This is a genomic window from Vibrio satsumensis, from assembly GCF_050337435.1.
Lineage (GTDB): Bacteria > Pseudomonadota > Gammaproteobacteria > Enterobacterales > Vibrionaceae > Vibrio > Vibrio satsumensis.
In genome coordinates, this window is record NZ_JAKJSX010000013.1 from 1 (window position 1) to 212,726 (window position 212,726).

Consider the following 212,726-nt stretch of genomic DNA (forward strand, 5'->3'; position numbering starts at 1 on the left):
AGACCAGACCATTCATTCGTCCACATTAAATTCAATGCTTTTCGTTTTGTCTGAGCAGTAGCCGCATGGTTAGTTGGTAAAAATGAATCAGTACCATGGATGGCAAAGACTTGAGCCCAATACCGTATCTGTCTTGAAGAAATTGAATATTGTTTTGCTAAGTAGAGAGATGACGTGCCATCTAAGTATTGCTTAGCAATGATACATTTTAGCTCTCGGCTATATTTGGACATAAAAAGACCCCCAATAATTGGTGTCCAACTATTGGGGGTCAGTTCAAATGCGGGCTTTGGTTCAATCAATTCTGATTATGCTTTTACAGCTTTACAATCGTTTGAAGACGTTAAAGGTTTGAAGAACAGCTTAGTTTCTTCGATAACCACGTGGCGTAGTAAAATAAGGCCGATCAGGTTTGGAATTGCCATCAGGCCGTTCACGATATCGGCCATTATCCAGATCATGTCGAGCTTTAGGAATGCTCCAGAAGCCACTAATGCGATGAATATTATCTTGTAAGGCAATACTGCTTTGGTACCTAGCAAGAACACAACGCAGCGCTCACCGTAGTAGTTCCAACCTAAAATTGTTGTAAACGCAAAGAAGATCAGGCCAACAGAAACCAACATAGGGCCAAGGGTGTCTGCATTCAAACCAACGGCGAATGCATGAGTGGTCATCGCAGCACCAGACAGGTCCGTTTGCCAAGCGCCCGTTAAGATAAGCGCCAAACCTGTCATGGTACAGATGATGATGGTATCGAAGAAGGTACCTGTCATAGATACAAGGCCTTGCTTCACGCATGAATCTGTTTTTGCCGCCGCCGCCGCCATTGGTGCGCTACCTAGACCAGATTCGTTCGAGAACACACCACGAGCGATGCCTGATTGGATAGCAAGCATGATGCTTGCACCAAAGAAACCACCGGTTGCTGCTGTGTTGGTAAACGCAGAGGTAACAACAAGGGTAATAGCATTCAACAGTTGGTCTGCATTTGAAATCAGAACGCTTAAACATGCGACAACGTACATAACCGCCATCGTAGGAACAACTTTCCCTGCCACCTTAGCGATAGATTGAATACCACCAAGGGTTACCACTGCCACTAGTATCGTTAGAACGACAGCAGACATCTCACGAGAAGCACCAAATGAAATTTGAGTTGCGTCTAAGATAGCGTTTACTTGTGGGAAGGTACCAATACCGAAGCAGGCAACACCGAGCGCGAAGACAGCGAACATTACCGCCAAGATTCGTGAGCCGACACCGTATTGCAGGTAGTACATTGGGCCACCAACCATTTCGCCATTGCTATCGGTTCTGCGGTATTTAACGGCAAGTAGACATTCTGCGTATTTGGTCGCCATGCCAAATACAGCGGCAAGCCACATCCAGAATAGGGCACCAGGGCCACCAATCTTGATTGCGGTCGCTACACCAACGATGTTACCTGTACCAATGGTTGCGGAAAGCGCGGTACACAAAGCGGCAAAACTTGATACGTCACCCGTACCGGATTTGTCTTTGCTGAATACCATTTTTAGCGCGGTTGGGAGGTGTCTAAACTGGAGTAAGCCTAAGCGAAAAGTAAAGTAGATACCTGTACCCACTAGCAGAATAAGCAGTGGTGGTCCCCAAACGAATTGGTTGATGGTTTGTAGTGTAGCTTGTAGGTGGTTCATAGATTCCCCTTAATAAATTAAAAATTTAAGGAGAAGAGGGAAGGCAGTGCAGATCACTGGGATCGGGAGCACTACTTAATACATACGGATTTCTAGATAGAATTCTTTTGTTAATTAAGGCTGTTGCTTTCCACTCCTCTGTCCTTTTGCCTGAGAGTTTCACTTAGCGAATCACTTATAGATAAGTAACGGGCACTAAGCTTGCTCCTTCGGCGACCGATCTAACGGTTCTCTCCAGAGGTTCCTCCAACGACAGTCCTCACTTTTCTGGATTTCTCCAGCATAAAGCACCTGAAAGATTTACTTCTTCGGCGGGTCAATCTAACTAAATGTTAATATTTAGTTAAAAACCACTCTCCTGCAGTCTTCATCGGAACAATTACCTAAATGATTAGGTAATCTGTAGGCGTATCCTAGATCATATAAAATGTGATGTCAGCTACAAAATATCTGTTTGCACAAATGTTGTTCAACTAAATGATCAAACAACGAGTCTCTGACGTAACTTGCTTATTTAAATGGTATAAAATAGAGAAACAAGGAGGAGTTATGACTCGACTAATAGCGATTGTTTTTTTATTGGCTTTGGCATTTGTACTATTTCGTTACCGGACAAACGAAAAACTGCAAAAAGGGGTTGTGATAGTTATCGTAAGTAGCTTCCTTTTGTATACTGCCAGCTTGATGATTTCGGAGTTAACTCGTTAAACCTCTCTGTAGACAGTTGGGATGAATGTGTTAGCAAAGCTTAAGTGCTTCTGGCTTGAGCGATAGGTTTAACTGAGCCTACACTATCAGTATTGGCATCAGTGCCAGTGACCGTGTAACGTTAAACAAATTTTTGGGAGTACCCGCTAGTGAACCAGCAATCTGGACAAAGCGAACAAGATGAAGTTGTTGTTATTGAAGAACGCGATAAGCGCAGTCAGCTCTATATCGGCATTGCTGCGGTTATAGGTTTAGCACTGGGTGGCTTAATCGGTTCTACAGTCACGGCTTCGAAGTGGGAGTCCACTTATCAGGTACTCGAAACCCGTTATCAAGAACTGCGCGACAGTAAAACAGAATTGATGACATCGGTTGAAGCTAAAGTGGCAAAAGTTGATACCGAGATCGACGCCAAAGTCGAAGTTGCGCTAGCAAAGCAAGCGGAAGAGCATCAAAAAGAGCTTCAAGAGTTAGCGAAACAATCTGCGGTTTTAGAAAAGGCGAACTACTCGTTAGAGCAGCAGTTAAACGAACAAAAGCAAACGCTAGATAAAACTGAGCAATATAATCAAAAGCTAAACCGTCAGGCGGATATGCAGTCGACCTTGTTTGAACGTTCTCGTGAACTGTTCCGTAAAGAATTACAAATATCTCAAGAACTTGAAAAGCTTGAGAAAGAAAGAGACGAGCTTGAACAGAACCTTGGTTCACTTAAGAAAGCGTGTGATGTGTTCTTAGATGGCACATCATGGGATGCGAAATCTGACGCTTGTGAGAAACAAGATAATGCTAACTCTAGACTGAGTGATATCAGACAGATGATTGAAGTCCACACCATGGATCTCAAGCAAATCAAAACGCTAACCGAAGAGATGGGTTTATAAACTCAAACCTTTAATCATTCATCTTTGGTTATCGCTATAACTATTCAAACGCCCACATCATGAAAATGGTGTGGGCGTTTTTCGTTCTAGATTATTTTTGTAGGTGAGCTGGACAAGTTTGTAAGTGCTCTACAAACATCGATATCTTCTTTGCTAGGTGTTTTCTTGATGCGTAGAAAGCATATAAGACCAAATCTTCAGGTTTATACTCAAGCTCAACGACTTCTAGAGAGCCTACCTTGATGTCTCCGAGACAGGCTTCAAGTGGCAATATAGAAAATCCAAGTCCAGCTAAGGCACCGGCTTTGGCGAGGCTTCCACTGTTTACTCTAAATGATGAATTTACTTTTTGGGTAATCAGTTCACCATCTGTGCTCTTGAATATCCAGGGTGTTCCATTCAATGCTGTTAAGCTGCTAATACAGGGTACGTGGAGTAAATCTGTTATTTGAAAAGGGCGCTTGGAGTCTTGAATTAACTTTGGTGCCGCAACAACTACACTCGGCCAACGTCGAATTTCTCGTGCAATCCAATTACTATCGGCCAACTTACCTCGACCAAAACTCAAGATAACATCAAACCCATCAAGCAGATCGCCTTTGGGGCTCAAGTTCGTATCACAACAGAGTGAAACTTTGGGGTGCTCAGTACAGAACGAAATTACAGCCTGCGCGAGAGCAGGTGTGTCTGGCATCAATATTCTTAATTGCCCCTCTATGCCGTGTGAATATCGTGTTACTCCCTCTAGTGCTTCATTAAGCTGATCTAATAGAGATTGTGTCGATTGGTATAGTTTCTCGCCGGCTTCTGTTGGCGCTATTTTTCGGGTGGTTCTTTCAAACAACCGAGTGTTGAGCTTTTCTTCTAATAGGGCTATGTGTCGGCTAACGTTTGATGTTGGTAAATCTAAAAATTCTGCTGCTCTTTTAAAGCTATTGTTCTCGAAAACGCTATGAAAGCTTCTAAGCCATTGCTGTTCTATTTGATCGATCATCTTTATCCCAAATTCTTGGATTATGTAACCAACAATAGCTACTTTGTTGACCTGTTTCACTTTGTACAATAACACCATTACCAATCAGTACAGTAGGGTGAAGTTTGTTCATTATAAATCGTATTAAGTCTTTGTTACCAAGTAAGACTTCGTTACCACGTCGCGTTGTTTTTGGTTGTTTTGTTATTCACTTCTTAGTTGCACTTGATGCTCTTATTATTGTCCCGTTAAGTTCAACAATAAGCTTAAGCCTAGAAGAAGATGCCTCACAAGCTGGTTATCTTGTTTCTGCGTATGCGATCGCAGCGGCAATCATATGTTTATTCACGAAAGGCACAACAGACCCGGATAGAGAAATAAAAAGAGTATGTATCTGCGTTGTAGGTTTAGCTATGACGACTTGGCTATCAACGTTGATCACTGATTTTAATGGTTTGCTTGCTTTTAGAGTGATCTCGGGATTTTTCGGTGGGGCATTAGCTGTTCTAAATCTGAATTATCTTACCTTGCGCTCTGGTGACAGTGATCGAAAGCGAAACATCGCTGTATTACTGAGTTCGTTTCCATTAGCGTTAAGTGTGGGTGTACCAGCGCTTATTATTTTGTCCTCCGTGAGTGATTGGCAAATGAGTTTCCAGGTGATTGCTGGCTCACTATTCATGATTGGTGTCGTGGTGTTTCTGTCACCATCAATTCTATCAAAACCAGAAGATACAAAGTCGATAGGCACAGATAATCAGCCATTTACGTTAACTGAATTTCTATATAGTCGGGATCTTCGTTTTGCGATTTGTTTGGCATTCGGCACCGTGCTCGGTACTTTTCTGATCTCGACTCAGTTTCCAGTTATGCTCGAGGTGAACCTAGGAATATCGCCAACTTTACTAGGGTATTGCTATGTGATTAGCGGGACCTGTTCTTTTGTTGCAATGCAAATCTTCGGGCGTATTCGAGTTTCCAACAAAGCGGTTTTCCTCCTTATTACATGCTTATCATTGGCGATGGTTATTTCTATCGTCTTGGGTTTTAGTTCCTTAAATGTCGGAAATGCAGCTGCTGCTTTTATTGTATTTGTAGTGGTGAGCTCAACACGAACTTTAGTGATATCTGTTGAGCTGATTAACGCTCTTAGTCCTAATAAACGTATGCTTTTAATTCGTATACAAAGTTCCCTACAACATTTTGCTGTCGGATTTGGAGGGCTGTTTAGTAGCTCCTTGGTACAGTCGCAATCTGACTCATCTTTGGATTTTGATGTTTTGGTCTATGTCGCAGTTTGTATTGTTCTGTGTGTTCCTTTGCTTTGGTGCGCTCATAACAGAGGGAAGGGCTTGCATACTGCTAAGTGACCACAAGTGCTCATTGCATTTTTGAATGGTTCATAGCCGTTTTCACACTATTACCAAGCTATTCGTGATTAGAGCCGTAAAATAGTTTTAATATGTGCTTAATTGAATATTTGGTGACAGTGCACGCATATTTATAGGGTTGAGAAACAGCATAATAGCGTTGTTCTAGGATGAACACGCGGTCTGTTGTCATTCTTTGATTAGATCATCTCAATGGACAGGGAATAAACCATGAATGAATATCAGTGTGAGAACTGCACCATGGCTTATTGTTTCGATGATTGTCGTTTGTCACTAGCACAAAAAGAGATGATCGAAGTAGAAGAGTTGGTTCGTCGTATCGACGTTGAGCACGATAGTGAAAAGAGTCAGCAAGGCATTGAGGATAGCTGCTAGCCTAACAATTCAAACATAAAAAATCCCCACAAGCAAAGCTGGTAGGGATTTTAGGTTAATTGCAGTACTGTTCTCGCTTTCTCAAGCAAAGGGTATTACAAAAATTTTTAGAACAGTGTTATTTGACGATAAGCACTGAAGAGAAGTTATTTCTCGTAAGTTTTGATTTCGCCAGATTTCACGCGAGCAACAAATGATTGCAGTTCCTTCTTCACAACTGGCATCAAGAAGTACAGACCAAGAATGTTGAAGATAGACATTGCAAAGATAGCCGCGTCAGAGAAGTCGATTACCGCGCCAAACTGAATCGTGGCACCAATAACAACAAACACACAAAACATCACTTTAAAAATCAGTTCCGTTGTTTTGCCTTCACCAAATAGGTAAGTCCACGCCTTAAGACCGTAGTACGACCAAGAGATCATTGTCGAAAACGCAAACATGATTACCGCAAGAGCAAGTGTGTATTTAAATACTTCTGCAGTTTCAGTAAACGATGCTGCAGTAAGTGTTACACCCGTTAAACCAGAACCATCGAATGGACCTACATTTAAGCCAGCGATAGTGATAACCAATGCTGTCATTGTACAAATGATTACCGTATCAACGAACGGTTCTAATAGTGATACTAGACCTTCGGTGATTGGCTCTTTTGTTTTAACCGCTGAGTGAGCGATAGCTGCTGAACCTACACCTGCTTCGTTCGAGAATGTTGCACGCTTCAAGCCTTGGATTAACGCACCAATGAAGCCACCAACGACACCTTCACCAGTAAATGCACCTGTAAAGATTGCGCTGAACGCAGGACCAACTTGATCAAGGTTAGAACCGATTACAATCAGAGCCATACCGATATACAGAGCAGCCATCCAAGGAACAACTTTTTCCGTTACCGATGCGATAGAAGGCATACCACCAACAATCACAGAGAAAACTAAAGAGGCGAGTACAAGGCCAGTGATCACACCGTATTCACTTGGTACATCAAATGCGTAAGTTAGCATCGCGTGTGCTTGGTTAGCTTGGAACATGTTACCGCCACCCAATGCACCTAAAATACACATCAGTGCGAAGCCAATAGCGAGCACTTTGCCTAGTCCACCTAAACCTCTTTCACCAAGGCCTTGGCTTAGATAGTACATTGGACCACCCGAAACAACACCTGAAGGTAGGATAGTTCGGTATTTCACACCTAAGGTACACTCACAGAATTTAGAAGCCATACCCAGAAGGCCACACAAGATCATCCAGAATGTCGCGCCAGGACCGCCAATCGCAAGTGCAGCACCCACACCGGCAATATTACCAAGCCCAACAGTTCCAGAAAGCGCGGTTGTTAACGCTTGAAAGTGAGAAACTTCCCCTTCGTGTTTGGAACTAGGGTCTGTGTACTTACCTTTAATAATGTCTATTGCCATCCCGACACGTTTAAATTGAACAAAGCCAAAGTAAACAGTAAAGATAATTGCAGCGAGCAATAGCCAGCCAACAATTATTGGAAAGCTTGCTTCACCTACAGGGACGCTTTTAAATATCAGTCCAACGAACCAACCTGTGTATTCGTTGAAAAATCCATCAACACTTTGACTTAAGTTGCTGATAGCTTGATTAAATGATCCTTCTTCTGCAAATGCACTGGAACTAAATAATAATATAAACCCAAAAAATAATTCACGTAAGTTTTTCATGGTTTTCCCTGTCTTTTTTATTAAATTATGTTTGTTGCTGTTGTGTTTGTTTTCTATTTGCTTTGTATATTCCAGTAACTTATCCACTTCATTCGACGGCAACATAAACGGTTGTAGCTGGGTCGAAAAACGAAATAAATATAAGTACTGATCTTGCTTTATATGTATATCCTTTTGGTATGTGCACCAATAAGACTATGGCATTCGGCTTACCAAGTCTTACTGACAAGCCTATACATAAAAATAATGCCATCAAAGAAATTTTTACAATAAATTTACAATTGTACGAGTTTCGTCATTGTTTGGGTATAAGTGGGCTTTTTTTAGGTAGCAAAAGGCATATGCAGTGGCAGTTATAACGACTGGTGAATGTTGATGTACTTTTGAAAGTCTTAGACATTCGATGGCTGAGGACGTAAATCTGAGGACATTAAAAAAGCCCTGTTCATATCAGAGCTTTTAATGGTTTTCGATGAGAGGGAAGTCTTATTGCTTAGTTTGTAGACTTAGGACTAAGCCGCTCGATGGCTGCTGCCAGTGCTATTGTTAACGTTACTTTTGCTCGATTTGTGGTAGAGCTTAAGTGCTAATAACGAAGCCCATAACGCAACTTGTCCCCACAGCAATGTCCATTGAAACGCTACTTCCTGCCAAGATGCACCCATCTGATTAAGCGCTAAGAAACCTTGAATTGCTGGTGTGCTTGGGAATAACTGGGATAACAGCACTAACCACTCAGGCATCATTTCAACGGGCCAGATAAAACCTGAAGAGAAGATCAGTGGCATTGAACTGATTAACACCACAACCGTGACTAGCTCTCTTCTTGGTACTAGCTCACCGATAAAAATTCCGATTAAACAACTGGCCAATAAGAAAGGCAGCAGTAGAGTTAGAATTTGAGTCATAGAGGCGAGCAAGTTAATCCCGTACATTGAGAAGCTGGCGCCGAAGTAGTACATCGACAATAGGTAATAAATGCCAACTAAGGTACAACAACGAGCAAGAATCAGTTTCGCCGGAGAGGTTTTACTCCAGTAGCCAAACGTTGATTGAGCGTTTTGGGTTGCACCAACTAAACCAGAAGCCATTGCTAAGGTTTGTTGCAGGATCAACACAAAGACGGCTGGAACTACGTAATCGATGTATCCCATGCGGCTATTGAAGGTGGGTTTTAGGTTCAAGCTGAATGCGCTGTAGCCTTTGGCTGCGGATTCCAAAGGTACACCTTCGACTAATAAGTGACTGACCTTTACTTGCGCAGCTAGCGTGCCTCCGGCCTTGGCAAGCCCTTCAACAATGGTTCCGTATACCAAGAAGTAGGAAGCATCGCCCGCGTAAGAAAGCGTCGGGCTCTTACCGAGCAGTAAGTCTTTATAGAAGTCTTCTGGGATGACGAGGAATCCGCCAATCTCTTGGTTAAGTACGGCTTGTTTTGCATCAGCGATGCTGGAGTCTCGACGTACCAACTCGATTTGAGAGGTGGCATCCACCATTCGCTCTAATTGATAGCTGCTTTGACTCTTGTCCAAGTTTACAACGGAAGTTTTGAGCTGTTGAGGAACTTGGTTCGCGTAAGGCAATGGATACAAGAAAGAATAGAAGACCACACCACCGAATACCGTAAGAAGCACGACAGGGTTACGCAGTACCGCTAAGAGTTCTTGCTTGAGCAGTTGAGTAAAGCTCATCGTTTTACTCCTTGTTGTGCTGATAGTTCTGGTTTCTCTTGCTGTGTTGCTTGTGTTGCTTGTGTTGCTTGTGCAGACAGAGCTGACTGCGCCAAGTGTTTCTTAATCAACAACATCACCACGAAAGCAGGAACCGCGTACCACAACATAGTAGAGAGGCTGATCAGCGATTGTGCCGCGCTCACGCCATAACTTGATTGTGCTGTTTGTACTTCGATGTAGTGACTCACTGGCAATAAGCTTCTCCAGATTTGAGCTGCCGTGTTCATGTCAGTCACTGGAAAAGTGATTCCCATAAACGCAAAGCTTGGTGCCGTGAAGGCGCCAGCGAAGCTCATTGCCCTTGCTGGATCAAGTGTTAAGAAGAAAAACAAACATCCCATGATGATACAACTAATCACGGTAAGCAGTTGGGCAATGGTCAATGCCACAAAGCTGCCGTTAAATGGCCACTCTAAGAGGATATAGAACCAAAAACTAAACGCGATACCAAACATCAAAAACAAGACAAGATAGGGCGTTAATGTTGATGCGAGTGACTTCATAGGGGCGTTGGATAACCAAGCTTGAAGGCCACGAGCTCTAACGTTCGCTGTTAGGATCAGTATCGTGCCTACCACAATCATAATCTGCCACAGCGCAGGAATAACCGCAGACACCAAGAACTGAGCATAACTGGTGTTCTTGTTGAACAGTGGCGTGATCTGGCTTTGCACTGTTACTGCTTGGCCTAATGCTGATTGCACCGTGGTATCGCCGTGTGACAGTTGTCTCACGACTTCAAGTTGCGCGTTAAAAGTCCCTTGAGCCTGCAGCAACGCTGAGTTCACCAGCTTACCGATCAAGATAAATTGGCTGTTGTAGAACACGGACACTTGTGGATTCAAACCGAGCAGAAGATCTCGGTCGAAGTGCCTTGGTATCACAACATAACCATAGATATCGCGTTCAATCATCGCTTTCGCCGCTTCACTCGCCGAGCTGTATTTGTGAGTGACTTGCAGCGTTGGTGATGCATCAACAAGACGTGTGAACTGTTGCGAGATTTGACTGTGCTCAAGGTCGACAACTGCAACCGGTAAGTCACGAGCGATTCCTTGTGAAAAAATCAGCCAGATACTGGCAGCAAGCATCAAAGGGAGCCAAGTTAGGCAAGACAACAACCATTTGTCTTTACGTACAATCGCCCACTGCCTAAGCAAGGTACTCTTCACTCTATGATGCTCTGGTGATTGCGAGCTTCTAGATTGTGAGCCTGTAGATCGCGTTCCTGTAGATCGAAAGTTAGCAGACATAAGTCACCTAAAGCTCAACCACAAGGCTCATACCCATGCGCAATGTTTCGTCCGTGTCGACAGGGTGAGCTTCTACTTCAAAAGTACGTAAGTCGAAGCCTTGTGCTGCGTCAGTGGAACGCCAAGTCGCGAAATCACCCATTACGGCGATGTGAGTTACTTGGAAAGTTAATGATTTATCCAGAGCCGGTAGATATGCCTCAAACTGGCTGCCTTTATTGAAATGCTTAAGCATGTCTTCACGCACATTGAGTACGGCCCAAGCATCCTTGGTGTCGATAACAGTCACAACAGGGAAGCCTTGTGGCGCGAGTTCTCCTCTGCTCAATAGAACCTGAGAGACTTCGCCATTAAACCAGCTGTGGATCTGTGTGTCTTTTGCGTAAGCTTCAACTTCCGCTACTGCACCTGCTGCCATTAATGCTTTTTGAGCGGCTGCCACTTTGGTTTCGTCACGAGCACCTTCTTGCGCCAATTGATACATTTGGAATGCAGCGCTTTCGGTGTACTTCGCTGCTTGCCACTGTGTTTTCGCTTCATCACGTTTCTGTTCGGCAACCACACCATCGTTGTAAAGGTTGTTTACGCGTTGGTAAGTTTTGTCCATCAGATCAGCCGCCGCTTTGGCTTTTAACCATTGGTCTTTAGCGGCTTGGATCTGTTGAGTACGTGCGCCATTTTCTGCTTCTTGTGCTAGTGCGCCAGCGGCTTTTTGTCCCGCTTTTGCTTGTTCTAGCTTCGCATCAATTTCAGGGCTAAGAAGAGAAAATATCAACTCGCCTTTTTCAACTGAATCGCCTTTGCGCACGAATATTTCATCAATTCTGCCGGGTACTTTCGATGAGATGCTGTATTGCTGCGCATCGATTTGGCCTTGAAGCTTAACCGGCTGAGGTTGATAAGCTTGGTAGAAACTGTATCCGACCCAGCCAATAACGCCGATACCAACTAAAGATAGAAGAAGGGGCTTAATAGGTTTCATGAATTATCCTTTTGACTGGCTATCGGTGTCTGTTTTTGAGTCGAAATCAGACGGAACAGAGGAGGTTAAGTAACTCGAGTAAGCGTTCATTTCGCTGGTTAGCGCTAATAGCTTGTTGAGAGAGATTAGGTATTTGAATCGCGCAGCAGATTGCTGGGTTTTAATGCTCGCAAGATAGAGCTCGGCATCAACCACTTCTAGCGAGTTAGAAAGCCCTTGAGTGAAGGCTTTTTTACGAAGTAAGAGGTTTTCTTGAGCCAATGACAAGCTTGAGTTTAGGCCTTGAACCTCTTCAATTGCTTGGTTTGCTTCAAGATAAGTCTTTTGTACCAATACGGTTAAGTCTTGCTTTGCTTGTGACTTTAGATATTGAACCTGCGATACGGCGCTGTGAGCGGCGGCGACTTTGTCGGAACGGCCAGAAGTGTCAAGCAGTGGCACATTCACACCAATGCCAACCAACCAATCGGGTTTCATTTCACTGGCTAGAGAGTCATCTTCATATAGGCTGTAGTCACCGTAAAGGTAAACTTCTGGGTAGTATTTACCTTTCTCTGCTTTAATTAAGCTGCTTGCTTGTTTCTCTTTTGCATCAAGAATTTTAAGGCCAGGGTAGGTCATCAATGTTTGGTCAATGAACACGTCCATATGAGGCAGGTTCTTATTGATAAACAGTTGCTCTGACGGTTCTACACTTTCACTTTGACCAAGGATCTGAGTCAGTGCTAATTGAGCAATTTTGAGATCGTTCTGAGCTTTAGTACGCTCTACAATCGCTTTATCTAAAGAAGCATCGGCTTGTAGGCGTTCTACTCGTGCGATTTGCCCTTGCTGCTCAAGCTTGATGGCGAAGTCACGGTGCTGAGTTAAGCCCGCTTCAACGGCTTGGCGCGTCTTTACTACGTCTTCCGCTAAGATCACTGAGAAGTAATATTTACTTAAGTCTTCGTAGCGAGCTTGTCTCTCCATCAATAGCTGGCTTTGTGCTTCTTCGCTTTTACCTTCCGCAGCATTTTGCGCAGCGGTAATTCGTCCGCCGGTAAAGATAGGCCAAATAGCACGGATGGAAGAGCTGAAGATGTCTTGTTCAGTGATGGTTGAGGTAACGCCGCCAAGCCCACTTAATATAGGCTGAAGAATACCTCCAACTGCGCCTAAGTTTGGTACACCACTTAAGCTGTCAGTGAACTGTTTACCGTTAATCGTCACGTCACTATCAAGGTGCGTGTAGTTAGCCCCTAAGGTAATTGAAGGCAAGTTGAGACTACTTGTTGAGTTCTGCAGGTGTTGATAACGCTCAACGTTAGCTTGTTGAGCCGCAAGTGAGTTGTTGTTTTCTTGTAATATTTGCCACGCTTCAGAAAAAGTGAGCGGAGCTGCATAGCCTGGCGAAGTCATGGTGCCGAGAAGAATACTGGCGATCGCAAGGTATCGGAATTTTGGTTTGGTCATCTGCATTAAATACCAAATTAGAGTATTAACTCTAATGTTAACAGGGTGATAGTCATTTGTCTTGAGTTGATTGTCTCATATGTTCAGAAACGCGCATAACTCGTTAAGTATATGTAATAAAATACGTGATGCAGGAGACAAAGATCACTGACACGAAAAGAGCACGACAGACGTGCTCTTTAAGTTCAGTATAGAAGTGTTTTTACAAAATGAAGTGGCTTATTTAAAGCTAGGACAATGGTGATCGGCGCGCCACACTAATTGTCTTGATCCTTGCATTGTTTGTAATAAATCTCTACCTGACATTTGCGGGAACGCTAACAATACCTTGAGATCGAGAGGGGAGGTACCGTCTTTCTCATAGGCTCTTACGTGAGTAAAAGTCGATTGTAAGTGTTTGAACAGCATAGTCTTAGTAAGACAAATTCCAAAGTTATCGCGTTTCATTGCCTGGTTTCCTTTTCAACAATGTTTATACGTTATGTTTTTTATCCTGTTTCTATTGGACGTTGCCATTGATCGATACTTCCTGCTCATCAATGCTTCATTATTGGGTGCTGCTTTTATCAGTCACCTCTTCGTTGTTTGGCTAGCCGAGTTTGAAAATGGCGATGGATGAATAGGGGAGAAACTTAATCCGTTTGATCATCATTCGTAACTGCGAGCGCGCAACTTTTACTTATCGATACGTCCAGTGAGTGAAGAGTTGTTGTCGTTTTGTTAACCGAAACTTCGGTTTAAAGCGCTGCCTTAAAATTGCAACGTATAGCCCGGCAACAATAAACTCCTTCATATGCAACTATTATAATTGTATTTATTTTGAACAACCTAAAAAACAGCTAAAAGTTTAGTGATCTAGCTCAATATATATTCAGTTATTTGTCTTTTTTATCTAATCCGTTCTAAAAGTGCACGATTGCCCGAGTTGCACAACGTAAAGGAATATCAATTAATAATCCGCTCAATTATTTAGTTGAGTAACAGTCACAAATTCGCTTAAGTAGAAATGTCATCTAGTTAACTTGGTGTTAACATTGATCGTCTAACACTAGGGACGGTGGTATATGAAATGGAGCAGTATCAGTTTCCGTAAAAGGTTACTGATTATCATGACGGTCACTGGCCTCGTTGAACTTTTGATACTTTCAGCGGCTGGCTTTTACTACATCAAACAATCTCAAGAGCAAGAGATGGGGTTGAAAGCGTTAGGTGTTGCTGAATTTCTATCTGAATCACCACTTGTCACCACCATTATTCAAGAAAATGAAAGTGTGGACGCTAATGGCGTTCCCTACGTTTTGTCTGAAGAAACCCAAGTTAAATTTCGTAACCTTACCCAGCTCATTGGGGCAGCGTTTATTGTTGTGGGAGATGAACAGGGAATTCGCCTGATTCACCCTTACGATGACAGGCTCGGCAAACCAATGCGTGGTGGTGATAATCAAAAAGCGCTGGTATTGGGTGAGTCTTATGTATCGACGGCCAAAGGATCGCTTGGTTTTTCAGTTCGTGGTAAATCCGCGGTTAAAGACACGCAAGGGCACGTCATTGGTGTCGTGTCAGTTGGTTACTTATTGGATTCTTTACAAGATCGAATCGAACCGTATTTAGCTTTTTTAATTGTGATGGCGTTGCTGGTGGTTGCCGTCAATGCTTTGATTTCTAGCTATGTATCTCGCCGTTTTCAGCGCGCTATTTTAGGCTTTGAACCTGAAGAGATAGGCCGACTGTATGTCGAGTTAGACGTAACCATGAGTACCGTGAAAGAGGGTATTCTGAGCATCGATAAGCACGGCATTTTGCGTTCTATTAATAAGAGTGCCTGCGATATTTTGTCGATAGACAGGGATAAAGCACTCAACCAACAGCGCCTTTCTGATGTATTGCCAGGCAGTGATTTAGAACAACTGCTATCAACCGGCGACACAGACCACGATGTTGAATTGTATTTAAACAATAAGCGAATCATTGCCAACCGCAGCCCGATTATAGTGGCTGGTGAGGTGGTCGGGGCGGTATCGAGTTTCCGATTACGAGATGAAATCAACGATTTGACAGACCAGCTCTCACAAACCAAAGAATATGCTGATCTACTGCGTTCACAAACCCACGAGCATCAAAACAAGCTCAACACTATCAGTGGCTTGATCCAGATGGGCGAGTTGGACTCGGTACAACAACTGATTGGCCAAGAAACAGCACACTATCAAAGCCTTATCGAGTTCTTGCGTGAAACTGTTAAAGATCCGCTCATCGCAGGCATGCTCCTTGGGAAAACGGAGCGAGCGAGAGAAATTGGTTTAGAGCTTAAAGTTGAAGAAGGCTCAAGGCTTGAAGCGCTACCTAGCTGGTTGAACGCGGATGACGTTGTCACAATTCTTGGTAATCTGATTGATAACGCCTTTGATGCCACCATGACGGCCATTAAGCAAGAGGGACAAATTGCCCCAGCACGTCGGGTTATTGAAGTATCAATCAGTGATTTTGGTAATGAAATTATTGTAGAAGTAGAAGATAAAGGGTGTGGTTTACCGAAAGATTTGGCGACGAAAGCACTCACTGAAAAAGGTGTATCGAGCAAAGCGAAGCAAAATCGCGGTGTTGGTTTGTATCTGATTAAACAACTGGCAGACAGGTACCAGGGACAGCTTGAAATGGTCGACAACCACGATTTTGGTACGCGAATGACGGTTTATCTACCAAAAGAAGAACAATAACAATTAAGCACGAGCGATCTTACTAAGATCATCGTGACGGGAAAAGCATGGTTAAAGGAAGAACATAAATGAATGCAATCACGAGAGTCATGGTTATTGAAGATGATATTGCGATTGCAGAGCTGCACCATCGTTATTTAGAACAGATGGGTGGCTTTGATGTGGTCGGGATTGCGACAACACATTCTGAGGCTCTAATGCAATTAGACATTTTAAAGCCTGATTTGGTGCTATTGGATGTATATCTGCCTGATGGTTGTGGGCTCGATATTCTTAATCATGTAAGAGGGAGCAACCAAGGGTGTGATGTGATCTTGATTACGGCAGCCCGAGATGTGGATACGTTACAGCAGGCAATGCGCGGTGGAGTAGTGGACTATCTACTCAAACCAGTGATGTTTCCTCGGTTGGAAGCGGCACTGAAAAAGTATCAATCTCAACAGCAAGAGTTTGAAAGTGTGTCTGACCTTAATCAAGGCTTGGTCGACAAGATGCTGCAAGCCAATGCAAAAGCGGACTCAGGTAAAGTATCAACCTTACCCAAAGGAATTGATGGCGTAACGTTGGATAAGATCAGAGCCATTTTTCAACAAGCTGATGCTGTTAATATTACCGCCGATGAAGCCGGAGAACGAATTGGTGCTAGCCGAACCACCGCCAGACGCTATTTAGAGTTTTTGATTACGACTGGCGAGTTAGTCGCGGACTTAAATTACGGTACCGTAGGGCGCCCAGAGCGCTGCTATAACAAAGCGCAAAGATAAACACGACATCATCAAAATAAATATAAAGCCAGTTGAATAAGCTGGTTTTATCTTTCTCTTCCTTTCCTATTGCTCACTCCACCGACCAGATACCGTTCTTTCTTGACTACAATGTTTGAGAATGCTGATTTGCTTCTCCCTCGGGCCAAATGAACGGAGCTATCGATTAGAATTTGTTCGAAATGAGTCAATATTTAATCGATTGCTTTCACAGTGGTTGATGTAAATCAAATAGTCATAGACAATACCGTCCCGAATAGAGGTGATAGCTTTCACCCTCGTTTACCAAACGCATTCTCAAATTTAATAGGCGCTTACTATTGATGTAATAGTTAAGACCTATTATCTATTTTCGTATGTCGCTGATACCTTTGGCGAATACTAAAAACCTTGTTTTTATAGGAAAGATGATGGTAATACCTGAAAACAGCAGCATCGTTATTTTTGGTGCGTCGGGAGATCTAACTTACCGTAAGTTAATTCCTGCTTTGTACCACCTGTATGCTAGCAATCAACTACCAGAATCCTTTGCGATTCTTGGAGTGAGCCGTACTGAGTACAGCGATGAGTCTTACCGTGAGAAGCTGAAGAAGTCTCTTCAGGAAATGGAACAAACTGAACCAGAGACGCTGAATGCATTTATTGAACATTTGCATTACCAAGCGATCAACACTTCAGATGTAGACGATTACGCTCGTTTAGCACAACGTCTAGACAAACTTGAGCAAGACTACCAATTCGAAAACCACAACACTTTATTCTACTTGGCAACGCCGCCAAGCCTGTACGGTGTTATCCCAGCAAACCTTGCTGCGCATGGCCTTAACGATGAAACGAATGGCTGGCGCCGTCTGATCATCGAGAAGCCATTTGGTTACGATTTAGCTTCTGCCCAAGCGTTAGATGAAGAGATCCATCATCACTTCCAAGAACACCAGATCTACCGTATCGACCACTACTTAGGTAAAGAGACGGTACAAAACCTTCTAGTGCTTCGTTTCTCAAACGCGATGTTTGAACCACTGTGGAACCGTAACTTTATTGATTACGTTGAAATCACAGGTGCAGAATTCCTTGGCGTTGAAGAACGTGGCGGCTACTACGATGGTTCTGGCGCAGTTCGTGATATGTTCCAAAACCACTTGCTACAAGTATTAGCAATGGTTGGTATGGAACCACCAGCTCAAATTAATGCTGACTCTATTCGTGACGAAGTGGTTAAAGTACTTCAGTGTCTGAAGCCTCTTGAAGAAGAAGACCTGCGTAAAGATCTAGTGCTAGGTCAGTACACTGCTTCTGACGTTCGCGGCCAGCACTTGTTGGGTTACCGTGAAGAGCACGGTGTTGCAGATGACTCTCGTACTGAAACTTACATTGGTCTGAAAGCGCACATCAATAACTGGCGTTGGAATGGGGTTCCATTCTACGTGCGTACCGGTAAACGCTTACCAACACGCGTGACGGAAATCGTGATTCACTTCAAGAACACGCCGCACCCAGTATTTGGTCAAGATGCACCAGAGAACAAACTGATTATCCGTATCCAACCGGACGAAGGTATTCAGATGAGCTTTGGTTTGAAAGAGCCAGGCGCAGGCTTCAAAGCAAAAGAAGTGAAAATGAACTTCTCTTACTCTGACTTGCCAGAAACTCAAATGCTAACAGCTTACGAGCGTCTGCTTCTTGATGCGCTAAACGGTGACGCAACTCTGTTTGCACGTACCGATGCGGTAGAAGCATGTTGGAAGTACGTTCAACCAATCTTAGACTTCAAACAAGATCCTCAAGCACTGTTTGGCTATGCTTGTGGTACTTGGGGCCCACAGGAAGCGGATGAACTTCTGCAACGTGATGGCCGAGCATGGCGTTTCCCATGCAAAAACTTAACAGACACGGATTACTGCGAACTATGATCAACCACAAGATCCTTGAAACGCCAGAGCTAGTTGTTGAAAACCTAGCAAACGAAATGAAAGCGTACAGCGAGCAGGGAAAACCTGTTCACATTTCACTGTCTGGTGGTAGTACACCTAAAATGCTTTTCAAACTATTGGCTCAAGCGCCATACGCAGAAGGCATTCAATGGAACAACCTTCACTTCTGGTGGGGTGATGAACGTTGTGTTGCACCGGATGATGCTGAAAGCAACTACGGCGAAGCAAACGCACTTCTATTCTCTCAAGTGAACCTTCCTGCAGAGAACATTCACCGTATTCGTGGTGAAGATGAGCCAAAAGCTGAAGCTGAGCGTTTCGCTAAAGAGATGGCTGATGTGATTCCTTGCGAAAACGGCACACCTGTTTTCGATTGGATTCTGCTAGGTGTTGGCGCAGACGGCCACACGGCTTCACTATTCCCGGGTGCAACAAACTACCAAGATGAGAACCTGTCTGTACTGGCTTCTCACCCTGAGTCTGGTCAAATCCGTGTTTCTAAAACTGCGAAAGTTTTAGAAGCAGCAAAACGAATCAGCTACCTAGTACTGGGTGCAGGTAAAGTTGAGATCGTTAAAGAAATTCATACTACTCCTGCTTCAGAGTTGCCTTACCCGGCAGCGAAAATCCAGTCTAAAACTGGTGAAACAGAGTGGTTCCTAGATTCAAATGCAGCAAGTGCTATCGCATAAGTGCGACTAGCCGCAAGGAGATATAAATAATGAAAGGTGATATCGGTGTAATTGGCCTAGCAGTAATGGGTCAGAACCTTATCCTAAACATGAACGACCACGGCTTCAAAGTTGTGGCTCACAACCGTACTGCTGCGAAAGTAGACGAGTTTCTAGAAGGTCCAGCTAAAGGTACTAACATTGTTGGTGCTTACTCTCTAGAAGAGCTAGTTGAGAAACTAGAAACGCCACGTAAAGTGATGCTTATGGTTCGTGCTGGTGACGTTGTAGACACGTTCATCGACAACCTAATCCCACTTCTAGACGAAGGCGACATCATCATTGATGGTGGTAACACTAACTACCCAGACACTAACCGTCGCGTAGCGCACTGTCGTGAAAAAGGCATTCACTTCATCGGTACTGGTGTATCTGGTGGTGAAGAAGGTGCTCGTTTCGGTCCTTCAATCATGCCAGGCGGCGCAGCTGAAGCTTGGGAAGCGGTTAAGCCAATCTTCCAAGGTATCTCTGCAAAAACTGACGCTGGCGAGCCTTGTTGTGACTGGGTTGGTAACGACGGTGCGGGTCACTTCGTTAAGATGGTACACAACGGCATCGAATATGGCGACATGCAGCTTATCACTGAAGCTTACCAGTTCATGAAAGATGGCCTAGGTATGTCTGCTGACGAGATGCAAGCTGTATTTGCTGATTGGAACAAGACTGAGCTAGACAGCTACCTAGTTGAAATCACTGCTGACATCCTTGGCTACAAAGATGAAGACGGTGAAGCGCTAGTTGAGAAAATCCTTGACACTGCAGGCCAAAAAGGTACTGGTAAGTGGACAGGTATCAACGCACTAGACCTAGGTATTCCTCTAACACTTATCTCTGAGTCTGTATTCTCTCGTTGCCTATCTGCACTGAAAGATCAACGTGTTGAAGCTGAAGCTTTGTTTGAGAAGACAATCACTCCAGTTGAAGGCGACAAGCAAGAGTGGGTTGATGCACTACGTCAAGCTCTACTGGCTTCTAAGATCATCTCTTACGCTCAAGGTTTCATGCTAATGCGTGAAGCATCGAACGAAAACGGCTGGGACCTAAACTACGGTAACGTAGCGCTAATGTGGCGTGGTGGTTGTATCATCCGTTCTGCATTCCTAGGCAACATTCGTGATGCGTACGAAGCAAACCCAGACATTGCGTTCCTGGGTTCTGACGAGTACTTCAAAAACATCCTACAAGGCAGCCTAGTAGCATGGCGTAAAGTAGCAGCGAAATCTCTAGAGTCTGGTATCCCAATGCCATGTACGATTTCTGCGCTATCTTTCCTAGACGGTTACACAACTGCACGTCTACCAGCTAACCTGCTTCAAGCTCAACGTGACTACTTCGGTGCTCACACTTACGAGCGTACTGACCGTCCACGTGGCGAGTTCTTCCACACAAACTGGACTGGTACAGGCGGCGACACTGCTTCTACAACTTACGACGTATAATCGTTAGTTAGAATCAGTTAAGAACTTTGTTGTTCTTATTAGCTGTAAACTAGAAAACAAAAGGATGCCAATTGGCATCCTTTTTTGTTGGTTCTTAAAGAGAGTCATGTAAAGTAAATTTAATACAACCCGTTAAGCGAGCGCAGCTTGTGGACTTTGCATATCACTGTATTGCTCTCGTATCGAAATGAAGTCATCTAGGTTGTGCTTCAGCGCAGACACACACTCAGGATCAAACATCAGCCCAGTATGCGCTTCAATGTAGTCCATTACCTTGGATGCTGACCATGCGTGTTTGTAAGCTCGTTTACTCAGTAAAGCATCGAACACATCTGCTAGCGTTACAATTCTTGCCTCAAGTGGAATCGCTTCCCCAATGAGCGCATCTGGCAACCCTGAGCCATCAAACCGTTCATGATGGTGACGTACAATATTCTTGATGAACTGAACTTCTTCGCCACACATTGAGCTGTGGTGGGAAAGTGCAACCACGTCATCAATCATCTCTTCGCCATATATCGTGTGATTGTTCATGATGTTTCTTTCTTCTTCCGAAAAACGCTTAGTACTGAAGAGCACTTTGTCTGGGATTCGGTACTTACCTATGTCGTGAAATGGGGCATATAAGCGAATGCGGTGAACGAATTGGTGGGTAATCTCATTGTTACTGTGCGAAAGCGTACGTGCGAGTTGCTCGCTGTATTTTCCCATGCGAATCAGATGCTCCTTGGTTTCAGGATCACGTGCGTGCCCCATGTTTAGGGCGATTGCTAATGAGGACTGAAAATGTCTCTGACGTTCGAAGAGTTGCACAAACAGGTTCGAAATCGCTTGAGTGAGGTACGCGATGTCACTTTGTATTGTCTGCGTAGCAAAAAAGTCAGTGCATGATGCGTTGATGAAAACGAACCCGAGGTTACTCTCTTGGTAGTGGATTGGAGTGGTATAGCTACTTTGATGACCAAGTTTGAGTAGGTGGGAGATTTGCTTGGTCGGATTCATCAAAGAGAGGTCATCAACAATTCTTGTTTCTAATGATTCAGCCAGACGACTCAAAGCAGAGTTGGGTTTGATCTCCTGTTCGATGTAGTGATGCTTGGCGTTTTGGCACAGTGAATCGGATACAAAATAATTCGATGCTTTATTTTCACTGCATAGCACCACGGATAGCCGAGATAATATGGGGTAGTGTTCACGAGCTAGCCGGAAGAGATCATCGACTATGGCGACGATGTCCTTGTCTTGGGCCGCAGCTCTACTGAAATGGGAGTAGTCAAACATGTGGCAAGCCAACCTTTATTTATAATTATGTTATTGTTTAATTGGGGGTTTTTACCGTTTCGATATTCAATAAAACCATAGCACTGTGTTATTAAAATGTAATACTGCGTACTGAAAAACTTTAATAACATCACTAAATATATGGCTTTTGCATACGGTTACCGTAGGTTTTGTTAAGTTAAACCAGTTTCATAATCTTTAAGGGGGAGTTTTGTTCGCAGAATGTCTTAGTCTGTATAGCGAGCTAAGGTAGGGTGTTAAGTGACCAATTCGAAATTAATTTCAAAGATAAATAGGATAACGAGTATGCTTTATGCCATCATAAAGGCATAAATAAGGGCAATGGATGTAATGCCCAAGTGATTGAGCTAGAAATGGTCAGTGATGACGGTGTTCTAGAGTAAATTCAAGGCCTTTAGTTGCCTTGAAAAAGGTAATGTTATGACTGAAGAAGAAAGAATCGAACTGCAACAAAATAACCCGCTACATGGCTTAAAGCTTGAAACCATGATCACTGAATTAGTGGATCATTATGGTTGGGAAATCTTAGATGCGGCAATGCGTATGAACTGCTTTAACACTAAGCCGACTGTGGCAAGTGCTGTTAAATACCTGAAGAAAACGGAATGGGCTCGTGAGAAGGTTGAGAACTTCTATCTTTACCGTTTCAAGCGTATGCCTAAAGCGTCGGACATTGAATACCAAATGCCTCCGCGTTCACGTACATTCCGCCATGGGCTAGAGCCTCGCGAACCAATGGAATTGACGGTAGAGTCTATCCACGCTTCACAAGCTAAAGCTGCGTCTGCATTTAAAGAGCGCCGCGGCGGTAACGGTCGTAACTTTCGTCGTTAATAGAAAGGCGTCGCTAGTAAAAGGGCGTCGTTAACAAAGCGTCGTTATTAGGTGTTGTTAACTAATACACCTAAGTAGATAAGCGAAAAACACAAAAGGAGCCTATGAGCTCCTTTTTTAATTCGTTCGATTTAAACCGTAAATGGCTAAGCTTCGCGGTTCTTTCTTTGATTCTTCCAAAGATCGGTCAGATAAACGATCGCACTGACCAGTAAGAATAGCGCTGATACAGAAAACAGAGCGGGCATTTTTAGGATCCACGCGAATGTGGCAGCAAGAAAAGCGACAAAGCAAATGAGTCGACTTGATGACATGACATGACCGAGTTTAGTGTTCATAACGCCTCCTAATGAAGTCTCACTTTCGACAGGAGAATTATCCCACCTTTGGCAAAATAAAGGCTAAAAAACAGTCTAAATTGTTATCAAATTTGCTAATTGAAGGACTCGTCTCACATATTTTGGGTTGGCTATTTTATAAGCAATAAAATAACAAAATAGGTATGAGAAGGGGGTAGTCTTTTCGGTCTATCTTTCATGTTGAAAGCCTTATTGAACCGAATGTCTAGTTAGTTTAAAACTGAGTTAGCATAAACCTAGCTGGTATAGAAAAAGTAAGCGGTGATCAAAAAGCTCGCGATGATCACTGTGTTACGAACATACTGTTGAGGGATGCGGCGAGAGATTTTTGCTGAATAATAACCACCAACCAATGTACCCAATAATACAGCCATGCCAGACGGCCAATCAATCGAACCATTGACGATAAAAAACACGATCGCAGCGAGGGAAGCACATGCGGACACAAGCAGTTTGATGCCATTCATCACGTTGATGTTGGTGTAACCAGCAAGCGCCAAATAGCTCAATGTCACAATGCCCAAACCTGCATTAAAATACCCACCGTAGATACAGACAATCAAAAGCAATAAAGCGGAAAAGAATGCGCCTGCGCTGGTGGCGTGCTTATGCTTGGCTGTAGCTTGCTTAAGCCATTTATTAAGCGTGCCGCCAAACGTGAATAGCAGAGCCGCAAACAGCAGTAGCCAAGGAACGGATTGAGTGAACAGAGCTTCTGGTGTGTGAAGTAGCAAGACGGCCCCGATACCACCGCCAATTACACATAGAGCAATGGTCAACTTTAGTTGCTTAGTACCAGATTGAATTTCGTGGCACAGAGCGTAGGCTCCGCTAATGTATCCAGCACACGAAGCAAAGGTATTGGTCGCGTTGGCTGCTATTGGTGGAACGCCAGCAAACAATAGAGCAGGGAAGGTGATAAAGCTGCCGCCACCCGCAATGGAGTTAAGCACACCGCCAATCACGCCTGATAAGAATAGAATCAACCAATCCATAGTTTTAGAATCCAATACGTTAACTAATTGGTTACCTTACTTGAATTTGTTATGATATCAGCGCCATGTGTGTTGTAAAGATAGGTTTGTGAGTTTGCTACCATCTTTAATCGTTGGTTCGAATAGAGGCTCTAAATGAAAAAAGGAGCCAATAGCTCCTTTTGTTGAGGTTTAGTTGATTTAGCAGAGTATTACACTTCTACTGGCTTTGCTCTAAAGCTCTTGAATAGCTTAACTAGAATCGGGCTAGACAGAACTAATACCGCCAGAATTGTGAAGGTCATGGTAATTGGGCGTTCCCATAGGAAGCTGAGTTCACCATCGCTGATCATTAATGCGCGTCTCAAGTTCTCTTCCATCAAACCGCCCAAGATGAAGCCTAACAGCAGTGGTGCCAATGGGAAGCTGGCTAGCCTTAGTGCTATTGCTGCCATCGCAACCAGCAGCATCACAAATATGTCCATCGTGTTGAAAGACACCAAGTACACACCTGTGATTGAGAAGAAGATGATCATTGGCAGTAGAACCGTTCTTGGTACCGCTAACAGCTTAGAAATGTATGGGATCAAAGGCAGGTTCAAGATAACCAGTACGATGTTGCCAAAGTACATAGAGATAATCACCGACCAGAATACATCTGGGTGTTCAACGAACAGGCGCGGGCCCGGTTGAATACCGTAAGCGATTAATGCACCCAGCATGATAGCCGTTGTACCAGAGCCCGGAATACCCAGCGTTAGTAACGGAACGAATGAACCACTTGATGCTGCGTTGTTTGCCGATTCTGGAGCAACAAGACCACGAATGCTGCCTTTGCCGAACTCTTTCTGTTTGTCTTTTGGCGCTAGGCTACGCTCCATACCGTAACTTAGGAATGCCGCAATAGTGGCACCTGCGCCCGGTAGAACACCAGTAAAGAAACCGAGAATAGAGGAGCGAATCGACACCGGCGCGACTTCTTTGAACTCTTCTTTGGTGACCTTCATGCTGCCGATATCAGACATCTTTTGGCTTTCTTCAGCGCTGTTGTCTTGCTCAGGCTTAAGAATGCCCATTAAGGTTTCACCCAGTGCGAACGTCGCCATAGCCAGCAATAGGAAGCTGAAGCCATCCATTAGATCTGTTAGGCCGAATGTGAAACGTTCAACACCAACGCCTTTGTCGATACCTACGGTTGAAAGCATTAAGCCTAAGATAGTCATCATCCACGCCTTGATAACCTGTCCTGGGCCTGCAAACGCCGCTACAGCGGATAAACCTAGTAGCATCAGTGCAAAGTAGTCAGAAGACTGGAAGCTCAGTGATACGCTCGCTAGAGCCGGCGCTGCAATCAAAAGCATAATTGCTGAAAGTGTGCCGCCAGTAAAAGAAGAGTAAGCCGCGAGTGCAAGTGCTTTACCTGCTTGACCTTTTTGAGCCATCGGGTAGCCGTCAAACGCGGTTACTACCGTTGAAGAACAACCCGGAGCATTGATTAAGATTGATGACGTTGAGCCACCAAATACAGCGCCGTAGTACACACCAGCCATCAAGATTAAGCCTGAAGAAGGGTCTAGGCCATAAGTGATAGGAATCATCAGAGCAATGGCTGAAATTGGACCTAATCCTGGAAGCATACCGATGAAGGTACCAACGAAACAGCCCACGATGACCATCATGATGTTCATTGGCATCACGGCGGTCGAAAGTCCTTGTAAAATTCCGTCTAACATAATGTTGTCCCTACCAAAGAGTGAAGATTAAACCAGGCTCTAGGTAGATATCTAAGCCTTGAGTTAAAAGAAGAAAGAACGCGATAACGAAAGGAAACGACGCGCCAAATAAAACAGCTTTACGACGCTCACCCAGTAGGTAAAAGCCTGCAAGTAAGAAGAAGCTGGTTGCTAGAACAAAGCCAAGATAAGTCAGCCCAATACCGTACAGCGCCATTAACACCAAGAAGCCAATCAGCAGTTTCCAGTTCAGCGGCGTTGTGTCGCATATGACTTTCTTATCCGGTTGTCCTGTTATCAGCAGGATCAACGAAAGGCCAATGCCGATAAACGTCAACAGGGTAGGTAAGGTTCTTGCTGTGAAGGGTTCGTACTCGTCGCCGGGAAACAAAGGGATCAGCGTGGTTTGGTAGCCATAGCACAAGCACGCCAGCATAAAGATCATGGCTCCGATGCGATCCTTCGAAAGCAAAGATTCCTTACTCAGAAATTTGGTTGGTAAGTCCGACATGTCCAACTCCATTTGGGGTGGTGTAAAAAGTAAAAAAGCCGTACATGAGCGAGTTAATGAAGAATGTCTGGGATCACTAACTAAAGGTGAGCGAATGACATGGCTTGGATAAAGTAAGCCACTTGCATCTACAACGAATCAGCAAGCTTTAGCAATACGCTACGAATAAACAAAGGAGTTTTAGTTAACCCATGTACGGCGAAACAGGAAAGAGTAAGAGGGCACAAAGACCCTCTATGATTGTTGGTTATTTCAAGAAACCAAGCTCACGCATTAGGTCGCCCATCTGTTTTTCTTGGTCTTCTAGGAAGGCGTAAAAATCTTTGTCAGCTTTGTAGTTGTCGATCCAACCGTTACGGTCACGAACCACTTGCCACTCATCGGTTTTGTACATTTTGCCAAGCGCTTCGTTCCACTCGTCGATTTTCGCTTGACTTGTACCCGGTGCCGCGAAGAAACCACGCCAGTTAGCAAATACTGTCTCGTTGCCGTATTCAGTCAGTGTTGGGATGTTAGGCGCAGCGTCAAGACGCTTTGGAGCCGTCACAGCAAGCACTTTTACTTGGCCAGATTTAGACATCTCTAGTACTTCACCAAGGCCCGTTGAAAGCAGCTGTGTTTCGCCAGAAAGCAATGCCGCCATCGCTTTACCACCAGCATCGTAGGCAATGTAACGAACTTTCTTTGCATCAAAACCTTCGCCTTTGAATGCTGCAGCAACCACAAGGTGGTCCATGCTGCCACGAGCTGAACCGCCAGCAATTTTCACTTTACGTGGGTTGGTTTCGAATTCTTTAACTACATCTTCCCAAGTGTTGTACTTAGAATCCGCAGACGCGACGATTGCACCGTAATCGGCAATGGTTGCTGCTACCGGAGTTAGGTCACGGAAAGATTGTGGGAAGATACCTGTTAGTGAACGAACAACGATAGGCGTTGAGTTCACCATTAGCGTGTCTTCTTGGCGTTGAGCCGTTTCGATTAGGTGAGCAATTGCTTTACCACCACCGCCACCAGAGAGGTTTTGGAAAGAGACATTTTCTACGATGTCTGATTTCACCAATACATCACCCGTACCACGAGCTGTCATATCCCAACCGCCACCAGCGCCGCCAGGGATTAGGAAGTGGATTTTTTCTACGTCAGCAGCAAAAGTGTTGAAAGAAAAGGTAGCTGCGATAATAGAAGCCGCAAGAGTAGGTTTCAGTGCCTTGAACATGGTTCACGTTCCTTATGTAGGGGATCTCTTCAATCGAGAGAAACTTATGTTTTATTTCCAGCTACTAAACAGATGAGTAGGATATTGCTTAGCAGATGAAGTTAAAGTTAACGGTGTGTTAATGAAATGTCTGTAATGCGGCGATATTGAGAATAAAGAACATTGGATTAATATTGTTCATAAAGTTCACGGCGGGGTGTTATGCGAAGGCGAAAAAAGAGAGCCATGTCGGGCTCTCTATAAAATTTGGAATGTTTGTAATGAATTCTTTTATTTATCATAAGCTTATCTGTGTAAGGTCGAGCCTTTCAAGATCTCAGTTGCCTTGTCAAAATCAAACTCTTCCAAAGAAACTTCCAGTCGCTTGAATTCTGAAGAGGATAATCCAATTTTAGCGCCATCTTCAATATTAAGAATTATGGTGAGTGCATCGGTGTCATCATTCGCCGTTGCCTCCAATAATTGGCGGTAGAGTTGCTGATCAGTAGTCGATTGCTGCTGTTCAGAGCTCTCTGCTGATTTGCTAGAACTGGTCGCTATTGAGTCTTTTGATCCTTCAATTTGAGAGAATGCTTCGCTTAGTGATTGGCTTAGTTCTAGCGATGTGCTGATCACACTGCCTTTCAAATTGGTATCGTCTGGCTGTGCTTCTAGGTTTTCACACAACGTATGCAGTTGTTTCGCCCCTAAATTGCCTGCCACCCCTTTCAGTGTGTGAAGGTAGCGCGGTGCACTGCCGCTTGCTAGCTCGCTTTGTAGCTTATCTCTGTCAGAATAGGCCTCGACAAATCGGTGTAAAAGCTTGCTATACAGTTGGTGATTATTGTTGGCTCTGATTAAGCCAAGCGTAATGTCTAGCCCCTCAACTTTAGAAAGCGCTGTATTAAAGGCACTACTGTCTTCTGACTCGTTAGAGCTAGAGTTCACGGATTCTTCTTGGTGTGATATTGGGTTAACAAACGCAATGGGACGGGAAGGTGACACCCAACTCGCGAGAGTGGCAAACATTGAACCGACATCTATAGGTTTAGCAATAATGTCACTCATGCCACAACCGAGCGCCTTTTCCTTGTCTCGCTCCATGACATTAGCTGTCATCGCGATGATCGGTATTTCTTGATCGTTGATCTGCTGACGAATGTACTCTGTTGCTTCATAACCATCCATCACCGGCATTTGGCAATCCATCAATATACCATCGAACGGTTGTCCGTCTACAATGGCTTGTTGATAAAGCTCAATCGCGAGTTTGCCATTTTCAGCTACTGAAACCCGAATTTTCTGTCCTTCTAATAGCTCAGTCGCGAGTTCTTGGTTGATTTCATTGTCTTCAACTAAGAGTAATTTGGCTCCGGCAAGGTGCTGAACGTTGGCTAACTGGGTTTGCTGCTCAAGTTCACTGCGTGAGACGCGTTCTGAATCGAGTCCATAGAGTGAGACAATAGAGTCATAGAGGTGAGAGGGGGTAATTGGTTTGTCCAGAATACTTGGTATTTGAAAGCCCCTTTGATCAATCGCTTCTGCAAGCTCTTCTCGATCGTAAGCGGTCAGCATCATGATCTTAGGCGTTGTGTTTAGCTGCTGCTCATTGTTGATCTCTGCTAATAAGTCTACGCCGTCTCGCTTAGGCATCTTCCAGTCGGAGATAACCAAATCAAATGGCTTGTTCTGAGCGTCAGCGGTATGTAACTCGACAAGAGCGTCATCTACCGATGAACTTAGTGTTGGTGTTAGCTTCAATGACTCTAGAATGTCACCAATGATCAAGCGTGCGCTGGAGTTGTCATCGACGACCAACACTTTCAAGTTGTTAATCGATGCAGGCACTACTACAAGATGCTGCTGGATAGAATGACTGACGCGAGTGGCAATCGTAAATGAAAAGGTTGAGCCTTTACCAAGCTCCGTTGAGACATGAATATCGCCGCCCATCAGTTGGCTTAGTTCTTTACTAATGGCGAGGCCCAAGCCTGTCCCACCGTATTTTCGCGTGGTTGAGCTATCGGCTTGAGTGAACTTGTTGAATAATTTGGCGGCTTGCTCTTGCGTCATACCAATACCACTGTCTGAGACGGCAAAGTTCAACTTGATGTCGTCGCCTTGTCTTTCAGCAACTGAGATAGAGATCTTTACTTCGCCTTTCTCTGTGAATTTGACAGCATTGTTACTTAGATTAATCAATATTTGCCCAATTCTTAACGGATCCCCAACCAGGTTAGTCGGCACGTCTCTGTCGACTTGAATGAGCAGCTCTAGGTCGCGTTCTGAGGCTCGTAAGCCAACCAAGTTAGTAATATTGTCGAGTACATTTTCAAGTTGGAAGTCCACTTTCTCAATGTCGAGTTTTCCAGCTTCAATTTTCGAGAAGTCGAGAATGTCATTGATTAACCCGAGTAGGGTATCGGAAGAGAGCTTCACTTTGTGAATGTAGTTACGCTGCGCCTTGGTTAAATCGGTTTTTAATGCCAGATAACTCATGCCGATGATGGCATTCATTGGGGTTCTGATTTCATGGCTCATGTTAGCGAGGAAGTCAGATTTTGCTTGGTTTGCGGCATCGGCTTCATCTCTTGCTGCAGCTAGACTGTGTGCGAAAGTTTCTAAAGCAGAATGCGCTTTGTTAGCGAGCAAGCCCATCAACAAAATAATCACAAAGAAAATCATCCCACCGATGGCTAAATGGAACGTCACGCTAGAAGAGTCTTTTACATTGACGCTTTCTGAAAGGTGACGTTGGGATACGAAATCTCTAAATTTTAAGAAGCTCTCATCCATCGCTGTGAGTAGTTGGTGACCTCGCATCTCTGAACTGACTAACTCCATAAATTGCGACTCATAAACGCTGATATGCTCGTCAAAGGCAGTAATTTTTACGTTTGGTGCGTACAAGGTAATAAGTCGCTGCGCGTTGCTAGATTTGGATTGCATCTCATTAATCACATGTGACACTTTGTCAGCGATGAGCTTCTGTTCCTTTGAATTTGCGAGCAGAAAATCTCGGTTGAATCGATTTGAACGGCTTAGTAGCGTGCGAATCGCCAATAGGTCTTGCCCTATGAGCAATTGGGAAGAGAGTTCTGCTTGAGATTGAGAAACGAGATGACTCAGTTCCGCGACTTGGCTCTGCTTGGCTTGATAGAGTAACCCAACCGAACGCGAAAATTCAGAACCACTTAGGGTGACTTGATTGATAAGGGATGCTCTTAACTTTTTCGAAGACGCAGGTATGCCCTGTAGCTGAACTAAGTTGGTGTAATAGCGATTTTTTGCCTTATCTACAATCTCTAAAAGTTGTTGTCCTTTGTCATCCAAAATCTGCTCTTGCAACTCCGAAATGAGCTGTGAAGCCTTTTGCATCTCAAGTTTGACCAACGAGTGAGTCTTTAGGTCGCCGTCGAGTAAATACTCTTTTTCAAGGTTTTGTATGTTAACGGCGAGAGTGGCAAGTTGACTGGTTTTTAGTGCGACGTTGGTCAGTTCTTCGTTGTTTAGTCGTAGACCGCGAATTTTCTGATTGTTTTGATTGATCGCTTGATTGTGTCGATCCCTCATCTCTCGCAATAACTCTGTCGCGGCATTGGAGCGCTCGTCCATAAGCGTTCGAGTTGATTGGTTCAACTCAACAATGTCGATATATTGCTTGAATTGAACTAAATATTCCGTGAGTAAACTGATAGGAAGGGACGCTGCATATCGGTCGGCATAATCATTAGCTAGACCCACGGTTTGTTCTGCTTCTTGATCAAAGCTAGAGATGACTTGTTCATTGTAGTCGTTACTGAAAGACAACTCATAAACTCGGAGCTTATCGAGTGAAGTCAATAAGCGAGTACTGGAAGCGTATTGTTCGACGCCGATGAAGCGATCGTTGAGATTGATCCAAGCGCCTACCGCGACAGAAAACACAACGATGGCTGCGACCAGAAAAGAGGTTAAGATTAATTTTGAATCAGTAGCAAATCTTGAAACAGTATTCATAAAGTGCCTGTATTGATAAAGTACCAGCGAACTTAGTGTTTTTGTTCATCAGTAAAAGAGTCTTTGATAGTGAGCATTTCATCGAGCTTACTAATGAAAATAGGAACCAAGTTAGGATCAAAGTGATGGCCAGCTTGCTCTTGTATCAATTCAATTGCTTTTTCAATCGACCAAGCTTTCTTGTATGGGCGCTCGCTGGTGAGGGCATCGAATACATCTGCTATTGCAACAATACGCGCGCTTAGAGGGATGTCTTCGCCTGATAGCTTATGAGGGTAGCCGCTGCCATCCCATTTTTCATGGTGATAAAGAGCGATCTCTTGAGCGAGCTTTAGCAATTTAGAGTCGTTGTCTCCGATAATATCCCCGCCAATGGTGACGTGTGTTTGCATAATTGCCCATTCATCTGCATCAAGCTTACCGGGTTTACCTAATATGCGGTCAGGAATGCCGATTTTACCAATATCGTGCATCGGAGCTGCTTGGAATAGCAATTCCACCCATTCTTCACTGACGTCTAACTGCTGGGCAAGAATCTTGGAGTAGTAACTCATTCTTACAACGTGCATCCCGGTTTCATTGTCCTTGTATTCAGCGGCGCGGCCGAGCTTACGGATTATTTCCAATCGACTCATGGCTAGAGCTTCTGTTCGCTGTCTTACCTTGCGAGACAGTGCCAAGTTTTGGTCATAGAGAGAGATATGCGTGACAACGCGAGCCTTCACAATAGGCGGGCTGACTGGTTTAGTGATGTAATCAACAGCGCCGAGTTCAAAGCCTTTCTGTTCGTCGACCACATCCGTCTTAGCTGTCACAAAGATAACGGGGATATCAGAAGTGACAGGGTTACTTTTAAGTCGGCGGCATACTTCATAACCATCCATCACAGGCATCATGATATCGAGAAGAATGAGATGAGGCTTTGGGTGGGTAGAAGCAATTTTTAGCGCTTTTTCTCCGGATGTCGCAGCCTTAATTTTAAAGTCGTCGTTCAGGATCCCTGAGAGGGTATGAATGTTGTCCGGGATGTCATCAACAACCAAAATGATCGGCTTATCTGTCGTAATTTGATTCATTTTTCGTCCCTAAAAAATTTAATCAGATTGCTATGTTTTATATTGATAAAGCGTAGTGGAATTTGGCGGAAATGCATGATTTCAAGAGGGTTAATTGTTGGTTTTGGAATCTAAAAGGAAATAATGGTGAACCTTTCTATAAATAGATATTTTATATGTTAACCTTTATTTAACAAAGAATAACTGCATGGATAGTGTAGTAGTGCGATCAAGGTTGAATAGTTCAGGTTTCAGTTAGCTAAGACCGAATGATTCTGAGGTACTTAGTCGTTCAAGTAACTTTTCAAATCTATCGTGGACTTGTTACAGGGAGAACGTACGATGCCGAATACAGGGCTGACCCTCATTCAGAAAGACATGCTATCGCTGTTTGCTAATGCTGATTTGGTGGGTGTGACTAAAGTAGATAAAGTTAAGATTGCAGTTGCCGCTGCAACAGAAGTAGACAGTTTAACCGGTACCATAACGGAGGGAGTGACGGGGAGTGGAACTAGCCTCGCGGGGATGATTGAAAATATTACCGAGCAGATCAAAGAGAAATTCTTAGATTATGCAAAGAGCATCACCAGTATCGCTATGGATGATATCAAAGCTCAAATACTGAGTATGATTCCTAGCTTGGTGAAGAAGATCTTTGCAGATTTAGCACCTGCTATTGATGATATCAAAGAGGCGGCCAGCCGAATTTACTCCGCTTTAGGTAAAGCGGTAAACAATCATAAGACTCGTCACTTGAGCTCAATGACAACCACTCGTGTGGGCGCTGATGTGATAGATAAAATCCGTGGTGAGATCCGCGCTGTTGCTATCCAAGATTCAATGATTGCACTCGCGCATGGTGGCGTGATCGCGATTAACCTAGCGAGCTCAGGTATTGGCGCAACGGTGACCAGTATTGTTAAAGCCGTACTTTCTATCTTCAATTTTTTCCGCGGCTTATACGACAAGTGGGTAATGGAACGTAAGTTTCGCAAGTTTAAGCAAGAGTGTGTGATGCTTAATCAAAAGCGAGACGTTATTGGCGCGAATTTCTTCCGTGACTGGTTCAAAATGAAGATGGAAGAGATCCCTGTGATTGCGTCATACATGGTGTGCATGCCGTGTTATAGCTCTCCATATAACTTCTTATCTATAACCGACATTACGCCACCACCGCCAAACATGAAGACTCGTTTAACGCGTAGAATTAAGCGAAAGTTTGGTTTTAAAGTGAACACAGATCCTTCTGTTATCAAGTTGTCTTTCCAGAAGTCGACCCTGAGTGCTTACGCTACGCTACAAGAAGAGGCGAAGGCGTTTATTGCCAATAGTGAAATCGCATTGGAAAGTAACAAGCCAGGTGTGAAACAGGTACTCAATGCTGCACGCGGTGAGCCTAACTTTATACCGGGAACGGATGAAAAAGCCTTTACTAAGGCAGTAAGAAAACAACAGGTTAAAAACTTCTTTAATGGTACGACGATCAAAGAAAGCGTAAAAGAGAGCCTTGCACCGAAAGCGCTTGCTGCAACAGTGGCTGGTGGTTTGGAATCTCTGTTGGTTCCTGAATAAATATGACGACAATCAGTTTCTGTTAAATCGAATAAATGCGGATGATTGTTCATCCGCTTTTTTGTGTCTGCTGATACTGTTGGGTTAGCGATGCTGTTTGAGAAGGATCTGATAACGACTCGGTAAGCTTCCAATATCCGACAGTTCTTCCAATATCACCGCAAGTGCGAGCCAATCGTCCAATTTGCTCGTGATAGTGTGCTCTCTAGAATATCGAGGGGTGTAGCTATCAAAGCGAAGCTTTTCTCTTTCAGTTCCTATTTTGGTGATGGACCCAAAGTCGATAAGATGCGCCCGTCCTTGTTGACTGATGACGACATTGGACGGCTTGAGATCACCGTGAACGAATCCCAGTTTATGGATTTGGTTTATAGCGGTTTCTAGTGAGCTAATAAATTGAAAAGACGAACACTCAGGTAGGTTTGAGTCGTTTAGTATCTCCCGCAGTGTTTGACCACTGATGTGGGAAAGTACTAGAAAGTCTTGTTGGTAGTTAGAGAAGTAGTCGAGATATTTTGGGTAAGTGCCTTGTGTATCCAAATCAGTGTTGGAATAAAGAAACTCTGCCTCTTGTTTTAGATAGTGGCGGTGTTTTAGCTCATGAGCATATTTGATGGTGACCAATCCCCAGCTACGATGTTGAGCTTTAAATACTCGCGAGCTTAAGCGAGCAAGGTCGGTATAGCCATGTTTTTGGAGCGTACGTCTGAGCTGTTCATCAGTTGAACTCGTCTGGTTAGAAGAGGCATCATCTTCGATGGGTTTAGCTCGACTCGGTAAAGAGGGCGAGCTATTAGACGGATAGCGACTAAATTCCACTTGGCAGAGAGAACCCTGAGAAGAACCCTGGGACAAATGGGTTTGATTGCCCTTGGGTTTTGATGGTGAGCTTCACTTTACTGTCTCCATAGACGAATTCAACTTGGGTGTTTTGAGCAGACGTAAAGTTCACGTTTGGCTCAAATAAGCGGAACCAGCTCCATGTACCTTTCACAGTATCTTGGCCTATGGTTGAGTCTTGAGCATTGAGTTGAACACCGAGTTTTTCGATGAACTTCGCATCACCTTGCCATGATTGTTGGCTCCACAGCGTAGGGCCGTGTCGGTAAGTGAAGATGGGCTTATCTGAGATGATGGAAAACTCCGTAATGTTCGGTGTCATATCGACGGCTTTCAATTGGAAATTGATCAACACATTCGACGGATCGGCCAAAAACAGGGCACTTTTAATATCAGCCGCTTTATCCATCATTGTCCAAACGTCTGGTGTAATCGACAGCCCAGTCCCTGGCAATAAGCCCGGCAAATAGGGCGCTTCATCACTGTTCTTGATGAAGCTATTGAGGCGAGTCTGGTGGAACTTATCGACGATTCCATTGGTCACGAAGAAGGCTTTAACGTCGGCGACACTCACGTCAGATTTTGATTTTCGATTGAACGGATAAAACGAAGCCAAACGTTGTTGATAAGGCTGATAGATCTCGTTCGACCAAGCAGTATTCAAATAGTCATGAGCCAGTGACATCACGGTTTCATTGCTTTGGTGGACCACCTTGTTCACCAGTTCTTCTGCGACTTCTAGGTGATTGCTGGATAAGTTCGCGAGTGTAGCAATAGGATTACCAGCCTGTAGAGTCGCAGATAGCGTATCAAAGGCGACCTTCTGGGGCTCTTTGGCCTCGTAGAACTTATCTCCCCACTTATTCGCATTGATAAACGCTGTAAGTAGGTTGTCTATTGGCTTTTTACCTTGGTCATTAGCTGTAACTTGCTTTTTGTAGGCTTGGAAGCTGAGTGATATCTGACGAGCGGATTCCTTCTTATCAGGATCTTGAATCGGCATGCTTGCAGGGTCTTGTTTTTTGTCATCCTCTGCAGGGATTTCAAGCTCCACATAGGTGTATTTAGCAATCGTTGAATACAAGCTAACGATTGGGTTATTGCTTGCTTCAGATAGGCTAGTTAATGCATTTTTTAACTGTGTCGGGTCGGCAACTTCTTTGACTTCAACATTACGAATTAGGTCACGCCAATAGTTAATGTAATCGTTTTGGTAAGTCTGCTTGAGTTCTCGGCTAATACGGTGAAGCTCCAATGCGCTAGGGTACGCCCCCGCCACGCCTTCATAAGATTGCAATGCAGACATTAACGTTGGGGAGTTCACCGATAAGTCGAGTTCATTAAAGCCGGTTGGTGTATAGATATACGGAACTAGGTAACCAGCGAAACTTGGTGAGAATTTAAATACCGAATTGAAGTTATCACCCAGTTCACCACGAATATCGACACGTTTTGAGTAATCAGGTGAGCTTTGAATGTGTTCGTACAGCAGTGTCTCAATACCGGTTTGAGTGATGACTTTCTTAGCTAAACTTTCTAAATCATGGTTTGATTTAACTGGGGTCAGATTACGGGCAAAGATGTCATCCAACAGCACTTCGAATTGAGCAATATTGACGCTGTCGGCTTCGCCTTGATCTTGCAGCGTACGAATGTAGTAGTTTTTAAGCTCTTGTACGTTGGTTCTGTCTTTGCTGAAGAGTAAGCGATAGTTATTAAGTAAAGAGAGGGTTTGTGACTGATCTTCTAAGTTCACATAGACGAAGAGATCTTTCTCCAGCGTGTTTTCCATTGAAGGGATTAGAACTTGCTGTAACTCGGCGAAATACGCCTCTTCGACCTCTGCCCTAATACTTGGGTTAGGCATAAACGGTAAGGTATACCAAGGTTCTGGTTGATTGTAGAGGTTGTAGATTCTCTGCAGTGAGAACAGATTAGGGATGTTATCGGCCATGTTCTCAATGTCGTACGGCGATGCAGAGATCGCTTCTTTATAACGCTCTAGCATCACGTCAGCTCTGGTCTCACGCTGATTCTGGAAATCAAAATCAAACTTAATTACCAGCAATACAGCGGCGAGCAAACCTATCCAAGAGAGCGTAAACATCACTTGGTTAACCAGAAGAGTATTTTCTTTACGTTTGTTCACACCGACCAGTTCGTGCTCCGCCAAGATCACATGCGTCATCAAGTATTGAGCGAACAAGGTTTGGTTTACCGGGATTTGCTCATTTTGCTGATAATGCTCGTGACCGACAGAATAGGAAACAGTGCTTGCTAGTAAGTCTGACTGTGCGGAGCTTTGACCATCGTGAGTGAAGTAAAAGCCTCTAAATTGAAGCGCATCACTGAGTTGTTCTCCGCGATATAGGCGATTTAAAAACAACCACAAGTTCTGTTTCAATAAACCAAACTGGAATGGGGCGCTCGCGATGGAGTTTCGATAATCTTGATTCAACTGCCCAGCAAGCGCATTGCTCATATTGGCAATCAGTTCACTGATTAAGTGGTCATATTCATCATTAAACCAATCGGCGTCGATACCGCCGTGTTTAGAATAAGGGGCAGTGGCGCCAAACACTTCGTCTCTCTTTGACTCGTCAAAAGCAGAGAAGAACTGACAAAAATCACTGATGCTACCCATGTTTGAGATAACGTTGTAAATCGGTAGGCTGACACCAAACGCTTGGTTAAATGTCTTAATGGTCGACTTAAGTTCATCAGCCTGTTGGGGAATTTGCTCGTTGTTCTCTAATAGCGATGACACGTCAGTCGTAAGCAGCAAGCCGTTAGCTGCTTGTCTTGGTCGCCACGCGGTTAGGGATTGGCACAGTGTTTTCAAATATTCGGGATGTTGGTCTTCACCCATACTGATAGAGACTAAAATCGAATGCTCGCTAACCCAAAATAGGATGGGGAATTCGATGTCATTGCCGAAATCGTCAAGTTTATATGCCTCATACCCCATTTGCGTAATGATGCTTTTGTCTTTGTTCGGATTTTGGCTTAACAGCAAATAGATAGGCTGGTCATAGCGGCTCGTTAAACGTGTCTTACGTTTTTGTCCACTGATCATGCGCTTGAAATGGTTAGCCAGTTGCTTTTGTCGTTTCTGAATTAGTTCTTTGTCCAGTGACTCTTCCTCAGACTTGGTGCTGCGCTTAATCACTATCCAGTAGCATATGACACCAACTAAGGTTGATAGAATGGCAGCCGTGGCAAGCGCCCAAACCAGATATGCATTGAGGGGTGTTAACAGAATGACGCTAGAAGCGACAGTAAAAAACGCGACAGAGGCTAGAGCAGAGATACCTACCGTTTTCTTTACGTTACCTGACTTGTTTGGTTTTGCATCCGGCATAATCAGTTAGACTCTTCCTTGTTTAAGTCATGCGCAGAAGTGCGAACGATAATGGCATTTATCTGGTCGTTTTCGACATACCATGCTTTGGTTTTTCTCGCTTCTTCTGAGGTGTTCGCTCTCAATATCACTCGGTAGTATTTCTTGTAAGGCGAGATGATTGGTTCATAAGCTGATGGCGACAGATTGTTGATAAAAGCTTGGGCATTTTTCTTACTAGAGAACGTCGCTAATTGAACCAACCAATTGGCCGTGCTTGGCGCTAGGCTGGTAACCTGTGATGTCTCAACCGCTTGGGCTTTACTTGCATGACGAGGTGGTGATTCAAGATCGTTGTCTTGGCTAATAAATACGATGTCTTTGACTTCACCAGATAATACGTAGCGCTCGCTAAAGTTAGGCAAAAAGGTGAAATCGCGAGCTCGCTGGCTATGAGTCTTGGTGTACCAAAACTCAGTGAGTCCGATACTGGTTGCTATCAAACAAAAGAAGAACAAGCTGGTAATGAAGTAACGTTTACGTCGAGTCGGTTTTCTTACGTCAGGAAGCTTTACCTTCGTGCGGCAGTGAACGCCACTGGCGGTGCGATATTGACTGATGGTTTGTTCTAATTGATGGACAAACGCCTTTAGTTGCTCAGCACCACCTTCACGGTATTGTCCTTTGAACCCGATATTGATGAAGAGATAAATGATCTCAAGAAGATCAATTAGTTTGTGAGGCTGTCTTGCTGCTTTTTCGGCAACAGAGAAGAACAGCTCACCACCGTTACGCATACCAAATAGTTCACTCAGTAGGGTTTTATTTTCCCAGCCTCGTTTCTCTCCCCACTCGGTATAAATGATGAACTCATCAATCACCACGGCATACAAAAAGCAGAGCTTATCAATAACAGCAACAGGGTAGGTTAACTCGGTCGCTTGAGCTTTGATATCGTTAATACCCTGAATAAATTGCTCACGGAAAACGGTTAAGTCATCTGGTTCAGATAAGGTTGAGATCTTGAGTGTTTTGGTCAGTAAATCACTGCTGATATTGATCAGTTGATTCTCTGCTTTATCAAAGTGACGCAGAAACTCTTCTTGAGCGCTGGTGGAGTGCACCGCGACTAATTTAGAGAAAGCCTGGTCAGACTCTGTATTGGCAGAGCCTTTTGACGCTTTATCGATGACCAGTGTTTCTTCGTCTAAATAATCCATAGCCATTATCTCAACGCGTAAAGAACAACTTCGAGAGTTGGTATCCGAGCATCAACATGCAGCGCAATGGCATCGCGAGTGTCGAGCATATCGAGCCAGTTTCTGTCTTTGGTATCGACCTCAAAATAAGCGACACCTTGCATCGGTTTAAGCTCACTTGGCGCAATAGGCAGTGGGGTTAATGAGATACCAGAAAGGGAGCTTCGAACCAGTTCCACAATCTTGTTGTTACTGCTGAGCTTAGCGGAAGTAGGGAACAGTTCATTTAACTCTGTACTACTGATATCGGATTTCACACTTAGAACGAATCGACGGTTGTACACGCTGCTTGGATCTTTGATAAGGGTGCGAAGTAAGCGGCGTTTTTCAAACAGAGATATGTCCCATTTGAACTCGATGACAGAATCTTGTTGGACGAGAGTCAGCAGGTTTCTTAAGCTCGAAAACAGTGGGTTAAAGTTGTCGTAAAGCTTATCGTATTTTAGAGGCTGACACTGAGCGGGGATCGCTGGTGTTAGCGCCATCACCTGAGCTTCAAACTGCTTTAGCTTTGAATATAGCTCGTGAGTTGGGTATTTGGTGTTACTAATGGTTAGTTCGAACCACGGTAACCACGTGTTGAGCGTTTGCAGCCAAAGGAAGTCTTGCATCATAGACTGCGGGCTTTTCTGCTCTTGGCCAGCTTCGATGCGTTTCAAAAGGTTTTGAGCACGGTTACTTACCAGTGCATGAATCTCTTTTACTCGTTCGCTAAGCAGCGTCGACGCGCCATAGTGCAAACAAGCTGGAATAAAGGCACGATCCAACATCACTTCGTCGGAATCGCTGATTTCTAGGATCTTAGCGACTGGAATTAGGGTAAAACCAGAGGTGTCTTCTCCAGCGAACTTGAGGCCGATGTTGAGTTGTGCGACATCAACTTCGACGCTGGCGTTTTCTGAGGTTGAGGTATCGAAAACATTGATTGAACGAGTGATGTAACGGCTTTGCTCTTGACCATCTTCGCTGTAATCATTGTTACCTTGCAAAGAGATTGGCAGTGCAAGATAGACCACGGTTTCGATAGTGCCTTGTGGGATATCGACAACGATTTCTTGCTTGAGATTAAACTGAGTTCCATCAGGGAACACGCCGGAACAGCTCGGGATAGAGAGTTTACCGATCTTTAATAGATCATGGTTAAGTACTAACTCGGTGATGCCAAAGAAAGGGGCAAACCCAGCCAGTGTTTCAATATTCTGACGAATGTAGTTTTGCACATAGCGGTCTTGCTGCTGAAAGTGCTGAGGCGCAATGAACATCCCTTCTTGCCACACTACTTTTTTGAAAGCGTCCACGTAAAATCCTTTTCTATAATTTTTATTGGTTGGCTGTTTTACTAAAAGATTTGCCACCAGCTAGAGTCTGGCTGTATTACGGCTAGCTCTGCTTTCTTCCCTGTAATCGTTAACTCTAAAGTTTGCTCTGGATCGGAGGGCATCATGAGGACGGCTTTGGTTGTGCCATCTTGGTAATCTGCAAATTCGACCAGTGCTGCAATGTATTGCGTGTTCTTATTGATATCTAACGTCACCGCTTGTTCAGAGTTTGGCAATACGATAGGTAACACCTGTTTTGAAACCAAGTTTGCCGCGAGCAACTGCAAGTCATTATTGTATAAATCAATAAATGGCAGCTGCTTGAACAGCTGTTGATCCGTTAGTTGGTAAAGCCTAACCACAACTGGGTTGGCTTGATCGTCGTTGTATTGGTTGATTGTCGCGTCTGCTTTTACCGTCAGCGAGTGTTGAGTCACAACCGGAACAGGGTCCGATGACGAGCATGCTGCGACGAGTAAACAAAGGGATAAGAGTATGAGCCTTTTCATTCTCTCTCCTCACTTTGCTTTTGCATGTTCTCCATAAACAGTGCTTTGAACTGACGTCTGAAATCTCCGTTGTCTTGGCGGTGTTGGAAGTGTTTACGATAGATCTTCCAATACTTTTTATCTTTATTGCTAAAAATGCCGCTACTTACGTATTCGCTAAATTGGCTCTCAAGCTGCGTTGGTGCAAATTCGTTTAAGAACTGATCAACCGTTTGCTCTAACGCATCAAATAAGGCTTTTTGCTGCAGTTGTGGATTTTGTAAATACTGCTGATTTTTCTCGGTTAGGGTAATGAGCTTGTCGATTGATTCTTCAATTCGAGTGTTGTTCTCGATATTGACTGGCAAATACTCTAACTCTGCAGAGGATAGGGTGCTGGTGTCACCATGAGCGATTTCGTCCACTTCAATGTTGGGAACAACTTGTTCATCGTCCAGATCCTCAAATGGGTCAGAAGAGAACGGGTCATCACTCAACACATTTTTTGAAGAGAAGTTTGATGCTTTTTTTGTCGATGCAACTTCTAGTGCTTCATCGAGAAAGTCAGTGTCGCTGTCATCCAGTTTTAAATTGAAAGGTTCTATGAAAGTGTCATCCTGTTTGTTGTTCGGTGACTCAACCTTAGGGGTACTTAATAGGCTAACCAGCAGCGTGTAACCTCCTAGTTTGATGATGTCGCCATCAGTAATAACGTACTCTTTCTCTTTTGCCAGTGATTTGTCGTTTAACGAAACACCATTGTTACTGATGTCTTTGATCACGTAACCGCGGTCTGTTGGGTACAGTTGACAGTGAGTACGGGAAATCCATTTTGTTTGGTCTGGAAGCGCAATATCACATGACGGAGAACGACCTAAACTTCCGCCACTTTCTGGCAGATACGACACTCTAGAGGAAACAACCTCTTCAGCAGGTACAGAAATCATGTGGACACTGATCGACAATGGCTACTCCTTGCACTTGGATATGGCTGTGTTAAAACTGTCTAGGAAACCTGAGTAGGTTTTAAGAAATCGATTCGAAAAGTAGACCCCCATATCCTTGGTATCTAAGTTCGTCGAATTGAAGTAATCGAGTGGTAGAGAGGCATGTTCTAGCTCTCGTTTGAATACCAACTCATCTTCTAAAACAACATCAATTTCCCTTTGTTTTAAAAGTCTTAGTAATACTTTAGCATCTCGTGGCTGCTTAACGACGTTAAATCCGTTACGTTTTAGCCAAAACCATTTGTTTGAGCCAAATTTGGCAGAAAAGTTGAGGTTTAACTTTGACAATTCATCAACCTTCGGCTCCACTCCTGGACCAAAATACCAATTCAAAGTTTGTTTAGCGATTGGCGCTGAAAGCGTCGCATACTCATCACGTTCTGATGTTTGTGTCGCAACGAAAAATCCATGCTGACTACCACTATGAACGCGCAACTGTGCATCAGACCAAGTGGTCATTGTGAGCTGGTAAGGTTGTCCCATTTTGCCCAAGGCACACTTCACTTTGTCTAGAGCAATGCCTTGCATCGTAGCGTTTTCATAACTTTGGTAGGGCGGCCAATCTTGAGTGGTCAGTAACAGCCTTGATGGCCCAATTTTAAGTTGAGCGAAAGCGCTCATCGACCAAGATGCCGAGAGGATAAGAGTGGCTAACGATAATCTGATGGTAGAGGCTCTAGTTAACATCATTAGAGTTTCCTATCACTTCAGAGATTTTCAATATAGACACTGGCGGGTAATAGTCGAGCTTCTGTGCGGCTTCGATATTTACAATATAAGAATATTGGCTGAGTGACTCTATTGGTATGTCTGAAGCTTTTTGAGTTCCTTTCAAAATGTTCTTCGCTTTGTATCCCGCAAATTGACCAACGTTGTAGTAACGACTCACGATACCAAACAAGGCTTTATGCTTTCTTATCGGGCTCTCAGTGGCCGAGAATGTTGGGATACCCTTCGAATGTAACCCTGATACGACTTCCCCTCCTTGGGTGATGATGTATGAATCAGGGGGTAAGTAAGCCATATCGACACCATCACGTTTCATATTATTTATCGTGAGGTTAATTAAGTCGCTGTTTGACTTACTTTTATCAATGTTTAATGGGTACAACATAACACGCTTATTATAAATTTCCGATAACTCCATCATTTTATTTGCGGTGATAACCGAATTATTTTCATCAGCGTTATAGATAACCCCAAGACTAGAAATGTTATTCAGTTTATCAATGGCTTTGAACTGTATTTCATGAGGGACAATATGTGAGACACCCGTAAAATTTCTATCTTTCGAAGATAAATCAGAAATTAAATTAGAACCGACGGGGTCGGTAACAATACTAAACACGACTGGTGTCGTATTGTTTGTTCTAAAATCACTAGGTTTGGAGTAAGTACCCAATAAATTCAGTGTGATAGTGGTACCAAATGAATAGATAAGATCTGCGTTTTTATATTCTAAATCTTTGATGTGTTGCTTGAGTGCTGCCTTATCTCTGTTGGCATCTAATATCGTGAATCGCACATCCACATGCTGAGATAAATAGTCCATGAAGCCTTGCTCAGCATCTGTCACTCCCCGCCACAATAAGAGAATGACGTGTTTTTCATCCCTATTAGCGAACGCTGCAGGAATTATCAGAATAAAGCTTAGAATGAATACGATCATTTTCATGATTGAACTCCTAGCTTATGTTTGTCAGCCTTTAAAAAGATTGAGAAGAATAGAATCAAGCTTAATGAGCTTACGAGCAGGGAAGCGCCAAATATAATAATGGTTTGGTCGTAACCGAAAATACTTAAGCTCACGCCGGCTAACATTGGCCCTGCGATATTACCGATACGCTCTGTAAGCCTAAAGATACCGATGATTTTACCTTTCTCGATACCTTGTCCAGAAAGTAGGTCGATGACTAAAGGTATTTGAGGAGAAACACAGATGCCGTGTGCAATACCAATGATAATAACGATCAGAAGCAGCCCCAATGTACCTTGGAAGAAGTAGAAGTTGAGTAGGGCGAGCGCAGACAGTAGTCCACCAATGAAGATAAACGCCATTTTGTTTTTGAGCTTGTCGACTAAAATGGCACTCAACGGTGAAATTAGAATGATCGCGAGGCCATAAGCCATTATTACGCGTCCCGATACAGAGCTACTTTCCCCAAGAAACTGAAGGTAAACAGGGCAGATGTAATAAAGGAAGCCTGTTAGAACAATCTTTGCAGGAATTGCGCTGAAGACAGTAATTAATGCGAAGTACTTGTTGCTCAACAGTAGTTTGAAGTCTTGCAACTTAACGGGTTTACTTGAATTACTGCTGTTGGACTTTTCAAAGAATACATAAACCAACAGCACGCTTAGCGTGGCTAACAATCCAGCTAGCATAAAGGTTTCTGAATAGCCGAGTTTTTCCGCAAGGATCCCACCTATCGCAGCGCCGCATAGAGAGCCCGAGAAGAACGACGACAGGAAGGTCGCCATACCTTTTGTCCGGTTCGAGTCATTGGTGGTATCAGATACATAACCCTGAGCTGAAATAAACACGATGCCGTAACCAACCGCGGTAAAGGCACGAGCGATCAACAACAATTCCAGTGATTGAATGGAAGCGGTAGCCACTAAGCCGATACACGTAATGAGTCCACCCGTAATTAACGAGTGCCTTCTGCCTACTTTGTCTGACCAATAGCCTGCGAATGGCAGTGAGATTGCCCAGCACAGCATGAACAAGGAAATAGGTAAACTGGTCACTAGATTTTCAGGTATCCAGCCAGTGGTATTTTCTAATGAAGAGACAAACGTTGGAAAGAATGCCAGCGAAGAGGCTTCAGAGAACACTAATAAAAATAGCGGCAAGCGAATGAATCGAAAATCTTGTTTATCAATATCTTGAGATGGTTGGTTGGGATTCAGTTTGGTGATCGCTTGGTTGGTAAGATTGAGCAGTTTACCAATCTCATCTCGAGTCGAGATCTTAGCAAGGTGATTCACAATGTCTCTGTTGACCAGCATAAAGACACGCTTTACCTGATTCCAAGGTGAGATGATCATGAAGTTACACATGAACAGAATGATTTCGGCCACGACAAGGCAAGAGGCAACCAACACGGTAATCATATCCATGACGCTCTCTTTGAGCAGGTTGATGATCAAATTGTTGTCAGTCGTAACATTCAACTGAATTGTGTGGCTGTTATTGAGCGTGAAAGTAGACTCGCGAATAGAAGGGTGCTCAACATAAACCTCAGGGTAGCGATACGTTGTTCCAGATTGCCCTTGAAAGTTAATAGATAGAATCTCGCTGTGATGATCGACGAAGAACGCAAACTCCTCTTCTAAGCCATACAGTCTGTCGTCAGGAACTCCCGTATCAAGTAGTCCCTTTATCATTTGATTTAACGAATCGCCAATTAGGTTCGATTTTTGTTCAAGCTTGATTTCGTATATCTGAGAAAACTTATCGAGAGATTGGTATGAAACCCCTAAGTTGGCGATGATGGTAAGCAAGATTGCGAGGGAGATAATAAACACGGGAAAGTGTTTGTTTTTAAACTTCTCAAACTTAGATAACGAGTTCGGAGATTGAAGCGCTTTGTGAGCTTGTGTGATCGTTGGCAGCAACTCATCTGAACCGGGCTCAGACTCAAAGATGGCGGTTGCACTTTTTACTCTACCAACAATACCTTCCAATAGGTATTTCAACGCGACAAACGCCACTAAACACGAAAGCAGAATCCAAATTGCAGAATAGAGAAACTGAAGTTTAAGTAAGAAGGTCTTTTGCTGCTCTAATAGAGTGGTGGAGTAGTAGAGTTTTACTTGACCCTCGACTAAGCCAAAAGAGTTGGTGATATCAAGTGATAGCTGACGATCACTTTGCTGAGTTCCTTCTCCGGTACCAAACAGTTGTTCTCCAGAGGTAGAGACAACCACCAAAGCAGTAATACCATCAACAATTTGGAGGCGGCGATCTAGCATATTCTGAATATTGGAGATGGCAGACAGAGGTAAGCCTAGGCTGATCGCTTGGTTAATATCGTTATGAGTCTCCTCCAAGACTATCTCATAGATAGAATCAGATGTTTCAGTCAGTCTTTTCTCAAAGTTGAAATAGTTCAGTGTGGCGTTTAACGCTATCGAGAACAGTAAGACCGCCATGATGGCAAACATCAACTTAACCCGAAGCGACAAGTTAAGTAATGAAGGTTTGGTCAAGGTTTGGCTGGTCTTACTGCTCATTAACTAAGGCCTATTTAATCGTTAAATCGAAATCGGCGCTATCGTTTGTCGCGCTGACCGACACATGAGTAATCGGTTCGCTGCGGCTTAGACGCCCGATACACTCTTCAGCCAACCTCGGCATCAGAGAGCGGTTAATGATTTGCTCGACAGCACGGCCACCCGTTGTTGGGTCTGTATTGCGATCCACCACAAACTGAATGAAGTCAGCATCCCATGTGAACGACGCTTGATATTGCTCTGCCAGCTTCTTCTTGATGCGATTAAGTGATAGCTCAGTGATCTTCGCTAGTTCTTCATCATTAAGCGGGTAGTACGGGACAATCGTGGTTCGGCCTAAGAAAGCGGGCTTAAAGTACTGTTGCAAGTCGGGGCGAATCGCCTCCAGTAGCTCGTCGTTGTCTATGCGGTCTGTAGTCTTAGCACAGACATCACAGATAGCTTGATCAGCGGCATTCGAAGTCATGATGATAATGGTGTTTTTGAAATCAACCGTTCGGCCTTCGCTGTCTTTGATATGGCCTTTATCGAAGATTTGGTAAAACAGGTCATGCACGCCAGGGTGCGCTTTCTCCATTTCATCTAGCAGCAGCACTGAGTAAGGATTGCGTCGAATCGCTTCTGTTAGTACACCACCTTCACCAAAGCCGACGTAACCCGCTGGTGAGCCAAGCAACATAGAGATCTTATGCTCTTCCTTAAACTCGGTCATGTTGATTACAGTAAGGTCGTTGCTACCTCCGTACAGTTGCTCCGCGAGTGCCATGGCGGTTTCGGTTTTACCCACACCACTTGGACCACACATTAAAAACACGCCGATAGGTTTACGATTGTCGGTTAAACCCGCGCGGGATATACGAATCGCTTTAGCAAGTTCATTCTTAGCAACATCTTGACCAATGACTCGGGTATTGAGCTCGTCCTCTAAGGTAAGCAACTTAGCGATTTCGTCACTCATCATGTTACCAACTGGAATACCCGTCCAATTGGCAATCACTTGTGCGATGGTGTTGTCGTCAACCATCGCATAAACTAACGGCTCTTCACCTTGTAGTTCTGCTAATTCGGTTCTCAGAGTATCGAGTTGTTTCTGTTTAGTGGCATCGACGGCATCTTGTTTCTGCTCTTCCGTGATCTCTTGCTGAACCGTTTTAATTTGGTCAACTAATTCAATCTCTTTTTCCCAGCGCGTGTAATATGCCGCTAGTGCCTGTTGATTCTCTTCGATTGATTGTGTCAGTTCTTCGATTATTTCAGCGCTGTTTGAGAATAGGGCATCTTCTTTCTCTAGTGCAGCTTTCTCGTTTTCTTGATAACGAATAGTCTGTTCAAGTGTTTCCAGTACTTCGGGTTTTGCACCTTGTGTTAAGGCAATTCGGGCGCTGGCGGTGTCAAGCAGGCTGATTGCTTTGTCGGGTAGCTGGCGACTTGGAAGGTAACGGATCGATAAGTTGACCGCGGCTTCAATTGCGGATTCAGCAATAAAAGCGCCATGGTGAGCTTGCAATGAAGCAGCCACACCACGCAGCATTTGCATTGCATCTTCGGCGTTAGGCTCTTCAATGGTGACGACTTGGAATCGACGTGTCAGGGCAGGATCTTTTTCGAAGTACTTTTTGTATTCCGCCCATGTTGTCGCAGCGATTGTTTTGAATTCACCACGCGCTAATGCGGGTTTTAGAAGATTTGCCGCGTCGTTTTGTCCGGCAGCGCCGCCTGCACCAATAAGGGTGTGGGCTTCATCGATAAATACAATGATCGGTACTTCTGAGCTTTTTACCTCGTTGATGACGTCTTTTAAGCGGTTTTCAAACTCACCTTTAACGCTCGCACCAGCTTGCAGTAAACCAAGGTCTAAAGAGTGGATTTGAACGCCTTGCAGAGCACTAGGGACTTCGTCCGCTGCGATTCTTAACGCTAAGCCTTCAACAACAGCGGTTTTACCTACGCCGGGTTCACCGACCATAATCGGGTTGTTTTGGCGCTTACGACACAAGATATCAATCGCTTTTCTTACTTCGGCATTACGGCCAGAAATAGGATCTATGTTGCCGTCAATCGCTTGTTGAGTCAGGTTGACCGTGTATTTGCTAAGTGCGTCGTTACCTGCGGGTGTGGTATCGACAGAACCATTGGCAGAAGGCGCGGCTGTGTTACGTGCGATCGGGGTTTTCTTGATCAGGCCTTGCAGAGATTCGAGTGACACGCTGCTTAATGCTTCAAGCTGTAGGGTACTCACACCCAATACATTCTGTTGCATCAAAGCTTGAATAAGGTGCAAGCTGACTATCTCACCGTGGCCGTAGTTTACGGACGCGATCATCCAAGCATCTTTGATTAACTCAGTTAAGCTGTGACTTAATGTTGGTTGACCTTCATTGCCTTTAGGCAACATGGATATTTTCTTTGTCAGTTCATTCACTAAGGCGTCTAATGACAGCTTTTGAGATTCGCACAACGCCATTAACTTCGGATCTTTTTGGGAAACAAGCTGAAGGATCCAGTGTTCTGTTTCTATCGCTCCAACACCTTGGTTCATCGCCGCGCCCGCAGACGCTTCCAACGCTTGCTTCAGTTCGGGAGATAGCTTTCCTACTAAGTTAGTGAGAGTTACTTGTGTCATAGTCAATTCCTTGTATCTCTATAATCTACACATTCCGTATTTATGAACTACAAAGCAAAATTTTTACGGTTTCATTGGGGTTACGCTCAGGTGCAAGGTAGTCAATTTCACCTAAACGAGCGGCTATAGAAACCTTGCTTGATAAACGGGGTTTGGTTAAATATGAACGTTTGACGTTCAGATAAATGGCAACAGGCGTACTGTCTTTTAAATAGTGCTGAGTCAAAGACAACACAGCTTTTGCAAATTGGTCATCTTGTTGTATTTCGAGAAACTCGGTACGGTTTTTCGGAGTCACAAAAATATTCAGATTATTGAAGTGAGCGAGACAGGTTCTCCCGACTAAAAAGCCTTGACCTAAGCGACTATTGAAATCACGTTCGGTACCAATACGAGTTAGCGAGTCTGCTGGCAATAAACGTCTTTCAAACGCTTTGCATTCAACGTCGATGGCATAGGGGAAATAGTCATTAAGGATCTTCTTCAATGCGGTCAGACTGCGACTTTGCTGGCTCAAAAGAAGCGAGTATTGCAGGTACTCTGAGTGCTCTTTCCCAAGCGCTGCAAAGTGGTTTAACAAGGCCGTTTTTTTCGGGCTTTGCTCGCTTTCTACTAATAACCAACGCCGTGCATTGGTTCGATAGGTAATCTCATAGTGTCGCTGGTTGAACACATCCAGAAAATCTTGCAGCGAATGATCTTCATTGTGGATCGCGGCTAACAACTCTTCGTATATGTAATTAGGTATCACGCCTTTAACGCCCGAGAGCGCTTGTTTTGCTAATCTGAGTTTGGCTTTGTTTCCCTTTAACGAGAAGTATTGGATCTCTTGAGGGTTGCCAGTCGGCATCGCCTCCGATTTCAATTGGATCTGTATCGGCGCGCTACTTTGGGACTGAAGCTGCTCCAATAGCCTCATTGCCTGAGAGAAGTCGTACTTTTCAGGCTGAGCGGCTAGGTCTTTGATGAAAGGCTTCATATATCTCCCTTATAGCCTAAGCGCTGGTTATTTTCAGTTCGTAGAATTGCCGATATTCGCTGAGTTATAAGCACAATTGACTACCGTGAATCTTAGGATATTTTTTAACGACACCATCTCGTCCGTAGATTCGGATCTTGAGTTGGATATATCGATCAAAGCTACAAAACTGTTGGAAGAAGCGATTCAACACATCGGCAAACGCCAAGTAGGGTGAGGTTGCATCGAGTGTGAGTTCAATCTCGGTTCCCGGAGAGAATACGTTTTTACCCAGAACGCGAATCGCGGATACTTGAGAGTTAAACGTGATCGAGTGAATCATCTGAATTTCGGCACTCGATACTTGTTCTCGACTGCACAAACTTAACATATGTTTGAGGTCAGCAACCGGATTACTAGACTGCACCAGTGATGAAAAGTTGGTGTTCAGTAAGCTAATGAATTCCCAATGGATATTTTGGTCGACTTCCTTTGTTATGGGTGCCGAAGGCGGATAAATCGGTGAAAAATCGCCGGGCAAATCAATACTCTCTAGGCATTCCAGAGTGCCGCTTACGCCACACGCTTGCTTGCCATTTGTGCACAGTAAATGAGTACCAAGTAGCTTGCTAAATTCAGCTTCTGGCGCTTCAGATAGCGAGATTGCGATGCTCATTTCACCAAAGTGATTGTGTTTACTTTGCCAGTAGTCATATTGCTGATTGTGGGTGTATTTCTCTTTGAAAAGAGGAACTAACGGTATTTCACCGTTAGGCGTGATTTCGTACACCTTCTGAATTTCAATGATTTCGATATTGTTGTCACTGTGCGCGTCGGCATTGACTGGAACAGAAAGGGTTCTGTGATCGTATGGGATCGGTTCGCCTGTTTGTTCGAACAAGTTAATCGCGGGAATCACATTAAGCTTAAAGACATCTTTATTGAATAGGCGGATAAACTCAGACGGTAATGATGACATGAACAAGTTAATGACGAGTTCAGATTCGTCAAACTGACTGGCGTATTCGGCAAAATTCTTAAGTCTAAAGAACTGGCGCTTCTCCTTGAAAAAGAAGAATTCATTAATCAGTTGGTAGCCCGTGAATTGATTACCGTGTTCAGGCAGAAACTTAAATTCTAGGTCGCTGATTCGATTCTTAAGCTGGTGGCTATCGACAGTGACGTGGCGAGCGCATTCACTGTCTGAAATCGAGATCGATAAAGTGTTGTTGAGAAGAAGCTCGACTAGTGAGTCTGCGTTGTTTTCAAATCCTTTGACGAAGAAGTCGAGGTCATTCAATTCCAAATGGCTGAAATGGACTTCTGGGTCGCCGGTACTTAAAGAAATCTGAACAACTGCAGAGCTTTGATTGGCTGATTTTGGTCTGTTAAAGCTAAATGGAGCGCTTAAAGCCTTGATGTTACCTAAATTAAATGGGGCTATTTTGAGTTCGTCAACGGTTCTAAATAGGCATTCGTTTTTGGTGTTGGTGCTCGAAAACAGAGAACCTTTTGGTAAAGTACTCGACTCAATCGGGCCATCTTCGGCAAGCAATTCAAGATAAGCAACACTAGGAACCGTTTGAATATAAGAAGGGTAGAGGACACTTAAAATGCCTTCAATTACCTCAGGTAGTTGCTCTGAGAGTTTCTTTTCTACTTTCGCATTCAGCAGTGCTACGCCATCTAATAGGCGAGCCATACTCGGATCTTCGATCTTACCTTGATGAATATTGAGTTTTTCAGCGTGCGTCGGATATTCCTGACCAAACTGTCCTAATGAACGGCGCACAAAGGCAAGTTCTTGCTCGAAGTAACGCATAATAGGTTCAGTCATAGTTATCTTCTTCTAAAGAGGTCGTTAAGTCGCTTAATGCGATTTTGGAATCAAAGATAAGATCCTGTTCACCATGGCTGGTTTTGACCTTGGCGATGATGTTGAACGAAAGCGAGTTGTCACCTTCTTTGCGTTCTCCAAGCTCTACAGATATGTCGTGTAATCGTGGTTCAAAGCTCTTTATCCATGTTTCAATGCGTAGGGTGAGCTGAGTCTTTTCAAGGGTCGCACTCAGTAACTGAATATCTTCGATACCAAACTTCAAATTAGAACGATTGACTTCGACTAACCTGTTATCGATATCGGTCAGTGATGCTTCTGCTTCTAATAGTTTGGTGAGATGGAACTTGATGTCTTCAATCTCAGCATCCTGATAGGGCTTTGAATCACAGATGAAGGTCTTCCAAAAGCTCATTACATCACCTCGTTTAGATCGGTTGTTAGAACCACTTCACCACTGAAATAGTCAAACTGGTATTGAGGAACGATACGTAAAGTACAAGCGAAGCTGCCAGCTTGAGCGCTTGACTCAGTGACACTCACTTTGGCGAAACTTAATGGGTATTTGGATAAGATTTCTTCATTGGCGAAGGAAACGTTGCTCGAGAACTTGTCAATCCAGTGCGTCAAAAACAACTCACACTCGGTGGCGTTGTTGAAGCTACCGATCATCTCTCTTACTTGAACTTTTAAGTAGTGCGCAATTCGACAAGACATCAGTGTGGTTTGAATCTGAGTAAGCACTTTGTCGTTGTCACTTTGCCCGCACTGCCAAATCGAGTTGTTACCATTGAAGTAAAACTTATCGGTTAAAGGACTCTTCGCTAATGGGATAAAACCGCTCTGCGCGTAGAAATTCGACAGTTGTCCGAACAAGCTAATGTCCGTTACTGGCTTGTGCAGATGACTGTCGAAATAGTGATTCGCAGGGAGGTTGATGACGGCGCCTTGAAACTTATCGTTCCAACGAGATTTCAAAAAACCAAACCAGTTCACACGGTGAAACTCTCGCATGATAGTGGTAGCAAGCACCATATTGGCTAATCCCCAAGCTCCCTGACCTTGCTCATTGTAAATGAAGCCAGCTCGTCGGTTTTTGTAAGCATCACGAAGGCGCACTTGAGGAAGTGCCATACCAATAAAGCGAGAGCTCGGTTTACTGCGTAAATCCTGCCACGCTTTAAAGTCGGGGCCGGAAAGGATCTTATTGATACGTTCGATATCAGACAACCAATCGGCTCCGCTTTCACCAAAGAACGTTGATACGGGAGAAAACAACATAGGGCAGAGTGTCGCTTCGCCTAATTTACCTAACAGTTCTACAGTAAATAGATCGTCGTAGTCGGCGTCAAAATCGATATCCATCGAGATAGGGTGACTAAAGGTGATGCAACCAAAAGGGTGACCACCTAAGGTATTCAGCTCGTTATTGCCGATCTTGTTATACAAGTCGCTGGATTTGGTTGAATAGGCTTGATTGACGTCGCTAGAGAGCTCCACCCAGTTCATATCGAGCAGTTTTACATGCGCTCTTTGGTAACTGACGGGTAGGGAAACAAGCTGCTGAAGGCTTAACCAGTTACGTTCCAATTTTTGAAACTCTGGTTCATGGAGGATCTCATCAAGCTGTAAACTGAGTTTGGAATCGATTGTTGATATAAGTGTTGATATCAATGAAATTAGTGAGGATTTAGAGCTTAAGGAGTGTTGGTCTAGCTCAGATAACAGAGATAAAGCCTCTTTCATAAAGGTATTATCTGTGTCATCTAATTGATTGAATTTGTTTTGCCATTCTGTATTTAACTTCATACAAAATTTTTGGCCGGATTGCTCCGGCCAAATCCATATTAGCCTGGAATCTTAGCAACCATTCGAACCGAGGTTGTCAGTTCTTCAAGTTGTAACCAAGGTCTTAGATGAGCGACTGCAGAGTAGGCGCCTGGCTTACCAGGTTGCTCAACCACCTCGATGCGAGATTCACAAAGCGGGGTTTTTGCACGCTGCTCATTACCAATGGCACCCGCGTTGGTGTATTGGTCGATCCATAGTTGTAGTTCTCGTTTGATATCCGGAGCTTCAAGATTCGAGCCTAACTTGTCGCGACCCATTACTTTCAGGTAGTGGGCGATACGGCTACTTGCCATGATATAAGGTAGGCGAGCTGAAATTGCAGCGTTCGCCGTTGCATCTGGGTCAGTGAAGGTTTTAGGCTTCTGAGTTGTTTGACCGCCGATGAATACAGCGTAGTTAGAGCTTTTGTAGTGAACCAAAGGAAGGAAACCAAGGTCAGAAAGCTCTTTCTCACGCTCATCCGTTAGGTTAACTTCTGTTGGACATTGCTGAAGTAGGTCGCCCGCTTCAGACTTGTACGTTAGGTTTGGAAGGTTCTCGACCTTACCACCGTTATCCAGACCGCGAATAGAAGTACACCAACCTGAAGCTGTGTAAGCTTGAGTCATTTTAAGACCAAGATCATACGCAGCATTAGACCAAACTAACTGATCATTGCTGGTTGGCTTAGGATTACCATCCATATCAGTGCCAAGCTCTTCATAAGCGAAGACATCAGTACTCAAACCTTTGTCACCATAAGGTAGGCGAGCAAGAGTTCGTGGTAGTGTTAGGGTTACGTAGCGAGCGTCATCACTCTCACGGAATGAATTCCATGCAGCGTAAGCAGGAGAGTCGAAACCTGCAGCAACAGGTTTGCCTTCAGAGAATGTTTGGAAGTCATTAAACTCGAACATCTCAGCATTGGCAGCAGCAACGAATGGTGCGTGACACGCTGCAGCGACTTCGCCCATGTAGCGAAGTAGAGCAACATCTTCATCTTTCGCGCTGAACTCGTAATCACCAATGAATGTGCCGTAAGGTTCACCACCCGCGGTGCCAAATTCACCTTGATAAACCGCATTGAATAATGGGCTACGGTCAATTGCAGGAGCATCTTCAAATTGGTCAAGCAGCTCTTCTTGAGTGTAATCGACCATTTTGATCTTTAGATCACGACCAAGTTCGCTCTCTTTTACGAGTTTTTGTAGACCACGCCAAGAGCCTTCAAGCTTCTGTAAGTCTTTCTGTTGCATGACTTCAGATAACTGTTGAGATAGCTTTTTATCTATTTCTGAGATTGCGTTTTCAATTGTTTTTGTAACGTTCTTATCCCACGTCACGGTGCCAGAAAGAGCTTGCTCTGTAAGTACAGAAAACAGTTCTTTTGTCGTGTCTGCAGGAGTTTGAGTGGTTGCTTCAATCGCGCGGTCTAGGAAGCTCAGTGAGCCTTCCGCTACTTCCGGTTGCGCTTGATTCTCAGTTTCAGTACTCATTACTCTGCTCCTTCTTCTTTAATGCCAAGCTCATCAGAAAGAGCATTAATCGTATCTGCACTTTGTAGAACTTCTTTAAGAAGCTTTTCTAGATCGCGGGAACGATCGGCTTTAGAAAGAAGTACCTTCAGTTGATTACGGGTTTCGACGAGTTTTTTAAGCGGTTCAACCTGTTCGATAATTGCTTCAGGTTCGAAATCTTTCATCGAGTCAAACTTAAGGCTCGCTTCAAACTGGCTATCATCACCGGCAAGTACATTGTCTACTTTTAGCGATAATTCAGGGCCAACGCGCTTCATTACAGTGTCGAAGTTATCTTTATCAACGTTATAGAAGGTACGATCTTCCACTTCTTCTTTGTCTTGCTTATGGCCTGAGTAGTCACCAATAACCCCAACAACAAAAGGGAGCTCTTTGGTTTCTACAGCGCCATTAGTCTCAACGTCATAGGTAATACTTACGCGGTTCTTACTTACGCGTTTATGTTGGGAATTTAGTGCCACGGTAACTCTCCTTGTTTAATTACTTAGCAGTTGAAGTAACTTTAGCTGTAGTCGCATCGAAGCCAACCTCAGGACCTTTCTCGATCTTACCGCCGTCTGCTTCAATGTAGTAAGCTTTAGAAATTTCTGTGTAGGTTAGGCTGAAAGATTCGCTTGGAAGTGAACCGTCTGTACCAGACATGTTGTAGCTAGACATACGAGCCATCTTAAGCGTTAGAATCAGATATGGATCAGCACCAGAACCTTCACGGTTTGGTTTTGTCATAACGATTTCAACAGTGCGACCTTCTGGACCCGGCGCATATAAGAAAGTGGTTAGATGAGGTGTTGCACCATCACAGCCACGAGTCATGTTGACTTCACCAAGAGCAACCATACCTTGGTCCGCATTGTTTGCATTACCTACATCGATACCAACACCACGTACTGCACTCCAAGAAACGCTATCAAGTGCAAAGAATCCATCTTTACCCCCGATCTTTTCTACCGTTGCTGCACCTTTTGGTGTCGTACCATCAATTCTCATAAAAATAGAAGCCATTACTTTCTCCTTGCTCAACGCATTAATGTGCTTTACCACTCAAAATCTTGCAGGCTGTTCGATGATGAGTTGGAAGTCGATTCAGATGTTTGGTTTGTATCTGTCGTACTATTTGAACTATCAGGAACTGGCGATACTGCAGCTGGCTCTTCAATAGTCGGTGTTGCTACCGGAGTTCTATCCGGAGCGGAAGTCATTACTGGTACGGACTTTCCTGACAAATCGGTCTTGTCTAGGTTGTCCATTCCTGTCATTTGATTGATTTGGGCGATGACACTTTCATTGCCAACCATTTCTTGGAGTAATTCTGGGAAGCTCATGTAGCCCCAACGAATTGAACGCTCGAGTAAGAATGCAATAGGGCTATGAGGTTCTGTTTCTTTAAAGTATTCAGCGACTTTTCTAATTTCTTGAAACGCATGATCACGATTAACAATGCCGTTGATGCTCGAGATGTTTTGAACAATCGTTTGAGTTTGGTTTAGAGAGGCAGGGTTATTTAATGCTTGGGCTTGCCCGTCACTAGCGACACTTCCGTTACCTTGGTTTACCGGATTAGTTGCCCTTGAATTTTGGCTTGTTTCAGTGGCTAAACTCGAGTCAATAGGGGTATCACTTGCTTGCCGGGATGCCGAATGTATCGAATCGTCTTGTTGAGGCACTTCTGTTGAATTTTGGATAACGTGGAAGTTGTCATCCAACGGCCAAGGAGCGAGTTTTTCTCCAACAAGGAAATGTATCGCTTTAATTAAGTCACGTACGTTTGTCTTAATGAAGTTGAAGCTGATTACGGTAGCACCAGCAGCTTGGCATTTTTCAGCTAAGTTTTTTTCAGCAACCTCTAATTCACTAAAAATACTCGCAAGTAGATAGAGTGTTTCTGAAACACTTCCATCAAATGAGCTTAATGCTGTTTCTTTTAGCTCTGCGATATTGCCTTTACGCTCTGCAGTGAGGTAATCACCAAAAGTAATGCCTGCGCAAAAATCAAGCATTTGAAAAGGAATATAAACGGAGCTTGAATCAACAGATTCACCAACGAGCTGAAGTAGGGGTTTAGTTTTAAACTCAGTGATTTCCTTTGCTTTCCCTGCATCGTCAGAAGCTTTGAGTTTAGCTTCCGGAAGCATAGGGTTTAGCGTATCCCAAAATTGGTCGATGAAAAGGTTTAAAGCCGGGATTGCATTAGCAAGGTTATTAAATGGTTGAGAAGTAAAAAGTTGACTCGTGATGTACCAACCTAATATCTCTAAGTCTTTAGACTGTGAAGTCAGCGTTTCCTCTGAAATCTTTCTTAATTCAGCCCAGTTTTCTGTATTGGCATCCACGATTGCGGGGTCTGAGGATGCATCAGGCGTTTCAACCAACTGTCGAAATGAGGATTGAGCGCTATTGTAAACGTTTCTTAAACTGCGATAGGCACTTCGATCTAACTTCAAATAAGAGCCTGAAGGCTCTTCATCCGAGATAGGAACAAGTAGGTGAGCGATTTCTGTCATATACATCCTGTAAAAATCTATTGTTATCCCGATCGCACTAAAGTGTTACATTTGATACATAATCCTTATGCTTCGTAAACACTTGTTAACATTTATTAATTCTAGAGCTTTTTCGTGAAAAGTCTCATGCAAAATAGATATTTACTTAAAACTTTGAACTTCATCTAAGAAAGTGGACCGATGTCACGGTTTTTTGAAACCATATGAAAAGTAAGGTATTTAGCCTCCAATCATCACAGTTGGCATGCCTAAAACAATCGTACCGCCGTGGCTGGTTGTATCTCCCATACGTGCTGCTGGTTTACTCATTATGAGCACAGTAGCACTGCCTTTGATGATACTATCTGGAGGCCCGACACAAACGCACATATCCCCAAGTGTCGCGGCTGGCATATTGCCAATGAGGACTGTTGGTACTCCGGGGCCACTGATTGGCCCGCCTACGTGGGGGATCGGCGGAACTGCGGGTGTCTGCATTGGGCAAACGTGCATGTCAGTTAATCGTGCAGCTAATGTCATCGGTAACTCCTATGCTTTGCTTCCCTTGGCAAGCTCAAGCGCTATGCCGATGGATTTTTTGTAGTACTCGTCTGTTTTGTCCCAATTTGGTAGCGCTGCCGAGTGGTTAATCGCGCCAGCTACCGCCTTAGAGTATAGAAAAGGATCTGGGAGAACTGTTGGCAAATCTGGTGCAACAATACTGCCAGACCCGTTCCAAAATACCGATTGCGCCAACCAAGATGGGCCACAATTTAATTTGAGCTTATTAGAGAATAGTTCACTCTTGCGCCTTTGCTCTTCTGATGGCGATTTGACCCAAGCTTTGGCTGTGGAAATACATTGCTTTTGCATCGCAGACCAGACGTCGTTTCTTGCATCGAGCGTGTGTGCGCCCCACCAAATAGCTTCTCGAACCGGTAGTCCGTGAGCAAGAAGCTGAACCAAATCGAAGTAAAGCTCGTTCTCTAACAGAGTTTCTATGGAGTCGTTGATGCTGAGATCTTCATCGATCAGGGCTTGAGCTTCGTCTGAGCTAGAGAACCTGTCGAGTAACTGCCGACCTGTCTGATACGGAATCTTTTTATACATGTTTTCGTTCTACCTAAATTTGTACTTTGGTGTGGTTTAAGTGTTAGCGACTTGAATATGCTAGTTCACCTTAACAATCGCACCTTTTAGCTCACCCATCACACCGCCATCGAAAGTGCCTTTCAAACCAGATTTGAATTCGGCACTTAATGAGCCTTCAGCTGACAGTGTCGTATCCGCTTTAATAGCGACACTGAGTCCTTTAATACTGTTGGAGCTTGTTGCTTCGAGAGCCGTTGTTACACCGGAGATCTTGTTGGCGGATGTTGCCTTGCTTGTTACATTCATGCCTTCAAGGTTGAGTGCGCTGCTCGCTTTAATATCAATGTTACTGGCTTCGATACTGATGGAAGATGAAGACATGGTGATCTTGCTCGATCCTACCGTCAGCTCTATCTTGTCATCGGCTTCTAGTGAGATTGATTTGCCTTTCTCACTTATCGCTTTGTCTGAACTCAGTGTGTAATTATCTTCTGTTGAGACGGTAACTTGCTTGGTTGTTTTCTGTAGCAGCTCACCTTTGATGGTCTCAGTCAGGTTGTTCTCGACTTCTTTGGTGAAGTCTTTGGTCGCGCGCATATACAAGAGCTCATTGTCTTTCTTATCATCGAAATAGAGTTCATTCGCCAATCCACTCAATTTAGTGCTAATGCCTGTTTTCGTCGAATTGGCTTCTTTGTAAGGTGGCGGGTTTTTACTGTTATAAACGCTTCCTGTAATAATTGGTTGGTCTGGATCGCCATCAATAAAGCTGACCAGCACCTCTTGTCCTACTCTCGGAATAAACTGAGCACCGTAGCCACTGCCTGCCATCATCTGAGCGACACGAACATAACAACTTGTTTTGTCGCCAGAGGCTTCCGTATCCCAATGAAATTGAATACGAACTCTGCCTTGGTCATCTTGATTGATCTCACCCGCGGTGCTTCCTGCGACAATTGCACTTTGTAGGCCGTGTATTCTGGCCTTATCTCGCGGTGTCGGGTAATTAGGAATTGAAGTATCAAGTAGGGTGAGGCGTGTCTCGCAATGGTTTTCAGTGCTGTATCGAATCTGAAGTTCCGTGACCAGATAATCGCCGAGTTGAGACTTGTCTAAGTGGGATGACAATGAGAACCACGTACCTAATTCAAATGAATCGTGTTGTGCTTCGGCCTCGACAGTTTGGTAATTTTGCTCTAGTTGTTCGATACGTCGTTTAACTAGGTTACTGGCGAGATCTTCCATTCCACCTGTGATGCCAAGTTTCGGGTAAAACTGTTTTGTTAACTTGGTGTTGTTGGCGATTGTATGGCTGGATTTCTTCTCTTTGCTGCTCACTAGTTTGGTTTGTGAGTAGTCATAACTGGTGAGTTCGATGCTGGCACCATGAAACTGACCTTGCGGCATCCATTTATTGATCAGTGGATTACTGCCTGAAGGAATTTCAATCATGTCGAGCTTGCTGGCATCAGACTTTTGAAAAGGGCTCTGCGCATCTTGAAGCATCATTAGATGGTCGGAATCGCTGTGTTGGAAAAAGTAGTGAACGCCTTCCTCTGCCAACAAGCGTGTTACAAAATCAAAGTCGCTTTCATCGTATTGAACACAATACTCCCGTTTCGATGAGGGCATCGTACCAGCCTTAAAGGAGCCACTGAAACCTGCTTGGGTTAACACGTCTGAAACGATGTCTTTCGTTGATTGGTTTTGGTAAACGCGAAAAGAGTGGGTGTGCTTCAATAACCAAAACCACGGCCGCAGGGTGACGCGGTAACTAGAGTACTGCAGATTACCGTCCATACCCAATAATTGAACCTGCGTAACAATACCGCTGAATACTCGCGTTGCGGTCAAATTATCGGTGCCATTAATGAAGCGGGTGATAGAGAGCTTTTGCCCCAATTGATCATCGATGATAAAGTTTTTTGAGATGATGGTTAGTTCGATTTTAAAAGGCTTCGATAAGTACTCAGAAATAGCAAAATCGCTGACTGTATGCTCGTTGCTTTTAGAATCTTTTGCCACAATAGTGCTTGCAGAAGGGGAGAAATTATCCGTCATAGGCTTGCCTGATAATGCTCGAAGATGTTCTGACATAAGGTTATGTCAATACTAACGAACTGACTTAATGTTAAAATTTTATATCTAAATTTATAGCATAACGTAAATAATATAATAAGCCTGACAACAAAGGCGTGAGGTGTTTCCATTTTATGAAAATAAATACCACTAAATTAATTATGGTAATTGGCCGCTGATTTATATTGTTAAATATCATTTAAATACAGAGATAGTGCGACGCAGAAGGTGATATAGGGAGATCGTAAATATATATAGAATAATGTGTTGCTAGAGGTGTCATGACGTAGTAATAATATGAATATTGCTAGCATGTTACATTTCTGAGCTAGTGGTTATTCAAGGATAGAATAATGCCAAACACAAAAATCTCGTTGCGGGTGACCGTTGGAGGGATGTTTCTACTAGCGACGGTGCTAACGGCAATCGTGGCAGTTTCACTTCAATACTATTTCAGTAAAAAAATGGCGACCGAGCATACCTTGTCAAAACTGACGATGGTGTCTCAAGACTTAAGTGACTATATAGGTAACGTCGACTCAGATGCGATCAACACTGCACGCTTGCTTTCTGCTGTTCATCGCTCTATCAGCCATCAAATATCCAGAGAAGAATCGCGTGGGATTCTTTCTGAGGCGATAAAAGATAATCCTCTCTTCTACAGTATTTATATCGGCTCATCTAACGAACGTTTTTTCCAAATTATCAATCTGGAATCTTCTCCTTTTGTTAGAGAAAAAATTGGTGCTGATCGCTCAGACCGCTGGGTGGTGATCGAGATAAGCGACAGAGAAGCAGGTCGTATCCGCACGACTAAGTATTACGACCTTGAGTTTAACCTCAGAGACTTAAAGACTGAACCAAGCAATTACTTTCCTACGACACGGCCTTGGTATGTTTCCGCAAATACAGAGACGGTTGAGAAAACACAGCCTTATCTTTTCCAGCATCTTCAGATAACGGGACAAACTTATTCCTTAGCTTTTGAATCAAAGGCCGTTGGTGACACGCAACATGTAATAGGCATTGATATCGTGTTGTCATCTCTGGCGAGTAAGTTATCTGCGAGTGCGTTAGGTTTAGATGAAGACAGTCAGGTTGAGTCCTTTTTGTACTCCAAATCGGGTAATATTATTGCGTCTAATCGAGATACAGAAACGACACATACACTCCCTCAGACAAGTAAAATCGATTGGTCTAGTCAGCAACAAACCATAATTGAGAACACGCCTCCTTTGTTACTCTCTAATCAAAGCGATTGGGGGCCAATGGATTTTGCGGTGTCCGGACAGCCACACGGTTATGCTATTGACCTTTTAAAAATGATCAGCGAGATGAGTGGTGTTAAGTTCGAGTTTGTTAATGGCTTTTCGTGGGCCGAGTTAACCGGCAAATTTCATGAGGGAAGCATCGATGGTTTGCACTCTATTCAGAATTACGAAAGCAACGGAGTAAAAGGCTTATATACGGATGCTATCTATGAGCTGCCTTTCTCTGTTGTAACGCGAGAAAACGTACAGACCGTCTCAAACTATGGAGCTCTCAGTGGAAAAAAGGTGGCGATTTTATCTGGGTGGTCGGTTATTCCTCAACTCAGAAAAGATTTCCCAAATATTGAGCTTGTTGAGTTTCCTAGTATGGAATTGGCATTTGATGCTGTTGATCGTGGTGAGAGCTTTGCAGTACTCGACGCTAAGCCTGTGTTGGAATTCTCATTGGATAAGTTTTTCCATGCAAGGCTGAAAGTTAATGAAGTGTTGTTGGATCTCAAAGCTAATTACGCAAACCAATTCCATATTGTGTTGCAGAACAAACATCAGCAGCTATTACCAATTCTAAATCAAGCCATTCGCGCACTCACTGACGAACAAAAAGTAGTGTTGTCACAAAAATGGTTCCATCATCATGCTCTCAATACAGGCACAACCATTCCTTACACTGAGCTTTATGAACGTACTGCGACGGCCAATACCGAAGGCGAAATGGTTAAGATTGTGCTCAATGGAGAACCTAAGCGTCTTTATCTGAAAAAGATTGAAACGGGCGAGCACTACTCTGAATATTTTGCCGTTGCGATACCGGAAGCGGAAATCTACAGTGCGGTAAACAAACGAGTTGCGACGTCTATTGGTGTGACGGTGCTTCTTATGAGTCTAACCTTGCCTGTGGCTTGGATCTTTGGGGCGCCTATTGTGCGACCGATCCGTCAATTGAAAGCCGAAACGCAAAAAATTAGGCAGCGTGATTACGACAATGTCTCTGTGCTTAATACGCGGATCAAAGAGGTGTGGGAGCTGTCTGTAGCGGTGAAAGGCATGTCTGAGGAGATTAAGCAGCATGAACAGACACAAGAAGCCTTTGTTGAGTCGTTCATTAAACTTATCGCTCAAGCTATCGATGATAAGTCCGCTTATACGGCTGGGCACTGTAACCGTGTACCAGAACTGGGCTTGATGTTGGCTGATGCGGCTGAAAAATCGCAGTCTGAGCATTTCAAAGACTTTAAATTTGAGAACGACGATGAACGTCGTGAATTTAGAATTGCGGCTTGGCTTCATGATTGTGGCAAGATCACGACACCTGAACACATCGTCGATAAAGGTACAAAGCTAGAAGCTAACTACAACCGAATTCACGAGGTGAGAACTCGATTTGAAGTGCTTTGGCGTGATGCGGAAATTACAGCTTTGACAAAAAAACTCGAAGGATCTCTACCGGCTGAGCTGGTAGCTGATGAACTTGCGTCAACCAAACAGCAATTACAAGAAGACTTTGAGTTTATCGCGACATCGAACGTGGGTGGTGAATTCATGAGTGATGATAAAGTCGCGCGGATTCGCTCTATCGCTGAAACGACTTGGACGCGTAATTTCGACGATCAACTCGGCCTATCGCCAATTGAAGCGATGAATAGGGCATCGAGTTCAAGCTTACCTGCGACAGAGCCACTTCTGAGTGATAAGCCGGAGCATATAGTGAAAAGAGATAGGCCGTTAGAGTTTGACCCGAAACATCAAATTAAAATGGATGTGCCGGAGCACCTATACAACCTAGGCGAAGTCTACAATCTGAGTATTGCACGCGGAACGTTGACTGCCGAAGACAGATTCAAGATAAACGAGCACATGCTTGGAACAATTAAGATGCTTGAGAATCTGCCATTTCCGAAAGAGCTAAGCCGTGTTCCTCGCTATGCTTCGACGCACCATGAAACACTCAAAGGTACGGGATATCCAAGGAAGCTGACTGGTGATGACCTTTCAATCCCAGAACGTATTCTGGTGATCTCTGATATTTTTGAGGCGTTAACCGCTGCGGATAGGCCTTATAAGAAGGCGAAGCCAATCAGTGTTGCTGTCGACATCATGTATAAAATGGCATTGGACGAGCATCTTGATATCGAACTGTTTAGATTGTTCTTAACCAGTGATACGCATGTTCGTTATGCTGAAGAGTATCTCAAACCGGAACAGATTGATTTTGTTGATATAAACAAATACCTCGAAGTTACTCGTCAGATTGCTTGACCAAGGTTGGCTTGTTAGAACGAGTTCGATGAATGAAAGGCGCACATCAGTGCGCCTTTTTTATATCTGTTTATCGGTGAGCTGGTGGATAGACACAGAGGGAGCTACGTTTGACAAGTTCGACTATAAGTTGTCGACACATAGATTTTAAATAATTTTAGAGTAGGTAAGGGGTTAGTGGGCCTTGATATAGTTAAATCGATAAATAACAGAAAGTTAAATTATTTATAGTGTTCTTTTGAGTAAGTTTCATCGTCTATTAAAAATACTACCTTAGTCTAAATTGTCGACAATTCACTTGATTGTCGACAATTTGATCGTGTATTTTATGTTCATGTTATGAAATTGTTGACAATTAAGGTTCAGCAATCAGAAGTGAGCAGCGTGAATATGAATACTGCGATAAAAGATCTCACCTTAAGTGCAAACACGAAGACACGTGTGAGCGATAAAGAGAACACTAAATCAGAAAACCTCACTGAGTATCTCGTTGAGGCGATTGTTAACGGTGAATTACCACCGGGCAGTAAGATCTCGGAACCTGAACTGGCTAAACGATTTGAGGTAAGCCGAGGTCCACTACGTGAAGCGATAATGCGTGTTGAAGGGCTTGGCTTGATTGAACGCATTCCTCATGTAGGGGCTCGAGTTATTACCTTTTCGGCAGACAAACTACTCGAGTTGTACGCAGTGCGGGAGGCATTGGAAGGCATGGCGGCTCGCTTAGCAGCGCGACATATCACACAAGAAGAGCTTGTCGGGCTTGAAGGATTACTGTCGACACACTCAAAGCACATCGATGAAGTCGAAGGTTCTTCTTATTTTCATCAACATGGGGATTTCGATTTCCATTACCGCATTATTAAAGCCAGTCGTAACAGCAAACTCATTTCGTTGTTGTGTGACGAGCTTTACCACTTATTACGCATGTATCGTTATCAATCTCCTAGGGCTCAGTCTCGACCAAAAGAGGCGCTCGATGAACACAAATACATCCTACAAGCAATTCGCAACCGTGATGAAGAGCTAGCAGAAATGCTAATGCGAAGACACATCTCGGGAAGCCGATTGCTTATAGAGCAACAAATTCAATCCAAAGATCTTGATTAAGCGGTCATTGGAATCTGTCAGCGGATCAGTGCTGGCGATAACCAAAAGCCGTAAGTCTTAAAGATTAGCTAGAAATAAGCAATTAACAGGGAGCGTCATTATGAAGTTATCAGCAGGAGCAAAGTTCCGACAAGCTGTGCAAGACAACGACCCATTGCAGATCGTTGGTACGGTGAATCCGTATTGCGCGATGATGGCAAAGAACTTGGGGCATCAGGCGATCTATTTGTCGGGTGGAGGCATCGCCAATGCGTCTTATGGTTTGCCTGATTTAGGTATTACGACATTGAACGATGTGTTGGTGGATGTTGAACGTATTACCAACGCGTGTGATCTGCCATTGCTGGTAGATATCGATACGGGATTTGGTGGCGCATTCAATATTGCACGTACGATTCGCGCTATGGAGAAAGCAGGCGCAGCTGCAATTCACATGGAAGACCAAGTCGCTCAGAAACGCTGTGGTCATCGACCAAATAAAGCGATTGTAAGTCAGCAAGAGATGGTCGATAGAGTTAAGGCTGCAACTGATGCTAGAACCGACGAAAGCTTTGTGATTATGGCTCGTACGGATGCATTGGCGGTTGAAGGAATAGACAGTGCGATTGAACGAGCGATTGCGTGTGTTGAAGCGGGCGCAGACATGATTTTCCCTGAAGCGATGAATCAACTCGATCAATATGTGAAGTTCTCGGCGGCGCTTAAATCAGCAACAGGTAAGCACGTGCCTATCTTGGCCAACATCACTGAGTTTGGCCAAACACCACTCTACAACTGTAGCGAGTTAGCCCAATCAAGTGTCGACATGGTGCTTTACCCATTGAGTGCGTTCCGTGCGATGAACAAAGCCGCGGAGAATGTATACAAACACTTGTTAGTTGAAGGCAATCAAGAAGCTCTGTTGGATTCAATGCAAACCCGTAAAGAGCTTTACGAACACCTGAATTACCACGACTACGAGAACAAGCTTGATCAGTTGTTTTCAAGCGAAGGGTAAAACCAGTTTCAATTAGTCAAAAATCAACTTAATCCAATAACGTGAAATGGTTAGTCGCCAAATCCAGTACCGATGATAAAGATCATCGGACATATAAATAGGCAGCACCAAAGAGTGCAGGCGGCTAACACAGAAAAGGAGTTCACCATGTCTGTATCTTTGAGTGATAAAGCAGCTGTCGAAAATGCTTCAAAAGTAGAACAACAAAGTGAAAAAACAGCAAACAAACCAGCCAGCGCACCGGCAATCGGTGGTGCTGGTCTACGTGGTCAAAGTGCAGGGTCGACTGCGCTATGTACGGTAGGAAAATCAGGAACGGGTTTAACTTACCGTGGCTATGACATTACCGACCTTGCTAACCACGCTCAGTTTGAAGAAGTGGCGCATCTGCTACTAAGAGGCCATTTACCCAATGAAAAAGAGCTAGACGATTATAAAACATTGTTGGTTGGTTTGCGCGGCTTGCCTCAACCTTTGAAAGCAGCGTTGGAGCTTATCCCTGCAGACGCTCATCCAATGGATGTGATGAGAACGGGTTGTTCGATGCTAGGTAATCTAGAGCAAGAGTCTGATTTTTCAGAGCAATTGCCTGCGACCGAACGAATGCTAGCGCTTTTCCCTGCGATTATTTGTTATTGGTACCGCTTTAGCCATGATGGCGTGCGCATTAATACTGAAGATCAAAGCGAAGCATGTCTGGGGGGCTACTTCTTGAAGATGCTAACGGACAAAGCACCGAGTGAACTGCATAAGAAGGTAATGCACTGTTCGCTAACGCTTTACGCAGAGCATGAGTTCAACGCCTCTACTTTTGCTGCCCGTGTCTGTGCATCAACGCTGTCGGATATTCATTCGTGTGTCACTGCTGCGATCGGAACATTGAGAGGTCCTTTACATGGCGGTGCCAATGAAGCTGCGATGGAAATGATCCAAGATTGGAAAACAGCTGATGAAGCAGAAACTAACATCATGCAGATGCTTGCTAACAAAGACAAAATCATGGGCTTCGGTCATGCCATTTATCGTGAAAGCGACCCACGAAATGCTCTAATCAAGCGCTGGTCAAAAGAGCTAGCTCAAGAGGTGGGAGATGAACAGCTTTACGCCGTTTCTGAGCGTGTTGAAGCGGTAATGAAGCGCGAGAAAGGACTGTTTTGTAATGCGGACTTTTTCCACGCCTCTGCCTATCACTTCATGGACATCCCAACCAAACTATTTACTCCGATCTTCGTAATGAGCCGTCTTACAGGTTGGACTGCACACGTATTTGAGCAAAGAGAAAATAATCGCATCATTCGTCCAAGTGCTGACTACACCGGGCCAGAGCATCAAGACTGGCTGCCAATCCATTTACGTTAGTCCTCTATATCGAGCCGACTTATATCTCGAGGTGACTTTTATCTTCATATGATAAGGCCTCGAGAATCAACGAACAGAATTTAACAGATAATGGTGGATGTATGTCTGATGTGAAACTTGAACGGACCCAGAACCTTGAACGAAATCAGTACCGTAAGCCTTTACCCGGTACTCATTTAGAGTATTTCGACGCTTGTGAAGCGATAGAATCGATATCCCCGGGAGCTTACAAAACTTTGCCTTATACGTCGCGAGTGTTGGCGGAACAATTGGTAAGGCGTTGTGATCCTGAAACCCTTGAAGACAGCTTAAAACAGATCATTGAACGTAAGAGCGACTTAGATTTTCCTTGGTATCCTGCGCGCGTGGTGTGTCATGACATTCTTGGTCAAACAGCCTTGGTTGATTTGGCTGGATTAAGAGACGCGATTGCCGACCAAGGCGGAGACCCTGCCAAGGTGAACCCCGTTGTTGAAACCCAACTGATTGTTGATCACTCTCTGGCAGTGGAACACGCAGGCTTTGATAGCGAAGCCTTTGATAAAAACCGCGCCATTGAAGAGCGCAGAAACGAAGACCGTTTTCATTTTATTGAATGGTGTAAAACCGCGTTTAAGAACGTGAGTGTGATTCCTGCTGGTAACGGGATCATGCACCAGATTAACTTGGAGAAAATGTCTCCGGTGATTCAATCCAAAGAGGGCATCGCGTTCCCAGATACCTGTGTCGGCACCGACAGTCATACTCCTCATGTTGATGCTCTGGGCGTCATCGCCATTGGTGTCGGTGGATTGGAAGCTGAGACAGTGATGCTCGGTCGTCCGTCGATGATGCGCTTGCCTGACATAGTCGGTGTTCAACTTACCGGTCAGAGACAAGAAGGGATAACCGCAACGGATATTGTGCTTGCGATTACTGAGTTCCTTCGCAATGAGAGAGTGGTCTCAAGCTATTTGGAATTCTTCGGTGAAGGGGCTCGTGCACTGACTATTGGTGACCGCGCAACTATCTCAAACATGACTCCAGAATATGGCGCGACTGCGGGTATGTTCTATATCGATGAACAGACAATTCAATACCTCAAGCTTACAGGGCGAGAGCCTGAACAGGTTGAATTGGTAGAGCGTTACGCCAAGCAAACCGGACTTTGGGCTGATGACTTAGATTCCGCTCAATACGAACGTGTGCTTGAGTTTGATTTGTCTAAAGTTGAGCGTAACCTTGCGGGGCCTTCAAATCCTCATCGCCGTTTGCCAACCAGAGAGCTGGCTGAACAAGGCATCAGTCAAGCATCTTGGAAAGAGCAGCATGCTAAGCAGTACAGCGATGATCAGATGCCCGATGGTGCCGTAATTATTGCGGCGATTACTTCTTGTACTAACACCAGTAACCCAAGAAACGTGGTCGCCGCGGCATTGGTTGCTAAGAAAGCCAATCAGCTTGGATTAGTTCGTAAGCCGTGGGTGAAAACATCATTTGCGCCGGGTTCTAAAGTTGCCAAACTCTATCTCGAGTCGGCAGGTTTGCTTCCTGAACTTGAACAATTGGGCTTCGGTATCGTCGGCTATGCGTGCACTACCTGTAACGGGATGAGTGGGGCGTTGGATCCTAAAATCCAACAAGAGATCATCGAGCGTGACCTGTACTCAACCGCTGTGTTGTCGGGGAATCGAAACTTTGATGGTCGAATCCATCCCTATGCTAAACAAGCGTTTTTAGCCTCACCGCCATTGGTGGTTGCTTATGCCTTAGCGGGTACGATTCGCTTTGATATCGAAAAAGACAGCCTAGGTACAGACAATAGCGGTAAGCCAATCTATTTAAGTGATTTGTGGCCAAGTGATGCTGAGATCGATTCAGTTGTCGGTGAGCATGTTAAACCACAACAGTTCCAACAAATCTACGTGAAAATGTTCCAGCCAGACGAGGATCAGGTAACTACTGAGCCGCTTTATGATTGGCGACCTCAAAGTACCTATATTCGCAGACCTCCATATTGGGAAGGGGCACTGGCTGGTGAGCGAAGCCTTTCTGGTATGAGACCTTTGGCGATCTTAGGTGACAATATCACCACGGATCATCTATCGCCTTCAAACGCGATTCTCGCTTCGAGTGCGGCAGGTGAGTACTTGGCGAAAATGGAAGTTCCAGAAGAGGACTTTAACTCTTATGCGACTCATCGAGGTGATCACTTAACCGCGCAACGAGCGACGTTCGCTAACCCGAAGCTGTTTAATGAAATGGTGAAAGACGCTGGAGAAGTCGTGCAAGGCTCATTGGCAAGAGTTGAACCCGAGGGGCAAGTTACGCGAATGTGGGAAGCGATTGAAACCTACATGAACCGTAAACAACCCTTGATTGTTGTTGCCGGTGCCGATTATGGACAAGGTTCATCACGTGACTGGGCAGCCAAAGGGGTGCGCTTAGCGGGTGTTGAAGTGATTGTGGCTGAAGGATTTGAAAGAATTCACAGAACCAACTTGGTTGGCATGGGTGTGCTGCCTCTGCAATTTAAAGTTGGGACGAATCGATATACTTTAGAGCTGGACGGCACCGAGCTTTACGACGTGTACGGCGACATTGAAGCAGGTTCTGATTTGGCTCTAGTCATTACTCGTAAAAACGGTGAAAAGCTGGATGTGCCAGTAACCTGTCGACTAGACACGGCAGACGAAGTGAATGTGTACAGTGCTGGTGGCGTATTGCAACGTTTCGCCAAAGACTTTCTCGCACAGTAGGAGCTGGTTATGAACTCTAAACAGATCAAAGTACCGGCTACCTATATGCGTGGAGGCACCAGTAAAGGGGTTTTCTTCAATCTCGAGGACTTACCTGAAGCTGCGCAAGTTGCCGGAGAAGCACGAGACGCATTACTTCTGCGAGTGATTGGCAGCCCGGATCCTTATGGCAAACAAACTGATGGTATGGGTGGTGCGACATCAAGCACCAGCAAAACCGTTATTGTATCGAAAAGCAGTAAAGCCGATCACGATGTTGATTACCTCTTTGGTCAAGTGGCAATAGACAAGCCGTTCGTTGATTGGAGCGGTAACTGCGGCAATCTGTCCGCTGCAGTAGGCCCATTCGCTATTCATAGTAGATTGGTCGATTCGAATCGTATTCCAGAAAACGGTGTGGTCGAGGTGCGAGTATGGCAAGTGAACATAGAGAAAACCATCATTGTTCATGTGCCTATCGCTGATGGTGAAGTTCAAGAGTTAGGTGACTTTGAACTCGATGGTGTCACTTTCCCCGCTGCTGAGATTCAAGTTGATTTCCTAGACCCAGCTGATGCGAGTGGTTCAATGTTTTCTACAGGGAATGTTGTCGATTTCTTAGATGTTCCCGAATTGGGCTGCATCAAAGCGACATACATCAATGCAGGGATACCCACCATTTTTGTTGATGCTGAATCGGTTGGTTATCAAGGCACAGAGCTTCAATCGGACATCAATAGCGATGCCAAAGCCTTGGCTCTGTTTGAATCCATCCGAGCACATGGTGCAGTAGCGATGGGGCTTATTGATTCTTTAGAACAAGCTGAATCACGCCAACACACACCTAAGGTTGCCTTTGTTGCTAAGCCTCAAGCGTATCAAGCCTCCAGTGGTAAATCGGTCGCAGCCAAAGACACCGACCTTCTGGTGCGTGCTTTGTCTATGGGGCAATTGCACCATGCCATGATGGGAACAGCTGCAGTCGCCATTGCTTCAGCGGCGAGTGTTCCGGGTACGTTAGTGAACTTGGCAGCCGGTGAGGGTTCTCGAGATTTTGTGACTTTTGGTCATCCGTCAGGAACGTTAAAGGTGGGGGCTAAAGCGGTACAAACAGAAAGTGGGTGGAACATTGAGAGGGCGATAATGAGTCGTAGTGCCCGAGTGATCATGGAAGGTGCCATTCGTGTGCCTTTTCCCAAGTGAAGCGATTGTCGTGAACGGTCAAATTTTCATGAACACAACGCTGAGAAAAGAGTGCACCCAAGTGACACTGCCAAAAAGCTAGGCGCTTGAAACAATGGATAAATCATGGAGGAGGCACTATGTCTGCTACAAATCGAATGAATAGAAAAACAGACTATATCACCGAGTATCAATGGGCGAGGGAAGACCCCAATTCGTTCTGGGAAACACAATCACAAGCCATTGATTGGTTTGAGTCACCCAGAACGATATTACAAACTGACGAAAACGGTATTGAACGTTGGTTTCCTGATGGGGTGATGAACACTTGTTGGTTGGCACTTGATTATCATTGTGAAAATGGGCGAGGTGACAATACCGCACTGATTTACGATTCTCCAGTTACAGGAAATCAATCCTCGTACACTTATCATCAATTGCGTGACCAAGTGGCAAAAGTCGCTGGTATGTTAGCTATGCAAGGCGTTACTAAAGGCGATCGTGTTGTTATCTACATGCCAATGATTCCTGAAGCGGCGATGGCAATGCTGGCCTGTGCACGACTAGGTGCGGTGCATTCGGTGGTGTTTGGAGGTTTTGCTCCTCATGAGCTTGCCGTACGTATCGAAGATGCCGAGCCGAAGGTGTTGATTACTGCCTCCTGCGGTGTCGAGATAAATAAAGTCTTGCCATATAAGCCCATGGTCGATAGAGCGATCATGGACAGTCATTGGAAGCCTGAAAAAGTGGTGGTATTCCAAAGAGAGCAGTCTTTAGCTGAATTGAGCAATGAACGCGACGTACTTTGGCAGCAAGCGGTTAACGATGCATTGCCACACAGCTGCTTTCCTGTTTTGGCAACCGATCCTTTGTATATTCTTTACACGTCAGGCACTACGGGTAAGCCAAAAGGTGTGGTGCGTGACAATGGTGGTCATGCGGTCGCCATGAAATACTCGATGAGTACTATCTACGATATGCCACAAGATGGCGTGTTTTGGGCAGCTTCTGATGTCGGTTGGGTGGTCGGGCATTCCTATATTGTTTATGCACCATTGATTCATGGTTGTACGACCATTTTGTTTGAAGGCAAGCCAGTACGAACGCCAGATCCCGGCGCATTCTGGCGAGTGTGTGAAGAATACAACGTCGATGTGCTGTTTTCTGCTCCAACGGCATTTAGAGCCATTAAGAAAGAAGATCCCAAAGGCGAGTTACTTACCAAGTATGACCTATCATCACTCAAGTCGATTTTCATGGCTGGCGAGCGTTTAGACCCGCCAACATTGGATTGGGTCGAGTCTCATACCAATAAACCGGTTATCGACCACTGGTGGCAAACCGAAACGGGTTGGGCTATTTCTGCCAATCCAACAGGGCTTGAATCTTTGCCAGTGAAAGCGGGTTCTTCCACTAAACCTGTTCCGGGTTACCAAGTGGAGATTCTCAATGAACTCGGTGAAATAGCTCAGCCTAATCAACAAGGATTTGTGGCTCTTAAACGCCCATTGCCACCCGGTTGTCTGCCAACAGTTTGGCGTAATCATGATCGATTTGAATCTGGCTATCTGAGCCAATTCCCGGGTTATTACGTTTCGGGTGATGGCGGTTATCTCGATGAAGATGGGTATCTATTTATCATGGGTCGTATTGATGATGTGATTAATGTCGCAGGACATCGATTGTCTACTGGTGAAATGGAAGAGATCGTGGGTGGTCACCCAGCGATTGCTGAATGTGCCGTTGTCGGTATTCACGATGACTTAAAAGGGCAGTTACCGCTGGGTTTAGTTGTGCTGAAAGATGGTGTAAAAGTCGATGGTATAGAGTTACAAGAGGAGTTGATTGGAAAGGTTCGAAATGAGATTGGTGCGGTAGCCTGTTTTAAGCAAGCCTTGGTGGTCGAGAGGTTGCCTAAGACACGCTCAGGTAAGATTTTACGTAGAACCATCCGACAGATCGCAGAAGGTGAACAATATGTGGTGCCTTCGACGATTGATGACCCTACCAGTTTAACGGAAATTGCTGAAAAGCTCGGTAAATAGGCTTAGTTGTTTTGGTAATTTGATCGTCGGCTCGTATATTAATACATAAGCCAGCGTGATGGTTTACCTAAACTCTACTTTATTCATCCGCTTATCCATTGCGTTTACTATGACCTCATTATGATTCCCACATATTGAGGTCTTTTTATGCGAGCTTACTTTTTGTTGATTGCTTTACTGGTTAGTGGTGCTGCTAGTGCTAGTACTTCAAAGGATCAAGCGAGTAGAGCGTTGTTAGAGCCTTTGAGTCATCCTAAGGTATTTAAATGTGTATCCAAGACTGGCGTAGCTCTCTATCAAGCGGTTTTTGATATCGGTGTGGGGTATGAAGCCGACCCTATTAATTCGAAGATGATCGTCAATTCAAGGAAAGGCCGCTACGAATATCAAATCTTAGGTGCGGTAAGGTCTGAAAGGGCCGGTGAAATTGTTGTGTTGACTCGCCATGTGGGAGATGGGATTAAAGTGGCTGCTATGATTGATGACGAAACTGGCAAGATACTGGGGATCGGTGATAAACACCACTACCGAGACTGCGGTGTAAGACCGCCACCTAGTGCGGCGGATATGCAGAACTTTTGGTCCAAGGACTAAGATCGATATCTGAAAGGCAAGAATTATAGAGAAAAGAGCGATTGAGGCGACCTTATTGGTCGCCTTTTCTGTTGGTGAGGATAAAGTGATCTTAAAGATATATATCATTAAGCAGTAGCTGAATAATACATAGTTGAACATGATGTATCGTCTAAACGTGGCTTTATTTATCCCATTAACGGTTCTGCTTAAGATAGCTTTACTCCAAATGAAGAACTAAGCGAGATTCCTATGAAATTCACTAAACCTTTTCTTTTAACGACACTGATTGTGACTCTTTCTGGTTGCGCATCACCAGCAATGGATAACGAAAATGAGAATGCTGCACGTAATCGTGGTGCTGTAGGTGGTGCTTTATTAGGAGCAACAGCAGGAGCTTTAACTGGAGATGCGAGTTTAGCGGTGAAGGGCGCTGCATTAGGTGGTGTGACCGGTGGCGTTGCGGGTTCAATGAAAGATACGGACGATGCAAGAAACGCACAACGAACCCAAGTTACTGCTGATGGTCTAGCGCAAGACAATCGCACCGATGCAGAAAAACGAGTTGCTGAAGTAGAGGCGGAAATTAAGCTTATTGAACTAGAACAACAGCTTGCAGATCTCAAAGAAGAGAAAGAAGATAACGGTGCATAAAGTTAAAGCTACAGCTTCGATATTCGTTTAATTCAAAATTATTCAAACAGAATGGCCACGTAATGTGGCCGTTTTTGTATCTAAAACACACACATTAAACAATGAATTAATTCAATAACTTGTATAGATACTCACGCCAAGTAAACTAGACTCAGTTTAGATATTAATTTGGTTTGAGAAGCGCAATAGTCATGAATGTCACCTTAAGGGCCGCAAAGCACGCGGATTTGGAACAACTTAACGAGTTAATGTTCGATCTCCATCATCACCACCACCTTGCTAGCCCGGAACACTTTAAAACGGCAGAAGAGATTGAGCAGGAAAAAAGCATTGCACGATACTTGGATGATCCTGAATGTTTGGTTTATGTGGCATTAAAGGGTGAGCTCATTGTTGGCTTTATCTCTGGGCATTTTTGTGAGCTTATCTCAACGGTGAGTAAACCAGTGCCGATGGGGAGTGTTGATGAGCTGTTTGTCTTGCCTGATTATCGAAAAGAATCAATTGCTGAAAAGCTGTTTAACAAAGTTGAAAGTACTTTTGATGATTATGGGGTTGAACAAGTCTTTGTAGAGGTTTGGGACTTTAATTCACCTGCCAAGGACTTCTATCAAAAAATGGGGTTCACACCTCACATTCAATGGATGAGGAAGGCTTTGCGCAAAACGTAGACAGCGATTTTGTGCGGCTTTGATTACACTAGGCGTGATGCATTAGCAGTCTCAAATTTCTTCTATTATTTTTTAGGTAAACTCGTTGGTTATTCGATATTTATTAGTTTTCATACTGTCTCTTTTGAGTACTACTTCCGCTTGGGCTAACAACACTTTGCCCGACCATATTGCGGGCGCTTTGTGTGTAGTACGTGCTGATAACCAAATCGTGTTGGTTGATGAGTTGATCACAGGTCAATTGTCTCTACCGGGAGGAACTGTTGTTTCGGGTGAGCCGCCATCGGTCGCGGCGCAACGTGAGACTTGGGAAGAGGCAGGGCTGTCTGTAACGGTTGGCGATGTGCTGGGGTATACCGACAGCGCCGTTGTGTTTGATTGTATCTCTGACTCTGAAGTGATCAGCTACAAAGCTCGAAATGAGTTAGGTGGCTTTGAGTTGCCGATTTGGTTTGCCCCTCATTATGGTGTGGAAGTCAGCCGAGCGATGTTACTTCCTCCTACTGAATTGCAAGATCACCAATACCGCTATCCAGAACAGTGGCCAGAGATTAACGAGCTGTTTTTATCCGCAACAGATCAACCGGTAACGTATGTGACTGAGCTGGTGGGCGCGGCACCGAAAGTTCATCAAGTTGAATTAAGTTGGATTGTGTCGCTTCAAAACGCGTTCAATAAGATGCCAAGCGTGTTTGGGAATACTGTTCTTTTGACTGACTTGTTAGCGAAGCCATGGGTTTTCATCGTGATATTGCCGCTAATTGCGTGGCATTTTGGTCGTAACTTCGCGTTGAAGTTTGGCTTCACTTTGATTTCGGTGACACTGCTAACTTTGATTGCGCATCAAGGTTTTGGTTTTCCACGCCCGCATGCCTACCTGCCAACACTGAAGCTGGTAATGAGTAGTGGCTATAGTTTTCCGAGTCTGTTGGCTGCCTTATGGGTGAGCTTAACCTTGTTAGTTTTTTGGAAACTAAAGTGTCTCTTGGAACAAAAATCTATATTGATTGTGCTTGCTGGCGTACTTTGGATCATGCTGTTTAAGTCTTATTCAGGCAGTGCGTTCATTAGTGATGTCTTAATGGGGGGCGTATTAGGTGCATTAACGACGTGGCACATAGTCAGATTAGATGCAAAACCTGATGTGGATATTAGTGCCTTATTGAGCTCTAAAGGTGTCTGGTGGGCATTATGCTTACTGTCGATTGTTCTCACGGTGATATGGCCACTGCCTACATTTTCATTCTGGGTGGCCATTTTGATGACGATTGCATGTCTAGTGACGTTAACAGACTCGAAACCTTTGGTCGGTCAGTTTTCATTCAAGATCGTGGTTGGAGTGATGGCGATGCTGTTAGCGGGAAATCTGCTGATTAGCTGGGCAGGAAGCTTTGTCTCTTTCAGTGGTATTGCTTCATTTATTATTGAAACGTTACGTTTCCCAATCTTGATTCTGTTTGGTGTGGTGGCATTTCGTCTGCCTTGGGCAAGAAAATAGTCGAACGATACTTGTTAAATAAAAGAAGGCTGTGCAGTGCGCAGCCTTTGTTATTTTTGCAACAAGCAAGAAGTCATTCTCACTAGAGCCTGGTGAGCGTTTATGAGTTGAAGATAAACTTCTCAATCGCGACCGCTACACCATGGTCGTCGTTGCTCGCAGTGATGTGATTCGCCAATTTCTTGGTTTCTTCCATTGCGTTGTCCATTGCAATGCCAAGGCCTGCGTATTCAAGCATATGGTGATCGTTTTCAGCGTCACCCATGCAGATTACTTCTTCCGCTTTAATGCCTAAGTGTTTCGCTATTGCTTCAATACCGACACCCTTATTTGAATTTGGATTTAGGAACTCTAAGAAAAATGGTGCACTTTGCACGATAGTAAACTGAGACTTAAGCTCTTGTGGCAACTTGCCGATGATTTCAGTCAGCTTGCTTGGTTCAGCGACAATCATAGTTTTGATGATTTCGTGGTTATCTTCTAGCTGTGAAAAATCGAACTCAGTTATATCTAAGCCGTTAATACGCGCTTCAATACCAGTGTATTCATTGTTCTCAGGTGTGATTAAGCCGTAAACCTTACTGAAAGCATGAACATAACCACCAAGCTGTGCAGCGAGGGTAGCGATATCTTTTGCGGCTTTACCATTGCTGATCTCACTGTGAATGATCTCTTTTGTCGATACGTTCTGAACCATCGAGCCGTTGTAGAAGAGTACGAAGTCATCTTCGCCGTTAATTGATAGCTCATCTAATTTGCTTTGCATGCCTTCTAAAGGGCGACCAGAAGCTAGAACCACTTTCACACCCGCAGCTCGTGCTTTGGCGATCGCGTCTTTGTTCTCTTGAGAAATCACTTTTTCACTATTGAGTAATGTGCCATCCATATCAAGAGCAATCAGTTTGTACATGTTGTTCCTTACTAAAAAATTAAAAGCTAACGAAATCTAATGGGCGAAAGGATAAGGGAACTTGAAACTTCAGGCTAGGGCTTTGATCAACTCATTTATCAGTACTCATTTGTTTGACCAAAAGGGGGAAGTGCTTTAAGGTCTGCGGTTGATTAATTTCATCCAATGATTGAGCTGAGGGAAAGTTGTACAAGATTAATGAAATGTTTGAAACCATTCAGGGTGAGGGCGTGTTTACTGGCGTTCCCGCTGTTTTTGTTCGTCTACAAGTTTGTCCAGTAGGCTGTTCTTGGTGTGACACCAAACAGACCTGGGACGCTTTACCAGAAGACGAGACTAGCCTTGGCGATATCATGGTTAAGACAGAGGACTCGCCTACTTGGTCAGCAATCGATGCTCAAGGAATCGTGAATGAATATATCAAGCAAGGTTACACTGCGAAGCACATTGTGATTACAGGTGGTGAGCCGTGCATTTATGATCTTGTTCCTCTTACTGAAGCATTTGAGCAGCACGGTTGTCGCTGTCAGATTGAGACTAGCGGAACATCAGAAGTAAAAGCCACACATGACACTTGGGTTACGGTGTCACCTAAAGTGGCAATGAAAGCGAAACTGGAAATCTTAGATAGCGCCTTACAACGTGCTAATGAAATTAAGCATCCAGTAGGTACAAACAAAGACATCGAACAACTTGACGGTTTATTGGAGCGAGCTGCGGTTCCTAGCGACACTGTTATCGCTCTGCAGCCAATCAGCCAAAAAGACCGCGCAACTCAGCTTTGTATTGATATCTGCATTGAGCGCAATTGGCGCTTATCAATACAAACTCACAAATATTTGAGCATCGCATAGGTTGTATTTTTACTGGGTAAGATAAGTCGCTAGTAGAAGGTTCTCGTAAGGATTTAAGATGAAAAAAGCAGTGGTAGTATTCAGTGGGGGTCAAGACTCAACAACGTGTCTTGTTCAAGCATTAAAAGAGTATGATGAAGTTCATGCGATTACATTTGATTATGGTCAGCGTCATAGACTCGAGATTGAAGTCGCTGAGTCATTGTCGAAAGAGCTTGGTGTGAAAGCACACAAAGTAATGGATGTGACTTTATTGAATGAACTGGCTATTAGCTCTCTGACTCGCGACGATATTCCTGTGTCTCATGAGCTGCAAGAGAATGGACTACCAAACTCTTTTGTTCCTGGTCGTAATATTCTGTTTTTAACTTTGGCGGGTATTTACGCTTACCAAATCGGTGCTGAAACAGTGATTACAGGTGTGTGTGAAACAGACTTTTCTGGTTACCCTGACTGCCGCAATGATTTTGTGAAGGCGATGAACTCTGCGCTTGTGCAAGGTATGGATAAGCAGCTTGATATCAAAACACCGCTAATGTGGCTAAACAAGGCTGAGACATGGGCGCTAGCAGACCAGTACTCAGCACTTGAGCTTGTTAGAAACAAAACACTGACTTGTTACAACGGCATTGTTGGTGATGGCTGTGGCGATTGCCCGGCATGTGAACTGCGTAAAGTTGGCCTTAACGATTATCTAGGTGATCGCGAAAGCATTATGGCTGAATTGGTTCGCAAACAGACGGAGAATAAATAATCTCAGGTAAATCAATCGGTTCGTTATATGCATCAATAATACAGTTTCGACCGTTGCTTTTGGCTTGATAGAGCGCTTGGTCAAGCACTGAATACAAGTCATCAAAGTCACTTAATGCGTTTGAGGTTGCTAGATAAGCAAAGCTTGCGGTTACATTAAGTGGCTTTTTGCTTTCTGAGAAGAAGACGGTGCTGGATATAGCGTAGTGCAACTCTTCAACGCGTTCTCGCACCTCTGCAGGTTTGGTATCGGTTAGCATGATGACGAACTCTTCGCCCCCTAAGCGACCAAACAATTCACCATTCACTAAGTGTTTTCTAATTTTCTCACTAATATGGAGCAGGGCTCGATCACCAGTAGGGTGCCCATGCTCATCATTAATCTTCTTAAACTTATCTAGATCGAGCAGCACGAGCACATGCTGTTTGTCCGTCTCTTTACAGCGTTTTACTCTTTTGATTCTTCGAATTATCTCGGTTCGACCGTATGCTTTCGTCAAGCCATCAATTGCTGCTTTTGCGCGAACCGTTTTGTTGACCAATACCGTAAAGCTTGCAGCGCAAAGCAATAGAATAACAACGATGTTGTACATCCATCTTTGATGTTCCATTTTTTCAATTTGAACACGATCGAGTTTCGCCTGATGTGTCAGGAAAGAGCTTTCTAGTTCTTGTTCATATTTGGCGTGCGTTAGGCCGAGCGCTTCGAGTGCAAGTCGATTATCGATGTCTCTAGCTTCCATTTGTATTGATGAGTATCGCTGGTATAAATAGAAAGCTTGTTGGTAATCGCCGAGTGATTGATGTATGTCCGAAAGCTGCAGAAGTGATTGAGCGATGTACTTGTGTCTTGTGACTTGCTCGGATACTTTTAAAGCTTGCTGAGCATAATTGAGCGCCTCTGTTGTCAGCTTTTGATCTTCGAACATATCGCTGATCGCCAAGTAAGCGTTAATACGAATGACGTTGTTACTTAATTCATTCGAAGCCGACAGAGCGTTGACTAAGTAACCTCTCGCCAAATCATAGTCTTTAATTTGAGTGTAGGCTTTTCCTAAGCCAAGACTTATTAGTGCGATACCGTAGCTATGAGATGATGTAGTTAACAGTGTTTTTGCTTGCTGAAAGTGGTTAATTGCTAGGTCACTTTGCTTTTGGTTGAGGTAGAGATCCGCAAGGCTGTGATGTACTTGTGCTTTCATTAAATCAGAAGCGTCAGCTCTGAGTATGAGTGCTTCTTTTAGGTACTCTGTCGACTTCTCATATTGCTTTAATTCCTTGAGCAAGTTTCCTACATCGTTATAGATCCCCGAAATATCGTGTCCTTGTGGGAATACGTTTATCAGCGATAGGTAGGTATCTAGAGCAGATTGATAGTCACTGCGGAAATGGTGATTGTTGGCGATGACTCGATAAGTCGCAAACTTTGGTAATACTGGGTCAGCGATGTTGTGTAAGTCCGACTTAAGTGCAGAGCAATAATAGTTCGCTTGATGGTATTTAGCTTGCTCATTAAGCGAACGGCACATCTGGTATTTTAATAGAGCTTTTCCAGTTAAATCACTGTGTGATTGCATTTTTGCCAATAGTGTAAGAAAGCCTTGTTGTGCTTCCTCATATTGGCCTTGGCCATCTTTAATCAGAGCAGAAATAAATGCTGTTTCTATCGCTTGGTAGTAGCTGTCGTTTGAAGCGATCCCGTAGAACGGCTGATCTCGGTGGCTCATGTATTGATACAGAAGAGACGCAAGGTAAAGCTTATCTCCGTAAACCGTTGACCCGATGTAGCGTGTTTGCAGCATGTTTAATGCGCGTTCAGGAGAGTGATTTAAAGTAGAGAGATAAAGTGCGTTCCAATCAGCATTTGGAGTAGGGCTTAAATTGGAGGTATAGACTGGTGAATTGTTGTCACGATCTGATGTTGATACTTGGCTATAAGAACAAAAGCTAATGAATAGTAGAAAGGTAACAAAAACGAAGTGATTCACAAGAGACGATCAATCAGATAAAGAACGATATTCTATTATTAGTTTGATGTTGCTTCAAATTTTGAATGGTGCGGCTACGAGGTTATGCGAGGTAGGTCTCTAATTTATTGATACTAATCAGAGGTATATCGGTCGCACGATTCGCGCGACCGATATCGGAAATTAGATGTATAATTTCGCTAGGTCAGAAGGCTCAAGTTCTTTGCCTTCTAATGTTGCATTCCAGTTAGTACCAACAAGAACGCCGTCTTCAGCAAGAGTCAGTAACCAATCTTCTACAAAGATATCTAGTGGAATTTCTAATACTTCGAAGTCAGCCCACTCTTCAACATTGTGAGTCTGAGCATCTTCTTTTGAAGACCAGAAAGGCATCACTTCGCTATTTTCGAATTCACTTGAGTCACATGCTAGCCAACCTTCTTCGTTGCGAAGGCCCCATACCAGTTTAGTTTCCTGTGTTTCAGAAACGAAAAGTTCTAGATTTGCTTGAGTATCAGCTGTTAGTTTGCTCATGGATTAATTCTCTATGTTGATAACGGGGCAAGATTAACATTATAGACGGCTTAGGTATATGCTATTCAAGGAATTATCACCATACTGAAACGCTAACTTAAGATAAGGTTTCAGTATGGTGGAAGAAGGGTAGATCCTACTTCTTTATTTTGGTGAAGATATGCCACTCTTCTTTGATATTGCCCTTAAACCCAACAACCGAAGCGACAACTTTTCGATGTAGTGCGTGATTGATTTCTGTGTCATCACTGCTGAATTCAGAGTCGCCATGACCTACTATATTAACTCTAGATGGTTGAATACCATTGCTTATCAGTGCACGCCTTACATGTAACGCGCGCTCTTTTGAGAGCTTTAAATTGTGTTCGGAATTGCCCACTTTGCTAGCATAACCTTGCAATTCAATACTCGTACTCTCGTAACGCTTCAAGAAAGCAGCCATCTGGCGTATCTGCCCTAGAAAGACAGGGTTTATTTCCGTAGAGTTATTAGCAAAGAGTATATGGAGCTCTTTCTTTTCTGAAGATTCGAAATATGAACCACAACCGTTGTTATCTATCTCTGCGCCAATTTGAGTATCAGCACACAGATCTCTAGCATTGATTACTCCATCATTATCATCATCTTCGAGATCATAAATTTGTGTGATTTCAGGAAGAGCTCGATATTCAAATTCTTCATCGCTTGTTTCAGCTAAAACATTGGCAGAGACAACCATGATACAAAGCGGAAATACAGTCTTTATCAGCTTCATTAGTATTCTACCTTTTTATTCCATTCTTGAGGGGTTTCAACGCGTAGTCCGGTCAACAGGTTTCCTGTTGCGTTCATCACTCTGTATTTTGCGTATTGTTCGTCGTATTTAGCATCCAGATAGCCCTTACGGGCTTCGAATAGTTCGTTCTCGGTGTTAAGCAAATCGAGAAGGGTACGTTTACCGATACGGTATTGTTTCTCATAAGAGATAACGGTGTCTGATGCCGAGTCTACGTGGTCAGATAAAAACTCTTTCTGTTGAACGGTTAAATCAAGTGCGCTCCATGAAAGACGTAAGCTCTCTTCTACATTACGGTAAGTACTCTCGCGGAGGTCTTTGGCTTTGTTTAGTTGATAAGCGGCACTTTCTGCACGGTCTTGGTCTGAACCGCCGTTGTAAAGGTTGTATCTTAAGCGAACCATCGCAGAAAACTCGTCACTGCTGCCTGGAGTTCCACCGGCATCATCGCGCCAGGTTTGAGCGGCTTCAAAAGAAACCGTTGGGTAGTTGGTGCTCTTAGATTGCTTGTATTGAAATTTCGCTGAGTCTACATCGGCTTGTGCAATCTTAATTACTGGGTGCTGATTAAACGCTTTTACTAATGCGCCATCAACCGTGTAAGGGATAGCGCCTGCATCTGCGCGAGGGAAGGTTAACCCTAACGGAGATTGACCCACAAGCCTTTTGAATTGAGTGTGAGTGTCAAAAAGGTTGTTTTGAGCAGCAAGCAAGTTCCCGTGCGCTTTCGCAATACGAGCTTCAACTTGTGACATATCTGCGGTTGAACCAATACCTGATTCGACGCGTTTGCGAATATCGCTGTATATTTTTTTGTGTGTTGCGAGGTTGTTTTCAGAGAGTGAAAGCACTTCATAGGCTTTTACCGCATCGAGGTAAACTTTAGTCACTTCTAATGCGATATCCTGCGCATTAGACAGTAATTGATAGCGCACAGACTCTGCATCAGCCGCGGTACGGTCGATATCATTGGATGTATTAGCACCATCCCATATCAACTGGGTCAACGTGATCGTTGCTTCTTTTCTAGTCAGATCGGTAGTGTCTTGGTTGGTTACAAGATCAGTATGTTCATAACCAATCCCACCATCTAAGTCTATACTCGGACGGTAAGCACCACCAGAAGCATCATTAATATATCGCTTACTGACATATTCATTATAAGCACTTTTGATTTCAGGGTTACTTTCTAAAGTAAACGCAACGGCTTGCTCTAAGGTTTGTGCTGTCGTCGGTAAGCTAATACTTATAGCGAACCCTAATGTTGTTATTTGAAGCCTATTCAATTTGCATCTCCCTAAAATCAGCTGGCATCTAAGTCGTGAATTTATGTTGTTATATACAAAATTTAGATGAACCGCCAAAAAAACCACGTTCGCTAAGCTGGCGTTCGCAAATGGTTGTAAAAATGTTAACCGATCGGCGTGCGTTTTATGATGTTTTTGTACACGTCAATCTTTCGTTTCTTAGTCTATTATTTGCCGTAAACACAATAACTTATATTGCTGTTGTGGGCACTAAGATTGTTGTGTGATGTGATCACCGTCATTACCTTGTCACTTGGGTTGTTAAATACTAGATTCATAACTAGGAATTATATGACGATAGGTGTTATATTTTAAGTAATATTATAAATATAATGTCAATATTTTGACGTTAATGACAAGAAATGCTTTTTTAGGGGTTTATATGGACATGACAACATTGAATTTGGGTGGTGCGTTAGCACTTGGCCAGCGCATTGTTATCTCGGTAGATGGTACGATTAAAGTCTTAGAAGAAGGCCAACCACTACAAACAGGGGATGTCATTCTTGAATCCCAGGACGGAACCAATGAACCTCATGTATCTATCAAGCGATTCTCATCCGAAGATGGTGAAGTTGAACTAGACCAAGATATCGCAAATATCTTTGCTGCATTAGAAGAAGGCCAAGACCCTACCGAGTTAGGTGAAGAGTTCGCTACCGCTGCTGGTCAAAATGGCTCTAGTTTAAGTGCGAGCGGAACTATCGAGCGAGATGGCGAAGAAACGATCCCTGGTACAGAGTTTGTGACTACAGGTTTCGAATCGCTAGGCTTATCTCGCACTCAGAGCCTGAGCTTACTTGACGCTTATCGTTCACTCATTGAACCTGCCGTAGCTCAACCAAACACTAACCCACTGTTTGTTGATTCAAATAGTGACGCTATTGGTGACACAGTATCATTTACGACAGATGAAGATACGCCTGTTAGTGGTGTTCTTAATGCTCTTGACGAAGACAGTGATGATCTGACGTTCTTACTGTCTCAATCCCCAAACAATGGTTCCGTTGTTCTAAATAACGACGGTAACTGGACGTACACACCAGATAATGATTTCAACGGCAATGATAGTTTCACGGTAGTTGTGTCTGATGGCCAAGGTGGCACGGATACGATCACTGTGAATGTTGGCGTTACCCCAGTCAACGATACCCCAGTCATCACCGATGAAAACGGTAACGCACTGGGCGATAGCGTGGCGGTAACCACCGACGAAGACACATCTGTGAGCGGCTCACTGTCTGCATCAGACGACGATAACGATTCGTTAAGCTTCTCAAAAGGCAGCGATCCGTCTAATGGGTCAATGACTGTTGATGAAAGCGGCAACTGGACCTACACACCAAATGAAGATTACAACGGTAGCGACAGCTTTACGGTTATCGTCTCTGACGGTCAAGGTGGTACCGATACGTTGACAGTGAACGTGGGTGTGAATCCAGTCAACGATGCCCCAATCCTGGTTGATGGTAATGGCGATCCACTCGGCGATAGCGTGGCGATAACCACCGACGAGGACACGCCAATCAGCGGCTCACTGTCTGCATCAGACGACGATGACGACTCACTAAGCTTCTCAAAAGGCAGCGATCCATCTAATGGTTCAGTGACTGTCGATGAAAACGGCAACTGGACCTACACACCAAACGAAGACTATAACGGTAATGACAGTTTCACACTCATCGTATTTGATGGCCAAGGTGGTACGGATACACTGACAGTTAATGTGGGTATTTTAGATACGACAGCGGATGCGGACAGCAACTTCACCGTGACCGTGGCTTCAAGCGACGAAATCACCAATGCTGAAGAAGCCGACGATGTGAGCGTGACGCTAGGTGGCGTGGACGCGGATGCCGTGAGCGTGAAAGTGACGTTCAGCGATGGCACAAACAGCGTGGTTGTGGACGCGACGGAAACAGGCGGCGTGTGGAGTGTGGCGGATGCCGATCTGACATCACTGACCGACGGAAACATCACCGTGACGGCGCTGGTAACCGACGATGCGGGCAACACCAAAGAAGCGACCGATACGCTGGATCTAGATACGACAGCGGATGCGGAAATTACGATTGACCCAATCACTATTGACAATACCGTGAACGCAGACGAAGCGGATGGCAAAGTGGCCATTACCGGTACTGTTGGCGGTGACGTGAAAGCGGGCGACATCGTGACTTTAACGGTCAATAGCAAAGAATACACAGGCCAAGTGGTCGAAAACGACGCTAACGAGTGGGTGTACAGCATCGAAGTCGACGGTAGTGACCTAGTTGCTGATGCAGATACGCGCGTAGAAGCGAGCGTGACGACCCAAGATGATGCGGGTAACGAAGCAACGGCGGTGGCTACCGACGGCGACTACGATGTCGATCTGAACAAACCAACCGCAACAGACTTCTCAGTTACCTTAGACAACCAAGATGAAGCGTTCTTTACATTCGATGGTGGTCAATCGGGAAGCCAAGATAACGTGGGGGATGAGGAAGATGACGCTTCTGGCACATCTGTTGATGTGAAGATTCTTGAAGAGCCTCTATTCGGTGAACTTTACGATGTAAGTGGCGGTGGTAAAGTATTAATTAATGCCGGGGATATCATCAGCAGTGATGCTCAAATCGAGTATGAGCAGGATCAGAATGCTGTCGATAATTTAGACTTTGTCGCAAGTACTTTCCAGAATCAAGTTGGTAGTGGTACGAATAGCGTTAGTTACTTGCAGGGTAGTGTGGTTATTAGTGCTGGTTTATACGATGGTTCGGCACCGACGGAAGATAATATCGACGATACGCCGTCGTATCTTGTTTACGATAGTAATAACCAAGAAGATGGTTTTGGTGTTTCGAAGAGTTCGACAGCGAGCAGTGGCGAACTAGATGTAATTAGTGGTGGTTCACAAGAATACATTTCAATTGATTACTCTGCGACAGGTGCGTCAATTACTGAGGCCAACATTGAGTTTGGTAGTGTATATGGTAATTACAATGCGGGTAATAACGCAGGTGGTCGTATTGAAGTTATCGCTCTTGATGAAGCAGGTAATGTTGTCGGAACGTTCTTCTTCGATAGCGATGAATCAGGTGAGAACGGACTGTCCATCGATAACAATGGTAATGCCACAGTTAATGTTCAAGTCGACGGTGGGTTCTCAGAGCTTAGAATATTTACGACTCAAGATGGCTCTGACGATCCGGATAAAAATTCAAACATTACTCTTAAAGGTGTAGATGTTGTTAGTGCAGAATTAACTGAAGAGATTGATTACCAGTCTATCGATTCAAGCGGTTTAGTTAGTGATGACGTCGCTCAACTTACGATAGCTCCAAACACAACGAATGCTAATCCAGTTGCTCAAGATGACACGGTGTCTGTATTCGGTGGCTTATCTGGTTACTACTACAGCTCTAATGACACCGTTAACGGCAACATCGACTCGGTTCAAGATGCATTGGATGTTATTGCCAGCAAAGATGCCGACCTTACATTTGAAGCAAAAGATATCAATTATACGCTAAACGGAAATAACGACGGCTTAAGTTCTCAAACTCAATTTGAAGATTTCCTAAATAATGACTCTAGTTCTGTTGAGGGTACAGTAGGCGATCACACTGACGGTGTTGTTCAGATGAGCGGGTCAGTTTATCTAGAAGCCGGTGATTATGCGTTTAAAGTTACTGCTGATGATGGCTACACGATCTTAATCGATGGAGTTGCGGTTGCTACTGTTGACCAGAATCAGTCATCTACTACTACATTGCATGATAAATTTACGATTGATAGTGATGGTTACCATTCTATAGAAATCGTTTATTGGGACCAAGGTGGTGCGGCTAACCTAGATATCAATCTTGGTACGGTTGATGGCAATGGTAATTACAACAATGGCGAGCATGACTTAAGCGACTTCCCATTGATTGGTGATGTGTTGTCTGTTCAAGAAGGACAGTCGTTAACCGTAAATTCATCGTTACTTCTAGCTAACGATTATGACCCGAATACGGGTGATACCTTTACCATTGTATCTGATGGGTTTAGCTCTAGCGACGGGGTGGTTGTGTATGATGCCAATACTGGAGAGATATCGTTTACACCAAATGCAGGTGTTACGGGCACAGCTTCCTTTAGCTACACGATCATCGATAACGATGGTTTGACAGATACAGCAACTGTAACGACAACAGTAACTCCTATTAGCAATGGATTAACTGTTAGCGCCGATTTAACGACGGCAAACGGCAATATTTCAGACTCTATTGTTTCAAACATCGCATCTAATTTGGCTAACAAGGCATTAGACCCAACTGGTGACGGTGACGACAACCATCTTGAGACTACGAGTGGTGCTTGGCTCGATGCTCTTGGTGGCAATGATACTGTTGTATACGGTAACGGCGATCATATGCAGGTACTTGGTCGTGAAGGCGATGACATCATTGTAGGTAATGGTGGCGGACTTGGCGTTGTTTCTGAAAACCTACAAGGCGGCGATGGTAGTGACATTTTGGTTGGCGGTATAGATGCATCAACAAGCATTAATCTGTTGGGTGATGATACTGGAGAATCTGGTGATGATGTTCTTATTTCTCGCAGCCCGACAACGAGTACAGCATACTATGGTGGTTCGGGTAATGATGTGGCATACCTAGCTGGCGAAAGTACTGACTACACCTTTAGTACAGTAGGGGCTCCAGATTTCCGCTTAACTCATACTGGAACTGGTAACGCCAATCATGATTTCTATAGCATTGAAGCGTTGTACTTCTCTGATGGTAAATTTGAAGTTCAAAGCGGCAACCTAATTAAAGTGGCAGAAGTTTACGAGCTAAACATCGATGTCGATCTGAACGACAATGATGGTAGTGAACAAGTGAGCTCTCTGGTAGTTAGCAATGTCCCATCAGATGTAACACTCTCTGTAGGTACTAAACAGGCTGATGGAACTTGGGTTATTGATCCATCACAACTTGATGATGAAGGTAAAGTTACCGTTCTTGTTGAGGCTCCAGTTGACACCACCCCGGTACTAACTGTTAGAGCAGGCGCTCAAGAGGTGGATAGCCAAGGCCAACCAGTCGATTCAGAGGTGTTCGCCGATACTCAAACTGGCACGATCGTTATGCCAAGTAGTGATATGAATGCAGCAAACACGATCATTGGTTTTGACGGTGATGATGTGCTGTTAGGTGACAGTGGTGGGGTTGTCGATAACTCTGTCGCACCAACTAACTACAATATTGCTTTAGTTGTTGATACTTCGGGAAGTATGGATGATGCGTTAAACAGCAACAGTAACCAGTCTAAATTAGATGCGGTTAAAGCATCACTTATTGCTATGTTGGCAGATATCGCCTCTCATCCGGGTATTATAAATCTGGCGTTGATTGGTTTTGAGGCGAGTGCGAGCATACAAATAGATTTGCAAAACTTAGAAGAATCAGACTTGGATCAGACGGTAAATTCCGCGATAAATACTTTAACTGCGGATGGTGCAACCAACTATGAATCTGCATTTGATTCTGCTAAAGATTGGTTTGAAGACGATGATCAACCATCGAGCTATGAAAACTTAACCTTCTTCTTAACTGATGGCAAACCTACAGTCTCAAACAACTCTAGTAGTGGCGGCTCTACCACAGAGTTTGATGAGTTTGCTGACTCCGTTTCCGCTTTTGACGAATTGGCTGACGTTTCAAAAGTAAGAACCATCGGTATTGGTGATGGAATTGACTCTGAAATTCTAGAGCATTTTGCCAATGAGAATGGTTCTGCATACACTTATTCTTTAACCACAACGCAACTAGCAAACTTTAGTTCAAGCACAGGCGAAGCTTGGAGCCTTGGTAACTTTACGGTTTCTGGCGGCACGGCGGTGTTGACGAATTCAAGTATCTTGTTGACAGATTCTAGTGACACTTCCAGTTCGGCATCCATGACAAGCCCTGAATTTGTTGTAGCTGACGGTGAAGTTTCGGTACTGACATTTGATGCGTCACAGGGTAACGACTTTGGCGGTGGTGATTCGTTCAATTGGCAGGTGCAGAAATATGATGAACAGAGTCTGTCGTGGGTAAATGTTTCATCTGGAAGTGGCACTGGCTCAATAGAAACAGAACTGCTGCATGAAGGTAAATACCAGCTTGTACTTTCTGTCTACGAAGATCAAAGCGGCTACACTGCAGACGTATACTTAGACAACTTTGCAATTAAGACGGTTTCTAGTTCGACTGGTAACGTGGAGATCGTTCAATCAAGCCAGGGTTTAGATGCTGCACTTGAAGAAGGCAGTAATGAAATTACACTACTACCTGTAGGTAATGATGATCTAAGCGGTGGCGAAGGCAACGACATCTTGTTTGCTGATGTTATTAATACTGATAACTTACCATGGGATGAGAAGGGCCTAACTCGCCCAGATTTATTACCGGATGGCTCTGGCATCGAAGCATTAACGACGTTCTTGCAGATGGTGAATGGTGAAGAACCTACAGATATGGAAGTGTATGAGTACATCAAGAGCAACCATGAGTTGTTTAACGCTGGTAGCGATACGCGTGGTGGAGATGATACCGTTGTTGGTGGCCTAGGCGAAGATATCCTCTATGGCCAAGGCGGTGACGATACGCTGATAGGTGGACTTGGTGATGATATTTTAACGGGTGGTGACGGTGACGATCTGTTCAAGTGGGTCGACGAACCTTTCCAAGGTGATGTTGATACGATAACCGATTTCGCTCTAGGTGAAGACCATCTTGATATCTCGCAATTATTGCCAACGGAAAATTCAATGTCTGATCTTCTGGAACATATCACTATTGAGAAAGTCGATAACGGTGGCGGTGATAAAGATTTGGTTATTACTATTTCTGAAGACGCGAATAATGGAGGTCAAACACAAACTATCATTCTTGATAATACGGGGAACCAGTTTGATTCAGTGAATGCTCAAGGTGATGGTAGTGTAATAAGTAGCGATTTGAGTAATTTGGTCAATCAATTATTCGTTAACTTACCAGACTAAAAACAAAAAGGGCCGAAAGGCCCTTTTTTAATACTTCTGCTGTGCTATAAAAGTTAGATTCTAAAGTACTAAAATTAAAGAACTTTACAAGCAAAACCTTTTAGGTAGAAGCCTTCTGGGTAGGCCGTGTCTGTTAGGTGATCGGCAGCTTGTTCGAAGCGTTCTACGAACTTAACAGTTCGGCCTGCGTCTAATGCTGCATCGGCGATGATCTTTTGGAATAAATCTGTTCCCATTAAGCCAGAGCAAGAGTACGTGAGTAGGGTGCCGCCTGGTTTCAGGATTTGCATTGCAAGCATGTTAACGTCTTTATAGCCGTTAGCGCCTGAAGTTAGGTTGTTCTTGCTTGAAACAAACTTCGGTGGATCCATGATCACTACGTCAAACTTAGTGCCTTGGTCGCGGTATTCACGAAGCAGCTTGAACACGTCGGCATTTAAGAAAACAGCGCGCTTTTTAGAGATATCAAACTCATTCAGTTCAGCGTTCAACTTCGCTGTATCAAGAGCAAGTTGAGATACATCAGCGTTAATCACACGCTTAGCATCGCCTTTCAGTGCGTAAAGGCCAAACCCACCTGTGTATGAGAAACAGTTAAGAACATCTTTGTTTTTAACGTATTTCATCGATTCTTTACGGCTATCACGTTGGTCCATGTAGAAGCCCGTTTTGTGGCCTTCCATAATGTTCACGCTGATTTTTACGCCATTCTCTTCAATCACAATTGACTTAGGTGGCTCTTCACCATGAAGTACACCGACAACTTGTTCAAGGCCTTCTTTTTTACGAACTGCTACGTCAGAACGCTCGTAAATGTTGCAGTCTGGGAAGCACTCGATTAGGGCTTCAACCAATACGCTTTTGTTAAACTCAGCGCCTGCACTTAGCAGTTGGCAAACTAGAAAGTCTTGATACTTATCGATAGTGATGCCAGGTAAGCCATCAGACTCTGCAGCTGTTAGACGGTAACCCGTTAGACCGTCACGTTCGATGATGTCTTCACGTAAAGACTGTGCATCTTGAATTCGTTTTACGAAGAACGCCTTGTTGATTTCTTCTTTTTCAAATGTCCAAACACGAGCTCGAATTTGAGAAGCTGGAGAGTAAGCTGCTTTTGCAAGCCACTGACCATTTTGAGCATATACGTCTACAGTTTCACCTTGTTGTGGCTCGCCTTCGACCTTATCGATACCGCGTGAAAATACCCAAGGGTGTTTGCGGCGTAGTGATTTATCTCGGCCTTTAGCTAGATGAATTGAAGGAGTCATAATTTACTCTGTTTGTTGAATTTGAAGGAGGGGTATTGTCGGGGAAGTACAGGTGAAAAGCAAATAAGAAAGGGCTGCAGAAGCAGCCCTAGTAACGATATTTCAAGGATTAAGCCTTGAGACCTGTTAATAAGCCTTCCATTGTGTCGCTTTGCTTACGAAGCTGGTCAACGTTGGCATTACTCTTACTGATCATTTCACAGATGCTGTCTGATTGATGACGAATCTCTTCGACACTCTGTGCGATGTTGTCAGCAACAACACCTTGTTCTTCAGCTGCGGTTGCTATCTGAGTACTACTGTCTGAAATCGATTGATTCTTTTCAGCCAGAGAGCCGATTTCAACGTTAACTTCAGACATTAATGTTTGTCCTTCGTTTGCGTTGTTAACCGTCACTTCCATCAGTTTTGTTAGCGATTGGCTGTTACGTTGTAATGACTCAATCATACTTTGGATTTCAACCGTTGCTTGTTGAGTACGACCGGCAAGGGCACGAACTTCATCGGCAACAACAGCAAATCCACGACCTTGCTCACCGGCACGTGCAGCTTCGATAGCAGCGTTCAACGCTAACAGGTTAGTCTGTTCTGAAATACCGTTGATGGTTGTGACTACTTCATCGATCTGCGCCGCGTTGGCATCAAGCTCTTCTACTGCTTGTGAAGCGGATTGGATCTCTTGAGATAGGTTAGAGATAGACTCCAATGTATTTGAAACCTTGACTTGACCACTTTGAGCAACGCCGCGAGCGTCCATTGTTTGTGAACTAGACTCATGAGCAAGGGTAGCGACTTCGCGAATCGTAGCAGCCATTTGCTCCGTTGCACTTGCTAAGCTATTCAGGTGTTCTTGTTGGTTACCAGAGATGTCTGAACTTTGTTGTGTTGACTGGTTTAAGTCCGAGCTGATCTGCTGCATGAGAGCGACAGACTCTTGGATTGATAGAACCATGTTTTGTTCACGCTCTGCTACCTTGTCGATCGTAATCGCAATTTCACTGAACTCATCACGAACTAAGAAGTAGTTCATGCGGCAAGTTAGGTCACCATTCGCAAGCGTATTCAATGCTTTGTTCATAGAGAACATCGCACCACCGATGAAGGTCATGATGTAGTAAACACCCAGCGCGATAAGCGTTAGGGTTACAGCGATGATAGAAACCTGAGTCGTAGACAGAGCAGACCAAAGGTTTTGGTCATGGTTAGCAACTAGGCTGAATGCACCATTCATCACCGAAACAGAACCAGCACCGTAGCCCAAAGAGATGGTTTCAGAGCTGCTGACAAGTTGAGCGACTTGATCTTTAGTGAGTTGACCCGCTTCGATAAGCCCTTTCATCAAGAGCATTTCTTCTTGATAAAGGTGAGCCAATAAAGAGTCCGCGGCGCTATCTAAAACGAGAGTCAATATGACTAGGGCGAGAAGAGGCAATAAGAAGAGTAGATAGAACTTTTCTTGGATTTTTAGGTGAATGAGATATTTGTCAATCCAACGAAATGGGATTTCTTTCATAATCGTTATACTCGAAGTAAGTCCACCAATAAGTGGTGAATGAATAGAAGCTCAACTATATCATTCATATAATTTATGAGGCAACGTTATGGAAAGTTCACAATATATTTTTGTCGTGTCAGGCGTAGTTCAATGTGTTGGTTTTCGTTATCACACCAGTAGGAAGGCGCAAGCTATGGGTCTTTCAGGCTATGCGAAGAACTTAAATGATGGTCGAGTTGAAGTATTAGCTGTTGGAGAGAGTCAGCAAATAGAGAAGTTACATGCTTGGCTCAATATTGGCCCTTCGAGCGCAACAGTAGACAACGTAGTGATGCATCAAGTGAAAGATAGTGAGCGTCAGGACGTACGCGTAGGGGCCTTTAAAATACTGTAGTTATAGCACTACAGTATTTATATTGAACGTAACTTAATGGCCTAAAGCAGATTAGGCACTACAAGCACTTTGCTGGTTTAGGTAAACCGGCGAGCTTGGTTGCTTGTTTTGCAGGGCCTTTTTTGAATAACTTGAAAAGGTACTTACTGTTGCCTTTTTCTGGGCCGTGCGCTTTTTCCATCGCTTTCACTAGCATACGAACTGCTGGTGACGTATTGAACTCTTCGTAAAAGCTCCTTACAAAATGTACGACTTCTAAGTGCGCATCCGTAAGTTCAATAGCTTCATCTTGAGCAAGAATTTCAATCATGCCTTCTTCCCATTGCGTGTAATCCAATAGGTAGCCTTGAGCGTCGGTTTCGATTTGCTTGCCGTTATATTCAAACATGTTTAATCCAGAATCCAATTAACTATGTGGGTAGGGTACATGACCAAGTTTATCTTTCTCAACAGAAATTGTAGCTATCCATAGAAATATCGCACTTATAGATACAAAAAAGCCCAAGAGGTAGGCTCTTGGGCTAGATATTCTTCAATGATGGGAACGATTAGTCGTCGCTGCCCATGATGCCTAGAATACTTAGTAGGCTGATGAAGATGTTGTAGATTGATACGTACAAGCTGATCGTTGCAGAGATGTAGTTTGTTTCACCGCCACGAATGATGTTTTGCGTTGTAAGCAAGATAACACCAGTCGAGAATAGGATGAACATACCGCTCATTGCCAATGATAGTAGAGGCATTTGTAGGAAGATGTTTGCAACCATACCTACAAGTAGTACTACGAAACCAGCTAATAGCATGCCGTTAAGGAACGACAGGTCACGCTTAGTTGTTAGTGCGTAAGCTGATGCACCCATAAACGCCAGTGCTGTACCGCCAAGTGCAGTTAGGATTACATCACCCATGCCTGCGCCAACGTACATATTAAGAATTGGACCAATGGTGTAGCCTAAGAAACCCGTAAATAGGAATGTGAAGACTAGACCCATGCTGTTGTCGCGGTTCTTCTCTGTTAGGAAAAGTAGGCCGTAGAAGCCAACAAGCATGATAATAAGACCCGGGCGAGGAAGGTTCATCGCCATGGATACGCCTGCTACAACAGCAGACCAAAGTAGTGTCATAGACAGTAATGCGTAGGTGTTACGCAACACTTTATTGGTTTGCAGAGCACTTTCTTGAGATGCTGTGCGTGAAAACATAGGGCTGTTCATAATCTTCCTCGTAAGGTGACTTCAATAGTTATTAGTACATTTATGGGGGTGAAAGTTCGAAAAATCAAGTCTTTCATTCCTCTTGTATACATAAAATAATAATCAAAATAGTCGGTTAAGTGTTTCTGAAGGTGTAACAAAGTATTTCTTTAGGCTGTAATTAAGCATAGCTAAAATACGATCTTCAACCTTTAGTAGTCATAGCCTGTTATTTAGAACTTTAGAAAACCATCTATAACCTTGAAAAATAAAGAGGCGACCTAAGCCGCCTCTATAGTTTATGCATCATAACACATTAATGGTGTAAGATTTGGCTTAAGAAGTTCTGCGTTCTGTCTGATTGTGGGTTTTCAAAGAAGTCGACAGGGTTGTTCTCTTCTATGATTTCACCGGCATCCATAAAGATAACGCGATCTGCTACCTCTTTAGCAAAGCCCATCTCATGCGTTACACAAAGCATTGTCATGCCTTCTTCCGCCAGCTCAACCATTACGTCTAATACTTCTCGAACCATTTCTGGATCGAGGGCTGACGTTGGTTCATCAAACAGCATCACTTGAGGGTTCATACACAAAGAGCGAGCGATAGCTACACGCTGTTGTTGGCCACCAGAAAGCTGACCTGGGAATTTGTCTGCTTGCTCAGGAATTTTTACACGCTCTAGGTATTTCATCGCAATCGCTTCAGCTTCTTCTTTCGGCATCTTTTTGACCCAGATAGGGGCGAGAGTACAGTTCTCTAATACCGTCAGGTGTGGAAACAGATTGAAGTGCTGGAAACACATGCCGACGTCTCGGCGAACAGCTTCGATGTTCTTTAGATCTTCCGTCAATTCATTACCTGAAACGAAGATATGACCTTTTTGGTGCTCTTCTAATCGGTTGATACAGCGGATCATTGTTGATTTACCAGAGCCAGAGGGGCCACAGATAACGATTTTCTCGCCTTTTTTAACTTCTAGATTGATGTTCTTAAGTACGTGGAATTCACCGTACCATTTGTTCATGTCTTTCAACTCGATCATAAGACCTTGAGAGTTGTTTTCTGTCTGCTGCGTCATAATACGTCCTTGATCTTGTTAATTATCGTTTGTGACCGGTGTGAAGTCTGTTTTCTAGCCATATCGAATATCTCGACATGCCAAAACAAAACACCCAGAACACTAACGCGACAAATACATAACTTTCTGTTGAATACCCAAGCCATTCAGGGTCGGTATTCGCGGCTTGGCCAATTCCTAGTACATCAAACATACCAATAATCAAAACAAGACTGGTATCTTTGAACAAACCAATAAAGGTGTTCACAATTGAAGGAATCGTGATTTTAAGAGCTTGAGGCAGAATGATAAGCCCAGTTTTTTTCCAGTAGCTTAATCCCAGAGCATCAGCTGCTTCGTATTGACCTTTTGGTATTGCTTGTAAACCACCACGGATTACTTCGGCCATATAGGCTGCACTGAATAGTACTACCCCAACCAGTGCTCTAATCAGCTTATCGGTTTCTGTCCCTTCAGATAAGAAGAGTGGGAGCATTACTGAAGCCATGAATAGAACTGTAATGAGCGGTACGCCACGCCAAATTTCGATGTATACGGTACACATACTGCGAATGATCGGCATCTCTGAGCGACGCCCAAGCGCAAGTGCAACACCAATCGGGAGTGACACTACAATACCAACAAGTGCGATGATCAGTGTAACCAGTAGGCCACCCCATTTATGGGTATCAACAACTTCTAATCCGAAGACACCACCGTATAGTAAACCAGCAATGATAAACGGATAGATGTTGACGAAGAACAGCCAAATCCAGGTGCGCTTAGGTGTTTTTTCATACGCTAATAAAGCAACAAAAATAGCTAAAGTAGCGTAGAAAAAGCGAGGTCGCCACAGTTCAGCTTCTGGGTAGAAGCCATACATGAATTGGTCCCAACGAACGCTAATAAAAACCCAGCAAGCGCCTTCACTAGTACAAGCGTCTCGTGTTGTTCCTATCCAATCGGCACTAATGAATGCCCAATCTGCTATTGCCCATATTAGGGTAAAAGCAAAGTAAGCAAGAACCACAGTGACAACGCTGTTAATTGGTCCATTAAATAGATTTTTTCTTAACCAACCGACAGGGCCAACGGTATTCGCTGGAGGCGGAAGATCAGGTTGAAATTGATGTGTACTCATCTTATCTCTCCACCAACGCTACTTTGCGGTTGTATATGTTCATTAGAGCAGATGTTAATAGGCTCAAGGTCAGGTAGACACCCATTGTCATCGCAATTACTTCGATAGCTTGTCCAGTTTGGTTTAATGTTGTTCCTGCAAATACAGACACAAGATCAGGGTAACCAATGGCCATCGCAAGTGATGAGTTTTTGGTCAGGTTTAGGTACTGACTGGTTAGTGGTGGGATAATAATTCTTAATGCTTGTGGAATAATGACAAGCTTGAGGGTTCTAGAACGTGGGATACCAAGAGACATAGCAGCCTCAGTTTGCCCATGGTTTACGGCGTTAATACCTGAACGAACAATCTCGGCAATGAACGCTGCGGTGTAGATACTTAAAGCAAGCATCAATGCAGCAAGCTCAGGAATTATGCTAACACCACCCTTGAAGTTAAACCCTTTCAAAACAGGGTAATCCGCAGAGATAGGCATGCCCATCACAAAGTAAGTCACTAACGGCAAGCCTAAAATCAACGCTGCAGCAATCCGCAACATAGGTGTTTGTTGGCCGGTTAGTTTTTGCTTGTTGTTAGCCCAGATGTTGATAATAAACGTAGCGATAATACCGACAATCAATGATCCGATGACAATGCTACTGCCTTGTTCTAACACTGGTGCAGGGAAGTACAATCCACGTACGTTCAAGAAAATTGCTTCACCTAGGCTCATGCTTTGACGAGCAGAAGGTAAAGCTTGCAGAACAGCGAAGTACCAGAAAAAGATTTGCAAAAGAAGAGGGATATTTCGGAATATCTCAATGTAGACCGCTGCAAATCGGCTAACCAGCCAGTTTGAAGAGAGCCTAGCGATACCCATACTAAAGCCCAGTACCGTAGCTAGCATGATGCCTAGCACCGAAACTAAAGCGGTATTGAGAAGCCCGACAAAGAATGTACGACCATATGAGAAAGTCTCGTCGTATTCAATCAGTGTTAATCCGATACCAAAACCAGCTTCTTGTGAGAGAAAATCAAAACCAGTGGCGATACCACGGGAATCTAAGTTAGTCAGTGCATTATTTACAATCGTGTAAAAGAAAGCACAAAGCGCCCCGACGGCGATGATTTGGAAAATGATGGAGCGAAAAGTGGGGTTGTAAAATAAGTTGGCACTTTTGGGCTGTGGCTTTGCCTGAGCTGGAGAAATAGTTTCATTAGGTTTCATACTACTATAACCTCAAATCCATTTAATAAATAGGGCGGAAAACTCCGCCCTAATTGATACTTGAAGATTTATTAACGGATTGGTGGAGCGTACATAAAGCCGCCCGCATTCCATAATGCATTTACACCACGAGAGATTTGAAGTGGAGAACCTGTACCAACAGTACGCTCAAAACTCTCACCGTAGTTACCAACTTGCTTAATTACCTGGTAACCCCAGTCGTCACGAATGCCAAGGCCTTTGCCTTTAGGACCATCTACGCCAAGAATACGCTTGATGTTTGGATCTTTTGACTTAAGCATTTCGTCTGCATTTTTAGAAGAGATGCCGTATTCTTCCGCATTAATCATTGCTGAAAGTGTCCACTTAGCAACGTTAAACCATTTATCATCATCTTGACGAACAACAGGACCTAGAGGCTCTTTAGAGATGATTTCAGGAAGTACTTGTGCAGATTTAGGGTCAGCTAGGTTTAGGCGAAGTGCGTATAGACCAGATTGGTCAGTCGTTAGCACATCACAACGACCTGCGTCGAAACCTTTAGATGTTTGTGCCGCTGTATCGAATACCACTGGCTTGTAAGACATGCCACTGTTACGGAAGTAATCGGCTAGGTTAAGTTCAGTTGTTGTACCTGATTGAACACATACAGAAGCGCCATCAAGCTCTTGAGCACTTGTTAGGCCAAGCTCTTTCTTAACCATGAAGCCTTGACCATCGTAGTAGTTAACGCCTACGAAGTTAAGACCTAGAGCAGTATCACGATGTAGTGTCCATGTTGTGTTGCGAGATAGTACGTCGATTTCGCCAGATTGAAGCGCAGTAAAACGCTCTTTTGCGGTTAGAGGTACATACTTAACTTTCGTCTTGTCACCGAGTACAGCCGCTGCAAGAGCTTGACAATACTCAACATCAATTCCTTCCCATTCACCTTTTGAGTTAGGGTTAGAGAACCCTGGAAGACCGGTACTTACACCACAAGTTAGAAAACCTTGAGATGTGACTTTGTCCAGAGTGCTTTCTGCCGCTGATGCCGATGTTGCCATCATCGCAGTTGATGCAGCTACTACTGAAGCAAGAAGTGTTAGTTTATTTGTCATTTGTATCCTTCCTTGTTAACCAGGTGACACCTGATACTCGTGCTCGTTTGAGTGTCTTTATGTGTTGCGTTTTCTATGACCTTGTTGCTCAAATTACAAGAGTTGCATTTTGCAAATGAAACTGTGTGCGATTTAAGTAACTGTTTATAAGGTTAGGAAAGGATCCGTAGTTTCACAAATGTATAATTTAAAAAGAATTTTGAATGAAATCACAAATCCGAACACAATTAGAATGACCAAATGTTAACTGAATGTAAATAGTGCAACAGTTCACACTGTTGGTGCAACGAGATTTAGAGTTTTATATTGATAATCGACTAGATAAATATTCTGAATGAATGTCACAGTGGTGGAGTATTAACCTTAAAAAAGATTGAAATTTGGTCAATAAATATTTTTATTACACTTCGATAGTTATGAATATGCTCCAAATTTGGTAGCATGGCTGAATAGTTATTGAAGTAGTCTCAAGGAAGAACATGCGTTATTTCCCAATGTTTTTGGATGTAGAAAATAAGCCAATCTTAGTGGTTGGCGGGGGTGAGGTTGCTTGCCGTAAAGTCGACAGCTTGCTACGAGCTGGGGCTGATGTGACTTTAGTGTCTCCCAAGGTTGCACCTTACTTAAAGCAGCTTATCGATGAAGACAAACTTCACTGGGTGCAAAACTTTTACTCATCACAGATCATATCGAAAAATTACCTGCAGGTTTGGGCGACAACAGATAACCCTAGCCTAAATCATCAAGTACATAATGATGCAAAAAACCTGGGTATTCTTGTCAATGTAGTCGATGATTTACCCTATTGTGACTTCATTACGCCATCAATGATTAATCGCGGAAGAATCCAAATTGCCATCTCTAGTGGCGGTGCATCACCTGTTTTGGTTAGAAATATTAGAGAAAAACTCGAAACGGTATTGCCACAAAATATAGGCTTAATAGCAGACTTCGGTGCATCAAAACGCAATTCGATCAAAGAGTCATTTCCAACTGTCGATGAGCGTCGTAAATTTTGGGAGCGCTTTTTATCGTCCAGTTTCATCGAACAGGTGACTGACAGAGAGCAGTTAGAATCATACTACCAGCAAGCGCTAACGGAAGGCATTGATAGTGAAGGACAGGTGACTTGGATTGAATTCGAGCAGGACGTTGAGTTGCTGTCTATGAAGGCTTTACGTTTGATGCAAGAGGCAGAGCTCGTACTTTCACCGAGCGATTGTCCATTCGAATTTGTCGACCTGTGCCGTCGAGACGCAGAAAGAGAGAGCTATGCTAACAGCGGAGAGCTATCAACCAAGCTTGAGCAGGCAAGAGCTGAGAAATTGCGAGTGTGTGTGTTTATTCCACCAGCAAGCGTAGAGTTTAATTTGTTGGTCGGCAAAGACCTAAAATTGTCAGCGGCCAAAGTACTTAGTTGAGTTGGCTGATTACCAGCTAGGAACTTCGATTTAAACTGACCAGATAAATAAAAAGCCACTTCCTATAAAGAAGTGGCTTTCTGCTTTTCAAACACGATATTGTGATGAGGAATGAGCAATCTAAATAAGCGGTCGCTCAAACTCAAAAATTAGTCGCGGAAGTTGTCAAACTGGAATGGTTGACCAAGCTCACCGCTGCGAACTAAAGCCATAACAGCTTGTAGATCATCACGTTTCTTACCTGTTACACGAACTTTGTCGCCTTGGATAGAAGCTTGAACTTTGACTTTGTTGTCTTTGATTAGCTTAACGATCTTCTTAGCGACATCCGTTTCGATGCCTTGCTTAAAGATAACCGTTTGGTGCCAAGTGCGACCTGTTTGGTCAGCAGCCTTCGCTTCCATCGCGTTAGGATCAACATTACGCTTTGTTAGGTTGCTACGAAGGATATCGCGCATTTGCTTCAGTTGGAAATCGTCTTGAGCAGTCAATTTTACTGATTCATCTTTGTAATCAAAGCTCGCTTCAACTCCGCGGAAATCGAAACGAGTCGATAGTTCGCGGTTTGCGTTGTCTACCGCGTTACGCAGTTCTACTGCTTCTACTTCAGAGATAATGTCAAATGATGGCATTGTGTTGTTTCCTTAAGCTAAGTTTCTATCTTTAATTGCTGTTGCAAGCATGTCTAGCATTGTTGCCGTATCTTCCCAGCTTAGGCATGGGTCCGTAATCGACTTGCCATATTCTAGGTTGTTGATGTCTGTCATTGGCTGGTTGCCTTCAATAATGAAGCTTTCTGCCATGATGCCTGCAATTTGGTTCTTGTTAGATTTAATTTGCTCACAAATGTCTTGTGCAACTTCTAACTGTTTACGGTGTTGTTTCTGACAGTTAGCGTGGCTAAAGTCTACAACCAAACGTTGAGGTAGGTCGAATTCAGCCAGTTGCTTACATGCAGTATCTACAGATTCAGCGTCGAAGTTAGGGCCTTTATCACCACCACGTAGAATAACGTGACCGTATGGATTGCCAGAAGTACGGTAAACCGTCATGCGGCCGTTCTTATCTGGCGAGTAGAAGTAGTGTGAAGCATGTGCTGCACGAATTGCATCGATAGCAATCTTGATGTTGCCGTTGGTTGCGTTCTTGAAGCCAACTGGGCAAGACAGTGCAGAAGCCATTTCACGGTGAATCTGAGATTCAGTCGTACGAGCGCCAATCGCGCCCCAAGTGATAAGGTCCGCAATGTACTGACCTGTGATCATATCAAGGAATTCAGTCGCAGTAGCTAGGCCAAGCTTGTTGATATCTAGAAGAAGCTTACGTGCTTTGTTCAAACCTGTTTCAAGAGCGTACGAACCATCAAGGTTAGGATCGGTAATTAAACCCTTCCAACCTACAACAGTACGAGGCTTCTCGAAGTAGGTTCTCATTACAACGAACAGTTCATCTTTGTACTGGTCTTGAATTTGACTTAGACGTTCAGCGTAATCAAGTGCCGCATCTGTATCGTGAACAGAGCAAGGGCCTACGATAACTAATAGGCGGTTATCACGACCAGTTAGGATATCTTCGATTTGGCGGCGAGAATTTTTAATGCGCTCAGCAACGTCGTCAGTAATAGGGTGTGCATTGCCTAGTTCGGCAGGAGTTGGCATAGGACCCAGAGCTTGGGTTCTCAACTCATCAGTTTTTAATGGCATGTGATAGCTTTTTTATTCTATTGCGAAGTGGTTAAGATAACGGAATTGAACAGAGGAATAAACTCTCTTAAGTCAAAGTTATCTCTGTTATTGCTAATATTCTTATTTTTATCAGCAGGCCAGCGTCAAATAAGGGATTTTCACTTGTATTAACAGGCAGCTATCGGTATTTTCGTTTGAACACAACATAAAAATGCTGGAGCAGCAATGACTCAAGAAAATCAAAGCACTTTGCACCCAGAACTTGTTTTAGGTGATGTGCTGCCTTCTTACAACGATAATAATAATTCCAACCACTTATACGTTTCATTATCCGAACTGGTAATGGACCGTGTCTTCTACCACCCAAGTATTGAAAGTCATCTAGATACACTTACTGATATCGAAAAAACGTCTTTAAATGCGATCCTTGGTGATAAAACAGTTGATGAGCATTTTGTTTCGACCTTGGTGATTGCGATTCAAGCTGCCGTTCAGCCAAATCACACTTCTGTTCGTATCGCATTAAGCAGTGCAGACAGCTATGGTTTCCGTTCACTGCTAGGCGGCAATTGTGAAGCTGAAGAGATTAACCCAGCGCTCGGTATTCGCGGCGTAGCTCGTTATGCGACACCAGAGTACAGCAAGGCTTTCGCTTTAGAGTGTCAGGTCATTAAAACGTTGCGAGAGCAGGGTATTAACGTTGAAGTGGTTGTACCGTATGTACGAGCATTAAGCGATGCTGCTAAGATTATCGATCTGCTTGCCGAGCAAGGCCTACCACGTGGTCTGAACGGTTTGAAAGTACTGTTCTCGTGCGATGTGCCGTCTGCAGTGCTACTAAGCGAAAGATTACTGCATTACTTCGATGGTGTTGTGGTAAACATTGATAGCTTAGCGTCTTTCACTTTAGGTGTAGACAAGCATAATGAAGCTCAGCAACATGCTTTTGATCCTCAAAATGAGGCGGTTATTACCTTGTTGGATATGATTGTTAAAGCGACACTGCACGCGAAGAAACCAGTACTGCTAGTGACCCAAGGCTTAGTGGATTACCCACGCCTACAAGGTTACATTGCCGATCTTGAAGGTGTAGAAACGGTCGTGACTGCATAAAATAGATTGTTGTTTTAATCAATCAACGTGCTGTATCAGTTTGTTTGAAGCGAAAAAGCTTTGAGAATGAAAGAGATATCATTATGCGATGATATCTCTTTTTTGTAACATTTTTTTGACATTTACATCGCTAACCGATTAACTGGCCTGATGACTTAATTGATTAGGCAATCCGAATGTTGACCCCCCTACAAAAAGCAAATTTCTACTTGAGTATGTTTGGCTTTTTTAAAGTGCCTCTGATCTGGTTATGCAGACCAAAATTGCTCGCATTGGATAACCAGCATGTTGAGGTCAAAATCCCTCTTAAAAGACGAACGAAGAATCACCTTAATAGTATGTACTTTGGCGTATTGGCTGTGGGTGCTGATGTGGCGGGTGGTTTTCTTGCGATGAGCAAATCTCAGCAGCAAGGTGAAAAGATATCGTTGGCATTTAAAGAGGTGACGGGCAACTTCTTAAAGCGTCCAGAAGGCGATGTGCATTTCACTTGTAACGATGGTGAGTTGATCAACACCATGCTGGCAGAAACCATGTCTACAGGGGAGCGTGTAAACCAACCTGTAACCATTATTGCGACTTGCCCATCTTTGCATGGTGACGAGCCAATGGCCGAGTTCACGCTAACGCTTTCGATTAAGAAAGTCCCGTCTAGGAAATAGTTTGGAAATAGATGGTCCTTTTGAATAAGTGGAGAGCGGTATGTGAATTGAATACGCACATACCGTAACAAGATTAAGATTCTTGAGTGATTTGCTCGATGTCCACGATCTTTGAACGGTTCATTACGATTTTCCAACGGTAATAGGTCGGTTCGTTATCGTGATTGTTCTCTTTAATGATTAGGTTGAGCAAGTGACGCTTTTCTACGGATTCACGGCTAACTTGCCCTTCATTCAAGCGATACACCTTATTTGATCCCTTATCCATCAAACGGGTCAGCGCTCTGAGACTGATAGATAGTGTTTCACGAGTCTCTTCATAACCACTCATGAACGTCGACGTCGACATCTCCGTATGCGAACGGTAATGCAATATTTGCTCTTCGCGTTGAACGACACGCTTCTTACGTATCGATTGAATACGGTCTGCTAACTTGGAGAAATTCGCATAGTCCAACCATTCAAGCTTATGGCCGACAGACTTATTGGTCGTTGGGTCATAGTAACGACGCTTCCATTTCGGCTTGCCTTTACGCAGCCAGCGCCAAAGGATGTCTCTCAAGTCATCTTTGAAGATTTCACGCAACGCATAGATAAATGACATCGACACGATGAAAGAGGCCGTAATTTCGCCCAAGAAATCACGGGCCAAAATGACGGTTGTCGTCACCACCACCATAACTAAGCCAGTCGCGATACCTTTAACGGCACGTTTGACGTTTTTACCCATGGAGGTGGTCTTCTCCTTGAGTACGATAGGGTGTTCTATCAAACGTCGCAGTAGTCTCATCTTATTACTCAGACGGGTGACGTCTTCACGTACCTTAGCTGAGTTGTAGCGATTAAGTTTTCGATGGGCTGTCTCTTTTTCACAAAGCGTCAAGAGGCGCTCTTTTATCGTCGAGTATTCGCTGCCACGTGGCATATGTGATACCAAAGATAAGAACTTTTGCTCCGTATACCAAGAAAGGTAATTATCGATATTGGCATAATAGCGCTTTAGGTTTTCTTCATAAGGAATACTACGACGAAGCTTCTTCAAGATGTCTAACGCAAGCTCAATGACTTCATCAACCTCATCAGCTGTTACGTCGTCACTATCAGTTTTATTCAAGCTGTTTACTGCTTTATCTAAAGCAATAACATATTGGTAGGCGAACAAACTCAAACTGACACGATACTGTGTTGTCGATAAGCGTCCACGTTTTGCCAAGCGGCTATGTACTAGTGGTAATAGTGTCTTGTCACTATAGTAAGCGCGCTTTTGAGTAATTGAGCTGTAGAAGAAGGCACTTTCAGAAAGTACTTCAGGAGTCAGTCCGAGTTCACCGGGAATGAATAGATAAACGTCCATGTCGAGCTTTTTGGTCTTCGCCATCGCATGGTTAATTTTAAGTGTTATCGCATCTTGTTTGTCAACGGTGATCAACGATGTCTCCTAGAATGTAAAAATATGAATGAAACTAGCGAAAGCATATCAGAGATCACGTATAATCTCCGCCAAATTTAAAGTAGAGACAATCTTGATGATTAATATTGGTCAAATAAACAACTTAGAAGTAGTAAAACAAGCAGACTTCGGTGTATTCCTTGACGCTAGCGACTATGGAACCGTGTTGCTGCCGAAACGATTTACTCCTGAAGGTGTTGAAATTGGTCAAAAGCTAGATGTGTTCTTATACATTGATTCTGATAACCAGATCGCTGCAACCACTGAAACCCCAATTGCCCAAGTAGGCCAGTTTGGCTTGATGACAGTTGAAGGTGTTAACAGTACGGGTGCATTCATGAGCTGGGGCGTGAAAGGTAAAGACCTTCTTGTTCCTTTCAGCGAGCAGCGCGGTCGTTTAAACGAAGGCCAGTCAATCTTAGTCTATGTGTATATCGATAAAGCATCGAGCCGCATTGTAGGTACAACAAAGTTCAACAAATGGTTAGACAACACACCTGCGACTTATAAGCAAAATGAACAAGTAGATCTTATAATCGCTGAACGTAGCCAATTGGGTTACAAAGCGATTGTGAACGGTGAACACTGGGGTATGATTTTCCCGTCAGACATTATCGGTAAGCTGTTCATTGGTAAAACGCTAAAAGGCTACATTAAAAACGTTCGTGAAGAAGACGGTAAGATTGACTTGTCCCTTCAGAAGATTGGTGTAGCTAAAATGGATGACCTGAGCACAAAGGTTCTTGACCTACTTGAAAAGAAAGGCGGTTACTTGCCTCTGAATGATAAGTCTTCTCCTGAGGTTATTTTCTCTGCATTCAGAACCAGCAAGGGTACTTTCAAGAAGACGATAGGTGGTTTGTACAAATCTGGTAAGATCACTATCGACAAAGAAGGTATCAGCTTAGTTAAATAAGCTAACCTGTCGGTCAAAAAAAAAGCCCAAACCTTCCTGTTTGGGCTTAGGGGAAAGGGCTCCGAAGAGCCTACGCTAATTGTTTTAATCTCTGGACCATTGATAGAAGTCTAGTTTAAATTCTCCAATAAGCGATTTTTGTTTTTTAAAATAGCGACTTGAATTGATATTTGTATAATTAAGTGTTGATTTTTCAGTGCTTCCCTTGAAATGAACTAGCCGACAAGAATAGAAAAAGCCCAAACAATGAATGTTGTTTGGGCTTTTTGTTTTTCTCAGTACACTGTGAGCTTTAATCGAACGACTAGAAAAGGTTTTTGTCGCGTACTAGCTCTCTTGGTAAGCCGTTCTTCACTCGGTTACCTACCCATTTACCAAGGCCGATGATTGCGCCGTTGTATTTTACTAGCACTTCGCCTTTGCCTGACAAGCCTTCTGGGCGAACGTCTCGGCCCATGAACCATTCTCGAGCATCTTCGATGCTGAGGTCTACGATGTTAGCTTCATTACCTGTCGCGAGTGTTGTCGCGACTTGGTGCTGCCATCGGTAACCTTTTTTATGGGTTTCCGCGATCTTAATTCCCATGCGAGAGAAACGGAGTTCACCGATCATCGGCTCTAGCGCTTCTGGGAATAGCCAAACGTCTTTATCTCGAATCCAAACTTGAGTATCACTTGGCAATTCGATATCGAGAGTACTCATTAGTTGTTCAGCGACTTCTTGCTGAGTTTTCTTTGATGCTTTCTCAAATGGGAATTTACCCATACGCTTTTTAACTTCTGGTGGAGTAACTGACGCTAATTTACGGATACGTGCAACGAAGAAACCTTCTGAGTCATACACCTGTGGGAAAATGTGTAGAAAGCCTTCTTCTGTTGTGGTTGCTTTCGCATTGTCGAACAGTGATTCAAGGGATTCGAATTCTACCGCATCACCAAAGGTTTCTTTTAGGTGATGGCACACTTGTTGGTTCTCTTCAGTACTTAACGTACATGTTGAGTAAACCAAAATACCATTAGGTTTAAGAGCATGAAACGCGCTTTCAATCAGATCTTTTTGAGTGTCAGCAATATCGACTACAGATTGATAAGTCCAGTTCTTCATCGCATCAGCGTCTTTACGAATGGTACCTTCGCCAGAGCAGGGCGCGTCTAGCAGCACAGCATCAAACTGTTCTGATAACCAACCACCGAAAACTCGACCGTCAAAGTTACTTAGAGCGGCATTACGAACACCACAACGTTCGATGTTAGCGTGAAGGACTTTCACACGGCTTGCTGCGTATTCATTGGCAACCAATACACCGCGATTATTCATTAGCGCAGCGATTTGAGTGGTTTTAGAGCCTGGTGCAGCCGCAGTGTCTAACACCGCTTGGTAATCAGCTTCACCTTGGAAAAGTGCCGAAGGTGGCATCATCGAGCTGGCTTCTTGGATGTAGAAAAGACCAGACATGTGTTCTGCCGTATTACCTAGTGGCGCTTCACTCTCATCAGCTGTAATCCAAAAGCCCGTTTCGCACCAAGGTACAGGTTCCAGTTCCCAGCCTTTCTCTTTTGCTCGTAGAAGGAAGTCTTCAACACTGATTTTCAATGTGTTGACTCGAATACTTTTACGAAGTGGTTTTTGGCATGAAGCGACAAAAGAAGCCATATCTAGATGACTAGGCATGATTGCTTCGATGTGCGTTAGGAATTCTTCTGGAATATATACGTTAGCGTGCAAAAGAGTATCTCGATTTATTGCATTAATGCGGTGAGTTTAAAGCAAAATGAGGCCGTCCTAAACCATATTTATAGCAAACAACAAAAATGCAGCCTAATGGCTGCATTTTGATGAAGAATTAATCTTCCTGAAACGTGTGGGAATTCACTCTATGGGCGAGGAATCGCGGTTCTCCATGATTTCCACTCATCTTCGGCTTGAGGATAGAGATAGAAAGACTGATCTTCGCTTGCGACTGGTTGAAGTTCATTCGTCGGTGGGGTTGAGAATGTAATCCCACCTCTTAATAAGCTGTCTACCGTTCCGGCTTTGATGTTTGCGCCTGACAGACCAATAGAGACATCGACGCCCGACACGTTCCAGAACACAGTGTTTGCGCGAATTAGATACGCGTAATCAGGTTCTATTTGAATCGTAGATATAATGCGGTCGGCAAACTCGCCTAGCTGAACATCGATAACACTGCCGATTTCAAGTTCGCGGAATAGGATAGGTGTGCCTTCTGATACCGAGCCTCGCGTTTCGCTTTGTAGCTGGAATATTTTGCCTTCAGGCTGCACTGGTCCCTTGCTAAGCTCAAATTTCGTGTTTCTTTCACCTTTGCCCGGATCTACGTTGATGTGTTTAGAGAGGAGCGCAGAGACGTTTTTGATGCCGTTAAGGCCAATCTCAGGTTCTGCCAACCAGAAGTGACTGTTCGCCACGGCAATCTTGTCGACGTACTCAGGTAAAATACGCGCAGTAATCTCAATACCGCCTTTGTTGAAGTTCGGAATCACCAAAGTAACCTCACCAACAGTGACACCTTGATATTTGATCGCCATACCCTTGCTGACTTCTTGATCGCCAGAAGAGGTGATAGTAATCGCGCGGCCAAATTTTCGAGCGGATTTCGAATCTTTATAAAGCTTCCACACATCACCAAGTTTGTTGTCGATTCCCGGCAGAGAGTCAAAAGCAATACCGCCTTGGATAAGAGTTTTAACTGGCGCCGCTTTAATACTGATACCCGATAGTGACGCATCAACCTCAACGCCTGAACGGTTCCAGAAAACGGTATGCTTATTGAGCAAGTGCGTATAACGATTTTCGATCGTGACTTTGATTCTTACACCACCGTCTGCAAGCTGAAAATCAGAAATACTACCCACTTGTAGGTTGCGATAGAGTAGTGGGCTGCCTTTAGAAATTGAAGGTAACTCACTGGCAAACAACGAAAGCGTCTTTGAGCCGGACTGATTAAACTTAGCGATTTCTGCTAACGATTTACTTTGGAAAAGTTGGTAGTCCGTTCGAGCTTCAGATTTACCTTCACTTACAAAGCTAATCGAGCCAGTCAGAAGCTGTTTTGCTGGTGGAACAGTAACACTCAAACCTGATTCGGTAAGCTCCGCGGTCGCACTGCCTGTCACGAAGAAACGGTTGTGACTTTTGATAAGGTGCGCGTACTCGTTGTCGATAAGCGCATCCATGAACACTTCGTGCTTATCAGAGCCAGTGCCAACACCATCGACTAAGCCCACTTGGATGATAGAGCCAACAGCAATACCTTTGTAGAGCAGTTGTGTACCGATATCCAGTCCGAACGAATTGTTTGAGGTTAAGCGAATCGCAACGGATTTCTCTTGTTCCTGACTGAATTCGTTCTTACGGATCGCAGTAAATCGACGGGCTTTTTCACCTTTGCCCGGTACCAAGGTTAAAAAGTTACCTGTCACTAAGTTTGCAATGTTTTTCATGCCAGTAAGCGATAGTTCAGCTTCTTCTAGAACGAATTTACTGCCGCTATTTAAAAAGTCACTGAATGCAGGCTGGATAGCAGCGGATGCGACCACGTTTTCACGTCCTTCGCTTAAAGATAAGTCGGTGATTTGACCGATTTCAATGCCGCGATACATGATCGGAGCGCCCGTTGCACTGATCTTGTTATCATCGGGAACAGCGATCTTGATAGAGATACCACGACCTGCTGTTTTCAAATCTGGGTAAAGTTTGAATTTGGTGTTCATCTCGACAGGCTGACCTTCTCCCGGAGAGTCGACCGCAATTGAACCGCCAAGTAGCGCACTGAGGCTTTCTAAGCGCACGTCAACACCTGAAAATCCAATACTGGCACCTAAGCCACTTACATTCCAAAAACGGCTTTGATCGGTAATGATATGGCTGTATTCATCTTTAATTGACGCTTGAATGGTTACGGATTTAGCGTTGTCGTTTAGCTGGTAGTTGTAAACCTCACCAATGGGGATTTTACGATAAACGATTTGAGAGCCAACAGACACACCACCTAGATCTTTGGTCGTCAATGAGATGTTTAGACCTTCAGAAGCCAGCAAATCAGAAGGGGACGACTCTAAAGCCTGAAAAACGGTTTCTGGCTCTTCTTTAGTTTCGCTAGGATGTATAGCGATATAGTTACCTGAAACAAGTGCATCTAACCCAGAGATACCAGACAAACTGGCCGTTGGCTTTACGAGCCAAAAACGTGTGCCTTTTGATAGTAGTTTCTTCGCTTCTGGGTAGATGTCAGCATCGACATAGATGCTCGATAGATCTTTGGATAAGGTGATGTCGCGCACCATACCCACCTCTAAGCCTTGGTAACGAATCGTTGTTCGACCTGCGACTAAACCTGCGGCATCTGAAAAGTATATCTGCACACGTTGGCCTGCATCGTGGATCGATTTCATGACCAACCAACCGGCTAATGCGACGGTTAATATCGGCAGAATCCACAAAGGTGAGATGCCTTTGTTTTTCCTTACTTCTGGTGAATATGATGTTTGTGATTGGTTATCGTTGTTCATTCACTGACTCATCTTTAGAGGTGTAGTTATCCCAAATTAGCCTAGGATCTAAGCTTTCCGCTGCTAGCATCGTGAGAACAACCACGACGCCAAAAGCGACTGCACCATAGCCTGGTGTAAAGTTTAAAATTTGTCCGCGGTCGACCAAGGTCATCATGATCGAAATAACGAATAGATCCATAACCGACCATTTTCCCACCCATTTCACGATGAAATAGATGGTCATACGTTGTCTGTGGTAAATCGTACGCTTCATCTTGATACAGATTAAGATGTACGCGAGGCCCAGTATTTTCGCGACGGGAACGACGATACTGGCAATGAAAATGATCGCTGCAATGCCATACATATCGCTATTTATTAGCGACGCGACACCGGAAATTATTGTGTCTTCTAGCCTTTGTCCGTTGGTGATAAGGATAGAAATCGGAATGACGTTGGCTGGCACAATAGCCACTGATGCGGCAAACAACAGTGCCCATGTCTTCTGTATAGAGTAGGGCTTGCGGTGGTATAAGTCATGGTGACAACGCACGCAAGTATGCCCATCCGGTTGAGATAGGTGGCAGTTGTGACAGTGTACGTTCTTACTTTCAGTAAATGAGTAGTCAGATTCTTTTGTCCAAGCTTCCCAGTAGCGACGCACGCTGATGCGGCTTACCAACAATACACTGAAAAGCTGCAGAAGAATGAGGCCAACCAATCCAGGGCCGACAAAAATATCTGAGTAATCTTGCAGTTTGAAACATGAGACCGCCAAACTTACCAGAAACACATCCAACATCATCCAATGTTTTAATGTCTGGATGATGGCTAACGCATACCTAAATGGTGTAAAAAATTTGAAGCGCAATGATAAATGGGTAATGAGTACCGATGTACACACGAGCAACGGAGCGATCGAACTGCAGAACAGGATCAGTAAGCCAAGCAGAGGGAAGCCTTCACCCATTAAAGTAAAGACGCCGGATGGTAATGTAGCAGGTATCATGACACCAATCAGGCGAATACTGATGAATTCAAAAAAGTGCGAGGGGATAAACAGCAATAAGCAGGTAATCGCAATTGCTAGGTTTCCAGAGAGGCTAGGGGTCCCGCCTCTATAAAGCTGAGTACCACACCTTGGACAGTAAGCAGATTTCCCCAAAGGGATGTCCATTTTATCTACGGGAAGCTCGCAGCCCTGACAAAGACGCACTGAGCTGCTATCGCATTGATGCTTCGTTGATAAAGGGGGGGTAACGGATGGGGAGGTCACGCGACCTCCCAAGTTGAAACGTTAGTCAGACTCGATGCCCGACTTAAAGACTCAGAACTATAAACATCAGGCGTGCGATTGCACACTGCCGTAGAGTGTTTGATAAAGTCCTTGTTGTTCAACCAATTCACCATGTGTTCCCGTCTGTGTGACTTGCCCATCTTCTAAAACATAGATTAGATCGGCTTGTTTCACCGCTGATAATCGATGAGCCACTATCAAAGTTGTGCGATCTTTCAAAAACTCGCTCAGAGCTTTATGCAGTGCCGACTCTGTTGCAGTGTCGAGTGCAGATGTCGCTTCATCAAGAATAACAAACTTAGGATTGCTCAGCACCATGCGGGCTATTGCTAGACGTTGTCGTTGACCGCCAGACAGTCGAACTCCGTTCCTACCAATTTGTGTATCCAATCCATTACTCAGTTGCTTAATAACATCTTGCATTTGAGAGACTTCAAGCGCACGCCATAACGACATTTCATCGTATTCAGCGCCAAGGGTCAGATTATGCCTTAATGTATCGTTAAAGAGTATAGGTTGTTGTAAAACAACGGCAATTTCATTGCGGATAATATCAAAGCTGATGTCATCAGTTTTTTCGCCGTTATAGCGTATACAACCTGAATCGGCTTGATAAACCCCAATCAGCAATTGGATTAATGTGGATTTACCGCCACCACTCGCACCCACTAAAGCGACCTTTTTACCAGCAGGGATGTGCAGTGATAGGCTATTTAAAACAGTGTTTTCTAATGTGTAAGAGAATGTAACGTTTTCGATGTCTACCGTCACTTCTTGGTTTTCATTGAAAGGGTTTACCTTGCTTACTGGGCGATGCTCTTCTTCTAACTTCAGAAGATCATTGATTCGTTGTAGTGCCGCCTTCGCGCTATACCAAGAGAATTGAATCCCTAGCAGCTCTTGAACTGGGCCTAACATAAACCATAAGTAACCGAATACCGCAAAGATCTGACCGATGGTCAAGTCACTGAATAGCACCATTAACATCGCGACAGCTCGGAAAAGTTCAAAGCCTAATAGAAAGAGCAGAAACGAAACACGCCCAGCAGCTTCAGATTGCCATGCATATTTGTCGGCATCGATTCTTACTTGGTTCGCTTGAACCTTCAATTCATCTAGGAAGATACGTTCTTTGTTGGCTGCACGTAGCTGATAAATACCATCTAAGGTTTCAACCAAGCGGTTTTGAAAACGTTCGAAAGATTGGTTCTCGTACTTTTTAAGGTGCTTAACCTTGCTGCCTAGTTTACGGGAGAAATAAATCACAACAGGATTGACCAGTAAAATGAACAACCCTAATCGCCATTCTAACCACAATAACACGATCGCGGTGCCAAACACGGTTAAGAAGCTGATGAGGAACTTAGACAAAGTCGAGCCAATGAACTTATCTATCGTCTCTATGTCTGTTATCAGGTGGGCGTTGATACCACCGCTGCCTTTGGTTTCGTACTGTCTAATACTAATGCGGCCAAGCTTATCTATCATCTTGCTTCGCATTTGATAGGTAATTGTTTTTGAGACGAGTGTAAATTGACGCCCTTGCAGAATGTTTAACGCTTGGCTAACGGTGCGCATGATAATCACTAACAGCAAAGTTAGTGCTATATAGCCAGTCGGTGTTTGTAACGATGATGGAAGTAGGTGGTTCATCATCTCTAAGCCTGAAGCTGGCTTATCAAGTAATACTTCATCAACCATTAATGGCATGAGCAACGGGATAGGGACACTAATGAGAGTTGCAAATATGGCAATAATGTTAGCAAACAGTAATTTGGACTTGTGTTTTTTTACTTGAGTTATTAACCAAGAACGGCTAATAGTGTCTTTTGAATTGTTCATTGTAATGAGAATAAGTCCTATTTAGTTTGATGGCCGCATTCTACTGCGTTCTCTTGATAATGGAAGTCTCAATTTAATTGGAAGTTAATATGAAAATAGAACATTACCAACGCTTAACCAAACAAGCCGTTGCATTAATTGAATCAGAAACCGATCTAACTGCTAATCTTGCTAATATCAGTTCATTATTATTCATGGAATTGGATGAACTGAATTGGGCGGGTTTCTATTTAATGAAGCAGGACCAAGCTAAGGAAAAATACGAACTTGTACTGGGTCCTTTCCAAGGTCAACCTGCTTGTGTACGAATTCCGGTAGGGCGTGGTGTGTGTGGAACTGCGGTTGCGACGAATACAGTTCAGCGCATTCATGATGTTCATGAGTTCGAAGGTCACATCGCATGTGACGCTGCAAGTAACTCAGAAATCGTCATTCCGTTCTCGATTGGCGGAAAAATCGCTGGCGTTCTTGATATCGATAGCCCAAATATTGGTCGTTTTTCTCAAATTGACGAGGACGGATTAACATTTTTCATGGCAGAAGTGGAAAAGCTGCTTAATTCGCACGCGAACAAGGCATAAATTATTCTCTTACTGTGGTTTTTCCCAAGCATCTCTCTATAATACGTAAAAATATTTTCTTAATGCTCGCGGAAAACCGCAAAAACCAGGAACCCACATGGAAAACACTGAAAAGTTAAAAAACAGCAAAGAAGTTATCGCATATATTGCTGAATGTTTCCCTAAATGCTTTACTCTAGAAGGTGAAGCGAAGCCACTTAAAATTGGTATTTTTCAAGATCTTGCTGAACGTCTAAACGAAGACGAAAAAGTAAGTAAGACTCAGCTTCGTGCAGCGTTAAGACAGTACACATCATCATGGCGTTACCTGCACGGCGTAAAAGCTGGCGCAGAACGTGTTGACCTAGACGGCAACGCGTGTGGCACACTAGAAGAAGAGCACGTTGAACACGCTAAAGCGACACTTGCAGAAAGCAAAGCGAAAGTTCAGGCTCGTCGTAAAGAACAAGCACAAAAAGCTCGTGAAGAAGGCAAAGCGAAACCTAAGGCGAAGAAAGCTCAACAGCCTCGTCGTCAAGCGCCTAAAGCACCAAAAGTAGAAAAGCCTGTAGAAACACGCGCTTTGAACGCTGACGAATTTATCGCTGGCAAAGAAGTAAATGTGAACATGGGTAAAGGAAACATGGCTGCGACCATTGTTGAAATCAATAAGGAAGATGTGCGTGTTCAGTTAGCAAACGGCCTACAAATGGTTGTTAAAGCGGAGCACTTGCGCGCTTAAAGGAGATACTCCTACGCATGAAATGCCGTTCAAAATTGACACTGATTGCTGCTAGCTTTTGGCTAGCAGCTTCAGCTCAGGCTCTCGAAGCCAAATTAGATCAGGACGATTTACCTCTACTCGCTCCTGAGGTCCAACACGAAACTGCTAGTAAACGTGTTACTTCTCGATTTACTCGTTCTCACTATAAGCACTTCAATCTCAACGATGATTTTTCTCAAGCTATCTTTAATCGTTACTTAGAGATGCTAGATTATAATCGTAATATCTTCACTCAAGCTGATATTGACTCTTTCGCTGCGTCTTCTACACAAATTGATGATCAGCTGAAATCGGGCAATAACCAGATTGCATTCGATGTTTATAATTTGTCTATGCAGAAGCGTTTTGAACGTTTTCAATATGCATTGTCTTTGCTAGATACAGAGATTAAGTTTGATACCGATGAAAGTATTGAGCTCAATCGTAGCGAAGCGGAATGGCCAAAAGATATCGCTGAAGTGAATGAGCTTTGGAGAAAACGCGTTAAATACGATGCGTTGAATCTAAAACTTACTGGTAAAGAGTGGCCAGAGATTCAAGAAGTTTTGGAAAAGCGTTACAACAATGCGATGAAGCGTATTACGCAATCGCACAACGAAGATGCTTTCCAGATCTACATGAACGCATTTGCGCGTGAAGTTGATCCGCATACCAGTTACCTTTCTCCAAGAAATGCAGAGCAATTCCAATCTGAGATGAACCTATCTCTAGAAGGTATTGGTGCTGTACTTCAGATGACAGACGACTACACCGTTATTCGATCTTTAGTTGCTGGTGGCCCTGCGTCAAATAGCAAACAGCTGAGCGATGGCGACCGTATTGTTGGTGTTGGTCAAGATGGTGAAGAGATTGTTGATGTTATCGGCTGGCGTTTAGACGATGTAGTGCAATTAATTAAAGGACCGAAAGGGACCAAAGTTAAGCTACAGATCTTGCCAGACGGTAAAGATGCAAAAAGTCACGTTGTCACAATTGTACGCGATAAGATTCGTTTAGAAGACCGCGCTGTTAAGTCAGAAGTTATCGAGAAAGATGGCAAGAAGATTGGTGTACTAGAAGTACCAAGTTTCTATGTTGGCCTTTCTAAAGATACCGATAAACTGATTACCGAACTTAAAGAGCAAGGTGTTGAAGGTATTATTGTTGATCTGCGAAACAACGGTGGTGGTGCACTAACGGAAGCAACCGAACTCTCTGGTTTGTTTATCAAAGAGGGGCCTGTTGTTCAAGTTCGTGATAGCTACGGTCGTGTCAAAGTGAACAGCGATACTGATGGTGAAATCAGTTACCAAGGTCCTTTAACGGTATTGGTGAATCGCTACAGTGCTTCGGCATCTGAGATCTTTGCAGCAGCGATGCAGGATTACGGTCGTGCAATCATCCTAGGTGAGAACTCTTTCGGTAAAGGTACGGTACAACAGCATCGTTCTTTGAATCATATTTATGATTTGTTCGACAAAGAGTTGGGCTACGTTCAATACACAATCCAAAAATTCTACCGAATCAATGGTGGTAGTACGCAAAACAAAGGTGTAGTGCCTGATATTGCTTACCCAACACCAATTGACCCGGCAGATACCGGAGAAAGTGTTGAAGATAATGCTCTACCTTGGGACAGCATTGATAAAGCAAATTACTCAGTGTTACAGCGTAACGACGAGCAAATTGCTGCTTTAACGGCTCAACACCAAGCTCGTATTGCGACAGATATGGAATTTGGCTTTATCGCGCAAGATATTGAAAAATATAAGGCAGATAAAGACGATAATGACCTTTCTTTGAATGAAAAGGTACGTCAGCAAGAGAGCGATGATGCGGATGTACTTCGTCTAGATCGTATCAATCAACGTCAAAAAGCTGCTAAGTTAGAGGCGTTTAAAACGTTGGATGATATTCCTAAAGACTATGAAGCCCCGGATGCTTATCTTGATGAGTCTGTTGCTATCATGCTGGATATGATCAAGAAATAGAGCAAATGCCTGTTAAAGGTAATTGTTTAAAGACGCGAAATTTAAAAAGCGAGCCTAGGCTCGCTTTTTTTGTGCCTATGATTTGAAAGGAATATTTGATTATTTTGATTGAGATTGTCGCAAAGTACTTTAAATATTGAGGGGGATTTAGCTCTATTTTGCGGTCAATAATGACAGATAAGTTACTTTGCATTTGAAATTTAGTGACTTGGATCAAATTTTTTCGCTTTCTATTCATTACGTGCCTAAGCTTAAAGAAAATGAGGGGGCGCGTATGAAATGGATTCTACTATTTTTATCTTGTTTAAGTTTTGTGGCTTTCGGCAGTGAAGTAGCTCCGAGCAACCAACAATCAAAAAGTGATAGTAATCTATCTCATTTTGATCTACCTCTGTTGCTTGGCGATTGGTATTTGATGAATCCAGATCCTGAGCAAGGCACTGAAAACTTTAGAGCAATTAAGCTGACTCTTGATTCAAACTACTCATTTTCAATTGATATTCAAAAGAAAGACTACAGTGTGGATCATTGGGAAGGTTTGTATAACGCTAATGAAGACACGATTATTTTAGGTTTGAATACTTCTGAACCGCAGGTTTATGCGTACAGCAGTAACCACAATATGCTAAATCTTAACGGTGTTATGTTCACCAAAGCCTTGCCAAACGCATTAGCGGGGATCTGGTCAAGCGCCGAGCTTTCCGGAAGTGATTTACGTGCGAGTAATATTCAAAAAATGGATTTGGTTCTTCAACCAGACTTTATATTCATGTTCCGAGTTTCCGATGAAGAAGGTGGTGAAGTCATTCGCCGCGGTGTGTACTACACCGAAGGCGACCAGCTAGTGTTACTTTATGAGAATGGTGAACATGGTACTCGTTACACACTGAACAGCGATGTGTTAACACTGCAAGGTGAAGAGGGAGACATGTTTGCGGTGCTCAATCGCATCCGATAATCGTGAGTTTTAGCAGTTAAGTCGTACTCGTTGATAATATTGTGCACAGTTCATTTCTTAGGCGTTCCTGTCTGATTTGATTGATAAAATAGCAAAACATGGAGGCATTTTCTTACAATGCCTCCTTTTTTTAATATTCCCCTTGTTTTATTGGCGATCAACCTTTAGATATAGACAGTTAAAAAATAATTACGCATAACGATCAAAAGGAACCCGTCATGGCACATACACCTCAAGCCAAGTATCGTAAAGATTATCAATCACCATCTCACACTATTTCTGAAATCGATCTTACTTTCGATTTGTACGATTCAGCATCCATCATTACGGCTGTGTCTAGTGTTAAGCAAGAGAAAGATAGCTCGACCTTAGTACTTGATGGTGAAGGCTTGAAGTTGGTTTCTGTTTTGGTAGAAGGTAAAGCGTGGACTCAGTATGAGCAGTCTGAAACTCAACTGACACTGAACGATTTACCAAAAGAATTCACATTAATGATCGTTACCGAAGTTAATCCTGAAGGGAACAGCGCACTTGAAGGATTGTACAAATCAGGTGGTGCTTTCTGTACTCAATGTGAAGCGGAAGGTTTCCGTCGTATTACTTACTACATGGATCGCCCAGACGTACTGGCGAAATTCACCACAACGGTAATCGCAGACAAAGCAGAGAACCCGTTCTTATTAAGTAATGGTAACCGTGTAGATGAAGGCGAAGTTGAAAATGGTCGTCACTGGGTGAAGTGGCAAGATCCACATCCAAAACCAGCGTACCTGTTTGCACTAGTAGCCGGTGATTTCGATGTACTTCGTGATGCTTACACTACGCAATCAGGCCGCAAGGTTGACCTAGAAATCTTTGTCGACAAAGGCAACTTAGACAGAGCTAACCACGCGATGGTTTCTTTGATTAACTCAATGAAGTGGGATGAAGAGCGTTTCAACTTAGAATACGACTTAGACATCTACATGATCGTAGCCGTTGATTTCTTTAATATGGGCGCGATGGAAAACAAAGGTCTGAACGTATTCAACTCGAAATTTGTTCTAGCGAATGACCAAACTGCAACGGATACAGACTACCTAGGTATCGAAGCGGTAATCGGTCACGAATATTTCCACAACTGGACCGGCAACCGAGTGACTTGCCGCGATTGGTTCCAACTAAGCTTGAAAGAAGGCTTAACGGTATTCCGTGACCAAGAGTTTTCTTCGGATCTTGGTTCTCGTGCAGTAAACCGTATCAACAACGTACGTATTATCCGCGGTCCACAATTCGCAGAAGATGCGAGCCCAATGTCACATCCAATTCGTCCAGAAAAAGTGATAGAAATGAATAACTTCTACACTTTGACAGTGTACGAAAAGGGCAGTGAAGTGATCCGTATGATCCACACATTGTTGGGCGAAGATGGTTTCCAAAAAGGTATGAAGCTGTACTTCGAACGTCACGATGGTACGGCAGCAACATGTGAAGATTTCGTGGCAGCAATGGAAGATGCATCGGGTGTTGATCTGTCTCAGTTCCGTTTATGGTACAGCCAGTCTGGTACGCCAACGCTGTCTGTTGAAAGTCATTACGATGCAGATAAGAAACAATACACGTTAACAACTCGTCAAGTAACGGCACCAACACATGAGCAAGCTGAAAAACAAGCCCTGCATATTCCTCTAGACATCGAACTGTACACAGCGACAGGTGATGTGATTGAGTTACAATGTAACGGCAAGCCTGTTCACAATGTATTAGATGTGAAAGAAGCTGAACAGACTTTTGTGTTCGAGAACGTAAGCGAGAAACCAGTGCCATCATTGCTGCGTGAATTCTCTGCACCAGTAAAACTTGAATACGACTATTCAGATGACGAGCTGATCTTCTTAATGGTGAATGCACGCAATGAGTTCTCTCGTTGGGATGCAGGTCAAATGCTATTGGCTAAGTACATCCGCAGCAATGTTGAAAAAGTTCAACAAGGCGAAGCGTTTGCACTTTCTGATTCTGTTGTTGATGCTTTCCGTGGCGTACTACTGAGTGATTCGCTAGAACCTGCCTTTATCGCAGAGATGCTTTCATTGCCAAGCCACAACGAAGTATCAGGTTGGTATGAGCGTGTTGATATTGATGCGGTTGCATCTGTGTTGAATTCAATGAAGGTAACACTGGCTACAAAACTTGAAGACGAGCTGGCTGCGGTTTATCACAGCAATGCACTAGCGGAATACACAATCGATCACGATTCGATTGGTAAGCGCACTTTGCGTAAAGTTTGTCTGAGTTACTTAGCACATACAGAGCAGGGTAACGATTTGGTTGTTGCAATGTACCAGCAGGCAAATAACATGACAGATACAATGGCAGCGATGGGCGCGGCAAACAGCGCACAACTGGCATGTCGTGAAACTTTGATGGCTGATTACAGCGACAAGTGGAAACACGACGGCCTTGTTATGGATAAGTGGTTTGCATTGCAAGGTACAAACCCAAGTTCAAACGCACTTGAAGTGATCAAAGCGTCGATGTCGCACCAAGCGTTCAGTTTGAAGAACCCGAACCGTACCCGTAACTTGGTCGGTTCATTCTTAAACATGAACCCGGTTCAGTTTCACGACAAGTCAGGTCAAGGCTATGAGTTTGCAGGAGAAATCTTGCGTGAACTGAACAGCAGCAACCCGCAAGTGGCTTCACGTCTGATTGACCCGTTACTTAAGTTCCGTAAGTACGATGATGAACGCCAAGCTCTTATCAAAAAAGAACTAGAGACGTTAAAGAACATGGACAACCTAGCAAAAGACTTGTTTGAGAAAGTAACGAAAGCACTAGAAGCTTAAGTTTTGCCTTCTCAAGGTTAACGGTTTACTTATAAGCTGTTTACTTATAAAGAAAAGTCATCAGTGGTAGAGAATATCTGCCACTGATTTTTTGTTTCTGGTTCATCGAATTTTCGATAAGCTAGAGCAGTTTCAAGCTCAGTTTCACAGTCAGACATCGTTAAGTGCCAAAAAACACCGGCACTGTATATTTATACAGGTATCGTATGAATCGCTATATTTTCCAACTTAACATCTCATATCAGCAGTTTTTGGCCAGCTATTCTGGTGCGGCAAGTAAAGTTCAAGTGATAACAACAACAGGTTTACGTTTGCAGTTACCTGCAACTCGATTCAGACCATTTCTTACACAAATAGGGGTTAGAGGGCAGTTTAGGCTGACAACTGACCAAAAAAATAAGTTTATTAAGTTGGAAGCTCTGTAAACCTTGGCGTGCCTAGTGAGTTAAAAGGAATCTTAATCACATAATCAAACATTTCACCTCTTACCACCTCCAAAACAATTAACTATTTTTCAATAATGCTTTTACAATAAATGAATGCATTACCTTTGCTTAACTCGTTAGTAGAAAAGCGCTCAGCGGCACGTTTCAAACACTAGCTTAAGTGATCCCCCTAATAATAAAATATAATTCTAATTGTGGAGTGTGACTATGACCGCACGTGAAACTGTGGTTCCAGTTTTACTTGAAAAAGTTTACAAGCTGATTCAAGACAAACTTGACCTTGCTCATCGACCTCTCGTAACTCAACTTGCTCAACACTTGTTTAGTAACGTTTCTCACGACGATCTAACTCAGAGAAACGAATCCGATTTATATGGTGCTGTAGTTAGCTTATGGCATCACATCAATGAAAAGAAAGCCGACGAAATCTCTGTACGCGTTTTCAACCCGACGGTAAGTCGTCAAGGTTGGCAGTCTACTCATACTATCGTTGAGATAGTCGTTCCAGACAGTCCGTTCCTTGTTGATTCTGTAAAAATGGCACTTACTCGCCTAGACCTTTCTTCTCACCTTATGCTTCATAACCCAACACAAATCTCTCGCTCAGATAAGGGCAGTGTTGTCGGTGTTAGCAATAACGAAGGTGCATTCCAATCGCTTTTCCATATCGAAGTAGACCGTCTTAGCAGTAAAGCTGAAATGACAGCTCTTAAAACGGAGCTACTGGATATCTTTACCGATACTAGCTTAGTTGTGAACGATTGGTTGAAGATGGTTGAAAGACTTGAAGAAGTAACCAATCAAGTAGAAAAGCAGAAAGAGAGCATTCCTGTAGATGGCCAACGTTTTGATGAAACGTTGGCGTTTCTTCGTTGGTTAGGTGAACACAACTTTACATTCATGGGTTATAAGGAATATGACCTAGTTTCAGTTAACGGCGACACTGAACTGCAACCGACCAAGGAGCAAGGTCTTGGTTTGTTTGCGAATTCAGATCGTGTACGCAACGTTAAGTTGTCTGAGTTTTCTGATTCGGCACGCCTTGAAGCGAAAAAGCCTTATGTACTTATTGTAACCAAGGGCAACACGGCTTCACGCATTCACCGCCCAGCTTACAACGATTACATCGGTATTAAGAAGTTCGATAAGAACGGTAAGGTCATTGGTGAGCACCGCTTTACTGGTCTTTACACGTCTGCTGTTTATAACCAAACCGTTGAAACGATTCCTCTTGTTCGTGAGAAAGTAGACCGAATCTTAGACGCGAGTGGTTACCGTGAGGGTTCATACTCTTACAAAGCACTGCACAACATTCTTGAAAACTACCCACGTGATGAACTGCTTCAAGCTCGAGAAGAAGAGTTACTTGAAGTGGGTACTGGCGTAGTACAAATGCAAGATCGCGATCTTCTGCGTCTGTTCGTTCGCAAAGACCCGTTTGGCCGTTTCTTTAGCTGCATGGTTTACGTAACAAAAGATCGTTACAACACTGAGCTTCGTCGCCAAACACAACGCATCTTGAAGCAGTACTTTGGTTGTGAAGAAGAGGTTGAATTCACAACTTACTTCTCTGAAAGCCCACTGGCGAGAACGCACTATATTGTTCGTGTTGATAACAACAACATGGATGTGGACGTGAAAACAATTGAGCAAAATTTAATGGAAGTATCGTCTACGTGGGATGACCGCCTGTCTGAATCAATCATTGCAAACTTCGGTGAGAGCAAAGGGCTTCCATTGTCGAAAGAGTACATGCGTGCATTCCCACGTTCGTACAAAGAAGACATGATGCCAGGTTCTGCAGTTGCGGATATTGAACGTTTAGAAGCACTAAGTGAAGACAATAAATTGGGTATGCTTTTCTACCGTCCTCAAGAAGAGGCGGCAGATTCAAAAGCAGTTCGCTTGAAGTTGTTCTACCACAGCGATGAGCCAATTCACCTTTCTGATGTTATGCCAATGCTTGAAAACTTTGGCCTACGCGTTATTGGTGAATCACCTTATGAAGTGCGTAAAACTAATGGTGTGACATATTGGATCCTTGATTTCTCGATGTTGCACAAGAGCGATAAGACTATCGATCTTCGCGAAGCGCGCGATCTTTTCCAACAAGCGTTCGCAGCAATTTGGGCGGGTGAGTTAGACAGCGATGGTTTCAACCGTTTGGTACTTGGCGCTGGTCTTTCTGGCCGTGAAATCTCAATTTTACGTGCTTATGCTCGTTACATGCGTCAAGTGGGTTTCCCATTCAGCCAACAATACATTGAAGACACATTGTCTCATTACCCAGAGTTAGCAAAAGGGCTAGTGAGCTTATTCGGCAAGCGTTTCGATCCTAAACTGAAGGGCAGCGTGAAAGGCCAACAAGATCTTATTAAGAAGATCACTGAACAGTTGGATCATGTAGAGAGCTTGGATGATGATCGTATCATTCGTCGCTACATGGAAATGATCACTGCAACGCTTCGTACTAACTACTACCAAGTAGATGAGAACAAGCAGTCTAAACCTTGGTTGGCTCTGAAAATGAGACCAAGCGAGATTCCAGATATCCCTGCGCCGGTTCCTGCGTTTGAAATCTTCGTTTACGCACCAGATATTGAGGGTGTTCATCTACGTGGCGGTAAAGTAGCACGCGGTGGTTTACGTTGGTCAGACCGTCAAGAGGACTTCCGTACTGAGATTCTGGGTCTAGTTAAAGCGCAACAAGTTAAGAACACGGTTATCGTTCCGGTTGGTGCTAAAGGTGGTTTTGTTTGTAAGCGTCAACACACTATGTCTGGCCGAGATGAGATCTTTGCTGAAGGTCAACGTTGTTACAAGCGCTTCATCCGTGCCTTACTAGACGTATCAGACAACATCATTGAAGGTGAGGTTATCCCACCTAAGAGTGTTGTTCGTCACGATGAAGATGACCCGTACTTGGTTGTAGCTGCCGATAAAGGTACCGCGACATTCTCAGATCTAGCGAACTCGGTAGCTGAAGAGTACAACTTCTGGTTAGGTGACGCGTTTGCCTCTGGTGGTTCTAACGGTTACGACCATAAAGCTATGGGTATCACGGCGAAAGGTGGTTGGGAATCTGTTAAACGTCACTTCCGTGAAATGGGCATCAACTGTCAAAGCACAGACTTTACTGCAATTGGTGTCGGTGATATGGCGGGCGACGTATTTGGTAACGGTATGCTGCTATCTAAGCATATTCGCTTACAAGCTGCGTTTAACCACATGCATATCTTCATTGACCCGAATCCAGAGTCGGCATCAAGCTGGGTAGAGCGTGACCGTCTGTTTAATCTGCCTCGTTCAAGCTGGGAAGATTACAATAAAGAGCTGATTTCTCAAGGTGGTGGCATCTTCTCTCGTCGAGCGAAGTCTATCTCTTTAACGCCTGAAATTCAGAAAATGCTTGGTACCAAGAAAGCATCAATGGCACCCAATGACTTGATCAAAGCGATCTTGTCTATGCAGGTTGATCTACTTTGGAATGGCGGTATCGGTACTTACGTTAAGTCTTCTAACGAGACTCATACTGATGTGGGTGACCGCGCAAATGACGTGCTACGTATTGATGGCCGTGACCTGAAAGCTAAGGTTGTTGGTGAAGGCGGTAACTTGGGTATGACTCAGTTGGGTCGTATTGAATACGCTCTAACGGGCGGTCGAGTTAATACTGACTTTGTTGATAACGTTGGTGGTGTAGATTGCTCGGATAACGAAGTTAACATTAAGATCTTCTTGAATGGCTTGGTGTCTAATGGTGATCTAACCGTTAAGCAACGTAACCAAGTTCTAGAATCTATGGAAGACGAAGTAGGCGAAATCGTACTAGACGACGCATACTGCCAAGCTGAATCTATCTCTGTTACTGAGCATCAAGGTGTTGGCTTAGTGAAAGAGCAAATCCGCTTTATCCACACAATGGAAAAAGCAGGACACTTAGACCGTGGTTTGGAATACATCCCAGATGACGAAACGCTGCTAGAGCGTGAGAAGCAAGGCCAAGCACTAACAAGACCTGAATTATCAGTATTGATCGCTTACGGTAAAATGGTTCTAAAAGAAGATCTTGTGAGTGATGATATTGCGAATGATGAGTTCCATGCTCAACAACTGATGCAATACTTCCCAACGGAGTTACGCCGTAACTATTCTCAACACATGGATAACCATCCACTTCGTGCAGAGATCATTGCGACTGCGCTTGCTAACCAAATGGTTAACGAGATGGGCTGTAACTTTGTGACTCGCTTGCAAGAAGAGACGGGCGCGAACATTGTCGATATTGCGAATGCTTACGCGGCATCACGTGAAATCTACGGCCTGGGTAAGGTATTGAAGAGCATCCGTGAACTGGACAACATCTCAAGTTCTGAAGCTCAATACGAATTGCTTTACCATGTACGCCGTACGCTTCGTCGTCTAGCACGTTGGTTACTAAGAAACCGTACCGGTAAACAGTCAGTGAATGCATTGATTGAGCTTTACCAAGGTGATGTAGTCGCGATTACTGAGAAGCTGGATGAAAACCTAGTAGCTTCAGAAGTAGAAGAGCATCAAGCAATGGCTCAACTATGGATTGACCAAGGTGTCAACGCTGAGCTGGCTAATTCCGTGGCTCGTTTGTCTAGCTTGTACTCAGCACTGGATATATCCACAGTGGCTCGTGAAACAGGTAAAACAGTACAACAAGCGTCTAAGCTTTACTTCAACCTCGGTGATCGTTTGTCACTGCACTGGTTCTTGAAGCAAATCAATGGCCAAGCAGTAGACAACAACTGGCAAGCACTGGCGCGTGCAGCATTCAGAGAAGATCTGGATTGGCAGCAACGTCAGTTAACTGGCCAAGTACTTAACTGTGGTTGTGCTTCAGACATTGATGTAATTAAAGCGCTTGATGACTGGATGGAAAGTAACTCTGTTTCCCTACATCGTTGGGAAAGCATCTTAAACGAATTCAAAGTGGGTTCGGTTCATGAGTTTGCTAAGTTCTCAGTAGCATTGCGTGAATTGATGCTGTTGAATCTAAACTGCATGTCAAAAGACTAGTCACTAGATAAAACGAAAAAAATAAGGGCAGGCCATAAGGTCTGCCTTTTTCGTTTCGGTAAAGTGGGATCCATTGGTCTAACGATTTTTGAAGGGGCAATCTCGACGCACACGTTGTTTGTTGTTAAGTGAGTTGCTTGTTGTTAAGTGAGTTGCTTGTTGTTAAGTGAGCTAATAACCTGAAGAAACGATAACGTTTGCTTAATAATGAACCGCATTCGTTAGCAAACTCGATTATCTTACCCTTACAGACAGTAATAGATTGAATAGTTGGGTAAATAAGTAAATAATATCGCCCCGTTTACACGGGGCTTTTTTCTATCGGAGGCACAATGCTTTACCGTCTAGCCAGAACTGGCTTTTTCCAACTTGATGCCGAAAAGGCACATGATCTAGCAATTCAAAATTTCAAACGCTTCACAGGCACGCCTATTGATCTTTTGTATCGCCAACAATTACCTCACCGACCTGTAGAGTGCATGGGTCTTACTTTTAAAAACCCAGTTGGCCTTGCTGCCGGCCTAGATAAAAACGGCGAATGTATTGATGCGTTTGGCGCAATGGGTTTTGGTTTCGTAGAAGTAGGGACTGTTACTCCGCGTCCGCAAGCGGGTAACGACAAACCTCGTTTGTTCCGTCTTGTTGAAGCTGAAGGTATCATCAACCGCATGGGTTTTAATAACCTAGGCGTTGATAACCTTGTTGAGAATGTTAAGAAGTCGAACTACGACGGCATCTTAGGCATCAACATCGGTAAGAACAAAGACACACCAATTGAAAAGGGCGCTGAAGATTACTTGATCTGTATGGAGAAGGTATATCAATACGCTGGTTACATTGCTGTGAACATCTCTTCACCAAACACTCCAGGACTTCGTTCTCTTCAATACGGCGAAGCACTAGACGATCTATTGTCTGAACTGAAAACGAAACAATCTGAACTAGAAGAGAAGCATGGTAAATATGTTCCTCTTGCTCTTAAGATTGCTCCGGATCTAAGTGACGATGAAATCAGCCAAATTTGTGAATCATTGATCAAAAATAAGATCGATGGTGTGATCGCAACGAACACAACATTGGATCGTTCAATCGTTGAAGGCATGAAGCATTGCGACGAAGCGGGTGGCCTAAGTGGACGTCCAGTTCAATCTCGCAGTACTGAAGTTGTTCGTAAACTTTATCAAGAGCTTGGTGACCAACTGCCGATCATCGGGGTAGGTGGTGTTGATTCGTATGTTGCTGCAAAAGAGAAAATGATGGCAGGCGCTAAGCTTGTACAAGTTTACTCTGGTTTCATTTACAAAGGTCCAGGCCTTGTAGGCGACATCGTTAAAAATCTTTAAACGGCAAGACGCTTTTATTTCTGAAAAGCGACAATCTGGCATCGTCTTAATAAAAGAGACACTGTAACTCACTGAGTTGTAGAGAAAAGCGACAAGAAAGAGGAATTCATTTCCTCTTTTTTTTTGCCTATTGCTCAGTAAAATTACTGTAATTGAAGGTAATTTTGCGTTTTACCTAATGGAATGGTTCAACAGTGTGAGACGAAATGATGCTTAAACCTAGCGATACATGGAGTTGGTATTACGATGAGCAGCAATGTTCATTAATGCTAAACCTCGGAGAGGATATGATTTTCAAAACGAATCTGGTCCGTAATAAGCTGGTGGACTGCGCGTTTAGAGATAATGAATTCACCGTTGATGACGCATCTTCATACCAAACCTTCAAAGAACAAATTTCTGGCTTAGAACTGTCTGAGCCTCGCCAAGCTGAACTTGCACTCTATTGTGTGGCAGCAAAGCGCTTCCATAAGCCTGTACAGCCTAAGAGTTGGTTCTTCGACTCACAAGGCACTGGACATGAATATCCTCAAGAAGGGGATATTGTACAAATGAATAACGAGCATAGCTTAGGGTATTTCATTGTATTAGAAGTGGGAGAGTGTGCGAGCCTATGTGCATTTGTCGACCTAGAAGAGTTCCTATTAACGCCTTCAAAAGGGCTGCGATTTGGAGACTCAATCAAGGTGATGCACGATAGAATGGTAGACGCGAACGCTATCCTTCATCAAGCACACATAGCGATGGTGGGTTAACCTCCAATTTAGTACATCATTTCTACCACGCATCGCAGCACACAAGCGTATAAACCTTCCTCAGAATCGGCTTAATAGCCGATTTTTTTGTGCCTAAAAAACCTCATCCTGATAAATACATCACTGCTTAACCATTTAAATAGTGAACTTACGACTATTTTTTCACCTTAATTTCTGCCTGTTTTCATCACCATAAGAGTAAATCCCCCGTATTTATTCCCTGTTTCTGGTCTTTTGTAGCTAAATTTCACCCATAAATTACCACTGGTATATACCAATTTTGAAGTGAATATAAATTCACACTGCTACTTTGGTTAAGAAATGGTCCGAAATGGAGTTGGTTTGATAGGTCTTGTGTTCTAAGGGGATGTGGGTAAGCGATCGCTTCAAGACTGTGCATTTGCTAGCCAGTTAGTCGAAAGATTCAATGAAAAGACGTGTTTAGTGTGATGCTCTAGTTACAAATTCAGGTATAATCGAGCTCATTTTTATCAATAAAAGAACACTATGAATCAATATCTAGCGGTTACCTCAAACGGCCTTGAGAATTTATTAGTTGAAGAACTAACCCAACTAGGGATTACAAACGCAAAACCTGTTCAAGCAGGTGTTAAATTCAAAGCGACCAATGAGCAAATTTATCGTTGTTGTTTGTGGAGCCGTTTGGCTTCTCGATTTGTACGTGTCCTTTCTGAATTCACTTGTATGGACGACATGGATTTGTACCTATCAACCACTGCGGTTAACTGGGTAAATCAATTCCATAGCTCTAAGCGTTTTGTTGTTGACTTCAATGGTACGAACAACGAAATCCGTAATAGCCAATACGGTGCGATGAAAGTAAAAGATGCCGTTGTTGATTGCTTCGAGAAAAAGTCTTTGCCTCGTCCTTCTATCAGCAAAGAGAACCCAGATGTTCGTATTCACGTTCGTCTACACCGTGATAAAGCGATTCTTGGTGTTGATATGGTGGGTAGCGGTCTTCACCAACGTGGTTACCGTCCAGAATCAGGTCGTGCTCCGCTGCGTGAAACGCTAGCTGCTGCAATCCTTCTTCGTAGTGGTTGGGATGCAACGAAACCTTTCTTAGACCCTATGTGTGGTTCAGGTACGTTAGTGATTGAAGCTGCAATGATGGCTGCAAACCTAGCACCAGGTGTCAAACGTCAGAAATGGTGCTTTGAATCACTAGAAGATTTCGAACCTGAGCTTTGGGCTGAAGTTAAAGCAGAAGCTAACGTTCAAGGCCGTCGTGGCGTTAAGAAAGTCGAATGTAAGTTCTATGGCTACGATAATGATGAACGCATGATCAAAACAGCGCGTGATAACGCTCGCCGTGCTGGTGTTGAAGAGTTAATTGAATTCGAAGTAGGTGATGCTGCAAAACTTAAGCGTCCTACAGAGTTTACTGATGGTGTGATTGTTTCTAACCCACCTTACGGTGAGCGTCTCGGTACAGAGCCGGGTCTAATTGCACTTTACACGGCATTCGGTGCACAACTTAAAGCTGAGTTTGGTGGCTGCAACGCGTCTATCTTCTCTAGTTCAGACGAACTACTTAGCTGCTTACGCATGCGTGCAGACAAACAGTTCAAATTGAATAACGGTGCGTTACCGTGTCACCAAAAGAACTACTCAATTTCAGATCGTCCGATGTCAGAGCGCCCAACAGGCGAACAAGAACAATTGATTGCACCTGATTTCGCGAACCGTCTTAAAAAGAACATCGGTAAAATTGGCAAGTGGGCTAAGAAAGAGCAATTAGATTGTTACCGTATCTATGATGCTGACTTACCTGAATACAATGTAGCGATTGATGTATACCCAGGTCACCTTGTGATTCAGGAATATGCAGCGCCTAAAGATGTACCGGAAGAGAAGGCAAAACGTCGCTTAACCGATATCATCCGTGCTTCTATCCAAGTAACAGGCGTTGAAGCAAATAACGTGGTTCTTAAGGTTCGTCAGAAGCAGAAAGGCCGTTCTCAATACCAGAAGATGGCTCAAGACTCATCTAACCTAGAAGTGAACGAATACGGCGTTAAGCTGATTGTTAATCTTCATGATTACTTAGATACAGGCTTGTTCCTAGATCATAAGATCACTCGTCGTCGCATCGGTGAGATGGCCGCAGGTAAAGATTTCCTAAACCTGTTCGCTTACACAGGCAGTGCATCTGTTCATGCTGCTGTCGGTGGCGCACGCTCTACAACAACGGTTGATATGTCGAATACCTACCTTGAGTGGGCAAAGCAGAACATGGAGCTTAATGGCCGAGTTGGTCGCCAACATCAGTTTGTTCAAGCTGACTGCTTACAGTGGTTGGTTAAAGAGCAGGGTTCTTACGACCTGATCTTTATTGATCCACCTACGTTCTCAAACTCAAAGCGTATGGATCAATCTTTCGATGTTCAACGTGATCATATTCAGTTGATGGAAAACCTTAAGCGTCTTCTTCGTGAAGAAGGCACGATTGTGTTCTCTAACAACAAGCGTCACTTCAAAATGGACTTGGAAGCTCTGGATGAATTAGGTCTTAAGGCTCAGAACATCTCTGCTAAGACGCTTCCATTGGACTTCTCTCGCAATAAGCACATTCATAACTGCTGGTTGATTACTCATAAGTAGTTAAGAGATTGTATAAGGATATATAGTGCTGACTCTCTACAGTACAGAAGGGTGCCATCTATGTGAGATGGCATTCCAACTCACGGAACAGTTAAATATTAGCCATCACGTCAACGTTGTCGACATTGCATTCGATGATGAGCTCTTTTCCCGTTACGGGGTCACTATTCCTGTGCTCAAATTTGAAAGCTCTGATCTTTCTCAAAGCTCAGAGCTTAACTGGCCATTTGGCTTGTTAGAACTTAATGATTGGTTAAAGAAGAATGGCATTACTTACAATTCATAATGGGCAATTAGCGTTTGGCGATCACCCGTTATTAGATCGTGCGGACTTTGCGCTGCAAGAAAACGAACGTGTGTGTTTAGTAGGGCGCAATGGCGCTGGTAAGTCTACGTTGATGAAAATCCTGTCTGGGAACATCATCATGGACGATGGCAAGATGCAAATCACGCAAGATGTGGTTGTGTCTCGCTTGGAACAAGATCCACCGCGTAATGAACAAGGTACAGTCTATGACTACGTTGCTGGTGGCCTAGCGGAAATTGGTGAACAGTTGAAGATCTATCATGATCTTCTGGATCTCATTGGTACTGACCCGAGCGAAAAGAACCTAAACCGTCTTACTCGCGTTCAAGAGCAACTGGATCATGCGAATGCATGGCGCTTTGAAGATCGCGTAAGTAACGTATTAGCGGCACTTAAGCTGACTGCTGAAACAAAGCTGACGGATCTATCTGGTGGTTGGCAACGTAAAGCGGCGCTTGCTCGTGCACTTGTATGTGACCCAGACGTTTTACTTCTAGACGAACCGACTAACCACTTGGATGTTGCGACTATTGAATGGTTAGAAGGCTTCCTGAAAGACTTCCGTGGTTCAATTATTTTTATCTCGCATGACCGTGCTTTCATCAAATCGATGGCAACACGCATTGTTGATCTTGATCGCGGCAAACTAAGCTCGTTTCCAGGTGATTACGAAAACTACCTAGTTGAAAAAGAAGAAGCGCTACGTGTTGAAGAGATGCAGAACGCGGAATTCGATAAGAAGCTCGCTCAGGAAGAAGTATGGATTCGTCAGGGTATTAAAGCTCGTCGAACTCGTAACGAAGGCCGTGTACGTGCGCTTAAGAAGCTACGTGAAGAACGTTTGAATCGTCGTGAAGTGCAAGGAAAAGCGATCATCCAAATCGACGATGGCCAGCGTTCAGGCAAGATTGTATTTGAAGCTGAGAACATTAACTTTGGCTTCGAAGGCAAAGAGATTGTTAAAGACTTCAGCTTCAACATTATGCGTGGCGATCGTATCGCTCTTATTGGACCTAACGGTTGTGGTAAGAGTACGGTACTTAAACTGCTTCTTGATCAGCTTAAGCCAGATTCAGGTCGTCTGCATTGCGGTACTAAGCTTGAAGTCGCTTACTTCGACCAATACCGTGAAATCCTAGACCCTGAGAAGTCTGTAATTGATAACCTAGCGGATGGTAAGCAAGAAGTCACTGTAGGCGGCCGAGAGCGTCATGCACTAAGCTACTTACAAGATTTCTTATTCTCTCCAAAACGTGCTCGTACTCCTGTTAAAGCACTATCTGGTGGTGAGAAAAACCGCCTGTTATTAGCTCGTATCTTCCTTAAGTCGAACAACTTATTGATTCTTGATGAACCAACCAACGATCTAGATATCGAAACTTTGGAACTTTTAGAAGATTTGCTTGCCAACTATCAGGGTACGCTTCTTTTAGTGAGCCACGATCGTCAGTTTGTTGATAACACAGTTATGACAAGTTGGATCTTCGAAGGTAACGGTGTGATTGAAGAATTTGTTGGCGGCTATCACGATGCTCAGCAGCAAAGAAAGCAAGCATTAGAGTACCGACAGGTTGAAAAGCCATCAAAGCCTGAGAAAGTAGTTGAGGAAACTCCCAAAACTGCGCCAGTTAAGGCTAAACCTAAGAAGTTATCGTATAAGCTACAACGAGAACTAGAAGCGCTACCAATGCGTTTGGAAGAATTGGAAACTCAAATTGAAACTCTTCAGGAAGAAGTCAACGATCCAAACTTCTTTTCAAAATCTGTAGAGCAGACACAACCAGTTTTAGATAAGCTATCTGCAGCAGAGCAGGAGCTTGAAGTTGCTTTTGAGCGCTGGGAAGAGCTCGAGGCACTACAACAGGAAAGTTAAGAAGTAATAATGACTTGTACTAAATTTAAATTAACAACAGTTGCAGCGCTAGTTTTGGCTGCAACCAATGCCAACGCTGCACTTTACAAAGTAGTTGAAGTAACGCCTTCGATTACAGGTGCATCTGAAATCTTTGGTGTAGCGATTCAGCCAGCAACAGTTACAGACACTGAAAGTTGTTTTACGACTGGTACCGTTGGCGGAGTTGCATGTGATAGTTTTAAATTGGCTGGTGAAACTCGCAATACGGTCGAGGCTGTAAGTTATCGTGAAGAAGTACCATTCGCGATGGACGCTCCGTTCCAATACATCCAAGAGTTCGATGATTTCGAAAACTATTGTTATAGAGAGCTAAGATACTCTACATGTGAGAGTTGGGCGCAAAACCGTTGGAATGATACTTGGAGTAAGGAAAGGTTCGACCTAACTTACGTCAATGCAAAAGCATTTGTTGAAGGCGGCGCGACATTTGACACTCGTAATACGGTCATTAACTCTCTAGATAATAATGCTCAACCACTAGGTGTTAAATCTGAAGGTGGTATCCGTAATAATGCGATGTTTACGACGACGGCTGGGCCTACTGGCACCTCTGAAACTCGTGCATGGAAAGCGATTACGGCAAGCAACAGTACTGTTTATAATGTAGGTAGTGTATCTACGGCAGGTCCAAAAACGGACACTTCGGATACAACATTTAGCTCAAAAGCTGCTATCTGGGATGGTACTACAACAAAAGAGATTGATTGGATCAGAAGTGGAAATGCTCAACAAGATGAATACTTTGCCCAAGGCAGTATGCGTTCAATTGTTGAATCAAACTCTGTTTTCTATGGTGTTGGCTATAATACAGCAGATGGTAATGGCGACCTACAAGACATGAATGCCAGTGTTTTTGTGAGCGATTCACTTGACCTTACCAGCGCAACATGGACAACTAAACAGATTAGCGGTGCAGAGGTTAAGTCTGGTTCATCGAATGACGATGCTAGATACAGTAACTCCGTTGCGACTGATATTAACCAGAATTTGTTTGCTGTTGGTTATTCTAAGCGTAATGGTTATGTGCCAGAAAGTGGTAGTGCGGGTAACAAGATTTTTGTTGTAACTGATGCTAAAAACCCGACAGCAACGTATTTGTCTGGTGGTATATTCTTCGGCGGTTCGAGCGGTGAAGCTAAAGCAGTTAACAACTTTAATGAGTTTGTTGGCCAAATAGATGCAGAAACCACTCGTGAGGTTGATGGTAGTGAAAGAAGACACAGAGGCTTTATATATCCTTATAACGTGTCTTCATCAACTGAAGCTCGTCGTGTAGACATCTTTAACGGTCAGGCTTGGTGGTTAGATGATCTAACAAATGATGGTATTGTTTCCGGAGAGAACAACAAGTTCCGAATCATTGATGCTACTGACATTAACGATGCTGGTGTGATCTCTGCTACTGCTATCAAATGTACAGTTGGAGGAACGACTCAACCGTATGACACAACTTCTCACAACTCATACTGTGGTGGCGCTGCGTCTAACGCAGTAGAAGAGGTGGTAGCCGTTAAACTGGTTCCAATTGCTGGTGCTACTAAAGCTGATATCCAAACTCGTAGTGCCGACTCAGAGAAAGTCGATCGCCAAGGTGGTAGCCTAGGTTGGTTGACTTTGACTGTGCTTGGTCTGTTAGGGTTCCGCAGAAAATTTAAATAATTTTATCTCTTGAGCCCGAGTTCACAATTCTGAACTCGGGCTTTTTTTCGCCTTGAGAAAAGTGAAAATCTGATCGATTCTTAAAGTTGGAGTCACAAAAACTCCGCAAAGTTGTAATCATTGTATGTTAGTAAATGGAATACCCGTATGAGGACTGCACTATGAAGAGACAAAAGCGTGATCGACTAGAACGAGCACAATCTCAAGGCTACAAAGCTGGTTTAAATGGTAGGTCGCAAGAAGCTTGCCCATATAGCCAAATGGATTCTCGGTCTTATTGGTTAGGTGGTTGGCGTGATGCCAAAGATGATAAGCAATCTGGTCTCTATAAATAGATAGGCCGCGAAGAATTAAAGGTCAGGGCTCCATTGTTTGTTGATACAACAGCTGGAGCCTTGTTAGTTTCAGAACAATACAAAGATTACCAGAGCTTTTTAGCATTCTAGTTTCGCTATCATAAGCGTATCGCTGGTGGATTTATTCTGTTTCAAAATAAAGACGTGATACTTTAATGCACTATAACTAAATTTATTGGCGTGAAAATAAAGCAGCCATGGGCTGCTTTATTAAAAATCTAACTAACAGATTAGAATGCTGACGTATCTTGGAAAAGGCCAACTTTCAAATCTTTAGCAACGTAGATCTCTTTGCCATCAACAAGTACGCGACCATCCGCAAGGCCCATAACTAGGCGGCGGTTAACAACACGCTTCATGTGGATCTCGTAAGTTACTTTTTTCGCTGTAGGCAGAATTTGACCAGTGAATTTCACTTCGCCAACCCCTAGAGCACGACCTTTACCTTCGCCGCCAACCCAACCAAGGTAGAAGCCAACAAGCTGCCACATAGCATCAAGGCCTAGACAACCCGGCATTACAGGGTCACCTGGGAAGTGACAATCGAAGAACCATAGGTCAGGAGTAATATCCAGCTCAGCAAGAACTAAACCTTTACCGTAATCACCTTCAGTTTCAGACATCTTAGTGATGCGATCCATCATTAGCATGTTCGGTGCTGGTAGTTGAGGGCCTTGTGGCCATAGTTCGCCTTGGCTTGATGCTAGAAGCTCTTCGCGAGTGTAAGAATCACGTTTGTTTTGCATTATCAATTACTCCGATTTTTGATAGGTGCATATTAGTGAACAGGTGTACGCTAAACAAGTCCGATCAGTACTAGACAAACCAGTTTTTAATGCGTCCAACAATTCCAATAGGGTGCTCATGTCTTTCAAAGTTTTCAATACGTTCTGCGATTTTGCTCAGAACGCTTTCTTGTTCATCGTCTCTAAATGGCTTGTTCATAATGAGAGGAATTGCTTCATCTACATTAGACACAGACCAAATATGGAATTCTTCATTTTTAATGCTTTCAATTAGGTCTGGCTTCAGTGCAAGGTGCCTTAAATTCGATCTTGGAAGGATCACGCCTTGTTCGCCAGTTAAGCCATTATGCTTACACACATGGTAGAAGCCTTCGATTTTTTCGTTTAGCCCACCAACCGCTTGTACACGACCAAATTGGTCCACTGCACCAGTAACCGCAATTTGTTGATTGATAGGGTATTCAGACAAAGCACTAACCAGAGAACACAACTCCGCAAGAGAAGCACTATCGCCATCTACTTCGCAGTAAGACTGCTCAAATACTACGGAAGCTGCGTATGGTAATGGATCTTCAAGGTTTAGTGCGCTGCTCACAAATGCTTGCATGATCATCATGCCTTTAGCATGAAGATTACCACCCAGCTCGGCTTTGCGCTCAACATCGGCAATATCACCATCACCAAAGTGAATAACACAGGAAATTCGTGCAGGTTCACCATACGATATTGGGTGTCCCGGTACATCGATGACCGTCAACCCATTAACTTGACCAACTTGTTCACCTTCAGTTTCGATAATGACTTGGCCATCACGAATATCATCAAGGGCGCGTTCTGGTAGATAAGATTCACGGTTGTATTTGTGCTGCTGAGCTTGCTGGATATGGTGAATATCAATCTCACCATTGTCGGCTTCAATCAAAGCTTCGTTCAATAACGCGTTGTGCCAAATAGGGCACAGTGGGATATAGCTTTGATCTTCGGTTTCTCTTGCTCCGGCAGTAAGAATGCCCGTCAACGCTTGTTGCGTGATGTTTGGTAATTCATAGCGTTGTTGAAGCCACTTAAGGTAACCAAGATATTGAGTCAGAGTGTCTTCTGAGAGCTTAATGTCTTGTTCAATTTCGCTGAATAGGCAAAAACCGGTTTGAATATCGCTGTCTAGGTAATCAAGGTCACCTAGTTGAGCTCTGTCTCCAACTACAATTAACTTAATATTGTAAGTAAGAGGTAAGGTTGGCGACTGATTCAAGTGTTCAGGGTTACTGCTGATAGGCTCTACAGCTTCACCAAGCAGCGCAGATTTAAGCAGTAACCAGCTTCCTGGGTTTGCCAAGATCAGGTTTGCTGAAACGATCAGATAACCGTTGTTTGCTCTAGCCAGTAGGCCAGGTTTTGTCGCAATAACCTTACCGTCTTTCGATTGAACTTGGTCAAATAGAGAGGCAGCATTTAAAGACTCAGTTTTGATAACCGGCAGAGTGTGATCATCTAAAGCAGTGACTAGAGATTCAACAATCATTTGACGATAGATTGAATTGTCCGGAGCATTTACCAGTAAAACGCGCGAAAGGTTAGACAAGCGAACAAAGCGGGTTAGCGCATCTTTGAATCTATGTTGAATATCTGAAAACGGGAAAGGCGAGATGTCAGGGAATTGCTCTAATTGAGCGCTATATTCGTCGTACTGAGGCGTAACATGTCGCCAATCTACTTGAGTCATTTAAGTTTCTGATTATGATAATGAGGTAGGGAGTATATAGAAAAACCGATCTCGCTTGTAGCTCTATGTGGTAGTTACTAATCACTAAGCTAATATAAGTATGATCTTGGTCTATTCTTTCAAGACAATAATTGTGAAATAACCCATTCTGGGTTACGCTGTCACTAGGATTAACTCTCGAGATTAGACATGAAATATCAGCAACTTGAAAACTTGGAATGTGGTTGGAAATGGAACTATCTGGTCAAAAAGTGGAAAGAAGGTGAATCGATTACTTGCCATATTGATTCAAGTGAAGCTGACGTTGCTGTTCAAGCATTATTGAAGCTGGAACACCAGCCTACGGGTGTTCTTGAGTGGATCTCTAACAACATGTCTCCTGAGCTCGATAACAAGCTTAAACAAGCGATCAGAGCTAAGCGAAAACGCCACTTCAATGCTGAACAAGTTCACACCAAAAAGAAATCAATCGACCTTGATTATCGTGTATGGGAAAAGCTATCTCAACGAGCGAACGAGCTAGGTTGTACGCTTTCTGACGCCATCGAGTATTTGGTTAGCGAAGCGTCTCGTAGTGAACAGGCCAGCAAGACAGTGACTAGCCTTAAAGAAGACTTAAGCAAACTCCTTTCTGACGATAAATAACCATCAACAGTAGTGGTGACATTATGATGTACGTAATCTTAATCGGTGCGGTATTAGTTTTTTGGTTAGTAGCAGTCGATCGACCGGTATTGAAAATTAAATTTAGCGACGGGGCGATCGAACAAGTTAAAGGGCATCTTCCACCGAGCTTTAAGCACAACCTTCAAGAGATTGGTCATAATAATACCTTTAAAGGTGAGCTAAAAGTGTATGCAAAACGCTCTGGCTATAATCTCAAGTTCACTAAAGATGTGCCTAAAAACGTACAGCAACGTATTCGTAACGTGTTCCCGCATAATGGTTTTAAGTCTAAAGGCTCAAAGAAAGCGTAATTGTTGAGAAATACGCCTTACTTGGTAAACCCTCATACTTAGTTAATCCTTCACTTTCCTTAACTATCTGCATACTGTTCTCACTTCCTAACAGAGAGAACAGTATGAGATATCTAATATTCTTGTTGTGTTTTGTATCCCCATTCGCATTTCCTGATGATGCATTGGTCAACCCTGTAGCCAAAAAGATCAAAGTCACTGTTATGAAAGGCTTCAACAAGAGTAAAGTTGATTTCGATGGCTATTGCGATCTAATGATTGAGATGAAGCACTCTAAAGGCTATACAAGAATTAAGAGGGTGAGAACATCGGGCGATAGTAAGGTTTGTAAACAGGCTAAAAAGCACCTACCAAAGGAGAGAAAGTTCAAATACAGTTTCCCAGAAAAGTATATTCGTCTCCATATCGAAAATTAACGGGGGTAGTGCACTATAACTAAATAACCTCAATTTTATTGAAACAATTTCGTGAACCAATCTCTAATTTCTATTAATATTAGTTTTATTATAAAGGCAGCATATGCCGATAAAAGGCAATTAGGGCAAAGGAAAGTTACGGTTGTTGTTAGCAAATAAAAGTTACTCCCCCGAAGTTATTGAGATCTCAAGGAAGGTCACAATCAATGTTGAAGCTCGCTTTAATCGATGGTTAATCTCACCAGAATATAAGCTTGCGCAATCGACAGTAGATACGTTACTAAGTTTGGAAAATAGGTATTGTGATAGCGTCATATTTGATGAATCCGACCGTATCTCTCACAACCAACGTATTTTATTGCGCTGTGAGCAAGATCGAGTCAATGCTCATCGCGAGAAGGTCAATGCAAAACAGCAAACATTACGGTATGTGATAGACGATGTCAGCAATGCCGCTTCTGCGCTTATGCTTGAGAAACTACAAGGAACGCTAATAAGTTCTTTGTTCTCGGAACTGCCAGATTACAATGAATTCGCTAGTGCTGCGTATTCGCCATCCTTAAACTTTTCCAAACTCCATGAAATATCAGCAAAAAGCAGGCCATTGAGCTCAAGTTTAATCGAGTTTGTTTCTAATCGTGAGTTCACAGAAAAGTACGGCAAGAAGTCCAAGGTAATTCTCGATCCAAAAATTGCAGCACGCCAAATAGGTATCGAGAACTGTCGTTTATTGTTCCCATTGTTAATGAGCCAGCAGCTAATTAAATGGAATGATGGCAACATTAAACACATCACACCTAAGGTTTGGCAGCACCTGGTCGTGACGTCAAATGCGACTCGAATTCGACTTCAAGAAACATCGGTAAAAGACCCTAATGTTGGTATTCTACTTGGCGTATTGAGAACTCTCCCTTTGTTTTTGATTTGTAACCACTTTTCTTCTATATTTGAAGATGCATTAGTAAAAACTATGCTCGGTTACCGAGATGCCAGTGATAAGCATGATGAATATTATGCTTGTGCAGAAGTGCTCCCAAACACCCAGTTTCTCGAAACGATGGTAGAGAAATTAGAGCTGAAGTTACTAAAAAACCTCGTTGAATTTGTAGATTGGAGCCCAAGTAATCAGTTTATAAAGAGGGCTCTTCTAGAGGAAGTGAATGATACCCCCGTGCTTGAGCGAACAGTTTATGGTGCTGCTCTGGCCCAAGGTCGAAAGTTTTCTATTTTCGAAGCGTTAGATAACAGCGAACTATTTAACGTTAAGCATCGACCTTATTGGTTTTCTACAGTTCAAATGTCTATAACGACAATTGAACAAATGCAGGATAGGGTGCCTGGAAAACTGACGACGAACATGTAAAAAGGGGAGCCACATTTAATGTGGCTCCCCTTTTTTGTTGCACTGTAACTTAAATGCGAGAGCCTGACTTATTGTTATAATCTTGATTTATCCCGTTTAACAGACCACTTCGAATGTAAACGACTCTTGTTTGGCTATTGCGTGCTTAACGGGTATACCAAAGCGCTGGCAAGTCATCAGAACTTTCAGTTTTCTGTCGGCCGGAGCGTGCTCAGAGAGGATCACCGAACTTAGGCACTCTCTATTAAGGTAGAGCTTATTACCCGTTATCTCTTCATCAGGTAACACCCAGCGATATTCCTTTTCATAACGCCAATTAGAATGCTTGAGCTTGAATATTTCGGAACCTAACCCTAATGCCTGCAATCCACTCAATGATTCTAAGTGGGACATGTTTAACTCATCTTCATATTGAACCTCAAAACAGTTGAGGTTGGCCTCGCCGCTATAGCAGTTGAGATCATACTCGATACACATGCCTTTAAAGTTGTCGCCATACTGAGACCATAGTATTGGGTGGTCGCTAGATTGAGAAAAACACATAACCTTGAAATTGTTCTGAAGTTCATTCTTGAATATATGGTTAGATTCAAAAGGGTTATTGAAAGTTTTAGCGTAATCGAACCACAACGAACACTCGGCAATCGACTGTATGTTTCTATCATGGAGAGATCTGAACTTATAAAGTTTAGGCAACATATCAAACACCTAGTTTACAAAATTGCCTGATGTTAACACTTTAATTTGCTTTTATAGCTTGAATGCATTGCATTTGATTGCTTAATCACCAAATTTATTCATATAACTGCTTGATAGATCAAAATTTAAACACGAAATGGCAGCCTGTTTAAGTGGTTTATCTGGTGGTTGAGCGATAGCGAGCTAGTGTTCGCTTGTTGAAAATAAGATACAACGTAACTTCGAGTTTGTCAGGATGAGGTTGGTAAACAGGGACAGCTGTGTTTAATAAGCTTCGTGTCAATATCTTAAAGCTATCGGATATATGCTCTAGATCGATTCCAACGATATCCCAGTAAACTAAGTGTGACGTAAAGTACCCATGTGAAACGCGTGCGCATGTTAATTGTTTTAGATGCTAGTACGAACATTGGCGTCAGAAGAAGAGCCACATGAAAAGTTGGTGACGGTTGTAGGTAAAATAACTCAATTTGATTGGCTATTGATAAAGGTGTCGTTTTGGTGTTATCAATAAAGATGATCGCCTGTGTGAAATCTGAAAAGAAAACAACAGCATGCCCACAAGACTCACACACAACACAGCAAAAATGACTACAAACAAGAGCATGAATCAGTAAACGACAAGAGAAAAGCTTTCTGTTGATAAAGTTTGTGTGAATGGAGACCAAATTCGACGGTACAGACGTTGGACACATATATAGCTATTTGTTTTTTGTGATCTTAAGAGAGCCGCTTAAGTAGACCAATATAGGTAAGCTTAGGAGGACATTTTAAAATGGCTCAAACCGGACATTACTAAATTGCTCTAACAGCCTAAGTGCGTATTATGTATATTATGTTAAATTGGGTTTGATGTTTATAAGGCGGGTGCCATTCTATGATGCCCTGCCTTTTGTTTATCTACCAAATTGACGTTCTATTTAACAGTAAAGCTATTTACCATAAAATACCTAATAAACATATTTCCTAATCTTCGATTAAGAATACGTTTATTAGACTTCAAGCATTAATCGATCAATTGCTTCTGTGATCTCTTTGGTTCTTACTGGCTTGGTCACGAAATCATTCATGCCGACGTCTAAGCACGAACATTTGTCTTCTACTGATGTGTGTGCTGTTAGTGCGACGATTGGTATTTTGATGTTGGCATCTCTCATGTGCTTGGTTGTGGTTAGTCCATCCATCACTGGCATCGACATATCCATTAAAATAATGTCTATCGAGTCAATGGCTTTTTCAACAAAGCCAATAGCTTCTTCACCGTTGCTGGCGATGAAAACTTTGTGGCCTTGTCGCGTCAGGATTAACTTAATGACCATTTGATTCGTTGGATTGTCTTCGACAACTAACACCGAATAACGGCTTCTTAACTCGGGTGAACATTTATTGTCTTCATTATTGGCCAGATTGTTCTTAACTCTGGTAAGCACTGGCAACTGTACTTCGAATTTTGAACCTTTTCCTGGCTCACTCTCTACCGATATACGTCCACGCATCAGCTCAACTAGTCTTTTGGTTATTGCCAAACCTAAACCAGTGCCACCAAATCTGCGTGTGATTGTGCTATCAGCTTGTACAAATGGACTGAATAGCGACGAAAGTTGTTGCGAGCTAATGCCAATACCGGTGTCTTCTACCGTTATATAGAAAGAGCTCTGCTGGTACTTGATAGAAACGTGGACATGCCCACGTTCAGTGAACTTAATCGCGTTGCCAATCAGATTAAATAGGATTTGTGCCAGGCGACTTGGATCTATGTAATGAAGTTCGCCTTCAGGGATATCGCTTGTTACTGTTAGCGCCAAACCTTTATCGTCTGCTGTCTTCTTTTGTTCAGATAATACAAAAGTTACAGTGTCTCTTACATTGCTCCATTGAGGTGTTAGAGAGAAACATCCAGATTCAATTTTAGAAAAGTCCAACACGTCACTGATAATTGCTAATAGAAGCTCTGATGACGTGCTCATATTAAGAACTATAGACTGTTGTTCTTCGTTGAGTGACGTGGATTTTAGTGTGTCGATTAAGCCAATGATAGCATTTAGCGGTGTTCTCAACTCGTGACTCATCATCGCGAGAAATTCAGACTTGGCCTTGTTAGCTCTTTCTGCGTCTTTTCTTGCCGTGACTAGTTCTGCAGTACGTTCTCTAACTGTCGCTTCAAGCTTTTCTTTGTTCTCAATATCGAAAACAGCGCGCTCTATTAACGGGCGGAAACGGTTTAGTGTGGCTTTGGTTTCAATACTAAAGTGCTTAGTATTTGAGTGGATAAAAATGATAACGGACTGTGTTAGACCACTATCTATCCCAGTAATCAGCACTGAATTGATTTGGTCGAGAATAATGGGATGCAGAGAGTTAAATTCCCCAAGAGATTTGGGTTCGAAAAGGATGGCACATTCACCATTAATGACTCGCGATAGTTTGCCACAATCACTCCAATTCATCTGTTCGAAGACTTTGTTATTGGTTAGCAAAGTTTTGAAGCTACCTTCGTTCCCTACCCTTGATACCACTATAAAGTCATCAAATTTAATGTATTTTTTGAGTACGAACTCAAGGCTGGAGAATATCTCAGATATATTACTCGCCTTACTGATCGCTGAGATGGTTGATAAGATCACCCTGTTCTCTTCAGCCAGTTTTCGCTCACGGGCTTTTAGTTTTTGCAGTTCAATACGAGCTTCTTGCAGCGCTTCTTGACCTTCAGACCCCATTATTTTCTCAACCTATAAAACGTTGCAGACGATACCATTAAATTCCCGTGTGCATTCTCACCGCCAGATAGCCTACCTTGCTCACCAAACGTGAATGGACATATGTAAGGAAGCCCGTTAAGTGCTTGATTTATTTGATCACAAACCTCCTCCATGTCTTGTTTTAGATTCAACATTGGACCGGCACAAAATATATTGATCGCCCCTAATTTCTCTTCAAGATCCATATCGTTGTAGTACGAGGAGTGAATGATGTTCGCGGCGCGGCTGATCAATTGCTGCTTGGAGCCTTGCATCAAATAAATGGTGTCGCCTTCACTGATATCCGTAAAGAGCTCGATACCGTTGCACTCCGTTTCGCGAATTGAGTGAGATAGTTTGAAATACGGATAGTTGTAAGATGTACCGACTTTTCTGCCTAGTGGATAGACAGATGACTTTTCAAAGATATAGCCGTCGTCACTGCCACCTAAATGGAAATTAGTCCATTCATTGTAAACCGTGGCGGCTGGCCTGTGATCTATCTCAAGCAAGATTCTATTTCTTACTTTGGTCACGGTTCCTAAGTATCGCGTAGGCGTGTGCCCTGCACTGAATGATGAATAGATAGACTGAGAGGAGAAAAAGACGGTTAATGAGACGCCATTAATTGAGAGTGACTCTTCGGTAAAGATACTCCAATTTCCAGAAACCTGATTGTCTGCAGCACTGCCACCGATAATTGGAACCTCAGTGCCGAATTTCTTATCGATAGCCGCCATCACTTTCTCTTCATTACCTGGAGTGGAATGAAGCAAGATAAGGTCGGGAATTTCACCTTCTCGGTTGGCGTTCTTGAGTGCTTTATCGATCGCGTTGAAGGTGCTGGCGTCTATGGAGTCACCGAAGTGCTCAATGCCCGTGCCGTAAGCGTTGATGCCTGAATCATAAATGATGAGCACACCGATCACAGGCCCTGAATGGAATCCAGTTTCAGTCATAATCCCATGGCATGTCGTGCATCCATGTATTGGAATATTAGGGAGAGCATCTACGAAATATCTCTGCACAGCGAGTGTCGAGTACTCTTCTGTGCAGTAGCAAATAAGACAAGCGATATCCTCGGGGTTTTCTACCCCAAGAAGCAGTTCATCTACGGCGATTTTATCATCTAGAGAATAAGAGACTTTTGATAGAAATTTCATAGAGTTCTGGAAACTTTATTAATGTTGTCTTTATAACACTTTAATGCGCAAGGTTTCACTGGTTTAGTCAATATTTCTATCAAAGAGCGAGGTGTTGCTCAGTTTTGAGTTTTATTCTTTTGAGAGATTTACTGTATACGTCATGACCTGTTGTGGAAATGTAACCGTTATTGAGGAAGTCTTATCATTGGTTTGTAAAAGCCAAGATGAAGCCCCTTTCGATTCTAAAACTCCGCTTCCATCATAGTTAATGATAAATTTGCCAGTTTTAGATGTTTCAATTGAATACCCCTGACTATTGCCCGAAATCGAAACATTATTATTATCAATACCAAATTCACAAGGTTTTGAAACTATACAGCTTACTGTTTCGTTATTATCGTATGTTACTGTTCTCCAAGTAAATGCAGCTATTAAAATAATCAACATGACGATAATTTGAACAAGCCTGCCTTTTGTTAGCTTTTGTGCCGCCATTATAATCTTTACTCCTTGTTACAAAGTTCAAAGTTTTTAAATAAAAATCCAATTCCAGACCAAGCGTAAGGTTACTACTCTGTCATTGATTTGTTAATTCAAGTATAGTGTCGCGTTGAAAATGCCACTTTTTTTTAAAATCAGCAAGTGGAAATAAAGCCCTGAATAGGCTGAATTTCCTTTTCTAATTTGGGTGGCATTACGACGTGAGTCGTGTTGGAAGTAAAGTGTAGTAAATAAGAAATTGGAAGCATGCAAATGAGCCAAGAAAAGCAGCTTGAACAAAACTACAACTATACGGTCGTCCGTCAATTTACCCTAGTTACAATTTTGTGGGGTATTGTCGGTATGGGCGTTGGTGTTTTGATTGCCGCTCAATTAGTTTGGCCACAGCTAAACTTTGATACGCCGTGGTTGACGTACAGTCGTTTACGTCCCCTGCATACTAATGCGGTTATTTTTGCGTTCGGTACAAGTGCGCTGTTTGCAACATCATATTATGTTGTACAACGTACCTGTCAGACGCGTCTCTTTGGTGGCCCTCTCGTAGCCTTTACCTTTTGGGGTTGGCAAGCGATTATCCTGTCCGCTGCAATTACTTTACCGTTAGGTTTAACCTCTGGTAAAGAATATGCGGAACTTGAATGGCCAATCGATATTGCTATTACTCTTGTGTGGGTAGCTTATGCGGTCGTGTTCTTCGGAACAATGATAAAGCGTAAGACATCGCACATTTATGTAGCAAACTGGTTCTTCGGAGCCTTCATCATCACGGTTGCCGTGTTGCACATCGTTAACAGCCTTGCTGTTCCTGTATCTGCGTTTAAATCGTACTCGATTTATTCCGGTGCGATCGATGCAATGGTGCAATGGTGGTACGGACACAATGCGGTAGGCTTCCTATTGACAGCTGGTTTCCTAGGTATGATGTATTACTTCGTTCCTAAACAAGCTGGTCGCCCTGTTTACTCTTACCGTTTGTCGATTGTTCACTTCTGGGCTCTAGTGTCTTTGTATATCTGGGCTGGTCCTCACCACCTACACTACACTGCACTTCCTGACTGGACTCAATCTCTAGGTATGGTTATGTCTTTGGTTCTGTTTGCTCCATCTTGGGGTGGCATGATCAACGGTATTATGACTCTATCTGGTGCGTGGCATAAGCTTCGCTACGACCCAATCCTACGTTTCCTAATCGTTTCTCTATCATTCTACGGCATGTCGACTTTCGAAGGCCCAATGATGGCAATCAAAACGGTTAACGCACTATCTCACTACACGGACTGGACTATCGGTCACGTTCACTCTGGTGCGTTAGGTTGGGTTGCAATGGTTTCTATCGGTTCGGTTTACCACTTAGTTCCTAAACTATTTGGTCAAGAGCGTATGTACTCTGTATCTCTAATCAATGTTCACTTCTGGTTGGCAACGATTGGTACGGTTTTCTACATTGTTGCAATGTGGATCTCTGGTGTGATGCAAGGTCTGATGTGGCGTGCAGTTAACTCTGACGGTACATTGACTTACAGTTTCGTTGAATCTGTAGAAGCTTCTTACCCGTTCTACTTTGTACGTTTCTTAGGTGGTTTCATCTTCCTATCTGGTATGTTCTTAATGGCATACAACACGTACAAAACTGTTTCTGCACCTAAAGATAGCCTTAAAGCTATCCCTCAACCGGCTTAAGGAGATTTAGAATGAGCTCAAATTCAAATAATCGCCATGAGTTGGTAGAGAAGAACGTTGGCCTACTAGCGATCTTGATCGTTATTGCTATCAGTTTTGGTGCGTTAGTAGAAATTACCCCTCTTATTTTCCAAAAGCAGACAACTGAACCCGTAGAAAACCTACGTGTTTACTCTGCTCTCGAAATGGAAGGTCGTGATATCTACATTCGTGAAGGTTGTAACGTATGTCACAGCCAAATGATTCGTCCTTTCCGCTCCGAGACTGAACGTTACGGTCACTACTCTGTAGCTGGCGAAAGCGTTTGGGAACATCCATTCCTATGGGGTTCTAAGCGTACTGGTCCTGATCTAGCGCGTGTTGGTGATCGTTACTCTGATGAGTGGCACCGTGTTCACCTTATCGACCCTCGTGAACTTGTTCCTGAATCAAACATGCCTGGTTTCCCATGGCTTGCTGAGAATGTACTTGATGGCAAATTGACTCAACAGAAGCTTGAACTCTTCCGTAATCAATTTGGTGTTCCTTACACAGATGAACAAATTGCTAACGCTAAACAAGATGTTGAAGGAAAAACAGAGATGGATGCAATCATCGCTTACCTTCAATCGCTTGGCCACGCAATGAAATAAGGAATAATTATGGACATTATTACATTTCAAAGTGTTTGGACTGTGACTGTTTTTGCTTGCTTCATCGGCATCGTTTGGTGGGCATACGGCAAGAACCGTAAATCACGTTTCGACGAAGACGCGAACCTAGTGTTTGCTGACGACGAGCCAGCAACAAGTTCTAAAAATGAAGGAGTGACAAAGTAATGAGTACATTCTGGAGTATCTGGGTTAGTGCGATTACGATTGGTACCCTAATTGGTTGTGCTGTCTTACTTCGTTGGTGTTTTAAAGATAAAACAGGCGTTGAAGAAGGTCATGATATGGGCCATGAATACGATGGTATTCGTGAGCTTAACAACCCACTACCAAAATGGTGGACATACCTTTTCATCAGTACGATTGTTTTTGCAGCGGTTTACCTTGCTCTATACCCAGGCCTTGGCAACTTTAAAGGTCTACTAGGTTGGACAAGTTCAAACCAAGAAGTGCGTAGCATTGAAGAGTCTCGCTCTGCAATTGCTGCTGCGCAAGCAAACAAACAGTTAGATGCGTACGCGAAAGAGCTTGATGATGCAGACACCTACTTCGGTGAAGCATTCAGAAAGCTTGCTCACGACGAAAACGGTTTACGTTCAATCCCTGACATTGCATCAGATGCTGACGCAATCAAAGTGGGTCAACGTTTATTCTTGCAAAACTGTTCTCAGTGTCACGGCTCTGATGCACGTGGTCAGAAAGGTTTCCCTAACCTAACTGACGATGCATGGCTATATGGCGGTGAGCCTGAGGCTATCGTAACAACAGTTATGCACGGTCGTGTTGGTCAAATGCCTGGTTGGAAAGACGCGCTTGGCGAAGAAGGCGTAAAAGAAGTAGTTAGCTACACGCTTAGCCTTTCTGGTCGTAGCGTAAACGCACGTGAAGCAGAAGCTGGTAAAGCTCGTTTCGTAGTGTGTGCTGCGTGTCACGGTACTGATGGTAAGGGTAACCCTGCTGTTGGCGCTCCTGACCTAACTGACCGCGATTGGTTGTTTGGCGATTCTCGCGCAGATGTAACTGAAACAGTTATGTACGGACGTTCTGGTGTAATGCCTGCTTGGAAAGATATTCTAGGCGAAGACAAAGTACAGCTAGTTTCATCTTACGTGTGGAGCTTAAGCAACTCAGATAATAAGTAACATTTCAATAACAGCCTCTTTCTAAGAGGCTGTCTTTCCTTTATTTTATAACCCCTTCTTTTTATTCTTTTTTGAGATATTTTTTATGGTAAAGCCTTGGTATAAACAGTTTTGGCCGTGGTTCTTAATCGCGTTGCCAGCGACAGTAGTTATTTGGACCATCATGACGGTTATTGTGTTTACGCAGAACTCTGTAGACCTAGTGACTGAGGATTACTATAAAAAAGGAAAAGGCATTAATGTCGATATTTCGAAAGTAAACATCGCTAAAGAATTAGGTCTGTCAGCTTTAGTTAACGAAAAAGGTAACTCGGTTATCATTACTCTAGATAAAGGTAAACTTGAGCACTTTCCTGCTATTAGCGCGATGTTCGTTCACAGAACGCTGCCTGACCGTGATTTCACTCAACTGCTGACTGCAGATGCGAGAGGCAACTACACCTTGACTCTAGACCACGAAATGCAAGGTCCATGGTTTATCGAGCTTTCTCCGCACGATTCAGAATGGCTAGTGCAAGGTCGTATGAACTTCCCTATTGAAACTCCTACTCAACTAACGAACTAAAGCTTATGTGTGAATCCTGTTATCACTGCGGTGAAGATGTACCAGCGGAAACGGATTTTAAAGTAGAGATCTTAGGATCGACTCGTAAGATGTGTTGTCCGGGTTGCGAAACCGTAGCCCAGACAATCGTTGATAGCGGTTTGGTTTCTTACTACCAATATCGCACCGCTCCTGCTGAAAAAGCTGATCTAGTGCCAGAGCAACTGCTGGCACTCAGTCATTACGACAATGAAGATGTTCAATTAGAGTTCGTTCGTAACTCTGAAAACACTTCTGAAGTGACATTGTCACTAGAAGGTGTTTCTTGTGCCGCCTGTGCATGGCTTATTGAGAAGCAAGTCTCTTCAAAACAAGGTGTTGGTAGCATTCGTGTGAATACCACTACTAACCGTGCCCTACTTAGCTGGGACAACACGCAAGTGAAACTGAGCGAGTTGTTATCGGCAATCCATACCCTTGGCTATAAAGCAGCGCCTTTTGAGGCCGACCAACAAGAAGCGGCCTACCACCGCTCAATGAAGAACTATTTGTATCGTCTGGGTGTCGCTGGCCTGGCAACCATGCAAGTCATGATGCTAGCGGTAGCGCTCTACCTTGAAGTGTTTGGTAACCTTGAGCCTGAGTTTAAAAACTACTTCCGTTGGGTCAGCTTGATCTTCGCGACGCCGGTTCTGCTCTACTCTGCATTGCCTTTCTATATTAATGCGTGGCGAAGTATCAAAGGTCGAACATTAGGCATGGATGTGCCCGTTTCGATTGCTCTGTTGTTTGCTTACGTTGCTAGTTTGGTGGCGACGGTCACAGAGAAAGGTGAAGTGTTCTTTGAGTCTATCTCGATGTTCACTTTCTTCCTATTGCTTGGTCGCTTTCTTGAAATGCGTGCTCGTCGTAAAGCAGCAGCCGCTAGCGGTAATCTGCTTAAGCTTGTTCCTGCGATGGCAACAACGTTAGATGGCGAACAAGTTCCGGTAAAAACCTTAAAAGTTGGCGACCAAATTCGCGTTCTTCCTGGTGAACACATTCCTGCCGATGGCAAAGTATTGTCTGGTCGAGTTCATATTGATGAATCGATGCTGACTGGTGAATCTATCCACGTAGTGAAAAACGAGGGTGATACTGTCTTCGCTGGTACATTGAATGGTGACGAGTCGTTTGAACTGGAAGTGATGACATCAAAAGCGGATTCGGTGATTTCCAATATCGTTCGTCTGCAAGATGAAGCGCAACTTTCTAAGCCTAGAATTGCTGAAATCGCTGATGTGGTGGCTCGATACTTTGTTGCGGTTATCCTGATCATTTCTTTTGGTACTTGGTTCTACTGGCACCAAACACGCCCAGAAGATGCTTTCTGGATTATGCTTTCGGTACTTGTTGCGACATGTCCTTGTGCTCTATCGCTTGCAACACCGACTGCAATAACCTGTTCAACTTCTCGCATGGGTAACTTCGGTATTTTGCTGCGCAAAGGCCATGTATTCGAAACCTTGTGCAAAGTGAATCACTTGATCATTGATAAAACTGGCACATTGACTGAGGGTGATATTCGTATCAGCCAAGTTGAAACCTTCGCTGAACTTGATAAAGACACCTGTCTCAAAGTAGCGGCGAGCTTAGAACAACATGCTAACCACCCTATTGCGAAAGCGTTCAAGACTCATATTTCTGATGATATCCAAGTAGAATCAGTTAATAACGTGATTGGTTCAGGCATCACTGGTGAATGGAATGGCGATGAAGTCGCTATCGGCAGTAGTGAATTCATTTTAGGTCAAGCTCAACCATTGGAAAGTAACGGTATTTACTTGTCGATGGCGGGCCGTCATATCGCAACGTTTACATATGAAGATCCCATTCGCAAAGAAAGCATCGAGTTTATTAAGCAATTTAAAGATGCGGGAATCAAAACGACACTGCTTACTGGCGATTCTTTGATTAACGCGAAGCCTGTTGCTGAAGAGATCGGTATTACAGACATTGTTGCTAACGCGAAACCTGAAGATAAGCTTGCTTACCTGAACTCTCGAGATGCAAGTGACATTACCATGATGGTTGGCGATGGCATTAATGATGCTCCTATTCTTGCGGGTGCCCACCTTTCCGTTGCTATGGGCGGCGGTACCGATGTGGCGAAAGCCTCTGCAGATATGGTGTTACTGGGTGATAAGCTTGATAGATTACTTAAGTCCCGTACATTGGCGCTAAAAACGCGTAAGATAATCCGTGAAAACTTGGCGTGGTCATTAGGATATAACTTACTTATTCTTCCATTGGCTGTCGCAGGTTTGGTTGCTCCGTACATTGCAGTTGTTGGCATGTCCGCTAGCTCTATTATTGTCGTGTCTAATTCGTTAAGGCTTTTAAAAGAGCAAGGTAAATAATGGAAAGTTTATACATACTCATTCCAATTGCGATCGTACTTGTATGTATCGCTGTTGGAATCTTTCTATGGGCAGTTAAAAGCGAGCAGTTTGAAGACCTCGAACGCCAAGGTCACAATATTCTGTTTGATGAAGACGAAAAGGCTCACAACCATTCTGATAGCAAACCTGTTAAGAATGAGAAAGCTAACAGCGAAAGCCAAACTAACGTAGACAAAAAGAACGATGACGCCTGATTGGATCGGAGCCTTTGTTGTTGGGTTGATCGGCGCAGGCCACTGCATGGGAATGTGTGGTGGTATTGCGTCGCTTCTGTCAATTGGCAACAGTAAACCTTCCCCTGTTATTCCCCTACTTTATAACCTAGGGCGCTTGCTCAGTTATACCGTGATTGGCGGCGTGATTGGTGGTGCAATTTCTTCGATTGGCCAGCTCAGCGATTTTAATGCTCTGCTGGGTTGGCTGCGTTTGTTTGCTGCTGGCTTTATGATCATACTAGGTTTGTATATTGGTAAATGGTGGTTTGGCTTGCTGTTCTTAGAAAAAGTCGGACAGAAACTATGGCGTTATATCTCTCCTTTAGGTAAATCATTTTTACCATTGAAGCACCCTAGCCACGCTTTGCCGTTTGGCTTTATCTGGGGTTGGCTTCCGTGTGGTCTCGTTTATTCGATGCTTACATGGGCAGCAGTATCAGGGAGTTGGTACAACGGCGCTGGTATCATGCTTGCTTTCGGTTTAGGTACGCTTCCAGCAATGCTCACAGTGGGTATGGGCGCTAATATCCTCAAAAAACTGCAACAAGCTGACTTATTTCGTCAATTAGGCGCAATTTTAATCCTCATTTACGGTTTCTATACTGGTTATATGGCATTGCAGCTCATTATTTATACCGTATAGCTATTCTTTAAATCCGGTTTTTTTACTACCCTTTAGGATTAAGGAATGCTAAAATATTGACGTATATCAAATAGTGAAAGATTGTTATGATTTCTGAAAAGCCTGTGACGAAACGTGTTCAGTCTGGTGGCTGTGCGATCCATTGCCAGGATTGTAGTATTAGCCAGCTCTGTATTCCGTTTACTTTGAATGAATCTGAACTCGATCAACTTGATCAGATCATTGAGAGAAAAAAGCCTATTCAAAAAGGCCAAGAGTTATTTAAAGCCGGTGACGAGCTTAAATCTCTATATGCTATTCGCTCTGGAACGATCAAGAGCTACACGATTACCGAGCAAGGTGATGAGCAAATTACTGCATTCCACCTAGCGGGCGATCTTGTTGGCTTCGATGCGATTACTGGTGACCTACACCCTAGTTTCGCACAAGCGCTAGAAACTTCTATGGTATGTGAAATTCCATATGAGATTCTTGATGACCTATCAGGAAAAATGCCTAAATTGCGTCAGCAAATCATGCGCCTGATGAGCAACGAGATTAAAGGTGACCAAGAAATGATTCTGCTTCTTTCAAAGAAGAACGCGGAAGAGCGTCTTGCTGCATTCCTTTACAACCTTTCTACTCGCTTCTCTCAACGTGGTTTCAGCCCGCGTGAGTTCCGTCTAACGATGACTCGTGGCGATATTGGTAACTACCTTGGGTTGACTGTTGAAACAATTAGTCGTCTTTTAGGTCGTTTCCAAAAAGCAGACATCTTGAGCGTTAAAGGCAAATACATCACTATCGAAGATCACGATGCGTTGATGGAACTTGCTGGCGTTTCAAAAGAATAGTCTAGATATCAATGATGTAGTTCAATAATGAGCTACATCATGTTTCTCTCTTAAAACCTCTTATATTTCTCTTAATCTCTCCATAACTACGCTACATTATTTATATGTTCGGTCTGAAAAGTAGGCTTAGTTATGAGTATCTATAACAAAATTTTAGTTGTCGCAGACATTAATCACGATGAGCAACCTGCTCTAGTTCGTGCTATCCAACTTGCCAAGAAAAGCACCTCAACAAGCCACATCACTTTCTTTTTGTCGATATACGACTTCTCGTATGAAATGACATCTATGCTCTCTGTCGATGAGAGAGACGCAATGCGTAAAGGCGTGATTCACCAGCGTGAAATCTGGATGAATAAAGTCGCAGAACCTTACCTAGATGATTCTATTGAATTTAATGTACAAGTGGTTTGGCATAACCGCCCATACGAAGCGATCATTGCCGAGGTTTATAGTGGCGAGCATGATATCTTGATCAAAGGTACGCGCAAGCACGATACCTTGGAATCTGTCATCTTCACTCCAACCGATTGGCATCTGTTGAGAAAGTGTCCTAGCCCAGTACTATTGGTTAAAAACGATTTCTGGCCAGATCACGCGAAGATTTTTGCTTCAGTTCATGTTGGTTCGGAAACAGAAGCTCACTTAGAGCTTAACGATACAATAGTCGATAGGTTACTAGAGATCACGGGTCGTTTAGATGCTGAACCGTTCTTGGTCAATGCCTACCCAGTAACCCCTGCAAATATTACTATTGAACTACCAGAGTTTGATCCAACGTCTTATACCGACGCGGTTCGTGGCCATCACTTAACAGCCATGAAAGCGTTGCGCCAGAAGCACGGTATGTGTGAAGAGCAAACTGTGGTTGAGCAAGGCTTACCTGAAGATGTTATTCCTCGTGTAGCTTCTGAAAATAACGCAGCGATGGTGATCCTGGGGACAACGGGTCGTACTGGCTTGTCTGCCGTGTTTATTGGTAATACAGCGGAACATGTTATCGACAAGATTAACTGTGATGTGTTGGCTCTTAAGCCATCTGGTTACGTGAGCCCATTAGACCCTAACCTTTCGAAAGGTTAAGTCAGCGAAAAGTTTAACTTATAAAAAACGCCTCAAACATTGCTTGAGGCGTTTTTGTTTATCTAGAGTAACGCCATTCCAAATACAGAATGGCTAAAATCATCTTTATCCACTCAAATGGCTAAACGTTCGTCACGTCGATGAACATTGACTCATCAATGTTTGAAGATGAGATTTCAGCTTCTTCGAATTCGTATGCTTTGCGGTCTTCACTACGGTCTAGAGGAAGGTTCACGAAATCAAACAGCTCGCGGTCAGCCAGTTGGCTTGGGCTTACATTCTGGATTGACTTGAAGATCTTCTCAACTCGACCAGGCGTTTTCTTATCCCAATCAATTAGCATCGCTTTAATGTTCTGACGCTGTAGATTCTCTTGTGACCCACATAGGTTACAAGGAATGATTGGGAACTCTTTGTGCTCAGCGTATTTGATTAGGTCCGTTTCACGGCAGTAAGTCAGTGGACGAATAACAACGTTACGACCATCATCTGAACGAAGCTTAGGTGGCATAGCCTTAAGACGAGCGCCGTGGAACATGTTAAGGAACATGGTCTCAACGATGTCGTCTAGGTGGTGACCAAGTGCGATCTTAGTTGCGCCAATCTTCTCTGCGAATGAGTACAAAGTACCACGACGAAGACGAGAACATAGGCCACACGTTGTTTTGCCTTCTGGCACTTTCTCTTTAACCACCGAGTACGTGTCTTTATCTACGATGTAGTAAGGAATGTTCAGCGTTTCAAAGTACTCAGGAAGAATGTGCTCAGGGAACCCAGGTTGTTTTTGGTCTAGGTTTACCGCAACAACATCAAATTTGATTGGTGCTGCTTCACGCAAACGTAGCAAAATATCTAGCATCGCAAATGAATCTTTACCGCCACTAATACATGCCATTACCACATCATTCTCTTCGATCATGTTGTAGTCGATGATGGCATTTCCAACATTTCTTCTCAGACGTTTCTGAAGTTTGTTGAATTCAAGTGTTTCTTTTCTATTATCGTTTTGGTTCATTGCGACTCTCACACCGTCGTATTACCGACTGTAGATTGCTAGTGGGACTGTTTTAGGGCGTGGATTATACGGATTTTTATTTCATGTTGAAATAGTAACGGTAGGATAAACAAGCTGAGTATTAGAAAGATTCTGCTTTTATTGTGCGATAAGCTCCCTAAGCGGTAGAGAAACGCAGCTTCGCAAGCTCTCGGTTGGTATCGCAGATAATGAAAAGCAGCCTGATCTTATTCGACGAGGCTGCTTTAAGACATGTCATGAAAACTTAGGGGAATTATTGCGCGGGAATGTACGGCAATACGCGCACTGTTGCTTCTGGTAACGTGATGCTGTCACTTCCATTCAACTCCGCTAAGGTGAATTTCGCTCGCCCTTTTTTGATTGGTATTTGCTTGCCGTTTGAAAGCTCGATGTTGCTTTCAAGCTTATTAGCGAACTCCAGCGTTAACCCTTGGATATCTGGTGTGAACCAGCCAGAGAACATACCGCTGACATCTTCAAGCATCGCCTGCATCTGTGGTAATAGGCTTTCTAGCTGTGCAACTTCAACAGTTCCAACTAAAGGCTCTTGCGTCATCACAACTAAAGAATACGCACACTCTTGTTCTTGTGTTTGCACAAAGATAAGAGGGTTTGCTGAACGCAGATTTTGATCTACCGGTAGAAGCAGTTCTTTGGCTGGAGAGACTTTTAGCTCTTCGTAGTGCTCTTCTTTTTCCATCCAAGCTTTGCTGATGTGACAGGTTTGCTGAGCTTGTTGATCAACAAAGAAGACCGCAACTTTGACATCATCATGCCCTTCTTTGGTGTTGTTTTTCAGCTGAGTATAAAGCTTAGAATACGTGAACATGTACTCTTGCGCTGAAGTTGGAAGAGAAACCCCAAGGCTTAATGAGGTTAATAAAGCGAGTGCTGTCTTTTTCATTATTATAATCTTGTCGAAGTTGAGCGTTTATAAATAGAAAGAGCAGCCAATGAGCTGCTCTTTTTGTGATATTACTTGGTGTAAGCCGACTATCGAAGGCAACCAAGTTGGTATCAAAATGAGTTACTTTTTCCAGTATACCTTGTTGTGACGGATCATTGCTTGTAAATCAGTCACATAGTCGGAACCTCGCTCAGAATATTTTAACAAGCCATTGGTGAGTTCTGTCGCCGTTGCGGTTGTTAAAAGATCATCACCTTGCGTGGCAAGTTTTGCTCGAATCGCTCTTAGATCGGCGTAAGCGCGGTTGCGATTAAGATTCATGAAGTAACGGTGTACTGATTCTTGGCTTGAAGAGAATGTTGCGACTTCATGCGAGCTACCTTCATTACGTTGTAGCGGAACAAGACCACAACCTTTGGTATAACACCAGTGTCCGAAATAGTTGTTGGCTTTGGTGGCGAAACGCGACGTTCCCCAAGCTGACTCATTCGCGGCCTGTGTCAGTACAAGCGCTTCTGGCAGTACATTGACGCGGTTAAGCATCTCTGTCAGCCATGCCTGATCCAAACCTTCACTCGGCACCGGTAAGCTATACAACTTCCCTAACCTTTTCGCATAAGACGCGTCTTCAGAATCAATACTGTTTAAACCAGATTCAGAGAGCTTAGTTAAAAACGCGCGTTCTTTGCTGATACGTTTGTTTTCAATATTGATGCTTGGACGTAGGAACGAAAAGAACGTCTCTTTTTTCTCGTTCACATCTTCGATGGCCGCGAAGTTTGGTGTGCTCGAAGAAGCCGTCAAGTCGCCAAATTGATCAGTTGAATTGGCACTCTGCTCTGTCGTACGTCGTCGTTCTTCTTCTTGGTAAATATAAGGACCAACCAGTGAAATAGAGCCAACAAGAGCCAGTGCAGTCACTTTAAGCGCAAGTGATTTGCTTGCGCCTGCCTGTGTGTTTTTATGCATCGAATACCTGTGGGTTTTTGTTATTGTCGTCGTTATTGCTGTCGTTGTTATCGTCATCGCCCTTTGGACGATCTGAAGCAATCAGTTTTAACTTGATGCCAAACATCTCACGGTAAAGGATACCTTTCACGTGGAAGAAGAATGGAAGAACAAAGATTAAGCCAATGCCATACATCATTGCAGCCACGATGAACATCAACATAACCATTAGGTAGATAGACGCGACTACGAAGATCTTCTTGTTTACCGCTCTTAATGAAAGCAGTAGCGATTGCATTGGCGGCACTTTCTTATCACAAATCAGCAGAATCGAATGGCTGAACGCAAGTGAGAAGTAGATAGACAAGAATGGGAGAATCATCCCTGCGATGCCTTGAAGCATTAGGCTAAACAAAGTCACTAGAATAACCGGAATCGTAAACTGCAAACCTTTACCGATGTGGCGTACTTTGGTTTGTAGACCGGCAGCGTGGCTCATGGCCATTAAACAGATCCCCGCATAGATAGGTGCACTGATTACTTCATAGCTAAAGTTCGCAATAAAAATCGATTCAACGATTTGTGGTGTAAACGACTCTGGGTCGATAACCGCATCCAAGATAACCGCGGGATCACCAAGCTGTAGCTTGAGTGCGATATAAAAGATAGCGAGCTGCACAAACATCAAAGCAATGATCGCTGGGGAAAACGAAAGAAAGTGACTTATCGTATGTTTCCAAGCTTCTTGGAATACAGCCGTTGCTTTGAGCTCATAATCGCCAGAAAGTGCACGGTTGATACTACCGCCCAAATTAAAATCTTTTTCGATGTCGTTGTTCATATTGATACCTAGGTGTGCCGATTAAGCGAAGCCACCTAACTTATTGATAAAAAATTACCTTCATTATACTCATATGTCGGATACAAACTAAAATATGAATCTGTAACAAGGCTTGCTTTTGCGTCTTAATGGTTAATAATTAGACACTTGTCGGGGTGTAAACCCAGTAAATAACAGTATGGTAAAGGATGTTTACTTTTACCTGCGAAATTTTTTATCTTCGAAAGGTAAAAAATGCTTTGAATTCACGTTTTTGGTGATTATGATGCGCGCCTTAAAGGTGTATAGCAACAGGTCTCAAATAGAACCAAGGTGGAGAAAAACAGACGTTGAACGCTAAAAAATCAGTAGGAAAGCCAGTAGTACAGCTAACTGGCATCAGTAAAAGTTTCGATGGTAAGGAAGTCATCGGCAATCTGGATTTAAACGTAAATCATGGTGAGTTTCTCACGATTTTAGGCCCATCAGGTTGTGGTAAAACAACCGTACTAAGAATGATTGCGGGTTTTGAAACGGCAGATAGTGGTCAAATACTATTAGCTGAACAAAACGTAACCCAAGTTCCTGCTGAACAAAGGCATGTAAACACTGTATTCCAAAGCTATGCCCTATTCCCACATATGACCGTTTTCGACAATGTGGCATTTGGCTTACGCATGCAGAAAGTTCCAAACAGCGAGATTGAGCCTCGTGTAATGGATGCTTTAAAAATGGTGCGCTTAGAACAAATGGCACAACGAAAACCACACCAGCTATCTGGTGGCCAACAGCAACGTATCGCAATCGCTCGTGCTGTCGTTAATAAGCCAAAAGTTCTTCTATTGGATGAATCTCTATCTGCTCTTGATTACAAGTTACGTAAACAGATGCAAATCGAGCTGAAACAATTACAACGCCAACTTGGTATCACGTTCATTTTTGTAACGCATGACCAAGAAGAAGCGCTGTCTATGTCTGACCGCATTATCGTTATGCGTGATGGCGTGATTGAACAAGATGGCACACCAAGAGAGATCTACGAAGAGCCTAAGAACCTATTCGTTGCGCGCTTTATTGGTGAAATTAACGTATTCGAAGCGACAGCGAAATCTCGTCTAGATGAAAAGCGCATTGTTGCGACAATCGAAGGTGAAGAGTCAGTTATCTATCACGATAAAGACGTAACACCGGGTCAAAAACTGCAAGTATTGCTTCGCCCTGAAGATCTTCGTATCGAAGAAATCAAAGAGTCTGAGCAACGCGGTATTGTTGGCCACATTGTCGAGCGAACCTATAAAGGCATGACATTAGATTCAGTCGTAGAACTTGAATCTGGTATGCGTGTGATGGTTAGCGAATTCTTCAACGAAGATGACCCTGATGTTGATCACTCACTGGGCCAAAAAGTTGCAGTAACTTGGGTTGAGAGCTGGGAAGTGGTATTAGAAGATGAGCAAGAAGTTTAATTTACAAAACGCAATTGTTGCTTTAATCACAGGTTGGTTAGTGCTGTTCGTGATGATTCCAAACATCATGATCATCGGTACTAGCTTTTTAACTCGTGATGAAGCGAACTTGATCGAGATGACCTTCACTCTCGATAACTACGTGCGTTTGGCTGACCCGCTGTATTTTAAAGTGTTGATGCACTCTTTCTATATGGCAATTGTCGCAACCCTACTTTGTTTAATTATTGGTTACCCGTTCGCTTACATCGTGGCAAAAATGCCAGCGAAGTGGCGTCCAATCATGTTGTTCCTAGTGATTGTCCCATTTTGGACTAACTCTTTGATTCGTACTTACGGGTTGAAAATTGTACTGGGTACTCAAGGTGTCTTAAACAAAAGTTTGTTAGCGCTAGATATCATTGATAAACCGCTACGTATCATGTACTCAGAAACCGCTGTAATGATCGGTTTGGTATACATCCTACTTCCGTTCATGATTCTTCCGCTGTATTCAGCGATTGAAAAACTGGACGATACGTACTTAGAAGCGGCTAAAGATTTAGGTGCGAACAAACTGCAAACGCTATTGAAAGTGGTACTGCCACTAACAATGCCAGGCATTATCGGCGGCTGTCTGTTGGTGCTATTGCCTGCGTTGGGCATGTTCTACATCTCTGACCTATTAGGTGGAGCTAAGAACCTATTGATTGGTAACGTGATTAAGAGCCAGGTGCTCAACGCTCGAGACTGGCCATTTGGTGCAGCGACGAGTATCGCACTAACCATGGCAATGGCTGTGATGCTGTATGCCTACTACCGAGCAGGTAAGCTATTGAACAAGAAAGTGGAGCTAGACTAATGGGTCGCACAGTTAAGTTCAGCTTTATGGCGCTGGTATACGCTTTTCTATACCTACCTATTATCGTGTTGATTGCGAACTCATTTAATGCCAACAAGTTTGGTATGAAATGGGGTGGCTTCACGACGAAGTGGTATGACGCGCTGATTAACAACGACAGCCTAATGCAGGCTGCGTGGCATTCGATTAACGTAGCGGTGTTCTCAGCAACAGCTGCAACGATTGTCGGTAGCCTAACGGCAGTAGCCCTATTCCGTTACCAATTCAAAGGTAAAGGCGTAGTCAATGGCATGCTGTTCATCGTAATGATGTCACCAGATATCGTAATGGCGATTTCGCTTCTTGCACTGTTCTTAGTAATGGGTGTGCAACTGGGGTTCTTTACCCTACTTGCTGCGCACATTACCTTCTGTCTGCCGTTTGTTGTTGTTACGGTTTACAGTCGCTTGAATGGCTTTGATGTGAAGATGCTAGAAGCAGCAAAAGACTTGGGTGCAAGTGAATGGACGATTCTAAAACAGATCATTCTTCCTCTTGCTAAGCCTGCGGTTGCTGCGGGTTGGTTATTGAGCTTCACTCTGTCTTTGGACGATGTGATCATCAGCTCTTTCGTAACAGGGCCAACGTATGAAATCTTACCACTGAAGATTTACTCAATGGTTAAAGTGGGTATCTCTCCTGAGGTCAACGCCCTAGCAACAGTGATGTTAGTGGTGTCGTTAATACTGGTGATTATTTCTCAGTTATTAGCGAGAGAAAAAATCAAGTAAGTCTCCTACTCTATAAAGAGACAGACTTGATTAGAAGTTAAGAAACTTCAAGTTCAAAAAAGTGTTAATCATAAACAGAATGGTAAATTGCCATTCTGTTTTTCTATCTACTGCCTTCGGGCAACGTTTAGTTTGGAGCTAACGTCAATGAAAAAATGGGCTACTCTATTAGCTGGTAGTGCATGTGCGCTTTCAATGTTATCTGCACCATCTTTTGCAAAAGATAACAAAGAGTTGGTATTTATGAACTGGGGACCTTACATCAATAGTGAGATCCTAGAACAGTTCACCGATGAAACTGGCATCAAGGTGATTTACTCAACTTACGAGTCGAACGAAACCTTGTACGCAAAGCTAAAAACACACAACAAAGGTTATGACCTGGTTGTTCCGTCGACTTACTTCGTATCTAAGATGCGCGACGAAGGTATGCTACAAAAGATCGACAAAACTAAGTTGGACAACTTCAAGAATTTAGATACTAACTACCTGGATAAGCCGTACGACCCAAGTAACGATTACTCTATTCCACACGTAGTTGCAATCACAGGTCTTGCTGTTAACACTGACATGTACGATCCAGAAGATTTTCAAAGCTGGGCTGACCTATGGAAGCCTGAGCTCGAAGGTCAACTAATGATGATGGATGACACCCGTGAAGTGTTCCACATTGCTCTACGTAAGTTAGGTTACTCAGGTAACACAACCAATGAGAAAGAGATCGACGAAGCGTACGCTGAGCTACAAAAGCTAATGCCTAACGTTCTAGTATTTAACTCAGACAACCCAGGCGCGCCATACATGTCTGGTGAAGTCGGTCTTGGTATGCTTTGGAACGGTTCTGCAGCAGCGGCTCAAAACGAAGGTTTACCAATTAAACTGGTGTTCCCTAAAGAAGGCGGCATCGGTTGGGTTGATAACTTTGCAATCAGCTCTGGCGCAACAAACGTAGAAGCGGCTCACAAGATGATCGACTTCCTACTTCGCCCTGAAATCGCAGAGCAAATTTCTCGTGACACAGGCTACCTAACTGCAGTTAAAGCGTCTAATGAGAAGTTTAAAGACAGCCCAGCGCTGTTCCCATCGCAAGAAGATCTTGACCGTGTTGAATGGCAAGCCGCGGTTGGTGATAAGACAGTGAAGTACGAAGATTACTTCATGAAACTTAAAGCAGGCCAGTAACTTAGCTTATTATCTAACCGCGAGTAAGTAGCAGGTTTACTTAACAAGACGATGTAGATAATCAACAAGTTAAAAATAAGAATATCAATGAATAGGCAGCTTAGGCTGCCTATTTTATTTTTTCACTGCTATAATATAGCGCGATTTTTCGAAATCCTTTTACTTTGGGTCACTACCCAGCTCCAAATCAAACAAATGAACGGAACAGTAATGAAAAAAACACTGTATACCGGCGCATTGTGTGCTGCTACTTTACTTTCTACACCCTCTTTCGCAGCTGACCAAGAATTGTATTTTTACAACTGGTCTGAATATATTCCAAATGAAGTGCTAGAAGACTTCACAAAAGAGACGGGCATTAAAGTTTATTACTCTACTTATGAGTCTAACGAAAGCATGTACGCTAAGTTAAAAACTCAAGGTACGGGTTATGACCTAGTTGTTCCTTCTACTTACTTCGTTTCTAAGATGCGTAAAGAAGGCATGCTTCAAGAGCTTGATAAAACCAAGCTAAGCCACTTTGCTGATTTGGATCCAAACTACTTGGATAAGCCATTTGACCCAAGTAACAACTACTCTATCCCATACATTTGGGGTGCTACGGGTATTGGTATCAACTCAGACATGCTAGACAAATCTTCAGTGAAAAACTGGGGCGACCTGTGGGATACACAGTGGGAAGGTCAGCTGATGATGATGGACGACTCTCGTGAGGTTTTCCATATCGCACTATCTAAATTGGGTTACTCTCCAAACACAACTAACCCTGAAGAGATCAAAGAAGCCTACGAAGAACTTCGTAAGCTAATGCCAAACGTATTGGTATTTAACTCAGATTTCCCAGCGAACCCTTACCTTGCAGGTGAAGTGTCTCTTGGTATGCTTTGGAATGGCTCTGCTTACATGGCACGCCAAGAAGGCGCAACGATTGACATTATCTGGCCAGAGAAAGGCGCTATCTTCTGGATGGACAGCCTAGCGATTCCATCAGGAGCTAAGAACATCGAAGCCGCACATAAGATGATCGATTTCCTTCTTCGCCCAGAGAACGCAGCGAAAATTGCTCTAGAGATCGGCTACCCGACTCCGGTGAAAACCGCTTACCCTCTTCTTCCAAAAGAATTTGCTGAAGACAAGAACGTTTTCCCACCACAATCAGTGATGGATAACGGCGTTTGGCAAGATGAAGTTGGCGAAGCGAGCGTCATTTATGACGAGTACTTCCAAAAACTTAAAGTAAACAACTAAGTTATTGTTAGTTAATCAGTTAAGTAAATAAAGCGGCGTAAGCCGCTTTATTTTTTTCAGATTCAGAAACTGACGTGCTTTATTAAAGACAAGGCTTAGGCCGTTAAAGAACCTTTCTCTGAACATAACAATTCCCCGACGAGTTTAGGCACCTCGATACTCGCCTTACCGTAACGTTTCTCTTCAAACTCACTTTCAACCGCGCTTGGTTCGAGGTTTATTTCGATAGTATGTGCACCATGCATTCTCGCATCATGAACAAAGCCTGCTGCGGGATAAACTACCCCTGAAGTTCCGATAGAGATAAACAGATCCGCTTCTTCCAGTGCTGAATAGATGTCACCCATTCTCAATGGCATTTCACCAAACCAAACAATGTGTGGACGCATTTGAGCAGGGATTTGGCAGCAGTGACAAAGTTCACCTGTTTCGATGTCACCTTTATGCTCGATAACTTGATTGGATTCACTGCAACGTGCTTTCAAAAGTTCGCCATGCATGTGAATAATGTTGTTGCTACCGCCTCTCTCGTGCAGGTTGTCGATGTTCTGAGTGATGATTGTTACTTTGCCATCAAGTTTGTCTTCAAGCTCTCCTAGGGCTTTGTGAGCGGCATTCGGCAAGATGCTCTCGCTTTGTAAGCCGTGACGACGTTTGTTATAGAAGGCTTGTACAAGGTCTGGATCTTTTACGAACCCTTCAGGTGTCGCGACATCTTCGATTTTATGGTTTTCCCATAGCCCGTCTTGTGCTCGGAATGTTTGTATCCCCGACTCCGCAGAGATGCCAGCGCCAGTAAGAATTACGATATTTCGATATGGGAAATGCATACAACGTCCTTTTCAATATGTCACTTTGTAACAGCTTAGCACTGTTCAAATTCCAACAATAGTTTTAGGGATTAGACCATAGTCTTAGGCAACTGAATTCATTGGCTATTTGTGACATAACTCGCTAGTCGTTTACTTAACTTTTCAATAAAACTCTCCGACTGACTTTCAATAAACACAGAAAAGCGGCCGAAGCCGCCTAGTATTGATTTAACTGATGTGTACTGAAGAGCTTAAAACTAATGGCAGTGCCCAGTGTTAATCTTCATTGATAGAAGAGATCTTATGGATTGAAAGATCTGCACCATTAAATTCATCTTCTTCGCTTAAACGCAAGCCAGTCATTTTGCTCAATACACCATAAACAATGAGTGCACCAACTAGAGCCACGGTGATACCCGCCAACGCACCAACTACCTGAGAAGCAAAGCTCACGCCGCCTAGGCCCCAGAAAGCTTGTTGACCGAAGATACCAGCTGCAATGCCACCCCAAGCCCCACATACGCCGTGTAGAGGCCACACACCTAATACATCATCGATCTGTGTTTTGTTTTGCATGTACGTGAACAGGTAAACAAACAATGCGCCTGCCACGCCGCCAGTCACTAACGCGCCTAATGGGTGCATTAAGTCTGAACCTGCACAAATCGCTACTAAGCCAGCCAAAGGACCATTATGGATAAAGCCCGGGTCATTCTTACCTGCAACAAGCGCCGCTAGAATACCGCCGACCATAGCCATTAGTGAGTTCATCGCAACTAGGCCGCTGATGCCATTGATAGCTTGAGCAGACATCACGTTGAAGCCAAACCAACCAACACATAAGATCCACGAACCAAGCGCTAAGAAAGGAATGTTAGATGGCGCGAAGTTAGTGTGTTTGCCAGCGCGGATACGGCCTTTACGCATGCCGAGGAAGTAAACTGCAACCAATGCAATCCAACCACCAACGCCGTGAACCACGACAGAACCCGCAAAGTCATGGAATCCATAACCAAATTGACCTTCTAGCCAATCTTGGAAGCCAAAGTTACCGTTCCAAATGATGCCTTCGAAAAATGGGTAGACAAAACCAACGGTAAATAACGTTGCAATTAGGATTGGATAGAAACGTGCACGTTCTGCGATACCACCAGAAACGATTGCAGGTATTGCTGCTGCGAAGGTCATTAAGAAAAAGAACTTAACCAATTCGTACCCATTACCTTGGGACAATGTTTCTGCATCAGCAAAAAAGTGAGCGCCGTAAGCCACCCAATAGCCGATAAAGAAGTAAGCGATGGCGGAGACACCAAAGTCGGAAAGGATCTTTACCAGCGCGTTGACTTGGTTCTTCTTTCGCACAGTACCGACTTCGAGAAAAGCAAAGCCAGCGTGCATCAAGAAGACCATGATCGCGCCGAGTAAGAGGAATAAAGTATCTGAACTTTGGGTAAGGGTTTGTACTGCACTATGAACTTGAGTCACCGTTTCACTCATTAAAGCATTCTCCTTTCGCTTTATCTGATTTGCACTGATATCGTGCGATTCAATATCGTAATTAATTAAAGACTCAACAGTGAACGCAAGATGTGTTCCAAGTGCGAAGGGTAATTTTCGTGCAACAGATTTTGTTTTTAAGTTGCTGATTATTATTGACTAAATATTTAGGTGCACTTTTATGGATCTTGAAAATCGAAAAAATCACACCGACAATTGCACCAAATGAGGGAGTTGCACCATATTGAAGCGGTCAATAATTAGGTTCTGATCCAGAGAGTGGCTGCGACTATTTACGGTTCGAGAGACTTAAAACAAAAAGCCCAGTGAATCGATCACTGGGCTTTGCTTTTGAGCTTTAGCTAACGCACTGGCGTTACAGGTTTGGTCCTGTAGACGGGTTTTGCGGTAGGTTTTGACTCAAACGCTGCATACCTTGATACATACGGATAAACCAAACCACAATCGCAACCCCACCGAACAACATGCCTACATACGGGATGTAGTAAGCGATGTCATCGATAATATGGTTTTGATACCAGTAATCGTTCACACCAATTAACACGCCATTAGAGGTCGCTACCGTTACGATAAGCACCACAAAGAACGTCAGGTTCAAGAAGAACGAGCGAATCAAGCCGTAGTAATGGGTATCCACTACTTCGCCGTCTTCACCTTTATCTAAACGATAGCCCGCGTAGATGATGGCAACCACACCAGAGAGAAGGCAAGTAAATGGTGTGAAACAGCTTAGGATGTAAGCAACCCAAATACCTTTATGAGGTTTGTTCATTCTTATTCACCCCTTCACTCTTCTCTGTTGCGACATTAGCGTTTTGTTCAACACCGTTTTTCTCTTCTTCCATCACTTCGTTGTACCAAAGGTCATGGTGCTCTTTCGCCCAGGTTTCATCAACTTCACCCGTTACCATGCCTTCTAGTGCGCCTTCCATACCGAACAGGCCGATATAGATGTGGAACACGAAACCACAGATAAGGATCAGAGCTGCCAACATATGAACTAAGTTTGAAAGCTCCATATCACGGCGAGTTTGACCAAAGATTGGGAAGTCCAATACCAAACCACTGATTGCAGCGACACTACCCATAACGATAAGTAGCCAGAACAGCGCTTTTTCACCGGCATTTGAGAACTCTGCAGACGGGTGAGAACCTTTATGCTTCCCTACCATACCGCCAAGTTTCAAGAACCACTGGATATCCACTTTCTTAAAGATCGACTTGCGCCACCACTTGATAAGAACCGCCATCAACAGCACATAGAAAATTGGGCCGATGTAGTTGTGGTATTGCTTAGCCAGTAGAACGATGAAGCCCCATAGATCCGTTGGGATATAAGGTTTCAAGAAGTGTTTACCGTAAACCAACATCAAACCACTGAACGCCAGTGTTAAGAAGGTAAACGCCATGCTCCAGTGCAATGCACGATCAAGTCGAGACCAACGTTTGATCTTACGCCCTGTTCTTGGTGCACTTAGCATTAGCGGGCCAATCACAACGTACATCAAAGTCACAAAAGCAATACTGCCAAAGATAGCGACCGCACCGGCTGGTGACATCCACTTCTCTTTCAATATGTACCACGTTTGACCTGGAGTACTGATTAACACACCGTGCTCAGCCGATTGAGATGTGGTGTAACCTTCCTCACCATTTCTTACTTGTCGCCAAAAATCGGCACCAGCAAGCTGAGTGATTTCTCGTTGAGCAGAGCTCGATTGAGTTTGTGATGAGTTCGTCTCAGATGCATGACTCATAGGAGAAAGCATTGTTAGTGCTGCCAACATCGGCAGCACAACAAGGAAGAGACGCTTAAACATTGTAAGCATATGTCTCTCCTACTTAGCTCTTAGTCGCATCGTAAGAAAGGTCGTTGCCGTCTGTCCAACCTGCACCTTTCGCACCACGTTCAACTACACGCTGACGGAAAACATCAGAAACTTTCTCTGCGTCACCCGCTAGCAGTGCTTTAGTTGAACAAAGCGAAGCACACATTGGAAGCTTACCTTCAGCAATACGGTTCGCACCGTATTTCTGACGCTCTTCTATAGAACCTGGTTCTGTTTCAGGGCCGCCAGCACAGAAGGTACATTTGTCCATCTTACCGCGCTCACCAAATGCTTCCTGTTTAGGGAATTGAGGTGCGCCAAATGGGCAAGCAAACAAGCAGTAACCACAACCGATACACAGATCTTTATTGTGAAGTACGATGCCGTCTTCTGTATGTTCAAAACAGTCTGCAGGACAAACCGCCATACATGGCGCATCAGTACAGTGCATACACGCTACTGAGATAGAGTTTTCACCCGGTTCGCCATCGTTCAGTGTGACAACGCGACGACGTTGAATACCCCATTCCAGGGCATCATCATTTTCATTCTTACATGCAGTGACACAACCGTTACATTCGATACAACGCTTGGTGTCACAAAGAAATTTCATTCTAGCCATTTTAAGACTCCTTACGCTTTACGAATATTACAAAGGGTTACTTTCGTTTCCTGCATCAACGTGACAGGGTCGTAACCATAAGTGGTTGCTGTGTTAGCAGCTTCACCAATAACGTAAGGATCCGTGCCTTCTGGGTACTTAGAACGCAAATCTTCACCTTGGAACTTACCACCGAAGTGGAATGGGATGAACGCCAAGCCAGGTTTAACACGACGTGTTACCATCGCTTTCACCTTAATACGGCCCTTCTCTGCACCTTCAACCCAAACATCATCACCGTCTTTGAAGCCGATGTCGTTTGCGTCTTTCGGGTTCACTTCAACGAACATTTCTTGTTGAAGTTCAGCTAGCCATGGGTTTGAACGAGTCTCTTCACCACCACCTTCGTACTCAACCAGACGACCAGAAGTCAGGATAATCGGGTATTCACCAGATTTGTCTTGCTCTTGAATCGACTTGTAAAGCGTAGGAACACGGAAGATAGCTTCTTTGTCATCCCACGTTGGGTAATCAGCAACTAGGTCACGACGTGGCGTGTAAAGAGGCTCACGGTGCAGTGGTACACGGTCTGGGAATGTCCAAACAATCGCACGTGCTTTCGCATTACCAAATGGGATACAACCGTGTTTAATTGCCACACGTTGGATACCACCTGAAACGTCAGTCTTCCAGTTTTTGCCTTCAGCAGACGCTTTCTCTTCTGCCGTTAGATCATCCCACCAACCCAGTTGTTTCAGTAGTTTGTCGCTGAACTCTGGGTAACCATCTTTGATCTCACAGCCTTTCGAGTAGCTGTCTTCAGCAAGTAGGCTTTGACCTTCAAACTCAACACCGAAACGAGTACGGAAGTTACCACCACCTTCAGCAACCGTCTTAGACGTATCGTAAAGGATGTGTGTACCAGGGTGCTTCATCTCTGGTGTGCCCCAACATGGCCAAGGTAGACCGTAAGTCTCGCCATTTGCAGGACCGCCTTCTGCTTCTAGAGACGTTTTGTGGAACGTATGCCAGTTCTGTTGGTGCTCTTTCAAGCGTTCAGGGCTTTGACCTGTGTAACCAATCGTCCACATACCTTTGTTGAATTCACGTGTAATGTCTTCAATCAGAGGTTGGTTGTTCTCAACTCGAATGTTTTTGAACAGCTGATCAGAGAAACCAAGCTTCTTAGAAAGCAGGTACATGATTTCGTGGTCAGGTTTAGATTCGAACAGAGGCTCAACGACTTTGTCACGCCATTGTAGAGAACGGTTTGATGCCGTTACACTGCCGTAGGTTTCAAATTGAGTCGTTGCTGGTAGCAGGTAAACGCCGTCGGTACGATCGTTCATTACCGCTGCTACCGTTGGGTATGGGTCAACAATAACCATCATATCCAGCTTCTGCATCGCCTTCTTCATCTCTGGACCACGAGTCTGAGAGTTCACCGCGTGACCCCAGTAGAACATGGCACGGATGTTTTCGCGCTGACGAATCTTGTCTTTGTCTTCAAGCACGCCATCTACCCAACGAGATACAGGAATACCTGCACTGTTCATTGGTTTTTGACCACCGTATGCGTTGTCGTCGAAACGGCCTTTCACCCAGTCAAAGTCGATGTCCCAAACTTTAGACCAGTGGCGCCAAGAACCTTCAGACAAGCCGTAGTAGCCTGGAAGTGTGTCAGAAAGTACGCCAAGGTCAGTTGCGCCCTGTACGTTATCGTGACCACGGAAGATGTTTGCACCGCCGCCTGATTTACCGATGTTACCTAGCGCAAGCTCAAGTACACAGTAAGCGCGTGTGTTGTTGTTACCCGTCGTGTGCTGAGTACCACCCATACACCAAACGATACAACCCGGACGGTTTTCAGAAAGTAGTTTGGCTGTATGGTATACGTCTTTTTCACTAACACCAGTTACACGTTCAACTTCTGCTGGGTTCCATTTCGCTACTTCTTCACGGATCTCGTCCATGCCGAATACACGTTGTTTAATGAACTCTTTGTCTTCCCATTGGTTTGCAAAGACGTGCCATAACACACCCCAGATAAACGCAACGTCAGAACCTGGACGAAGAGAAACGTAGTGATCTGATTTCGCAGCAGTACGCGTACGACGAGGATCCGCCACAACGATCTTACAGTTGTTCTTCTCTTTCGCGATCAAGATGTGTTGCATCGCTACTGGGTGAGCTTCTGCAGGGTTTGAACCAATGAACAGCATCGATTTACAGTTGTGCATGTCATTGAACGAGTTTGTCATTGCACCGTAACCCCAAGTGTTTGCAACACCGGCTACTGTGGTTGAGTGACAAATACGCGCTTGGTGGTCAACGTTGTTCGTGCCCCAAAGCGATGCCATCTTACGGAATGCGTAAGCTTGCTCGTTACTGTGTTTCGCACTACCTAGGAAGTAAACTGAATCAGGGCCAGACTCTTTACGAAGTTCTAGCGCTTTGTTACCGATCTCTTCAATCGCTTGTTCCCAAGAAAGCTTCTTCCACTTACCGCCTTCCAATTTCATTGGGTATTTAAGACGACGTTCACCGTGGCCGTGCTCACGAAGTGCTGCACCTTTCGCACAGTGTCCACCAGCGTTAAATGGGTGATCGAATGCAGGCTCTTGACCTGTCCAAACACCGTTTTGAACTTCAGCGTAAATACCACAGCCCACAGAACAGTGAGAACAGATAGTACGTTTTACTTCTGTTTTCGCTTCTGGATCGACTGATTTAGCCTGTGCTTTCTTCATCATGCCTGGTGCAAATAGACTTGCGCCTACGACTGCACCACCAGCAGCTAATGAAGTATTTTTCATGAAGGCACGTCGAGACACACCTAGCTGATTGGTTTCTTTGCTCACACTATCGGAGCGTTTGACAAGTTTCATCCGTTATCTCCTAAAGTGTGTCGTAGTAATCGCGAATGTGTTGCGTTTCACGATAGCCAGTCTTCTTCACGTCTTCTTTCGAAATTTCAACAGTTTCTGAAGCGGTTGCCACTTTAGTTGTACCAGCGACAACGGCACCAGCAACGGCTGCAGTCGTCAAGCCTTTGAGTAGATCCCTACGGCTTGTATTTATATCTTTATTATCTTTCATCATTGCTTCCTTACCTTACGGTAGATCTTTTTTTGGAGGCTTAATGCCCCTCTATCGATATAATCGCGTACTGCTCGATTACTCGTAATCAGTGACGTTTTTCACATCAATCTTTAATTTATGCTTACTGCTTTTTGTATTAACGCTAAAACGCACTTGTTCTAACGTTAAGAATGCTTCACACAGCTGAGCTGCTGATTTGTAGAAGTTCGCACTTTCTGCGCTTTCAAGCTGACGCGTAAAAGAGTTAAACCAAGGGCCAAGATGCTTATTGAAAACGGCTTGTTGAAGCGCTTCTTCTTCACCAGTTAGCATTGCCATTACTTCACACAATGCAGCAATATGATCTTCTGGCTCTTTCACTTGATCATCACGCTCAATGCCTAAAAGCTCTAGGTCATGACGAATCTCTGCCAATGGTTTTTCCATCATGGCGCCAGTTCTATGCCATGAACCAAATGGAACAATCTCTCCACGGCCAATGCCAATGAACAGATCTTGATATTCATCTTCTAACGCTTCGCGATTTGATTCCGTTGCCGCTTGTTGAATGGCAATCCAAGCTTTCTGCATTGCGCTTTCAGACGCTTCAATATCGAGCGTTTTTAGAAAGTCGATCACCTCTTCAGAAGGTGCGCTGCGAAACAGTGCAGATAGAACCAAATAAATCTCAGTTCTTAGTGTCTGTTCTTGTGCCTGATCCAAATTCGTTTCCAAGGCTAACTCCTAGTATTTCAATTGTTTCAATGGGTCTTGAGCCATTGAATCGAACATATCCACTACACGACAGTCTTCACACATAGCAATACGATTAATCGCTGCTTCATCTGAAAAGTGAGAGTGACCGCGTAACTTGTTCTGTAGCATGTCAATCATAGACTGAGGCGCAAATGGTTTATGGCAACGCACACATTCCGCTGCTTTCTCTTCATGAATCACAACCGCTTTCTGACGTTCTTCTTTCACCCAGTTCATACGAGGCGTAAGAGTCAGAACATTTTCAGGACATGCCTTTTCACACAGGCCACATTGAATACAGTCTTGTTCTACAAACTTAAGTGATGGAGAAGCACCGTCGGTATGAAGAGCACGTGTAGGACAAACCGCAACACAACTCATGCATAACGTACAATCTTTGCTTTCACACGAAACCGTGCCGTATGGTGCATTCGAAGGAAGTTCAACGATATTCTCGACAGGAATGCGAGATGAAGACATAGCATCGAGTGCAGTGAATAGACGTTGACGTTTGTTGCCTTGAAGATCGCCAAGTGCAAGGTCGAAAGAATCAACACACAGTGTTGGAAGCCCTTCACGTAGAGACTCTAAATACAGGATATCGATGGTTTCTTTTGGAACACCGATTTGGTCTAGTAGCTCTTGAGCAATCCCGACTTCGTTATTCAGAACACGAATGATCGTCTCTGGCATAAAACGAGAGGCAGCAAACAGAACCTGAGTCGCCCCATTCACTAGCGCTGCAAACCAAGTATCAATACCAATAGAAGGCAGTTCTTCAACCACGATTGGAATAACGTTATCTGGTAGTGCTTTTAGCGCCATTACATTGTAAGTCTCATGACGAGAGCTACAGATAAGTACGATTGGATCCAGACCGCCCGCATGTTCATAGTTAGCTAGCGTACGTTCAATGAACTTTTGAGTATCGTCAGGGTTTGGAAGCGCATAGGTAATCGCTTCTGTAGGACAGCTTGTTGCACAAGTTCCTACGCCTTGACATAGATAAGGGTTAATCTCGATCTTGTGACCTGTTTTGTCTGAGCCTTCACTTGATAGTGCGCCAGCAGGACAAGCGTCAACACAACGTTCACACCCTTTTACGCCACGAGAACTGTGCGCACAAAGGTCAGTGTCTAAACGGAAGAACTTAGGCTTATCAAATGTACCCATTAGCGTTGGAATCTCTTCCAGTGCTTCGGCCAGTTTTGGATAGCCTCGGCCCACTGGGTAATAACCTGGTACAGGCACTTCTTCTGTCATGCAGCTATTCAGACATAGGTCTAGAACAACATCGAAACAATCGTGATTAATCGCGATTTTCGCCAAGTTGCTTGATGTGCCTTTACTCTCAATCACAACTTCAAACGTACCAAGGAAACCGGATACTTGAACCGAATTCGCGAAGTACAGTTCTGGGTTTTTGCCCTTTTCGCCGTCTGTCGACAATAAGGTTAAGCTCGTCAATTGAGGTAATTGAGCCGCAGCACTTTCAATGATCGCAGTTGGACCAATAATTAGCGTATTACCACCACTTTCGTAACTTACTGTCGGTGGAATCAGATTTGTTAACTCAACTGTATTTTCAAATGCATACAGCCTTGCTTTAGCGTTATTTGAAGTTGCTTGTTCTAATAATTGTTTAAGCATTGCTCAGTTCCATCTTTGGACATGGATAATCTGTTCAACCTTCATTGTAGTAAGCGATAGAGAACTTGCTGAGTAATCCGTTAACAACTAACCCTTTAGCCAGTGTCCCGATCGTCAGACTATGAATTCGCCTATCTACAAAAAAGTTGATAATAAACGTTATTTAGCAAATGCCATGCCAATTTAATAAACCTTATATATCAGCAATTTATTCCTTTATAGCGTTTATTGTGCGTATAAAAAAACCGCTTGGGACATTTTGTCGCAAGCGGTTCATTGAGTATTTAGTCAAAATGTACCTATTCTTTGTGTGGTATATTTTGTCCCATCTCTTTCAAGTCATCTTCGTCTGATGTTGTAGCGTTATTACTTACCACTGTTCTTTTGTACAGTTGTTTTTCTTGTTCGGTTATTTCAGCACTTTCTGACGTTTCAAGTTCATTATCAGATACCTCAAAATCGCTTTCAGAATTTCCTAAAACTTCACCTTCATCCTTATTATCAATGACTTGCTCTTCTTCTGGTGCAGTTTCTTCTTCCGTTTTGTCTGTAACCCAATCACGCAAGGTTTCCGCAACCCCTTCAGAAAGAGACTTCAAATTACTGTAATCGTCGTCGTAATCATCTAAACCATCACGTACGTTAAACTCTTCCGATAGAAATAATTTACGCAATGCGGCTTTTTTTACGCTTTCTGAAGCTTCTGATACCAATAATTGAGCAACAGACAAATCTTCAGTGGCTTCTGGTGCGGGATCTTGAACGTCAGAAGCATGAACTTCTTCATTGGTTTCTGAAGCTTCACTCTCTAAAGATTGAGGCGCTGCTGCTTCCATTTCAGACGAAAGATCAGCAGACGAAACCTCAGAAGAAGAATCAGATGAAGTGAGTTCTGTTGCTTCCAGTGTTTGCTCTACTTCCAAAGGTTCGTCTGTGGAACCATCAAGCTTTCGTTGAGACCAACGGCTAAAGAAGTTAGTTGCCATTTGATCTACCCGCACCTTTACGTTTCTTACGTCTTGCTTCTAGCAACTCACCATGACGGCCGATGAAGGCTTCCATCCAAGCTTGCACTGGTAACGGAATGTCGTATGAAAGGACTTGGTTGTCACCGTCCATGTATTGCCCTGCAACGGTTTGTGATGCTGTAAGTAACTGAATAACTGGTTTTACACCAGAATCGACATTATCCATCACTAAGAAAAGCTTAGGTTGCTGAGAGCTTAGGTTGAAACGATAGTCTGTACGCTCGTCTTTATGTAATTGGAGTAAACAAACGTCTTGGGCATCGTCTTCTGGCGACAGTTCAAACCCCGTCAATTCCCATTGCGTCGTTATCCAGATACCTGTTTTGATCTCTTTTTCTATTCTTTGGACACCGATTGGCCAAGCTGCTTCTGTTTTTTCATATTGTTCTTTGAATTCTTTTATCTCAGACATACTTCACCCAATTGATTTTCTTTGGTCTGAATGCACTTAGGACATTTTGTACTGTGCGCAATCATATACACCCCATAAAGCAATAAACACGCCAATACGGATTAACTGCAAGAGCGTATCTATAGCGTTCGTTATCAAGTTGTCACTATAACGTTAGTCGATACTGGTTATTTCAGACAACTCCACCCGGTGAACTCTCATATTTTGCGCTATTTTAATCGAATGCTTCATGTTTTCCTGAATACCCGTTATTTTGGAATAAGATTTGCTTTAAGCATGAGTTAAAGAATCGATTAACAAGATCGGCGTTAGGCCCTCTTGTTACAACCCTATCTCATTAAGTAGGAAGTGATTGTGGTAAAACCAAACATAATAAAAACTAGCGAAAACCCACTTCAAACAATCGAAGTTGAAGTGTTTGATGAATATGGTGAGAAGCTAACCAAACAGATCGCTTGTGAACGCCCTCTTACCGTTATGTTGAACTGGAAAGAGATCGTAACGTTAATGACATTGGGCTCTCGTCCGGAGTCATTAGTATTGGGCTATTTGAAAAACCAAAGCTTCCTTTCCGACCCAGAAGCGGTTGAATCTATTATCATCGATTGGGAAACCAGCTCTGCAGCGGTTATCACCAAAGAAGATACAAGCCAACTTGAGCAAGCGCTTAAGAAGAAAACAGTAACCTCTGGCTGCGGTCAAGGTACCATGTATGGCAACGTGATGAAGCAGTTGGAAGATTACCAGGTGCCTCAAAACAAGATTAAGCAATCTGAAATCTACACAGCGCTTGAAGCGTTGACTCATTACAACGATACCTACAAGAAAGCAGGCGCGGTGCACGGTTGTGCTGTTTGCAAAGACGACCAAGTGTTGTCGTTTGTGGAAGATGTAGGCCGTCACAATGCTGTTGATACCCTTGCGGGTGAGATGTGGCTTAACAAAGAAGATGGCGCAGACAAGATCTTCTACACCACAGGCCGCCTTACCTCTGAAATGGTCATCAAAGTAGCGCAGATGGGTATTCCTGTTCTTCTATCACGTTCTGGCGTGACCCAAATGGGCTTAGATTTGGCGCAGAAGTTCGGTATCACCACGATTGCTCGTGCTAAAGGTCTACGCTTCCAAGTCTTCACGGGCGCAGACAAGATCGATTTTGATGTAAAAGGTGAACATTCAACGTAAGTTGTCTAAAGCCAATACTATCTAAAAGCAAAGCTCTCTAAAGCGAACTTTCTGATGAACTGGGATAAGGTGTAGGCTCTGGCTTGCACCTTTTCTTTTGTTTCCCCTATACCACTTGCCTCCTTAAGTAATTTCCGCCCTTTTTACATAATTCTATTCGCACAGCTTTAATAGCCAGTTTACCTTATAGCTCTTTGTTGAACATTAATTCAGCAATAGGACGCGCTTAATACATTCGTTAAGTTTTTATTAACGCTGGCTTCATAATTACTGGATATACCGAACGTTAACAATTCTTTATCTTGTGCTCCGTGAACAGAACGAAGCACGCACTTATCGTGCTGCTTGTTTTAGGTTTCACTTCTTTGAATGCTCACTTCAAAGAAAAACAGATAAGAAACAAAGAATTGGATGACAATATGAAACAGCCTTTAAAAGCGCTAGCGTTAGCACTCGGATTGACGCTAGCGGCTAACAGTTACGCTATCGAAGTTAAACCCGTTGATACGGATTTCACATTACAGATACTCGGATCCGGCGGCCCAATCTCTGATGACTTGCGTGCATCTTCTGGAGAGATTGTGTGGTGGAAAGGGAAATCTCGAGTGATGATCGATGCAGGTGGCGGTGTATACCTTCGCTTTGGTCAGGCCGGAGCTAAGCTTGAAGATCTTGACTTTATGGGTATCACTCACTTCCACACAGACCATGTAAATGATCTACCTGCACTTCTTAAAGGTGGTTATTTCTTCGACCGAGATAGACCACTTGAAATTTCTGGTCCAACAGCAGGTTCTGCATTCCCTAGCTTAAGCAACTACTTCAAAGCAAATTTCGACCCAGAAGATGGTGCGTATGCTTACCTTGCTGGCTTATACGATGGAACCGATGGCTTATTCCCAGTCAATCTTACCGATGTTGACTACCAATCCACAGTGCCAACCGTCGTTTACGAAAAAGATGGTTTGAAGATCACTGCTCTGGGTATTCCTCATGGTGATGTGCCTTGTCTCGCTTATCGAATCGAAAGTGAAGAAGGCGTGATGGTGATTTCAGCAGACCAAAACGGTAGCAACCCTGCTTTCTTAGACTTCGCTCGTGGCGCTGACATCATGATGATGCCGATGGCGATTCATGAACAAGCCGATGGTGTCTCTTCATTCATGCACGCGAAGCCTTCAGTTATCGGCAAAATTGCCCAAGAAATTAATCCGAAAATGTTGGTGCTTAACCACTGGATGGGTTTAGGACTTAAGCTTAAGTCTGAATCAGTGAAGATTGTGCGTGAATACTACGATGGCCCAATCATGTCTGGCCGCGACCTTGCGAGCTTCCCTATGTCTGCTGTAAAGGATAAAGAAAATGAACAATAAAATCGCGTTATCAATCGCTCTTACCTCAGCGATAAGTCTTCATTCTGCAATGGCCTTTGCCGATGCTCCAGCAGAAGCTCCTGTTGAAGCAAAAGCATCGTCTGGCCATGGTGGTAAATGTGCCGCAGGTAAGTGTGGTACTGAGAAGCGCTTTGAAAAAGCAGAGCTCACTACCAACCCACAAGACCGTTTAGTACGTGCTCGTGATGGTAAATGTGGTTTAACCGGCGAAGGCACATCACCAAGTAAAGAACGCATGATCTTGGTGAATAGCAAGGTAACTGGTGGTGTATGTGGCCAGTAGAAACCTATAAAGCCAAAGGCTCGTCATCGAGTGATGTTCATTCATCCAGTAATAGAGCACTAAACAACCGAACTTCAAAAAATAGAGAGTTAATCCCTAACGTGCGAACCATTCAAAATACAGACAAAGGCATTGGGTTGCGAAGTGAGCATATTGAATTGCTCGCTTGCTCCCCTAAGCACCCTGATATTGATTTTTTGGAGTTGGCTCCTGAAAACTGGATGAGCATAGGCGGACTTAAGCGCGAACAACTACAGGATATAGCGAAGCAATACCCTTTGATCGCACACGGTTTAAGCTTATCCATTGGAGATTGTCAGCCTCTTAATACCAAGTTTGTACGTCAAGTTGGTCAGTTTCTTGATGATTTGAATATCGAAGTGTATAGCGAACACTTGAGCTTCTCTCGCGATAGCCAAGGGTATCTCTACGAACTGTTACCCGTGCCACGTCGAGCTGAAAACCTTAGCTATTTGGCTGACAGGATTATGCAAGTCCAAGACATCATTCAACGTCCTCTAGTGGTGGAGAACATCTCCTATTACCACGATTACGGAGACGAGATGCCTGAGGGTGAGTTTATCAGTGAAATAGCAAGTCGCAGTGGCTGCGAGTTGTTGGTCGACATAAACAATCTCTACGTTAATAGCCAAAACCATCACTTTGATGCGGTTGAGATGCTTAAAGCGTTGCCAAGTGAAGCCATTCGTTATTACCACATTGCAGGGCATTTAGTGGAGAGTGACAAATCGGTTGAAAGTAACAGCTCGCTACTTGATACCCATGGTATGGAGGTGCAGCAAGCTGTGGTTGACTTGGCGAGGTATACCTTCACTCTCCATGGCAGTAAACCGTTATTGCTAGAGAGAGACAACAACGTACCGCCTTTGGTTGTACTCACTGAGGAGTTGCGAACTATACACAGTCAAGTGTTGGACTCCGGTGTTGTTCATCGACCTTTAAGTCAGGAGCTGGTGTATGCATAACCCACCAAGCATGATGATGACGCAAACAGAGGCCTTGACCGCCTTAATACGCTCACCTCTAGAAGACAATTCACTGTGTCGTTACAGCGAGTTTATTAGAGATAACGTGTTCAGTGTGTTGAACAACACCTTCCCGTTGTTTTGTCAGCAAGTCGACCAAGACCAATTATTGATGTTGGTTGATGAATTTGTCGTTGTGCATTACGCATCAGAGCCAGAGTTTCATCATATTGCGACCGAGTTTGTGAGTTTCATTCAGCGTCGAACTCAGCCAATAGACAGCTCTAGTTTAATTGCGGGTTACGAGCTCACTTCCGATCAATTAGCGGTATTGGAATACGAATGGTGCGCGTTCGGCGTTGAAATCGACTCAACAAAACAAGCGCCGCGTTTGGATCGGGATGATGAGCATCTCGGGGAGGAAGACCATCAGAAATTGCACGTGTTACTGAATGAGACAATGAAGCTCGTGCAGGTGCCTTTCCTTGTCCATGGTGAGTCGCTGACGTTTTTAACACAAAGGCGTCACCCCGTTTATTACGCGATTTACCGAGATTCAGGCCAACGCGTAAACACATTAAAACTAAGAGAAATAGATGTGGCGATCATTCAAATGATTCAGCTACAGCCAAATCAAACTCTCGCCAATATTAAAGAAACGATAGCTCAACAGTTGGCAAGATTTGAGTTTATTAATTGGGTTAAACACTTCACAGCAGTTGAATTGCTTTGTGTTCACTCTTTAGGAGAAAAATAATGATTAAGTCAGCACTCAATTGGTTCGATTCAATCTTCGAAAAATGTAAAAAATTCGATTACCTAGTCCTTCTTTCCGTTCGTTTGTATCTGATTCCAGTTATTTTCGTCGGTGCCCGCTCAAAAGTATTGGGGTTCGCTGGTACGGTTGCTTGGTTTGGTGCGTCAACCGCAGATGGTGGGCTTAACCTTCCCTTCCCTGAGTTATTGGCGTTTCTTGCAGCTGCAACGGAAGTACTAGGGTGTATTTGTATCGCATTAGGTCTTTTCACTCGTGTGATTTCTATTCCTATGATTTTCATGATGAGTGTTGCAAGTGCGATGGTTCACTGGAAACACGGTTGGGACGCTATTGCTACTGGCGGTATGGAATCAACCATTCGTCTAAATGGTTTTATCGAGTGGTTATCCGTGAACTTCCCAGGCCGCTATAACTACATTACCGAACTGGGTGACCCAGTAATGCTGAATAACGGCATGGAATTCGCCGGAACTTACTTTGTCATGCTACTTGTACTGTTGGTTTACGGCGGTGGTCGTTACGTGAGCGTGGATTACTGGCTACGTAAGCGCTTTGCAAACAAACAAACGAAAGCTCTTCGCTGGTAACTGAATTCTTCAAGCTTAATTTAAATATCAACACCTCAATTCAAAGGCGAGCAACGCATTTTGAATTGAGTAAATCACTTCTAATTAGTTATCTCTAATTACCATCTTATAATCTCTAATCTCACCCGTCACATTGGTGGCGGGAAGGAGTTTCTATGCTTACAGATGTCGTCGATCTGTCGCGGTTTCAATTCGCAAGTACCGCTCTCTATCATTTTATTTTTGTTCCCCTAACCATTGGTCTCTCGGTTTTACTCGCCGTGATGGAGTCATTGTATGTAATGACCAACAAAACTATCTACAAGGACATGACCAAGTTTTGGGGTAAATTATTCGGTATAAACTTCGCCATCGGTGTTGCTACTGGTTTAACGATGGAATTCCAGTTTGGTACTAACTGGGCTTATTACTCTCATTATGTGGGCGACATATTTGGTGCCCCACTCGCTATTGAAGCGCTTGTTGCGTTTTTCTTAGAGTCGACCCTCGTCGGGATGTTCTTCTTTGGCTGGGACAAGCTTTCAAAGCGTCAACACTTGTCTGTAACGTGGTTGACTGCCTTAGGTTCAAATTTCTCTGGTTTATGGATCTTAATGGCCAATGGCTGGATGCAAAACCCGGTTGGCGCAGAATTTAACTTCCAAACCATGCGTATGGAGATGACTGATTTTATCGAAGTTATCTTTAACCCTGTAACCCAAGTGAAGTTTGTTCATACGGTTGCGGCTGGTTACACAACGGGTGCGTTATTTATCATGGGGATCAGTGCTTACTACATGCTGAAGGGACGAGACTTACCATTTGCTCGTCGTTCATTTGCAGTAGCGAGTGCATTTGGCATGGCTGCCATCGTCTCTACCGTGATGCTTGGCGATGAATCTGGTTATGAACTTGGTGATGTGCAACAAGTGAAACTAGCCGCTATCGAAGCAGAATGGCACACAGAGGAAGCTCCAGCCTCATTCACTTTGTTTGGTTTCCCTAATCAAGAAACAATGGAGACGGACTACGCAATTAAGATCCCATACGTGATGGGTATTATCGCAACGCGTTCTCTGGATACACCAGTCATCGGTATTCATGATCTACTCGCAAAAAATGAAGAGCGTGTTCGAAACGGAATCCTAGCGTATGGATTGTTAGAGAAACTCCGTTCTGGTGACAAATCACAACAAAATATCGATGAGTTTGAAACGGTTAAGCACGATTTAGGTTATGGACTGTTAGTTAAGAAATACAGCGACACCGTTGTAGACGCGACAGAACAACAGATCAAACAAGCGGCTAAAGATACTATCCCAACGGTTGCCCCACTGTTCTGGAGCTTCCGCCTTATGGTCGTGTGCGGCGTATTGATATTCGCAATAATCGGTCTTTCTTTTGTCCAAATTTGCCGTCGTAAAATCGGTACCAGTCGTTGGCTACTGAAAGCGACAGTATGTGCGATTCCACTGCCTTGGATTGCATGTGAAGCGGGTTGGTTTGTGGCTGAGTATGGTCGTCAACCCTGGGCTATCGGTGAAATCCTCCCAGTAAACATGGCGGCTTCTAACCTACCCGCTTCGAGTTTGTGGATCTCTATCGGGTTAGTTTACGTGCTTTATACGTTCTTCCTGATTGTCGAAATGTTCTTGATGGTTAAATTCGCAAAACTGGGCCCAAGTGCTTTGAAAACGGGTCGTTACCATCATGAACAATCAAACAACGAACTAGCTTCTTTAGAAACAAAAAATAGACCGAACCAGCTAGACAAATCTATTGATCTTCATTAAGGAATTCAGATGTTTGATTATGAAAATCTTCGCCTGTTCACATGGGCAATTATTGGGGTGTTGTTGATCGGTTTTATTATTACCGACGGCTTCGACATGGGTGTTGCTGCGTTACTGCCGGTGTTAGGAAAATCCGAAGTCGATCGCCGAGTCATGATTAATTCAATTGCGCCCCACTGGGACGGAAATCAAGTATGGTTGGTGACCGCAGGTGGTGCAATCCTAGCGATATGGCCAGCCGTTTATGCGGCAGCGTTTTCCGGGTTTTATTTAGCAATGATATTGGTTCTAGCGACATTATGGTTAAGACCGCTAGGTATGGAGTATCGAGCTAAGATAGATAATCCAAAATGGAAAAAGGCTTGTGATACCGCATTGATAGTAAGCGGTTCTATTCCTCCGCTTATCTTTGGTGTTGGCTTCGGTAATTTATTGATCGGTGTTCCGTTCGAATTTAACGAACTGTTAATGATGACATACCACGGTGGTTTCTGGGATCTATTAACTCCCTTCCCAATCCTTTGTGGTTTAGTGAGCTCAGCAATGGTCATCACTCAAGGTGCTGCGTTCTTACAAATGAAAACGACAGGTGATCTAAAGCGACGTGCACAAAGAATTATCACATGTATGGCATTTGTGACCGCAGGACTATTTGCGGCTGGCGGCTTATTTGCTTACACGTTACCGGGCTATCTCATTACAAGCCCTATCGTAACTGATGCGGTTTCTAACCCGTTGCTGAAACATGTCGTGAAATTTGATGACTTGCTGCTACATAACTACGAAACCCACCCACTACTATGGGTAATTCCTGCCCTTGGTATCATCGGCATGCTGGGGTGTGCATTGATGACGCGACTTAATCGTGCTGGGTTCGCCTTCGTATCATCAAGCTTATCGTTGGCGTGTATTGTCCTAACTGCAGGCGTTGCTTTGTTCCCGATGATCATGCCGTCTAGCTTGATCCCTTCACACAGTTTAACGCTGTGGGACGGAACATCGAGCCAGTTAACACTGAGTATTATCTCTGTTGTCGCAGTTATCGTAGTGCCAATTATTTTAGGTTACACAACATGGTGTTACTACAAAATGTTTGGCCGAATAGACAGTCAATACATTCACGATAACAGCTCGTCTCTGTATTAATTAAAGATGAAATAGGAGGATAACCTATGTGGTATTTATGTTGGGTGTTAGGCGTATTACTAGCGAGTGCATTTGGAATCATTAATGCGCTTTGGTTAGAGCACACCGACTTTTTAGATGAGCAAAAAACTGATCGATAAAGTCACTGATAAGTGTTAGTTAAACAATAAGCAAACTAACCAAAACAACTCAAAAGCCTTCATTAAATGAGATGCCTGCGGTCTTAAAGATTGCCGACATTAATGTTAATGAGGGCTTTTTCATTTCGTATTGAAAAAGAGTCACCTCAAATAGCTGAGTAAACGCAAATCAACGATGAATCAGCCTGTATTGCTACCAGTGAACCTTGCTTTAATAACCTCATAAGCTATTAGTTACATATCCATCATTTAAATATATCTAATAACTATTAAACATTGATGGATATAAAACGTCATCGGCTAAAGGGAGTTAACCATGAACAATCCACTGGAACCTCAGCAACGTGTGCTGTCTCTTTCTATTCGTAGTAAGTTTATTTTAATCAACCTCACCCTGTTTGTGTCTGTTTTGATATATGCGATCTACGAGCAGTTCAGCTTAGACAAATTGGAATCATTGGAGATCGCTGCTTCCGAAAACCTCAGAAGCTCAGTTGATTTATTAACGCTTAGGCGACATGAGAAAGACTTTTTGTCTCGCCACGATAAAAAATACGCAGAGCGTTTCGATAAAACCGCCGACACATTGAATCAAAGATTGGTGACGTTGAACCAAACCCTAACCTCGCATGAGCTTCAACTGACCGATCAAATGACCAAGATCTCCGATACTCTTCATCAGTACCAGAAACAGTTCCACCAGATCGTCAATCAAGTTAACGACATTGAACGCACAACCGCACCTTTGGGCTTTGTGGCAGCTCTCGATGGAAAAAGAACAGCGCTGAAATCAGCAATCGAATCAGAATCAAGTTTGGCACTAGAACTTGCGTTGTTAGAGCTGATCGAAAAAGACTTCCATTACCTCGCACATATTAATAACCAAACGAATGCGGCGTTAACCAATGCTCTTGTTGAGTTTGAACCCTACTCCCAAACCTCGATTGCGACTGAACAAGCTTATTCCGAATATAAGGCTGCAGTTGAAACTCTTTTGGTTGCTAACAGCAATCTAGGTTTGTCTGCAGAGTTGGGGCTTAGAGGGGCCTTACGTAGCAATGTTCACCAAACGGAACAAGCCATTGAAGAAGTGCAGAATGAGATAAGCCAAGCGATTACAGAGGCAGTTAGACACACACAGAATATGTTGCATCTGTTTGGCGCAGCTATCGTCGCTCTGCTTTCTCTGTTATTGGTGTTCATCGGTCGCAACATCCTGGGGCGTATTAAAGCGATAAACGTGATGATGGAGTCTATTGCTCATGGCGATGGTGACCTAACCGTTCGCATGAACGCAAAAGGCAATGACGAGCTCGCTCAACTTGCCCACTCGTTCGATACCTTCATCAATAAACTGCACGGCAACATCAAAGAGCTATCCGGCGTGATGACGGTGCTGACAGACAGTTCATGCAGTTCTGAAGAAGCGGCAGTTAAAAGCATGAGCAATGCAGAGAAACAAAAGCAGCAATCTGAATCGGTAGCAACGGCAGTTAACGAGTTAGTGATGACGAGTAATGAGGTGACGGCGAACATCGAAAATGCCGCAACCAATGCCGAGAAGATCAAAGAAAATGCCCATCAAGCGTTACAAAAGACACAATCAACCAACGACAGTATTAATGTCTTGGCAGAAAACATTGCAGAATCTCAGGATCTCATCGTTCAGCTTGAAGAACAGAGTCGTGAAATCAATCAGGTGGTCACTACCATTCAAGGTATTGCTGAGCAAACTAACCTATTAGCACTCAATGCTGCGATTGAAGCGGCGCGTGCTGGCGATCATGGGCGAGGTTTCGCTGTGGTTGCATCCGAAGTCCGAGAGCTTTCACTAATGACCAACGACTCAACCCATCAAATAGAATCCACGATTCATGGTTTAACCACTGGAATAGACAAGACCGTCGCCAAGATGACAGCGAGCTTAGAGCAAACTGAGCTGGTGAAAAGCCAAACCAAAGACGTGGTGAATGCGATAGAAGGCATACACTTCCAAGTTGGCGAGATGTTCGACTTAAACAGTCAGATCTCAACAGCATCCGAAGAGCAATCGATGGTTTCAGTAGAGATTGACCGAAACATTACGGATATCGCTCATCTTGCCAGTGATACCTATACCGTGGTTTCTGGATCCGTGCGTTGTAGTGAACAAGTCTCGAGTGTGAGTGTGAAGCTAGAGAAGATTGTCGCGCAGTTTAAGTACTAGTGATTAGCGCAAACTAGTTAATTTATGTAGTATGAAAAAACAAAAGGCCTCTCTCTTATTGCTAAGATAGAGGCCTTTCTAATTTTGAATACGTACTAACGTGTTGCTACGTATTAACTCTCGCTACACGACATTAGCCGCGTGCTTTTAAGAATTCAGCGTAAGTACCGCGGAAATCGTTGATCTTGCCATCTTTGATTTCAAGGATACGAGTTGCTAGAGAGTCTACGAATACACGGTCGTGAGATACGAAGAACAATGTGCCTTTGTAGTTCTCAAGAGCCAAGTTAAGCGCTTCGATAGATTCCATATCCATGTGGTTCGTTGGTTCATCCATAAGAAGGATGTTTGGCTTGTGCATCATGATCTTGCCAAGAAGCATACGACCTTGCTCACCACCAGAGATAACCTTTACAGATTTCTTGATGTCGTCTTGGCCAAACAGCATACGACCTAGGAAGCCACGAACAACTTGCTCGTCTTCGCCTTCTTGGCGCCATTGGCTCATCCAATCAAACAGGTTCATGTCTGTTTCGAAATCGTGTGCGTGATCTTGAGCGTAGTAACCGATGTTTGAGTTTTCAGACCACTTGTACTCACCAGTGCGAGGTTCTAGTGCGCCAGCTAGTGTGTTAAGTAGTGTTGTTTTACCTACACCGTTTTCACCGATGATAGCAACACGCTCACCTACTTCGAAGATGGCATCGAACTTGTTGTAAAGATCTTCTTCAAAACCTTGAGATAGGTTTTCAACCACAAGTGCGTTACGGAATAGCTCTTTAGACTGTTCGAAACGGATGAATGGGTTTTGACGGCTAGACGCTTTAACTTCGTCTAGTTGAATCTTGTCGATTTGCTTAGCACGAGACGTTGCTTGCTTCGCTTTAGATGCGTTAGCAGAGAAACGAGAAACGAACGTTTGAAGTTCAGCAATTTGTGCTTTCTTCTTAGCGTTGTCAGACAGTAGACGTTCACGAGCTTGAGTCGCAGCCGTCATGTACTCATCGTAGTTACCTGGGAATAGACGAAGTTCGCCGTAATCAAGGTCAGCCATGTGTGTACAAACCGAGTTTAGGAAGTGACGGTCGTGCGAAATGATGATCATTGTGCAGTTACGTTGGTTTAGCGTATCTTCCAACCACTTGATGGTGTCCATGTCCAAGTTGTTCGTTGGTTCGTCAAGAAGCATGATATGCGGGTCTGCAAACAGTACTTGAGACAATAGAACACGAAGTTTCCAACCCGGTGCCACTTCGCTCATCAGACCGAAGTGCATTGACTCTTCAATACCTACAGCAAGAAGAAGCTCACCCGCTTTCGCTTCTGCCATGTAACCGTCCATTTCAGCGAACTGAACTTCAAGGTCAGCCACCTTCATGCCGTCTTCTTCGCTCATTTCTGGCAAAGAGTAAATGCGGTCACGCTCTTGCTTAATAGCCCAAAGCTCTTTGTGACCCATGATAACCGTATCAATTACCGTGAATTCTTCGTAAGCAAATTGGTCTTGGTTTAGCTTAGCGACGCGCTCGTTTGGATCGTAGCTTACGTTACCAGAAGTCGGCTCTAGTTCACCCGATAGGATCTTCATGAACGTCGATTTACCACAGCCATTCGCGCCGATTAAACCGTAGCGGTTGCCTTCGCCGAACTTAACTGAAATATTTTCGAAAAGTGGCTTAGCGCCGAATTGTTGGGTGATATTTGCTGTGGAGATCAATGCCATTACCTTCTTAATGTGAAAAACGTCGCAACGTTACTTGTTCAGGGCTTTAACTGCAAGTATTGATTGCATTTACCCGCTATTAAGTGAGTGATAACCCAGCCAAATCATAGTTTGAGCTAACTCACACTTTTGATTTTCAATTTGCTGCCTAAAATCCGTCGATTTTCAGGGGAAACAAAATATCGAACAGCGACCTATAATGGGCGGTATATAACGTCCTAAATCATGCCAACCATTGAATATATCGTATGCTGATTGGTCGCAGTGAAACTAACCTGACCAAAGCAACAGCAGACATAGGCAAGACTAGCCTAATCCCTGACAATTTCATGACAAAATCGGTCGAAACAGGAATAAAGTACTCGCCCCCGATACCGGATTGGATTTCACAAAGTCAGATTAACTAACTATAGTAATCCTAACCTCATAATTCTAAGAGACTTTTATGCGTTCACTATCGCGCTTCTTAATCCTCACTTTGGCCATTCTCTCTTGGCCTAGTCATGCCAACTTGGAATATGACTTACAATCTCAGCCGCAGGTATCCGATTCTGCTGTTGCCCTTGATGAGCGAATTGATTCGTTACCCGACCCTCTATTTATGGAAGCGTCGGATAGACGTCAGGTCAACATTTTGCTTGCCGAAGTTCTGCGAGTCCAAAAGCAAGAGATCAAAACCTTCGAGCAACAGATAAAAGCTTACCGAGATAACAGCGACGTCGATCAATGGTTTGCCGTTCAAACCAGTTACGTCACTTTGAATAGCTTGAACGTGAGTAAGCAGCACCTGTTAGAACAGACAAACTCTGCAAACAAAGATCGCTTAACAGGTTTTGGCCCTTATGGTGTCACCCAATTTAAGCAAGAGTGGGAATTAACCAAGCTCAATATTGAGTATCTTGTTTACTTCCAAATTCGTAGCTTTAAAGCGCTTGTTAAAGACATCTTCATTTCGCCAGTGCCTGTGATTGGTGCATCGTTAAAAGTGCTATTCATCTACTTTGGTTTAGTGTGGTGGCTTGCCAACAGCACCCGTTTGATCGAGTTGTTTAGAATTAATTTTCTTGAAGCGAAAACGAACCCTCCTTTTTTAGTAAGGGTAATCTGGTATATCAGTCGCGCTGATCGTGCGATTGCTTGGCTCATTGCGATTACCCTTTCACTCAGGGTACTTTCGAGTATCCCTAGTCTACAGCATCTGATTTTCCTCGAGATCTTCACGTGGTGGATTCTAGGTGGTTCGATTGCCATCAGCTTTATTCTTGAACTGGCCTACCGCTTGGGTCGTACATCTAATAAAGAAGTGATAGCGCTTCGTCTATCGACTATTCGCCGTTATGTATGGAGCTTCATTGTTGCGGGTGTGACTCTGCAAATTTCGAGTATTACGTTAGGCAAAGGCACTATCTATAGTTGGATCTACAGCGCTCTGTTTTTCTGGTTTGTACTGGTTACCATTTCGGTACTCAGATTATGGCGAGCGAAAGTCTTTGATACTCTGCAACACATCTCCGATCGTCCGGTATGGGTGAATTGGGCGGTGAACCGAAAAGATACCTTCCTACTGAATATACTCGCGACAGCAATTGGCATCGTATGGTTGAGTGTTTACAACTTCCAACACCGCATCATGGCATTGCTATCCAATTACACGCTGTTTAGCCAAGCCTTGGCGTATCTGTTTAGAATCGAAGTGGCTAAGCAGTCTGATCTTGATAAAAATCAGCAAAACTTGGTTCGAATCAAAGGCGATCAAACCTATGAATACATTCTGCCGGGTAATATCGACAGCACGCTAATTGATTATGCGGGTGACGAAATTAAGCAACTGTCTCGCTACTTGATGTCGGACAGCCCTGCTATCTGTATTGTGTCAGGCGAACGTGGTGTTGGCGCGACGACGCTGCTTTATACTTTATTGCACAAAGTCTCTAACGCAGAGCCCGTTTATGTGAGCTGTCCTTATGCCGGTTACCAAGAACTTTTAGCGCATCTTGCCGTTAGTATTGGTTTGGAAGAAGAAGCCACTGAGATTCAGATCTTGGCGCATTTGCGTAAGAGCAATACGACTTATCTGATTGCGATTGATAACGCACAACGACTGGTGAAACCAATGGTTGGTGGCTTGTCTGATTTGATTCGTTTAACCAACCTTCTGCGTCGCTCTAAAAAGAACCACCGTGTCGTGATATCGATTGCCAAATCGAGCTGGCGATTTGTGGATAGGGCGCGTGGCGAACGTTTGCTGTTTGACTTGGTGTGTTTCCTTCCACGTTGGACAGAAAAACAAGTTGGTGAGCTTTTGAATAGCCGTATTAACACGGAGCTTGAAAAGCCGTTGTCGTTTGATGGCTTAGTGGTTCCTAAGCAATGGGACCAAGATGATATGAGTGAAGAAGAACGTGCACGCCAAGGTTTCTATCGAATCTTGTGGCACTACTCTGATGGTAACCCTACCGTTGCGTTGCGTTTCTTCCGGCTCTCTTTGAACCGAAATAAAGAGACAGATCAAGCCGTGGTGCGTTTGTTCCATGTTCCGGAAGCGCAGGAACTGGAGAATATGCCGAAACCGATGTTGGCTGTATTGCGCTCTATCGTGCAATTGGAAATCGCATCTCCGGAAGTTTTATCTGAATGTACACAACTGAGCACGGCAGAAATAACGGGGATTCTGCGTTACTTTGAAAGCCGTGGTTATATTGGTTGGCATGAAGAAAAGGCTCGGATTTCTGAGCACTGGTTCCGCCATATTACGAACGTTCTCGACCGTCAACATCTACTGGTGAAGTAAAATGAAGAAGTTATTTATCCTACTATTTGTTGGCTTGGCAAGTGCTGTCAGCTTCCCGACCTTTGCGACGGAAGAGTTAGCCAATGTGGAAAACATCTCAAAGATAGCTAGCCTTGTGCGGTGGAGCGGCGTGTTCTTCTCCATGATTGTTATTGCTGCAATGTGGTTATTGCTCAAATTCATCAACTCAATGGTGACCAGTTTTGGTAGTCAGTTTGTGCAATATCGAATGTTGCTACAGAAACTGCAGTCGTTTACTCAGTTCTTTATTTACGTGAGCACCGGTCTTATCGTGTTCATGATGAGTTTTAGAATCAACGACCAAATTCTGGCTTTGATTGGTGGTACCCTCGCTGTATCCGTTGGCTTTGCGCTTAAAGACTTGGCAGCGTCATTCATCGCAGGTATCACCGTGATGATCGATAGACCTTTCCAAGTTGGTGACCGCGTCACGTTCGAAGGTAACTACGGGGACATTATCACTATTGGTTTGCGTTCTGTGCGTATGAGAACTTTGAATGACGACATCATTACCATCCCGAACAACAAGTTCTTAAATGAAGTGACGACGAGCGGTAACTATGGTGCATTGGATATGCAGGTCGTGATTCCGTTTTACGTAGGAATGGATGAAGACATCACCCTAGCCCGTGACTTGATTCAAGAAGCTGCGTCTTCAAGCCGCTACATCCACTTGCCTAAGCCTGTTACGGTTCTGGTTAAACAGACGATTACGGATAACTACCTGGCGATACAGTTAACTTGTAAGGCTTACGTCGTCGATACAGCTTATGAAAAGTTGTTTGAAACAGACATTACCTTGCGTGTGATGAAAGAGTTCAAAAAGCACAACATCAACCCACCGAAGATTTCAGTGGCAGCGCATTAATTGAAGCTGGTTTAAGGTTTACGGTCGGAGATTGGATTAATCCCCGAGATACCAATAAACGAAAACACCTCCGGACTTATCTCGAGTACGGAGGTGTTTTTTTATTCGATTTGTCTGCGCTAAGAGTAAGCGCTGCTGGATTTATACCTTAAAGTATTTCAACTGTTCAGTAAGGTGCTCTGTTGTGTTGGCCATTTTCTGGCTGTCTTCTGCTAGCGATTGTGAGGCCTGAAGTACTTCGTTTGCAGCTAGGTGAATCCCAGTGACACTTTCACTCATTTCAGTTGCTACCGTACTTTGCTGTTCTGAAGCCGCTGCGATTTGTGCGACCATGTCATTGGCGTTGTGAAGCTCATTCACAATCACATCAAGTTGTTGGCGAGTCTCGTTAGATGCGACAACACTGTGGTCAACCTTCTCATTGCTGCTTTGCATTGCTTTGAAGGTGCGTTCCGCTTGTTGAGTCAGTTTTTCAATTGTGGATTGAACTTCGTTCGTTGAATTTTGAGTCCGGCTAGCAAGATTACGGACTTCATCCGCGACAACCGCGAACCCTCTTCCTTGCTCTCCTGCACGTGCCGCCTCTATTGCTGCGTTAAGCGCTAATAAGTTCGTTTGTTCTGACACATCACGAATGACGCTCACAACTTGACTTATCTCGCTTACGCCGGATTGTAGGTCTCTTACTAATTCGTTAGCCGTAGAGATGTTCTCTGAAACTTGAGAGATGGTTTTAGAAGTGACCTGCATGTTGTCATCATTTTGGTTGGCATGATCGACGACTTTATTGGTACTTGCCGCCGTGCTCTCTGCATTGACCGCGACATCTGAAATAGTGGCGCTCATTTCTGTCATCGCAGTAGACAATAATTCAAGCTGAGCATGTTGCGAGTTGACACTGGTCGCCGCCTCTTCACTCGCTTGAGCAATGTGACTTGCCATATTGCTCGATAGATCCGCAGATTCATTGGCGGTACGTAGTGTACTTTGCAGCTTATCAAGCATGGTGTCGATCTGTTGGCTCATATCACCCAGCTCATCTTTGCGCGTCATGTTCATACGTACACGAAGGTCGCCATCGGCAATCTTATGGGTGTTATCGATAAGCTTATTAAGAGGTACAAGGATATTATTGGATATCGCGTAGCCCATTGCAAACAGTAGGCCAGACAACACAACCGCAACCATTCCTTCTTTAATCGCCAACGCGTAGAATGCATCTTGAATATCAGCGACCAATATTCCAGAACCTAACACCCAATTCCATTCAGGAAAAAGTTGTACGTACGATATCTTATCTTTTAACTCTCCATTCGGACTCTTCCATTGGTAGTCAAGAAAGCCTTTCTGTTGTGCAGTTTGAGAGATGGTCACCATCTCACGCCAGTGGTACTTGCCCGCACCGTCTCTTAAGTTACCCGCATTCTTGCCATTGAGTTCTGGCTTAAGGGGATGACTAATAATGTTGAGTTGTTGGTTTAAGATCCAAAAATAGTTGGTGCTGTCATAGCGAAGCGTCTCAATGGCTTGAAGTGCTTGTTTCTTTGCTGTCTCTTCGCCAAGGATATTTCGTTGGTCATAATAGTGTTGAGCTAAGCTTACTGCTGTTTCGACTTGAGCACTGAGTTTATCTTGCCGCTCTTCCAAGGAGCTAGCGCGCTGTTGCATTAGATTAAAAGTGGATGTCATTACCAAGAGAACAACCGATAGAATGACGATGGAGACGAGTTTTGATTTGATAGATAGGTTACTTAATTTCATAGCTGACTGACTTTATTATTTGTTTTGATTATGGATTTTCGGCCAAGGTATCAAAATTTCGTACAGTTCAGATGATATGCATCAAGATCGAAATATATACACTGTGTTACATAAGCAAAAAGAGGTGCTCGTCAAATCAGCAGAGGTTGAGATCTCGCTTGCGATAGATTAGTAGTGCGGGATTTTCGTGCTTGGCCTGAAAGCTCAAGTAACAGCCCAAGCACTTAATGTAACTGTCGAGTGACAGCCGGTAAAATTAACCTAGAGATTCGACACCAATAATTGAGGTGTAGCTTTTTGTTGGAGGTAGATACTAAAGCGACTTCCCTTGCCTACCTCAGATTCAACTCGGATCTCGCCACCCGTTTGGCTCAAGATACTTTGAGAAACGGACAAACCTAAGCCTGTACCGTCTCTTTTGGTGGTATAGAAAGGCGAGAAAATGCGTTTCAGTTGCTCTTCCTTAATGCCGCAGCCTTCATCTTGAACATGAACGATAGCGCCATGAGACACGCCATTTTCAACCCAATCTTCACTCGAAATGGTTAACGTGCCCTGTCCGTCCATTGCATGAATCGCATTCATTTGTAGGTTAACCAGAATCTGCAGCAATTGGTTTCGGTTCACTTCTACGGAGGTTCTAGCATTCAATTGCGAGACATACACAATGCCTTTCTTCTTCGCGCCAGTCTTTACGAGCGTAATACTTTCATCCACAATTGGATTGATATGCTGCCACGTGATTTCGTCTTGTACGCCACCGTGCCGGCTGTATTGTAGTAGGCTTCGTGTAATATTTCGGATTCGGTCAATCTGCTCCATGATGGCGTGGACCTCTTCATCGACGCGGCCCACTTCATCACCGAGTTCAAACTTCATCAGTTCAACATTGCCAAGAATTACTGCCGTTGGGTTATTGATCTCATGAGCAATGCCTGCCGTGAGTTCACCGAGTGCTGCTAATTTTTCATTAACCACCAGCTTATCTCGGGCTTGATTGAGAAGCTTGATATGCAGTTCCAGTTCTTCAGTTTTCTCTTTCAAACTGGCGGTACGAGAGTGAACTTTACACTCGAGTTCTAACGCCGCTTGTTGAATCTCTTGATTACGTTCGTGCAGCAGATCTAGCATCTTGTCGAACTGTTTGGCGAGCAGAGTAAGCTCGTGTTGGTCATCTAAGCCTAACGTACCGATACGTTTGTCTTTACCCAATTGCACGAGCTTCACCACTTTATGAATTCTTTCAATTGGGTCGAAAAGATCCCGAGCACCACGGTGAACGATCAACCCAGAAGCAAGCAACAGCAACACAATGATAATGCTGATTTCGCCAAGGTTAGTCAGGTAAGTTTCGATGAGCGGCCATATTAGATAGCCGGTATACAGCATGCCGATTACGTTATTAAACTGGTCGTGGATCGGTTGGTAAGCCGTGATGTACCAAGCATCGTACACATACGCTCGATCTAGCCACTCTTTGCCTTCGTTCAGGACTTTTGAGTGAACCTCATGAGAAACTCGCGTACCTATTGCCCGCCCTACACTGTCTTCACTGCTTAAAGGAACGTTGGTGCTCACACGAAGATCATCAAGGAAGACCGTGACGGTACCGACATGACGATTAAAGTCTTCTCTTTGGGGATAGATAAGATTGCTGATTTGGTCGACAAGTTGAGTGCTGTTATTAAGCAAAATCCCGCCATCAAGAAAACCAATTACATTATCATTGCCATCTTTTACGGGCACAACGGTTCGACTTACCAATCCGCGGGTCTCAACTTCTTGGCCATTAAGCATCGGAACTTCCGCTTTTTTAGCAAGATCCCGATCGAGATGGTTGAGTTCGCTACGGCTTAAGACGCTGAAAAACGAAGACTTGTGAGTCAAATTTAGATATTCGAGTTTCTTTGCCATACTTTCGACACTGCGCCAGCGCAGAAAGTCGAGCTCATAGCGAGATTTGTTTTCAGAAACCCAACGCGTGAGATCCTTTTTAGAAATATCACTCGCGAGTTTGACGCGGAAATTATAAGACTCAGCAAACGCACGAACGTTGTATGCCTGCTGATTTTGAATCAAGTGAATACTGTTCTCTGCCACGTCTAAGCGCTCATCGACATCAATCAGTGCCCCCTGCCACGTGTAATGAACAGACCAATAGAGAGTGATAGCCACAAGTGCACACAAGGTCAAAATGATCGGAGCAGATGTTAGGAATAATAAGCGATAGCGAACCATGGTTTTGAACCGGAACGCCCACTTTGAGCACCAATGGCGTCTAATCAGCATATTCAGAGCCTTCTGTGTTCCAATCTTTATATTTACGCTCTAGGGTTTTACGAGCGACGCCAAGATCTCTCGCAGCAGCCGATTTATTACCGTCATGGAAGCTCACAAGTTGTTCTATATGAGACTTCTCCACTTCTTTCAGTGTCCAAGTGTTTGGGTAACCCTCGGCAGCGTCTGCATTATTTAAGTTTGGTATTTCCGCACCATGTGACACCGTCACTGAAATGCTAGCCGGTACAGGATCGCCATTAATCTCGCGCCAATAGTGTGCTGGTGGCTTGTCTAAAAGAATGCATCGTTCGACTAAGTTTTTAAGTTCACGTATATTCCCCGGCCATTCGTATTCATTCATCGCCAAGATATCTTCATGTGCCCAATTGGGAACCGGCATGCCAAGTTCATTCGACAATAGACGAGTGAAATATGGAACAAGCTCAATCAAGTCTGATGGGCGCTCTCTTAGTGGCACAACATCAATCTTAAGTACATTGAGTCGGTAGAACAGATCGCGGCGAAAGTGCCCTTTATCAACCTCTTCCTGAAGATTTCTGTTGGTTGCTGCCACCACGCGTACATCAACGGCAATTTCCTTCTCGCTACCGACTGGACGAATCGTTCTTTGTTCTAACACACGTAACAACGCAGCTTGCATTGGCAGTGGCATTTCACCTATTTCATCAAGGAATAAGGTGCCACCACTTGCGACTCTGAACAGACCCTCACGGTTTTTCTTCGCACCAGTAAATGCGCCAGAGGTGTGTCCAAACAATTCACTTTCGAGAAGCTCCGGGGCAATCGCACCACAGTTGATTGGTACAAATGGTCCGGTGCGTTTGCTGGCTTCATGTACACCACGCGCAACCAACTCTTTACCCGTACCTGACTCACCTTCTATTAAAACTGATGCTCGAGACGGTGCAAATTGACTGATCAATAGTTTGAGCTGTTTGGTCTTGTCTGAATTGCCGATCAATTCGGTCTTGATATGACGACTAACATCACGCTTTAACGCGTACTGCATTCTTTGGTCGAGTCGCTTATCCATACAACGCAGAACCGCTTGTATCATCTGTTCGAGGTTGAATGGCTTAAGAATAAAATCTGAAGCACCAAGCTTAAGTGCAGATATGGTCATCTCTAGATCAGCATAACCCGTCATGAAAATCACATCGGCGCGTTTGTCATTGTCGTTAAACGCCTCTTCCCACTCAATACCAGAACGACCTGGCAGGTTGATATCAAGGACGATGAGATCAAAATGTTCGCTAGAACGTAGTGTTTCAGCTTCTTCAACCGAACCTGCGCTTGATACCTTGCCAAAGAACTTACCTAGTGCTTTCTTTAAGATAGCCTGCATACCCAATTCATCATCCACGACCAAAACGGAAAACGCCTGATAGTGAGTCAATGTGTTCGGGTTGAGATTGGATGCAGATGAACTAGGTAAAGACATAATGATTAGCCGGTGAGGAAAGTTGGGACAGAGTGTACCAATTAACCCTTTCTCCAACAGGGGCAATGTGCGACATTTTGTCCTAGCTCATGTTTTGATTCATTTTAACGGGGTAAATGGCGCAGTTTTGTGCGAAATAACAGCAATTTAGTGAGATCTGATGCATGATTTATTGGCATTAAGATTGCTTATAAGGTGTAGATTTCTAATTACAACAATTAGCGTCTTATGCACATGCCCTTCTTCGAGCCCTTTAAAACTGAAGGCATGTCATTCATTTATAACAGAATGGACATAATAATAATGAAAGCAATTCCCTTAACTATTGCAGCTCTATCTATCGTCAGTTACACGGCTAGCAGCGCGGAAGACACCACTCATATCAAGTTGGCGACAACCACAAGTACTTATCACTCTGGTCTACTGGACTACTTATTACCTGAGTTCGAAAAGGATTCTGGTATCAAGGTTGATGTTCTAGCCGCAGGTACAGGTAAATCACTTCGCATGGGCGAAAATGGTGACGTTGATTTGGTGATGACTCATGCACCAAAAGCAGAAGCTAATTTCGTGGAAAAAGGTTACGGCGTTTTACCTCGTAAGCTGATGTACAACGACTTCGTCATCGTTGGTCCACAAAATGACCCTGCGAAAATTGAATCTCAAAAAGCAGTGGCAGATGTGTTTAAAGCGATCGCGACTAATAACGTGACGTTTGTATCTCGCGGCGACGATTCAGGTACTCATAAGAAAGAGATGGGTATTTGGGCGCAAACTAAAATGGAACCAAACTTCGGTGGCTACCGCAGTGTTGGTCAAGGTATGGGCCCTACTCTGAACATGGCGTCTGAAATGCAAGGCTACACGATGACAGACCGTGGTACTTGGTTGGCTTACCAAAATAAACTGGACCTAAAAATCCTTTTCCAAGGTGATAAGAACCTATTTAACCCTTACCAAGTGATTCTTGTTAACCCTGAACGCTACCCAAGCATCAATTACCAAGCTGCGAAAGTATTCAGTGATTGGCTAGTTAACCCTAAAGGCCAGAAACTGATTAACGACTTTAAACTGCATGGCAAACAACTGTTCGTTGCAAGTGCAGAATAGTTTGTTCCAAGTCGTGAGTCGTTGGCTGTAAGTAAAGAGCAGTGTTGAAGAGGTGGTCCAAACCAACAAACACTACACTTAACGAATCAGTTATGATCACGCTTAAAAACAATAGCTGACCAATACAGGCTCAAATATATTGTGTCAGCTATGATTAACATCAGTCATTACCGATAAAAACCTATTATCGATTCACACGAGATACTTCATGACCCTATGGCAAACAACGATTGATGCAATGAATCTACTAGTGAGTTTTGACCACGAATTGTGGCAAATCGTTGCGGTATCCTTCAGCGTGTCTTTGTCCGCCATCTCATTAGTGATTGTTCCTGCAATCCTTATGGCTTTCTTATTGGCTTATACCGAGTTCCCCGGGAAATGGGCTCTGCTTTCAGTGATCAACACCCTGCAAGCGATCCCTACCGTGGTTATCGGTTTGTTGATGTACATGATGCTTTCTCGCTCTGGCCCGTTAGGTGATTGGCAATTACTGTTCACCCAAAAGGCAATGATTTTAGGTCAGATGCTGATCTGTTTCCCTATTCTAGTTGCGATGATGCATGGTGCTCTGCAGGCCAGTGACCGCCGAGCGGTAGAAACAGCGCGCACACTTGGCGTATCAACAACACGCGTGGCGTGTACCTTGATTTGGGAAACACGTTTTCCTCTATTGGCTGCAACCATTGCTGCCTTTTCTCGTATCGTGACAGAAGTAGGTTGTTCAATGATGGTCGGTGGCAACATTATGGGGATGACAAGAAACATCCCAACGGCTATCGCCATGGAAAGCCACAAAGGCGCATTCGCTCAAGGTGTCGCCCTCGGTATGGTGTTATTAGCATTGGCATTAGCCCTTAACTTTTTCCTTTCCAGTGTGAGAGGAAAAGGCTATCTAAGAACTTAGGAACGCTGTCATGAGTATAAAAATAACAACGCAGCAAATTTCAATGCGCTACAAAGAGCGTGTTTTGTTCCACATTCCCGAATTGTCGATCGGCCCCAACGATGCCATTTATCTCAAAGGAGACAATGGTGTTGGTAAAACGACCCTACTTAAAATCTTGTCTGGATTAATTCAGCCGAGTTCTGGCCGTATTCAGTCCCCGACACAGAGTTGGCAACAGAAATTATTTCCTCGGCTCAAGTTCAAAGACATCATCTACCTGCATCAAACCCCCTATCTTTTTGATGGTTCGGTGTACCAGAATGTCGCTTATGGCATTCGCTTTAACAAAGAGAGCCAAAAAGATAAGCGAGCTCAAATAATTAATGCATTGAGAATGGTAGGTTTAGAAACCTTGGCAGATGAACACATTTCTGTGTTGTCTGGTGGTGAACGTCAACGCGTGGCAATGGCTCGAGCTTGGATTCTTAAGCCTTCAATCTTGCTTATGGATGAACCAAGTGCTTCTTTAGACAAAGAATCTATTGAAAGATTGGTGATTATGGCCGAAGATCTTCTTCAGAGAGGCGCGAGTTTAGTCATCACAAGTCACCAAACTAACGCGTTAACCGATTTATGTAAGAAGCAGTGGTGGATCAAAGACAATACTTTGACCGAATCCCCGCTTCTGCAAGTTATTCAAAAAGATAAAGCACAAGAGAATATTTATGCTGCTTCCAACGCAAACTAGTTGGGTTATTTTGGCTGGCGGACAGGCCAGTCGTATGGGCGGAAAAGATAAAGGACTCGTTGAGCTCAACGGTTCTCCGCTTATTCAATACGTTATAAACAAGCTGTCACAACAAGATGTCAGCATCACTATCAATGCCAATCGTAACTTAGACAGTTACCAAGCATTTGCTCCGGTTGTTTCCGATTCTTTCCCTGACTACCCAGGTCCGTTGGGTGGCATTCATGCTGGCCTTAAAAACGCGAACACAGACTGGGTTGGCTTCGTTCCTTGTGACAGCCCACAAATCAGTGACGACCTTGTTGAGCGTTTTTGTTCTGCAGTTAAAGAAGACAGCGACATTCTTGTCGCGCATGATGGCGAATTTAAGCAACCTGTATTCACCCTATTCCACAAGCGTGTTCTACCAAAGTTAGAAGCGTTTTTGGAACGTGGTGATCGTAAAATCATCTTGCTATACAAAGAGTGTGTCACCGAATACGTTGATTTTAGCGATTCTCCTAACTGCTTTGTAAACTTGAATACGCCAGAAGAACTCACCCAATTCGGAACGCTTCAATAATGAAAGATTCAAAACAACGCCCTAACCTTCCTTTATTGGGCTTTGCTGCTTATAGCGGTACAGGTAAAACGACCGTACTTGAAGCCTTGTTACCTTTGTTAACCGACGCAGGTTTAAAAGTTGGCGTTCTTAAACACGCTCACCATGATTTCGATGTCGATAAGCCGGGTAAAGACAGTTACCGCCTACGCAAAGCAGGCGCGAATCAAATGTTGATCAGCTCTCGTAACCGTCACGTGATGATGACAGAAACGCCAGAAGCCGAAGCGGACTTTGATTACCTGCTTACACGTTTCAATACCAACACGTTAGACTTAATTCTGGTTGAAGGCTGCAAGAACATCGCCTTCCCTAAGATTGAGCTTCACCGCGACGAAGTGGGTAAACCTTGGCTTTATCCAAATGATGACAACATTATTGCTATCGCCGCAGACAGCCAGGTTGAATCCGATCTGCCACAAATGGCGATCAGCGACTTAGAAGCGATTCGTGATTTCATCATCGATTACGCGCAGTCCTTTGACCTTGCCTCTACAACAGGCAAAGCAGTGTCATGCTCGTCTTCAAAAGACGCTGCGCCAGCTGTTTGTTGTGATTCGTTCTCTCCTGCAGGATTAACTGTCACTCAAGGCCAGCAAAAGATTGTTGATAGCATTGATGCACTTGAGCTGACGGAATCTGTTGCCCTAGAAGAAGGGTATGGTCGCGTATTGGCAGAAGATGTTATTTCACCAATCAATGTACCTCAGAACACTAACTCTGCAATGGATGGCTACGCTATTCGTAGTGAAGATTTAGATCTGGATAGCTACCACGTTGTTGCTGAAGTTATGGCAGGACACAGCTACGACAAGACAGTTCAACAAGGTGAAGCGGTTAAGATCATGACAGGCGCACCAATGCCAGAAGGCGTTGATGTCGTTGTGATGCGCGAACAAGCTGTTCAAGATGGCGATAAAGTTAGCTTCCTTGATGCTAAAATATCCGTAGGACAAAATGTCCGTATGGCAGGTGAAGATTTAGAAATCGGCCAACCTGTCTTTACACGTGGTACACGCATCGAAGCACCAGAAATGGGCATGATGGCGTCGTTAGGTTTTGGTACCTGCCCTGTTCTGCGTAAAGTGAAAGTAGGTGTGTTCTCTACGGGTGACGAAGTTCAAGCTCCGGGTAGCGAGCAAAAACCAAACTCTATTTACGACTCGAACCGTTTTACTATTATCGGCATGCTTCAAAAGCTTGGCTGTGACATCGTCGATTACGGCATCATTGAAGATGACGAACAAAAGATGATGGACGTGCTGCACTCTGCGTCGCTTGAAACCGATATGGTCCTGACTTCTGGTGGCGTATCTGTTGGTGATGCTGATTACATTAAGCTTGCGTTAGATAAGCTGGGTGAGATTAACTTCTGGCGTATCAATATGCGTCCAGGTCGCCCATTAGCTTACGGTAAAATTGAAAACAAACCTTTCTTTGGTTTGCCGGGCAATCCAGTTGCAGTCATGGTGTCGTTCATTAACTTTGTAGAACCAGCTATTCGTAAGCTACAAGGTCAAACCAACTGGACACCAGTGAAAGCGAACGCGGTAGCGACTGAGCAATTACGATCTCGCCAAGGTCGTACTGAGTTCAGCCGCGGAGTGTTCTCAATGAACGGATCCGGCGTGCTTGAAGTGAAAACAACCGGTAAGCAAGGTTCAGGTATTCTGCGTTCAATGAGTGAAGCAAACTGCTTAATCGAAATCTCACCAGCGGTTGATACCGTAAAAGTTGGTGAGACGGTAACGATCATTCCACTGCAAGGCCGTGTTTAATTGAAGGTTCAATGAGGCCTAAATTGACTTAGTAGTTCTTTAGTTGACTTAGCTGCTTTTTAATTTATTTGGAAGATCTTCGCCAAAACATAGACGAAGCCCCTATATAGATTTTTTGATGTTAGGGGCTTTTTGTTCTGTTGGTTTCGTAAAAGACAACCTGTTCGTTCCTTAAAAGACAGAAAGCTCAAATCGCGATAAGCGTGAAGAACGATAATCTTAAGATTTTGTATCATAACCTTGAGCCACGTACTGTTTTTATGTAGAGTGCGCGCAAAGTAATAATTCTATTGGAGAGCATCATGGCTCGTACCATTCTGTACACTTACAAAGACGAAGACAAAGAGTTACTGTTTTCGAAACAAGAACACCGCACGATCCAAGAAGCTGTAGCTGCAGCTGAAGGTATCGACATCACTGAGTATCTAAAAACTGAGCAACAGCTTGAGTTTATTTCTGATACTAAAGCGGTTCGTAACTACCAAGATAACTATTTCCGCAAGCTTGGCTTTACTAAGCTTACGTTGAAGCAAAAAGACAACCTTGGCGTTGGCAAAAAGAAGAAGTAAGCCCTCTGGCTTCTTTTTCTTAGCTTCTAGCTTCTAGCTTCTAGCTTCTAGCTTCTAGCTTCTAGCAACGAAAACACGAACAATAAAAATGCCGCAACCTCTTTCGAGATTGCGGCATTTTTATTTATGCTTTTTACCTAGCTTAGCATTAAGTTGAGATTACTTAATGTTAAGGAATGCAGCACCACGAACGCCGCCTGAATCACCGTGTTTCGCTTTGATGATCTTAGGACACTTAGCTACAGAAAGCAGGTACTTAGGTATGCGCTTTGGCATTTCTTCGTAGATAAGTTCGAAGTTTGAAAGACCACCACCCAGTGCAACAACATGTGGGTCAAGACCCGTAAACAGGTTCGCAAAACAGATAGCCAATAGCTCCATGAAGCGATCTACGTGCTCCGCCGCTTTTGCTTCACCTTCGTTGTATGCTTGGATGATTTCAATCGCTTTCTTCTTCTCACCGAAGTAGTGCTCGTAAATCAACTCAAAGCCACGACCTGATAGGTAGCTGTCTAGACAACCTTTCTTGCCACAACCACAGCCTAGTAGCGGTGCGTTGTCGCCAAGGTGGAACCAAGCATCAAGAGGAAGACGCATATGGCCTAGCTCGCCCGCAACGTGGTTACGACCAGAGAACACTTTGCCTTCATAAACTAAACCGCCACCGAAGCCCGTGCCTAGAATTAGACCAGCCACTGATGGTTCATCTTTAAGTTCATCATCCCATGCTTCTGAAAGCGCAAAACAGTTCGCATCGTTCTCGATTTTTACACTACGACCAATAAGCGCTTCTAAGTCTTTACGTAATGGCTTACCTGTTGAAGCCGGTACGTTAACAACAAGCATTGTGCCATCGTCTGCGTTTTCCATGCCAGGAAGACCAAGGCCAATTTTGCCTTCGCAAGAGAATTCGCTGTCGTATTTTTTAACTAAACCAGCAATCGTATCAAGTAGTAGTTGATAGTCATCTGTTGGTGTTGGAACACGTTCTGTTGCTACTCGCTCAAGTTTCTCATTGAATGCACCAAACTCAATTTTTGTGCCGCCAACATCGAAGCCGTAATACATGAAATCTCTCCAATTTTTCCCTAAATTCGGGCAAATAAATTTTTTAAATTAAACAACTAAGGAGCATTATCCATAACACTCCCCCTACAAACCGTGATAGATAACAAACTTATCTCGTGATCGAGTCTGTTTGAACAACAAGTCAGCACAAAGCGGTTAAAGGTTAGAGTGAAGTCTCACTTTTACTGTGTTCTATGAAAGCGTTCAGGCTAGGTTTGGTCAGATCTGACTTATAACGCGTCTTGCTTAGCATGTAGCTTTCGCGAAATGCTTCAAACCATAGCTGTAAAGTCTTGGCGCCCTGCTCTTCGCCCGCTTGCTTTAATACTAAGCTCGCGACTTCTGCAGTAGAAAGGTGTTGTTCGTTGTCTGACTTACGCATCATGTATTGAGAAACTGATTCAGGCTCAATCGATAACACAGGTAAACCTTGTAGATATTCTGAACGACGGAAGATACGTCTTGCTTCACGCCAACTTCCATCGATGAAAATCAGCAGCAGCTTTTTATTTGGGTCACGTATTTGTGGCAAGTCTTGAACTACTCGCGTTTTGTCATCTGTGTAGTCTTCAGGAAACACAATGACAGGCTGATACTTGTCGTCTTTCAGCACATCCAGCATCTCTTGATTCGGCTCAGTGCGGTGCCAAAGGTAGGCATAGTTATCTTTAACGGTATCAAGGATTAAACGGCCGGTATTACTTGGTTTGAGTATTTCGTTGTCCGATAAGATCAACATGGTCGCGACGTTCGTATTTACGTCTGGTTGATGTTCACAGATACAGCTGTCTTGCTTGATTTTACAGAATTCACATCGCACGACTTTACACCCGCGCGCATTAAACGGTTTGGTAGCAATGGATAAACGGTGTTGATATAAACGGTGAAAAGCGTGGATTCTCATGGACAATAACGATAAATCTAGAAAAGTGGCACGATTGTACTTACAGTGTCCTTAGAATGATAGAAGGAATTCCCATGCAAGACCCATCACTGCTTCGCCTTGTTTGTTTTATTGTCGTTTTTGGATTGTGTGCACTTTGGGAATCCCGTTTTCCACGTAAAACACTCACTCAAAGCAAATGGTTTCGTTGGGCGAACAACTTCGCTCTGGTTGCTTTGAATAGCTTTTTATTGGCCACTCTCATTCCTATCGCAGCATTTCAAGCGGCGGTTATCGCACAAGAAAACCAATGGGGTTTGTTCAATACCCTGTCACTTCCGAAAGAACTGACCATTCTGGTCTGTGTATTGCTCTTAGATTGCGCTATTTACCTGCAGCATTTGGTGTTCCACCGTGTTCCTTGGTTATGGAAGTTACATCGAGTTCACCATGCAGACCTAGATATCGATGTCACTACCGGAACGCGCTTTCACCCTATTGAGATGATCCTTTCGATGCTGATTAAAGTGAGTTTGGTGATCGCGCTTGGTGTCCCTGTCATTGCGGTCGTGATATTTGAAATTGTTCTTAATGCCAGTGCGATGTTTAACCACAGTAATGCACGTCTTCCGTTATGGATTGATAAGCAATTAAGAAAAGTGATAGTGACACCAGACATGCATCGCGTTCATCACTCGATCATTGTTAAAGAAACCCACTCAAACTTTGGCTTCTTTTTATCTGTGTGGGACATCTGGTTTAAGACTTACCGCGCTCAACCCAAGCTTGGCCACGATAAGGTGAATATTGGTGTTCCCGAGATTCAAGATGGTAAAGAGCAACGGTTGGACTTGATGTTGCGTCAGCCGTTTGCACAATTCCCGACAACGAAAGACTAGATTCAAACTCGTTTGTGGCTCAAGCTGATATTAAACTCAAACCTATATCTAGACAAAAACGCCCTTAGATTCATGTCGGAATTTAAGGGTGTTTCTGTATCGATAGGGATATAAGCGTAGCTAGTTCTTCAACTGTTGTGCTTTTTAGCTTAACTCCGCACACTCGTTTTCCTGTGCACGTTCGTTTACTTCAATACGTATTTGTGAAGCATGGCTTGTTGGTTCCCTGCTATCTCTCCGACTTGTTCTGAACTCTCGATCATAGATTCAAGTTGCAGCTTAGTATTCTCACCCTGCTCAGATACTCGGGTGATTGAATGCGTTACATCGACAGTCGCTCGTGCTTGCTGCTCAGTAGCGACCATGATTTGTTCAACACGCCCTTTGATCTGGCTAACCGCGAACTCTATCTTCTCGAAGGCCTGTTTTACATCTCCGCTGGTGTCCAGCGCATTCGCCATTTCGCTTCGCGATTCCGTTACAGAAGCTCGTGAGCGATCAGCCGCCGCCACCAATTCGTTCATCATATTACGAATATTAGTGGTTTGCTGGGAGGTACCACTCGCCAGTTTTCGTACTTCATCGGCAACCACTGCAAACCCGCGGCCTTGGTCTCCTGCTCGCGCTGCTTCTATTGCGGCATTCAATGCGAGTAAGTTAGTGTTTTCAGCAATACCACTGATCACGTCAACCATTTCACGAATCTGTTTAACGCGAATATCCAAGTCCGTCATCGATTCTTGATTCAGGCTAAGAGATTGCTCAAGCGCTTGTAATCGTTGCTGGTTAAGGCCAACCACTTGGCTGCCATTCACTGACTCATCTTCTGCTATTTGTGCATCGTCGTTCGATGCGTTAGAGATACGGGCAATCTCACCAATGGATGCTTCAAGTTCAGTAATCGTAGTTATCATATTCTGAAGTGATTCGTTCTGCTCATTCAAGCTAGAATTTGTTTGCTCTGCGGCGTCATGACTCACTTCAGCTGTTTGATAAAGCGTCTCACAGTTACGCGTTACCAAACGAACCGAGTCAGCGGTTGAATCTACGACTGTATTGAGTTTCGAAGTGATAACTTGCAGCTCCAGAGGTCCCAACAGTTCACTTTGTTTGGAGAAGTCGTGATCGGCAAGTGAACTTAATTGTTGGGTAATGTTTTTAAGCCCTTTATTCATCCAACGACGTAATACGAACCATGAGATCGCAATGATTACGGCAATCACCAGCCCGCTGATAAACAGCACACTATCGATATTGATGATGGTTTGATTTACAACGAGCTCGCTTTCATCAATCAGTTGGGAAGCTGTAGAAGACAATTGATTCAGTGTGCTGATAACGGTATTTGCTAAGGTAATCACTTGCGTTAAGTTCTGCTCTTGCTGTTTAACCAGTTCGAGTTTCGATAGGATTTGCTTGATAACGCCTTGTTCCGTGAAGCCTTCTTTTACCATTTCATAAGGTGCGGTTAGGCTTGCGAACTCGGCGATGTCTGGGTGCCAATCAGCAAAGTCACCGTAAGCCAAGTTAAGGCCCGCAATTCGATTTCTGAGTTGACGATATTCATCGTGTGCTTTATCAATGTCAGATTGCATCATCAACATCAAAAAGGTGTTCGCCATCGCAGACGCACTGGACGTAAATCGATTCGCAGCATCACTCGCTTCCGGGTTGTCTTCAACCAAAAACGAGCTGATTCGATTCATTTCTGGTCCGATAGATCCAACGCCATAACGGAACTCGCCCATTTTACTGTCGATGATATTTTGCTTACTTTGAATCTCAATTTGCGCTAGCAGTACCGTGTTGGTCATGTTTTGCAGTTGCGTCATGTCATCGATAAGGTTTTGTTGTTGCTCTAAAGAGATCGCTTCAGGAAAAGATTGGGAGATAAAAAGGAGTTCCTCTAGCGTGGTATTACTCTCTGTTGCGAGTTGAACAATTGAGCCCCTTGTGGCATTCAGTGTATCTAAGTCGGTTGATTGGGTGCTGTAAGTGAGAAGTTTTACTTGTTCTAATACGCTTTGCGTTAATTCGGCGTTATGTAGAGCAAGGGGTAATGCTTGTTCTGAAAGTGCATCAAAATGTTCTCCGACTCGCTCAACTCCCCGAATACTAACCATTGACAAAAAACTAACGAGTAAAAGAATGGAAATAAATACAGCGGTGACAGTTTGAATGAGCGAAAATGTATAACGTGAGGGTTTTATTGATAAATTTGTGTCGGGCATGTGAAATCCAATTTGACTACGAAAAGAGATATCCTTAAGTTAGTCCGTATACTAGAAGTCCTTGGTGACATTTATATTTCAGTTTTTTGTCAGAAGAGTTACATATGAAATTCAGAAAAATGGCTGTAGTTACAATAACTTTGGCAACATTGGCTGCTTGTAGCTCGACTCCCTCCCCTTCTCAACTTAGTCAAACCGCTCAAAAACCCTTATCAAAGTCAGAGCAATTGACTACCAATGCATATATGAGTGTATATGAACAGTGGAAAGGTGTGCCATATCATTTTGGTGGGACATCATTTCGAGGCGTAGACTGTTCCGCTTTTGTTCAAATCGCCGTTCAAAATGCGACACAACAAGCTCTACCGAGAACCACAAAAGATCAGAGTAAAAAGGGAAAAGAAATTGCGTATGAACAGGCAACAAGTGGTGATTTGGTGTTTTTCAAAACTTCGATGACAGTGCGACACGTAGGCGTGTATTTAGGAAATAATCAATTCCTACATGCTTCGACATCAAAGGGTGTCATTATATCGAGGTTGGATAACCCTTATTGGGCGTCTAAGTTTTGGCACTTTAGGCGTTTATAACAGCTTAATAGATTAACCGCCAAACAACGTCACTTTTTAAGGTGTAGCTTAAACGCCTAGATCATCGTAGTTAATGGGCTAGCGAGGAAATAGACCGTTAGTCGTACTTGGCGACAGCCGTGTCAAATAGGTTCTTCACGAGCGCGATGTACTCATCTAGAAATACAATTTGCTCGTTGGTCGCTTTCTTCGCCCAAACCCCCGCTAACACTTCACCTAAATCGGCAACCACAGCATCGGCTTCTTTCAAGAGTTGAAAACGAACACTCGAATGCAACTCTGGATTTTGCTCAAAAATAGCCATGATGTTTGTTGAAATCATGTCAGTGATGATGTCTTCAACACTCTCATTGCCTGTATCGCCATTACTATTGGTAAAGACATCCAGATTAAATGATAAGTGCTCGATAAGAGCCAAATAGCCATCGGTTTCTACAACCACAATAAATCTCCGTTTTAAGCTCAAGAGCAGATTAATACGTACTTGCTTAATACTATGTAAATGAAGCGGTTTGTCATCACTTTATTACCAAAAACCGTATTAAAATGATCCTAGTTAGTATTTCAGCTTAAATTTAAATCAATATGGCTCTATGTGTCATACCAGCCCGCTTAAGCTATAAGTAAGTGAACGCCTAACAAAGTCTAAAACAAACTTTTAATTAATGTACTGCGCTAGTTAACAATAGCGATAGTTAACAAGAGTCCTATCCACTTTCTTTAAAAGCTCATTTATGTTGGTGCGTAGACAATAGCAAGCTCCCTCGACTTTTCCAGTTTGAAGGGTTCAAAACCGTTTCCATTGTGATACCAGCTCCAAACAATTTATGACGTCTGATTGGTAATTTCTGTTTGTATTTCAAATATCTTGAATTAGTTTGAGTTCACAAATTGAGTAATTGATTCGGCATAAGCTGAACCAGAGATAAGAACATTGACGAGTGCGTCTATAAATTGCTCAGATTTATCCTAAACTATTGCTATTAAACAAACAGTATTTCTAACTTTGATTTTTTTAACTTTCAGTCCTTGAGGATTTCCTATGTGGCAGGCCATTTCTCAACAACTTTCAGATACTCTTCTATTTAACTTTCAGATTACTGAACGTACTAAGGTTTCCGGTGGCGACATTAACGATTGCTATATGATCAGCGATGGTAATGAACGTTACTTTGTGAAAGTGAACCAGCGAGAATTTTTACCTAAGTTTGAAATTGAAGCTGAAAACTTGCGTTTGCTAAGAGAGACTTCCACCGTTTATGTTCCCGAATTGGTACTGATTGGTAAAACCAAAGAGTGCTCTTTCATTATCCTCAATTACTTGCCAACCAAGCCACTTGAAACGGGTAATAACAGCTTTGATTTCGGGGTCCAGCTTGCTCGCCTTCATCTGTGGGGGGAGCAAAAAGAGTTCGGTTGCGACCAAGACAACTATATCGGCAGTACACTTCAACCTAACCCTTGGCATAAGAAATGGGGCCGTTTTTTTTCTGAGCAGCGCATTGGTTTCCAACTCCAGTTGCTAAAAGAAAAAGGCATCGAATTCGGTGACATCAATGACATCGTTGATGTGGTGAATATGCGTCTTGCAGGCCACAACCCTCGCCCTTCTTTGCTTCATGGGGACCTCTGGAATGGCAACGTCGCAAATTCAGCCTTTGGGCCAATCTGTTATGACCCTGCTTGTTATTGGGGCGATCATGAATGTGATTTGGCGTTAACGGAATTGTTTGAAGGGTTTCCAAAAGAGTTTTATGAAGGTTACCAGAGCGTCAATCCACTCGACGTTGGCTATACTGATCGGAAAGACATTTACAACTTGTACCATCTTCTTAACCACTGCAATCAATTTGGCGGCGAATATTTAGCACAAACTGAAGCATGCATTCAGAAGATACAGGCCGTTTAATATCAATCACAGCTAGCGACTGCGGTCGATATAAGTTGCAATGTTCGATATTGCTATTTATTACGATCTATTCAAGCTACTACGATTGTTACAAGTTACAGTGAGGAGAATTCGCCATGCATAAATACACAGAGAAACATGTCTCCTGCCCCCACTGTGGGCATGCAATCAGCATAACGCTCGATGCTTCTAATGGGAGCCAAGATTTTTATGACGATTGCCCTGCATGTTGCAATGCCATTCACCTCGACATGCAGGTAGATGAAGTAAGAGACAGAATTCACCTTTCGATTGATGCAGACGATGAACAAGTCTTCTGAAATACACCTTCTCTTAGTGAGCTAGAGCAAATTAAAATACAAAAAAGAGCACGTTATGTGCTCTTTTTTGTAGCGTTGTACCGTCCTAAATATGGTTGACACATTTCCAACATGAAATTGGAGAGTGTCATGAAAACAACAAGTAGACGTACTCAACGAGATTATTCTCTTGCCTTTAAATTGTCAGTCGTAAGCCAAGTTGAAAAAGGCGAAATGACTTATAAGCAAGCTCAAGAACGTTATGGGATCCAAGGTCGCTCTACCGTTTTAGTTTGGCTTCGCAAACATGGTCAACTAGATTGGTCTAAAGGAACAGAACAATCGAGAGCGTTAGGAGCGACTATGTCAAACTCTTCCTCAACTCAAACCC

At 43.7% G+C, this 212,726-nt stretch carries 170 protein-coding genes, 2 pseudogenes and 1 riboswitch; of the genes and pseudogenes, 85 read left to right on the forward strand and 87 right to left on the reverse strand.

All coding sequences use genetic code 11. The annotated features are described in order from the left end of the window. A pseudogene (locus tag L4C44_RS17045) lies at positions 1-233 on the reverse strand (helix-turn-helix domain-containing protein); the annotation flags it as partial. Positions 234-308: 75 nt separating this feature from the next. Next, the gene (locus L4C44_RS17050) at positions 309-1,679 is read right to left on the reverse strand and encodes an alanine/glycine:cation symporter family protein (protein ID WP_428805443.1); all 1,371 of its coding nucleotides are present in this window, start codon (positions 1,677-1,679) and stop codon (positions 309-311) included. Positions 1,680-1,807: 128 nt separating this feature from the next. Continuing rightward, a riboswitch (glycine riboswitch) is annotated at positions 1,808-1,927 on the reverse strand. 609 nt (positions 1,928-2,536) lie between these two features. Between L4C44_RS17050 and L4C44_RS17055 the strand changes: the two genes are divergently transcribed. Continuing rightward, positions 2,537-3,271: a chromosome partitioning protein ParA gene (locus L4C44_RS17055; protein WP_428805444.1), complete on the forward strand. Its 735-nt coding sequence runs from the start codon at positions 2,537-2,539 to the stop codon at positions 3,269-3,271. A gap of 91 nt (positions 3,272-3,362) precedes the next feature. On the opposite strand, the gene L4C44_RS17060 is transcribed toward L4C44_RS17055, so the two are convergent. Beyond that, positions 3,363-4,265 carry a LysR family transcriptional regulator gene (locus L4C44_RS17060; protein ID WP_428805502.1) on the reverse strand — a complete coding sequence of 301 codons (903 nt, stop codon included), beginning with the start codon at positions 4,263-4,265 and terminating at the stop codon, positions 3,363-3,365. Positions 4,266-4,369: 104 nt separating this feature from the next. Between L4C44_RS17060 and L4C44_RS17065 the strand changes: the two genes are divergently transcribed. Together L4C44_RS17065 and L4C44_RS17070 are read left to right on the forward strand one after the other, a co-directional pair. Further along, complete coding sequence (locus tag L4C44_RS17065) at positions 4,370-5,614, forward strand: MFS transporter (RefSeq protein ID WP_428805445.1); 1,245 nt, start codon at positions 4,370-4,372, stop codon at positions 5,612-5,614. A 231-nt stretch (positions 5,615-5,845) separates the two neighbouring features. Continuing rightward, positions 5,846-6,010: a hypothetical protein gene (locus L4C44_RS17070; RefSeq protein WP_372384131.1), complete on the forward strand. Its 165-nt coding sequence runs from the start codon at positions 5,846-5,848 to the stop codon at positions 6,008-6,010. 146 nt (positions 6,011-6,156) lie between these two features. On the opposite strand, the gene L4C44_RS17075 is transcribed toward L4C44_RS17070, so the two are convergent. From L4C44_RS17075 to L4C44_RS17100, 6 genes are all read right to left on the reverse strand, one after another. After that, positions 6,157-7,698 carry an alanine/glycine:cation symporter family protein gene (locus tag L4C44_RS17075; protein ID WP_146489951.1) on the reverse strand — a complete coding sequence of 514 codons (1,542 nt, stop codon included), beginning with the start codon at positions 7,696-7,698 and terminating at the stop codon, positions 6,157-6,159. A 512-nt stretch (positions 7,699-8,210) separates the two neighbouring features. Continuing rightward, positions 8,211-9,389 (reverse strand): ABC transporter permease, encoded by a 1,179-nt coding sequence (locus L4C44_RS17080; RefSeq protein WP_428805446.1) that lies wholly within the window; start codon positions 9,387-9,389, stop codon positions 8,211-8,213. Beyond that, positions 9,386-10,684: an ABC transporter permease gene (locus tag L4C44_RS17085; RefSeq protein WP_428805447.1), complete on the reverse strand. Its 1,299-nt coding sequence runs from the start codon at positions 10,682-10,684 to the stop codon at positions 9,386-9,388. The genes L4C44_RS17080 and L4C44_RS17085 overlap by 4 nt, the downstream gene beginning before the upstream one ends. A 7-nt stretch (positions 10,685-10,691) precedes the next feature. After that, positions 10,692-11,666, reverse strand: coding sequence for an HlyD family secretion protein (locus L4C44_RS17090; RefSeq protein ID WP_146489954.1), 975 nt, complete (start codon positions 11,664-11,666; stop codon positions 10,692-10,694). 3 nt (positions 11,667-11,669) lie between these two features. Then, positions 11,670-13,124 (reverse strand): TolC family protein, encoded by a 1,455-nt coding sequence (locus L4C44_RS17095; protein ID WP_428805448.1) that lies wholly within the window; start codon positions 13,122-13,124, stop codon positions 11,670-11,672. Positions 13,125-13,337: 213 nt separating this feature from the next. Continuing rightward, positions 13,338-13,565, reverse strand: coding sequence for a hypothetical protein (locus tag L4C44_RS17100; RefSeq protein WP_009846577.1), 228 nt, complete (start codon positions 13,563-13,565; stop codon positions 13,338-13,340). 617 nt (positions 13,566-14,182) lie between these two features. On the opposite strand from L4C44_RS17100, the gene L4C44_RS17105 reads away from it, so the two are divergent. From L4C44_RS17105 to gnd, 5 genes are all read left to right on the forward strand, one after another. After that, entirely contained in the window at positions 14,183-15,835 is a 1,653-nt protein-coding gene (locus tag L4C44_RS17105; RefSeq protein ID WP_146489956.1) for an ATP-binding protein, read from the forward strand. 68 nt (positions 15,836-15,903) lie between these two features. After that, positions 15,904-16,599 (forward strand): response regulator, encoded by a 696-nt coding sequence (locus L4C44_RS17110; RefSeq protein WP_146489957.1) that lies wholly within the window; start codon positions 15,904-15,906, stop codon positions 16,597-16,599. A 410-nt stretch (positions 16,600-17,009) separates the two neighbouring features. Then, positions 17,010-18,512: a glucose-6-phosphate dehydrogenase gene (zwf, locus tag L4C44_RS17115; protein WP_063524298.1), complete on the forward strand. Its 1,503-nt coding sequence runs from the start codon at positions 17,010-17,012 to the stop codon at positions 18,510-18,512. Next, on the forward strand, positions 18,509-19,225 hold the full coding sequence (gene pgl, locus L4C44_RS17120) for a 6-phosphogluconolactonase (protein ID WP_428805503.1): 717 nt from the start codon (positions 18,509-18,511) through the stop codon (positions 19,223-19,225). Before zwf ends, pgl begins: the two co-directional genes overlap by 4 nt. Positions 19,226-19,254: 29 nt before the next feature. Beyond that, positions 19,255-20,703, forward strand: coding sequence for a decarboxylating NADP(+)-dependent phosphogluconate dehydrogenase (gene gnd, locus L4C44_RS17125; protein WP_428805449.1), 1,449 nt, complete (start codon positions 19,255-19,257; stop codon positions 20,701-20,703). A gap of 132 nt (positions 20,704-20,835) precedes the next feature. Here the strand turns inward: gnd and L4C44_RS17130 are convergent, their stop codons facing one another. Next, entirely contained in the window at positions 20,836-21,996 is a 1,161-nt protein-coding gene (locus tag L4C44_RS17130) for an HD-GYP domain-containing protein (RefSeq protein ID WP_428805450.1), read from the reverse strand. A 429-nt stretch (positions 21,997-22,425) separates the two neighbouring features. Here L4C44_RS17130 and L4C44_RS17135 point away from each other — a divergent pair, with 429 nt between their 5' ends. Then, positions 22,426-22,839: a VF530 family protein gene (locus L4C44_RS17135; protein WP_010438513.1), complete on the forward strand. Its 414-nt coding sequence runs from the start codon at positions 22,426-22,428 to the stop codon at positions 22,837-22,839. 146 nt (positions 22,840-22,985) lie between these two features. Here L4C44_RS17135 and L4C44_RS17140 read toward each other — a convergent pair whose 3' ends face one another. The 7 genes from L4C44_RS17140 to L4C44_RS17170 all read right to left on the reverse strand — a co-directional run bounded on the left by L4C44_RS17140 (position 22,986) and on the right by L4C44_RS17170 (position 32,689). Then, positions 22,986-23,177 carry a hypothetical protein gene (locus L4C44_RS17140; protein ID WP_055318310.1) on the reverse strand — a complete coding sequence of 64 codons (192 nt, stop codon included), beginning with the start codon at positions 23,175-23,177 and terminating at the stop codon, positions 22,986-22,988. Between the two features lie 257 nt (positions 23,178-23,434). Next, positions 23,435-24,193 (reverse strand): sulfite exporter TauE/SafE family protein, encoded by a 759-nt coding sequence (locus L4C44_RS17145; protein ID WP_428805451.1) that lies wholly within the window; start codon positions 24,191-24,193, stop codon positions 23,435-23,437. A gap of 191 nt (positions 24,194-24,384) precedes the next feature. After that, positions 24,385-25,905: a tripartite tricarboxylate transporter permease gene (locus L4C44_RS17150; RefSeq protein ID WP_048659453.1), complete on the reverse strand. Its 1,521-nt coding sequence runs from the start codon at positions 25,903-25,905 to the stop codon at positions 24,385-24,387. Between the two features lie 10 nt (positions 25,906-25,915). Further along, a complete protein-coding gene (locus tag L4C44_RS17155) occupies positions 25,916-26,416 on the reverse strand; it encodes a tripartite tricarboxylate transporter TctB family protein (RefSeq protein ID WP_029405318.1) in 501 nt (166 codons plus the stop codon). Positions 26,417-26,663: 247 nt separating this feature from the next. Then, positions 26,664-27,635 carry a tripartite tricarboxylate transporter substrate binding protein gene (locus L4C44_RS17160; RefSeq protein WP_017055247.1) on the reverse strand — a complete coding sequence of 324 codons (972 nt, stop codon included), beginning with the start codon at positions 27,633-27,635 and terminating at the stop codon, positions 26,664-26,666. A gap of 285 nt (positions 27,636-27,920) precedes the next feature. Next, a complete protein-coding gene (locus tag L4C44_RS17165) occupies positions 27,921-31,613 on the reverse strand; it encodes a response regulator (protein ID WP_428805452.1) in 3,693 nt (1,230 codons plus the stop codon). A gap of 32 nt (positions 31,614-31,645) precedes the next feature. Beyond that, the gene (locus tag L4C44_RS17170; protein WP_428805453.1) at positions 31,646-32,689 is read right to left on the reverse strand and encodes an HD domain-containing phosphohydrolase; all 1,044 of its coding nucleotides are present in this window, start codon (positions 32,687-32,689) and stop codon (positions 31,646-31,648) included. Positions 32,690-33,010: 321 nt separating this feature from the next. On the opposite strand from L4C44_RS17170, the gene L4C44_RS17175 reads away from it, so the two are divergent. Next, positions 33,011-34,240 carry a hypothetical protein gene (locus tag L4C44_RS17175; protein ID WP_428805454.1) on the forward strand — a complete coding sequence of 410 codons (1,230 nt, stop codon included), beginning with the start codon at positions 33,011-33,013 and terminating at the stop codon, positions 34,238-34,240. Between the two features lie 84 nt (positions 34,241-34,324). On the opposite strand, the gene L4C44_RS17180 is transcribed toward L4C44_RS17175, so the two are convergent. The 21 genes from L4C44_RS17180 to L4C44_RS17280 form a co-directional block, all read right to left on the reverse strand. Continuing rightward, positions 34,325-35,059 (reverse strand): protein kinase domain-containing protein, encoded by a 735-nt coding sequence (locus tag L4C44_RS17180; RefSeq protein ID WP_428805455.1) that lies wholly within the window; start codon positions 35,057-35,059, stop codon positions 34,325-34,327. Beyond that, positions 35,049-38,441, reverse strand: a complete 3,393-nt coding sequence (tssM, locus tag L4C44_RS17185) for a type VI secretion system membrane subunit TssM (RefSeq protein ID WP_428805456.1) — start codon at positions 38,439-38,441, stop codon at positions 35,049-35,051. The genes L4C44_RS17180 and tssM overlap by 11 nt, the downstream gene beginning before the upstream one ends. A 2-nt stretch (positions 38,442-38,443) precedes the next feature. Further along, complete coding sequence (icmH, locus tag L4C44_RS17190; RefSeq protein ID WP_428805457.1) at positions 38,444-39,646, reverse strand: type IVB secretion system protein IcmH/DotU; 1,203 nt, start codon at positions 39,644-39,646, stop codon at positions 38,444-38,446. Further along, on the reverse strand, positions 39,646-40,977 hold the full coding sequence (gene tssK, locus L4C44_RS17195; protein WP_428805458.1) for a type VI secretion system baseplate subunit TssK: 1,332 nt from the start codon (positions 40,975-40,977) through the stop codon (positions 39,646-39,648). Before tssK ends, icmH begins: the two co-directional genes overlap by 1 nt. Positions 40,978-41,018: 41 nt before the next feature. Continuing rightward, positions 41,019-41,507 (reverse strand): type VI secretion system lipoprotein TssJ, encoded by a 489-nt coding sequence (tssJ, locus tag L4C44_RS17200; protein WP_428805459.1) that lies wholly within the window; start codon positions 41,505-41,507, stop codon positions 41,019-41,021. Further along, positions 41,504-42,451, reverse strand: a complete 948-nt coding sequence (locus L4C44_RS17205; RefSeq protein ID WP_428805460.1) for an FHA domain-containing protein — start codon at positions 42,449-42,451, stop codon at positions 41,504-41,506. Before L4C44_RS17205 ends, tssJ begins: the two co-directional genes overlap by 4 nt. Positions 42,452-42,454: 3 nt before the next feature. Next, complete coding sequence (locus tag L4C44_RS17210) at positions 42,455-43,183, reverse strand: type 2 periplasmic-binding domain-containing protein (protein WP_146489968.1); 729 nt, start codon at positions 43,181-43,183, stop codon at positions 42,455-42,457. Further along, positions 43,170-44,168, reverse strand: coding sequence for an ABC transporter substrate-binding protein (locus tag L4C44_RS17215; RefSeq protein WP_428805461.1), 999 nt, complete (start codon positions 44,166-44,168; stop codon positions 43,170-43,172). The genes L4C44_RS17210 and L4C44_RS17215 overlap by 14 nt, the downstream gene beginning before the upstream one ends. Beyond that, positions 44,165-46,732 carry an MFS transporter gene (locus L4C44_RS17220; protein WP_428805462.1) on the reverse strand — a complete coding sequence of 856 codons (2,568 nt, stop codon included), beginning with the start codon at positions 46,730-46,732 and terminating at the stop codon, positions 44,165-44,167. Before L4C44_RS17220 ends, L4C44_RS17215 begins: the two co-directional genes overlap by 4 nt. Before the next feature lie 10 nt (positions 46,733-46,742). Then, positions 46,743-49,355 (reverse strand): type VI secretion system ATPase TssH, encoded by a 2,613-nt coding sequence (tssH, locus tag L4C44_RS17225; RefSeq protein ID WP_428805463.1) that lies wholly within the window; start codon positions 49,353-49,355, stop codon positions 46,743-46,745. Positions 49,356-49,395: 40 nt separating this feature from the next. After that, on the reverse strand, positions 49,396-50,334 hold the full coding sequence (locus L4C44_RS17230; protein WP_428805464.1) for a type VI secretion system baseplate subunit TssG: 939 nt from the start codon (positions 50,332-50,334) through the stop codon (positions 49,396-49,398). A gap of 64 nt (positions 50,335-50,398) precedes the next feature. Then, the gene (gene tssF / locus L4C44_RS17235; protein ID WP_428805465.1) at positions 50,399-52,150 is read right to left on the reverse strand and encodes a type VI secretion system baseplate subunit TssF; all 1,752 of its coding nucleotides are present in this window, start codon (positions 52,148-52,150) and stop codon (positions 50,399-50,401) included. Beyond that, the gene (gene tssE, locus L4C44_RS17240; RefSeq protein ID WP_146489974.1) at positions 52,143-52,565 is read right to left on the reverse strand and encodes a type VI secretion system baseplate subunit TssE; all 423 of its coding nucleotides are present in this window, start codon (positions 52,563-52,565) and stop codon (positions 52,143-52,145) included. The genes tssF and tssE overlap by 8 nt, the downstream gene beginning before the upstream one ends. Next, positions 52,565-53,959: a type VI secretion system contractile sheath domain-containing protein gene (locus L4C44_RS17245; RefSeq protein ID WP_428805466.1), complete on the reverse strand. Its 1,395-nt coding sequence runs from the start codon at positions 53,957-53,959 to the stop codon at positions 52,565-52,567. The genes tssE and L4C44_RS17245 overlap by 1 nt, the downstream gene beginning before the upstream one ends. Before the next feature lie 38 nt (positions 53,960-53,997). Beyond that, on the reverse strand, positions 53,998-55,476 hold the full coding sequence (gene tssC, locus L4C44_RS17250) for a type VI secretion system contractile sheath large subunit (protein ID WP_146489976.1): 1,479 nt from the start codon (positions 55,474-55,476) through the stop codon (positions 53,998-54,000). Then, on the reverse strand, positions 55,476-55,979 hold the full coding sequence (gene tssB, locus L4C44_RS17255) for a type VI secretion system contractile sheath small subunit (RefSeq protein WP_009846607.1): 504 nt from the start codon (positions 55,977-55,979) through the stop codon (positions 55,476-55,478). Before tssB ends, tssC begins: the two co-directional genes overlap by 1 nt. 19 nt (positions 55,980-55,998) lie before the next feature. Continuing rightward, entirely contained in the window at positions 55,999-56,520 is a 522-nt protein-coding gene (locus tag L4C44_RS17260) for an Hcp family type VI secretion system effector (RefSeq protein ID WP_017110736.1), read from the reverse strand. 32 nt (positions 56,521-56,552) lie between these two features. After that, the gene (locus tag L4C44_RS17265) at positions 56,553-58,019 is read right to left on the reverse strand and encodes a type VI secretion system protein TssA (protein WP_428805467.1); all 1,467 of its coding nucleotides are present in this window, start codon (positions 58,017-58,019) and stop codon (positions 56,553-56,555) included. Between the two features lie 219 nt (positions 58,020-58,238). Beyond that, entirely contained in the window at positions 58,239-58,538 is a 300-nt protein-coding gene (locus L4C44_RS17270; RefSeq protein ID WP_017110734.1) for a PAAR domain-containing protein, read from the reverse strand. A gap of 9 nt (positions 58,539-58,547) precedes the next feature. Beyond that, on the reverse strand, positions 58,548-59,108 hold the full coding sequence (locus L4C44_RS17275; RefSeq protein ID WP_146489978.1) for a DUF6931 family protein: 561 nt from the start codon (positions 59,106-59,108) through the stop codon (positions 58,548-58,550). Between the two features lie 60 nt (positions 59,109-59,168). Next, a complete protein-coding gene (locus tag L4C44_RS17280) occupies positions 59,169-61,151 on the reverse strand; it encodes a type VI secretion system Vgr family protein (RefSeq protein WP_428805504.1) in 1,983 nt (660 codons plus the stop codon). 371 nt (positions 61,152-61,522) lie between these two features. Between L4C44_RS17280 and L4C44_RS17285 the strand changes: the two genes are divergently transcribed. From L4C44_RS17285 to L4C44_RS17335, 11 genes are all read left to right on the forward strand, one after another. Further along, on the forward strand, positions 61,523-64,696 hold the full coding sequence (locus L4C44_RS17285; RefSeq protein WP_428805468.1) for an HD domain-containing phosphohydrolase: 3,174 nt from the start codon (positions 61,523-61,525) through the stop codon (positions 64,694-64,696). A 390-nt stretch (positions 64,697-65,086) separates the two neighbouring features. Then, positions 65,087-65,806, forward strand: coding sequence for a GntR family transcriptional regulator (locus tag L4C44_RS17290; protein ID WP_102350585.1), 720 nt, complete (start codon positions 65,087-65,089; stop codon positions 65,804-65,806). Positions 65,807-65,906: 100 nt separating this feature from the next. Next, on the forward strand, positions 65,907-66,803 hold the full coding sequence (gene prpB / locus L4C44_RS17295; protein WP_050621110.1) for a methylisocitrate lyase: 897 nt from the start codon (positions 65,907-65,909) through the stop codon (positions 66,801-66,803). A 147-nt stretch (positions 66,804-66,950) separates the two neighbouring features. After that, complete coding sequence (gene prpC / locus L4C44_RS17300; RefSeq protein ID WP_019820716.1) at positions 66,951-68,162, forward strand: bifunctional 2-methylcitrate synthase/citrate synthase; 1,212 nt, start codon at positions 66,951-66,953, stop codon at positions 68,160-68,162. A 101-nt stretch (positions 68,163-68,263) separates the two neighbouring features. Beyond that, entirely contained in the window at positions 68,264-70,900 is a 2,637-nt protein-coding gene (gene acnD / locus L4C44_RS17305) for a Fe/S-dependent 2-methylisocitrate dehydratase AcnD (protein ID WP_428805469.1), read from the forward strand. Positions 70,901-70,909: 9 nt separating this feature from the next. Further along, a complete protein-coding gene (gene prpF / locus L4C44_RS17310; protein ID WP_372384140.1) occupies positions 70,910-72,082 on the forward strand; it encodes a 2-methylaconitate cis-trans isomerase PrpF in 1,173 nt (390 codons plus the stop codon). 119 nt (positions 72,083-72,201) lie between these two features. Next, positions 72,202-74,106: a propionyl-CoA synthetase gene (locus L4C44_RS17315; protein WP_428805470.1), complete on the forward strand. Its 1,905-nt coding sequence runs from the start codon at positions 72,202-72,204 to the stop codon at positions 74,104-74,106. 147 nt (positions 74,107-74,253) lie between these two features. Then, entirely contained in the window at positions 74,254-74,700 is a 447-nt protein-coding gene (locus L4C44_RS17320) for a hypothetical protein (protein WP_146489984.1), read from the forward strand. 231 nt (positions 74,701-74,931) lie between these two features. Beyond that, positions 74,932-75,333: a YMGG-like glycine zipper-containing protein gene (locus L4C44_RS17325; protein WP_136974306.1), complete on the forward strand. Its 402-nt coding sequence runs from the start codon at positions 74,932-74,934 to the stop codon at positions 75,331-75,333. A 191-nt stretch (positions 75,334-75,524) separates the two neighbouring features. Beyond that, positions 75,525-76,004, forward strand: coding sequence for a GNAT family N-acetyltransferase (locus tag L4C44_RS17330; protein WP_146489986.1), 480 nt, complete (start codon positions 75,525-75,527; stop codon positions 76,002-76,004). 85 nt (positions 76,005-76,089) lie between these two features. After that, a complete protein-coding gene (locus L4C44_RS17335) occupies positions 76,090-77,502 on the forward strand; it encodes a bifunctional NUDIX hydrolase/phosphatase PAP2 family protein (RefSeq protein ID WP_428805471.1) in 1,413 nt (470 codons plus the stop codon). 100 nt (positions 77,503-77,602) lie between these two features. Here L4C44_RS17335 and L4C44_RS17340 read toward each other — a convergent pair whose 3' ends face one another. After that, the gene (locus tag L4C44_RS17340; protein ID WP_146489988.1) at positions 77,603-78,412 is read right to left on the reverse strand and encodes a Cof-type HAD-IIB family hydrolase; all 810 of its coding nucleotides are present in this window, start codon (positions 78,410-78,412) and stop codon (positions 77,603-77,605) included. 185 nt (positions 78,413-78,597) lie between these two features. On the opposite strand from L4C44_RS17340, the gene queE reads away from it, so the two are divergent. Together queE and queC are read left to right on the forward strand one after the other, a co-directional pair. Then, positions 78,598-79,266 (forward strand): 7-carboxy-7-deazaguanine synthase QueE, encoded by a 669-nt coding sequence (queE, locus tag L4C44_RS17345; RefSeq protein WP_353057840.1) that lies wholly within the window; start codon positions 78,598-78,600, stop codon positions 79,264-79,266. Between the two features lie 58 nt (positions 79,267-79,324). After that, entirely contained in the window at positions 79,325-80,020 is a 696-nt protein-coding gene (gene queC / locus L4C44_RS17350; RefSeq protein WP_146489990.1) for a 7-cyano-7-deazaguanine synthase QueC, read from the forward strand. Here the strand turns inward: queC and L4C44_RS17355 are convergent. From L4C44_RS17355 to L4C44_RS17370, 4 genes are all read right to left on the reverse strand, one after another. Beyond that, positions 79,980-82,007, reverse strand: coding sequence for a diguanylate cyclase (locus tag L4C44_RS17355; RefSeq protein ID WP_428805472.1), 2,028 nt, complete (start codon positions 82,005-82,007; stop codon positions 79,980-79,982). The two genes, queC and L4C44_RS17355, sit on opposite strands and share 41 nt — an antisense overlap. Positions 82,008-82,169: 162 nt before the next feature. Then, complete coding sequence (locus L4C44_RS17360) at positions 82,170-82,520, reverse strand: DUF2750 domain-containing protein (RefSeq protein ID WP_017062305.1); 351 nt, start codon at positions 82,518-82,520, stop codon at positions 82,170-82,172. A gap of 136 nt (positions 82,521-82,656) precedes the next feature. Next, positions 82,657-83,274 carry an OmpA family protein gene (locus L4C44_RS17365; RefSeq protein ID WP_428805473.1) on the reverse strand — a complete coding sequence of 206 codons (618 nt, stop codon included), beginning with the start codon at positions 83,272-83,274 and terminating at the stop codon, positions 82,657-82,659. Next, a complete protein-coding gene (locus tag L4C44_RS17370) occupies positions 83,274-84,581 on the reverse strand; it encodes a TolC family outer membrane protein (RefSeq protein WP_428805474.1) in 1,308 nt (435 codons plus the stop codon). The genes L4C44_RS17365 and L4C44_RS17370 overlap by 1 nt, the downstream gene beginning before the upstream one ends. Positions 84,582-84,984: 403 nt before the next feature. Between L4C44_RS17370 and L4C44_RS17375 the strand changes: the two genes are divergently transcribed. After that, positions 84,985-91,620 carry an Ig-like domain-containing protein gene (locus L4C44_RS17375; protein ID WP_428805475.1) on the forward strand — a complete coding sequence of 2,212 codons (6,636 nt, stop codon included), beginning with the start codon at positions 84,985-84,987 and terminating at the stop codon, positions 91,618-91,620. Between the two features lie 74 nt (positions 91,621-91,694). Here the strand turns inward: L4C44_RS17375 and L4C44_RS17380 are convergent, their stop codons facing one another. Both L4C44_RS17380 and L4C44_RS17385 read right to left on the reverse strand, forming a co-directional pair. Beyond that, positions 91,695-92,888: a class I SAM-dependent methyltransferase gene (locus L4C44_RS17380; protein ID WP_428805476.1), complete on the reverse strand. Its 1,194-nt coding sequence runs from the start codon at positions 92,886-92,888 to the stop codon at positions 91,695-91,697. 109 nt (positions 92,889-92,997) lie between these two features. Beyond that, positions 92,998-94,401: a methyl-accepting chemotaxis protein gene (locus tag L4C44_RS17385; protein ID WP_428805477.1), complete on the reverse strand. Its 1,404-nt coding sequence runs from the start codon at positions 94,399-94,401 to the stop codon at positions 92,998-93,000. Between the two features lie 88 nt (positions 94,402-94,489). On the opposite strand from L4C44_RS17385, the gene yccX reads away from it, so the two are divergent. Then, complete coding sequence (gene yccX, locus L4C44_RS17390; RefSeq protein WP_428805478.1) at positions 94,490-94,777, forward strand: acylphosphatase; 288 nt, start codon at positions 94,490-94,492, stop codon at positions 94,775-94,777. 58 nt (positions 94,778-94,835) lie between these two features. On the opposite strand, the gene L4C44_RS17395 is transcribed toward yccX, so the two are convergent. From L4C44_RS17395 to L4C44_RS17420, 6 genes are all read right to left on the reverse strand, one after another. After that, positions 94,836-95,165 (reverse strand): TusE/DsrC/DsvC family sulfur relay protein, encoded by a 330-nt coding sequence (locus L4C44_RS17395; RefSeq protein WP_017057205.1) that lies wholly within the window; start codon positions 95,163-95,165, stop codon positions 94,836-94,838. A 160-nt stretch (positions 95,166-95,325) separates the two neighbouring features. Continuing rightward, positions 95,326-95,991: a Bax inhibitor-1/YccA family protein gene (locus L4C44_RS17400; RefSeq protein ID WP_017057206.1), complete on the reverse strand. Its 666-nt coding sequence runs from the start codon at positions 95,989-95,991 to the stop codon at positions 95,326-95,328. Between the two features lie 295 nt (positions 95,992-96,286). Continuing rightward, positions 96,287-97,051: an amino acid ABC transporter ATP-binding protein gene (locus tag L4C44_RS17405; RefSeq protein WP_017059704.1), complete on the reverse strand. Its 765-nt coding sequence runs from the start codon at positions 97,049-97,051 to the stop codon at positions 96,287-96,289. 22 nt (positions 97,052-97,073) lie between these two features. Further along, complete coding sequence (locus L4C44_RS17410) at positions 97,074-98,171, reverse strand: amino acid ABC transporter permease (RefSeq protein WP_060982096.1); 1,098 nt, start codon at positions 98,169-98,171, stop codon at positions 97,074-97,076. A gap of 1 nt (position 98,172) precedes the next feature. Then, on the reverse strand, positions 98,173-99,378 hold the full coding sequence (locus L4C44_RS17415) for an amino acid ABC transporter permease (protein ID WP_146489709.1): 1,206 nt from the start codon (positions 99,376-99,378) through the stop codon (positions 98,173-98,175). A gap of 71 nt (positions 99,379-99,449) precedes the next feature. Continuing rightward, positions 99,450-100,478 carry an amino acid ABC transporter substrate-binding protein gene (locus L4C44_RS17420; protein ID WP_004733634.1) on the reverse strand — a complete coding sequence of 343 codons (1,029 nt, stop codon included), beginning with the start codon at positions 100,476-100,478 and terminating at the stop codon, positions 99,450-99,452. A 479-nt stretch (positions 100,479-100,957) separates the two neighbouring features. On the opposite strand from L4C44_RS17420, the gene L4C44_RS17425 reads away from it, so the two are divergent. After that, a complete protein-coding gene (locus L4C44_RS17425; protein WP_146489710.1) occupies positions 100,958-101,899 on the forward strand; it encodes a precorrin-2 dehydrogenase/sirohydrochlorin ferrochelatase family protein in 942 nt (313 codons plus the stop codon). A gap of 149 nt (positions 101,900-102,048) precedes the next feature. Here L4C44_RS17425 and L4C44_RS17430 read toward each other — a convergent pair whose 3' ends face one another. Beyond that, entirely contained in the window at positions 102,049-102,531 is a 483-nt protein-coding gene (locus tag L4C44_RS17430; protein WP_004733632.1) for a YajQ family cyclic di-GMP-binding protein, read from the reverse strand. A 12-nt stretch (positions 102,532-102,543) separates the two neighbouring features. Beyond that, entirely contained in the window at positions 102,544-103,602 is a 1,059-nt protein-coding gene (locus L4C44_RS17435; RefSeq protein ID WP_060982093.1) for a 3-deoxy-7-phosphoheptulonate synthase, read from the reverse strand. Positions 103,603-103,809: 207 nt separating this feature from the next. On the opposite strand from L4C44_RS17435, the gene L4C44_RS17440 reads away from it, so the two are divergent. Both L4C44_RS17440 and L4C44_RS17445 read left to right on the forward strand, forming a co-directional pair. After that, positions 103,810-104,697: a putative PEP-binding protein gene (locus L4C44_RS17440; RefSeq protein ID WP_146489711.1), complete on the forward strand. Its 888-nt coding sequence runs from the start codon at positions 103,810-103,812 to the stop codon at positions 104,695-104,697. Between the two features lie 176 nt (positions 104,698-104,873). Beyond that, entirely contained in the window at positions 104,874-105,359 is a 486-nt protein-coding gene (locus L4C44_RS17445; RefSeq protein ID WP_017082222.1) for a PaaI family thioesterase, read from the forward strand. Positions 105,360-105,432: 73 nt separating this feature from the next. On the opposite strand, the gene L4C44_RS17450 is transcribed toward L4C44_RS17445, so the two are convergent. Then, entirely contained in the window at positions 105,433-106,788 is a 1,356-nt protein-coding gene (locus tag L4C44_RS17450) for a hypothetical protein (RefSeq protein ID WP_061017884.1), read from the reverse strand. A gap of 28 nt (positions 106,789-106,816) precedes the next feature. Between L4C44_RS17450 and L4C44_RS17455 the strand changes: the two genes are divergently transcribed. Beyond that, entirely contained in the window at positions 106,817-107,725 is a 909-nt protein-coding gene (locus L4C44_RS17455; RefSeq protein ID WP_186727996.1) for a CvfB family protein, read from the forward strand. Between the two features lie 304 nt (positions 107,726-108,029). Here the strand turns inward: L4C44_RS17455 and rsmF are convergent, their stop codons facing one another. The 4 genes from rsmF to L4C44_RS17475 all read right to left on the reverse strand — a co-directional run bounded on the left by rsmF (position 108,030) and on the right by L4C44_RS17475 (position 115,379). Continuing rightward, positions 108,030-109,451, reverse strand: a complete 1,422-nt coding sequence (gene rsmF / locus L4C44_RS17460; RefSeq protein ID WP_428805479.1) for a 16S rRNA (cytosine(1407)-C(5))-methyltransferase RsmF — start codon at positions 109,449-109,451, stop codon at positions 108,030-108,032. Positions 109,452-109,600: 149 nt separating this feature from the next. Continuing rightward, a complete protein-coding gene (locus tag L4C44_RS17465) occupies positions 109,601-112,258 on the reverse strand; it encodes an MlaD family protein (RefSeq protein WP_428805480.1) in 2,658 nt (885 codons plus the stop codon). Next, entirely contained in the window at positions 112,245-113,528 is a 1,284-nt protein-coding gene (locus L4C44_RS17470) for a PqiA/YebS family transporter subunit (protein WP_372128287.1), read from the reverse strand. The genes L4C44_RS17465 and L4C44_RS17470 overlap by 14 nt, the downstream gene beginning before the upstream one ends. A gap of 54 nt (positions 113,529-113,582) precedes the next feature. Continuing rightward, positions 113,583-115,379 (reverse strand): ABC transporter ATP-binding protein, encoded by a 1,797-nt coding sequence (locus L4C44_RS17475; RefSeq protein WP_136974298.1) that lies wholly within the window; start codon positions 115,377-115,379, stop codon positions 113,583-113,585. An 89-nt stretch (positions 115,380-115,468) separates the two neighbouring features. Between L4C44_RS17475 and L4C44_RS17480 the strand changes: the two genes are divergently transcribed. From L4C44_RS17480 to rmf, 14 genes are all read left to right on the forward strand, one after another. Then, on the forward strand, positions 115,469-115,960 hold the full coding sequence (locus L4C44_RS17480) for a GAF domain-containing protein (RefSeq protein WP_373947647.1): 492 nt from the start codon (positions 115,469-115,471) through the stop codon (positions 115,958-115,960). Positions 115,961-116,057: 97 nt separating this feature from the next. After that, positions 116,058-116,681 (forward strand): RNA chaperone ProQ, encoded by a 624-nt coding sequence (proQ, locus tag L4C44_RS17485; protein ID WP_017057223.1) that lies wholly within the window; start codon positions 116,058-116,060, stop codon positions 116,679-116,681. 17 nt (positions 116,682-116,698) lie between these two features. After that, positions 116,699-118,693 carry a carboxy terminal-processing peptidase gene (gene prc / locus L4C44_RS17490; RefSeq protein ID WP_146489716.1) on the forward strand — a complete coding sequence of 665 codons (1,995 nt, stop codon included), beginning with the start codon at positions 116,699-116,701 and terminating at the stop codon, positions 118,691-118,693. Positions 118,694-118,967: 274 nt separating this feature from the next. Beyond that, a complete protein-coding gene (locus tag L4C44_RS17495) occupies positions 118,968-119,651 on the forward strand; it encodes a hypothetical protein (RefSeq protein ID WP_285955039.1) in 684 nt (227 codons plus the stop codon). Between the two features lie 218 nt (positions 119,652-119,869). Then, positions 119,870-122,476 carry an aminopeptidase N gene (pepN, locus tag L4C44_RS17500; protein WP_428805481.1) on the forward strand — a complete coding sequence of 869 codons (2,607 nt, stop codon included), beginning with the start codon at positions 119,870-119,872 and terminating at the stop codon, positions 122,474-122,476. A 206-nt stretch (positions 122,477-122,682) separates the two neighbouring features. Next, a complete protein-coding gene (locus L4C44_RS17505) occupies positions 122,683-122,901 on the forward strand; it encodes a DUF2835 domain-containing protein (RefSeq protein ID WP_004733645.1) in 219 nt (72 codons plus the stop codon). Between the two features lie 228 nt (positions 122,902-123,129). Then, positions 123,130-127,971 carry an NAD-glutamate dehydrogenase gene (locus tag L4C44_RS17510; protein WP_428805482.1) on the forward strand — a complete coding sequence of 1,614 codons (4,842 nt, stop codon included), beginning with the start codon at positions 123,130-123,132 and terminating at the stop codon, positions 127,969-127,971. A gap of 332 nt (positions 127,972-128,303) precedes the next feature. Continuing rightward, positions 128,304-129,314, forward strand: a complete 1,011-nt coding sequence (gene pyrD / locus L4C44_RS17515; RefSeq protein ID WP_123301690.1) for a quinone-dependent dihydroorotate dehydrogenase — start codon at positions 128,304-128,306, stop codon at positions 129,312-129,314. A 206-nt stretch (positions 129,315-129,520) separates the two neighbouring features. After that, complete coding sequence (locus L4C44_RS17520) at positions 129,521-130,069, forward strand: cell division protein ZapC (protein ID WP_285955041.1); 549 nt, start codon at positions 129,521-129,523, stop codon at positions 130,067-130,069. Positions 130,070-130,576: 507 nt separating this feature from the next. Continuing rightward, the gene (rlmKL, locus tag L4C44_RS17525) at positions 130,577-132,697 is read left to right on the forward strand and encodes a bifunctional 23S rRNA (guanine(2069)-N(7))-methyltransferase RlmK/23S rRNA (guanine(2445)-N(2))-methyltransferase RlmL (protein ID WP_146489723.1); all 2,121 of its coding nucleotides are present in this window, start codon (positions 130,577-130,579) and stop codon (positions 132,695-132,697) included. Positions 132,698-132,722: 25 nt separating this feature from the next. Then, positions 132,723-132,983 carry a glutaredoxin family protein gene (locus tag L4C44_RS17530; RefSeq protein ID WP_019823251.1) on the forward strand — a complete coding sequence of 87 codons (261 nt, stop codon included), beginning with the start codon at positions 132,723-132,725 and terminating at the stop codon, positions 132,981-132,983. Next, positions 132,961-134,877: an ABC transporter ATP-binding protein gene (locus L4C44_RS17535; protein ID WP_285955042.1), complete on the forward strand. Its 1,917-nt coding sequence runs from the start codon at positions 132,961-132,963 to the stop codon at positions 134,875-134,877. Before L4C44_RS17530 ends, L4C44_RS17535 begins: the two co-directional genes overlap by 23 nt. 9 nt (positions 134,878-134,886) lie before the next feature. After that, complete coding sequence (locus L4C44_RS17540; protein ID WP_428805483.1) at positions 134,887-136,578, forward strand: DUF3466 family protein; 1,692 nt, start codon at positions 134,887-134,889, stop codon at positions 136,576-136,578. Positions 136,579-136,739: 161 nt separating this feature from the next. Further along, positions 136,740-136,913 carry a ribosome modulation factor gene (gene rmf / locus L4C44_RS17545; RefSeq protein ID WP_017059676.1) on the forward strand — a complete coding sequence of 58 codons (174 nt, stop codon included), beginning with the start codon at positions 136,740-136,742 and terminating at the stop codon, positions 136,911-136,913. 251 nt (positions 136,914-137,164) lie between these two features. Here rmf and fabA read toward each other — a convergent pair whose 3' ends face one another. Further along, complete coding sequence (gene fabA / locus L4C44_RS17550) at positions 137,165-137,680, reverse strand: bifunctional 3-hydroxydecanoyl-ACP dehydratase/trans-2-decenoyl-ACP isomerase (RefSeq protein WP_017059675.1); 516 nt, start codon at positions 137,678-137,680, stop codon at positions 137,165-137,167. 70 nt (positions 137,681-137,750) lie between these two features. Further along, complete coding sequence (locus L4C44_RS17555; protein WP_017066880.1) at positions 137,751-139,403, reverse strand: AAA family ATPase; 1,653 nt, start codon at positions 139,401-139,403, stop codon at positions 137,751-137,753. 189 nt (positions 139,404-139,592) lie between these two features. Between L4C44_RS17555 and matP the strand changes: the two genes are divergently transcribed. The 4 genes from matP (at position 139,593) to L4C44_RS17575 (ending at position 142,159) form a co-directional block, all read left to right on the forward strand. After that, on the forward strand, positions 139,593-140,048 hold the full coding sequence (matP, locus tag L4C44_RS17560) for a macrodomain Ter protein MatP (protein WP_010440786.1): 456 nt from the start codon (positions 139,593-139,595) through the stop codon (positions 140,046-140,048). A 23-nt stretch (positions 140,049-140,071) separates the two neighbouring features. After that, positions 140,072-140,380 (forward strand): DUF3634 family protein, encoded by a 309-nt coding sequence (locus L4C44_RS17565; protein ID WP_017059672.1) that lies wholly within the window; start codon positions 140,072-140,074, stop codon positions 140,378-140,380. Positions 140,381-140,484: 104 nt separating this feature from the next. Beyond that, positions 140,485-140,796, forward strand: coding sequence for a hypothetical protein (locus tag L4C44_RS17570; RefSeq protein ID WP_327783801.1), 312 nt, complete (start codon positions 140,485-140,487; stop codon positions 140,794-140,796). A gap of 142 nt (positions 140,797-140,938) precedes the next feature. Next, a complete protein-coding gene (locus L4C44_RS17575) occupies positions 140,939-142,159 on the forward strand; it encodes a hypothetical protein (RefSeq protein WP_146489728.1) in 1,221 nt (406 codons plus the stop codon). 96 nt (positions 142,160-142,255) lie between these two features. Here the strand turns inward: L4C44_RS17575 and L4C44_RS17580 are convergent, their stop codons facing one another. The 4 genes from L4C44_RS17580 to L4C44_RS17595 form a co-directional block, all read right to left on the reverse strand. Next, a complete protein-coding gene (locus L4C44_RS17580) occupies positions 142,256-142,858 on the reverse strand; it encodes a DUF2971 domain-containing protein (RefSeq protein WP_146489729.1) in 603 nt (200 codons plus the stop codon). A 992-nt stretch (positions 142,859-143,850) separates the two neighbouring features. Beyond that, positions 143,851-145,575, reverse strand: a complete 1,725-nt coding sequence (locus L4C44_RS17585; protein WP_327783802.1) for an ATP-binding protein — start codon at positions 145,573-145,575, stop codon at positions 143,851-143,853. Next, positions 145,575-146,759 (reverse strand): FIST signal transduction protein, encoded by a 1,185-nt coding sequence (locus L4C44_RS17590; RefSeq protein ID WP_327783803.1) that lies wholly within the window; start codon positions 146,757-146,759, stop codon positions 145,575-145,577. The genes L4C44_RS17585 and L4C44_RS17590 overlap by 1 nt, the downstream gene beginning before the upstream one ends. A gap of 111 nt (positions 146,760-146,870) precedes the next feature. Further along, positions 146,871-147,236: a hypothetical protein gene (locus tag L4C44_RS17595; RefSeq protein WP_239715884.1), complete on the reverse strand. Its 366-nt coding sequence runs from the start codon at positions 147,234-147,236 to the stop codon at positions 146,871-146,873. Between the two features lie 252 nt (positions 147,237-147,488). On the opposite strand from L4C44_RS17595, the gene ccoN reads away from it, so the two are divergent. The 10 genes from ccoN to uspE all read left to right on the forward strand — a co-directional run bounded on the left by ccoN (position 147,489) and on the right by uspE (position 156,473). Continuing rightward, entirely contained in the window at positions 147,489-148,922 is a 1,434-nt protein-coding gene (gene ccoN, locus L4C44_RS17600; RefSeq protein WP_009846707.1) for a cytochrome-c oxidase, cbb3-type subunit I, read from the forward strand. A gap of 11 nt (positions 148,923-148,933) precedes the next feature. Further along, positions 148,934-149,554, forward strand: coding sequence for a cytochrome-c oxidase, cbb3-type subunit II (ccoO, locus tag L4C44_RS17605; RefSeq protein WP_004742292.1), 621 nt, complete (start codon positions 148,934-148,936; stop codon positions 149,552-149,554). 9 nt (positions 149,555-149,563) lie between these two features. Next, a complete protein-coding gene (locus L4C44_RS17610) occupies positions 149,564-149,740 on the forward strand; it encodes a CcoQ/FixQ family Cbb3-type cytochrome c oxidase assembly chaperone (RefSeq protein WP_004742291.1) in 177 nt (58 codons plus the stop codon). Beyond that, positions 149,740-150,714: a cytochrome-c oxidase, cbb3-type subunit III gene (ccoP, locus tag L4C44_RS17615; RefSeq protein ID WP_086711456.1), complete on the forward strand. Its 975-nt coding sequence runs from the start codon at positions 149,740-149,742 to the stop codon at positions 150,712-150,714. The genes L4C44_RS17610 and ccoP overlap by 1 nt, the downstream gene beginning before the upstream one ends. 85 nt (positions 150,715-150,799) lie before the next feature. Continuing rightward, a complete protein-coding gene (locus L4C44_RS17620; RefSeq protein ID WP_123301700.1) occupies positions 150,800-151,279 on the forward strand; it encodes a FixH family protein in 480 nt (159 codons plus the stop codon). A 5-nt stretch (positions 151,280-151,284) separates the two neighbouring features. Beyond that, positions 151,285-153,657, forward strand: coding sequence for a heavy metal translocating P-type ATPase (locus L4C44_RS17625; RefSeq protein ID WP_285954907.1), 2,373 nt, complete (start codon positions 151,285-151,287; stop codon positions 153,655-153,657). Next, positions 153,657-153,893 carry a cbb3-type cytochrome oxidase assembly protein CcoS gene (ccoS, locus tag L4C44_RS17630; RefSeq protein WP_017059639.1) on the forward strand — a complete coding sequence of 79 codons (237 nt, stop codon included), beginning with the start codon at positions 153,657-153,659 and terminating at the stop codon, positions 153,891-153,893. Before L4C44_RS17625 ends, ccoS begins: the two co-directional genes overlap by 1 nt. After that, the gene (locus tag L4C44_RS17635; RefSeq protein WP_428805484.1) at positions 153,883-154,557 is read left to right on the forward strand and encodes a sulfite exporter TauE/SafE family protein; all 675 of its coding nucleotides are present in this window, start codon (positions 153,883-153,885) and stop codon (positions 154,555-154,557) included. Before ccoS ends, L4C44_RS17635 begins: the two co-directional genes overlap by 11 nt. Positions 154,558-154,643: 86 nt before the next feature. Continuing rightward, positions 154,644-155,390 (forward strand): fumarate/nitrate reduction transcriptional regulator Fnr, encoded by a 747-nt coding sequence (fnr, locus tag L4C44_RS17640; protein WP_017632474.1) that lies wholly within the window; start codon positions 154,644-154,646, stop codon positions 155,388-155,390. 132 nt (positions 155,391-155,522) lie between these two features. Then, positions 155,523-156,473: a universal stress protein UspE gene (gene uspE / locus L4C44_RS17645; protein WP_428805485.1), complete on the forward strand. Its 951-nt coding sequence runs from the start codon at positions 155,523-155,525 to the stop codon at positions 156,471-156,473. 121 nt (positions 156,474-156,594) lie between these two features. On the opposite strand, the gene ttcA is transcribed toward uspE, so the two are convergent. From ttcA to L4C44_RS17665, 4 genes are all read right to left on the reverse strand, one after another. Continuing rightward, positions 156,595-157,488 (reverse strand): tRNA 2-thiocytidine(32) synthetase TtcA, encoded by an 894-nt coding sequence (gene ttcA / locus L4C44_RS17650; RefSeq protein ID WP_017059635.1) that lies wholly within the window; start codon positions 157,486-157,488, stop codon positions 156,595-156,597. Between the two features lie 274 nt (positions 157,489-157,762). Then, the gene (locus L4C44_RS17655; RefSeq protein ID WP_428805486.1) at positions 157,763-158,413 is read right to left on the reverse strand and encodes a DUF2987 domain-containing protein; all 651 of its coding nucleotides are present in this window, start codon (positions 158,411-158,413) and stop codon (positions 157,763-157,765) included. Positions 158,414-158,536: 123 nt separating this feature from the next. Beyond that, positions 158,537-159,385, reverse strand: a complete 849-nt coding sequence (locus tag L4C44_RS17660) for a glucosaminidase domain-containing protein (protein ID WP_428805487.1) — start codon at positions 159,383-159,385, stop codon at positions 158,537-158,539. Next, positions 159,378-160,205 (reverse strand): DUF2189 domain-containing protein, encoded by an 828-nt coding sequence (locus tag L4C44_RS17665; RefSeq protein ID WP_428805488.1) that lies wholly within the window; start codon positions 160,203-160,205, stop codon positions 159,378-159,380. The genes L4C44_RS17660 and L4C44_RS17665 overlap by 8 nt, the downstream gene beginning before the upstream one ends. A gap of 329 nt (positions 160,206-160,534) precedes the next feature. Between L4C44_RS17665 and potA the strand changes: the two genes are divergently transcribed. The 5 genes from potA (at position 160,535) to L4C44_RS17690 (ending at position 165,691) form a co-directional block, all read left to right on the forward strand. After that, complete coding sequence (gene potA, locus L4C44_RS17670) at positions 160,535-161,650, forward strand: spermidine/putrescine ABC transporter ATP-binding protein PotA (RefSeq protein WP_048658741.1); 1,116 nt, start codon at positions 160,535-160,537, stop codon at positions 161,648-161,650. After that, the gene (gene potB, locus L4C44_RS17675; RefSeq protein ID WP_017059630.1) at positions 161,634-162,491 is read left to right on the forward strand and encodes a spermidine/putrescine ABC transporter permease PotB; all 858 of its coding nucleotides are present in this window, start codon (positions 161,634-161,636) and stop codon (positions 162,489-162,491) included. The genes potA and potB overlap by 17 nt, the downstream gene beginning before the upstream one ends. Then, on the forward strand, positions 162,491-163,261 hold the full coding sequence (gene potC / locus L4C44_RS17680) for a spermidine/putrescine ABC transporter permease PotC (RefSeq protein ID WP_004742279.1): 771 nt from the start codon (positions 162,491-162,493) through the stop codon (positions 163,259-163,261). The genes potB and potC overlap by 1 nt, the downstream gene beginning before the upstream one ends. Before the next feature lie 147 nt (positions 163,262-163,408). Further along, a complete protein-coding gene (locus tag L4C44_RS17685) occupies positions 163,409-164,443 on the forward strand; it encodes an extracellular solute-binding protein (protein ID WP_239715871.1) in 1,035 nt (344 codons plus the stop codon). Positions 164,444-164,653: 210 nt separating this feature from the next. Then, positions 164,654-165,691 carry an extracellular solute-binding protein gene (locus tag L4C44_RS17690; protein WP_008217941.1) on the forward strand — a complete coding sequence of 346 codons (1,038 nt, stop codon included), beginning with the start codon at positions 164,654-164,656 and terminating at the stop codon, positions 165,689-165,691. Positions 165,692-165,786: 95 nt separating this feature from the next. On the opposite strand, the gene cobB is transcribed toward L4C44_RS17690, so the two are convergent. The 11 genes from cobB to L4C44_RS17745 form a co-directional block, all read right to left on the reverse strand. Further along, the gene (gene cobB, locus L4C44_RS17695; RefSeq protein ID WP_146489746.1) at positions 165,787-166,521 is read right to left on the reverse strand and encodes a Sir2 family NAD+-dependent deacetylase; all 735 of its coding nucleotides are present in this window, start codon (positions 166,519-166,521) and stop codon (positions 165,787-165,789) included. Positions 166,522-166,779: 258 nt separating this feature from the next. Continuing rightward, entirely contained in the window at positions 166,780-168,000 is a 1,221-nt protein-coding gene (locus L4C44_RS17700) for an ammonium transporter (RefSeq protein WP_428805489.1), read from the reverse strand. Between the two features lie 376 nt (positions 168,001-168,376). Further along, the gene (locus L4C44_RS17705) at positions 168,377-168,793 is read right to left on the reverse strand and encodes a hypothetical protein (RefSeq protein WP_048658737.1); all 417 of its coding nucleotides are present in this window, start codon (positions 168,791-168,793) and stop codon (positions 168,377-168,379) included. After that, on the reverse strand, positions 168,777-169,850 hold the full coding sequence (locus L4C44_RS17710; protein WP_428805490.1) for a formate dehydrogenase subunit gamma: 1,074 nt from the start codon (positions 169,848-169,850) through the stop codon (positions 168,777-168,779). Before L4C44_RS17710 ends, L4C44_RS17705 begins: the two co-directional genes overlap by 17 nt. 13 nt (positions 169,851-169,863) lie before the next feature. Further along, positions 169,864-170,472: a formate dehydrogenase FDH3 subunit beta gene (gene fdh3B, locus L4C44_RS17715; protein ID WP_048658735.1), complete on the reverse strand. Its 609-nt coding sequence runs from the start codon at positions 170,470-170,472 to the stop codon at positions 169,864-169,866. An 11-nt stretch (positions 170,473-170,483) separates the two neighbouring features. Continuing rightward, complete coding sequence (locus L4C44_RS17720) at positions 170,484-173,339, reverse strand: formate dehydrogenase subunit alpha (RefSeq protein ID WP_048658734.1); 2,856 nt, start codon at positions 173,337-173,339, stop codon at positions 170,484-170,486. Positions 173,340-173,349: 10 nt separating this feature from the next. Beyond that, positions 173,350-173,550 carry a twin-arginine translocation signal domain-containing protein gene (locus tag L4C44_RS17725; protein WP_008217926.1) on the reverse strand — a complete coding sequence of 67 codons (201 nt, stop codon included), beginning with the start codon at positions 173,548-173,550 and terminating at the stop codon, positions 173,350-173,352. A 78-nt stretch (positions 173,551-173,628) separates the two neighbouring features. After that, entirely contained in the window at positions 173,629-174,267 is a 639-nt protein-coding gene (locus tag L4C44_RS17730) for a TorD/DmsD family molecular chaperone (RefSeq protein WP_055318797.1), read from the reverse strand. Positions 174,268-174,276: 9 nt separating this feature from the next. Beyond that, positions 174,277-175,938: a 4Fe-4S dicluster domain-containing protein gene (locus tag L4C44_RS17735; protein ID WP_428805491.1), complete on the reverse strand. Its 1,662-nt coding sequence runs from the start codon at positions 175,936-175,938 to the stop codon at positions 174,277-174,279. Positions 175,939-176,237: 299 nt separating this feature from the next. Continuing rightward, complete coding sequence (locus L4C44_RS17740) at positions 176,238-176,924, reverse strand: DUF3306 domain-containing protein (protein WP_146489752.1); 687 nt, start codon at positions 176,922-176,924, stop codon at positions 176,238-176,240. Next, the gene (locus L4C44_RS17745; RefSeq protein WP_428805492.1) at positions 176,914-177,378 is read right to left on the reverse strand and encodes a DUF3305 domain-containing protein; all 465 of its coding nucleotides are present in this window, start codon (positions 177,376-177,378) and stop codon (positions 176,914-176,916) included. The genes L4C44_RS17740 and L4C44_RS17745 overlap by 11 nt, the downstream gene beginning before the upstream one ends. A gap of 354 nt (positions 177,379-177,732) precedes the next feature. Here L4C44_RS17745 and L4C44_RS17750 point away from each other — a divergent pair, with 354 nt between their 5' ends. From L4C44_RS17750 to L4C44_RS17795, 10 genes are all read left to right on the forward strand, one after another. Then, a complete protein-coding gene (locus tag L4C44_RS17750) occupies positions 177,733-178,563 on the forward strand; it encodes a formate dehydrogenase accessory sulfurtransferase FdhD (protein WP_428805493.1) in 831 nt (276 codons plus the stop codon). Between the two features lie 419 nt (positions 178,564-178,982). Further along, the gene (locus L4C44_RS17755; protein WP_146489755.1) at positions 178,983-179,936 is read left to right on the forward strand and encodes an MBL fold metallo-hydrolase; all 954 of its coding nucleotides are present in this window, start codon (positions 178,983-178,985) and stop codon (positions 179,934-179,936) included. Further along, complete coding sequence (locus L4C44_RS17760; RefSeq protein WP_086711410.1) at positions 179,926-180,240, forward strand: hypothetical protein; 315 nt, start codon at positions 179,926-179,928, stop codon at positions 180,238-180,240. The genes L4C44_RS17755 and L4C44_RS17760 overlap by 11 nt, the downstream gene beginning before the upstream one ends. 101 nt (positions 180,241-180,341) lie before the next feature. Then, positions 180,342-181,226: an MbnB/TglH/ChrH family RiPP precursor modification enzyme gene (locus L4C44_RS17765; protein ID WP_428805505.1), complete on the forward strand. Its 885-nt coding sequence runs from the start codon at positions 180,342-180,344 to the stop codon at positions 181,224-181,226. After that, on the forward strand, positions 181,219-181,983 hold the full coding sequence (locus tag L4C44_RS17770; RefSeq protein WP_146489756.1) for an HvfC/BufC family peptide modification chaperone: 765 nt from the start codon (positions 181,219-181,221) through the stop codon (positions 181,981-181,983). The genes L4C44_RS17765 and L4C44_RS17770 overlap by 8 nt, the downstream gene beginning before the upstream one ends. Continuing rightward, positions 181,983-182,591 carry an HvfX family Cu-binding RiPP maturation protein gene (locus L4C44_RS17775; protein ID WP_086711406.1) on the forward strand — a complete coding sequence of 203 codons (609 nt, stop codon included), beginning with the start codon at positions 181,983-181,985 and terminating at the stop codon, positions 182,589-182,591. Before L4C44_RS17770 ends, L4C44_RS17775 begins: the two co-directional genes overlap by 1 nt. 155 nt (positions 182,592-182,746) lie before the next feature. Next, a complete protein-coding gene (locus tag L4C44_RS17780; RefSeq protein WP_146489757.1) occupies positions 182,747-184,363 on the forward strand; it encodes a cytochrome ubiquinol oxidase subunit I in 1,617 nt (538 codons plus the stop codon). Positions 184,364-184,372: 9 nt separating this feature from the next. Further along, positions 184,373-185,509 carry a cytochrome d ubiquinol oxidase subunit II gene (cydB, locus tag L4C44_RS17785; protein ID WP_428805494.1) on the forward strand — a complete coding sequence of 379 codons (1,137 nt, stop codon included), beginning with the start codon at positions 184,373-184,375 and terminating at the stop codon, positions 185,507-185,509. Between the two features lie 26 nt (positions 185,510-185,535). Further along, complete coding sequence (gene cydX / locus L4C44_RS17790) at positions 185,536-185,649, forward strand: cytochrome bd-I oxidase subunit CydX (RefSeq protein ID WP_086711400.1); 114 nt, start codon at positions 185,536-185,538, stop codon at positions 185,647-185,649. A 316-nt stretch (positions 185,650-185,965) separates the two neighbouring features. Beyond that, complete coding sequence (locus L4C44_RS17795) at positions 185,966-187,855, forward strand: methyl-accepting chemotaxis protein (RefSeq protein ID WP_428805495.1); 1,890 nt, start codon at positions 185,966-185,968, stop codon at positions 187,853-187,855. 133 nt (positions 187,856-187,988) lie between these two features. Here the strand turns inward: L4C44_RS17795 and L4C44_RS17800 are convergent, their stop codons facing one another. Beyond that, a complete protein-coding gene (locus L4C44_RS17800) occupies positions 187,989-189,572 on the reverse strand; it encodes an ABC-F family ATPase (RefSeq protein ID WP_086711529.1) in 1,584 nt (527 codons plus the stop codon). A 451-nt stretch (positions 189,573-190,023) separates the two neighbouring features. Here L4C44_RS17800 and L4C44_RS17805 point away from each other — a divergent pair, with 451 nt between their 5' ends. Both L4C44_RS17805 and L4C44_RS17810 read left to right on the forward strand, forming a co-directional pair. Then, complete coding sequence (locus L4C44_RS17805) at positions 190,024-192,369, forward strand: ATP-binding protein (protein ID WP_146489760.1); 2,346 nt, start codon at positions 190,024-190,026, stop codon at positions 192,367-192,369. A gap of 1 nt (position 192,370) precedes the next feature. Continuing rightward, positions 192,371-193,258: a mechanosensitive ion channel family protein gene (locus L4C44_RS17810; RefSeq protein WP_048612067.1), complete on the forward strand. Its 888-nt coding sequence runs from the start codon at positions 192,371-192,373 to the stop codon at positions 193,256-193,258. 141 nt (positions 193,259-193,399) lie between these two features. On the opposite strand, the gene L4C44_RS17815 is transcribed toward L4C44_RS17810, so the two are convergent. From L4C44_RS17815 to L4C44_RS17825, 3 genes are all read right to left on the reverse strand, one after another. Next, positions 193,400-195,019 carry a methyl-accepting chemotaxis protein gene (locus L4C44_RS17815; protein ID WP_285954923.1) on the reverse strand — a complete coding sequence of 540 codons (1,620 nt, stop codon included), beginning with the start codon at positions 195,017-195,019 and terminating at the stop codon, positions 193,400-193,402. A 261-nt stretch (positions 195,020-195,280) separates the two neighbouring features. Then, positions 195,281-197,308, reverse strand: a complete 2,028-nt coding sequence (locus L4C44_RS17820; RefSeq protein WP_428805496.1) for a sensor histidine kinase — start codon at positions 197,306-197,308, stop codon at positions 195,281-195,283. Next, positions 197,298-198,761: a sigma-54-dependent transcriptional regulator gene (locus L4C44_RS17825; RefSeq protein WP_029405312.1), complete on the reverse strand. Its 1,464-nt coding sequence runs from the start codon at positions 198,759-198,761 to the stop codon at positions 197,298-197,300. The genes L4C44_RS17820 and L4C44_RS17825 overlap by 11 nt, the downstream gene beginning before the upstream one ends. Positions 198,762-199,064: 303 nt before the next feature. Here L4C44_RS17825 and L4C44_RS17830 point away from each other — a divergent pair, with 303 nt between their 5' ends. The 6 genes from L4C44_RS17830 to L4C44_RS17855 all read left to right on the forward strand — a co-directional run bounded on the left by L4C44_RS17830 (position 199,065) and on the right by L4C44_RS17855 (position 204,456). Continuing rightward, positions 199,065-199,871, forward strand: coding sequence for an ABC transporter substrate-binding protein (locus tag L4C44_RS17830; protein ID WP_060982038.1), 807 nt, complete (start codon positions 199,065-199,067; stop codon positions 199,869-199,871). Positions 199,872-200,079: 208 nt separating this feature from the next. Next, positions 200,080-200,778, forward strand: a complete 699-nt coding sequence (locus L4C44_RS17835) for an ABC transporter permease (RefSeq protein ID WP_009846742.1) — start codon at positions 200,080-200,082, stop codon at positions 200,776-200,778. Positions 200,779-200,788: 10 nt separating this feature from the next. Beyond that, complete coding sequence (locus L4C44_RS17840; RefSeq protein WP_048611022.1) at positions 200,789-201,508, forward strand: energy-coupling factor ABC transporter ATP-binding protein; 720 nt, start codon at positions 200,789-200,791, stop codon at positions 201,506-201,508. After that, entirely contained in the window at positions 201,486-202,070 is a 585-nt protein-coding gene (gene mobA / locus L4C44_RS17845; protein ID WP_017067176.1) for a molybdenum cofactor guanylyltransferase MobA, read from the forward strand. The genes L4C44_RS17840 and mobA overlap by 23 nt, the downstream gene beginning before the upstream one ends. Beyond that, the gene (locus L4C44_RS17850; RefSeq protein WP_428805497.1) at positions 202,070-203,887 is read left to right on the forward strand and encodes a bifunctional molybdopterin-guanine dinucleotide biosynthesis adaptor protein MobB/molybdopterin molybdotransferase MoeA; all 1,818 of its coding nucleotides are present in this window, start codon (positions 202,070-202,072) and stop codon (positions 203,885-203,887) included. Before mobA ends, L4C44_RS17850 begins: the two co-directional genes overlap by 1 nt. A 302-nt stretch (positions 203,888-204,189) precedes the next feature. After that, on the forward strand, positions 204,190-204,456 hold the full coding sequence (locus L4C44_RS17855; protein ID WP_004733780.1) for a DUF2960 family protein: 267 nt from the start codon (positions 204,190-204,192) through the stop codon (positions 204,454-204,456). A 159-nt stretch (positions 204,457-204,615) separates the two neighbouring features. Here the strand turns inward: L4C44_RS17855 and nagK are convergent, their stop codons facing one another. After that, positions 204,616-205,524, reverse strand: a complete 909-nt coding sequence (gene nagK / locus L4C44_RS17860; protein WP_327783821.1) for an N-acetylglucosamine kinase — start codon at positions 205,522-205,524, stop codon at positions 204,616-204,618. A 163-nt stretch (positions 205,525-205,687) separates the two neighbouring features. Next, a complete protein-coding gene (locus tag L4C44_RS17865; RefSeq protein ID WP_428805498.1) occupies positions 205,688-206,434 on the reverse strand; it encodes a tRNA-uridine aminocarboxypropyltransferase in 747 nt (248 codons plus the stop codon). Between the two features lie 68 nt (positions 206,435-206,502). On the opposite strand from L4C44_RS17865, the gene L4C44_RS17870 reads away from it, so the two are divergent. Next, complete coding sequence (locus L4C44_RS17870; RefSeq protein ID WP_428805499.1) at positions 206,503-207,306, forward strand: sterol desaturase family protein; 804 nt, start codon at positions 206,503-206,505, stop codon at positions 207,304-207,306. Positions 207,307-207,491: 185 nt separating this feature from the next. Here the strand turns inward: L4C44_RS17870 and L4C44_RS17875 are convergent, their stop codons facing one another. Beyond that, a complete protein-coding gene (locus L4C44_RS17875; RefSeq protein WP_428805500.1) occupies positions 207,492-209,537 on the reverse strand; it encodes a methyl-accepting chemotaxis protein in 2,046 nt (681 codons plus the stop codon). Between the two features lie 104 nt (positions 209,538-209,641). Here L4C44_RS17875 and L4C44_RS17880 point away from each other — a divergent pair, with 104 nt between their 5' ends. Then, complete coding sequence (locus L4C44_RS17880; protein WP_327783823.1) at positions 209,642-210,127, forward strand: C40 family peptidase; 486 nt, start codon at positions 209,642-209,644, stop codon at positions 210,125-210,127. Positions 210,128-210,224: 97 nt separating this feature from the next. Here the strand turns inward: L4C44_RS17880 and L4C44_RS17885 are convergent, their stop codons facing one another. Continuing rightward, the gene (locus L4C44_RS17885; RefSeq protein WP_048665016.1) at positions 210,225-210,569 is read right to left on the reverse strand and encodes a DUF3802 family protein; all 345 of its coding nucleotides are present in this window, start codon (positions 210,567-210,569) and stop codon (positions 210,225-210,227) included. Between the two features lie 600 nt (positions 210,570-211,169). On the opposite strand from L4C44_RS17885, the gene L4C44_RS17890 reads away from it, so the two are divergent. The 3 genes and pseudogenes from L4C44_RS17890 to L4C44_RS17900 form a co-directional block, all read left to right on the forward strand. Next, on the forward strand, positions 211,170-212,036 hold the full coding sequence (locus L4C44_RS17890) for a fructosamine kinase family protein (RefSeq protein WP_428805501.1): 867 nt from the start codon (positions 211,170-211,172) through the stop codon (positions 212,034-212,036). Positions 212,037-212,152: 116 nt separating this feature from the next. Then, the gene (locus L4C44_RS17895) at positions 212,153-212,356 is read left to right on the forward strand and encodes a CPXCG motif-containing cysteine-rich protein (RefSeq protein WP_060982030.1); all 204 of its coding nucleotides are present in this window, start codon (positions 212,153-212,155) and stop codon (positions 212,354-212,356) included. A gap of 129 nt (positions 212,357-212,485) precedes the next feature. Then, a pseudogene (locus L4C44_RS17900) lies at positions 212,486-212,726 on the forward strand (IS3 family transposase); the annotation flags it as partial.

Coding starts and splice junctions, on each gene's coding strand:
- L4C44_RS17660 (WP_428805487.1), bottom strand. CDS start 159,385: ATGCATAAAAACACACAGGCAGGCGCAAGCAAATCACTTGCGCTTAAA.
- prpF (WP_372384140.1), top strand. CDS start 70,910: ATGAACTCTAAACAGATCAAAGTACCGGCTACCTATATGCGTGGAGGC.
- L4C44_RS17210 (WP_146489968.1), bottom strand. CDS start 43,183: ATGATGTTAACTAGAGCCTCTACCATCAGATTATCGTTAGCCACTCTT.
- queC (WP_146489990.1), top strand. CDS start 79,325: ATGAAAAAAGCAGTGGTAGTATTCAGTGGGGGTCAAGACTCAACAACG.
- L4C44_RS17265 (WP_428805467.1), bottom strand. CDS start 58,019: ATGACAGAAATCGCTCACCTACTTGTTCCTATCTCGGATGAAGAGCCT.
- L4C44_RS17635 (WP_428805484.1), top strand. CDS start 153,883: ATGACGCCTGATTGGATCGGAGCCTTTGTTGTTGGGTTGATCGGCGCA.
- ccoP (WP_086711456.1), top strand. CDS start 149,740: ATGAGTACATTCTGGAGTATCTGGGTTAGTGCGATTACGATTGGTACC.
- L4C44_RS17795 (WP_428805495.1), top strand. CDS start 185,966: ATGAACAATCCACTGGAACCTCAGCAACGTGTGCTGTCTCTTTCTATT.
- tssH (WP_428805463.1), bottom strand. CDS start 49,355: ATGACACAAGTAACTCTCACTAACTTAGTAGGAAAGCTATCTCCCGAA.
- tssE (WP_146489974.1), bottom strand. CDS start 52,565: ATGAGCTTTTGGAAGACCTTCATCTGTGATTCAAAGCCCTATCAGGAT.
- L4C44_RS17775 (WP_086711406.1), top strand. CDS start 181,983: ATGATTAAGTCAGCACTCAATTGGTTCGATTCAATCTTCGAAAAATGT.
- L4C44_RS17275 (WP_146489978.1), bottom strand. CDS start 59,108: ATGTATAAAAAGATTCCGTATCAGACAGGTCGGCAGTTACTCGACAGG.
- mobA (WP_017067176.1), top strand. CDS start 201,486: ATGCTGCTTCCAACGCAAACTAGTTGGGTTATTTTGGCTGGCGGACAG.
- L4C44_RS17175 (WP_428805454.1), top strand. CDS start 33,011: ATGCCGAATACAGGGCTGACCCTCATTCAGAAAGACATGCTATCGCTG.
- L4C44_RS17610 (WP_004742291.1), top strand. CDS start 149,564: ATGGACATTATTACATTTCAAAGTGTTTGGACTGTGACTGTTTTTGCT.
- L4C44_RS17080 (WP_428805446.1), bottom strand. CDS start 9,389: ATGAGCTTTACTCAACTGCTCAAGCAAGAACTCTTAGCGGTACTGCGT.
- L4C44_RS17735 (WP_428805491.1), bottom strand. CDS start 175,938: ATGCTTAAACAATTATTAGAACAAGCAACTTCAAATAACGCTAAAGCA.
- L4C44_RS17875 (WP_428805500.1), bottom strand. CDS start 209,537: ATGCCCGACACAAATTTATCAATAAAACCCTCACGTTATACATTTTCG.
- L4C44_RS17140 (WP_055318310.1), bottom strand. CDS start 23,177: ATGAACACTAAACTCGGTCATGTCATGTCATCAAGTCGACTCATTTGC.
- pyrD (WP_123301690.1), top strand. CDS start 128,304: ATGCTTTACCGTCTAGCCAGAACTGGCTTTTTCCAACTTGATGCCGAA.
- L4C44_RS17855 (WP_004733780.1), top strand. CDS start 204,190: ATGGCTCGTACCATTCTGTACACTTACAAAGACGAAGACAAAGAGTTA.
- L4C44_RS17655 (WP_428805486.1), bottom strand. CDS start 158,413: ATGAAAAAGACAGCACTCGCTTTATTAACCTCATTAAGCCTTGGGGTT.
- tssJ (WP_428805459.1), bottom strand. CDS start 41,507: ATGAAAAGGCTCATACTCTTATCCCTTTGTTTACTCGTCGCAGCATGC.
- L4C44_RS17595 (WP_239715884.1), bottom strand. CDS start 147,236: ATGGCGGCACAAAAGCTAACAAAAGGCAGGCTTGTTCAAATTATCGTC.
- L4C44_RS17260 (WP_017110736.1), bottom strand. CDS start 56,520: ATGGCTTCTATTTTTATGAGAATTGATGGTACGACACCAAAAGGTGCA.
- L4C44_RS17085 (WP_428805447.1), bottom strand. CDS start 10,684: ATGTCTGCTAACTTTCGATCTACAGGAACGCGATCTACAGGCTCACAA.
- L4C44_RS17585 (WP_327783802.1), bottom strand. CDS start 145,575: ATGGGGTCTGAAGGTCAAGAAGCGCTGCAAGAAGCTCGTATTGAACTG.
- prc (WP_146489716.1), top strand. CDS start 116,699: ATGAAATGCCGTTCAAAATTGACACTGATTGCTGCTAGCTTTTGGCTA.
- potB (WP_017059630.1), top strand. CDS start 161,634: ATGAGCAAGAAGTTTAATTTACAAAACGCAATTGTTGCTTTAATCACA.
- L4C44_RS17565 (WP_017059672.1), top strand. CDS start 140,072: ATGATGTACGTAATCTTAATCGGTGCGGTATTAGTTTTTTGGTTAGTA.
- nagK (WP_327783821.1), bottom strand. CDS start 205,524: ATGTATTACGGCTTCGATGTTGGCGGCACAAAAATTGAGTTTGGTGCA.
- L4C44_RS17100 (WP_009846577.1), bottom strand. CDS start 13,565: ATGAAACGCGATAACTTTGGAATTTGTCTTACTAAGACTATGCTGTTC.
- L4C44_RS17245 (WP_428805466.1), bottom strand. CDS start 53,959: ATGAAGTTAAATACAGAATGGCAAAACAAATTCAATCAATTAGATGAC.
- L4C44_RS17385 (WP_428805477.1), bottom strand. CDS start 94,401: ATGAAAGAAATCCCATTTCGTTGGATTGACAAATATCTCATTCACCTA.
- L4C44_RS17625 (WP_285954907.1), top strand. CDS start 151,285: ATGTGTGAATCCTGTTATCACTGCGGTGAAGATGTACCAGCGGAAACG.
- L4C44_RS17315 (WP_428805470.1), top strand. CDS start 72,202: ATGTCTGCTACAAATCGAATGAATAGAAAAACAGACTATATCACCGAG.
- L4C44_RS17780 (WP_146489757.1), top strand. CDS start 182,747: ATGCTTACAGATGTCGTCGATCTGTCGCGGTTTCAATTCGCAAGTACC.
- L4C44_RS17755 (WP_146489755.1), top strand. CDS start 178,983: ATGAAACAGCCTTTAAAAGCGCTAGCGTTAGCACTCGGATTGACGCTA.
- L4C44_RS17820 (WP_428805496.1), bottom strand. CDS start 197,308: ATGCTGATTAGACGCCATTGGTGCTCAAAGTGGGCGTTCCGGTTCAAA.
- L4C44_RS17270 (WP_017110734.1), bottom strand. CDS start 58,538: ATGACATTAGCTGCACGATTAACTGACATGCACGTTTGCCCAATGCAG.
- ccoO (WP_004742292.1), top strand. CDS start 148,934: ATGAGCTCAAATTCAAATAATCGCCATGAGTTGGTAGAGAAGAACGTT.
- L4C44_RS17480 (WP_373947647.1), top strand. CDS start 115,469: ATGAAAATAGAACATTACCAACGCTTAACCAAACAAGCCGTTGCATTA.
- acnD (WP_428805469.1), top strand. CDS start 68,264: ATGTCTGATGTGAAACTTGAACGGACCCAGAACCTTGAACGAAATCAG.
- L4C44_RS17340 (WP_146489988.1), bottom strand. CDS start 78,412: ATGTACAAACTGATTGCTCTTGATATGGATGGCACATTACTCAATAGT.
- L4C44_RS17725 (WP_008217926.1), bottom strand. CDS start 173,550: ATGAAAGATAATAAAGATATAAATACAAGCCGTAGGGATCTACTCAAA.
- uspE (WP_428805485.1), top strand. CDS start 155,523: ATGAGTATCTATAACAAAATTTTAGTTGTCGCAGACATTAATCACGAT.
- L4C44_RS17535 (WP_285955042.1), top strand. CDS start 132,961: ATGGCATTACTTACAATTCATAATGGGCAATTAGCGTTTGGCGATCAC.
- ttcA (WP_017059635.1), bottom strand. CDS start 157,488: ATGAACCAAAACGATAATAGAAAAGAAACACTTGAATTCAACAAACTT.
- L4C44_RS17830 (WP_060982038.1), top strand. CDS start 199,065: ATGAAAGCAATTCCCTTAACTATTGCAGCTCTATCTATCGTCAGTTAC.
- L4C44_RS17665 (WP_428805488.1), bottom strand. CDS start 160,205: ATGAACAACGACATCGAAAAAGATTTTAATTTGGGCGGTAGTATCAAC.
- L4C44_RS17110 (WP_146489957.1), top strand. CDS start 15,904: ATGAATGCAATCACGAGAGTCATGGTTATTGAAGATGATATTGCGATT.
- L4C44_RS17285 (WP_428805468.1), top strand. CDS start 61,523: ATGCCAAACACAAAAATCTCGTTGCGGGTGACCGTTGGAGGGATGTTT.
- L4C44_RS17440 (WP_146489711.1), top strand. CDS start 103,810: ATGACTCAAGAAAATCAAAGCACTTTGCACCCAGAACTTGTTTTAGGT.
- L4C44_RS17710 (WP_428805490.1), bottom strand. CDS start 169,850: ATGCTTACAATGTTTAAGCGTCTCTTCCTTGTTGTGCTGCCGATGTTG.
- fdh3B (WP_048658735.1), bottom strand. CDS start 170,472: ATGGCTAGAATGAAATTTCTTTGTGACACCAAGCGTTGTATCGAATGT.
- pgl (WP_428805503.1), top strand. CDS start 18,509: ATGATCAACCACAAGATCCTTGAAACGCCAGAGCTAGTTGTTGAAAAC.
- L4C44_RS17815 (WP_285954923.1), bottom strand. CDS start 195,019: ATGAAATTAAGTAACCTATCTATCAAATCAAAACTCGTCTCCATCGTC.
- cobB (WP_146489746.1), bottom strand. CDS start 166,521: ATGCATTTCCCATATCGAAATATCGTAATTCTTACTGGCGCTGGCATC.
- L4C44_RS17060 (WP_428805502.1), bottom strand. CDS start 4,265: ATGATCGATCAAATAGAACAGCAATGGCTTAGAAGCTTTCATAGCGTT.
- L4C44_RS17700 (WP_428805489.1), bottom strand. CDS start 168,000: ATGAGTGAAACGGTGACTCAAGTTCATAGTGCAGTACAAACCCTTACC.
- L4C44_RS17895 (WP_060982030.1), top strand. CDS start 212,153: ATGCATAAATACACAGAGAAACATGTCTCCTGCCCCCACTGTGGGCAT.
- L4C44_RS17050 (WP_428805443.1), bottom strand. CDS start 1,679: ATGAACCACCTACAAGCTACACTACAAACCATCAACCAATTCGTTTGG.
- matP (WP_010440786.1), top strand. CDS start 139,593: ATGAAATATCAGCAACTTGAAAACTTGGAATGTGGTTGGAAATGGAAC.
- L4C44_RS17745 (WP_428805492.1), bottom strand. CDS start 177,378: ATGTCTGAGATAAAAGAATTCAAAGAACAATATGAAAAAACAGAAGCA.
- L4C44_RS17280 (WP_428805504.1), bottom strand. CDS start 61,151: ATGACGGATAATTTCTCCCCTTCTGCAAGCACTATTGTGGCAAAAGAT.
- L4C44_RS17135 (WP_010438513.1), top strand. CDS start 22,426: ATGACTGAAGAAGAAAGAATCGAACTGCAACAAAATAACCCGCTACAT.
- L4C44_RS17445 (WP_017082222.1), top strand. CDS start 104,874: ATGTTGACCCCCCTACAAAAAGCAAATTTCTACTTGAGTATGTTTGGC.
- L4C44_RS17145 (WP_428805451.1), bottom strand. CDS start 24,193: ATGGATTGGTTGATTCTATTCTTATCAGGCGTGATTGGCGGTGTGCTT.
- L4C44_RS17160 (WP_017055247.1), bottom strand. CDS start 27,635: ATGTTCAAGGCACTGAAACCTACTCTTGCGGCTTCTATTATCGCAGCT.
- tssC (WP_146489976.1), bottom strand. CDS start 55,476: ATGAGTACTGAAACTGAGAATCAAGCGCAACCGGAAGTAGCGGAAGGC.
- L4C44_RS17290 (WP_102350585.1), top strand. CDS start 65,087: ATGAATACTGCGATAAAAGATCTCACCTTAAGTGCAAACACGAAGACA.
- L4C44_RS17720 (WP_048658734.1), bottom strand. CDS start 173,339: ATGAAACTTGTCAAACGCTCCGATAGTGTGAGCAAAGAAACCAATCAG.
- L4C44_RS17165 (WP_428805452.1), bottom strand. CDS start 31,613: ATGAATACTGTTTCAAGATTTGCTACTGATTCAAAATTAATCTTAACC.
- L4C44_RS17405 (WP_017059704.1), bottom strand. CDS start 97,051: ATGACGCAGCAGACAGAAAACAACTCTCAAGGTCTTATGATCGAGTTG.
- L4C44_RS17770 (WP_146489756.1), top strand. CDS start 181,219: ATGCATAACCCACCAAGCATGATGATGACGCAAACAGAGGCCTTGACC.
- L4C44_RS17425 (WP_146489710.1), top strand. CDS start 100,958: ATGCGTTATTTCCCAATGTTTTTGGATGTAGAAAATAAGCCAATCTTA.
- icmH (WP_428805457.1), bottom strand. CDS start 39,646: ATGGCTATGGATTATTTAGACGAAGAAACACTGGTCATCGATAAAGCG.
- cydB (WP_428805494.1), top strand. CDS start 184,373: ATGTTTGATTATGAAAATCTTCGCCTGTTCACATGGGCAATTATTGGG.
- ccoS (WP_017059639.1), top strand. CDS start 153,657: ATGGAAAGTTTATACATACTCATTCCAATTGCGATCGTACTTGTATGT.
- cydX (WP_086711400.1), top strand. CDS start 185,536: ATGTGGTATTTATGTTGGGTGTTAGGCGTATTACTAGCGAGTGCATTT.
- L4C44_RS17380 (WP_428805476.1), bottom strand. CDS start 92,888: ATGACTCCTTCAATTCATCTAGCTAAAGGCCGAGATAAATCACTACGC.
- L4C44_RS17075 (WP_146489951.1), bottom strand. CDS start 7,698: ATGAAAAACTTACGTGAATTATTTTTTGGGTTTATATTATTATTTAGT.
- tssF (WP_428805465.1), bottom strand. CDS start 52,150: ATGACTGAACCTATTATGCGTTACTTCGAGCAAGAACTTGCCTTTGTG.
- L4C44_RS17155 (WP_029405318.1), bottom strand. CDS start 26,416: ATGTCGGACTTACCAACCAAATTTCTGAGTAAGGAATCTTTGCTTTCG.
- L4C44_RS17365 (WP_428805473.1), bottom strand. CDS start 83,274: ATGAAGCTGATAAAGACTGTATTTCCGCTTTGTATCATGGTTGTCTCT.
- L4C44_RS17620 (WP_123301700.1), top strand. CDS start 150,800: ATGGTAAAGCCTTGGTATAAACAGTTTTGGCCGTGGTTCTTAATCGCG.
- L4C44_RS17540 (WP_428805483.1), top strand. CDS start 134,887: ATGACTTGTACTAAATTTAAATTAACAACAGTTGCAGCGCTAGTTTTG.
- L4C44_RS17590 (WP_327783803.1), bottom strand. CDS start 146,759: ATGAAATTTCTATCAAAAGTCTCTTATTCTCTAGATGATAAAATCGCC.
- potC (WP_004742279.1), top strand. CDS start 162,491: ATGGGTCGCACAGTTAAGTTCAGCTTTATGGCGCTGGTATACGCTTTT.
- L4C44_RS17685 (WP_239715871.1), top strand. CDS start 163,409: ATGAAAAAATGGGCTACTCTATTAGCTGGTAGTGCATGTGCGCTTTCA.
- L4C44_RS17520 (WP_285955041.1), top strand. CDS start 129,521: ATGATGCTTAAACCTAGCGATACATGGAGTTGGTATTACGATGAGCAG.
- L4C44_RS17090 (WP_146489954.1), bottom strand. CDS start 11,666: ATGAAACCTATTAAGCCCCTTCTTCTATCTTTAGTTGGTATCGGCGTT.
- proQ (WP_017057223.1), top strand. CDS start 116,058: ATGGAAAACACTGAAAAGTTAAAAAACAGCAAAGAAGTTATCGCATAT.
- L4C44_RS17105 (WP_146489956.1), top strand. CDS start 14,183: ATGAAATGGAGCAGTATCAGTTTCCGTAAAAGGTTACTGATTATCATG.
- L4C44_RS17810 (WP_048612067.1), top strand. CDS start 192,371: ATGAAGAAGTTATTTATCCTACTATTTGTTGGCTTGGCAAGTGCTGTC.
- fabA (WP_017059675.1), bottom strand. CDS start 137,680: ATGCAAAACAAACGTGATTCTTACACTCGCGAAGAGCTTCTAGCATCA.
- L4C44_RS17760 (WP_086711410.1), top strand. CDS start 179,926: ATGAACAATAAAATCGCGTTATCAATCGCTCTTACCTCAGCGATAAGT.
- L4C44_RS17835 (WP_009846742.1), top strand. CDS start 200,080: ATGACCCTATGGCAAACAACGATTGATGCAATGAATCTACTAGTGAGT.
- L4C44_RS17455 (WP_186727996.1), top strand. CDS start 106,817: ATGAAACTAGCGAAAGCATATCAGAGATCACGTATAATCTCCGCCAAA.
- L4C44_RS17320 (WP_146489984.1), top strand. CDS start 74,254: ATGCGAGCTTACTTTTTGTTGATTGCTTTACTGGTTAGTGGTGCTGCT.
- L4C44_RS17580 (WP_146489729.1), bottom strand. CDS start 142,858: ATGTTGCCTAAACTTTATAAGTTCAGATCTCTCCATGATAGAAACATA.
- L4C44_RS17070 (WP_372384131.1), top strand. CDS start 5,846: ATGAATGAATATCAGTGTGAGAACTGCACCATGGCTTATTGTTTCGAT.
- L4C44_RS17465 (WP_428805480.1), bottom strand. CDS start 112,258: ATGAACAACGATAACCAATCACAAACATCATATTCACCAGAAGTAAGG.
- prpB (WP_050621110.1), top strand. CDS start 65,907: ATGAAGTTATCAGCAGGAGCAAAGTTCCGACAAGCTGTGCAAGACAAC.
- L4C44_RS17805 (WP_146489760.1), top strand. CDS start 190,024: ATGCGTTCACTATCGCGCTTCTTAATCCTCACTTTGGCCATTCTCTCT.
- L4C44_RS17220 (WP_428805462.1), bottom strand. CDS start 46,732: ATGAGCAGTAAGACCAGCCAAACCTTGACCAAACCTTCATTACTTAAC.
- L4C44_RS17150 (WP_048659453.1), bottom strand. CDS start 25,905: ATGTTAGACGGAATTTTACAAGGACTTTCGACCGCCGTGATGCCAATG.
- L4C44_RS17705 (WP_048658737.1), bottom strand. CDS start 168,793: ATGAACAAACCTCATAAAGGTATTTGGGTTGCTTACATCCTAAGCTGT.
- gnd (WP_428805449.1), top strand. CDS start 19,255: ATGAAAGGTGATATCGGTGTAATTGGCCTAGCAGTAATGGGTCAGAAC.
- L4C44_RS17230 (WP_428805464.1), bottom strand. CDS start 50,334: ATGAAGCCTTTCATCAAAGACCTAGCCGCTCAGCCTGAAAAGTACGAC.
- L4C44_RS17740 (WP_146489752.1), bottom strand. CDS start 176,924: ATGGCAACTAACTTCTTTAGCCGTTGGTCTCAACGAAAGCTTGATGGT.
- rmf (WP_017059676.1), top strand. CDS start 136,740: ATGAAGAGACAAAAGCGTGATCGACTAGAACGAGCACAATCTCAAGGC.
- L4C44_RS17870 (WP_428805499.1), top strand. CDS start 206,503: ATGCAAGACCCATCACTGCTTCGCCTTGTTTGTTTTATTGTCGTTTTT.
- L4C44_RS17840 (WP_048611022.1), top strand. CDS start 200,789: ATGAGTATAAAAATAACAACGCAGCAAATTTCAATGCGCTACAAAGAG.
- L4C44_RS17410 (WP_060982096.1), bottom strand. CDS start 98,171: ATGAGTACACATCAATTTCAACCTGATCTTCCGCCTCCAGCGAATACC.
- L4C44_RS17415 (WP_146489709.1), bottom strand. CDS start 99,378: ATGAAACCTAATGAAACTATTTCTCCAGCTCAGGCAAAGCCACAGCCC.
- L4C44_RS17430 (WP_004733632.1), bottom strand. CDS start 102,531: ATGCCATCATTTGACATTATCTCTGAAGTAGAAGCAGTAGAACTGCGT.
- L4C44_RS17395 (WP_017057205.1), bottom strand. CDS start 95,165: ATGTTTGAATATAACGGCAAGCAAATCGAAACCGACGCTCAAGGCTAC.
- L4C44_RS17435 (WP_060982093.1), bottom strand. CDS start 103,602: ATGCCATTAAAAACTGATGAGTTGAGAACCCAAGCTCTGGGTCCTATG.
- L4C44_RS17825 (WP_029405312.1), bottom strand. CDS start 198,761: ATGTCTTTACCTAGTTCATCTGCATCCAATCTCAACCCGAACACATTG.
- zwf (WP_063524298.1), top strand. CDS start 17,010: ATGGTAATACCTGAAAACAGCAGCATCGTTATTTTTGGTGCGTCGGGA.
- tssM (WP_428805456.1), bottom strand. CDS start 38,441: ATGCCGGATGCAAAACCAAACAAGTCAGGTAACGTAAAGAAAACGGTA.
- yccX (WP_428805478.1), top strand. CDS start 94,490: ATGGAAAGTTCACAATATATTTTTGTCGTGTCAGGCGTAGTTCAATGT.
- L4C44_RS17325 (WP_136974306.1), top strand. CDS start 74,932: ATGAAATTCACTAAACCTTTTCTTTTAACGACACTGATTGTGACTCTT.
- pepN (WP_428805481.1), top strand. CDS start 119,870: ATGGCACATACACCTCAAGCCAAGTATCGTAAAGATTATCAATCACCA.
- L4C44_RS17880 (WP_327783823.1), top strand. CDS start 209,642: ATGAAATTCAGAAAAATGGCTGTAGTTACAATAACTTTGGCAACATTG.
- L4C44_RS17420 (WP_004733634.1), bottom strand. CDS start 100,478: ATGACAAATAAACTAACACTTCTTGCTTCAGTAGTAGCTGCATCAACT.
- L4C44_RS17890 (WP_428805501.1), top strand. CDS start 211,170: ATGTGGCAGGCCATTTCTCAACAACTTTCAGATACTCTTCTATTTAAC.
- L4C44_RS17375 (WP_428805475.1), top strand. CDS start 84,985: ATGGACATGACAACATTGAATTTGGGTGGTGCGTTAGCACTTGGCCAG.
- L4C44_RS17215 (WP_428805461.1), bottom strand. CDS start 44,168: ATGAAAATGATCGTATTCATTCTAAGCTTTATTCTGATAATTCCTGCA.
- L4C44_RS17170 (WP_428805453.1), bottom strand. CDS start 32,689: ATGAATCAAATTACGACAGATAAGCCGATCATTTTGGTTGTTGATGAC.
- L4C44_RS17095 (WP_428805448.1), bottom strand. CDS start 13,124: ATGCAGATGACCAAACCAAAATTCCGATACCTTGCGATCGCCAGTATT.
- L4C44_RS17510 (WP_428805482.1), top strand. CDS start 123,130: ATGACCGCACGTGAAACTGTGGTTCCAGTTTTACTTGAAAAAGTTTAC.
- L4C44_RS17330 (WP_146489986.1), top strand. CDS start 75,525: ATGAATGTCACCTTAAGGGCCGCAAAGCACGCGGATTTGGAACAACTT.
- L4C44_RS17555 (WP_017066880.1), bottom strand. CDS start 139,403: ATGACTCAAGTAGATTGGCGACATGTTACGCCTCAGTACGACGAATAT.
- ccoN (WP_009846707.1), top strand. CDS start 147,489: ATGCAAATGAGCCAAGAAAAGCAGCTTGAACAAAACTACAACTATACG.
- L4C44_RS17360 (WP_017062305.1), bottom strand. CDS start 82,520: ATGAGCAAACTAACAGCTGATACTCAAGCAAATCTAGAACTTTTCGTT.
- L4C44_RS17570 (WP_327783801.1), top strand. CDS start 140,485: ATGAGATATCTAATATTCTTGTTGTGTTTTGTATCCCCATTCGCATTT.
- L4C44_RS17850 (WP_428805497.1), top strand. CDS start 202,070: ATGAAAGATTCAAAACAACGCCCTAACCTTCCTTTATTGGGCTTTGCT.
- prpC (WP_019820716.1), top strand. CDS start 66,951: ATGTCTGTATCTTTGAGTGATAAAGCAGCTGTCGAAAATGCTTCAAAA.
- fnr (WP_017632474.1), top strand. CDS start 154,644: ATGATTTCTGAAAAGCCTGTGACGAAACGTGTTCAGTCTGGTGGCTGT.
- L4C44_RS17690 (WP_008217941.1), top strand. CDS start 164,654: ATGAAAAAAACACTGTATACCGGCGCATTGTGTGCTGCTACTTTACTT.
- L4C44_RS17475 (WP_136974298.1), bottom strand. CDS start 115,379: ATGAACAATTCAAAAGACACTATTAGCCGTTCTTGGTTAATAACTCAA.
- rlmKL (WP_146489723.1), top strand. CDS start 130,577: ATGAATCAATATCTAGCGGTTACCTCAAACGGCCTTGAGAATTTATTA.
- L4C44_RS17495 (WP_285955039.1), top strand. CDS start 118,968: ATGAAATGGATTCTACTATTTTTATCTTGTTTAAGTTTTGTGGCTTTC.
- L4C44_RS17400 (WP_017057206.1), bottom strand. CDS start 95,991: ATGAACAGCCCTATGTTTTCACGCACAGCATCTCAAGAAAGTGCTCTG.
- L4C44_RS17505 (WP_004733645.1), top strand. CDS start 122,683: ATGAATCGCTATATTTTCCAACTTAACATCTCATATCAGCAGTTTTTG.